General features: G+C 66.5%; 200 protein-coding genes and 6 tRNA genes (1 of these 206 only partly in view). 51 read left to right on the forward strand and 155 right to left on the reverse strand.

What is annotated here, in order from left to right; all coding sequences use genetic code 11:
• Positions 1 to 6: 6 nt before the first annotated feature.
• Positions 7 to 1437 (reverse strand): pyruvate kinase, encoded by a 1431-nt coding sequence (gene pyk, locus FHS28_RS09500; protein ID WP_088454535.1) that lies wholly within the window; start codon positions 1435 to 1437, stop codon positions 7 to 9.
• Between the two features lie 200 nt (positions 1438 to 1637).
• Positions 1638 to 3956: an NADP-dependent malic enzyme gene (locus tag FHS28_RS09505; RefSeq protein ID WP_088454534.1), complete on the reverse strand. Its 2319-nt coding sequence runs from the start codon at positions 3954 to 3956 to the stop codon at positions 1638 to 1640.
• A gap of 428 nt (positions 3957 to 4384) precedes the next feature.
• On the opposite strand from FHS28_RS09505, the gene pstS reads away from it, so the two are divergent.
• Positions 4385 to 5458 carry a phosphate ABC transporter substrate-binding protein PstS gene (pstS, locus tag FHS28_RS09510; RefSeq protein WP_184294474.1) on the forward strand — a complete coding sequence of 358 codons (1074 nt, stop codon included), beginning with the start codon at positions 4385 to 4387 and terminating at the stop codon, positions 5456 to 5458.
• Between the two features lie 84 nt (positions 5459 to 5542).
• Here pstS and FHS28_RS09515 read toward each other — a convergent pair whose 3' ends face one another.
• The 8 genes from FHS28_RS09515 to def form a co-directional block, all read right to left on the reverse strand.
• Positions 5543 to 6736 (reverse strand): phosphoglycerate kinase, encoded by a 1194-nt coding sequence (locus tag FHS28_RS09515; protein WP_088454532.1) that lies wholly within the window; start codon positions 6734 to 6736, stop codon positions 5543 to 5545.
• Positions 6737 to 6831: 95 nt separating this feature from the next.
• Positions 6832 to 7161 carry a branched-chain amino acid transport AzlD family protein gene (locus tag FHS28_RS09520; protein WP_088454531.1) on the reverse strand — a complete coding sequence of 110 codons (330 nt, stop codon included), beginning with the start codon at positions 7159 to 7161 and terminating at the stop codon, positions 6832 to 6834.
• Positions 7158 to 7895 (reverse strand): AzlC family ABC transporter permease, encoded by a 738-nt coding sequence (locus FHS28_RS09525; RefSeq protein WP_088454530.1) that lies wholly within the window; start codon positions 7893 to 7895, stop codon positions 7158 to 7160. The genes FHS28_RS09520 and FHS28_RS09525 overlap by 4 nt, the downstream gene beginning before the upstream one ends.
• A 238-nt stretch (positions 7896 to 8133) precedes the next feature.
• Complete coding sequence (locus FHS28_RS09530; RefSeq protein WP_184294477.1) at positions 8134 to 8898, reverse strand: head GIN domain-containing protein; 765 nt, start codon at positions 8896 to 8898, stop codon at positions 8134 to 8136.
• 124 nt (positions 8899 to 9022) lie between these two features.
• Positions 9023 to 9541: a hypothetical protein gene (locus tag FHS28_RS23860; protein ID WP_221193862.1), complete on the reverse strand. Its 519-nt coding sequence runs from the start codon at positions 9539 to 9541 to the stop codon at positions 9023 to 9025.
• Between the two features lie 37 nt (positions 9542 to 9578).
• Positions 9579 to 10412, reverse strand: a complete 834-nt coding sequence (gene htpX, locus FHS28_RS09540; protein ID WP_088454528.1) for a zinc metalloprotease HtpX — start codon at positions 10410 to 10412, stop codon at positions 9579 to 9581.
• A 178-nt stretch (positions 10413 to 10590) separates the two neighbouring features.
• Entirely contained in the window at positions 10591 to 11550 is a 960-nt protein-coding gene (gene fmt / locus FHS28_RS09545) for a methionyl-tRNA formyltransferase (protein WP_088454584.1), read from the reverse strand.
• Between the two features lie 92 nt (positions 11551 to 11642).
• Positions 11643 to 12158, reverse strand: coding sequence for a peptide deformylase (gene def, locus FHS28_RS09550; protein WP_088454527.1), 516 nt, complete (start codon positions 12156 to 12158; stop codon positions 11643 to 11645).
• Between the two features lie 214 nt (positions 12159 to 12372).
• On the opposite strand from def, the gene FHS28_RS09555 reads away from it, so the two are divergent.
• The 3 genes from FHS28_RS09555 (at position 12373) to FHS28_RS09570 (ending at position 15407) form a co-directional block, all read left to right on the forward strand.
• Positions 12373 to 13527 carry a LysM peptidoglycan-binding domain-containing protein gene (locus FHS28_RS09555; protein WP_088454526.1) on the forward strand — a complete coding sequence of 385 codons (1155 nt, stop codon included), beginning with the start codon at positions 12373 to 12375 and terminating at the stop codon, positions 13525 to 13527.
• Positions 13528 to 13603: 76 nt separating this feature from the next.
• Positions 13604 to 14881, forward strand: coding sequence for a DNA-processing protein DprA (gene dprA / locus FHS28_RS09560; RefSeq protein ID WP_088454525.1), 1278 nt, complete (start codon positions 13604 to 13606; stop codon positions 14879 to 14881).
• Positions 14882 to 14954: 73 nt separating this feature from the next.
• The gene (locus tag FHS28_RS09570) at positions 14955 to 15407 is read left to right on the forward strand and encodes a Smg family protein (protein WP_088454524.1); all 453 of its coding nucleotides are present in this window, start codon (positions 14955 to 14957) and stop codon (positions 15405 to 15407) included.
• A 148-nt stretch (positions 15408 to 15555) separates the two neighbouring features.
• Here FHS28_RS09570 and FHS28_RS09575 read toward each other — a convergent pair whose 3' ends face one another.
• From FHS28_RS09575 to yajC, 4 genes are all read right to left on the reverse strand, one after another.
• A complete protein-coding gene (locus FHS28_RS09575; protein ID WP_088454523.1) occupies positions 15556 to 18030 on the reverse strand; it encodes a DUF1631 family protein in 2475 nt (824 codons plus the stop codon).
• A gap of 34 nt (positions 18031 to 18064) precedes the next feature.
• A complete protein-coding gene (secF, locus tag FHS28_RS09580) occupies positions 18065 to 19108 on the reverse strand; it encodes a protein translocase subunit SecF (RefSeq protein ID WP_088454522.1) in 1044 nt (347 codons plus the stop codon).
• Positions 19109 to 19152: 44 nt separating this feature from the next.
• Positions 19153 to 21087, reverse strand: coding sequence for a protein translocase subunit SecD (gene secD / locus FHS28_RS09585; protein ID WP_088454521.1), 1935 nt, complete (start codon positions 21085 to 21087; stop codon positions 19153 to 19155).
• A 127-nt stretch (positions 21088 to 21214) separates the two neighbouring features.
• Positions 21215 to 21538 (reverse strand): preprotein translocase subunit YajC, encoded by a 324-nt coding sequence (gene yajC / locus FHS28_RS09590; RefSeq protein WP_088454520.1) that lies wholly within the window; start codon positions 21536 to 21538, stop codon positions 21215 to 21217.
• A gap of 254 nt (positions 21539 to 21792) precedes the next feature.
• Between yajC and FHS28_RS09595 the strand changes: the two genes are divergently transcribed.
• From FHS28_RS09595 to FHS28_RS09605, 3 genes are read left to right on the forward strand one after another with little or no spacing between them, the layout of a single operon-like run.
• Complete coding sequence (locus FHS28_RS09595) at positions 21793 to 22458, forward strand: GntR family transcriptional regulator (protein WP_088454519.1); 666 nt, start codon at positions 21793 to 21795, stop codon at positions 22456 to 22458.
• Positions 22455 to 23018: a proline racemase family protein gene (locus FHS28_RS09600; RefSeq protein WP_088454518.1), complete on the forward strand. Its 564-nt coding sequence runs from the start codon at positions 22455 to 22457 to the stop codon at positions 23016 to 23018. The genes FHS28_RS09595 and FHS28_RS09600 overlap by 4 nt, the downstream gene beginning before the upstream one ends.
• Before the next feature lie 55 nt (positions 23019 to 23073).
• A complete protein-coding gene (locus FHS28_RS09605; protein WP_088454583.1) occupies positions 23074 to 24705 on the forward strand; it encodes a glycine betaine ABC transporter substrate-binding protein in 1632 nt (543 codons plus the stop codon).
• Here the strand turns inward: FHS28_RS09605 and FHS28_RS09610 are convergent.
• The 4 genes from FHS28_RS09610 to FHS28_RS09625 all read right to left on the reverse strand — a co-directional run bounded on the left by FHS28_RS09610 (position 24662) and on the right by FHS28_RS09625 (position 29783).
• Entirely contained in the window at positions 24662 to 25792 is a 1131-nt protein-coding gene (locus FHS28_RS09610; protein ID WP_184294479.1) for an HDOD domain-containing protein, read from the reverse strand. The genes FHS28_RS09605 and FHS28_RS09610 overlap by 44 nt on opposite strands.
• A 132-nt stretch (positions 25793 to 25924) precedes the next feature.
• On the reverse strand, positions 25925 to 26737 hold the full coding sequence (locus FHS28_RS09615; protein WP_088454516.1) for an ABC transporter ATP-binding protein: 813 nt from the start codon (positions 26735 to 26737) through the stop codon (positions 25925 to 25927).
• 1 nt (position 26738) lies between these two features.
• Positions 26739 to 28547: a branched-chain amino acid ABC transporter ATP-binding protein/permease gene (locus FHS28_RS09620; RefSeq protein ID WP_088454582.1), complete on the reverse strand. Its 1809-nt coding sequence runs from the start codon at positions 28545 to 28547 to the stop codon at positions 26739 to 26741.
• Positions 28548 to 28745: 198 nt separating this feature from the next.
• Positions 28746 to 29783, reverse strand: coding sequence for a branched-chain amino acid ABC transporter permease (locus FHS28_RS09625; RefSeq protein ID WP_088454515.1), 1038 nt, complete (start codon positions 29781 to 29783; stop codon positions 28746 to 28748).
• A gap of 184 nt (positions 29784 to 29967) precedes the next feature.
• Here FHS28_RS09625 and FHS28_RS09630 point away from each other — a divergent pair, with 184 nt between their 5' ends.
• Positions 29968 to 30729 (forward strand): enoyl-CoA hydratase/isomerase family protein, encoded by a 762-nt coding sequence (locus FHS28_RS09630; RefSeq protein ID WP_088454514.1) that lies wholly within the window; start codon positions 29968 to 29970, stop codon positions 30727 to 30729.
• Positions 30730 to 30796: 67 nt separating this feature from the next.
• Here the strand turns inward: FHS28_RS09630 and FHS28_RS09635 are convergent, their stop codons facing one another.
• Positions 30797 to 31321, reverse strand: coding sequence for a GAF domain-containing protein (locus FHS28_RS09635; protein WP_088454513.1), 525 nt, complete (start codon positions 31319 to 31321; stop codon positions 30797 to 30799).
• A gap of 495 nt (positions 31322 to 31816) precedes the next feature.
• On the opposite strand from FHS28_RS09635, the gene FHS28_RS09640 reads away from it, so the two are divergent.
• Positions 31817 to 32053, forward strand: coding sequence for a hypothetical protein (locus FHS28_RS09640; RefSeq protein ID WP_058933626.1), 237 nt, complete (start codon positions 31817 to 31819; stop codon positions 32051 to 32053).
• 83 nt (positions 32054 to 32136) lie between these two features.
• Here the strand turns inward: FHS28_RS09640 and FHS28_RS09645 are convergent, their stop codons facing one another.
• Positions 32137 to 32697, reverse strand: coding sequence for a thymidine kinase (locus tag FHS28_RS09645; protein ID WP_088454512.1), 561 nt, complete (start codon positions 32695 to 32697; stop codon positions 32137 to 32139).
• 563 nt (positions 32698 to 33260) lie between these two features.
• Between FHS28_RS09645 and FHS28_RS09650 the strand changes: the two genes are divergently transcribed.
• The 3 genes from FHS28_RS09650 (at position 33261) to selD (ending at position 36215) form a co-directional block, all read left to right on the forward strand.
• The gene (locus FHS28_RS09650) at positions 33261 to 34352 is read left to right on the forward strand and encodes a ProQ/FinO family protein (RefSeq protein WP_184294481.1); all 1092 of its coding nucleotides are present in this window, start codon (positions 33261 to 33263) and stop codon (positions 34350 to 34352) included.
• Between the two features lie 41 nt (positions 34353 to 34393).
• The gene (locus FHS28_RS09655; protein WP_088454510.1) at positions 34394 to 35014 is read left to right on the forward strand and encodes a tRNA-uridine aminocarboxypropyltransferase; all 621 of its coding nucleotides are present in this window, start codon (positions 34394 to 34396) and stop codon (positions 35012 to 35014) included.
• A gap of 133 nt (positions 35015 to 35147) precedes the next feature.
• Positions 35148 to 36215 (forward strand): selenide, water dikinase SelD, encoded by a 1068-nt coding sequence (selD, locus tag FHS28_RS09660; RefSeq protein WP_088454509.1) that lies wholly within the window; start codon positions 35148 to 35150, stop codon positions 36213 to 36215.
• Between the two features lie 74 nt (positions 36216 to 36289).
• Here the strand turns inward: selD and FHS28_RS09665 are convergent.
• The 37 genes from FHS28_RS09665 to rpsL form a co-directional block, all read right to left on the reverse strand.
• Positions 36290 to 36366 (reverse strand) — tRNA-Met (locus FHS28_RS09665).
• Positions 36367 to 36475: 109 nt separating this feature from the next.
• Positions 36476 to 36552: transfer RNA gene (locus tag FHS28_RS09670), tRNA-Met, on the reverse strand.
• Positions 36553 to 36654: 102 nt separating this feature from the next.
• A complete protein-coding gene (gene dsbD / locus FHS28_RS09675) occupies positions 36655 to 38628 on the reverse strand; it encodes a protein-disulfide reductase DsbD (protein WP_246409872.1) in 1974 nt (657 codons plus the stop codon).
• 184 nt (positions 38629 to 38812) lie between these two features.
• Positions 38813 to 39202 carry a 50S ribosomal protein L17 gene (gene rplQ / locus FHS28_RS09680; RefSeq protein ID WP_058933620.1) on the reverse strand — a complete coding sequence of 130 codons (390 nt, stop codon included), beginning with the start codon at positions 39200 to 39202 and terminating at the stop codon, positions 38813 to 38815.
• A gap of 95 nt (positions 39203 to 39297) precedes the next feature.
• Positions 39298 to 40290, reverse strand: coding sequence for a DNA-directed RNA polymerase subunit alpha (locus tag FHS28_RS09685; RefSeq protein ID WP_058933619.1), 993 nt, complete (start codon positions 40288 to 40290; stop codon positions 39298 to 39300).
• A gap of 153 nt (positions 40291 to 40443) precedes the next feature.
• The gene (rpsD, locus tag FHS28_RS09690) at positions 40444 to 41067 is read right to left on the reverse strand and encodes a 30S ribosomal protein S4 (protein ID WP_088454508.1); all 624 of its coding nucleotides are present in this window, start codon (positions 41065 to 41067) and stop codon (positions 40444 to 40446) included.
• Between the two features lie 283 nt (positions 41068 to 41350).
• Positions 41351 to 41755 carry a 30S ribosomal protein S11 gene (rpsK, locus tag FHS28_RS09695; RefSeq protein WP_056194196.1) on the reverse strand — a complete coding sequence of 135 codons (405 nt, stop codon included), beginning with the start codon at positions 41753 to 41755 and terminating at the stop codon, positions 41351 to 41353.
• A gap of 25 nt (positions 41756 to 41780) precedes the next feature.
• Entirely contained in the window at positions 41781 to 42146 is a 366-nt protein-coding gene (rpsM, locus tag FHS28_RS09700; RefSeq protein ID WP_058933617.1) for a 30S ribosomal protein S13, read from the reverse strand.
• A gap of 33 nt (positions 42147 to 42179) precedes the next feature.
• The gene (rpmJ, locus tag FHS28_RS09705) at positions 42180 to 42293 is read right to left on the reverse strand and encodes a 50S ribosomal protein L36 (protein WP_058933616.1); all 114 of its coding nucleotides are present in this window, start codon (positions 42291 to 42293) and stop codon (positions 42180 to 42182) included.
• Positions 42294 to 42355: 62 nt separating this feature from the next.
• The gene (gene infA, locus FHS28_RS09710) at positions 42356 to 42574 is read right to left on the reverse strand and encodes a translation initiation factor IF-1 (RefSeq protein WP_009855680.1); all 219 of its coding nucleotides are present in this window, start codon (positions 42572 to 42574) and stop codon (positions 42356 to 42358) included.
• Between the two features lie 52 nt (positions 42575 to 42626).
• Positions 42627 to 43937, reverse strand: a complete 1311-nt coding sequence (gene secY, locus FHS28_RS09715) for a preprotein translocase subunit SecY (protein WP_088454507.1) — start codon at positions 43935 to 43937, stop codon at positions 42627 to 42629.
• 26 nt (positions 43938 to 43963) lie between these two features.
• Positions 43964 to 44395, reverse strand: a complete 432-nt coding sequence (gene rplO / locus FHS28_RS09720) for a 50S ribosomal protein L15 (RefSeq protein WP_088454506.1) — start codon at positions 44393 to 44395, stop codon at positions 43964 to 43966.
• 25 nt (positions 44396 to 44420) lie between these two features.
• Positions 44421 to 44603: a 50S ribosomal protein L30 gene (gene rpmD / locus FHS28_RS09725; RefSeq protein WP_058933613.1), complete on the reverse strand. Its 183-nt coding sequence runs from the start codon at positions 44601 to 44603 to the stop codon at positions 44421 to 44423.
• A 16-nt stretch (positions 44604 to 44619) separates the two neighbouring features.
• Complete coding sequence (gene rpsE / locus FHS28_RS09730) at positions 44620 to 45138, reverse strand: 30S ribosomal protein S5 (protein WP_088454505.1); 519 nt, start codon at positions 45136 to 45138, stop codon at positions 44620 to 44622.
• Positions 45139 to 45156: 18 nt separating this feature from the next.
• Entirely contained in the window at positions 45157 to 45516 is a 360-nt protein-coding gene (rplR, locus tag FHS28_RS09735) for a 50S ribosomal protein L18 (RefSeq protein ID WP_058933611.1), read from the reverse strand.
• A gap of 11 nt (positions 45517 to 45527) precedes the next feature.
• Positions 45528 to 46061 (reverse strand): 50S ribosomal protein L6, encoded by a 534-nt coding sequence (rplF, locus tag FHS28_RS09740; protein ID WP_088454504.1) that lies wholly within the window; start codon positions 46059 to 46061, stop codon positions 45528 to 45530.
• A 19-nt stretch (positions 46062 to 46080) separates the two neighbouring features.
• Positions 46081 to 46476, reverse strand: coding sequence for a 30S ribosomal protein S8 (gene rpsH, locus FHS28_RS09745; RefSeq protein ID WP_058933609.1), 396 nt, complete (start codon positions 46474 to 46476; stop codon positions 46081 to 46083).
• Positions 46477 to 46499: 23 nt separating this feature from the next.
• A complete protein-coding gene (gene rpsN / locus FHS28_RS09750; protein ID WP_058933608.1) occupies positions 46500 to 46805 on the reverse strand; it encodes a 30S ribosomal protein S14 in 306 nt (101 codons plus the stop codon).
• An 8-nt stretch (positions 46806 to 46813) separates the two neighbouring features.
• Positions 46814 to 47353 carry a 50S ribosomal protein L5 gene (gene rplE / locus FHS28_RS09755; RefSeq protein WP_058933607.1) on the reverse strand — a complete coding sequence of 180 codons (540 nt, stop codon included), beginning with the start codon at positions 47351 to 47353 and terminating at the stop codon, positions 46814 to 46816.
• 10 nt (positions 47354 to 47363) lie between these two features.
• On the reverse strand, positions 47364 to 47681 hold the full coding sequence (gene rplX, locus FHS28_RS09760) for a 50S ribosomal protein L24 (protein WP_088454503.1): 318 nt from the start codon (positions 47679 to 47681) through the stop codon (positions 47364 to 47366).
• Positions 47682 to 47707: 26 nt separating this feature from the next.
• Positions 47708 to 48076 carry a 50S ribosomal protein L14 gene (gene rplN / locus FHS28_RS09765; RefSeq protein WP_058933605.1) on the reverse strand — a complete coding sequence of 123 codons (369 nt, stop codon included), beginning with the start codon at positions 48074 to 48076 and terminating at the stop codon, positions 47708 to 47710.
• A 397-nt stretch (positions 48077 to 48473) separates the two neighbouring features.
• A complete protein-coding gene (locus tag FHS28_RS09770) occupies positions 48474 to 48983 on the reverse strand; it encodes a peroxiredoxin (RefSeq protein WP_088454502.1) in 510 nt (169 codons plus the stop codon).
• Positions 48984 to 49128: 145 nt separating this feature from the next.
• The gene (gene rpsQ / locus FHS28_RS09775) at positions 49129 to 49398 is read right to left on the reverse strand and encodes a 30S ribosomal protein S17 (protein ID WP_058933603.1); all 270 of its coding nucleotides are present in this window, start codon (positions 49396 to 49398) and stop codon (positions 49129 to 49131) included.
• Positions 49395 to 49592: a 50S ribosomal protein L29 gene (rpmC, locus tag FHS28_RS09780; RefSeq protein ID WP_088454501.1), complete on the reverse strand. Its 198-nt coding sequence runs from the start codon at positions 49590 to 49592 to the stop codon at positions 49395 to 49397. The genes rpsQ and rpmC overlap by 4 nt, the downstream gene beginning before the upstream one ends.
• Positions 49593 to 49605: 13 nt before the next feature.
• Positions 49606 to 50022 carry a 50S ribosomal protein L16 gene (gene rplP, locus FHS28_RS09785; protein WP_058933601.1) on the reverse strand — a complete coding sequence of 139 codons (417 nt, stop codon included), beginning with the start codon at positions 50020 to 50022 and terminating at the stop codon, positions 49606 to 49608.
• 2 nt (positions 50023 to 50024) lie between these two features.
• Positions 50025 to 50840, reverse strand: a complete 816-nt coding sequence (gene rpsC / locus FHS28_RS09790) for a 30S ribosomal protein S3 (RefSeq protein ID WP_088454500.1) — start codon at positions 50838 to 50840, stop codon at positions 50025 to 50027.
• Between the two features lie 15 nt (positions 50841 to 50855).
• The gene (gene rplV, locus FHS28_RS09795; RefSeq protein ID WP_058937144.1) at positions 50856 to 51185 is read right to left on the reverse strand and encodes a 50S ribosomal protein L22; all 330 of its coding nucleotides are present in this window, start codon (positions 51183 to 51185) and stop codon (positions 50856 to 50858) included.
• Positions 51186 to 51196: 11 nt separating this feature from the next.
• Complete coding sequence (gene rpsS / locus FHS28_RS09800; protein WP_088454499.1) at positions 51197 to 51475, reverse strand: 30S ribosomal protein S19; 279 nt, start codon at positions 51473 to 51475, stop codon at positions 51197 to 51199.
• A 13-nt stretch (positions 51476 to 51488) separates the two neighbouring features.
• Positions 51489 to 52313: a 50S ribosomal protein L2 gene (gene rplB / locus FHS28_RS09805; RefSeq protein ID WP_088454498.1), complete on the reverse strand. Its 825-nt coding sequence runs from the start codon at positions 52311 to 52313 to the stop codon at positions 51489 to 51491.
• Positions 52313 to 52627, reverse strand: coding sequence for a 50S ribosomal protein L23 (gene rplW / locus FHS28_RS09810; protein WP_058933597.1), 315 nt, complete (start codon positions 52625 to 52627; stop codon positions 52313 to 52315). The genes rplB and rplW overlap by 1 nt, the downstream gene beginning before the upstream one ends.
• Positions 52624 to 53244, reverse strand: coding sequence for a 50S ribosomal protein L4 (gene rplD / locus FHS28_RS09815; RefSeq protein ID WP_088454497.1), 621 nt, complete (start codon positions 53242 to 53244; stop codon positions 52624 to 52626). The genes rplW and rplD overlap by 4 nt, the downstream gene beginning before the upstream one ends.
• Complete coding sequence (rplC, locus tag FHS28_RS09820; RefSeq protein WP_088454496.1) at positions 53244 to 53915, reverse strand: 50S ribosomal protein L3; 672 nt, start codon at positions 53913 to 53915, stop codon at positions 53244 to 53246. The genes rplD and rplC overlap by 1 nt, the downstream gene beginning before the upstream one ends.
• 330 nt (positions 53916 to 54245) lie before the next feature.
• Complete coding sequence (gene rpsJ, locus FHS28_RS09825; RefSeq protein ID WP_088454495.1) at positions 54246 to 54560, reverse strand: 30S ribosomal protein S10; 315 nt, start codon at positions 54558 to 54560, stop codon at positions 54246 to 54248.
• Positions 54561 to 54668: 108 nt separating this feature from the next.
• Entirely contained in the window at positions 54669 to 55859 is a 1191-nt protein-coding gene (gene tuf / locus FHS28_RS09830; protein ID WP_184294483.1) for an elongation factor Tu, read from the reverse strand.
• Positions 55860 to 56092: 233 nt separating this feature from the next.
• Complete coding sequence (gene fusA, locus FHS28_RS09835) at positions 56093 to 58195, reverse strand: elongation factor G (RefSeq protein WP_088454765.1); 2103 nt, start codon at positions 58193 to 58195, stop codon at positions 56093 to 56095.
• Between the two features lie 69 nt (positions 58196 to 58264).
• Positions 58265 to 58735: a 30S ribosomal protein S7 gene (gene rpsG, locus FHS28_RS09840; RefSeq protein WP_088454766.1), complete on the reverse strand. Its 471-nt coding sequence runs from the start codon at positions 58733 to 58735 to the stop codon at positions 58265 to 58267.
• Positions 58736 to 58895: 160 nt separating this feature from the next.
• On the reverse strand, positions 58896 to 59273 hold the full coding sequence (rpsL, locus tag FHS28_RS09845; protein WP_058933591.1) for a 30S ribosomal protein S12: 378 nt from the start codon (positions 59271 to 59273) through the stop codon (positions 58896 to 58898).
• A gap of 263 nt (positions 59274 to 59536) precedes the next feature.
• Between rpsL and FHS28_RS09850 the strand changes: the two genes are divergently transcribed.
• Positions 59537 to 60025, forward strand: a complete 489-nt coding sequence (locus FHS28_RS09850) for a PIN domain-containing protein (RefSeq protein ID WP_184294485.1) — start codon at positions 59537 to 59539, stop codon at positions 60023 to 60025.
• 87 nt (positions 60026 to 60112) lie between these two features.
• Here the strand turns inward: FHS28_RS09850 and rpoC are convergent, their stop codons facing one another.
• From rpoC to FHS28_RS09915, 13 genes are all read right to left on the reverse strand, one after another.
• Positions 60113 to 64330 carry a DNA-directed RNA polymerase subunit beta' gene (rpoC, locus tag FHS28_RS09855; RefSeq protein ID WP_184294487.1) on the reverse strand — a complete coding sequence of 1406 codons (4218 nt, stop codon included), beginning with the start codon at positions 64328 to 64330 and terminating at the stop codon, positions 60113 to 60115.
• Between the two features lie 18 nt (positions 64331 to 64348).
• Positions 64349 to 68470: a DNA-directed RNA polymerase subunit beta gene (rpoB, locus tag FHS28_RS09860; protein ID WP_088454769.1), complete on the reverse strand. Its 4122-nt coding sequence runs from the start codon at positions 68468 to 68470 to the stop codon at positions 64349 to 64351.
• A 440-nt stretch (positions 68471 to 68910) separates the two neighbouring features.
• On the reverse strand, positions 68911 to 69291 hold the full coding sequence (gene rplL / locus FHS28_RS09865; protein ID WP_088454770.1) for a 50S ribosomal protein L7/L12: 381 nt from the start codon (positions 69289 to 69291) through the stop codon (positions 68911 to 68913).
• A 51-nt stretch (positions 69292 to 69342) separates the two neighbouring features.
• Positions 69343 to 69870 (reverse strand): 50S ribosomal protein L10, encoded by a 528-nt coding sequence (gene rplJ, locus FHS28_RS09870; RefSeq protein ID WP_088454771.1) that lies wholly within the window; start codon positions 69868 to 69870, stop codon positions 69343 to 69345.
• A 278-nt stretch (positions 69871 to 70148) separates the two neighbouring features.
• Positions 70149 to 70856 carry a 50S ribosomal protein L1 gene (rplA, locus tag FHS28_RS09875; protein WP_088454772.1) on the reverse strand — a complete coding sequence of 236 codons (708 nt, stop codon included), beginning with the start codon at positions 70854 to 70856 and terminating at the stop codon, positions 70149 to 70151.
• 1 nt (position 70857) lies between these two features.
• Positions 70858 to 71289 carry a 50S ribosomal protein L11 gene (rplK, locus tag FHS28_RS09880; protein WP_088454773.1) on the reverse strand — a complete coding sequence of 144 codons (432 nt, stop codon included), beginning with the start codon at positions 71287 to 71289 and terminating at the stop codon, positions 70858 to 70860.
• A gap of 213 nt (positions 71290 to 71502) precedes the next feature.
• Positions 71503 to 72087 carry a transcription termination/antitermination protein NusG gene (gene nusG / locus FHS28_RS09885; protein WP_058933583.1) on the reverse strand — a complete coding sequence of 195 codons (585 nt, stop codon included), beginning with the start codon at positions 72085 to 72087 and terminating at the stop codon, positions 71503 to 71505.
• A 19-nt stretch (positions 72088 to 72106) separates the two neighbouring features.
• Positions 72107 to 72490, reverse strand: a complete 384-nt coding sequence (gene secE / locus FHS28_RS09890; protein WP_088454774.1) for a preprotein translocase subunit SecE — start codon at positions 72488 to 72490, stop codon at positions 72107 to 72109.
• Between the two features lie 141 nt (positions 72491 to 72631).
• Positions 72632 to 72707 (reverse strand) — tRNA-Trp (locus FHS28_RS09895).
• Between the two features lie 17 nt (positions 72708 to 72724).
• Entirely contained in the window at positions 72725 to 73915 is a 1191-nt protein-coding gene (tuf, locus tag FHS28_RS09900; RefSeq protein ID WP_184294483.1) for an elongation factor Tu, read from the reverse strand.
• A gap of 50 nt (positions 73916 to 73965) precedes the next feature.
• A tRNA-Thr gene (locus FHS28_RS09905) sits at positions 73966 to 74040 on the reverse strand.
• A gap of 101 nt (positions 74041 to 74141) precedes the next feature.
• Positions 74142 to 74215: transfer RNA gene (locus FHS28_RS09910), tRNA-Gly, on the reverse strand.
• A 102-nt stretch (positions 74216 to 74317) separates the two neighbouring features.
• A tRNA-Tyr gene (locus FHS28_RS09915) sits at positions 74318 to 74403 on the reverse strand.
• Positions 74404 to 75047: 644 nt separating this feature from the next.
• On the opposite strand from FHS28_RS09915, the gene FHS28_RS09920 reads away from it, so the two are divergent.
• On the forward strand, positions 75048 to 77819 hold the full coding sequence (locus FHS28_RS09920) for a TonB-dependent receptor (RefSeq protein WP_184294489.1): 2772 nt from the start codon (positions 75048 to 75050) through the stop codon (positions 77817 to 77819).
• 201 nt (positions 77820 to 78020) lie between these two features.
• On the opposite strand, the gene FHS28_RS09925 is transcribed toward FHS28_RS09920, so the two are convergent.
• From FHS28_RS09925 to trpE, 14 genes are all read right to left on the reverse strand, one after another.
• Entirely contained in the window at positions 78021 to 79319 is a 1299-nt protein-coding gene (locus FHS28_RS09925; protein WP_088453178.1) for an acyltransferase family protein, read from the reverse strand.
• Positions 79320 to 79339: 20 nt separating this feature from the next.
• Entirely contained in the window at positions 79340 to 80371 is a 1032-nt protein-coding gene (locus FHS28_RS09930) for a glycoside hydrolase family 16 protein (protein ID WP_088453081.1), read from the reverse strand.
• Positions 80372 to 80709: 338 nt separating this feature from the next.
• Positions 80710 to 82038 carry an MFS transporter gene (locus FHS28_RS09935; RefSeq protein WP_088453079.1) on the reverse strand — a complete coding sequence of 443 codons (1329 nt, stop codon included), beginning with the start codon at positions 82036 to 82038 and terminating at the stop codon, positions 80710 to 80712.
• A gap of 102 nt (positions 82039 to 82140) precedes the next feature.
• A complete protein-coding gene (nagZ, locus tag FHS28_RS09940) occupies positions 82141 to 83640 on the reverse strand; it encodes a beta-N-acetylhexosaminidase (protein WP_088453077.1) in 1500 nt (499 codons plus the stop codon).
• 21 nt (positions 83641 to 83661) lie between these two features.
• Positions 83662 to 84672: an SIS domain-containing protein gene (locus FHS28_RS09945; RefSeq protein WP_088453075.1), complete on the reverse strand. Its 1011-nt coding sequence runs from the start codon at positions 84670 to 84672 to the stop codon at positions 83662 to 83664.
• Complete coding sequence (gene nagA, locus FHS28_RS09950; protein WP_088453073.1) at positions 84665 to 85804, reverse strand: N-acetylglucosamine-6-phosphate deacetylase; 1140 nt, start codon at positions 85802 to 85804, stop codon at positions 84665 to 84667. The genes FHS28_RS09945 and nagA overlap by 8 nt, the downstream gene beginning before the upstream one ends.
• The gene (locus FHS28_RS09955) at positions 85801 to 86544 is read right to left on the reverse strand and encodes a GntR family transcriptional regulator (RefSeq protein ID WP_088453071.1); all 744 of its coding nucleotides are present in this window, start codon (positions 86542 to 86544) and stop codon (positions 85801 to 85803) included. Before FHS28_RS09955 ends, nagA begins: the two co-directional genes overlap by 4 nt.
• A 13-nt stretch (positions 86545 to 86557) precedes the next feature.
• Positions 86558 to 87502, reverse strand: coding sequence for a glucosamine kinase nucleotide-binding domain-containing protein (locus tag FHS28_RS09960; RefSeq protein WP_088453069.1), 945 nt, complete (start codon positions 87500 to 87502; stop codon positions 86558 to 86560).
• A gap of 259 nt (positions 87503 to 87761) precedes the next feature.
• Positions 87762 to 88469, reverse strand: coding sequence for a uracil-DNA glycosylase (locus tag FHS28_RS09965; protein WP_088453067.1), 708 nt, complete (start codon positions 88467 to 88469; stop codon positions 87762 to 87764).
• A complete protein-coding gene (gene trpC / locus FHS28_RS09970) occupies positions 88469 to 89260 on the reverse strand; it encodes an indole-3-glycerol phosphate synthase TrpC (protein ID WP_088453065.1) in 792 nt (263 codons plus the stop codon). The genes FHS28_RS09965 and trpC overlap by 1 nt, the downstream gene beginning before the upstream one ends.
• Entirely contained in the window at positions 89253 to 90287 is a 1035-nt protein-coding gene (trpD, locus tag FHS28_RS09975) for an anthranilate phosphoribosyltransferase (protein WP_088453063.1), read from the reverse strand. Before trpD ends, trpC begins: the two co-directional genes overlap by 8 nt.
• A gap of 4 nt (positions 90288 to 90291) precedes the next feature.
• On the reverse strand, positions 90292 to 91350 hold the full coding sequence (ltaE, locus tag FHS28_RS09980) for a low-specificity L-threonine aldolase (RefSeq protein ID WP_088453061.1): 1059 nt from the start codon (positions 91348 to 91350) through the stop codon (positions 90292 to 90294).
• Positions 91347 to 91931 (reverse strand): anthranilate synthase component II, encoded by a 585-nt coding sequence (locus FHS28_RS09985; protein ID WP_088453059.1) that lies wholly within the window; start codon positions 91929 to 91931, stop codon positions 91347 to 91349. The genes ltaE and FHS28_RS09985 overlap by 4 nt, the downstream gene beginning before the upstream one ends.
• Before the next feature lie 20 nt (positions 91932 to 91951).
• On the reverse strand, positions 91952 to 93436 hold the full coding sequence (trpE, locus tag FHS28_RS09990; RefSeq protein ID WP_088453177.1) for an anthranilate synthase component I: 1485 nt from the start codon (positions 93434 to 93436) through the stop codon (positions 91952 to 91954).
• A 406-nt stretch (positions 93437 to 93842) separates the two neighbouring features.
• On the opposite strand from trpE, the gene FHS28_RS09995 reads away from it, so the two are divergent.
• Positions 93843 to 94544, forward strand: a complete 702-nt coding sequence (locus FHS28_RS09995) for a chalcone isomerase family protein (RefSeq protein ID WP_246409875.1) — start codon at positions 93843 to 93845, stop codon at positions 94542 to 94544.
• Positions 94545 to 94650: 106 nt separating this feature from the next.
• On the opposite strand, the gene gph is transcribed toward FHS28_RS09995, so the two are convergent.
• The 5 genes from gph to map all read right to left on the reverse strand — a co-directional run bounded on the left by gph (position 94651) and on the right by map (position 99115).
• Positions 94651 to 95313, reverse strand: a complete 663-nt coding sequence (gph, locus tag FHS28_RS10000) for a phosphoglycolate phosphatase (protein ID WP_088453055.1) — start codon at positions 95311 to 95313, stop codon at positions 94651 to 94653.
• 143 nt (positions 95314 to 95456) lie between these two features.
• A complete protein-coding gene (locus tag FHS28_RS10005) occupies positions 95457 to 96191 on the reverse strand; it encodes a LytR/AlgR family response regulator transcription factor (RefSeq protein WP_088453053.1) in 735 nt (244 codons plus the stop codon).
• On the reverse strand, positions 96188 to 97261 hold the full coding sequence (locus FHS28_RS10010; RefSeq protein WP_184294491.1) for a sensor histidine kinase: 1074 nt from the start codon (positions 97259 to 97261) through the stop codon (positions 96188 to 96190). Before FHS28_RS10010 ends, FHS28_RS10005 begins: the two co-directional genes overlap by 4 nt.
• Before the next feature lie 23 nt (positions 97262 to 97284).
• The gene (locus FHS28_RS10015) at positions 97285 to 98223 is read right to left on the reverse strand and encodes an alpha/beta fold hydrolase (protein WP_184294493.1); all 939 of its coding nucleotides are present in this window, start codon (positions 98221 to 98223) and stop codon (positions 97285 to 97287) included.
• Positions 98224 to 98368: 145 nt separating this feature from the next.
• Positions 98369 to 99115 (reverse strand): type I methionyl aminopeptidase, encoded by a 747-nt coding sequence (gene map, locus FHS28_RS10020; protein ID WP_088453047.1) that lies wholly within the window; start codon positions 99113 to 99115, stop codon positions 98369 to 98371.
• A 204-nt stretch (positions 99116 to 99319) separates the two neighbouring features.
• Here map and chrA point away from each other — a divergent pair, with 204 nt between their 5' ends.
• Positions 99320 to 100684 (forward strand): chromate efflux transporter, encoded by a 1365-nt coding sequence (gene chrA / locus FHS28_RS10025; protein WP_445677839.1) that lies wholly within the window; start codon positions 99320 to 99322, stop codon positions 100682 to 100684.
• Between the two features lie 141 nt (positions 100685 to 100825).
• Here chrA and FHS28_RS10030 read toward each other — a convergent pair whose 3' ends face one another.
• A complete protein-coding gene (locus tag FHS28_RS10030) occupies positions 100826 to 102148 on the reverse strand; it encodes an Nramp family divalent metal transporter (RefSeq protein ID WP_088453043.1) in 1323 nt (440 codons plus the stop codon).
• A gap of 316 nt (positions 102149 to 102464) precedes the next feature.
• Positions 102465 to 105119 (reverse strand): sigma-54-dependent Fis family transcriptional regulator, encoded by a 2655-nt coding sequence (locus tag FHS28_RS24135; RefSeq protein WP_246409878.1) that lies wholly within the window; start codon positions 105117 to 105119, stop codon positions 102465 to 102467.
• A 295-nt stretch (positions 105120 to 105414) separates the two neighbouring features.
• On the opposite strand from FHS28_RS24135, the gene exaC reads away from it, so the two are divergent.
• On the forward strand, positions 105415 to 106935 hold the full coding sequence (gene exaC / locus FHS28_RS10050; protein WP_088453042.1) for an acetaldehyde dehydrogenase ExaC: 1521 nt from the start codon (positions 105415 to 105417) through the stop codon (positions 106933 to 106935).
• A 6-nt stretch (positions 106936 to 106941) separates the two neighbouring features.
• Here the strand turns inward: exaC and FHS28_RS10055 are convergent, their stop codons facing one another.
• Complete coding sequence (locus FHS28_RS10055) at positions 106942 to 108492, reverse strand: methyl-accepting chemotaxis protein (RefSeq protein ID WP_088453040.1); 1551 nt, start codon at positions 108490 to 108492, stop codon at positions 106942 to 106944.
• 248 nt (positions 108493 to 108740) lie between these two features.
• On the opposite strand from FHS28_RS10055, the gene FHS28_RS10060 reads away from it, so the two are divergent.
• From FHS28_RS10060 to FHS28_RS10075, 4 genes are all read left to right on the forward strand, one after another.
• Positions 108741 to 109826, forward strand: a complete 1086-nt coding sequence (locus tag FHS28_RS10060; RefSeq protein WP_088453038.1) for a carbohydrate kinase — start codon at positions 108741 to 108743, stop codon at positions 109824 to 109826.
• A 49-nt stretch (positions 109827 to 109875) separates the two neighbouring features.
• Positions 109876 to 110847 (forward strand): pseudouridine-5'-phosphate glycosidase, encoded by a 972-nt coding sequence (locus FHS28_RS10065; RefSeq protein WP_088453036.1) that lies wholly within the window; start codon positions 109876 to 109878, stop codon positions 110845 to 110847.
• A 401-nt stretch (positions 110848 to 111248) separates the two neighbouring features.
• Positions 111249 to 112565: an efflux RND transporter periplasmic adaptor subunit gene (locus FHS28_RS10070; protein ID WP_088453034.1), complete on the forward strand. Its 1317-nt coding sequence runs from the start codon at positions 111249 to 111251 to the stop codon at positions 112563 to 112565.
• Positions 112566 to 112575: 10 nt separating this feature from the next.
• A complete protein-coding gene (locus FHS28_RS10075; protein WP_088453032.1) occupies positions 112576 to 115725 on the forward strand; it encodes an efflux RND transporter permease subunit in 3150 nt (1049 codons plus the stop codon).
• 136 nt (positions 115726 to 115861) lie between these two features.
• On the opposite strand, the gene FHS28_RS10080 is transcribed toward FHS28_RS10075, so the two are convergent.
• From FHS28_RS10080 to FHS28_RS24600, 3 genes are all read right to left on the reverse strand, one after another.
• Positions 115862 to 116344, reverse strand: coding sequence for an arsenate reductase/protein-tyrosine-phosphatase family protein (locus tag FHS28_RS10080; protein ID WP_221193869.1), 483 nt, complete (start codon positions 116342 to 116344; stop codon positions 115862 to 115864).
• A 51-nt stretch (positions 116345 to 116395) separates the two neighbouring features.
• On the reverse strand, positions 116396 to 117082 hold the full coding sequence (rpe, locus tag FHS28_RS10085; RefSeq protein ID WP_088453030.1) for a ribulose-phosphate 3-epimerase: 687 nt from the start codon (positions 117080 to 117082) through the stop codon (positions 116396 to 116398).
• 109 nt (positions 117083 to 117191) lie between these two features.
• Positions 117192 to 117950 (reverse strand): substrate-binding periplasmic protein, encoded by a 759-nt coding sequence (locus FHS28_RS24600; RefSeq protein WP_184294495.1) that lies wholly within the window; start codon positions 117948 to 117950, stop codon positions 117192 to 117194.
• Between the two features lie 192 nt (positions 117951 to 118142).
• On the opposite strand from FHS28_RS24600, the gene apaG reads away from it, so the two are divergent.
• The 3 genes from apaG (at position 118143) to mltA (ending at position 121946) form a co-directional block, all read left to right on the forward strand.
• Positions 118143 to 118517 (forward strand): Co2+/Mg2+ efflux facilitator ApaG/CorD, encoded by a 375-nt coding sequence (gene apaG, locus FHS28_RS10095; protein ID WP_088453026.1) that lies wholly within the window; start codon positions 118143 to 118145, stop codon positions 118515 to 118517.
• Positions 118517 to 120517 carry a transporter-like protein TlpB gene (gene tlpB, locus FHS28_RS10100; RefSeq protein ID WP_088453024.1) on the forward strand — a complete coding sequence of 667 codons (2001 nt, stop codon included), beginning with the start codon at positions 118517 to 118519 and terminating at the stop codon, positions 120515 to 120517. The genes apaG and tlpB overlap by 1 nt, the downstream gene beginning before the upstream one ends.
• Positions 120518 to 120896: 379 nt before the next feature.
• On the forward strand, positions 120897 to 121946 hold the full coding sequence (mltA, locus tag FHS28_RS10105; protein ID WP_246409881.1) for a murein transglycosylase A: 1050 nt from the start codon (positions 120897 to 120899) through the stop codon (positions 121944 to 121946).
• Positions 121947 to 121967: 21 nt separating this feature from the next.
• Here the strand turns inward: mltA and FHS28_RS10110 are convergent, their stop codons facing one another.
• A complete protein-coding gene (locus FHS28_RS10110; protein WP_088453020.1) occupies positions 121968 to 122249 on the reverse strand; it encodes a DUF427 domain-containing protein in 282 nt (93 codons plus the stop codon).
• 11 nt (positions 122250 to 122260) lie between these two features.
• On the opposite strand from FHS28_RS10110, the gene FHS28_RS10115 reads away from it, so the two are divergent.
• Positions 122261 to 122530, forward strand: coding sequence for a hypothetical protein (locus FHS28_RS10115; RefSeq protein ID WP_088453018.1), 270 nt, complete (start codon positions 122261 to 122263; stop codon positions 122528 to 122530).
• A gap of 8 nt (positions 122531 to 122538) precedes the next feature.
• Here FHS28_RS10115 and FHS28_RS10120 read toward each other — a convergent pair whose 3' ends face one another.
• Both FHS28_RS10120 and FHS28_RS10125 read right to left on the reverse strand, forming a co-directional pair.
• Complete coding sequence (locus FHS28_RS10120; protein ID WP_184294497.1) at positions 122539 to 124131, reverse strand: GDYXXLXY domain-containing protein; 1593 nt, start codon at positions 124129 to 124131, stop codon at positions 122539 to 122541.
• 86 nt (positions 124132 to 124217) lie between these two features.
• Complete coding sequence (locus tag FHS28_RS10125; protein WP_184294499.1) at positions 124218 to 125282, reverse strand: DUF2157 domain-containing protein; 1065 nt, start codon at positions 125280 to 125282, stop codon at positions 124218 to 124220.
• Positions 125283 to 125394: 112 nt separating this feature from the next.
• Between FHS28_RS10125 and FHS28_RS10130 the strand changes: the two genes are divergently transcribed.
• Together FHS28_RS10130 and FHS28_RS10135 are read left to right on the forward strand one after the other, a co-directional pair.
• Positions 125395 to 126063, forward strand: coding sequence for a dienelactone hydrolase family protein (locus FHS28_RS10130; protein ID WP_088453012.1), 669 nt, complete (start codon positions 125395 to 125397; stop codon positions 126061 to 126063).
• Between the two features lie 117 nt (positions 126064 to 126180).
• Positions 126181 to 127638: a M28 family peptidase gene (locus FHS28_RS10135; protein ID WP_088453010.1), complete on the forward strand. Its 1458-nt coding sequence runs from the start codon at positions 126181 to 126183 to the stop codon at positions 127636 to 127638.
• Positions 127639 to 127717: 79 nt separating this feature from the next.
• Here FHS28_RS10135 and FHS28_RS10140 read toward each other — a convergent pair whose 3' ends face one another.
• From FHS28_RS10140 to FHS28_RS10170, 7 genes are all read right to left on the reverse strand, one after another.
• Positions 127718 to 128164, reverse strand: coding sequence for a methylglyoxal synthase (locus tag FHS28_RS10140; RefSeq protein WP_088453008.1), 447 nt, complete (start codon positions 128162 to 128164; stop codon positions 127718 to 127720).
• 34 nt (positions 128165 to 128198) lie between these two features.
• Positions 128199 to 129455, reverse strand: a complete 1257-nt coding sequence (locus FHS28_RS10145; protein WP_184294501.1) for a glycoside hydrolase family 18 protein — start codon at positions 129453 to 129455, stop codon at positions 128199 to 128201.
• Positions 129456 to 129701: 246 nt separating this feature from the next.
• Positions 129702 to 130415, reverse strand: a complete 714-nt coding sequence (locus FHS28_RS10150) for a hypothetical protein (RefSeq protein WP_184294503.1) — start codon at positions 130413 to 130415, stop codon at positions 129702 to 129704.
• Positions 130416 to 130553: 138 nt separating this feature from the next.
• The gene (locus FHS28_RS10155; RefSeq protein ID WP_088453002.1) at positions 130554 to 131072 is read right to left on the reverse strand and encodes a zinc metalloprotease; all 519 of its coding nucleotides are present in this window, start codon (positions 131070 to 131072) and stop codon (positions 130554 to 130556) included.
• Positions 131073 to 131467: 395 nt separating this feature from the next.
• Positions 131468 to 132358: an EamA family transporter gene (locus FHS28_RS10160; protein ID WP_088453000.1), complete on the reverse strand. Its 891-nt coding sequence runs from the start codon at positions 132356 to 132358 to the stop codon at positions 131468 to 131470.
• A gap of 337 nt (positions 132359 to 132695) precedes the next feature.
• Positions 132696 to 138992 carry a YDG domain-containing protein gene (locus FHS28_RS10165; protein ID WP_088453171.1) on the reverse strand — a complete coding sequence of 2099 codons (6297 nt, stop codon included), beginning with the start codon at positions 138990 to 138992 and terminating at the stop codon, positions 132696 to 132698.
• Positions 138993 to 139018: 26 nt separating this feature from the next.
• Complete coding sequence (locus tag FHS28_RS10170) at positions 139019 to 140713, reverse strand: ShlB/FhaC/HecB family hemolysin secretion/activation protein (RefSeq protein ID WP_221193871.1); 1695 nt, start codon at positions 140711 to 140713, stop codon at positions 139019 to 139021.
• Between the two features lie 241 nt (positions 140714 to 140954).
• On the opposite strand from FHS28_RS10170, the gene FHS28_RS10175 reads away from it, so the two are divergent.
• Both FHS28_RS10175 and FHS28_RS10180 read left to right on the forward strand, forming a co-directional pair.
• Complete coding sequence (locus tag FHS28_RS10175) at positions 140955 to 141764, forward strand: response regulator transcription factor (RefSeq protein ID WP_088452998.1); 810 nt, start codon at positions 140955 to 140957, stop codon at positions 141762 to 141764.
• A 59-nt stretch (positions 141765 to 141823) separates the two neighbouring features.
• Positions 141824 to 144196: a sensor histidine kinase gene (locus FHS28_RS10180; RefSeq protein ID WP_184294505.1), complete on the forward strand. Its 2373-nt coding sequence runs from the start codon at positions 141824 to 141826 to the stop codon at positions 144194 to 144196.
• Here FHS28_RS10180 and FHS28_RS10185 read toward each other — a convergent pair.
• The gene (locus FHS28_RS10185) at positions 144161 to 144907 is read right to left on the reverse strand and encodes a class I SAM-dependent methyltransferase (RefSeq protein ID WP_088452993.1); all 747 of its coding nucleotides are present in this window, start codon (positions 144905 to 144907) and stop codon (positions 144161 to 144163) included. The two genes, FHS28_RS10180 and FHS28_RS10185, sit on opposite strands and share 36 nt — an antisense overlap.
• A gap of 222 nt (positions 144908 to 145129) precedes the next feature.
• Between FHS28_RS10185 and FHS28_RS10190 the strand changes: the two genes are divergently transcribed.
• The gene (locus FHS28_RS10190; protein WP_184294507.1) at positions 145130 to 145336 is read left to right on the forward strand and encodes a hypothetical protein; all 207 of its coding nucleotides are present in this window, start codon (positions 145130 to 145132) and stop codon (positions 145334 to 145336) included.
• 79 nt (positions 145337 to 145415) lie between these two features.
• Here FHS28_RS10190 and FHS28_RS10195 read toward each other — a convergent pair whose 3' ends face one another.
• The 3 genes from FHS28_RS10195 to FHS28_RS10205 all read right to left on the reverse strand — a co-directional run bounded on the left by FHS28_RS10195 (position 145416) and on the right by FHS28_RS10205 (position 147327).
• Entirely contained in the window at positions 145416 to 145754 is a 339-nt protein-coding gene (locus tag FHS28_RS10195; protein ID WP_184294509.1) for a hypothetical protein, read from the reverse strand.
• A 174-nt stretch (positions 145755 to 145928) separates the two neighbouring features.
• Positions 145929 to 146636 (reverse strand): diguanylate cyclase, encoded by a 708-nt coding sequence (locus FHS28_RS10200; protein ID WP_221193874.1) that lies wholly within the window; start codon positions 146634 to 146636, stop codon positions 145929 to 145931.
• A gap of 190 nt (positions 146637 to 146826) precedes the next feature.
• Complete coding sequence (locus FHS28_RS10205) at positions 146827 to 147327, reverse strand: Lrp/AsnC family transcriptional regulator (protein WP_088453167.1); 501 nt, start codon at positions 147325 to 147327, stop codon at positions 146827 to 146829.
• Between the two features lie 469 nt (positions 147328 to 147796).
• On the opposite strand from FHS28_RS10205, the gene FHS28_RS10210 reads away from it, so the two are divergent.
• Complete coding sequence (locus FHS28_RS10210) at positions 147797 to 151354, forward strand: indolepyruvate ferredoxin oxidoreductase family protein (RefSeq protein ID WP_088452991.1); 3558 nt, start codon at positions 147797 to 147799, stop codon at positions 151352 to 151354.
• Positions 151355 to 151673: 319 nt separating this feature from the next.
• Positions 151674 to 152600, forward strand: a complete 927-nt coding sequence (locus FHS28_RS10215; RefSeq protein WP_246409884.1) for a DUF2167 domain-containing protein — start codon at positions 151674 to 151676, stop codon at positions 152598 to 152600.
• 71 nt (positions 152601 to 152671) lie between these two features.
• On the opposite strand, the gene FHS28_RS10220 is transcribed toward FHS28_RS10215, so the two are convergent.
• The 6 genes from FHS28_RS10220 to FHS28_RS10245 all read right to left on the reverse strand — a co-directional run bounded on the left by FHS28_RS10220 (position 152672) and on the right by FHS28_RS10245 (position 166289).
• The gene (locus FHS28_RS10220; protein WP_088452989.1) at positions 152672 to 154291 is read right to left on the reverse strand and encodes a CYTH domain-containing protein; all 1620 of its coding nucleotides are present in this window, start codon (positions 154289 to 154291) and stop codon (positions 152672 to 152674) included.
• 121 nt (positions 154292 to 154412) lie between these two features.
• The gene (locus FHS28_RS10225) at positions 154413 to 156290 is read right to left on the reverse strand and encodes an alkaline phosphatase D family protein (protein ID WP_184294510.1); all 1878 of its coding nucleotides are present in this window, start codon (positions 156288 to 156290) and stop codon (positions 154413 to 154415) included.
• Positions 156287 to 160213: an alpha/beta fold hydrolase gene (locus FHS28_RS10230; RefSeq protein ID WP_184294512.1), complete on the reverse strand. Its 3927-nt coding sequence runs from the start codon at positions 160211 to 160213 to the stop codon at positions 156287 to 156289. The genes FHS28_RS10225 and FHS28_RS10230 overlap by 4 nt, the downstream gene beginning before the upstream one ends.
• A 94-nt stretch (positions 160214 to 160307) precedes the next feature.
• Positions 160308 to 162107 carry an ATP-binding response regulator gene (locus FHS28_RS10235; RefSeq protein WP_088452984.1) on the reverse strand — a complete coding sequence of 600 codons (1800 nt, stop codon included), beginning with the start codon at positions 162105 to 162107 and terminating at the stop codon, positions 160308 to 160310.
• A 176-nt stretch (positions 162108 to 162283) separates the two neighbouring features.
• Positions 162284 to 164761, reverse strand: a complete 2478-nt coding sequence (locus tag FHS28_RS10240) for a two-component system response regulator (protein WP_184294514.1) — start codon at positions 164759 to 164761, stop codon at positions 162284 to 162286.
• The gene (locus tag FHS28_RS10245; RefSeq protein ID WP_184294516.1) at positions 164754 to 166289 is read right to left on the reverse strand and encodes a sensor histidine kinase; all 1536 of its coding nucleotides are present in this window, start codon (positions 166287 to 166289) and stop codon (positions 164754 to 164756) included. Before FHS28_RS10245 ends, FHS28_RS10240 begins: the two co-directional genes overlap by 8 nt.
• Positions 166290 to 167270: 981 nt before the next feature.
• Here FHS28_RS10245 and FHS28_RS10250 point away from each other — a divergent pair.
• From FHS28_RS10250 to FHS28_RS10275, 6 genes are all read left to right on the forward strand, one after another.
• Entirely contained in the window at positions 167271 to 167831 is a 561-nt protein-coding gene (locus FHS28_RS10250; protein WP_088452978.1) for a cytochrome b, read from the forward strand.
• Between the two features lie 186 nt (positions 167832 to 168017).
• Positions 168018 to 168596 (forward strand): YceI family protein, encoded by a 579-nt coding sequence (locus FHS28_RS10255; RefSeq protein WP_088453163.1) that lies wholly within the window; start codon positions 168018 to 168020, stop codon positions 168594 to 168596.
• 60 nt (positions 168597 to 168656) lie between these two features.
• Positions 168657 to 169226, forward strand: a complete 570-nt coding sequence (locus tag FHS28_RS10260) for a YceI family protein (RefSeq protein ID WP_088452976.1) — start codon at positions 168657 to 168659, stop codon at positions 169224 to 169226.
• 174 nt (positions 169227 to 169400) lie between these two features.
• On the forward strand, positions 169401 to 170936 hold the full coding sequence (locus tag FHS28_RS10265; protein ID WP_088452974.1) for a sensor histidine kinase: 1536 nt from the start codon (positions 169401 to 169403) through the stop codon (positions 170934 to 170936).
• Complete coding sequence (locus tag FHS28_RS10270) at positions 170933 to 171373, forward strand: hypothetical protein (RefSeq protein WP_088452972.1); 441 nt, start codon at positions 170933 to 170935, stop codon at positions 171371 to 171373. The genes FHS28_RS10265 and FHS28_RS10270 overlap by 4 nt, the downstream gene beginning before the upstream one ends.
• A gap of 68 nt (positions 171374 to 171441) precedes the next feature.
• Positions 171442 to 172263, forward strand: coding sequence for a LytR/AlgR family response regulator transcription factor (locus FHS28_RS10275; protein ID WP_088452970.1), 822 nt, complete (start codon positions 171442 to 171444; stop codon positions 172261 to 172263).
• 39 nt (positions 172264 to 172302) lie between these two features.
• On the opposite strand, the gene FHS28_RS10280 is transcribed toward FHS28_RS10275, so the two are convergent.
• From FHS28_RS10280 to FHS28_RS10290, 3 genes are all read right to left on the reverse strand, one after another.
• Positions 172303 to 174963: an O-antigen ligase family protein gene (locus FHS28_RS10280; RefSeq protein WP_088452968.1), complete on the reverse strand. Its 2661-nt coding sequence runs from the start codon at positions 174961 to 174963 to the stop codon at positions 172303 to 172305.
• Positions 174960 to 175685: a lysoplasmalogenase gene (locus tag FHS28_RS10285; RefSeq protein WP_184294518.1), complete on the reverse strand. Its 726-nt coding sequence runs from the start codon at positions 175683 to 175685 to the stop codon at positions 174960 to 174962. The genes FHS28_RS10280 and FHS28_RS10285 overlap by 4 nt, the downstream gene beginning before the upstream one ends.
• A 187-nt stretch (positions 175686 to 175872) precedes the next feature.
• Complete coding sequence (locus FHS28_RS10290; RefSeq protein WP_088452964.1) at positions 175873 to 177936, reverse strand: ATP-dependent helicase; 2064 nt, start codon at positions 177934 to 177936, stop codon at positions 175873 to 175875.
• A 71-nt stretch (positions 177937 to 178007) separates the two neighbouring features.
• Between FHS28_RS10290 and FHS28_RS10295 the strand changes: the two genes are divergently transcribed.
• Entirely contained in the window at positions 178008 to 178376 is a 369-nt protein-coding gene (locus FHS28_RS10295) for a DUF1304 domain-containing protein (RefSeq protein WP_375140731.1), read from the forward strand.
• A gap of 20 nt (positions 178377 to 178396) precedes the next feature.
• On the opposite strand, the gene FHS28_RS10300 is transcribed toward FHS28_RS10295, so the two are convergent.
• From FHS28_RS10300 to FHS28_RS10310, 3 genes are all read right to left on the reverse strand, one after another.
• Complete coding sequence (locus FHS28_RS10300) at positions 178397 to 179188, reverse strand: substrate-binding periplasmic protein (protein ID WP_184294523.1); 792 nt, start codon at positions 179186 to 179188, stop codon at positions 178397 to 178399.
• A gap of 29 nt (positions 179189 to 179217) precedes the next feature.
• A complete protein-coding gene (locus FHS28_RS10305; protein WP_184294525.1) occupies positions 179218 to 179667 on the reverse strand; it encodes a hypothetical protein in 450 nt (149 codons plus the stop codon).
• Positions 179668 to 179850: 183 nt separating this feature from the next.
• The gene (locus FHS28_RS10310) at positions 179851 to 181047 is read right to left on the reverse strand and encodes a serine/threonine-protein kinase (protein ID WP_088452956.1); all 1197 of its coding nucleotides are present in this window, start codon (positions 181045 to 181047) and stop codon (positions 179851 to 179853) included.
• 230 nt (positions 181048 to 181277) lie between these two features.
• On the opposite strand from FHS28_RS10310, the gene FHS28_RS10315 reads away from it, so the two are divergent.
• Complete coding sequence (locus FHS28_RS10315; RefSeq protein ID WP_184294527.1) at positions 181278 to 183761, forward strand: alpha/beta hydrolase family protein; 2484 nt, start codon at positions 181278 to 181280, stop codon at positions 183759 to 183761.
• Positions 183762 to 183797: 36 nt separating this feature from the next.
• Here FHS28_RS10315 and ypfJ read toward each other — a convergent pair whose 3' ends face one another.
• Positions 183798 to 184688 carry a KPN_02809 family neutral zinc metallopeptidase gene (gene ypfJ / locus FHS28_RS10320; RefSeq protein ID WP_088452952.1) on the reverse strand — a complete coding sequence of 297 codons (891 nt, stop codon included), beginning with the start codon at positions 184686 to 184688 and terminating at the stop codon, positions 183798 to 183800.
• A 258-nt stretch (positions 184689 to 184946) separates the two neighbouring features.
• Between ypfJ and FHS28_RS10325 the strand changes: the two genes are divergently transcribed.
• Both FHS28_RS10325 and FHS28_RS10330 read left to right on the forward strand, forming a co-directional pair.
• The gene (locus FHS28_RS10325; RefSeq protein WP_088452950.1) at positions 184947 to 185585 is read left to right on the forward strand and encodes a helix-turn-helix domain-containing protein; all 639 of its coding nucleotides are present in this window, start codon (positions 184947 to 184949) and stop codon (positions 185583 to 185585) included.
• Between the two features lies 1 nt (position 185586).
• A complete protein-coding gene (locus FHS28_RS10330; protein ID WP_088452948.1) occupies positions 185587 to 186489 on the forward strand; it encodes an Hpt domain-containing response regulator in 903 nt (300 codons plus the stop codon).
• Between the two features lie 33 nt (positions 186490 to 186522).
• On the opposite strand, the gene FHS28_RS10335 is transcribed toward FHS28_RS10330, so the two are convergent.
• From FHS28_RS10335 to hemE, 3 genes are all read right to left on the reverse strand, one after another.
• On the reverse strand, positions 186523 to 187125 hold the full coding sequence (locus FHS28_RS10335) for a hypothetical protein (RefSeq protein WP_088452946.1): 603 nt from the start codon (positions 187123 to 187125) through the stop codon (positions 186523 to 186525).
• Positions 187126 to 187337: 212 nt separating this feature from the next.
• Complete coding sequence (locus tag FHS28_RS10340; RefSeq protein ID WP_246409890.1) at positions 187338 to 189464, reverse strand: primosomal protein N'; 2127 nt, start codon at positions 189462 to 189464, stop codon at positions 187338 to 187340.
• Positions 189465 to 189765: 301 nt separating this feature from the next.
• Entirely contained in the window at positions 189766 to 190857 is a 1092-nt protein-coding gene (gene hemE, locus FHS28_RS10345) for a uroporphyrinogen decarboxylase (protein ID WP_088452942.1), read from the reverse strand.
• Between the two features lie 126 nt (positions 190858 to 190983).
• Here hemE and FHS28_RS10350 point away from each other — a divergent pair, with 126 nt between their 5' ends.
• From FHS28_RS10350 to FHS28_RS10360, 3 genes are all read left to right on the forward strand, one after another.
• The gene (locus FHS28_RS10350; protein ID WP_088452940.1) at positions 190984 to 191769 is read left to right on the forward strand and encodes a LemA family protein; all 786 of its coding nucleotides are present in this window, start codon (positions 190984 to 190986) and stop codon (positions 191767 to 191769) included.
• A gap of 97 nt (positions 191770 to 191866) precedes the next feature.
• Positions 191867 to 192907 carry a TPM domain-containing protein gene (locus FHS28_RS10355; protein WP_246409893.1) on the forward strand — a complete coding sequence of 347 codons (1041 nt, stop codon included), beginning with the start codon at positions 191867 to 191869 and terminating at the stop codon, positions 192905 to 192907.
• Entirely contained in the window at positions 192907 to 193440 is a 534-nt protein-coding gene (locus FHS28_RS10360) for a TPM domain-containing protein (protein ID WP_088452938.1), read from the forward strand. Before FHS28_RS10355 ends, FHS28_RS10360 begins: the two co-directional genes overlap by 1 nt.
• Positions 193441 to 193461: 21 nt before the next feature.
• On the opposite strand, the gene ppk2 is transcribed toward FHS28_RS10360, so the two are convergent.
• The 21 genes from ppk2 to FHS28_RS10465 form a co-directional block, all read right to left on the reverse strand.
• Positions 193462 to 194385, reverse strand: a complete 924-nt coding sequence (gene ppk2 / locus FHS28_RS10365; protein ID WP_088452936.1) for a polyphosphate kinase 2 — start codon at positions 194383 to 194385, stop codon at positions 193462 to 193464.
• A gap of 60 nt (positions 194386 to 194445) precedes the next feature.
• Positions 194446 to 195291, reverse strand: coding sequence for a D-hexose-6-phosphate mutarotase (locus FHS28_RS10370; RefSeq protein ID WP_088452934.1), 846 nt, complete (start codon positions 195289 to 195291; stop codon positions 194446 to 194448).
• A gap of 70 nt (positions 195292 to 195361) precedes the next feature.
• The gene (locus tag FHS28_RS10375; protein ID WP_088452932.1) at positions 195362 to 196057 is read right to left on the reverse strand and encodes a DUF799 domain-containing protein; all 696 of its coding nucleotides are present in this window, start codon (positions 196055 to 196057) and stop codon (positions 195362 to 195364) included.
• A 20-nt stretch (positions 196058 to 196077) separates the two neighbouring features.
• A complete protein-coding gene (locus FHS28_RS10380) occupies positions 196078 to 196572 on the reverse strand; it encodes a DUF4810 domain-containing protein (RefSeq protein WP_246409895.1) in 495 nt (164 codons plus the stop codon).
• Positions 196573 to 196582: 10 nt separating this feature from the next.
• Entirely contained in the window at positions 196583 to 197266 is a 684-nt protein-coding gene (locus FHS28_RS10385) for a CsgG/HfaB family protein (protein ID WP_184294529.1), read from the reverse strand.
• Positions 197267 to 197531: 265 nt separating this feature from the next.
• Positions 197532 to 197960: a F0F1 ATP synthase subunit epsilon gene (locus FHS28_RS10390; RefSeq protein ID WP_088452930.1), complete on the reverse strand. Its 429-nt coding sequence runs from the start codon at positions 197958 to 197960 to the stop codon at positions 197532 to 197534.
• Between the two features lie 184 nt (positions 197961 to 198144).
• Entirely contained in the window at positions 198145 to 199557 is a 1413-nt protein-coding gene (gene atpD, locus FHS28_RS10395; RefSeq protein ID WP_088452928.1) for a F0F1 ATP synthase subunit beta, read from the reverse strand.
• Between the two features lie 51 nt (positions 199558 to 199608).
• Positions 199609 to 200484, reverse strand: coding sequence for a F0F1 ATP synthase subunit gamma (atpG, locus tag FHS28_RS10400; RefSeq protein WP_088452926.1), 876 nt, complete (start codon positions 200482 to 200484; stop codon positions 199609 to 199611).
• A 106-nt stretch (positions 200485 to 200590) separates the two neighbouring features.
• Complete coding sequence (atpA, locus tag FHS28_RS10405; protein WP_088452924.1) at positions 200591 to 202144, reverse strand: F0F1 ATP synthase subunit alpha; 1554 nt, start codon at positions 202142 to 202144, stop codon at positions 200591 to 200593.
• Between the two features lie 94 nt (positions 202145 to 202238).
• The gene (locus tag FHS28_RS10410) at positions 202239 to 202772 is read right to left on the reverse strand and encodes a F0F1 ATP synthase subunit delta (RefSeq protein ID WP_088452921.1); all 534 of its coding nucleotides are present in this window, start codon (positions 202770 to 202772) and stop codon (positions 202239 to 202241) included.
• A 2-nt stretch (positions 202773 to 202774) separates the two neighbouring features.
• On the reverse strand, positions 202775 to 203245 hold the full coding sequence (locus tag FHS28_RS10415; protein WP_088452919.1) for a F0F1 ATP synthase subunit B: 471 nt from the start codon (positions 203243 to 203245) through the stop codon (positions 202775 to 202777).
• Positions 203246 to 203282: 37 nt separating this feature from the next.
• Positions 203283 to 203531 carry a F0F1 ATP synthase subunit C gene (gene atpE / locus FHS28_RS10420; RefSeq protein WP_058933479.1) on the reverse strand — a complete coding sequence of 83 codons (249 nt, stop codon included), beginning with the start codon at positions 203529 to 203531 and terminating at the stop codon, positions 203283 to 203285.
• 73 nt (positions 203532 to 203604) lie between these two features.
• On the reverse strand, positions 203605 to 204483 hold the full coding sequence (atpB, locus tag FHS28_RS10425) for a F0F1 ATP synthase subunit A (RefSeq protein ID WP_088452917.1): 879 nt from the start codon (positions 204481 to 204483) through the stop codon (positions 203605 to 203607).
• A 16-nt stretch (positions 204484 to 204499) separates the two neighbouring features.
• Complete coding sequence (locus tag FHS28_RS10430; RefSeq protein ID WP_221193876.1) at positions 204500 to 204883, reverse strand: ATP synthase subunit I; 384 nt, start codon at positions 204881 to 204883, stop codon at positions 204500 to 204502.
• Between the two features lie 292 nt (positions 204884 to 205175).
• A complete protein-coding gene (locus tag FHS28_RS10435; protein WP_088452913.1) occupies positions 205176 to 206147 on the reverse strand; it encodes an SMP-30/gluconolactonase/LRE family protein in 972 nt (323 codons plus the stop codon).
• A 71-nt stretch (positions 206148 to 206218) separates the two neighbouring features.
• Positions 206219 to 206665, reverse strand: a complete 447-nt coding sequence (locus tag FHS28_RS10440; protein WP_246409964.1) for a GNAT family N-acetyltransferase — start codon at positions 206663 to 206665, stop codon at positions 206219 to 206221.
• A 217-nt stretch (positions 206666 to 206882) separates the two neighbouring features.
• Positions 206883 to 207542, reverse strand: coding sequence for a glutathione S-transferase N-terminal domain-containing protein (locus tag FHS28_RS10445; RefSeq protein WP_088452909.1), 660 nt, complete (start codon positions 207540 to 207542; stop codon positions 206883 to 206885).
• 9 nt (positions 207543 to 207551) lie between these two features.
• Positions 207552 to 208151, reverse strand: coding sequence for a VOC family protein (locus tag FHS28_RS10450; RefSeq protein ID WP_088452907.1), 600 nt, complete (start codon positions 208149 to 208151; stop codon positions 207552 to 207554).
• A 4-nt stretch (positions 208152 to 208155) separates the two neighbouring features.
• Positions 208156 to 208998: a PhzF family protein gene (locus FHS28_RS10455; protein ID WP_088452905.1), complete on the reverse strand. Its 843-nt coding sequence runs from the start codon at positions 208996 to 208998 to the stop codon at positions 208156 to 208158.
• 73 nt (positions 208999 to 209071) lie between these two features.
• Positions 209072 to 209563 carry a GNAT family N-acetyltransferase gene (locus tag FHS28_RS10460; protein ID WP_310736769.1) on the reverse strand — a complete coding sequence of 164 codons (492 nt, stop codon included), beginning with the start codon at positions 209561 to 209563 and terminating at the stop codon, positions 209072 to 209074.
• The gene (locus FHS28_RS10465) at positions 209560 to 210771 is read right to left on the reverse strand and encodes an aminotransferase-like domain-containing protein (protein WP_088452903.1); all 1212 of its coding nucleotides are present in this window, start codon (positions 210769 to 210771) and stop codon (positions 209560 to 209562) included. The genes FHS28_RS10460 and FHS28_RS10465 overlap by 4 nt, the downstream gene beginning before the upstream one ends.
• A gap of 113 nt (positions 210772 to 210884) precedes the next feature.
• Here FHS28_RS10465 and FHS28_RS10470 point away from each other — a divergent pair, with 113 nt between their 5' ends.
• A complete protein-coding gene (locus FHS28_RS10470) occupies positions 210885 to 212339 on the forward strand; it encodes an aminotransferase-like domain-containing protein (RefSeq protein WP_221193878.1) in 1455 nt (484 codons plus the stop codon).
• Between the two features lie 127 nt (positions 212340 to 212466).
• The gene (locus tag FHS28_RS10475; protein ID WP_088452901.1) at positions 212467 to 213252 is read left to right on the forward strand and encodes a fumarylacetoacetate hydrolase family protein; all 786 of its coding nucleotides are present in this window, start codon (positions 212467 to 212469) and stop codon (positions 213250 to 213252) included.
• A 32-nt stretch (positions 213253 to 213284) separates the two neighbouring features.
• On the opposite strand, the gene FHS28_RS10480 is transcribed toward FHS28_RS10475, so the two are convergent.
• The 3 genes from FHS28_RS10480 to FHS28_RS10490 form a co-directional block, all read right to left on the reverse strand.
• Positions 213285 to 215162, reverse strand: a complete 1878-nt coding sequence (locus FHS28_RS10480) for an ATP-binding cassette domain-containing protein (protein WP_088452899.1) — start codon at positions 215160 to 215162, stop codon at positions 213285 to 213287.
• 50 nt (positions 215163 to 215212) lie between these two features.
• Positions 215213 to 216250, reverse strand: a complete 1038-nt coding sequence (locus tag FHS28_RS10485) for a Bug family tripartite tricarboxylate transporter substrate binding protein (protein ID WP_088452897.1) — start codon at positions 216248 to 216250, stop codon at positions 215213 to 215215.
• Between the two features lie 98 nt (positions 216251 to 216348).
• The gene (locus FHS28_RS10490; protein ID WP_246409898.1) at positions 216349 to 217026 is read right to left on the reverse strand and encodes a MarR family winged helix-turn-helix transcriptional regulator; all 678 of its coding nucleotides are present in this window, start codon (positions 217024 to 217026) and stop codon (positions 216349 to 216351) included.
• Positions 217027 to 217101: 75 nt separating this feature from the next.
• Between FHS28_RS10490 and FHS28_RS10495 the strand changes: the two genes are divergently transcribed.
• Positions 217102 to 218595: a flavin-dependent oxidoreductase gene (locus tag FHS28_RS10495; RefSeq protein ID WP_088452895.1), complete on the forward strand. Its 1494-nt coding sequence runs from the start codon at positions 217102 to 217104 to the stop codon at positions 218593 to 218595.
• Here the strand turns inward: FHS28_RS10495 and fghA are convergent.
• The 4 genes from fghA to FHS28_RS10515 form a co-directional block, all read right to left on the reverse strand.
• Complete coding sequence (fghA, locus tag FHS28_RS10500) at positions 218540 to 219400, reverse strand: S-formylglutathione hydrolase (RefSeq protein ID WP_088452893.1); 861 nt, start codon at positions 219398 to 219400, stop codon at positions 218540 to 218542. The genes FHS28_RS10495 and fghA overlap by 56 nt on opposite strands.
• A gap of 86 nt (positions 219401 to 219486) precedes the next feature.
• A complete protein-coding gene (gene gshB, locus FHS28_RS10505; RefSeq protein ID WP_088452891.1) occupies positions 219487 to 220521 on the reverse strand; it encodes a glutathione synthase in 1035 nt (344 codons plus the stop codon).
• 19 nt (positions 220522 to 220540) lie between these two features.
• Positions 220541 to 221707, reverse strand: coding sequence for a benzoate/H(+) symporter BenE family transporter (locus tag FHS28_RS10510; protein ID WP_088452889.1), 1167 nt, complete (start codon positions 221705 to 221707; stop codon positions 220541 to 220543).
• A gap of 102 nt (positions 221708 to 221809) precedes the next feature.
• Positions 221810 to 223693 (reverse strand): potassium transporter Kup, encoded by a 1884-nt coding sequence (locus FHS28_RS10515; RefSeq protein WP_088452887.1) that lies wholly within the window; start codon positions 223691 to 223693, stop codon positions 221810 to 221812.
• Between the two features lie 230 nt (positions 223694 to 223923).
• Between FHS28_RS10515 and FHS28_RS10520 the strand changes: the two genes are divergently transcribed.
• From FHS28_RS10520 to FHS28_RS10530, 3 genes are all read left to right on the forward strand, one after another.
• Positions 223924 to 224895, forward strand: a complete 972-nt coding sequence (locus FHS28_RS10520; protein ID WP_088452885.1) for a LysR family transcriptional regulator — start codon at positions 223924 to 223926, stop codon at positions 224893 to 224895.
• A gap of 421 nt (positions 224896 to 225316) precedes the next feature.
• Positions 225317 to 226039, forward strand: coding sequence for a hypothetical protein (locus FHS28_RS10525; RefSeq protein ID WP_184294531.1), 723 nt, complete (start codon positions 225317 to 225319; stop codon positions 226037 to 226039).
• A gap of 155 nt (positions 226040 to 226194) precedes the next feature.
• On the forward strand, positions 226195 to 227229 hold the full coding sequence (locus tag FHS28_RS10530) for a hypothetical protein (protein ID WP_184294534.1): 1035 nt from the start codon (positions 226195 to 226197) through the stop codon (positions 227227 to 227229).
• Between the two features lie 112 nt (positions 227230 to 227341).
• On the opposite strand, the gene gshA is transcribed toward FHS28_RS10530, so the two are convergent.
• Together gshA and amt are read right to left on the reverse strand one after the other, a co-directional pair.
• Positions 227342 to 228637: a glutamate--cysteine ligase gene (gene gshA / locus FHS28_RS10535; RefSeq protein ID WP_088452879.1), complete on the reverse strand. Its 1296-nt coding sequence runs from the start codon at positions 228635 to 228637 to the stop codon at positions 227342 to 227344.
• Positions 228638 to 228875: 238 nt separating this feature from the next.
• On the reverse strand, positions 228876 to 229076 hold the final stretch of the coding sequence (gene amt / locus FHS28_RS10540) for an ammonium transporter (RefSeq protein ID WP_088452877.1). It continues 1344 nt past the right edge of the window; the window shows 201 of its 1545 coding nt (coding positions 1345-1545); its start codon lies off the right edge, out of view; its stop codon occupies positions 228876 to 228878.

A 229076-nucleotide genomic window follows, 5' to 3' on the forward strand; every position in this document is an offset into this window, starting at 1 on the left:
GAACGCTTACCCGACGCGGCAGACCTTCAGCATGTTGGTGCCGCCCGGATACCCCATCGGCTCGCCACAAGTGATGGCGTAGGTGTCTCCCGGCTTCAGGACACCACGCGCCACCAGCAGGTCCTCCGCCGCCTTCAAGGCCTGGTCGCGGTCATCAAAGTTGGGCATGAGCACCGGCGTAACATTGCGGTACAGCGCCATCTTGCGATGGGTCAGCACCTGCGAGGTCAGCGCATAGATCGGCACATGAATGCGGTGACGGCTCATCCACAGCGCCGTGGAACCCGACTCTGTCAGCGCCACGATGGCCTTGCAGCCGAGGTGGTGCGCCGTGAACAGCGCGCCCATGGCGATCGACTGGTCAATACGGCCAAATTGGCGATTGGCGAAATCAGTGTCGAGGCTGACGAACTCGGCGTTCTCGGCTTCCAGCGCAATGCTGGCCATCTGTTCAATGGTCTCGACCGGGAAACGGCCCGCGGCCGTCTCCGCGCTCAGCATGACGGCGTCCGTACCGTCCAGCACCGCATTGGCCACGTCGGACACTTCCGCACGCGTCGGCACCGGGTTGACGATCATCGACTCCATCATCTGCGTGGCCGTGATGCAGAGCTTGTCCAGCTCACGTGCCATGCGGATCATGCGCTTCTGCAGCGCCGGCACCGCGGCGTGGCCCACTTCCACAGCCAGGTCGCCGCGGGCCACCATGATGCCGTCGCTGGCCTTCAGAATGGCTTCGAGGTGAGGAATCGCCTCGTAGCGCTCGATCTTGGCAATCATGCCGGGCTTGTGGCGCCACGGCTCGCCCGCCACGTTGGCCAGCTGACGGGCCATTTCCATGTCGGTCGCATTCTTGGGGAAACTGACCGCCAGGTATTCACACTGGAAGGACATCGCCGTCTTGATGTCTTCCATGTCCTTGGCCGTCAGCGCAGGCGCGGTCAGGCCGCCGCCCTGCTTGTTGATGCCCTTGTTGTTGGACAGCTCACCGCCCTGCTTGACGATGGTGTGCACCTGCGAGCCGCGCACCGACTCGACCGTCAACACCAGCAGGCCATCATTGAGCAGCAGGGTGTCGCCAGGCTTCACGTCGCGTGGCAGTTCCTTGTAGTCCAGGCCCACACACTGCTCATTGCCCAGCTCGGTACGGTCGGCATCCAGCACAAAGGGCGTGCCGTTGATCAGCTCGATCTTGCCGTTTTCAAACTTGCCGACGCGAATCTTCGGGCCCTGCAGGTCGGCCATGATGGCCACTTCCTTGCCCGCCCGCGCCGCCACTTCACGCACCAGGCGCGCACGGTCAATGTGGTCCTGCGCCTTGCCGTGCGAGAAGTTCAGACGCACCACGTCCACCCCCGATTGAATCATCCGCTCCAACACCTCCGGCGAGGACGATGCAGGACCCAGGGTGGCGACGATCTTGGTGGCGCGGAACATGGCGTTGTCTCGGTCTGAAATTTAGTTACAGCCGCCGATTATGAATCGCATCGGCGTCGGCGAGGGGTTCCTGAAGGTTACCAGCGGGTTTCCAACACGGGGGACCCATTTCCAGGTCAGGGCGCCCGTGTTCAGTGCGGGGCACCCTGTCCAGCCCGGAGAACCGGCAAGTGCGGTGCCCCGGGCGGACGCCCGGCTCGTCAGGCGCGGCTGGCCTGCACGTCCGCGACCGCCAGCGCCGTCATATTGACGATGCGGCGCACGGTGGCCGAGGGGGTCAGGATGTGAACCGGGCGAGCTGCGCCCAGCAGGATCGGCCCGACGGTCACGCCCTGCCCGCCCACGATCTTCAGCACATTGAAGAGGATGTTGGCCGCGTCCAGCGTCGGCAGCACCAGCAGGTTGGCGTCACCCTTCAAGGTGCTGTCCGGCAGGAAGGTGTGGCGCACGTCTTCGGAGAGCGCCGCATCGCCATGCATTTCGCCGTCGCATTCGACATCCGGATGCTGTTCGACAAACAGGTCCCGCGCTTCGCGCATCTTCACCGCCGAGGGACGCTTGCTGGAGCCGAACATCGAGTGGGAGAGGAACGCCAGCTTGGGCGGCAGTCCGAAGCGCTTGAGCTCGTCCACCGCCTGCGCCGCGATCTCCGCCAGTTGCTCGGCATCCGGGTTGTCATTGACGAAGGTGTCGGCAATGAACAGGGTGCGCTGTTCCAGCATGAGCGCATTCATGGTGGCGAAATTGCGCACGCCCGGCTTGAGGCCGATGATGCTGTTGACATGCTCCAGGTGCGAGTCAAACCGACCGACCAGGCCGCAGATCATCGCGTCGGCATCGCCCAGGTGGATGGCCAGCGCGCCAATGGTGGTGTTGGAGCGCCGTACCGCCGACTTGGACATCTCCGGCGTGAAGCCCTCGCGGCCCATGATCTGGTGATACGCCTCCCAGTACTGGCGGAAACGGGCGTCGTTTTCGGGGTCGATGACCGCCACATCCTCGCCCAGCTTCAGCCGCAGACCCGCCCGCTGCAGGCGCATCTGGATGACTTCGGGGCGACCGATCAGGGTGGGCTGCGCCAGACCTTCGTCCAGCGCCACCTGCACCGCACGCAGCACCCGCTCGTCTTCGCCTTCGGCATAAATGACGCGGGCCGGCGCGGCCTTGGCCGCTGCAAACACCGGACGCATGAACATGCCAGTCTGATAGACGAAACGCGAGAGCTGTTCGCGGTAGGCGTCCATGTCCTGGATGGGACGGGTGGCCACACCGGACTCCGCCGCAGCCTTGGCCACCGCCGGCGCAATGCGCAGGATCAGGCGGGAATCAAACGGCTTGGGAATGATGTAGTCCGCGCCGAACACCAGCTCCTGGCCCGGATAGGCGGCCGCCACTTCCGGCGGCGTCTCGGCCTTGGCCAGCGCCGCGATTTCGCGGACGCAGGCCAGCTTCATGGCTTCAGTGATCTTGGTGGCGCCGCAATCGAGGGCACCACGGAAGATGTAGGGGAAGCACAGGACGTTGTTGACCTGGTTCGGGTAGTCCGAACGGCCCGTGGCCATGATGCAGTCCGGCCGCGCCTGCTTGGCCAGCTCGGGACGGATCTCCGGCTCCGGATTGGCCAGCGCCAGGATGATCGGCTGACGCGCCATGGTCGAGACCATGTCCGCCGTCAGCACACCCGCGGCCGAGCAGCCCAGGAAGACGTCCGCATCCTTGACCACATCGGCCAGCGTGCGGGCCGGCGTGGTCTGGCAGTAACGGCGCTTGGATTCGTCCAGCTTGCCGGCATCGGCCCGCTCGGTCTGGATCACGCCCTTGGAATCGACCACAAAGACGTTCTCGCGCTTGACGCCCAGGCCCACCATCACGTCCAGGCAGGCAATCGCCGCAGCCCCCGCGCCCGACACCGCCACCTTGACCGCGCCAATATCCTTGCCCACCAGCTCCAGGCCGTTGAGCAGCGCCGCGCTGGAGATGATGGCCGTGCCGTGTTGGTCATCGTGGAAGACGGGGATGTTCATCCGCGCACTCAGCTGCTTCTCGATGTAGAAGCACTCCGGCGCCTTGATGTCTTCCAGGTTGATGCCGCCCAGCGTCGGCTCCATGGCGGCAATGATCTCGACCAGCTTGTCCGGATCGCGCTCGGCCAGCTCGATGTCGAAGACGTCGATGCCGGCAAACTTCTTGAAGAGGCAGCCCTTGCCTTCCATCACCGGCTTGGCCGCCAGGGGACCGATGTCGCCCAGGCCCAGCACCGCCGTGCCGTTGGTGACCACGCCGACCAGGTTGCCGCGCGAGGTGTACTCCGCCGCCAGGGTCGGATCTTTTTCAATGTCCAGGCACGGATAGGCCACGCCCGGCGAGTAGGCCAGGGACAGGTCCCGCTGGTTCGACAAGGCCTTGGTCGGCGTGACCGCGATCTTGCCGCGGGTGGGATGACGGTGATAGTCCAGCGCTGCCTCACGCAGCGCCGCTTCGGCAAGACTCAGGCCGTGGCCGTCGTGGTGTTCACTCATGCGGGTTCTCCAGATGCTTCCATTAGACAGGAGCCTCTACTCCGTCCAAAGGGGCTCGAAGCTTAAAGGCTCCCGGCCCCGCCTGCCGATGCTTTCAGTTTTGACTTCCATGCAAAGATGGCCTTCGATTGCGCGCTCTCCATTCGCCCAGCTGCATCATTCGCACAACATCTCGAGTGACTTCCCCAGAGATCGCAGCTGTGACGACATGTTTCTGAGGCATGCCATCCCTAGAATCGCGCCCGCCCCAAGGCCGTCCCCCGTCCCGTACAGCCTTGTTTTCCAGCCTTCGTGATTGCCAGAGCATGCCTTTCAAGACACATTTCCTGTGGTGGCCCATGAGCCTTTCGGGCCGCACCCTTTTCTCGGCAACCGCCCCGGGCACGGTCCCGGTCGGTGCTTCGGCCACTGCTTTGGTCACCGCTTCCGTGAGGTTCGCTCCCAGCGCCAACGACCGTGGCCACTGGCTGCGCCCGCTGCTGATGGGCGCCCTGCTCACCCTGGCCGGTCATGCGTTTGCCCAGGTGCAAGGCGCCGGCGCGTCCTTCCCGTCGCTGGTCTACGGACGCTGGGCCGCTGCTTATGAAAAGACCAGCGGTGGCCAACCGGTCCTCTACAAGGCCACCGGCTCGGGCGACGGCATCAAACGCATCAGTGCCCGCGAGGTGCAGTTTGGCGGCAGCGATTCGCCGCTGTCGGCGGACGAGCTAACCAAGCGCCATCTGGTGCAGATCCCCATGCTGGTGGGCGGCATCGTGCCGGTGGTGCAGCTGCCGAGCGTGCCGGAAGGCCGCCTGCAATTGAGCGGCGAGGTGCTGGCCGACCTGATGGCCGGCCGCATCCGTCAATGGAACGATCCGCGCATCGTGGCGCTGAATCCGGGACTGCCGTTGCCCGCCCTGGCCGTGCGCCGCGTGGTGCGTGCGGACAAGTCCGGCACCAGCGAGGGCTTCACCCGTTATCTGAGCGAGGTGTCGCCCAACTTTGCTTCGGAGGTTGGCGCCAATGCCTTGCCCAAGTGGCCGGGAGAGGTGGAACGCGCCGAAGGCAATGACGGCATGGTCAAGGCGTTGAAGGCGGCGCCGGGGTCGCTGGCGTATGTGAGCTACGACCGGGTGCAGGCGGAACGCCTCAATGCCGTCAAGCTGCGCAACGCGGCCGGCCAATGGGTGAGCGCGAATGAAGCCGGCTTCCGTGCGGCCATTGCCGAGAGCGATCTGTCCCGTCGCGGGGACGATCTGGCGTCGCTGATGAACCGGCCCGGCGCCACCAGCTGGCCCATCACCATGACCAGCTTCATCCTGATCGATGCGACGCCGCCCAAGGGCGATGAGGCCTCACCGGTGATGCGCTTCCTCTACTGGTGCTTCATGCACGGGGACGACCTGACCCGCGGCACCGGCTTTGCACCGCTGCCGCTGACGCTCCAGTCCAAGCTGGCGGCACGCTTCGGTACGGTGAAGGCGCAGGACGGCAAGACGCCGATCTATCAGGCGATGTGAAACGGCCAGCGGCCCCTCCCGGGGCCGCTGTGCCATTCCATGAGCGGTGGCGCGCGCCGCGAAACGGCGCGGGGCGTGACGAACTCAGCCCGCAGCGCGGCGGCTGAGGATCTCGAAGGCCGGCAGGGTCTTGCCTTCCAGCACTTCCAGGAAGGCACCGCCGCCGGTGGAGATATAGCCCACATCCTTCTCGATGCCGTACTTGGCAATGGCCGCCAGGGTGTCACCCCCCCCGGCAATCGAGAAGGCGTCCGACGCCGCAATGGCGCGGGCAATCGTCTCGGTGCCATGGGCAAACGCATCGAACTCGAACACGCCCACCGGGCCGTTCCACACGATGGTGCCGGCAGCCTTGAGCTGCTCCGCCAGCTGAGCAGCGGTCTTGGGGCCGATGTCCAGGATCAGGTCGTCCGCCGCGACCTCGGTCGCCGCCTTGACGGTGGCCGGCGCATCGGCGGCAAAGGCCTTGGCCGTCACCACATCCACCGGGATCGGCACGGCCGCGCCGCGCGCCTTCATCGCTTCAATCACCGCCCTGGCTTCGTCCAGCAGGTCCGGCTCCGCCAGCGACTTGCCGATCGACAGGCCAGCGGCCAGCATGAAGGTGTTGGCAATGCCGCCCCCCACAATCAGGCCGTCCACATTGGCCGACAGCGACTTCAGGATGGTCAGCTTGGTCGACACCTTGGAACCGGCCACGATCGCCACCAGCGGACGCTTGGGATTGGCCAGGGCCTTGGTGATGGCGTCGATTTCCGCGGCCAGCAGCGGGCCGGCGCAGGCGATCTTGGCGAACTGGGCAATGCCGTAGGTGGACGCTTCCGCGCGGTGAGCCGTGCCGAAGGCATCGTGCACGAAGATGTCGCACAGGGCGGCCATCTTGCGGGCCAGCGCTTCGCTGTTTTTCTTCTCACCCTTGTTGACGCGGCAGTTTTCCAGCAACACGACCTGGCCCGGCGCCACGTCCACGCCGTCCACCCAGTCGGCCTTCAGCGGCACCTCACGACCGAGCAGTTCGCTCAATCGGCGGGCCACCGGTGCCAGCGAGTCTTCCGGCTTGAATTCACCTTCGGTCGGCCGACCGAGATGGGACGTGACCATCACGGCAGCGCCCGCCTTCAGTGCCATCTCGATGGCCGGGATACTGGCCCGCACGCGGGTGTCCTCGGTAATCTCGCCCGCATCGTTGAGCGGCACGTTGAGGTCAGCACGGATGAACACACGCTGCTGATCGACCTTGCCGGCACTGATCAGGTCGGCGAAACGCAAGACATTCATGGTGGATAGGCTGAAGTTGTGGGAAATCGAATTGGGGCGAAGCTTACCAAGACGTGGCACCCCACTCGTTCAGGCCCGCGTCCGAAACCAGGGACTCACCAGCCCAGGCCGATGCGCAGGGCCAGCATCACCACGGTGCCGCTGACGATGGTGCCGAGAATGCCGCGCTTCCAGAAGAAATAGGCCGTGGCCACGGCGGTGGCGTAGAGCCGCGCGTCCTTCCAGGTGGAGACCAGCTCGCCCTGCGTCATGACGATCTCCGGCACGATCACCGCCGCCAGCGCGGCCAGCGGCGCGTAACGCAGGCCGTCGCGCAGCCAGTCGGGCATCGGCACTTCGCGCTCGGGTATGAGGAAGAAGCCGCGCGTGAGCACGGTGATCAGCGCCATGCCGGCGATGCCCAGCAAGGTTTCCCAGAGGCTCATGCAGCCCTCCCGCGCTGGCCGTCCGTGTTCGGCGCCCAGCGTTCCATCATGAGACCCGCCGCCACCGCGGCGGCAATCGCCACCAGGATGTTGAGCCGCAGCGGCAGGCCGTACGCCGCCACCGCCGCGCAAGCGGCCACCGCCGCCGACACCCAGGTGTTGCGGTTGCCCAGCAGCGAATAACTCAGCCCCAGCAGCGCCAGAACGCCTGCAAAGCCCAGGCCCCAGTTCGTCGGAATGCGGTCCGCGAGGAAGATGCCCGCAATCGCCGGCACCTGCCAGGCAAACCAGTTGATGGCGACCCCGCCCCAGAAGTACGGCACCTGCCGTTCTGGGTCGGGCTTCATGTCGGGGAAGCGCTTGAGGAAAGCGACGTAGTTGAGGTCGGCCGCGAAGTAAGCCATCCACAGACGCTGGCCGCGAGGCAGCGGTGCCAGATAGTGGCGCCACTGGGTGCTGAAGATGACGAAGCGCAGATTCACGCAGAAGGAGGTGGCCCAGAGCACCCACAGCGGTGCGCCGCTGGCCAGCAGCGGCAGCGAGGCCAGCTGCGAGCTGCCCGCAAACACCACCAGGCTCATAAAGAGCGCCATGCCGACGCTCAGGCCGCTCTTGACCATCGCCACGCCGGTCACCAGCCCCCAGGCGGAAATGCCCAGGGTAATGCCCAGCATGTCGCGGGCCCCTTGCCGGAATTCAGGATGTCGCCAGTGCGCGGGAATGTGGTCGGCCATGCCCGGATTGTCCGCCCTGGCCTGCAGGAGGTGTCGCCCGTCGCCCACGATGGATTGGGGACAGTTCCGACATTCGCCCGTCGTCGGAGTGGCGCCCCCCCGCGCGGGCGGCCTTCATCAGTGCGATTGCCGTTCGAGCCGGCATCAAGACATCACGCCAGAAGCACAGCGGCCCCGCATCCGAAGTGCGGGCCGCTTCCCGCGCAGCGTGTCGTGAGGGTCCGGCCTGCGCTGTGCGTCAGTTCTTCAGACGACGGACCGTGCCGGAGCCTGCGTTGGACATGCTGATCTCCGGATTGCCGACATAACCGACGTCGCCCGAACCCGCGATGCTCACATCCAGGCGGCGACGCGCCTGGACCGTCACGTCACCGCTGCCGGCGATGCTGACCTTGGCATCTTCCACCGAGAGTTCGCGGGCTTTCACATCACCGCTGCCGGTGACGTTGACCGCCAGTGAGGCGGCCTTGCCGTTGGCGGCGATGTCCCCGCTGCCGGACACCCGCAGACCGATACGGTCCGCTTCCACGCCCATCAGCCGGATGTCGCCACTGCCGGCGATGCTGGCATCCATGGACCCGCTGGTCTTCACGCCCTCCACCCGGATCTCGCCGGAGCCGCTGATGGACACGCCGCGGAGATCCCGCACGTCGATGGTGATGATGGGCGTGGTGCCACTGTTCAGCTGGAAGCCCCGCTTGGCGGAGATTTCCAGCGTACGGCCCGCGCGACCGCTCACCACGCGGGTTTCCAGATACGGCAGCAGGTTGCTGTCGGTACGCACCTCCACCTTGTCGGCGCTGCCCTGGCGGACCATGACCCTGAAGCTGCTGGACAAGGCCACCGCTTCAAAGCCTTCGACCTCGCGGCGCTCGGTGGTCACGTCTCCATTGCCTTCCACCCGCTGGGAGCCGCCAAAGCTCCAGGACCAGGCGTGGGCCGAGCCGGCGGCGGCCAGTCCCAGCAGCGTGAGGGCGAAGCAGCGGCGTGTGGTCTTGTTCATGAGTGCGATCTCCTGGATTCGGAATGATCGCATCTTCGGCCCAGGCCCCGGGTCGGGACCAGCCCCGGGTGACGAACTGCGCCAGCGCGGGGACGAAGTGCAGACGAGCGGGAAAGGCGGTGGGTCAGTTGCCGCTTTTGCCCTTGCCGGACTTCTCGGGCTTCTCGGCCTTGTCCGACTTCTCGCCCTTGTCGCCCTTGTCACCCTTGCCCTTGGCAGGCGGCTCGTCTTCTTCGGACGGGGAGGCGCTGTCGGCCGGCTTGCTGGCGGCGCCATGTGCCACCAGCGGCTTGGTGCCTTCCAGCTTGTTCTCTCGCATGTATTCGTCCATCTCGCGCCAGCCGTCATACACCGCGGCCTTCTGGGCCTTGGGGTTCAGGGCATAGCAGTCTTCGATGGCCCGCATGGCATTGCGACAGGCACCGCCGATGGCCTTGCCTTCGGCTTCCTTGGCCGCCGCCACCTTGGCCGGGTCTTCGATGCCGAGCTGGTCGCAGCCCGTCGTCAGCAGCGCGACCGCGAGTGCGGCGGGCCACAGCGCCAGGCGACGGCAGAGAGTCGCCGAAGACGCCAATGACGCCAAAACAGGGGCCGCGGAGGCTGAACCGAAGGGAAAGGACAGGGGCGCACTGAGCTTCATCATGTCGATATCGGCCGGGCGTGACGCCCCTTGAGTCCGGTTACCTGCGCACCATCGCCATCAGGCGCGCAATGCGTTCCTCGGTCGAGGGGTGCGTGCTGAACAGGCCGCGCAGTCCCCCGCCCGAGAGCGGGTTCATGATCATCATCTGGGCCGTTTCCGGATGGCGTTCGGCCGTTTCCAGAGGAATGCCCTGAGCATAGCGGTGGATCTTGTCCAGCGCTGCGGCCAGCGCCTGCGGATCCCCGGAGATTTCCGCGCCGCCACGGTCGGCTTCGAATTCGCGAGCGCGGCTGATGGCCATCTGGATCAGGCTGGCGGCGATCGGCGCCAGGATGGCCACCAAGGGATTGGCCGGCCGGCCTTCACTGTCGCGGCCGCTGAAGAACACCGCGAAGTTAGCCAGGGCCGAGATCGCACCGGCCATGGTCGCGCTGATGGTCGAGATCAGGATGTCGCGATTTTTCACGTGCGCCAGCTCGTGGGCCATGACGCCGCGCAATTCCCGCTCGCTCAGCACCCGCAGGATGCCGGTGGTCGCCGCCACGGCAGCGTTCTCGGGATTGCGGCCCGTGGCGAAAGCATTGGGCGCGTCTTCCTGGATCAGGTAGACCTTGGGCATCGGCAGCTGCGCGCGCTGGGCCAGCTCCTGCACCATGCGGTAGAACTGCGGCGCGCTGCGCTCGTCCACCTCCTGGGCGTTGTACATCTTCAGCACCAGCTTGTCGGAGAACCAGTAGCTGAAGAAGTTCATGGCCAGCGCAAACAGCAGCGCAATCACCATGCCCTGCTGACCTCCGATGACGGAACCAATCACCACAAACAGCGCGGTGATGGCGGCCATCAGGATGGCGGTCTTCATCAGGTTGAACATGGCTCTCTCCTCAATCCTCACAACACACGGACACGGACACCGGTGACAGTACACCGTCCTGGTGAACCATGTGACGGCGACGCGGCGGGCTTCAAGTCGGAAGGACCTGACGATCGGTTCGCTTTATACGAATGAAAGCGACGGTCCACTTCGAGAAAGCAAAGGGCGGCCGGATATGTCAGCCAAGCCGCTCGCCTGCCTTCAGCGGTCGCGACTGCAAAAATGCGGCGGCGGGCAGACGTTTGCCGCCCGCGCGCTGCAGCTCCAGCAGGCGCACCGCGCCTTGTCCGCAGGCCACCACGGGGCCGTCTGCCGAGACCGACAGGATCTCCCCAGGCGCGGCATTCGCGCCCGTCGGTCTCTCCATGTCTTCGGCCCGCCATACCTTCAGCGGTTCGCCGTCGAGTTGCGCCACACCGCCGGGGAACGGATCAAACGCTCGCAGCCGGCGCGCGATCTGCGCAGCGCTCTCATCCCAGCGAATCTGGCTCTCGGCCTTGTCGATCTTGTGGGCGTAGGTGACGCCTGCGTCCGGTTGCGGCCGCGGCTGCAGACGCCCGGTGGCCGCCTGGATGAGCGCAGTGAGGATCAACCGGCCGCCCATCACCGCCAGGCGGTCGTGCAATCGCTCGGTGGTGTCGTCCGCATGAATCGGCTCACGCGCTTCCACCAGCATGTCGCCAGTGTCCAGGCCTTCGTCCATCTGCATGATGGTGATGCCGGTCTCCGCATCACCGGCCTCGATGGCACGGTGAATCGGCGCGGCGCCACGCCAGCGTGGCAGCAACGAGGCATGGATGTTGAGACAGCCCAGACGCGGCGTGGTCAGCACCCAGCGGGGCAGGATCAGCCCGTAGGCCGCCACCACCAGCACATCGAGCCGGGCGGCTTCCAGAGCCACCTGGCCGGCTTGCGCTTCGTCCGGGAACTTGCCGTCCAGCCGCAGGCTGCGGGGCTGCGCCACCGGCAACTGATGCTGCACGGCCAGCTGCTTCACCGGCGACGCCTGCAGCTTCATGCCGCGTCCGGCGGGCCGGTCCGGCTGGCTCATCACCAGCGGCACGGTGACGCCGGCCGTCAACAGCGCCTGCAAGGCCACCGCTGCAAATTCCGGCGTGCCGGCGAAGCCAACCCGCAAACCGCGCAGGGCACTCAGGTCGCCCGCGTCCGGAGGATCGTTCGCCCAGACATCATTCACGGCACCTTCGGGCTGGCCTGGCGTCGCGGACATCAACGGACCTTCGCGTCTTCGCGTGCTTTTTTCACGAGCTTGGTCTTGATGCGCTCCCGCTTGAGGGGGCTCAGGTATTCCACGAACACCTTGCCGGCCAGATGATCCATCTCATGCTGGACGCAGACGGACAGCAGGCCTTCCGCATCGAACTGGAAAGTGTGGCCGTCGCGGTCCAGGGCCTGGACGGTGACCTTGCGATGGCGCATGACCTTGTCGTAGATGGTCGGGACGGAGAGGCAGCCCTCTTCGCCTTCGATCAGGTCATCGCTCTTGAACACCAGTTCCGGATTCACCAGCACCAGCGGCTGATCGCGTTCTTCCGAGACATCCATCACGAGAACGCGCTCATGCACATCCACCTGAGTGGCGGCCAGTCCCACCCCTTCGGCGGCGTACATGGTTTCGAGCATGTCGTCCGCCAAGTGACGGATACGGTCGTCCACGACGGCCACGGGCTGAGCCACGGTATGCAGTCGAGGATCGGGGTAACGAAGAATGTTGAGTTTGGACATGATGTGGACGTGTGCGCTTGTGGACACAACACAACGCCGGTTTGTAAGGGCTTGCAAGCGGGGGCGGCTCCCTTCATTGCGGGTACCCCTGAATCTGGGCAGAATCGCCGCCAGCGACCAGCGGATTTTCGCCGATTTGGGATCAACTGCCGCTCGCTCGCTGAAAGCGCCACTGGCCACGAGGGGCCTTCACTACGGCGCAGGAGAACAAGGAATGACGCAACGGCGGCCGCTGGGCTTGACGACCATTTATGCAGCGCTGCTCGCCGGCGCTCTCACCTGCGCGCCTGCAATGGCCGCGGGTGACTACCCCATCACGCCCAAGCAGCGCGACACGGCTCAAAAGGTGGCACAGGCCGGCGTTCCGCTGTCGGAACTGGCCCCGAATGCGCCGGACAGCTACACGGTGAAGCGCGGCGACACGCTCTGGGGGATCTCAAGCATCTTCCTGAAGTCTCCGTGGCGCTGGCCCGAGCTCTGGGGCATGAACACCGACCAGATCAAGAACCCCCACCTGATCTATCCGGGTCAGGTGCTGTTCCTGGTCAAGGCGGACGGCCGCGCCCGTCTGCAGCTGGGTCGCGACGTGGGCGGCACCAACGGCGACGTGAAGCTGTCGCCGCGCGTGCGCTCCACCGGCCTGGATGATGGCTCCATCACCTCCATCCCGCAGCACCTGATCGAGCCGTTCCTGAACGAAGCGATCATCCTGAACACCGACGAACTGGCTACCGCGCCGCGCGTCGTGGCGGCTCAGGAAAACCGGGTGATGATGGCCAAGGGTGAACTGGCCTATGCCCGCGGTGAGTTCACCAACGGCGACACCGAATACCGCATCTTCCGTCAGGCCAAGCCGCTGGTGGATCCGGTCACCAAGGAAGTGCTGGGCTACGAAGCCGCCTACGTCGGCACGGCAGATGTCGTGCGTCCGGGCAGCAATGCCGGCGGCGCGAATGAAGTGCCCACCACACTGAAGATCGGCCTGGTTCGCCAGGAAGTCAACGTGGGCGACCGTCTGGCTCCCATCCCGGCGCGCGGCTACACCAGCTATGTGCCGCATGCCCCCGCCAATCCGGTGGACGGCTTCGTGGTGTCCGTCTACGGGGACGCGATCAATGCCGGCCAGAACCAGATCGTGGCCATCAACCGCGGCAGCGCGGACGGCATGGAAAAGGGTCACGTGCTGGCGCTGTGGCGCTCCGGCCGTACGGTGCGCGACACCACCACGGCCACCAAGGACCTCATCCGCCTGCCGGATGAGCGTCACGGCACTGCGTTTGTGTTCCAGGTCTTTGACCGGGTCTCGTACGCTCTGGTGCTGACGGTGCAGGAGCCGGTGACGGCGGGCGACCGCATCACTCAGCCCTGATCCCAGGCGCGATCCCAGACGTGATCGTTGCGTGAATCAGCAGCCCTAGCGGTGTGACCCTCCGGCGCCAACAGCCATGCAGCACGAGGACCTTCGGACCTGGCTGCATCTGCTGGACAGCGTCGGACGCGCCGCTGCACGGCGGCTGCTGACGCGCCACGGTGACCCCGCCGCGGTGCTCAAGGCGGGCCCGTCCGGCTGGACGGGTCTGATCACCGCAGCCGAAGCCCAGCGCCTGCGGGAAGGCCCGCCCAAGCTGGAACAGGTCTGGCAACGCACCCTCGCGTGGCTGGACGCCGCCCCCTCCCACAGCATCCTGCTGCTGGGCGACCCCGACTACCCCCCTGCCCTGCTCCACACCGCGGACCCGCCGCTGATGCTTTATCTCGACGGACGTCGGGAACTGCTCGGCCGGCGTGCGGTGGCGGTGGTGGGCAGCCGTCATCCGACCCCGCAAGGGGAGGACAACGCCCGTCAGTTCGCCGCCGGACTGGGTCACGCAGGCTTCTGTGTGGTCTCCGGACTCGCCACCGGCATCGACGGCGCGGCGCATGAGGCGGCGCTCAACACCGCCGGCAGCACCATCGCCGTGCTGGGCACCGGCATCGATCAGGTCTACCCGCTGTCGCATGAAGCGCTGGCCCGGCACATCAGCCGGCGCGGGCTGCTGGTGAGCGAGTATTTCGTCGGCACACCGCCGCTCTCGCCCAACTTCCCCCAGCGCAATCGCATCATTGCGTCGCTGGCGGAAGGCTGCCTGGTGGTGGAGGCGGCCATGAAATCCGGATCCTTGATCACCGCGCGCATGGCCAGCGAGGCCGGGCGGGAGGTGTTTGCGATTCCAGGCTCCATCCATGCGGCGCAGTCCCGTGGATGCCATCATCTGCTCAAGCAGGGGGCCTGTCTGGTCCAGACGCTGGACGACCTGCTGTGTGAGCTGCCGCCGATGACCCCTGCGGCTGGCACCGCACCGGGCGGCGCCGGCCATGGCAAGCCTGACGCTTCCCGGCGCTTCATGGCCTCCAACCCGGCCGGACCATCCCGCGCGTCCAGCGACGAAGCTGCCGACGCGGCCTGCGAGGGCACGCCGGTAGACGAATGGGAAACGCCGCTGGACCGACCGGCGGCCCACACGCTGGGCACGCGGCTGGAGGATGCAGACGACACGCCCGATCCCTCGCTGGAGCACCCCGTCCTGCGCGCCCTCGGCCATGACCCCCTGACGCTGGACCAGCTCGGCCAGCGCACCGGCTGGCCGGTGGAATCACTCTCCGCCGCCCTGCTCGATCTGGAACTCGACGGCCAGGTGGCGCGTCTGCCCGGCGCCCGGTATCAGCGGCGGGTCCGGGCCTGATCCGGGAATATCCGCGCGCGGGCCCTTTCATTTCGCTCCGGAGGGGTTTGGGGCCCTGGGGTATAGTGCCCTCATGTTTGACGTGCTCGTCTATCTGTACGAAACCTATTGGCGGCCGGACGCCTGCCCGGATCACGCCCAGCTGACCCGGAAACTGTCAGCCGTCGGGTTCGAAGACGACGAGATCCGTGATGCCCTGTCCTGGCTGGACGGGTTGGCTGCCTCGGCGCAGTCGCATCACGCTGAACCGGGTGAGCGCAGCCTGCGCATCTACTCCCGCGACGAACAGGAACACCTGGGTGACGCCTCGATGGGCTTCATCAGTTTTCTTGCCTCCGCCGGCGTTCTGCCCACCGCCATGCGCGAGATGGTCATCGACCGCGCCATGGCCATCCCCGGCGGTCCGCTGGACCTGGAGGACCTGAAGATCATCGTGCTGATGGTGTTCTGGAGCCTGGGCGAAGAGCCGGACGCACTGATCCTGGACGAGCTGTTCGTGGCGCCGGAAGAGCGCCTGATCCACTGATCCCAGGCTTTTGGCGCACCGCGTGCGCATCCAGTGGCGCTTGATGCAGCGATGGCGCCACAGTCCAACTGAAACAGACGCATCAGACGAAACAAAAAGCCTCAGGCATGACTTGCGCTGAGGCTTTTTTTCATGGGCGCTGCGAGCGTCAGGCCAGCAGCCGCGTGGGATCCACTTCGAGCTTGGCCAGGGCGTTGCGGGTGGCCTTGACGGTGAGGGATTCGTCCTGGGCCGGCACCATCAGGCCCGCCTGCAGGAAGGCCCCGAGACGGTTGAGCTGGAACAGCACCCCGCGGCCCTGCGGCGACACGAACAGAATCAGATGGTGGCGCATGCCGCGCCAGACCAGCTGCACCGGCTCGACGCGGTTGCGGTAGTCCAGCATGTACCAGCTGCCCACCTGCAGCTCCCGGGCCCAGGCCTGCATGGCCGGTGTCGGCGGCGTGCCGCCTTCGGCCACCACTTCCAGGCCGTCGACCTCGTGGCTGGACAGGTCCCGCACCAGGGATTCGTTGATCTCGACGCCGGCTTCGGTGCTGGGCAGCATCGCTTCCAGCGTCTCGAGCTGGCTCATCAGCTCATCCAGCCGCTCGCGCGGAATCGCCGCCGTCTTGGCGGTGAAGGCTGCCGCCAGGGCATTGTTGAGGGAGCGGATCTGCTCGTCCTGACGCTCGGCGGTCATGCCGGCGTGGCCCATGCCGTCGCGCAGGGTCTTGAGCAGCGGCGGCAGACGGCGAATGACTTCGGCACGGTCCTCGCGGGAGACCTTCGCGCTGGCGGACCAGATCAGGTCCGCTGCGGCGCGTTTCATCAGCTTGGTCTGGTCCGCCTGCGGGCCGTAGCGCACGCCGGTCACCGCAAGCACGTCCGCCCAGATCTGGAAGAGGAAGTCGCGCACGCCGTCCTGCACCGGCACCTCGGACAGCATCTTGCGCAGTTCGATGGTGTACTGGATGGCCAGCGTCTCGCGCTGCTCCACCTGCTGGGCCAGCGAAACGCCCTTGCGGGAGACTTCGTTTTCCTGCTGGAAATAGTGGTCGAGGAACTTCTCGAATTCGGTCAGCACCGTCTGGAAGACACGGCGGCCGGTGTCCGGATAGGCTTCCACCACCTGGACCACCCGTTTGATCTCGCGCTCCAGGGCGTCGCCAATGTCGGCGGCGGAGGCACTGAAACCCATCACGCAGGCGCCCATGCGGTCGATCAGACGCCGGGCGGGATGGTCTTCGGCGGCAAAGAAGTCGGGTTCACTGATGGCCACGCGCAGCACCGGCATCTGCAGCCGGGCGAACCAGACCCGCAGGGCCGGCGGAATGCGCTCTTCCTGCAGGATGGCCTGGAACAGCAACGCCACCAGTTCGATGGTGGCGCGTTCCGCGGGCGTGTCGGCGGCCTGTTTCAGCGCCGACTTGAGCACCTGATTGCGCTGGCGGATTTCGTCCAGCGCCTGGGGTGCGGTCATCTGGATGTCCACGCCGGGCGCTTCCGCCTGCTCCGCACGGCGCTGCACCGTTTCCTGGGCCATGTTGATGGCGGCTCCCAGACGCTGGGAGTGGCGGGACATCGGCGCGCCCATCTGGCTGGGGCTGCCCCCGTGGACCGTGGGTCGGCCGCCGAGGTGACCGCCCATCTGGGACGGCCGCGCAGGCATGGTAGGTGCGGCTGCGGCTGCGGCGGCACTGCCGTAGGCCGCGGACGGCGGGGACGCTGCGGGCGCGCGGGCCAGCTCCGGCACATGCCGGGCGAGCACCCGCTGCAGCTGGGCCATGACCTGCTGGGCCGACTGGGTGACGGGCGCCACGGCCGGTGGGCCGCTGGCGGCCATCTGCGTCGCACTGGGCGGCGCGATCCCGGCGGCCACGGTTGCCGCATGGCTGGGGGACGAGGCCCCCGGACCATGCGCGGCTGACGCGCCAGGAACACCGGGAGCACCGGGCGCACCAGACGCTGCCGAGGGCGGCAGCGCAGACGCATTGCGCCGGATCAGCGGACGCAGGTCCACCTCCGGCATCACGCCCTGCTGAAGCAGGAGGTGGTTGGCATCGTGATAGGCCTCACTCAGCAGCTGGGAGAGTTCCTGATGCAGCGGGCGCTGCAGCATCTGCCAGACCGAACTGGTAAGGCCGGCTTCGAACCAGGCGTCCAGCACCAGACGGGCCAGCACCTGGCCGCGCAGCAGATCCTGGTGCGGGAGGTCTTCCAGGCCTTCGAGCCGCTGCATGCGGTTGCGCAGGTCGCTGAATTCCCAGCTGGCCTTGTCCATCATCGCCAGGGCCAGACGGGAGGCAATGATTTCCCGCTCGATGGTGTCGTCATCCACCAACGACAGATTCTGCGGACGGCTGGACAGCGAAGCCGACCGCGAATCGCCCGGGCCGTGGTGATACACATGACGCAGCGATTTGCCCAGGCGGGCGTGCCAGGGCGTGGCACAACGCTGCCACGCTTCAAAAGCGTCGCGGCGGGCCATCTGCAGCGCGTGCTCGGCAGGCTGGGACAGCAGGTCCTGCACCGCCGAGGTGAGCGTGGCCACGACGGACGGCAGGCCCCGCAGCAGCACTTCCGTGTGAACGCGCCGCGCCTGGGAAGCCAGTGCCTGTGAACGAGCGTCTGCGGCGGTCATCGAGAAAGAGAGTGGAGAACTGCGGCTGACTCTACTACACCACCGCGCCTGCGTTGGGGTCGTCCGGATCCTCCCGCTTGGCGGACGCCTTCACCAGGTCTTCGCGCTTGACACCCAGCCACATGGCAATGGCGGCGGCCACGAACACGGAGGAGTAGATGCCAAACAGGATGCCGATGGTCAGCGCGACGGCGAAGTAGTGCAGGGTCGGGCCGCCAAACAGCAGCATCGACAGCACCATCATCTGGGTGGAGCCGTGGGTGATGATGGTCCGGCTGATGGTGGAGGTGATGGCGTGGTCGATCACTTCATGGGTATTGAAGGTCCGGTACTTGCGGAACGCTTCCCGGACCCGGTCGAAAATCACCACCGACTCGTTGACCGAATAACCGAGCACCGCCAGCACCGCCGCCAGCACCGCCAGGGAGAACTCCCACTGGAAGTAGGCGAAGAAGCCCAGAATGATCACCACGTCGTGCAGGTTGGCGATGATGCCGGCCACGGCGAACTTCCACTCGAAGCGGAAGGCCAGGTACAGCATGATGCCGATGACGGTGGCCGCCAGCGCGTAAGCGGCGTTGGTCGCCAGCTCGGCGCCCACCGACGGGCCGATCAGCTCGCTCTTGGACAGCGACACGGGCTCTGACTGGCCCGCTCCCTGACCGGCCACGCAGGTGGGTTTGCTGATGGCTTCGCCTTGCGGCGTGACCGACTGATGCTGCTCCACCGTGCCGTTCTCGGCCTTGCACAGGCCATCGAAGACTTTGGTGACGATGACGTCCTGCTTGACGTCCGCCCGCACCGGCAGCCGGATCATCACATCGCGGGCGGTGCCGAAGTTGGTGACCTGCACCTCCCCGAAGCCCATCTGCTCGACCACCTGACGGGTCTTGTTGATGTCCGCCGCCTGGGCGTAGGCCACCTCGATCGAGGTGCCCCCGGTGAATTCGATGGAGAAGTGCAGCCCGCGGGTCAGCAGGAAGAACACCGCAGCGGCAAAGGTCAGGAAGGACACGACGTTGAAGATCAACGCGTGCTTCATGAACGGGATGTCCCGTTTGATTCGGAAAAATTCCATGGCGTGTGCGCTCGCTTGTGAGTGCGGGAGGAGGGGCAAAGGCCTCAGCGGGCCTTTGCCACCTCATTGGCTTCGCTGCTGACGGGCTCCGCGGCGGCCGCGGTGCCCGGCTCAGCCGTGGGTTTCCAGATGGTGCCGATGGACACCCCCTTCAGGCGCTTGCGACGCCCATACCAGAGGTTGACCAGGCCGCGGGAGAACATCACCGACGAAATCATCGAGGTGACGATGCCCAGGCAGTGCACCACGGCAAAGCCCTTGATGGGGCCGGAGCCGAAGGCCAGCAGGGCCAGGCCGGCAATCAGGGTGGTGACGTTGGAGTCGAAGATGGTGGCCCAGGCCCGCTCGTAACCGATGTGGATCGCCTGCTGCGGCGCCATGCCGGCCCGCAGCTCTTCCCGCACCCGCTCGTTGATCAGCACGTTGGAGTCGATGGCCATGCCCAGCACCAGCGCAATGGCCGCGATACCGGGCAGGCTCAGCGTGGCCTGCATCAGCGACAGCACCGCCAGCAGCAGCAGCAGATTGAAGCCCAGTGCCAGTGCGGAGAAGACACCGAACATCATGTAGTACAGGCACATGAAGGCGGCGACGGCCACAAAGCCCCAGGTCACCGAATGGATGCCCTTTTCGATGTTGTCCTTGCCCAGGCTCGGTCCGATGGTGCGTTCTTCGATGATGTCCATCGGCGCGGCCAGGGAGCCGGCGCGCAGCAGCAGCGCGGTGTCACTGGCCTGCTGAGGCGTCATCGAACCGGTAATGTTGAAACGGCTGCCCAGCTCGCTGTTGATCTTCGGCGACGTCACCACCTCGCCCTTGCCCTTCTCGAACAGGATGATGGCCATGCGCTTGTTGATGTTCTCGCGCGAGACGTCCTTCATGATGCGGGCGCCCTTGGCGTCCACCGTCAGGTTGACCGAAGGCTGGTGCGATTCGTCAAAGCCCGGCTGCGCATCGACCAGGTTGTCCCCGGTGATGACCACGGCGCGCTTGACGATGATGGGCACCAGCTGGCCGTTGCGCTCGCGTTCCATGTAGCGTTCGGAACCGAAGGGCACCGGGCCACTGCCGCCGAGGGCGGCCTGGGCTTCGGCGCTTTCGTCCACCATGCGCAGCTCCAGCGTGGCGGTGCGGCCGATGATGTCCTTGGCCTTGGCGGTGTCCTGCACGCCCGGCAGCTGGACGATGACGCGGTCACGACCCTGCTGCTGGATCACCGGCTCGGCCACGCCGAGTTCATTCACCCGGTTGTGCAGGGTGGTGATGTTCTGCTTGATGGCGGCGTCCTGGACGGCGATAACGGCGGCCGGCGTCAGGGCGCCGGTCAGGCGCAGTTCGCTGCCGTCGCCCGAGGAGGTCCAGGCGAATTCGTTGGTCATGTTCCGCAGGGCATCCAGCGCCTGGGTGCGGGTGGCGTCGTCGCGGAAGTTGATGACCACATTGTTGCCATCCCGGCTGATGCCGGCATGGCGGATGTTCTTGTCACGCAGCAGGGTGCGGGCATCGCCGGCCAGCGAGTCGGCGCGCTTGGTCAGCGCCGCCTTCATGTCCACCTGCATCATGAAGTGGACACCGCCGCGCAGGTCCAGGCCCAGATACATCGGGTAGGCATGCAGCGCGGTCAGCCACTCGGGCGAGCGCGACACCAGATTGAGGGCGACGATGTAGGGCGGCTCGCCGGTTTCGGCCCCGTTGAGCTCGCGCGAGATGACGTCCTTGGCCTTGAGCTGGCTGTCGGTGTCCCCGAAACGGGCGCGGACCGAGGTGCCCTCCAGGTGCACGAAGTCCGGCTTCAGGCCGGCCTTGGCCAGCGCCTCTTCCACACGCTGGCGGACGCTGTCGTCGACCTTGATCGTGACCTTGGCACTCGACACCTGCACCGCCGGCGCTTCGCCGAACAGGTTGGGCAAGGTGTAGATGAGGCCCACCAGCAGGGCCACCAGCAGCACCGCATATTTCCAGAGCGGGTAACGGTTCATGAGGACATCCTCTGACAACCAGGCGGGGCGTCCGACGCCGCCACCTCAAGCGGAACCCGGCCGGTGCTCATGGCACGGGCCGGGTCCTGAAATGAAAAGCCGGTCTTGCGAGGGACCGGCAGGTCCGTCACTTGGTGACGGTGCCCTTCGGCAGCACCTGCAGCACGGCCGAGCGCTGCACCTGGACTTCCACGCCAGACGCGATCTCGACCGTCAGGTAGGTGTCGCCGACCTTGCTGATCTTGCCCAGGATGCCGCTGTTGGTGATGACTTCGTCACCCTTGGCCAGCGCTTCCACGAGCGCACGATGTTCCTTCTGACGCTTCATCTGCGGACGGATCATCACAAAGTACATGACCACGAACATCAGCACCAGCGGCAGCATGCCGAGGAAGCCGCCAGTCGGGTCGGAGCCAGTCGCAGTCTGGGCGTAAGCGTTGGAAATAAACACGTCGATATCCCTCAGAAATGGGTCGCCACGGCGGCGGATCGGCAAAGGCGCCCACCCGCCGCTGGACGAAGGAACCGGTGATTGTATGCGTCCGGTCCATGCCGCCCGCGACCCGGCTTTCGCGGATTCATCGGGCGGCCCCATCGGAAACCCCGAAACCTCAAAAGCGGGGCCGTCCGGCGTCGTCAACCCGGGGGAAGCGAGGAGCGGCAGCGGTCCGGGGCCCCGGGGAGCTGCTGCGATGATGCCGACCCATGACTTCAGACACCCTCGAACAACTAGAACAGGACAAGCGGCGCCAGGCGGACCAGGCGTTTGATGCCATCGAGACCATGATCGCCACCCTGGAACTGCGTCCCGGCACGCCGGTGGTGGAGTCCGAGCTGATCGCCCGCATTGGTCTGGGGCGCACGCCCACGCGAGAAGCGCTGATGCGGCTGGTGGCCCACGGGCTGATCGTGCAGTTGCCCCGGCGCGGCATGAGGGTCAGCGACATCCAGGTGACCGAGCAATTCGACCTGCTGGATGCGCGGCGTCCGCTGGAGCGGCTGATTGCCTGCTGCTCCGCCCGCCGCGCGACCCCGGCGCAGCGCCAGGCACTGCTGGATTGCGCGGCGCAAATGGCCGACGCGGCGCAGCGCAAGGATCTGGCCGCCTACATGCAGGTGGATCAGGTGCTGGACCGGATCAACCACGCGGCCTGCCGCAACCGCTTCGCCGCCGGGGCGGTGATGCCGATGATCATCCAGTGCCGACGCTTCTGGTACGCTTACCGGCACCATGGCGACGTCTCTGTCGGGGCCCGCTGCCATCAGCGCCTGGCCGAGGCCATTGCCGGCGGGGACGGCCCGGCTGCGGCCGAGGCCTCCGATGCCTTGATCGACGCCCTTCGTGAGTTTGCCCAACAGGTGACCGCATGACGCTTTCCGCCCTTCCGCTGGGCCTGCCCGCGGGCGTGCTGCCCGGAGGACTGGACACCACCACCCGCGTGGTGGACGCCCACACCGGCGGCGCGCCAACCCGTGTGGTGGTGAGCGGCGGACCGGCCCTGTATGGCGTGACGATGGTGCAGCGTCAGGAAGAATTGCAGACCCACCACGACGCCTGGCGCCGTGCCCTGGTGACCGCCCCGCGCGGCCATGAGGGTCTGGTGGGCGCGCTGCTCACCGAACCCGAACGTCCCGGCAGTCAGGCGGGGGTGCTGTTTTTCGACCATGGCGGTTATCTCGGCCTGAGCGCAGCCGCGATGATCGGCGTGGTGGTCTCGCTGGCGCATCTGGGCAAGGTGAGACCCGGACCGCTGTGGCTGGACACAGCTGCCGGCACGGTGCACGCAGATTTTTCGCTCGACGGCACGGTGCGCCTGGAACAGGACGGACAGGTGCTGTCCCTCCATGAAGGTCATGCCTACGTGATGATGGAAAGTACCGTGGTGATTCAGCAGGACGACCCGCTGGGATGGGGAGCACCCACTGCTTAGGTTGATCCTGACGCTGGCGCTGGCGGGAGTCGTCAGTCTGCTGGCGGATGTGCCGATGGCGCTTGCCGAATCCAGGCCCGCATCGCCGGCGTCGGTCGCATCGCCGGCCTCGGTCGCATCAGCAGCTTCGACGACATTGGCGACGTCGCCCGTTCCTGGCGCAGGCGAGCCGCTGCGCATCGGATCGAAGCGCTTCACCGAGAGCTACATCCTGGCAGAGGTGCTCGCCCAGACGGTGCGCGCGCAGGATCCCGCCGCGCGGGTGGAGGTGCGTCAGGGGCTGGGCAATACCGCCATCGTGCTGGCCGCGCTCAAGGCCGGCAGCATCGATGTCTATGCGGAGTACACCGGAACGATCGAGCGGGAGATCCTCGGTCAGCGGGGAGCGGTGAGCAATGCTGGTCTCACGCTGGCGCAATTGCGCGAAGCGCTTCGGCCGCTGGGGCTGGGCGCGGATGTGCCGCTGGGCTTCAACAATGGTTATGCGCTGGCCATGCGCGGGGATGCGGCACGCCGGCTGTCCCTGACCCGGCTCTCGCAGCTCAAGGACCATCCAGCGCTGCGGCTCGGCCTGAGCAATGAGTTCATCGGGCGCGCCGACGGCTGGCCGGGTCTGGCCCGTCGTTATGCACTGCCGCAGCGGCCACAAGGACTGGACCACGGCCTGGCCTATCAGGCGCTGGCCCATGGACAGATCGACCTGACCGACATCTACACCACCGATGCGCAGATCGCCGCGCAGGGACTGGTGGTGCTCGAAGACGACGCCGGCTACTTTCCGCGCTATGACGCCGTGCTGCTCTATCGCCTGAACCTGCCAACGCAGCATCCGAAGGCCTGGCAGGCGCTGCAGTCCCTGCGCGGCCGCATCCACGAGCCGGCCATGATCGCGATGAATGCCCAGGCGGAATTGCAGTCGCAGCCGTTCGACCGGATCGCGGCGGCGTTTCTGGCCGGCAAGTTTGCGGGCACGGGGACCGCGGCTGCGGATGCCGGGAATTCAAACGCCGCCAGCCTCCCGGCCAGCGAGGCGGCCTCCGGCCCCCGCAGTGACGCAGCGACGCTGTGGTCACGGCTGGCGGGTGCGGACCTGCCGCGGCTGGCCTGGCAGCATCTGACGCTGGTGCTGGTCTCCGTCGGTCTTGCGACGGTGATCGGACTGCCGCTGGCGCTGCTGCTGCATCCCTGGCCGCGCTGGCGCGGCGCGTTGCTGGCGGCCTGTGCCCTGCTGCAGACGGTGCCCTCGCTGGCCCTGCTGGCCGTGCTGATCTGGGCCATGGGCCGCATCGGTTCCGGGCCGGCGCTGGTGGCGTTGTCGCTCTATGCCCTGCTGCCCATCCTGCGCAACGGCACCGTGGGACTGGACGAAGTGCCCGCCGGCCTGCTGGACGCGGGCACGGCGCTGGGGCTGCGACGCCTGCAGGTGCTGCGCTTCATCCAGCTGCCGCTGGCGCTGCCGGTGATGCTGGCCGGCGTGCGCACGGCCACCAGTCTGTCGGTCGGGACCGCCACGATGGCGGCCTTCATCGGCGCCGGAGGCTTCGGTGAGCGCATCGTCACCGGGCTGGCCCTGAACGATCCGGCCCTGCTGCTCGCCGGCGCCTTGCCGGCCGCCGGCCTGGCACTGGCATTTGAAGCGCTGTTCAGCCTGCTGTCGGCGTGGCTGGCGCGTCGCCCGACGCATTGAAGCGCTCTTCCAGCGCGGCATAGGCCTGCTGGTGCGCGGGCGACCAGTCGCCGAGCTGGGCGGCGGTCAGGCCCGGCTGCATCAGATGGCGCAGCGCAACGGCATGCGCCACCCGCACCCATTCGGACAGCACCGCCGACTCGGCACCCTGGCCCGTACGCTGGGTCAGGGCTTCCGCGACGCGGCTGGGGAAGCCCCAGTGGGTGACGATGCGGGCCGACCATTCGCAGGACATCGGCAGCAGCTGACGATGCAGGCCTTCGCGGTCCAGCGCGGGGCGCTGGCCCACCGGCAGACCGTCGAGCACCCGCAGCAGCGCCATCATGCCGACCTGAGCACCGAGGCCGGCCAGGTAAGCCGGGAAACGCTCATCCCCGGGCGGCGACAGGCGCATTGCCGCTAATGCACAGCGCTCGCCGAGCTCCCACAGCAGGGTGCCGGCCTGGCGGCTGAAGCGGCCCTGGCGCTCCTGGTTGAAGATCGGTCGCAGGGTGACGCGAAGCACCACCTGGTTCAGGCCTTCGTGACCGATGACCATGACGGCACTGGCCAGATCCGTGATCTCCCGCTCGGGGCGGTACATCGCTGAGTTGGCCATGCGCATCAGCTCACCCACGAGGCTGGGATCGCGGGACAGCAGGTCCACCAGCTCGCGGGAGGAGAGGTTCTCGCGCCGCATCAGGCGCAGCAATTGCGGCAACACGGCGGGCAGGCGCGGCAGCAGGTCGGCCCAGTCCGGGCCGGAGCGCGCCTGCAGGCGCTGCAGCAGCGGGGCTTCCTGCGGATGCGGCGGCACATCGCGCAGGCGCTGGAAGCCGAAAAGACGGGCGCTGAACTGCAACCACTCCGGCGTGGCCTGCAGGGCCGCGCCTTGGCTGCCGATGGCGTCCAGCCCTGGCGACGGGTCGCCGGCCATGGACGGCGCCTGAGACGGTCCCGACGGGCTGTGCGGTCCGGGCACGCTGGAAGAGCCGGTCTCGCTGGGCGGACCGCTCAGCCGTGACGGCGCGCCGGTCTCCGACCCCGGCGCAGCGGGACGGTCACCAGGCGAGGAGAGGAGTTTGCGCAGGGAGTTGAAGAGGGCCATGATGTTGCGCTCGATTATCTGGCGCCCCTCCCTGACCTTGGGGCTGCTCCGCCCCTTCCCCCTCATGCAGGGTGGCAGGCTCCTGTGGAATCCGCACGCAACGGACCCGCTTTGCAAAGCCGCCTTGTGGGCCTAGGTCGCATCGCCGGCGTCCACGGGCGCGGCGGCGGCAATGGCTGCTGCGGCTTTGGCAGTACCAACGCCGGTGACATCAGCGCCCCCACGGCGACTGCTGCCCAGGTAGGTCTCCACGACACGCGCATCCCGCGCTAGCTCCGCAGCCAAACCTTCCAGCGCGATCTCGCCGGTCTCCAGCACATACGCATAGTCGGCCACTTCCAGCGCCGCACGGGCGTTCTGCTCCACCAGCAGGATCGACACGCCGGTCTCCCGCAAGCGCGCGACGATGCGGAAGATGTCCTTGACGATGAGCGGGGCCAGACCCAGGCTCGGCTCATCCAGCATCAGCACCGAGGGCCGCCCCATCAGCGCCCGGCCCACGGCCAGCATCTGCCGCTCGCCGCCGGACAAGGTGCCGGCCAGCTGCTGCCGCCGCTCCCGCAGGCGCGGGAACAGCTCATAGACCGTCTCAATCTGTTCGCGCCAGTCCCGCTGGCCCAGCCGCATCGGCCGAAAACCGCCGAGCACCAGGTTGTCCTCGACCGTCATGGTGGTGAAGAGTTCGCGTTTTTCCGGCACCAGTGCCAGGCCCTTCATCACCCGCTGCTCCAGGTCCAGGCCCTGCAGGTCTTCGCCCTTGAAGGCGATGCGGCCCCGCGACGGCAACACCCCCATCAGCGCATTGAGGGTGGTGCTCTTGCCGGCGCCGTTGGGCCCGATCACCGTCACCACCTCTCCCTGCCGCAGGCGCAGGTTCAGGCTTGTCAGCACTTCGGCGCGGCCGTAAGCGGCGCTCAGGCCCTGCACGTGAAGAAGCTCGCTCATGTCAGTGCTCCGTGCCGAGGTAAGCGGCGCGCACCGCGGGGCTGTCCTGCACCTCCTGCGGCGTGCCCTCCATCAGGCGGGTGCCAAATTCCATCACCACGATGCGGTCGGTGAGCCCCATCACAAAGTCCATGTCGTGCTCCACCAGCAGGATGCTCAGCCCTTCCCGCCGAAGTTGTCGCAGCACGTCGGCCAGGGCCTGCTTTTCCTTGAGGCGCAGGCCGGCGGCGGGCTCGTCCAGCAGCAGCAACGTGGGGTCGCTGCACAGGGCGCGGGCGATCTCCATCAGCCGCTGTGGCCCCATCGCCAGGTTGCCCGCCAGTTCATGCAGATGGTGCTGCATGCCCACACGGCCAAGCTGGCGCTGGGCCTCGGCCAGCAGCTGCCGCTCCTCGGCCCGGTCCAGCCGCAGCATCGCCTTGAGCGTGCCACTGCGGCCGCGCAGGTAGGCGCCCAGCGCAACGTTCTCCAGCACCGTCATGTCCGGAATCATCTTCACATGCTGGAAGGTGCGGGACAGGCCCAGACGCGCAATGCGACGCGACGGCCATCCGGTGATGGGCGTACCGGCCAGTTCGATGCGGCCGGACGTTGCCGGCAACACGCCGGAGATGAGATTGAAGGTGGTGGACTTGCCGGCCCCATTGGGACCGATGAGGCCCATGATGTCTCCCGCGTGGAGCGTGAAGCTGACATCGTTGACGGCGACCAGTCCACCGAATTGCTTGCGCAAGCGGTCCACCTTCAGCAGCGGCCCGCCCTTCGCCGGACGCGGGCGGCGAGGCAGCAAGGACGGCGCCGGAACCTCGGCAAGCGGGGCGGCGCCAGCGCCAACGCCAACGCCAACGCCAACGCCAACGCCAGTGTCAGCGCCAGTCTTGGCCGCTCCCCAACGCGCTGTCAGCAACCGTGCCGCTGGCCACAAGCCCTTGGGCGCGTACTTGAGCATCAGCACCAGCACGACCCCCAGCACAATGATCTCGAAATTGCCGTTGCTGCCCAGCAAACGCGGCAGCAGCTCTTTGAGCTGGTCCTCGATGATCTTGAACACCCCGGCGCCAACGAAGGCCCCCCACACGCTGGACACCCCGCCGACCACCGCCATGAACAGGTATTCGATGCCCATGCGCAGGCCGAAGGGGCTTGGGTTGACCGTGCGCTGCACATGCGCAAACAGCCAGCCCGACACCGACGCCAGCAGCGCCGCCAGCAGGAAGACGACGACCTTGTAGCGGAAGGTGGACACGCCCATCGCTTCCGCCATCACCGTCGCACCGCCGAGGGCGCGGATGGCCCGACCCGGGCGGGAGTCCAGCAGGTGCCGCACAGCCACCGCCCCCAGCAATGCGCACAACCAGATGAGGTAGTAGATGCTGCGGCCGTCCGCCAGACTGATGCCGAAGAAGCTGAGCGCCGGCACGCCGAGGATGCCGTCGTACTTGCCCAGCACCTCCAGATTGGCAATGGTGTAGTTGAGGCTGAGCGCCCACGCGATGGTCGCCAGCGGCAGATAGTGCCCGGACATGCGCAGCGTGATCCAGCCCAGCACCAGCGCCACCACCAGCGTCACCGTCAGCCCCGCGAGCAGGCCGAGCCAGGGAGACATCCCGTACCGGCTGCTCAGCAGCGCGGTGGCATACGCTCCCAACCCCACAAACGCCGCCTGTCCGAACGAGGTGAGCCCGGCCACGCCGGTGAGCAGCACCAGGCCCAGCACCACCAGCGAGAACATGCCGATGTAGTTGGCCTGCGTGATCCAGAACTCGGGCACCGGCAGCAGCGGCAGCGCCATCAGCAGCAGCAAGGCCATGCCCGCAGCGATGCGGCCCAGGCGGCGGCGCCCGGGCGGCGCGGCAGCGGCGGCCGCAGCAGGAACGGAGGCGGAGGCGTTGGCAGCGTCGGGAGACATCGTGGACATGGGCGGCATCTGTGGCTCCGTCTGCGACGGAGGGGGAGTGCGGGGGGCGAAGCGACCTGCGGGATCAAGCGTCAGTCAAGCGGACGGCATTCAGTGCTCTTCCTGATGCGGATCCCGCCAGCTCCGCCACAGCAACACCGGCAGGATGGTGGTGAAGACGATCACCTCCTTGAATGCGCTCGCCCAGAAGGAACTGAAGGATTCGATCAGGCCCACGGCCAGGGCGCCAAGTGCGGCGCCCGGGTAGCTGGCGAGTCCGGCGAAGACCGCGGCCACGAAACCCTTGAGTCCGATGAGGAAACCGCTGTCGTAGAAGATGGTGGTGGTGGGGCTGATCAGCAGCCCCGAGAGGGCGCCGATGAACGCTGCCAGCGTGAAGGACAGGCGCCCGGCCGAAGCACTGGAAATGCCCATCAGCCGCGCTCCCAGACGGTTGACGGCTGTCGCGCGCAGGGCCTTGCCTTGCAGACTCTTCTCGAAGAACAGCCACAGCGCAATGATCAGCGCAGCAGAGGCGCCCATGATGATGATCGCCTGACCGGACAGCATCAGTGGTCCGGCGGAGAGCGAAGCGTCCCAGAAACTCGGAGTGCGCGAGCCCTCGGCGCCGAAGAACACCAGCCCCAGGCCGGTCAGCGCGAAGTGCACCCCGACCGACACGATCAGCAGCACCAGCACCGACGCATCCGCCAGGGACTGATACGCGAGCCGATACAGCAGTCCGCCCATCGGCGTCACGACGGCCAGCGTGAGCAGCACTTGCGCAATCAGGGGCAACTGCATCGGTGCCAGCCACCAGGCGACCCCCCCGATGCCCACCGCCGGCAGGGCGCGCGGCAGATGCAGGCGCAGCGCACGCGCCAGCGGCACATGGTTGCGCAGCGCCGCCACAAGATCCAGCACCAGGGCCAGCACCGCCAGCAGCAGCAGGAAGTGGATCGTCATGGGCGTTTTGCCCGTCTGCAGGCCCGCCAGGGTCAGCGCGCCGAAAGCGACGAACTCGCCCTGCGGAATGAAGATGATGCGGGTGACCGCAAAGACCAGGACCAGCGCCAGCGCCAGCAGCGCATAGATGGCGCCGTTGGTCAGCCCGTCCAACATGAGGATGCCCGCAATCGTCCCGTCCACTGTGTCTCCTGTGGGGGTTGGTTCTGTTCTGGGTTCTGTTTTCTTTGCGCCGACTCTAGCGAGATATCAACGCCCCCCCGTCAGTGGATGCCGCATTGACAAGCCGGGACAGGGTCAGCCGACCGGTCGGTCGAAGCGTCCCCGGTGCCTCGGCCCTCCGGGCTGGACGGCTAGACTGCGCGCCATGGCGCACGACAAGACCCCTCTGCTGGAGATCCAGGGCCCCCTGGCACGCATCACGCTGCGGCGACCTGAGGTGGCGAACCGGCTGGAACTGGCGGACCTGGATGCCCTGCACGCCCATGTGAAGTCGGTCAACGAGACGCCCGACGTGCGGGTGCTGCTGCTGCAGGCCGAGGGCCGGCACTTCTGCAGCGGATTTCATATCGACGCCATGCCCGGCGTCGATGCGGGCGCCCTGTTCGAAGCGCTGACCGACGCCTGGGAACAGGCCCGCCCCGTCACGGTGGCGGCGCTGCAGGGCGGCGTGTATGGCGGCGCCACCGATCTGGCGCTGGCCTGTGATTTCCGGCTGGGCGTTGCGGCCTGCGAGATGTTTGTGCCGGCGACGCGGCTGGGGCTGCATTTCTACCGCGGCGGCATGGAGCGTTATGTGCAGCGGCTGGGGCTCGCGGCCGCCAAGCGGCTGCTGCTGGCGGCCGAAACCTTCGACGCGCCGGCGATGCTGGCCATGGGCTATCTCGACCAGATGCATCCGGATGCCGCCGCACTGCGCAGCGCTGCCGAGGCCTTGTGCCAACAGCTGGCCGCCATGGCGCCACTGGCACAGGCCGGCATGAAGCGGCATCTCAATGCGATGGCGCACGGACAACTGGACCGGGCCGCCTTGCAGGCAGACATTGATCGCTGCAATGCCTCGGAGGACCTGGCTGAAGGCATCGCGGCGTGGCGCGACAAGCGGGCCCCCTCGTTTCAGGGACGCTGAGGTCGGGTCAGCCCGAGCGTAGCAGTGGGGGCCTGGGTCCTGCCGGATCGGGCTGGATGGGACGGGATCAAACCGTCTCGAGGGCCATATGCAGACCGTGCAGCCGCAGGCAGGTCTTGGCGGTGGCGCGGCGCAGGTCCAGCTCTTCGCGACGGGTCCACACCCGCGGCGAGCCCCGCTGCCCCAGCGCCAGTACGCCGACGGTGCGGCCATTGATCTGGCCGGCCATGTCCAGCATCGATCGCCAGGTGGGCGGCGTCAGGCCGAAGAGCCGGGGGTCGGTGCAGGCGTCTTCGCAGCGGAAGACGCCATCGGTCAACAGGGTGTCGAAGTAGCCGGGATACGCCTGCTGGTCGCAGACTGCCGGCTGACGACTGGGACCGTCCTCGGCTTCGAAACTACCGAGGCAACGCAGCTGGTAGTGACCAGGAATGCCATCCAGCAACCACAGGCTCGCATGCGAGCAACTGAAATAGCGGGCCAACGCTTCACTGGTCTGACAGGCAAAGGGGCGCAGACCGGCGCTGCCTTCCCAATCCAGGACATGCGCTGCGCCGCGCATGGCGGCGTACAGCGACTCGATGCTGTTCATTGAATGCGCTCGCTTCCCTGATATGGCGCTAGGGGATCGTTGCGAGCCTATGGGCGTCTTGACACGGACGCATCCCGAACGACTTCTTGGAGAGCGGCATTCTAGGTAGTTTCCCTAAATCCCGGGAGAACGTTACACCAACGTTCGCTAGCGCACCTTTGAGGCGGACGCTGTCGCCGGAGAGCGCCCGAATGCACCGCACTGGTGTGCACAGCGACCTCAATTGGAGGGCATTAGCGAAGGCCCGATACGGAGAGGGTCCCGGATATAGGAAAATACGGCTTTTGCCGATCGCCTTCAGGGAGGCTTGGACGAGTCTACCCCCCACTGTTTCCGCAAAGAACATGCCAGGTGTCACCCACCCTCACGGGCGTGACAGGTGGTCGATGCGGAGGCAGCGCGTGGGTAGGACGGTATCAAAGATGACGCAGTGTCCCGCAAGGATACGTGCGATCTCGACGGCAGGCATTTCACCCTTTCAACATCAGGATCAGCGTGGCCAAGGAAACGACCAAGACGACCATCGAAGCTGATGGTTTGCGCTATCGCTCTAAAGCTCCCGGGTCGCCGTTCGCGGCAACCTCCTCGTTCGGCGCGGCAACCATGTCGTGCTTCCTCTGCGGCAAGCATCGTCCCCGGGCGCTGCTGAAGTCGCGCAAGTTGCTGGGCAAGTCTCAGCCGGTCTGCGCGCCTTCCTGCAAGGAACTGGAAGAGCAGCTCTCGAAGAAGTGAGTCGGTGCCGCCCTCCGGCGGCGCCCAGGGCTCCCCTGCCTCCGCGTCACGCGCGGTGGCAGGGAGCGCCCCCCAAGGTCTGCTCAGGCCGCGCGGAAGCAGCGGCCACAGACCGAGCGGTAACGGGAGTTGCCGCCAATCTCCACCTGCGCCCCTTCGGTCTGTTTGCGACCGGACGCGTCCACGCGCATGTTCATGGTGGCTTTGCGACCACAGTCGCAGATCGTCTTCATCTCATCCATCTCGTCCGCCAGGCCCAGCAGCGACGCCGAGCCCGGGAACAGTTCGCCCTGGAAGTCGGTCCGCAGGCCATAACAGATGACCGGGATGTGGCGCAGATGCGCAATTTCATGCAGGGCCCAGACCTGCGCCTTGGTCAGAAACTGGGCCTCATCGATCAGCACGCAGGCGATGTGCGCCGTGGCGGCGAGCAGGTCGCGGAAATCGGTGTCGGGGGTGAACACCTCGGTGAGGCGCTGCGGGCCTAACCGGGAGGTGACTTTGCCCTGGCCGTATCGATCGTCAACTGCCGAAGTAAAGATACGGACCGTGTGACCCCGCTCCTCATAGTTGTGCGCCACCTGCAGTAATGCGGTGGACTTGCCCGCATTCATTGCGGCGTACCGAAAAAACAATTTGGCCATCAAGGGCGATTGTCGGCCCATTTCCGACCGTTCGTCGGCTGGCCGGTGCGAGGGCCCCACACCCCCGGGCAAGCGATGTGGCAGATCGTCACATCGCCCCCCTACTATCGACTGGCGAGGGAATCCAGGAGCTGGCACGCATGGCGCGTCGGCACCGTCTGAAAGCGTCAAGCAAAGCGAGACCATGAGCAAAGACACCTGCACCGCCGTTCGGGAAGACGGCCTGCGCTATGCCTCCAAGCTGGGGGGATCGCCATTCCAGGGGAGCGGACAGACACGTTCCTGCTTCAAATGCGGCCGGCATCGGCCTTCCAGCAGCCTCCAATCCAAACGCATCCTCGGACGCACCGAACTGATCTGCAAACCGGCTTGCGAACCTAAAGTCTGAATCCACCGCTGAAGCACCCGAAAACCCCCTGCACATTGGCACCGCAAGCGGGGCGATCGGCTTCCCCGGGTCGCTGATTCCTGCAGCGCTGCAAATTTGTGATTTGCCACGCCCGCGCGGCTATGGGCACAATCCCTCTTTTACCCGGATGGCCGGCCTGCGCGCCGCACGATTCATGTCTTCCAGCACCCAGCCGACCTCGGCGCACCCCGGCGATGCCGCTTCCTCGACTCCGGAGACGGCACCCGAGAGTCTGACGACTTCGGCTCCCGCGCAGGCGCCTGACGCCGTTGTTGCCGCTCCCGATGCCGCCCCCGTGACCGCAGGGGCCACAGGCGGCGACACCGGCGCGCAAGCGTCCACCGGTGAGGCTACCGCCTGGGCCGACACCGTGGCGTCTGATTCTGATGCCCATGCAGACGCTGGCGCCGATGCAGACGGCGCGGAAGCCGCCGGCGAAGACGCTGCCGCTGATGGAGACACATCGGCGCAGGCCGGTGATCAGGCCTCTGCCGGGAAAGCCGGTCCAAAGAATGGTCAGAACGGGAACCCGAGCGGCAACCAGAACGGCGGCCGCGTCGATGTGCCCGCCGTTGCCGCAGCCCTGAAGGAACTCTTCCCCGCCCTGTTCAGCGGCCCGGCCCGGCCGGTCAAGCTGCGCATCCAGGCTGACATCCAGGAACGTGCGCCCGGCAAGTTCAGCAAGCAGCAGCTGTCGGCCTTCCTGCGTCGTTATACCGGCGGCACCGGTTACCTCATCGGCCTGACCAAGGCCAAGCAGCGCTTTGACCTGGATGGACAGCCCGCCGGCGAGATCTCCGACGAACACCGCCAGGCCGCTCAGGAAGAACTGACCCGCCGCCGCGGCATCACGGAAACCCGCCGTGCCGATGAAGAACGTGGCCGCCAGGAACGTGCGCAACTGCTGCGTGATTTCTCCCGCACCACGCTGACACCCGCCAACTTCTGCGCCCTGAAGGGACTTTCGCAGGAACAGCTGGACGCCCAGCTGGCGCTGGCGCGCGAGGAAGCCAGCCAACAGCCGCAGCGGGATGACCGCCCGCCGCGCGGCGGCGACCGCCGTCCGCAGGGTCCCGGTCGCCAGGATGGCGGCCGAGGCGGTGAACGCCGCGCTGAAGGCGGGCAGCGTCCCCCGCGCGGCGATGGTGCCGGGCGGCCCCGCGGTGACGGTCCAGGCCGCCCACGCGGTGACGGTCAGCCGCGTCCGGACGGCGGCAAGCGCCCCCCACGGCGCAACAACGGCTGAGTCAGCGAACGGGCAGCGGCCGCGAGCCCCTGCCCGGATCGATGAGGACCCTCGTGGCGTCGCGAGCCCATTGCAGCCGCTGTGGCCGAGCCTTGGCAGGCTGCTGGTGCGGCTGCGTCCGCCGCGTGGAGAATCCGCTGCCGGTGCTGATCCTGCAGCATCCGGATGAAGCCTCGCAGGCCAAGAACACCGGCTTGCTGCTGTCCCGCTGTCTCACGCACGTGCAGCTTCAGGTCGGCGACATCGCGCCAGCACCGGCCACCACCGCCGGCATGGTGCTGCTCTATCCCGACCTCATGACGGATGCCACACAGGCTGCGCCAGCACCTTGGCCCAATCCAGGCGCGCAAACGCTGGTGGTGCTGGATGCCACCTGGCGCAAGAGCCGCCGGATGATGCATCTGAATCCCTGGTTGGCCGCGTTGCCTCGTTTGAGTCTGACCGCCACACCGCCGTCGCGCTATGCCATCCGCCGCGCGCATGACGTGGATCAGCGCAGTACGCTGGAAGCCTGTGCGCTGGCGCTGGCCCAGCTGGATGACGCCCATCCCGATCGCTACGAACCGCTGTGGGCCGCCATGGATGCGTTTGTGCTGCTGCAGCAGCAACTCGCGCGCGAGGGCCGTGCCCGACGCGAGGCGGGAACCTCGGCGAGCGGGTAAGCTTTTGGACGATGGGCGCAGACGTGTCCACCAGAGCGTTTTCAGGCCCTTTTCAGACGCTTTCAGGCCCGTCTTCAAGCGGGTCCTGTGCCCCGGGACCCTGCAAGGGGGCACGACCCAGATGGAGATTCCAATGACTCAGACTTCTTCCACGACCGAACCGCGTCTGACCTCGCTCTCCCACGGTGGCGGCTGCGGCTGCAAGATCGCGCCCGGCGTGCTGTCGGACATTCTGAAAGGCACCCACGGCCTGCCGATGCCGCCCGAATTGATGGTGGGCATCGAGACGTCGGACGATGCCGCCGTGTATCGGCTCAACGATGAGCAGGCGCTGGTCGCCACCACCGATTTCTTCATGCCAATCGTGGATGATCCACATGACTTCGGCCGCATCGCCGCGACCAACGCCATCAGCGACGTCTACGCGATGGGGGGCCGCCCGATCATGGCGCTGGCACTGGTGGGCATGCCGATCTCGGTGCTGAGCACCGCAACGATCGGCCGCATCCTGGACGGCGGGGCTTCGGTCTGCCGACAGGCCGGCATTCCGGTGGCTGGCGGGCACACGATCGACTCGGTGGAACCCATCTATGGATTGGTGGCGCTGGGCCTGGTGCATCCGGATCGCGTGCGGCGCAATGCGGACGCCCGGCCGGGGGACGTGCTGGTGCTGGGCAAGGCGCTGGGCGTCGGTGTCATGTCCGCTGCGCTGAAGAAGGGGCATCTGGACGCCCCGTCATACGCCCGCATGATCGCCACCACCACGAAGCTCAACACCGCGGGACCGGACCTGGCTGCCATTGAGGGCGTGCATGCCCTCACCGACGTGACCGGCTTCGGGCTGGCCGGCCATGCGCTGGAACTGGCGCGTGGCTCGCATTGCCAGGTGCGCCTGGATTGGGCGTCGGTGCCGCTGCTGGAGGGCGTACCCGGGCTCGCGCGCGAAGGCTTCGTGACGGGCGCTTCGGGGCGCAACTGGGCGGCGTATGGGCCGGAGGTGACGTTGTCCTCGGCGCTACCTGCGGAGGCACAGGCCCTGCTGAGCGATCCCCAGACCAGTGGCGGGCTGCTGGTGTCCTGTGCACCGGAGGCGCTGGACGCAGTGCTGAAGACCTTTGCGCAGCACGGCTTTGAAGCTGCGGCCGTCGTGGGCGAGGTGATGGCGTCGACGTCCGACGTCCGCCCGCTGGTGGTGGCCTGAGGCCCGGGGCCTAGCTCGCTGAGCCCCAAGAAACGAAAAAGCCGCTACGACTTAAGTCGCAGCGGCTTTTGATTTGGTTGCGGGGGCAGGATTTGAACCTACGACCTTTGGGTTATGAGCCCAACGAGCTACCAGACTGCTCCACCCCGCGACTGTTCTGTCGCATCAACTGTCTCTGCAAGACAGCTGATTTGTTCGCTTGAATCGTTGATGCATTCAATGCACCAGCGCCTCGTCATGTTTCAAGCGACTCTGAATTCTGGTTGCGGGGGCAGGATTTGAACCTACGACCTTTGGGTTATGAGCCCAACGAGCTACCAGACTGCTCCACCCCGCGACTGAGAAAGAGAGTGTAGCACGAATCCCTCCTTCGGGGCGACTCACTGCAAAGACCTCGCTCAAATGTGCGAGCTGCAAGGGTTCGCCGTGCAAGAGGCGCTCACTGGATGCCCGCGTCCTTCAGCGACTGCAGGAAACGCTCGGCCTTCTGGAAGCCAATGACACGCACCTGCGTGATTTCCTGGCCCGATGCATTGAAGAAGAGGGTGCCCGGCGGGCCGAACAGGTGGAAGCGCTTGAGCAGTTCCCGGTCCTGTTCGGAATTGGCGGTGACATCCGCCTTGAGCAGCACCATGCCGGCCAGCTTGGCCTGCACCTGCGGATCGGTGAAGGTGTAGCGCTCCATTTCCTTGCAGGAGACGCACCAGTCCGCATAGAAGTCCAGCATCACCGGCTTGCCCGCCGTGCGCAGAGCCTCATCCAGCTCTGCCACGCTGCTGACCTTGCGGAAGCTCACTTCCCCTGCGGCGGCGGTGCCCTCACGACCGGGCAGAGGCTGGGCCGCCGCCGGAGCGGCGCCCAGCGCCAGGCCCGCCAGCGGCTTGAGCGGGTCCGTGCCACCGGCCGCCACGCCCACGAACTGCGCGAGGCCGAACACCGCTGCGGCCACTGCAATGCTCTTGCGCAACCACGTCCGGGGTGCGTGAGGTTCGGTGCCATGGAACAGGCCCAGCAGACCCGCCAGCCCGATCAGCCAGACGCCCCACAGGCCCTGCACCAGCGCATGCGGCAGGATGGACTGAACGATCCACAGGGCCACGGCCAGCAGCAGCAGGCCGAAGAAATACTTCACCGAATCCATCCAGGCGCCGGCGCGCGGCAGCAAGGCACCGGCGGAGAGACCCACCAGCAGCAGTGGCACGCTCATGCCACAGGCCAGTGCATACAGCGCGCCGCCGCCGAGTGCGACGTTGCCGGTCTGACCGATATAGACCAGCAGTGTGGCCAGCGGCGCAGCGACACAGGGGCTGACGATCAATGCGGACAGCGCGCCCATCACAAAGACGCTGGCATAACGACCACCGGGCAGACGCTGCGTCACGCCCGACACACCGCTGGTGAAGCGGGTCGGCAGCTGCAGCTCATACACACCGAACATCGACAGCGCCAACACCACCAGCAGCAGACCGAAGACCGCCAGCACCCAAGGCTTTTGCAGGTAGGCCGCCAGGCCGCCGCCGATCAGTGCCGCGGCCACGCCCAGTGCGGTATAGACCAGCGCCATACCTTGCGAATAAGACAGTGCCAGCAGGAAGCCGCGCCGGCGTGACACCTGCGCGCCCTGCCCCACGATGATCGAGGACAGGATGGGCACCATCGGCAGCACACAGGGCGTGAAGGACATCAGCACGCCCAACAGGAAGGCTGCCGCCAGCGCCGCCTTGAGCTGGCCGGACTCGAGCAGCCGCTGCAGGCCGGAACCGTCGGCCAGGTCCAGGGCATCGCTGGTGCGGGCCGCGGCGTCGGCGCCTTGCTGGGGGGCGTTGCCGGCCGTATCAGATCCCGTTGCAGCGCCCGACTCGGCACTGCGATCGCCGCTTGCCGCGGGCGTGGCGGCGACGGCGTTGGCCAAGCCGAAGCCGCTCATCGCATTCTTGGAGGCAGAGATCTTCACGCTGCCGTCACCACCGAAGCCCTTCAGCCCGAGCATCACGTCGCTGGTCAGCGGCGGATAACACAGACCCTTGTCGGCGCAGCCCTGGCCGGTGAGCACCAGGTGCACCGGTGCACCCGCGGCTGCTGTGACCGGCACGTCCAAGGTGAGACGCTCCCGATAGGTTTCGACTTCCTTGTTGAAGGTCTCGTCGAATTTGCGTTTGGGCGTCGGCCACTGGATGGTTCCGACACTGCCGCCCTCGATCTCCAGCTTGAACTGGTCCCGGTACATGTAATAGCCGGGCGCAATGTCGAAGCGCAGGCGCATCTGGCGGTCACCCGTCAGCTCGACACTCAGCTTGAACGCCTGTTCCGGATCCAGAAAGTCGTCGGCCAGCGCGGCCGTCGATACCTGCAGAAGGCCCACGGCGAGCAGCAACAGGCACAGCGCGCGGCGAAGCAACGGAAAGAGATTCATGAGGACGGTTGCATGGTCCGCAGAAGACGGACGAGCCAGAGGGAGAGGAATCCGCAAGCTTAGCGCGGTCGCGCCCAGGTGCTGGTCGTGACGGTGATCGCTGTGCGCTGGCAGAAAAAGAAAAAGGCCAGCAGAGCTGGCCTTTTCAAGGTGCAGAGTCGTGTTCGACTTCGCGAGCGACTGCTTATTCAGCAGCAGCTTCGCCTTCGGTCGCTTCCGGACGATCCACCAGCTCGACATAGGCCATCGGAGCGTTGTCGCCCACGCGGAAGCCCATCTTCAGGATGCGGGTGTAGCCGCCCGGACGGGTGGCGAAACGGGGGCCCAGCTCGTTGAACAGCTTGCTGACGATGTCCCGGTCACGCAGGCGGTTGAACGCCAGACGACGGTTGGCCAGGGTAGGTTCCTTGGCCAGGGTGATCAGGGGCTCAACAACGCGACGCAGTTCCTTGGCCTTGGGCAAGGTGGTCTTGATTGCTTCGTGCTGCAGCAGGGACACAGCCATGTTGCGGAGCATCGCGGCGCGGTGCTCGCTCGTGCGGTTCAGCTTACGGAGGCCATTACGGTGGCGCATGGTGCTTTCCTTTCCTTCAGTTATTGCCGACAGCCGTATCAGGTACTGCCGGGGGCACCGGGCAGGGGCTGTTCGCCCTTGCCCTCAGTCAAAAATCAACGCTTGTCGAGACCTTGGGGCGGCCAGTTCTCGAGACGCGAGCCCAGGGTCAGGCCACGCGAAGCGAGGACTTCCTTGATCTCGTTGAGCGACTTGCGACCCAGGTTCGGGGTCTTCAGCAGCTCGGTCTCGGTGCGCTGGATCAGGTCACCGATGTAGTAGATGTTTTCGGCCTTCAGGCAGTTGGCCGAACGCACGGTCAGTTCGAGCTCGTCGACCGGACGCAGCAGGATCGGATCGAAGCTGCTGGAACGGGCGGCCGGGGCCTGATCGAACGCGTCCACCAGATCGGTGCCTTGCAGCTGGGCGAAGACCGCCAGCTGTTCCACCAGGATCTTGGCGGAAGCGCGGATGGCTTCCTCGGGAGAGATCGCACCGTTGGTCTCGATCTCCATGACCAGCTTGTCGAGGTCAGTACGCTGTTCCACACGGGCGTTTTCCACGGCGTAGCTGACGCGCTTGACCGGGGAGAACGAAGCGTCGAGGACGATGCGGCCGATGGCCTTCGTCGGCTCGTCGCCATAACGGCGCATGTTGCCGGGCACATAACCACGGCCCTTTTCAACCTTGATCTGCATGTCCAGCTTGCCGCCTTGCGACAGGTGGGCGATGACATGCTCAGGGTTGATGATCTCAACGTCGTGCGGGGTCTGGATGTCGGCGGCGGTGACCGGGCCTTCGCCTTCCTTGCGCAGAACCAGGGTCACTTCTTCCCGGTTGTGCAGACGGAACACGACGCCCTTGAGGTTCAGCATGATGTGAACCACGTCTTCCTGCACGCCGTCAATGGCGGAGTACTCGTGCAGTACACCCGCGATCGTCACTTCCGTCGGCGCATAACCCACCATCGAAGACAGCAGCACACGGCGCAGGGCGTTGCCCAGCGTGTGGCCATAGCCGCGTTCAAACGGCTCCAGGATCACCTTGGCGCGATGACCGCCCAGGGGCTCCACAGTGATGGATTTGGGTTTGAGCAGATTCGTTTGCATGAGGTCTTTCTTTCAATACCCTCGGTTCGTTACACCGATAAGGCTGAGGGACCAACCGGACCCACCCCTCAACGGGCGGGCAAAGTCCGGACGAGGAAATGCCAAGCGGCCCCTACAAAACAATGTCTGGGCCGCTTGGCAGGCACGAAAGAATTAACGCGAGTACAACTCAACGATCAGCGATTCGTTGATCTCGGCGCCGAATTCGTCGCGATCCGGCGTCTTCTTGAACACGCCTTCCATCTTCGACACGTCCACGGCCACCCAGGCCGGCAGGCCGATCGATTCGGCCAGCTTCAGGCTGTCCACGATACGCAGCTGCTTCCTGGCCTTTTCGCGCACGGCGACCACGTCACCGGCCTTCACCAGGTAGGAAGCGATGTTCACGACTTCACCGTTCACGGTGATGCCCTTGTGCGACACGAGCTGACGTGCTTCAGCGCGGGTGGAGCCGAAGCCCATGCGGTACACGACGTTGTCCAGGCGCGATTCCAGCAGGACCAGCAGGTTCACGCCGGTCGAGCCCTTGCGGCGTTCGGCTTCAGCGAAGTAGCGGCGGAACTGACGCTCCAGCACGCCATACATGCGCTTGACCTTCTGCTTTTCGCGCAGTTGCAGACCGAAGTCCGAGGTGCGCTGGCCGGAGGTGCGGCCGTGCTGGCCGGGCTTGCTGTCGAACTTGGCCTTGTCGCTGATGGCGCGGCGGGCGCTCTTCAGGAACAGGTCGGTGCCTTCACGGCGGGAAAGTTTGGCCTTCGGGCCGAGGTAACGTGCCACTTTGCGTGTCCTTCATCAATCTGACGCGATCCGGCCTGGGCAAGCTTGAAAGCTCTGCCCCGGCGCAGACTGCGCGAGTCTGGCCAAATGTTGTTCTGGGCTCAGACGGTGGGCTTCAAACTGAACCGGCGGATTTGGGTCATCAGTGGCTCACCACTGGGTCACCAAGTGCATCGATTCAGCAAAACGGCCGACTGGTGTCAAACACCAGCCGGCAGCATCGGAAAGAGTCCGAAATTATGGCACCAAACCGCAGGGTTCGGTGCACCTCAGAGCAACAGCCTTAGATGCGGCGGCGCTTCTGAGGACGGCAGCCGTTGTGCGGCACCGGGGTCACGTCCGAGATCGAGTTGATCCGGATGCCCAGGGCAGCCAGCGCGCGAACCGACGACTCACGACCCGGGCCAGGGCCCTTGATCTTCACGTCCAGGTTCTTGATGCCTTGTTCTTGAGCAGCGCGGCCCGCCACTTCAGCGGCCACCTGGGCTGCGAAGGGGGTGGACTTGCGGGAGCCCTTGAAGCCCTGGCCGCCCGACGAGGCCCAGGACAGCGCACCACCCTGACGATCGGTGATCGTGATGATGGTGTTGTTGAAAGAAGCGTGAACGTGGGCGATGCCGTCGGCAACGTTCTTCCGAACCTTCTTGCGAACGCGCTGGGCAGCCGAGTTATTGGGTGCTTTTGCCATGGTGAGCTTTCTTCAGTTGCCGCGATTACTTCTTGCCAGTAGCCGCCGACTTGCGCGGACCCTTGCGGGTACGGGCATTCGTGCGGGTACGCTGACCGCGAACCGGCAGGCCACGGCGATGGCGGAAGCCACGATAGCAACCCAGGTCCATCAGACGCTTGATGTTGATGGACATCTCGCGACGCAGGTCGCCTTCAATGGTCATGCGGCCGACTTCCTCACGGATCTTTTCCAGATCGGAGTCAGTCAGGTCCTTGACCTTCTTGTCAAACGGGATGCCGCAAGTGGTGCAGATCTTCTGCGCGGTCGTACGGCCAATGCCGTAGATCGAGGTCAGACCGATCTCCGTGTGCTTGTGCGGCGGAATGTTGATACCAGCAATACGTGCCATTTGCGTCCTCTAATTCGCTTGCGGTGTTGCCAATCAGCCTTGACGCTGCTTGTGGCGCGGATCGGTACAGATCACACGCACCACGCCATTGCGACGGATGATCTTGCAATTGCGGCACATCTTCTTGACGGATGCCGAAACTTTCATGGTCTGCTCCTTGACCTAACTTTTCGCTCAATCAGCGTTGATCCGGGGGGTTGCTATAAAGCTCACTTCGCCCGGAACACGATGCGAGCACGACTCAAATCGTACGGTGTCAATTCCACAGTCACCTTGTCGCCAGGAAGGATGCGGATGTAGTGCATCCGCATCTTTCCGGAAATGTGACCGAGAACGACATGACCGTTCTCCAGCTTGACGCGAAAGGTTGCGTTGGGGAGGTTTTCGAGAATCTCACCCTGCATTTGAATGACGTCGTCTTTCGCCATACCTTCGAAACTTGCTGGATAGGGTCCTTGTTTATCTCTGCGGCCCAGCGGCTCAGTTGGCTTTGAAACTTGCCTTCTTGAGCAGCGACTCGTACTGCTGGCTCATCACGTAGGACTGGACCTGGGCCCAGAAGTCCATCGTGACGACCACGATGATCAGCAGCGAGGTGCCACCAAAATAGAACGGTACGTTGTACTTCAGGTTCAGAAACTCAGGCAGCAGGCACACGCCGGTGATGTACACCGCACCTGCCAGCGTCAGCCGGGACAGGATCTTGTCAATGTGCCGGGCCGTCTGGTCACCAGGACGGATACCGGGGATGAACGCGCCGCTCTTCTTCAGGTTGTCTGCAGTCTCACGGCTGTTGAACACCAGCGCCGTGTAGAAGAAGCAGAAGAAGACGATCGCAGCGGAGTACAGCAGCACGTAGATGGGACGGCCAGGGCGGAGTTCATCCGCGATGTCCTTCAACCAGCGCATGCTGTCACCCGTCGCGAACCAGCTGACCAGGGTGGTGGGCAGCAGGATGATCGACGACGCGAAGATCGGGGGAATCACGCCAGCCATGTTCAGCTTCAGCGGCAGGTGAGAGCTGGTCCCACCGTACACCTTGTTCCCGACCTGGCGCTTCGCGTAATTGACCAGAATCTTGCGCTGGCCACGCTCCACGAAGACCACCAGGAAGGTCACGGCGCCGATGATCGCGATCACGATGAGGCACGAGAAGATGCTCATCGAACCGGTACGCACCAGCTCCAGCAGACCGCCCACAGCCCCCGGCAGACCCGCGGCGATACCGCCGAAGATCAGGATGGAGATGCCGTTGCCCAGACCGCGCTCGGTGATCTGCTCACCCAGCCACATCAGGAACATCGTGCCGGCCACCAGGCTGGTCACGGTGGTGAGACGGAAGCCGAAGCCCGGGCTCAACACCAGACCCTGGGAGCTCTCCAGAGCGAACGCGATGCTCAGGCTCTGGAAGATCGCCAGGCCGAGCGTCCCGTATCGGGTGTACTGCGTGATCTTGCGGCGACCCGCCTCGCCTTCCTTCTTCAGCGCTTCCAGGCTCGGCACCACGTACGTCATCAACTGCATGACGATCGAGGCCGAGATGTAGGGCATGATGCCCAGCGCGAAGACGGTAAAGCGCGACAGCGCACCGCCCGAGAACATGTTGAACAGGCTCAGGATCCCGCCCTGCTGACCCTTGAAGAGCTGCTGCAGCTGGGTTGGATCGATGCCCGGCACGGGGATATGCGCCCCGATGCGGTACACGACCAACGCCAGCAGCAAGAACACAAGCCGGCGACGCAGGTCACCGAACTTGCCGCTCTTGGCCAACTGTGATGCGTTGCTTGCCACTGTTGCCTAGTCCTGTCTGACGCTGATTAAGCGACGGTACCGCCGGCTGCCTCAATGGCGGCCTTGGCCCCTGCAGTCGCGCCGATGCCCTTGAGGGACACCTTGCGGCTGATTTCACCCGACTTGATGACCTTGACCGTCTTGGCCAGTTCCGACACCAGGCCCACGGCCTTGAGCGTCAGCAGGTCGATCTCTTCGGACGTCAGCGCATGCAGTTCCGACAGGGTCACTTCAGCGTTGAAGGGACGAGCCAGCGACTTGAAGCCACGCTTGGGCAGGCGACGCTGCAAAGGCATTTGACCGCCTTCGAAGCCGACCTTGTGGAAGCCACCAGCACGCGACTTCTGACCCTTGTGACCACGACCGGCGGTCTTGCCCAGACCGGAGCCGATGCCACGGCCCACGCGACGCTTGGCGTGCTTGGCACCAGCGGCAGGCTTGATGGTATTGAGTTGCATCTTCTTTCCTCGATTCGCGCGGCGCTTACAGCACCTGCACGAGGTAGGCGATCTTGTTGATCATGCCGCGCACCGCGGGCGTGTCTTCCAGCGTGCGAGTGCTGTTGAGCTTGCGAAGGCCCAGGCCAGTCACGGTGGCACGGTGGGAGGCACGGCAACCGATAGGGCTGCGCACCAGCTTGACCGTCAGAGTTTTCTTGTCAGACATCTCGATCTCCCGGCGATCAGTTGAAGATTTCTTCAACTGACTTGCCGCGCTTGGCCGCCACTTCGGCGGGCGTGGAGCAGCGCTTGAGCGCGTCCAGCGTGGCACGAACCATGTTGTACGGGTTGGTCGAACCGTGGCTCTTGGTCACGATGTCGGTCACGCCCATCACTTCGAACACGGCACGCATCGGGCCACCGGCGATCACGCCGGTACCAGCGGGCGCCGGAGCCATGATCACGTACGCTGCGCCGTGCTCACCCACCACGTTGTGCTGGATGGTGCCGTTACGCAGTTGCACCTTGATCATGTTGCGACGAGCAGATTCCATCGCCTTTTGCACGGCCACGGGCACTTCCTTGGCCTTGCCCTTGCCCATACCGATGCGACCGTCGCCGTCACCGACCACCGTCAGTGCTGCGAAGGACAGCGTGCGGCCGCCCTTCACCACCTTGGTGACGCGGTTGACCGCAATCATCTTTTCCTTCAGGCCGTCGTCGTTGCCTTCGGTCTGAGCGCGGGGTTGAAACTTTGCCATTTCCTAATCCTTTGTGCGTCAGAACTGCAGGCCAGCCTCGCGAGCGGCTTCTGCCAGGGCCTTGACACGGCCGTGGTAGGCGAAACCAGCGCGATCGAAAGCCACCTTCTCGACGCCGGCAGCCTTCGCCTTCTCGGCGATACGCTTGCCGATCAGCGTTGCAGCGGCCACGTTGCCACCCTTGCCGGCGAGTTGGGCGCGAACGTCCTTCTCGGCAGTGGAGGCGCTGGCCAGCACGCGCTGACCGTCTTCGGAGATGACCGAAGCGTAGATGTGCAGGTTCGAGCGGAAGACCGTCAGACGGGCCACGCGCTGGAGCGCAATGCGGGCACGCGTTTGACGCGAACGACGCAGGCGTTGTTCCTTCTTGTTCAGCATGGCGCGGCTCCTTACTTCTTCTTGGTCTCTTTGAGAGAGACCTTTTCGTCGGCGTAACGGATGCCCTTGCCCTTGTAAGGCTCCGGCGGACGGATGGCGCGCACTTCAGCTGCCAGCTGGCCGACCACTTGGCGATCCGCGCCCTTGATCAAGATTTCGGTCTGGGTCGGGCATTCCACCTTGATGCCGGCGGGCATGTCCTTCACGACCGGGTGCGAGAAGCCGATCTGCAGGTTCAGCTTCTGACCTTGGGCCTGGGCACGGAAGCCCACGCCAACCAGGTTCAGCTTCTTTTCGAAGCCCTTGCTGACACCGTTGACCATGTTGGCCAGCAGCGCACGCATCGTGCCGCTCATCGCATCGGCTTCAGCCGATTCGCTGGTCGGAACGAAGGTCAGCTTGCCGCCTTCAGACTTCACCGTGACCAGAGGGTTAACGGCCACAAACAGGGTGCCTTGGGTACCCTTGACGCTGATCTTGTCAGCGGCGATCGTCACATCCACGCCTTGCGGGACGACGACCGGCATTTTTCCAACGCGGGACATTGTCTGTCTCTCCTTGCGCTTAGGCGACGTAGCAAAGCACTTCGCCGCCGACACCGGCTTGACGTGCCTTGCGGTCAGTCATGACACCCTTGGGCGTCGTGACAATCGCCACACCCAGGCCATTCATGACCTGAGGAATGTCGTGGCGGCCCTTGTAGATGCGCAGGCCAGGACGGCTCACGCGCTCGATGCGCTCGATCACCGGGCGACCGGCGTAGTACTTCAGCGCAATTTCGAGCTCGGGGCGGGCGGCATCGCCACGCACCGCGAAATCGTCGATATAGCCTTCATCCTTCAGGACCTTGGCGATCGCGACCTTCAGCTTCGAGGAAGGCATCACGACGCTGGCCTTCTCAACGCTCTGGGCGTTGCGAATGCGGGTCAGCATATCGGCGATAGGATCACTCATGCTCATACGAAATCTCCTAAACCTGCCGATTACCAGCTGGCCTTGACGACACCGGGGATGTCGCCCTTGAAGGCCAGCTCACGAATCTTGTTACGTGCCAGGCCGAACTTGCGGAAGGTGCCACGGGGGCGACCAGTCAGTTCGCAGCGGTTGCGCTGGCGGGTGGGGTTGGCGTTGCGAGGCAGCTTCTGCAGCTCCAGGCGTGCGAGGTAGCGCTCTTCATCCGACTTCTTGCTGTCGTTGATGATGGCCTTCAGTTCCTCGTACTTCTTGGCGTACTTGGCGACCAGTTGGGCGCGCTTCAGCTCACGTTGCTTGATCGAGAGTTTTGCCACAAGTCACCTCAGTTCTTGAACGGGAACTTGAACGCAGCCAGCAGAGCCTTGGCTTCGTCGTCCGTCTTGGCGGTCGTCGTGATGCTGATGTTCAGACCACGCAGAGCATCCACCTTGTCGTATTCGATTTCGGGGAAGATGATCTGTTCTTTGACGCCGATGTTGTAGTTGCCACGTCCATCGAACGAGCGACCGGAGATACCACGGAAGTCACGCACACGCGGCAGGGCCACGGTCACGAAACGATCCAGGAATTCGTACATCTGTGCGCCGCGCAGGGTGACCATGCAACCGATGGGCACGCCGTCACGGATCTTGAAGCCGGCGATGGCCTTCTTCGACTTGGTGACCACGGGCTTCTGGCCGGCGATCTTGGTCAGGTCGCCCACGGCGTGGTCCATGACCTTCTTGTCGGCAACAGCCTCGCTCACGCCCATGTTCAGGGTGATCTTGGTGATGCGCGGCACTTCCATCACGGACTTGTACCCGAACTTCTCGGTCAGGCTGGGCACGACCTTTTCGCGATAAAACGCTTGCAAACGAGCCATGTCTAACCTCTTAAGCCTTGATCTCTTCGCCGGTCGACTTGAACACGCGCACCCGCTTGCCGTCGTCGCCGAGCTTGATGCCCACGCGATCGGCCTTGCCGGAGGCGGCGTTGAAGATCGCCACGTTGGATTGGTGGATGGGCATCGCCTTGTCGACGATGCCACCAGTCGTGCCCTTCATCGGGTTGGGCTTGACATGCTTCTTGACGATGTTGATGCCGTCGACCACCACGTGGTCAGCATCGACGCGCAGCGTCACGGTGCCGCGCTTACCTTTGTCGCGGCCGGTCAGAACGATGACCTCGTCGCCTTTGCGGATCTTGTTCATTGGCAATACCTTTGTCTGTGCGAGGCTTAGAGCACCTCAGGCGCCAGCGACACGATCTTCATGAAGCGCTCGGTACGCAGTTCACGCGTGACCGGGCCGAAGATGCGGGTGCCGATGGGCTCCAGCTTGGCGTTCAGCAGCACGGCGGCATTGCCGTCGAACTTGACCAGGGAACCGTCTTGACGGCGCACGCCCTTGGCGGTACGAACCACAACCGCGTTGTAGACCTCGCCTTTTTTGACGCGGCCGCGCGGAGCAGCTTCCTTGATGCTGACCTTGATGATGTCGCCAATATGGGCATACCGGCGCTTGGAACCACCCAGCACCTTGATGCACATGACGGACTTGGCGCCAGTGTTGTCCGCGACGTCGAGTCGCGATTGCATTTGGATCATGTCTGTCCCCAACTTTTCCCGTTCAGGCAACTGCGACCATCGCAGCCATCCAGAGCGGTCAGTCTTGGGCCCGTAAGCCATTCACCTGTCGCTTGATGCCGCGACCCGCGCTTGGCCTGCATGGGCAAGAAACCGAGAACCGAAGTAAGCACTGTGTTTGTCAGCGTTGGAGAAGCCCCCGTAGAGGGCTCGAACTGACAACCACCGCGCTGTGGATTTGATTTGTCTGGCAGGTCTTTTGCTGCGGGTCCTCGAAAGGACCGTCGCTTCAAAACTCAGCCAGCCAAATCGCACTTCGGCGAAGCAGCGGATTATGCCTGGGGCATCGTCCGCCTGTCAACCGCGGGCTTTGCGGCAATCTGCAAGGGCCTGCAGTTCTGGAAGCACGCAGCGTGACTTACTGCGCCTTGGCCTGAGCCAGCAGGGTGGCGGCGTCGCTCACCTCGAACTTGCCCGGCGCTTCGATGTTGAGCGTCTTGACCACGCCATCCTTGACCAGCATGGAGTAGCGCTGCGAGCGCAGGCCCATGCCGCGGGCCACCAGGTCCAGCGTCAGGCCGGTCGCCTGGGTGAATGCGGCGCTGCCGTCGGCCATCATCCGGACCTTGCCCGCGGTCTTCTGGTCACGGCCCCAGGCGCCCATCACGAAGGCGTCGTTGACCGACACGCACCAGATCTCGTCCACACCGGCGGCCTTGAAGTCATCGGCGGCCGCGACGTAACCCGGCACGTGCTGGGCGGAGCAGGTGGGCGTGAAAGCGCCTGGCAGGGCAAAGATGGCAATGGTCTTGCCAGCGGTCAGCTTCTGGATGTCGAAGCTGTTGGGGCCGAGGGAGCAGCCCTCCCCTTCGACTTCGATGAACTCCTGCAGGCTGCCTGCGGGCAGATGGTCGCCAACTTTCAACATGTGTGTCTCCTTGGATCAAACGAACAGACAAAACGAACCGACAAAGAAAAAGGCTGGAAACCAGTTACCCGGTATTCCAGCCTCTTTGCTCATCGGGGCTGCACCGCCACTCCCCGATGATTCACGGCCTTGATGGCGGCGAAGATCAGACCAGCTGAGCCTTCTCGACCAGACGGGTCACCACCCAGCTCTTGGTCTTGGACAGCGGACGGCCTTCGGCGATCTCGACCACGTCACCCATCTTGTACTCGCCCTTTTCGTCATGGGCGTGGTACTTGCGGGAACGAGCGACGATCTTGCCATACAGCTCGTGCTTGGCACGGCGCTCCACCAGCACGGTGACGGTCTTGGCGCGCTTGTCGCTCACGACACGACCCACCAGGGTGCGAGTGTTCTTTTCTTGAGCTTGCGTCATTTCGCGGCTCCCTTCTTCTCGGCCAGGATGGTCTTGGCGCGGGCAATGTCACGACGCGTCTTGCCCAGCACCGTGGTGTCGGACAGTTGTTGCGTCGCCTTTTGCATGCGCAGACCGAAGTGAGCCTTCAGCAGATCGGTGACTTCCTTTTCCAGGGCAGCCACGTCCTTGGCGCGCAGTTCAGATGCTTTCATGGGTTTTCTCCAATCAGGCGCCGAGCTGGCGGGTCACGAAGGTGCAACGCAGCGGCAGCTTTGCAGAGGCCAGCGTGAATGCTTCGCGAGCCAGAGCTTCAGGCACGCCGTTGATCTCGTAGAGCACCTTGCCGGGCTGAATTTCAGCCACGTAGTACTCCGGGTTGCCCTTACCGTTACCCATACGGACTTCGGCAGGCTTCTGCGAGATCGGCTTGTCCGGGAAGATGCGGATAAAGATGCGGCCACCGCGCTTGATATGGCGCGAGATGGCACGACGGGCCGCTTCGATCTGACGAGCCGTGATACGGCCGCGTTCGGTAGCCTTCAGGCCGAAGTCACCGAAAGCGACAGTAGCGCCGCGGGTCGCCACACCAGTGTTACGACCCTTTTGCTCCTTGCGGTATTTGCGACGAGCAGGTTGCAGCATGTTTATTCTCCTTTGGCGTCACCAGCGGCGGGCTTGCGCACCACACGCTTGGCTGCCGGCTTGGCATCGCCACCTTCGGCGGGCTTGTCGCCACGGCCACGGCCACCCGGGGCACCCGGACGAGCGTTGCGACGCGGACGACGGTCGTCTTCAGCACCAGCGGGGGTGTTGATCACGGGAGCCTCGCCATTGGCCAGGCGGTCACCGCGGTACACCCACACCTTCACGCCGATGACGCCGTAGGTGGTCTTGGCTTCGGAGAAGCCGTAGTCGATGTCTGCCTTCAGGGTGTGCAGGGGCACACGGCCTTCACGGTACCACTCGGTACGAGCGATTTCGATACCGTTCAGACGGCCGGCGGACATGATCTTGATGCCCTGGGCGCCCAGACGCATCGCGTTCTGCATCGCACGCTTCATGGCGCGACGGAACATGATGCGCTTTTCCAGCTGCTGGGTGATCGAGTCGGCGATCAGCTGAGCATCGATTTCGGGCTTGCGCACTTCTTCGATGTTCACAGCGACGGGCACGCCCAGACGCTTGGTCAGCTCAGCCTTCAGGTTCTCGATGTCTTCGCCCTTCTTGCCGATCACCACGCCCGGACGTGCCGAGTAAATGGTGATGCGAGCGTTCTTGGCCGGACGCTCGATCAGGATGCGCGACACGGCGGCGTTCTTCAGCTTGGCCTTCAGGAACTCGCGGACTTGCAGATCTTCAGCCAGCATCGTGGCGAAGTTCTGGTTGTTCGCGTACCAGCGCGACGCCCAGTTACGGGTGACGGGCAGGCGGAAGCCAGTCGGATGAATTTTCTGTCCCATAGTCTTCCTTCAGGCTCAGTTGCCGACGGTCACGTAGATGTGGCAGGTCGGCTTGCTGATGCGGTTGCCGCGGCCCTTGGCGCGAGCCGAGAAGCGCTTCAGCGTCGTGCCTTGCTCCACATAGATCGAAGTGACCTTCAGCTCGTCAATGTCGGCACCGTCGTTGTGCTCAGCATTGGCGATCGCCGATTCCAGCGCCTTCTTGATGATCAGCGCGGCCTTCTTCTGGGTGAATTCCAGGATGTTCAGCGCTTGATCCACCTTTTTGCCGCGGATCAGGTCCGCCACCAGGCGGCCCTTATCAAACGACAGGCGGACGCCACGAACGATTGCTTTGGTTTCCATCGTCGCCATCCTTACTTCTTCCCGGCCTTCTTGTCGGCCGGGTGGCCCTTGAAGGTGCGGGTCAGTGCGAATTCGCCCAGCTTGTGGCCGACCATCTGGTCAGACACATAGACCGGCACGTGCTGCTTGCCGTTGTGCACGGCGATCGTCAGACCGATGAACTCGGGCAGGATCGTCGAGCGCCGCGACCAGGTCTTGATGGGCTTCTTGTCCTTGATGGCAACAGCCTTTTCGACCTTGGCCATCAGGTGATGGTCCACGAAGGGACCCTTTTTGAGGGAACGAGCCATGGTGGTCTACCCCTTACTTCTTGCGACGCGAAACGATGAACGTCTGCGTGCGCTTGTTGTTACGAGTGCGGTAGCCCTTCGTCAGGGTGTTCCACGGCGACACAGGCGCCTGGCCTTCACCCGTACGACCCTCACCACCACCGTGCGGGTGGTCGACCGGGTTCATGGCGGTACCACGCACGGTCGGGCGGATGCCCTTCCAGCGGATGGCGCCGGCCTTGCCGTACTGACGCAGGCTGTGCTCTTCGTTGCTCACTTCACCGATGGTGGCGCGGCAGTCGATGTGGACACGGCGGACTTCACCCGAACGCAGACGGATCTGGGCGTACGTACCGTCACGCGCCATCAGCACCACGGAGGCACCGGCGGAGCGGGCGATCTGAGCACCCTTGCCCGGCAGCATTTCCACGCAGTGGATCGTCGAACCCACGGGGATGTTGCGGATGGGCAGCGTGTTGCCAACCTTGATCGGCGCTTCCGAGCCGCTCAGGATGTTGGTGCCGACTTCCAGATTGCGCGGGGCAATGATGTAGCGACGCTCGCCGTCGGCATAGCACACCAGAGCGATGTGAGCCGTGCGGTTCGGGTCGTACTCGATGCGCTCGACCTTCGCGGGGATGCCGTCCTTGTTGCGACGGAAGTCCACCACACGGTAGTGGTGCTTGTGACCACCGCCCTTGTGGCGCATCGTGATGTGGCCGTTGTTGTTACGGCCAGAGTTCTGCTTTTGGGGCTCGAGCAGCGAAGCTTCGGGAGCGCCCTTGTGCAGGTGCTTGTGCACCACCTTCACCACGCCACGACGGCCAGGCGAAGTCGGCTTGACTTTAACGACGGCCATTACGCAGCCTCCCCGGAGAAGTTGAGCTCTTGGCCCGCCTTCAGCGACACATACGCCTTCTTGACGTGGTCGCGACGACCCAGACGGCCACCAAAGCGCTTGGTCTTGCCCTTCTGGTTCACAACGTTCACGGCTTCGACTTCGACCTTGAACATCAGTTCAACAGCAGCCTTGATTTCAGGCTTGGTCGCGTCGCGCAGCACCTTGAACAGGACTTGGTTGTGCTTTTCGCCGGCAGCCGTGGCCTTTTCGGACACGATCGGGGCGAGCAGCACCTTGGCCAGACGGCCTTCAGCGAACTTGGGCGCGCTCATGCCAGCATCTCCTTCAGTTGCTCGATCGCAGCCTTGGTCACCAGCACCTTCTTGTAGTAGACCAGCGACAGCGGATCGACATAGCGCGGCTCAACCACCAGCACGTTGGCCAGGTTGCGCGAGGCCAGCAGCAGGTTGTCGTCCACGGAGTCGGAGATCACCATGACGTGATCCAGACCCATGCCCTTGAGCTTGGCAGCCAGCAGCTTGGTCTTGGGGGCGTCGATCGAGATCGAGTCCACCACGGCCAGGCGGCCTTCGCGCGCCAGCTGCGACAGGATGGCGGCCATACCGGCGCGGTACATCTTCTTGTTCAGCTTGTGCGAGAAGTTCTCGTCCGGCTTGTTCGGGAAGATGCGACCGCCCCCACGCCACAGCGGGGAGGAAGTCATACCGGCACGGGCGTTACCCGTACCCTTTTGACGGAACGGCTTCTTCGTCGAGTGACGAACTTCAGCACGGGTCAGCTGGGCGCGGGTGCCTTGACGGGCGTTGGCTTGATAAGCAACGACGACCTGGTGGACCAGGGCTTCGTTGTAGTCACGTGCGAACAGGGTGTCCGGAGCGTCCACTTTGGAAGTGGCCTGGCCCTGCTCATTCAGGAGCTCGAGCTGCATCAGTTAGCTCCTTTCTTGACCTTGACCTTGACGGCGGGACGGATCACAACGAATCCTTCCTTCGCGCCAGGAACGGCACCGCGCACGAACACCAGCTGGCGCGCTTCGTCGATACGGACCACGTCTAGGTTCTGGACGGTCACGGTGACGTCGCCAAGGTGGCCGGACATCTTCTTGCCGGGGAACACACGGCCCGGATCCTGGGCCATCGAGATCGAGCCGGGCACGTTATGCGAGCGGCTGTTACCGTGCGAGGCACGTTGCGATCCGAAGTTGTGACGCTTGATGGTGCCGGTGAAGCCCTTACCGATCGACGTGCCTTGCACGTCAACCTTCTGGCCTTCAGCGAACAGGGTCACCGGGACGGTACCGCCAGCCTTGTATTCGGCGGCGATGTCCGCGGCAACGCGGAATTCCTTCAGGATTTCGCCAGCTTCGACGCCAGCCTTGGCGAGGTGACCCGCTTCAGGCTTCGTGACGCGGGACGCCTTGCGGGCGCCGTAGGTCACCTGGATGGCGCTGTAGCCGTCGATTTCATCGGTCTTGACCTGGGTCACGCGGTTGTTGGACACGTCCAGCACGGTCACGGGGACGGTATCACCGTCGACCGTGTACACACGCATCATGCCCACCTTGCGGCCCAGCAATCCGAGACGATTGCTAAGACTCATGGTTTTCTCCTGACCTCAAGCGCTTGCTGCGGAGACACCGCCGTCCGCGCCAGAAATCATTTCACGCACCCCGACATCGGTTGGCCGGGGCTGACAAGCACCGCTCGCAAGCATCGACCTGGGTAAAGGCCATGGACACTGCTGCAAAGCGATGCGACGACACCGCATGGGATCACTCCAATGCGGAAAAGCTGGCGAGTATAGCCGCTAGGCCCGATTTGCCGCAAGTTGCAGCAGTGGGCTTATGGCACAAGGGGCCAAAAAAAAGGCGACCCGAAGGTCGCCTTGAGCGCAGTGCAGGGGGCTGGGCCACCCTGCGCCGCATCCGCATCACTGCAGCTTGATTTCGACGTCCACGCCAGCCGGCAGGTCCAGCTTCATCAGCGCGTCAACCGTCTTGTCGGTCGGGTCGATGATGTCCATCAGACGCTGGTGGGTACGGATCTCAAACTGGTCGCGCGAGGTCTTGTTGACGTGCGGCGAACGCAGGATGTCGAAACGTTCCTTGCGGGTGGGCAGCGGCACGGGGCCGCGGACGATGGCGCCGGTACGCTTGGCGGTTTCGACGATTTCCAGGGCCGACTGGTCGATCAGCTTGTAGTCGAAAGCCTTGAGGCGGATACGGATCTTTTGCTTGGTAGACATGTCTATTCCTTCAAAGAGCGACGCAAGGCCGTGACCGGCTTTGCGGAAGAGCTGTGAACGGCATCGGCAGGCTGCGAGGCAGCCGACCGATGCTGGTCAGCAAAAGATTTACTCGATGATGGTGGCCACGACGCCCGAGCCGACGGTACGACCGCCTTCACGGATGGCGAAGCGCAGACCTTCTTCCATGGCGATCGGAGCGATCAGCTTCACGGTGATGCTGACGTTGTCGCCAGGCATGACCATTTCCTTGTCCTTCGGCAGCTCCACGGCACCGGTCACGTCCGTCGTGCGGAAGTAGAACTGGGGACGGTAGTTGTTGAAGAACGGGGTGTGACGGCCGCCTTCTTCCTTGCTCAGAACGTAGATCTCAGCAGTGAAGTGGGTGTGCGGCTTGATCGAGCCGGGCTTGGCCAGCACTTGGCCGCGCTCGACGTCTTCACGCTTGGTGCCGCGCAGCAAGATACCGACGTTGTCGCCAGCCTGGCCTTGGTCCAGCAGCTTGCGGAACATTTCCACGCCGGTGACGGTGGTCTTTTGCAGATCACGGATACCGACGATTTCGATTTCCTCGCCGACCTTGATGATGCCGCGCTCGACACGACCGGTCACCACGGTGCCACGGCCGGAGATCGAGAACACGTCTTCCACCGGCAGCAGGAAAGCGCCGTCCACAGCGCGCTCAGGCGTGGGGATGTAGCTGTCCAGTGCATCGGCCAGGCGCATGATCGCCTGCTCGCCCAGGTCGCCCTTGTCGCCTTCCAGCGCCAGCTTGGCCGAACCCTTGATGATCGGGGTGTCGTCGCCCGGGAAGTCGTACTTGCTCAGCAGCTCGCGGACTTCCATTTCCACCAGCTCCAGCAGCTCGGCGTCGTCCACCATGTCGCACTTGTTCAGGAACACGATGATGTACTTCACGCCCACCTGACGCGCCAGCAGGATGTGCTCGCGGGTCTGGGGCATCGGGCCGTCAGCGGCCGAGCACACCAGGATCGCGCCGTCCATCTGAGCGGCGCCGGTGATCATGTTCTTCACATAGTCAGCGTGGCCCGGGCAGTCAACGTGCGCGTAGTGGCGGTTGGCCGTCTCGTATTCCACGTGAGCGGTGTTGATCGTGATGCCGCGGGCCTTTTCTTCGGGAGCCGCGTCGATCTGGTCGTAGGCCTTGGCTTCGCCGCCAAACTTCGAGGCCAGCACGGTTGCGATAGCAGCCGTCAGCGTGGTCTTGCCATGGTCAACGTGACCAATCGTGCCCACGTTCACGTGAGGCTTGGTACGTTCGAACTTACCTTTTGCCATTTCAATTCTCCAAAAAGAGCATCTATCCAGTCTATTGGTTTAGCGTTTCCGTAGTGGTCAAAACCCCTGGCGGCTGGCAACCAGGCAACCCCTACGAAGACGATTCTGAAAAAACCCCCCGACCCATCTAGGGCCCCTAGGGCCCGCCCCTCCAGCGGAGCCGGTGGACTGGCTTTGCCAGTCCACTCGGCTCGCCCCCTTGAGGGGGCCGCCGAAGGCGGTAGGGGGTGGGCTTACTTGGCTCGTGCGGTGATGATGGCGTCAGCCACGTTCTTCGGAGCTTCAGCGTAGTGCTTGAACTCCATCGTGTACGTGGCGCGGCCTTGCGTTGCAGAGCGCAGCGAGGTCGAGTAGCCGAACATTTCCGACAGCGGCACTTCGGCCTTGATGACCTTGCCACCGCCGACCATGTCGTCCATGCCCTGGACCATGCCGCGACGCGAGGACAGGTCGCCCATCACGGTACCGGCGTAGTCTTCCGGGGTCTCGACTTCCACGGCCATCATCGGCTCCAGGATCACCGGGCTGGCGCGACGGCAAGCTTCCTTGAAGCCCATCGAAGCGGCCATCTTGAACGCGTTTTCGTTCGAGTCCACATCGTGGTACGAACCGAAGGTCAGCGTGACCTTCACGTCCACGACCGGATAGCCCGCCAGCACGCCGTTCGGCAGGGTGTCCACGACGCCCTTCTCGACCGCCGGGATGTATTCGCGAGGCACCACACCACCCTTGACCGCGTCCACGAACTCGAAGCCCTTGCCGGGTTCCTGCGGTTCGACGGTCAGCACGACGTGGCCGTACTGGCCCTTACCGCCGGACTGACGCACGAACTTGCCTTCGACGTCCACAGCCGACTTGCGGATGGTTTCGCGGTAGGCCACTTGCGGCTTGCCCACGTTGGCTTCAACGCTGAACTCGCGCTTCATGCGGTCCACGATGATTTCCAGGTGCAGCTCGCCCATGCCGGAGATGATGGTCTGGCCGGATTCTTCGTCGGTACGCACGCGGAACGACGGATCTTCTGCAGCCAGACGGCCCAGCGCCAGACCCATCTTTTCCTGGTCAGCCTTGGTCTTGGGTTCCACGGCCTGCGAGATCACGGGCTCAGGGAAGACCATCTTTTCCAGGGTGATGACGGCGTCCGGATCGCACAGCGTCTCACCGGTGGTCACTTCCTTCAGGCCCACGCAAGCAGCGATGTCGCCCGCCAGAATTTCCTTGATTTCTTCACGCTGGTTGGCGTGCATCTGCAGGATCCGGCCGATACGCTCCTTCTTGCCCTTGATCGGGTTGTAGACGGTCGAGCCGGATTGCAGCACGCCCGAGTACACGCGAACGAAGGTCAGCTGGCCGACGAACGGGTCGGTCATCAGCTTGAAAGCCAGTGCGGCGAACTTTTCGCTGTCGTCAGCCTTGCGGGTGACTTCCTTTTCGTCTTCGTCCGTGCCGGAGACCGGGGGGATGTCCACGGGCGAGGGCAGGAAGTCGATGACGGCGTCCAGCATGCGCTGCACACCCTTGTTCTTGAAGGCGGTACCGCAGAGCATCGGCTGGATCTCAGTGGCGATCGTGCGGGTACGCAGCGCCAGCTTGATTTCCTCTTCGGTCAGTTCGCCGGACTCGAGGTACTTGTTCATCAGATCTTCGCTGGCTTCAGCAGCCGCTTCGATCATCTTCTCGCGCCATTCGTTCGCGGTCGCCACGAGGTCGGCCGGGATCTCCTGGTACTCGAACTTCATGCCTTGCGAGGCCTCGTCCCAGATGATGGCCTTCATCTTGAGCAGGTCCACCACGCCCTTGAAGTTTTCTTCGGCGCCGATGGGGATCACGATGGGCACCGGATTGGCCTTCAGGCGGGTCTTCATCTGGTCCACGACCTTGAAGAAGTTCGCGCCGGTACGGTCCATCTTGTTGACGAACGCGAGGCGGGGCACCTTGTACTTGTTGGCCTGGCGCCAGACGGTTTCCGACTGGGGCTGCACGCCACCCACCGCGCAGTACACCATGCAGGCGCCGTCCAGGACGCGCATGGAACGCTCCACCTCAATGGTGAAGTCCACGTGCCCGGGGGTGTCGATGATGTTGAAGCGGTGCTCGGGGTAGGACATGTCCATGCCCTTCCAGAAGCAGGTCGTCGCGGCCGACGTGATCGTGATGCCGCGTTCCTGTTCCTGTTCCATCCAGTCCATCGTTGCGGCGCCGTCGTGCACCTCACCGATCTTGTGGTTCACACCGGTGTAGAACAGGATACGTTCGGTCGTCGTGGTCTTGCCGGCATCGATGTGCGCGGAGATACCGATGTTGCGGTAGCGCTCGATGGGGGTCTTGCGGGACATGGTGTCACTCCAAATGCATGGAGCCGCCAACGGGTTGGTAAAAACCCGAGGCGGCCAGGAAGGTCTTGATTAGAAACGGAAGTGCGAGAACGCCTTGTTGGCGTCAGCCATGCGGTGCACTTCGTCGCGCTTCTTCATAGCGCCACCGCGGCCTTCAGCAGCTTCCAGCAGTTCGTTGGCCAGACGTTGGGCCATCGACTTTTCACCGCGCTTGCGTGCCGATTCCTTGAGCCAGCGCATGGCCAGAGCCAGACGGCGGACGGGGCGAACTTCCACGGGAACTTGGTAGTTCGCACCGCCGACACGACGGGACTTCACTTCGACCATGGGCTTCACGTTGTTCAGCGCGATCATGAACACTTCCAGCGGATCTTTGCCGGACTTGTTCTCGACCTGTTCCAGGGCGCCATAGATGATGCGCTCTGCGACGGCCTTCTTGCCCGATTCCATGATGACGTTCATGAACTTGGACAGATCAACGCTGCCGAACTTGGGATCGGGCAGGATTTCGCGCTTGGGTACTTCGCGACGACGTGGCATGGGAGTCTTCCTTCAATGCTTCAGTTGGCGGGCTTTCGCCTGCCGCGGATCTCCACCACCGATTGGGGGGATCCACTTACTCGGTCGGTGCACATGCACCTGAACCGCAACAATTTGGTGACCGTTGTCCTGGGACCTCGGCAGCCAAAACCTCGGCTGATTAGGCCTTCTTCGGACGCTTCGCGCCGTACTTGGAACGCGATTGCTTGCGATCCTTCACGCCCTGCAGGTCCAGAGAACCGCGGACGATGTGGTAACGCACACCGGGCAAGTCCTTGACACGGCCGCCGCGCACGAGCACGACGCTGTGTTCCTGCAGGTTGTGGCCTTCACCGCCGATGTACGAGATGACCTCGAAACCGTTGGTCAGGCGCACCTTGGCCACCTTACGCAGAGCCGAGTTCGGCTTCTTCGGGGTGGTGGTGTACACGCGGGTGCAGACGCCACGGCGCTGCGGGCACGACTGCATAGCCGGCGACTTGGATTTCGTCACCTCGGTCTCACGACCGTGGCGCACGAGCTGATTGATGGTTGGCATAAGTAACTTGTTCCCGTTTGAAGTCACATCTCCAGCGGTGGTACAGCGGGGAAGCGAGTCCTAAGACTGGCGACACAAGCGACAAAAGCGCAGCGCCGACTTCATTCGGGCACCACGCTCCATACGCTTCCCTGGGCAAAACCGTTCGTTGGGGACTTGTCCACCGACGTCTGGTCCAGCCAGGCGCATCTATACACGCTGAAGAGCCCGCGATTGTAGGCCAGTTCGCCGAAATCACACAAGGCGCTATGCTCGCAGGCCCCATGAACCATGCTGTTTTCCCCCCTTCCCTGCCCGTCGTCGCTGCGGGCCAGCGCGTCGTCCTGGACACCCAGATCGTCATGGACTGGCTGGTCTTCGACGAACCACGGGTGATGCCCGTCATCGCGCTCGTTGAGAGCCGGCACTTACTTTGGACGGCCACTGCTGCGATGAAGGCAGAGATGCTGCATGTGCTGGGGCGTGGGGTGGCGGCCCGCTATGAGCCAGACCTGGACAGGATCCACGCGGCCTTCGAGCGACACTGCGAGCTGGTCCCTGAGCCTGTGCTGGGCATGGCGCGACCCCGCTGCACTGATGGGGACGACCAGAAGTTCATTGATCTGGCCCTGCATCTGGCGTCACAAGGCTCCGCGCTTCTGATGTCCCGGGACCGCGCCGTTTTGAAGGTGGCCAAGCGCGCGGCGCGCCTTGGGCTGGAGATCGTGGCACCGGACGTCTGGATTCAGCGCCAGACCTTGTCGACCCAATAAAAAAAGGCTGCCGCCCTCTCGGGTCAGCAGCCTTTTTGGCTGTTCACGCCAGCGGTTGTCACCGCCGGCGCGAGTCGCTCAACGCGTTCAGGCGTTCGACGAGTCGTCCGCGTCCAGGGCGGACAGTTGCACGGCCGCCATTTCCTCGGCTTCCTGCATGGCGATGGAGCGGCGCTCGGCGTCGTCCATCTCTTCCTTGACGCGACGCGCCTGGTGGAAGGCCATGCCGGTACCGGCCGGGATCAGACGACCCACGATCACGTTTTCCTTCAGACCGCGCAGCTCGTCGCGCTTGCCCATGATGGCCGCTTCGGTCAGCACGCGGGTGGTTTCCTGGAAGGAAGCCGCCGAGATGAACGAATCGGTGGACAGCGAAGCCTTGGTGATGCCCAGCAGCACATCCGAGTGGGTGGCAATGATCTTGCCTTCGCCACGCAGACGGTCGTTGGTATCCAGCAGCTCCGAGCGCTCGACCTGCTCGCCGGTGATGTAGGCCGAATCGCCCGGGTTGACGATCTGCACGCGGCGCAGCATCTGGCGAACGATCACCTCGATGTGCTTGTCGTTGATCTTCACGCCCTGCAGACGGTACACGTCCTGCACTTCGTCCACGATGTAGCGAGCCAGCTCTTCGATACCCAGCAGGCGCAGGATGTCCTGCGGATCCGCCGGGCCGTCGACGATCAGTTCGCCGCGGTTCACCACCTGACCTTCGTGCACCAGGATGTTCTTTTCCTTGGGCACCAGCACTTCGTGCTTGCGGCCTTCCGGATCGGTGATTTCCAGGCGAACCTTGCCCTTCGTCTCCTTACCGAACGACACGGTACCGGTCTGTTCGGCCAGCACGCCAGCGTCCTTCGGCGAACGGGCTTCGAACAGCTCGGCCACGCGCGGCAGACCCCCGGTAATGTCTCGGGTCTTCTGACCTTCGACCGGGATACGAGCCAGCACTTCACCAGGCGCCAGGTCCTGACCATCGCGCACCTGGATCAGCGAACCGACCTGGAAGCCGATCGTCACCGAGTGGTCGGTGCCGGGGATCTTCACTTCCTGGCCTTGCGCATCCAGCAGCTTGACCTGCGGACGCACCACCTTCGCAGCACCACGACGCTTCGGATCGATCACCACCAGGGTGGACAGACCCGTCACTTCGTCGACCTGCTTGGCCACGGTCACGCCTTCCTCGACATTCTCGAACTTCGCCTGACCGGCGAATTCGGTAATGATCGGGCGGGTCAGCGGATCCCAGTTGGCCAGGATGGTGCCAGCCTTGATGGTCTGGTCTGCCTTGATGTTGAGCAGCGCACCGTACGGCACCTTGTGACGCTCACGCTCGCGACCATGCGGGTCGGAGATGACGATTTCACCGGAACGGGAAATCACCACCAGCTCGCCCTTGCCATTGGTCACGTAGCGCATCGTCGCATTGAAGCCGATGATGCCGTCCGACTTGGCTTCCACACTCGAGGCCACGGCAGCACGCGAAGCGGCACCACCGATGTGGAAGGTACGCATCGTCAGCTGCGTGCCCGGCTCACCGATCGACTGTGCGGCAATCACGCCCACGGCCTCACCGGTGTTCACCAGACCGCCACGACCCAGGTCACGGCCATAGCACTTCGCGCACAGGCCGAAACGCGTACCGCAGGTCAGCGGCGTGCGGACCTTCACCTCGTCCACGCCGGCTTGTTCCAGCACGTCCAGGGTGTCTTCGTCCAGCATGTTGCCGGCGGTCAGCAGCAGCGACTGCGTTTCCGGATGCATCACGTCCACGGCAGCCACGCGACCCAGAATGCGGTCACGCAGGGACTCGATCACCTCACCGCCTTCCACCAGGGCGCGCATGTTGATGCCGTTGTCGGTGCCGCAATCGGATTCGGTCACGACCAGATCCTGCGTCACGTCCACCAGACGACGGGTCAGGTAGCCGGAGTTCGCCGTCTTCAGCGCCGTATCCGCCAGGCCCTTACGAGCACCGTGGGTGGAGATGAAGTACTGCAGAACGTTCAGACCTTCGCGGAAGTTCGCGGTGATCGGCGTTTCAATGATGGAGCCGTCAGGCTTGGCCATCAGGCCCCGCATACCGGCCAGCTGGCGGATCTGTGCCGCGCTACCGCGGGCACCGGAGTCGGCCATCATGTAGATGGAGTTGAAGGACTCCTGCTCCACTTCCTTGCCGTGGCGGTCCAGGATCTTCTCCTTGGACAGCTGCGACATCATCACCTTGCCGACTTCGTCACCGGTCTTGCCCCAGATGTCCACCACCTTGTTGTAGCGTTCACCGGCGGTCACCAGGCCCGAGACGTACTGCTGCTCGATCTCCTTGACTTCCTTCTCGGCGCGATCAATCAGTTCGACCTTCTGCTTGGGCACCAGCATGTCGTCGATGGCGATCGAGATGCCGGCGCGCGTGGCCAGGCGGAAACCGGACTGCAGCAGCTTGTCTGCCAGCACCACGGTTTCCTTCAGGCCGCACTTGCGGAAGGACGTGTTGATCAGGCGCGAGATTTCCTTCTTCTTCAGCGCCTTGTTGATGTTGCTGAAGGGCAGGCCCTTGGGCAGGATTTCCGACAGGATCGCGCGACCGACGGTGGTGTCCACCAGCTTGGTCTCGGGAATCCACTCACCGGTGTCCTTGTCCTTGGCGTACTCGGTCAGGCGCACGCTGATCTTGGCGGTCACTTCCACGGCGCCGGTGTCCAGCGCGCGGATGACTTCGGCGATGTCCGAGAACATCATGCCTTCGCCACGGCCGTTCGTACGCTCACGAGTGGCGTAGTACAGGCCCAGCACCACGTCTTGCGACGGGACGATCGACGGTTCGCCGGAGGCCGGGAACAGCACGTTGTTGGACGCCAGCATCAGCACGCGGGCTTCCATCTGTGCTTCGATGGACAGCGGCACGTGAACGGCCATCTGGTCACCGTCGAAGTCGGCGTTGAACGCCGCGCAGACGAGCGGATGCAGCTGGATGGCCTTGCCTTCGATCAGCACCGGTTCGAAGGCCTGGATGCCCAGTCGGTGCAGCGTCGGGGCGCGGTTCAGCAGGACCGGGTGTTCCTTGATGACTTCTTCAAGGATGTCCCAGACCACCGGCGTGCCGGATTCGACTTCCTTCTTCGCCGCCTTGATGGTGGTGGCGATGCCCATCGCCTCCAGACGCGAGAAGATGAAGGGCTTGAACAGCTCCAGCGCCATCAGCTTGGGCAGACCGCACTGATGCAGCTTGAGCGTCGGGCCCACGGTAATGACCGAACGACCGGAATAGTCGACGCGCTTGCCCAGCAAGTTCTGACGGAAACGACCGCTCTTGCCCTTGATCATGTCGGCCAGCGACTTGAGGGCACGCTTGTTCGCGCCGGTCATCGCCTTGCCGCGACGGCCGTTGTCCAGCAGCGAGTCCACGGCTTCCTGCAGCATGCGCTTTTCGTTGCGCACGATGATTTCAGGGGCCTTGAGCTCCAGCAGACGGGCCAGACGGTTGTTGCGGTTGATGACGCGACGATAGAGGTCGTTCAGGTCGGAGGTCGCGAAACGACCGCCGTCCAGCGGCACCAGCGGACGCAGGTCCGGCGGCAGCACCGGCAGCACTTCCAGCACCATCCAGTTCGGCTTGATGCCCGAGCGCTTGAAGGCTTCCATCACCTTCAGGCGCTTGGAGTTCTTCTTGACCTTCAGCTCGGAGCCGGTCATGTCGTTGCGCAGGCGATCGATCTCGATGTCGAGATCCATCTCCTCCAGCAGCTTCTTGATGCCTTCGGCGCCCATCAGTGCGATGAACTCGTCACCGTACTCGATGCGCTTCGCGTCGTAGTCGTCCTCGGACATGATGCTGAACTTCTTCAGCGGGGTCATGCCGGGGTCCACCACCACGTACGCTTCGAAGTACAGCACGCGCTCGATGTCGCGCAGCGTCATGTCGAGCACCAGGCCCAGACGGGACGGCAGGGACTTCAGGAACCAGATGTGGGCGCAGGGCGCGGCCAGGTCGATGTGACCCATGCGCTCGCGACGCACCTTGGTCTGGGTGACTTCAACGCCGCACTTCTCGCAGATCACGCCGCGGTGCTTCAGGCGCTTGTACTTGCCGCACAGGCACTCGTAGTCCTTGATCGGGCCGAAGATCTTGGCGCAGAACAGGCCATCACGTTCCGGCTTGAACGTCCGGTAGTTGATGGTCTCGGGCTTCTTCACTTCACCGAAGGACCACGAACGGATCTTCTCGGGCGAAGCCAGCCCGATCTTGATCGCGTCGAAGTGCTCGTCCGGCGTGAATTGCTTGAACAGGTCCAGCAAACCTTTCATGTGTCTCTCCTGTTCCCTTTAGTTGCGCTCGAGTTCGATGTCGATACCGAGCGAACGGATTTCCTTCACCAGCACGTTGAACGACTCGGGCATGCCCGCTTCGATCGAGTGCTCGCCCTTGACGATGGACTCGTACACCTTCGTGCGGCCATTCACGTCGTCGGACTTCACGGTCAGCATTTCCTGCAGGATGTAGGAAGCACCGTAGGCTTCCAGGGCCCACACTTCCATTTCGCCGAAACGCTGGCCGCCGAACTGCGCCTTACCACCCAGCGGCTGCTGCGTGACGAGCGAGTACGGGCCGGTCGAGCGGGCGTGCATCTTGTCGTCCACCAAGTGGTGGAGCTTCAGGACGTGCATGTAGCCGATGGTCGTCGGGCGCTCGAACTGTTCGCCGGTGCGGCCGTCATACAGGTAGGCCTGCGTACGGGTGGCGGTCAGGCCCTTGCGCTGGGCGATGTCTTCCGGATAGGCCAGCTGCAGCATCGCGCGGATTTCGCTTTCCTTGGCACCGTCGAACACCGGCGTGGCGAAGGTCACGCCCTTGGCCAGGTTCTGCGCCATGTCGATGACTTCAGCGTCGGTCAGCTCGTCCAGCTTCTCCGGCTTGCCGCCGTTCTGGTTGAACAGCTCATCCATGAAGCTGCGCAGCTCGGCCACGCGGGCTTCACGTTGCAGCATGTCGCCGATGCGCTGGCCGATGCCCTTGCCCGCCCAGCCCAGGTGCACTTCCAGCACCTGACCGACGTTCATCCGGGACGGAACGCCCAGCGGGTTCAGCACGATGTCGGCAGGCGTGCCGTCGGCCATGTAGGGCATGTCTTCGATCGGGGTGATCTTGGACACGACACCCTTGTTGCCGTGACGGCCGGCCATCTTGTCGCCAGGCTGCAGGCGACGCTTGACGGCCAGGTACACCTTCACCATCTTCAGCACGCCGGCGTCGAGCTCGTCGCCCTGCGTCAGCTTCTTGCGCTTCTCTTCGAAGGCCAGGTCGAAGCTGTGACGGGTCTGCTCCAGCGAGTTCTTGATGGATTCCAGCTGGTTGGCGACGTCGTCCTCGGCCGGACGGATGTCAAACCAGTGGAACTTCTCGACTTCCGCCAGGTAGTCCTTGGTGATGACGGTGCCCTTGGTGATCTTCTTCGGACCCCCATTGGCGACCTTGCCGGTCAGCAGCTTCTCGATACGGTCGAACGCGTCGGCCTCCACGATACGCAACTGGTCGTTCAGGTCCAGACGGAAGCGCTTCAGTTCATCGTCGATGATCTGCTGGGCGCGTTTGTCGCGCTGGATGCCTTCACGGGTGAAGACCTGCACGTCGATCACGGTACCGCTGGTGCCCTGGTCCACACGCAGCGAGGTGTCCTTCACGTCGGACGCCTTCTCGCCGAAGATGGCGCGCAGCAGCTTCTCTTCCGGCGTCAGCGTGGTCTCGCCCTTGGGCGTGACCTTGCCGACCAGCACGTCGCCCGGATTCACTTCCGCACCGATGTACACGATGCCGGACTCGTCCAGACGCGCCAGTTGCTGTTCGCTCAGGTTCGGGATGTCGCGGGTGATTTCTTCGCTGCCCAGCTTCGTGTCACGCGCCTTGACCACCAGTTCCTCGATGTGGATCGAGGTGTAGCGGTCTTCGGCCACCACGCGTTCGGAGATCAGGATCGAGTCTTCGAAGTTGTAGCCGTTCCACGGCATGAACGCGACCAGCATGTTCTGGCCCAGAGCCAGTTCACCCAGGTCGGTCGAGGCGCCGTCGGCAATGATGTCTTCCGCTTCGACGCGGTCACCACGCTTGACGATGGGACGCTGATGGATGTTGGTGTTCTGGTTGCTACGCTGATACTTGATCAGGTTGTAGATATCCACACCGACTTCGCCAGCGACGGTCTCGTTGTCGTTCACGCGGATCACGATACGGTTCGTGTCCACATAGTCGACCACGCCACCGCGACGGGCGGCCACCACCGTGCCCGAGTCCTTCGCAGCCACGCGCTCCACGCCGGTACCGACGAACGCCTTTTCGGGGCGCAGAGTCGGCACAGCCTGACGCTGCATGTTGGCGCCCATCAGTGCGCGGTTCGCATCGTCGTGCTCGAGGAATGGCACCAGCGAGGCGGCCACCGACACGATCTGCGTCGGCGCCACGTCCATGTACTGGATGCGTTCCGGCGAGGTCAGCACCGATTCGCCGTTTTCACGGGCCGACACCAGTTCATCGATCAGCTGGCCGCTTTCGTTCAGCGAGGCGTTGGCCTGCGCAATGACGTACTTGCCTTCTTCGATGGCCGACAGATAGTCGATCTGGTTGGTGACCTTGGAGTCCACCACGCGGCGATACGGGGTTTCCAGGAAACCGTATTCGTTCAGCTGCGCGTACAGGGCCAGCGAGTTGATCAGACCGATGTTCGGGCCTTCCGGCGTTTCGATCGGGCAGACGCGGCCGTAGTGGGTGGGGTGCACGTCCCGGACTTCGAAGCCGGCGCGCTCGCGGGTCAGACCGCCCGGGCCCAGGGCCGAGACACGACGCTTGTGCGTGATCTCGGACAGCGGGTTGGTCTGGTCCATGAACTGCGACAGCTGCGACGCACCGAAGAACTCCTTCAGCGCCGCGGAAATCGGCTTGGAGTTGATCAGGTCGTGCGGCATCAGGGCTTCGGTTTCAGCCTGACCCAGACGTTCCTTCACAGCCTTTTCGATACGAGCCAGGCCCGAGCGATACTGGTTTTCAGCCAGTTCGCCGACGCAGCGCACGCGGCGATTGCCCAGGTGGTCGATGTCGTCCACTTCGCCACGGCCGTTGCGCAGTTCCACCAGGATCTTGACGACGTCCAGGATGTCCTCGTTGGACAGCGTCATCGCGCCTTCCGGCGTGTCGCGGCCCACACGGGCGTTGAACTTCATGCGGCCGACACGCGACAGGTCGTAGGTGTCTTCCGAATAGAACAGGCGGTTGAACAGGGCCTCGACGGCATCTTCCGTCGGCGGCTCGCCAGGGCGCATCATGCGGTAGATGGCGACGCGGGCAGCCAGCTGGTCGGCGGTTTCGTCCGACGCCAGGGTCTGGCTGATGTAGGCGCCTTCATCCAGCTCGTTCGTGAACAGGCACTGGATGTCCTTGATGCCGGCGGCGCGCAGCTTCTTCAGCAGCGAGTCGGTCAGCTCGTCGTTGGCCTTGGCGATGATTTCACCGGTGTCCGGATCCACCATGTTCTTGGCCAGCAAACGGCCCAGCAGGAAGTCTTCCGGCACGGTCACGTGCTGCGTGCCGGACTGCTCCAGCTGACGCACGTGGCGGGCGGTGATCCGCTTGTCCTTCTCGACCAGGACATTGCCGCTCTTGTCGGTGATGTCGAAGCGAGCCACTTCACCCTTGAGGCGTTCGGCCACGAACTCCATCTGGGCGCCCGAGTCCATCAGGCGGAAGTTGTCGAAGACGAAGAAGTGCGCCAGGATCTGCTCGGGATTCAGGCCGATGGCCTTGAGCAGGATCGTGACCGGCATCTTGCGACGACGGTCCACGCGGAAATAGAGGATGTCCTTCGGGTCGAACTCGAAGTCCAGCCAGGAGCCGCGGTAGGGAATGATGCGCGCCGAGAACAGCAGCTTGCCGGACGAGTGCGTCTTGCCCTTGTCGTGTTCGAAGAACACGCCGGGGGAACGGTGCAGCTGCGAGACGATGACCCGCTCGGTACCGTTGATGATGAAGGAGCCGTAGTCGGTCATCAGGGGCACTTCGCCCATGTAGACCTCTTGCTCCTTGATTTCCTTGACCGTCTTGGGCGTCGGGCTTTCCCGATCGTAGATGATCATCTGCAGCTTGGCCCGAACGGCGGCTGCAAAGGTCAGACCGCGCTGTTGACATTCGCGAACGTCAAACGGCGGCTTGGCAATGTTGAATTCGAGGAATTTCATTTCCACGAACCCATTGTGCGAAACGATGGGGAACGTGGACAGGAAGGCAGCTTGCAGGCCTTCGGGTTTACGCTTGAGCGGAGCGACGTCTTTTTGCAGGAAGGCGACGTAGCTGTCCTTCTGCATCGTCAGCAAGTAGGGAACGTTGAGCACGCTCACGCGCTTGCCGAAGCTCTTGCGAATGCGCTTGCGCTCGGTGTAGCTGTAGGGGGTTGCTTGCGCCATAAACACTCCGTGTCGAGTGCGCCCCTGGCCGTGGTGCGCACCGCGTCGGCGACTGGCTGTTCGGGCATTGCACCCGAAGCTTGGTGGTTGGCCACTACCAACCGCTGGCGGACAACCCCGGGTAGCCGAGCATGACCGAAGGCGTTGCACCCCCGCATCATCCCCGGCCGGACCGCGGCCCGACCAAACCGTTCTCTGCAGTCGGATCAGAGAACACTTGAAAGAACCGCACATGATACATGCAGCGATGCTTTCAGGTGCTCTGTCAAGTCTTAAACCCTGACATCAACCCTGCTTTGGAAGCTTTTGACACCCAGATCACCGCCGTGGCGGAGGGTCTTGGCGGCAGGCCCCTTAAACGCGGAAAGGGGAGGCCCGTTGGGACCACCCCTCTCTCGGAGAAGAACCGGCAAGCCAGGCCCGCCGGTTCTCCAAGGTCATTACTTGAGTTCGACCTTGGCGCCGGCTTCTTCCAGCTTCTTCTTGGCAGCTTCGGCGTCGGCCTTGGCAATGCCTTCCTTGACCGGCTTCGGAGCGCCGTCGACCAGGTCCTTGGCTTCCTTCAGACCCAGACCGGTGATTTCGCGCACGGCCTTGATGACGGACACCTTGTTGGCGCCGGCGTCGGTCAGGACGACGTTGAATTCGGTCTTCTCTTCAGCAGCAGCAGCGCCAGCGCCGGCAGCGCCGCCAGCGGCGGGAGCAGCCATCGAAGCGGCGGTCACGCCGAACTTCTCTTCAATTGCCTTGACCAGATCGTTCAGTTCCAGAACGGTCATGCTGTCCAGAGCGGACAGGAAAGCGTCTTTGTCGAATGCCATGATTTTTTCCTAAATACAGAAGGTGTTTTGGGGTGTCGCTTGCAAGCCAGTTCAGGCTGCAGCAGTGTCGGCCGGGGCTTCGGCTTCGGCGCCGCCACCCTTTTGCTGAGCCAGGGCAGCCAGCACAGCGGCGGTGCGTTGCACCGGCGACTTGAGCAGGCCAGCGATCTGGGACAGCAGGACTTCCTTGCTGGGCACGGAAGCCAGGGCCTTCAGGCCGTTGACGTCCAGAACCTTGCCGCCGTAGGCGCCACCCTTGAGGACGAGCTTGTCGTTGGTCTTGGCAAAGTCAGCGATGACTTTGGCAGCCGCGACAGCATCTTCCGAAAAGCCGTAGATCAGCGGACCGACCATGGCATCCGAAGCAGCCTCGAACGAAGTGCCAGCCACAGCGCGGCGAGCCAGGGTGTTCTTCAGAACATGAAGATACACGCCTTGGGCACGCGCGGTGACGCGCAGCTTGTTCAGGGCTTCAACGGTGAGGCCACGGTACTCGGCCAGCGCCAGCGTCTGCGACTTGGCAGCTTGCGCCGCCACGTCCGACACAACGGCTGCTTTCTCGTTGCGATTGAGACTCAAGGTCTACTCCTCACATTACGCCTTTGATCCGACGCTTGCGCGTCTCGTCTCGGGCACCGGATTCAGCGACCTTCTGTCGGGATCAGGAAATCAGATCCGTTCAGCGGGACCGCCATCTGCGCTGGCGGGGAGCCGAAGCTCCCGATTAAGCGAAGGACGCCAAAAAAGCCGTCATTCACGCCAGCGGTCTTGGATGACCCGGACCGGTGTTGCCACCGGTCCGACCCACCAATTCATCAGCGCGACGCCAGACTCGCGTCACGCCTCATCTGAGTTGCTTAGGCGGAAGCCGCTGCGTTGATGGTCGCGACGTCCACACGGGCGCCAACGCCCATGGTGGAGGACACAGCCACCTTGCGCAGGTACACACCCTTGCTGGTTGCCGGCTTGCTCTTGTTCAGAGCCTCGACCAGCGCGCGCAGGTTGCCTTCCAGCTTGTCGGTGTCGAACGAACGACGGCCGATGGTGGCGTGCACGATGCCGGCCTTGTCGATACGGAACTGGACCTGACCGGCCTTGGCGTTCTTGACGGCGGTGGCGACGTCCGGGGTCACGGTGCCGACCTTCGGGTTCGGCATCAGGCCACGGGGGCCCAGGATCTGACCCAGGGTACCCACGACACGCATCGTGTCGGGGGAGGCGATCACCACGTCGAAGGGCATGTCGCCCGCCTTGACGCGCTCAGCCAGGTCTTCCATGCCGACGACGTCGGCACCGGCGGCCTTGGCTTCTTCAGCCTTGGCGCCCTGGGCGAACACAGCCACGCGCTTGTTCTTGCCGATGCCGTTGGGCATCACCACGGCGCCGCGAACCACTTGGTCCGACTTCTTCGCATCCACGCCCAGCTGGACGGAGACGTCGATCGATTCGTCGAACTTGGCGTTGGCGCATTCCTTCACCAGGTTCAGCGCGTCGGCCAGGGGATACAGCTTGGTCGTTTCAACCTTGCCCTGTAGAGCTTGTTGACGCTTGGTCAGCTTGGCCATGTCACACACCCTCCACGATGATGCCCATCGAACGGGCGGAGCCGGCGATGGTGCGGACTGCGGCGTCCATGTCGGCAGCCGTCAGGTCCTTTTGCTTGGTCTTGGCGATTTCTTCCAGCTGGGCGCGGGTCAGCTTGCCGACCTTGTCCAGATGGGGACGCTGCGAACCCTTCTCGACCTTGGCGGCCTTCTTGATCAGCACGGTCGCCGGGGGCGACTTGATCACGAAGGTGAAGCTCTTGTCCGCGAAGGCGGTGATCACGACCGGCAGCTTGAGGCCCGGCTCATAGCTCTGCGTCTGGGCGTTGAACGCCTTGCAGAATTCCATGATGTTCAGACCACGCTGACCCAGCGCGGGACCGACCGGAGGCGACGGGTTCGCCTTGCCGGCAGGGATTTGCAGCTTGATGAAGCCGACAATCTTCTTTGCCATGATTTCTCCTACAGCGACACAGCGGCACGCCGCATCGCCTGAGTGCTAACGCAAGGGGCTGAGGCGTTGCCCTTACCCTTGCTCCTCGTGTCCGCCTCTCGTTGCAGACTGGTCACGGACAGTTGCGCGGCCGGGGCCGCGGAGCACTGTCAGACTCCATGAACAGCGCAGGCGCCGCGAGCCAGGCCCGGGGCGCCATGCAGCGGTCTGGGGTCAGACCTTCTCGACTTGCGCGAAGTCCAGTTCGACCGGCGTTGCGCGGCCGAAGATGGTGACCGACACGCGCAGCTTCGACTTGTCGTAGTTGACTTCTTCGATGCTGCCGTTGAAGTCGGTGAACGGACCTTCCTTGACGCGGACGATTTCGCCCACGACCCACTCGACCTTCGGACGCGGCTTGTCCACGCCCTCTTGCATCTGGTTGACGATCTTCATCACCTCGGACTCCGAGATCGGAGCCGGGCGGTTCTTCGCGCCACCCACGAAGCCGGTGACCTTGGAGGTGTGCTTCACCAGGTGCCAGGTGTCGTCTTCCATCACCATTTCCACCAGCACGTAGCCGGGGAAGAAGCGACGTTCGGTCACGGCCTTCTTGCCGTTCTTCAGCTCAACGACTTCTTCGGTCGGCACCAGGATGCGACCGAACTTGTCCTGCATGCCGGCGCGATCAATGCGCTCGCGCAGATTGCGCTCGACGGCCTTTTCCATGCCCGAATAGGCATGCACCACATACCAGCGCTTGGGCAGGCCTGCGGGGGCGGTCGACTCGGTCGCAACGACGTTTTGATCTTCGCTCATCTCGGTCCTATCTCTTCGCTCAGCGTTTCCAGCCCAGGATCAGGTCGTACAGCACCCATTCCAGCGTCTTGTCCGTGAGCCACAGGAAGAGCGCCATCACCACGACGAACGCAAAGACGTAAAGGGTCATCTGACGGGCTTCCTTGCCCGTCGGCCAGACCACCTTGCGGACTTCCTTGACGGAGTCCTGGCCGTAGGCGATCAGGGAGCGGCCAGACTCGGACGTCAGGAAAGCGCCCCCGGCGGCGGCCAGCAGCACGATCAGCGCGCCCCACTGCACCCAAGGACCCTGCTTGCCCAGCGCGTAAAACGCAACCAGCGCGGCCACGAGCAGGACGACAGCGCCCGCCAGCTTCGCCTTGTCGGCGCCGGACGTCACTGTTTCGACTTGAGGATTGGACATTGAACTCACTTCTGAACCGCTACGACCACGATGGTTCGTAGAACCCACCAGCAGCAAAGCCCGCCGAGATGAACTCCCGCGGGCTTGGCTTGACCACTTGTTCCAGCGCGCGATTATCGCTTAATGCTTATCGCCTGTCGCTGGCAGGGGCAGAGGGTCTCGAACCCCCAACCTTCGGTTTTGGAGACCGACGCTCTGCCAATTGAGCTATGCCCCTGTGGCCTTCTTACTAAATTACTCGATGATCGTCGCCACGACGCCCGAGCCGACGGTACGACCGCCTTCACGGATGGCGAAGCGCAGACCTTCTTCCATGGCGATCGGAGCGATCAGCTTCACGGTGATGCTGACGTTGTCGCCAGGCATGACCATTTCCTTGTCCTTCGGCAGCTCCACGGCACCGGTCACGTCCGTCGTGCGGAAGTAGAACTGGGGACGGTAGTTGTTGAAGAACGGGGTGTGACGGCCGCCTTCTTCCTTGCTCAGAACGTAGATCTCAGCAGTGAAGTGGGTGTGCGGCTTGATCGAGCCGGGCTTGGCCAGCACTTGGCCGCGCTCGACGTCTTCACGCTTGGTGCCGCGCAGCAAGATACCGACGTTGTCGCCAGCCTGGCCTTGGTCCAGCAGCTTGCGGAACATTTCCACGCCGGTGACGGTGGTCTTTTGCAGATCACGGATACCGACGATTTCGATTTCCTCGCCGACCTTGATGATGCCGCGCTCGACACGACCGGTCACCACGGTGCCACGGCCGGAGATCGAGAACACGTCTTCCACCGGCAGCAGGAAAGCGCCGTCCACAGCGCGCTCAGGCGTGGGGATGTAGCTGTCCAGTGCATCGGCCAGGCGCATGATCGCCTGCTCGCCCAGGTCGCCCTTGTCGCCTTCCAGCGCCAGCTTGGCCGAACCCTTGATGATCGGGGTGTCGTCGCCCGGGAAGTCGTACTTGCTCAGCAGCTCGCGGACTTCCATTTCCACCAGCTCCAGCAGCTCGGCGTCGTCCACCATGTCGCACTTGTTCAGGAACACGATGATGTACTTCACGCCCACCTGACGCGCCAGCAGGATGTGCTCGCGGGTCTGGGGCATCGGGCCGTCAGCGGCCGAGCACACCAGGATCGCGCCGTCCATCTGAGCGGCGCCGGTGATCATGTTCTTCACATAGTCAGCGTGGCCCGGGCAGTCAACGTGCGCGTAGTGGCGGTTGGCCGTCTCGTATTCCACGTGAGCGGTGTTGATCGTGATGCCGCGGGCCTTTTCTTCGGGAGCCGCGTCGATCTGGTCGTAGGCCTTGGCTTCGCCGCCAAACTTCGAGGCCAGCACGGTTGCGATAGCAGCCGTCAGCGTGGTCTTGCCATGGTCAACGTGACCAATCGTGCCCACGTTCACGTGAGGCTTGGTACGTTCAAACTTGCCTTTTGCCATCTTGCGCTCCTGGCGATCAGATCGAGGGAATCAGATTGAGAGGAAAGAGGTGGTGCCCATGACGCGGATCGAACGCGTGACCTCTCCCTTACCAAGGGAGTGCTCTACCACTGAGCCACATGGGCATCGACACAGGACTGGCGACTCTGCTGCAGCGCCATCAAACGCGCTGCGAATCAACAAACCTGTGCCGACACTGTCAACACAACACCTGTACTTCCAACTGTGGAGCGGGAAACGGGAATCGAACCCGTGTCATTAGCTTGGAAGGCTAAGGTTCTACCATTGAACTACTCCCGCCCGGGAGTTTTTCAAGTCTCTCACTTTCGCTTCAATCACGAAGCAGATGCATCAAACTTTTGTTCTTTGCATCCACTTCGGGATCTCTGCATTAGTTTGCCTTGGTGGAGGAGGCTGGATTCGAACCAGCGTAGGCGTAAGCCAACAGATTTACAGTCTGCCCCCTTTAGCCACTCGGGCACCCCTCCGAGGCAAGCCCACGACTATAGCACCACTATTTTTTGGCGCAAACATTTTTTGGGTGAAAGTCATGAGGAGTGCGATGCGCGCCCACACCGCCAACGGACCCGCTTTTCATAGAGAGCGTCACGCTGCGGTCATGGGCAGCCGCTAGGCCACGTAGCGTGGGAACGCCGCGGGTTCCAGCGCCCGCGCCCCGCCGCTTCGAAGGCATGGTAGTCCGTTCGGGCCGCCCCTTGACCCACCCCTGCCCGGCTGCCGATTCCGGTTCAGTCCCACGACTCAGCAGGCACCCTGCTCGCGACGTCTTCAGACCGGCTAATACCAATTAGCGACCAAAACGGAGGGCCCGGTGGCGCCTTCGCGAGACCGGACGACCTCGCTTTGTCTCCCCTGGATAAACCCTGAAACAGGCGTTGCACGCCGGTCGCGCCCCCGCCACAGCAGGGAAAACACGGCCCTGAAACTGGTAGCAAAGTGGCACTACCGCTCGTTATAGTGGCATGGCATTGGTTGTATCGAAGGTGTATTCGGGGGCGCCAGCTGCATGCCACTCCGCCGATGGGTGTCGTGACTCGGGTGCCAGTGTTCATCCCGGCCTCATGGATTCAAAAAGATGGATTCCAGATCAAGGCCACTCGAGGAGCAGTTCATGAAGGTCATTCAGACCCCCATCGCTGCAGCAGTCACGCTCACTCTGCTGAGCGTGGCCTGTGCAGTCCAGGCCCAAACCACAGAACAGAAGGCCGACAAGAAAGCGGACACCCAGCAGCTGGAACAGGTCGTTGTGACCGGCATCCGGGCCTCGCGTGAGTCGTCGCTCAACACCAAGCGCAACGCCGACTCCCTGGTGGAAGTCGTCACCGCCGAAGACGTGGGCAAGATGCCGGACAAGAACGTCGCCGACGCCATCCAGCGCGTCCCCGGCGTGAACATCGCCTCCAGCGCCGGCGGTGAAGGCGGCTTCTCCGAAAACGACCGCGTCAGCATCCGCGGCACCAGTCCCAGCCTGACCCAGACCCTGATCAACGGCCACGCCGTGTCCACCGGTGACTGGTTCGTCCTGAACCTGTTCGGCACCACCGTCGGTCGCAGCGCCAGCTACTCCCTGCTGCCCTCGGAGCTGGTCGGCAAGGTCACCATCAACAAGACCGCACGCGCCGACCTGGTGGAAGGTGGCGTGGCCGGTGCGGTGGATGTGCAGACCCGCCGCCCGCTGGAATTCAAGAAGAACCTGACGCTGGAAGCCTCCGTCGGCGCGATGCACAGCACGCTGGCCGACAAGACCGATCCGCAGCTGAGCGCCCTGGCCGCCTGGAAGAACAGTTCCAACACCTTCGGCATGCTGCTGCAGGTCTTCGATCAGAAGCAGCATCTGCGCCGAGATGGCAATGAAGTGCTGGGCTACTTCACCATCGACAAGACCAAGTTCGCCACCGGCACCACCGTCAACCTCAATGGCACGGTGCAATCGATCGACGTGCTGGACGGTGTCAAGGCGCCCAGCCTGATCGGTGCCAGCCTGTTCGAGCAGGAGCGTCACCGCCAGGGCGGCGCCTTCGAAGCGCAGATCAAGCCCACCAACGACCTGACGCTGGGTCTGAGCGCCTTCACCTCCAAGGTCAAGGCGTCCAACATGAACACCAACTTCATGGCGTCTCCGAAGTGGTTGTTCGATGCCGGCATCGCCCCGCTGACCGCCACCACCAGTGCCGACGGCAAGACGCTGGTCGGCGCCACCTTCCCCGAGACCGGCAAGGCCAATTCGATCATCGTGGACAGCGGCATCCGTCCGGGCGCCGAGCAAAAGTCCAACTACATCAACCTGGATGGCAAGTGGACCGCCACCGACCGCCTGACCCTGACCGGCCAGATCGGCCGCACCAAGGGCACTGGCGCTTCGCAGGAATTCGCTTCGGAAGTGGGCAACGTCGGCAGCGCCGGCAACACCCCGATGGCCCTGAGCTACATGATGAACGGCACCAGCCGCGGTCCGTCGGTCGGCTTCACCAGCGCCAGCGGTGCCAACTTCCGCGACTACAAGACCATGTACTGGAACTGGAACTACGGTGCCAAGGTCAAGGTTCCGGACGAAGAAAGCTACGGCACGCTGGACGCCGAATGGCAGGTCGATGCCGGCCCGCTGGAGTCCATCAAGACGGGCGTGCGCTTCACCGATCACAGCCGCACCAACGGCAACTGGATCTCCAGCGGCCCCAACTGGGCCAATGCGAACATCGACAAGACGATTCCCGCCTGGGGCGGCGCCACCTATCCGAGCAACTTCGGCTCGGCCTTCGGCGCACCGATCACGGGCATGTGGCGCCTGAGCAATGCCGACATCGCCAAGTGGGCGACCATCTCGACGCAAGCCAATCCGGACCCGAACGCCGTCTTCAACTACGACCCGGCGCAGCGTCACGAATGGACCAACGACTTCGACGTCAACGAGAAGACCGATGCCGGCTACGTCATGGGCTTCTTCTCCGGTGACCGCTGGAAGGCCAATGCCGGCGTGCGGGTAGTGCGTACCAAGGGCCACTACTCCACGCTGCGGGCGCCCAATTCGCAGGATCCGGCGTCGGTCATCGACAGCACCTCGCTGTTCGGTCCCTTCGTGCGTGAGTACACTGACCGCAACTACACCGACGTCCTGCCCAGCGCCAACCTGTCGTATCGCCTGAACTCCGACCTGGTGCTGCGCGGCGCCCTGGCCAAGACGATGGCGCGTGCCGACTACACCGCGCTGAGCTCCACCACCTCGTTGAACGACCAGCTCAACACCGGCAGCAGCGGCAACCCCAACCTGAATCCGGTGCGCTCGGTCAACTATGACCTGTCGCTGGAGTGGTACTTCGCGCCGCGCTCGCTGATCTCGGCCGGTGTGTTCTACCAGGACTTCAGCTCCTTCGTGGACTACCGCGTGACGCAGGGCCAGTTCTTCAGCGACCTGCACAAGCAGATCGAGACCTACAACATCACCCAGCCGGTGAATGTGGGCGCGAAGAACAAGGGCTTTGAACTGGGCTATCAGCAGCCGCTGTTCGGCAACTTCGGCATCAACGCCAACTACACCTACGCCAGCGGCAAGCTGGACGGTGGCGGCGAGATGTCGGGCAACTCGAAGAACACCTACAACCTGGAAGGCTACTTCGAGAACGACGTGCTGAGCGCCCGGGTGGCCTACAGCTACCGCTCCAAGTTCTACGGCAGCTACGACCGCGGTGTGAAGATGCACATGGATGACGTGGGCACCCTGGTGGCGTCGATCAACTACAAGATCAACGACTACCTGTCGCTGAGCCTGGACGGCCTGAACCTGAACAACCCGACGCTAAAGTACTTCGGGGACAACAAGGACCAACCGCGCGCGTTCTACAGCAACGGTCGCCAGTACTACGTGACGCTGCGCGCCCGCTACTGATCGCCTGAGCAGAAGACAAAGCCCCGCCATGCAGATGGCGGGGCTTTTTTGTTGCTTTGCCAAGCGCGGAGAGGCGCCCGACGACGCCGAACCTGCAGGCTGACGCGGCACCTGAACCGGCCACTGGCGTGGTCGCTGAACCGGCGGCTGAACCGCCGGCTCTACCAGCGACTCGACCGGCAACGAGCTTGCCGGAACGGCTCACAGCTTGAGGTAGATCTTCCAGCGGTCCATCGCCACCATTACCCCCCACCACACCGCCACGGTGGCCAGTGCAAAACTCAGGGACTGCGCCTCTGGACCGAACCGGCCGAAGAGCGTGCCAAACACGCCCTCATAGAGACGCGGCATCAGCCCCGACGCTGCAAGCAGAATGCTGCCCAGCCAGGCACCCGCATAAGCCGCAATGGCATTGACACCAAAGCGTCTTCCGATGGCAGGCCACCCCCGCACATCCACCAGCCGATGGCACAGCGCCAGAGCCAAGGCGGCCAGACCGCCGGTCCACAGCACAAACGACGGCGTCCAGAGCGCTTTGTTGATCGGCATGGCGCCAGCAGCGTCCAGGCCCCATCCGATCGCGGCGAGCACGACGCCTGCCCCAAGGATCCGCCGGTCCTGCCCCATCCGCAGCGCGCTGCCGAGCAAATAACCCAGGAGCGTGGTGGCCAATGCGCCGAGGGTGGACACCAGGCCCTCCGGATCCCTCCCCAACCCGGTCTGTGGATCCCATCGATAGCCATGCGGACCGAACAGCCAGGCATCGACGCGGCTGGACAGGTCGAGCAGGGGCTCCAGCGTACCGCCCGCCATCAGCAGGGCCGCATGGCCGACCAGCAGCGCCGCGAGGATCGCCCACAGGCGTCCCCGTCCGACAGCCGTCACGATCACGCCTGCCAGTGCAATACACAGACCGATGCGCTGCAGGACGCCGGGCCAGCGTAGCGACGGTCGGTCCAGCAGCCACCAGGCGAGCGCGTTGAGTGCCAGTCCCAGCAGCAGCACCCGAAGGCCGCGCATCAGCACGCCGCGGCGCATCGCAGCCCGATCCCCCTCCCCGCGATCCAGCTTCCCGCCAAGGCTCAGCGCGAGCGACACGCCCACGATGAACAGGAAAAAGGGAAAGATCAGGTCGGTGACCGTCCACCCATGCCAGGCCGCATGCTTGAGCGGCGGGTAGATGTGAGACCAGCTCCCGGGGTTGTTGACCAGCAGCATGGCGGCCACCGTGCAGCCGCGCAGGGCATCCACGGAGGGCAGGCGCCCGCCGGCAGAGGCAGAGGCAGGGGCAAAGCCGGTGCCTCTGCCGGTGCGGGCGCCGGTGCCAGTGCCAGTGCCAGTGCCAGTGCCAGTGCCAGTGCCAATGCCAGTGCCAGTGCCAGTGCCAGTGCCGGCAACGGTAAATGTATCGGTGACGGTGCTGGCGCCGGAACGGGACGTGGCGAATCCAGCGGGGCCAGGCCGCAGCCCGGTGTGATGTCCATCCTGGTCTGCCTGCATCACCCCACCCCTTCACGTGCTTAGAAATCGCAGCGATTCTCCAACGGGACCAGCGGCGGACTCACCTGGTCCACATGATCCACGCCGCGCTGACGCCACTGCGCCACCTGCGCTTCAATCTGCTCGGGGCTCAGCACGGCATTGCGCGCATGCACCACCCAGTCCACCGCCTGCTCATACACCCGCGGTGCGCCGCCTTGTGGCAGCGGTCCTCCGGGTGAAAACCAGAGATTGAAGTTGATCGACATCTGCACCACCGGATAGTTCCGACCGCCGTGCTCCGCCACCTGCCGACCATCGACAAACCAGCGCGTGCGGCCCTCCGCCACCTGCATCACCAGCGTGTGCCAGTCGTGCCCGGGCGCGCCCAGCTGCGCGAACTCCTCATGCTGCTGGTTGTAGGCCAGCCAAGGCTCCAGACGCACGGTCTGCCAGGTGATGCCGTAGAGCCGGGTCTTGTCGCTGCCCCAGCCGCCATTGGGCAGGTATTCCCAATCCAGCTCGCTGAACTCCGGGTCGAAGTCAAAGCGCAGCGGGCTGACCGCATAGAAGGTCTGGATAACCGGATCGCCGTCCGCGCCGGTGACGGGCTGGTCGCTGAAGCGCACCCGCGCGGCATAGGTACCTTCGAGATATTTGCGCTGGTGGCAGACCTGGACCTGGGTGGTGCCCGGCCCGGTGCCGTCGGTGGCGGCGCGCAGCAGCAGCAGGCGCTGCGGCGCGGCGGCAAGGCTTGCACCCTGCGTGGCCGGGGTCGCGCGCACGGCGCCGGCCGCGTTGGTCTCCTTGCCGCCTTTGGCCGCCCCTGCAGCACCAGGTTTGAAGGCAGGCGGCGACACGTCGTCTACCAGCGTCACGCCCTCGGGCGCCCACCGAGCGCCCGGAATGCCAGGATGGCCGGCCGCGCTGCGGATCTGCCACCCCGCCTCCTGCATCGCCTGGACGGTCGGATAGGTGAAGTCGTCGAAGAACCAAGCAGTCGGCGCCTTGGTCGCAGGAGCGTCGCCCGCCCCCGCCGCATCGACGGCACCGTGGATGCCCACCAGCGACATCGCCACCCATCCAGCGGCGCAGATCCGCCCCAGAGGACGCCTCGACCCGCTGCTCGTCGAGAGGCTCACTTCGCCTCCCCACGCCCCGGCTGATGGCGCGCGCGATGGGCAGCTCTCTTGGCCGCTTGATTGGCTGTTCGTTTGGCCGCTCATTTGACTGCTCGATTGGCTCTGCAATTGGCTCTGCAATTGGCTCTGCGATTGGCTGCGCACTTGTCTGCGCCATGGGCCGCTCGGCTGACCGCTCAATGGGCTGCTCAGTGGGCTGCTCAATGGGCTGCTCAGTAGGCTGCTCAATCGCCTGCTCAGCCCGCTCATGTCTTTGTCCACCCGCTGACTCACGTCGCCGGCTTCGACACCGGCACCCCTGCCTCCGGCGTCTTCTCGCCTGCACCGACCGGATCCAGCGCCGACATCCGCACGAAGGGCAGCAACGCCAACACCGGCAGGCCGCAGAACAGCGTCCAGAGGAAGAAGTGCTCGTACCCCAGATGCACCTGAATATCGCCGCTGACGCTGCGCGACAGGATGAATCCCAGCTGCATCACCCCGGACCCCAGCGCGTAGTGCGCCGTCTGGAATCGCCCTGGCGCCACCGCCTGCATGATGTAGAGGATCATGCCGACGAAGCCGAAGCCGTAGCCAAACATCTCCACCAGCACCGCGGCGCCGATGTGCCACATATCCTGCGGCAAGGTCGCTGCCAGGTAATAGAAGGTCGCGTTCGGCACCGACATCGCCAGGATCAGCACGGGCATGGCCCGCCGCAGCGACAGCCAGGCGGTGAAGTAACCACCCAGAATGCTGCCCGTCAGGAACGCCACCGTCCCCACCCATCCATACACATCCGCCACCTGGCTGGTGGTCAGGCCCAGGCCGCCCTTGCTGCGCGCCTCGATCAGGAACAGCGGCCCGATGGTCTGCACCTGCCCCTCCGCGAAGCGGAACAGCACGATGAACAGCACCGCCAGCAGGATGCCGGGCTTGCTGAAGAAGTCGCGCACGATCTCTTCCGTCGTCTTCCGGATCGCCGAGGCCTGCAGCGCCACATGGCCGGTGCTCAGCTGCCCCGGCAGCATCACCGCGTTGTAGCTGGCCAGCCCGGCCAGCAGAACCCCCAGCCCGAGGAACACCACCGTCCAGGCATTAAAGACCCCCATCGGCGTTTCCAGCAGGCCCGCCACCTTCAGCACCACGCCCACCATGAAAAAGCGGGCGCCGTTGAAGAAGGCGCCCTGCCAGCCGGCGTAGCGCGCCTGGCGCTGTGCATCCAGCGCGCCCATGTAGAGGCCGTCGCAGGCGATGTCATGGGTGGCAGAGCCATAGGCGATCAGGAACAGCACACAGATCGTCCCGGCGAACCACCAGGGCGTCTGCAGCATCAACGCCATCAGCAGCAACGCCACCGCGCCGACCGACTGCATCACCACCACGATCAGTTTCTTGCTGTGCACCAGCTCCAGGAAGGGGCTCCACAACGGCTTGATGGCCCAGGCCGTGCCCAGCAGGCTGGTCCAGCGGGCGATCTGCTCATTGCCCACGCCCATGTTCTTGAGCATGAAGCTGGCCAGGGCCATCACCACGAAGAACTGCATGCCCTGCACGAAGTACAGCGTCGGCACCCAGCGCATCGGCGAGCGGCCGTCGTTGGCGGGCAGGTGACTCATGGAGGACGTTGCACCCATGGCAGACACTCCGTTCAAGGCAGACGGGCCGGATGGGTCGGAAGGAGAAGACGGCTGGCGCATGAAGGCCTCCTGTCGATTCGGTCAGTCCAGCGTCACGGGCGATTGACCCGTCGCCGTCAGCGTGCCGCCCATCCAGGCGCCGAGCGCGGCCAGCGCACCGTCGGCATAACCCCAGCTGATGACGGTCGGGGCCTGCACGTCCAGCGCCTGGAACGGATTCCACAGCACCAGATGCAGATCAGGCGTCCAGTGCCGCGCCTGCTCACCATACCGGCCTCGGTGGGTCGAGGCCAGCACGGTGAAGCGGCCATCCTGCGGCAGCGACGACCAGTCCAGCGCGGTGATGTCCTGCAGCGAGACGAATTCCACCAGTCCGCTCTGTGGATGGTCGCGGAACAGCGCCCGCACCTGCTGTCCGGTCGGACCGGCTTCGGAGACGCCGTCGGTGGGCACTTCGTCCTGCACCAGCACCCGCAGCGGCACATCCCGCGCCGGAGCCTTGGCGCCGCGCAGGGCGCACAGGCCACGCGCCCAGGCCTGGCGCATCAGTTCGTCATCGGCCGCCCGCGGTGCGCCGGTGTAGTCGTCCATGCGCACCGGATAGCGGTCCGCCATGCGGTCCAGGCGCGACTGCGCCTGCAGCGCCCGCGCGGGGTCGATGTCACCGCGGTCCAATCCGTCCCGCAATGCCTGAATGGCCTGCGCCTGCTCGGCCAGCGAGCCCTGGGCCAGGATCATGTCGGCCCCGGCCTGAATGGCCAGCACAGCCGCACGCGCATAGCCATAGCGGTCGGCGATGGCCTTCATCATCAGTGCATCGGTGATGACCACGCCGTCATACCCCAGCTCTTCCCGGAGGATGCCGCCCAGAATCGTGCGGGACAGCGTGGCCGGATAGTCCGGATCGATGGCGGGATAGACGATGTGCGCGGTCATCACCGAGGGCGCGGCATCACGCAGCGCGCGGAAGGGGCGCAGTTCCAGCGCATCCAGCTCCGCGCGGGACTTCTCGACGGTCGGCAGGTCCAGGTGGGAATCCACGTGCGTGTCGCCGTGGCCGGGAAAGTGCTTGATGCAGCAGGCCACCCCTTCGGACAGCGAGCCCTGCATCCAGGCCCCAGCCAGACGCGTCACCGTCTCGGCGGTCTCTCCGAAGCTGCGCTCGGCGATCACCGGATTGGCGGGGTTGTTGTTGATGTCCACCACCGGCGCGAAATTCCAGTTGATGCCGATGCCGCGCAGGCCACGGGCCACCGCCGCACCGACCTGGGTGGCCAGCGCTTCGTCGCCCGCGGCGCCAAGCGCCATCGCCGACGGCGGCTGCGGCAGGAAGGTGGCGCGCACCACCGATCCGCCCTCCTGGTCCAGACCGATCAGCGCCTGCGGCCCCATCACCTCCCGCAGATCGCGGGTGAGCTGACGGACTTGCGCCTCGGTGCCGAGGTTCTTGCGGAACAGGCAGACGGCGCGAATGCGCTGCTGACGCAGGAAGTCGGCGGTGGCGGCATCCAGCGAGGTGCCGGTGATGTCCACCATCACCAGGCGGCCGGCGTCGAAGTCCGGGGGCAGGTTAGTACTCATGGCTCATGTGCCCGGTGGCACTCAATGCGTTTTGGTGACCTTGGCCAGATGCCGCGGCTGGTCGGGATTGAGACCGCGCGCCTGGGCCAGCGCTTCGACCATCGGATAGAAGCTCTGCACGGCGGCGATCGGGTCCAGGTCTTCGCTGCCGGTGCAGCTCAGGGGCAGTTCCGCCCCGGGCGTGCCGGCTGGCGCGGCCAGCAGCACACGGGCCCCGCGGCCGCGCATCTCTTCCGCCAGCGCCAGCAGCCCTGCCTGCGCCGGACCGCGCGGCGCAAACACCAGCAGCGGATAGCCCTCCTCCACCAGCGCCATCGGGCCATGCTTGACCTCGGCGCCGGAGAAGGCCTCGGCCTGGATGCCGCAGGTCTCCTTGAACTTGAGCGCCGCTTCCAGCGCGATCGGCAGGGACGTGCCACGTCCGATCACGAACAGCTTGTCCGCATGCTTCAGCACGTCCACCGCCACATCCCAGCGCTGCTGCGCCGCCTGCTCCAGCGCCTGCGGCAGGTCCTGCAGCGCGGCGGCCAGGTGCGGATCGTCCTGCCAGGCCGCCACCAGCCGGGCGCCGGCCAGCAGCTGCGTGATGTAGCTCTTGGTCGCGGCCACACTCTGCTCGGCGCCGGCATGCAGCGGGAAGACGTGCTCTGCAGCCGCCGCCAGCGGCGAGCCGTCCGCATTCACAAAGGCCACGGTGCGGGCCCCGTTGGCGCGGAAATACTCGGTCGGCGACACCAGATCCGGACTCTGCCCCGACTGCGAAAACGCCAGCGACACCAGCCCGCGGCTTTCCAGCCGGCTCTGATAGAGCGTGATCACCGACATCGGCAGCGAGGTCACCAGCCGGCCCAGCCGCGCCATGACCAGGTAGGCCAGATAGTGGGCCGCATGGTCCGAGCTGCCACGGGCCACGGTGAGCAAGGCGCTGGGCGGCTGCTCGCGCAGCACACGGCCCAGGGCCAGGTAGGACTGCTGATCGGCGGCCAGCTGGCGCGCCACGGCCTGCGGCGCGCTCAGCGCCTCTTCAAGCATTCGCGAGGTCAATTGATTCCCCTTCGACGACCACGCGTTGCAACTGCAAGCCACGGTCCAACACCACCATATCGGCCCAGGCGCCCGGCGTCAGCCGGCCCCGGTTCTCCAGACCCAGAAAATCCGCGGCATGGGTGGAGACCCGCCGCGACGCATCCTCGATGCCCAGCCCCAGCCGCTGCACCAGATTGCGCAGCGCCTGATCCATCGTCAGCGTGGACCCGGCCAGCGTGCCGTCGGGCAGGCGCACGCCGCCCAGGCACTTGGTCACCCGGTGCCGGCCCAGCCGGTACTCCCCGTCGGGCATGCCGGCGGCGGCGGTCGAGTCGGTCACGCAGAACAGGCCCGGAATGCAGCGCAGTGCGGCGCGGATGGCGCCGGGATGCACATGCAGCAGGTCCGGAATGACCTCCGCGTAGTGGGCATGGGCCAGCGCGGCGCCCACCATGCCGGGCTCGCGGTGATGCAGGCCGGACATCGCATTGAACAGGTGGGTGAAACCGCCGGCACCGCGGGCCAGCGCCGCGACGCCGTCCTCATAGGTGCCCAGCGTGTGGCCGATCTGCACCTGGAAGCCGGCCTCGCGCAGCTGCGTCACCAGTTCCAGATGGCCCGGCACTTCCGGTGCGAGCGTCACCAGGCGGATGGGGGCGATGGCATGCAGCGCCCGCACTTCGTCCATCGCCGCCGCGCGGGCGAAGTCCGGCTGTGCGCCGAGTTTGCCGGGGTTGATGTAAGGGCCTTCCAGATGCACACCCAGCACCCGGGCCATGCCGGTGCCGCGGTCGGCGCAGAGGCCGCTCAGGGCCTTCATCGCAGCACGGATCTCGTCCATCGGCGCCGTCATCGTCGTCGCCAGCAGCGAGGTGGTGCCATGCCGCGCATGCAGCCGCGCCATCTCGGCCACGGCAGCGCCGCCTTCCATCGTGTCGTGGCCGCCGCCGCCGTGCACATGCAGATCGACGAAACCGGGCAGGACCAGGGGCAGGTCCTGGGCGCCGTGGCGCACTTCCTCTTCGAAGACCGGGGTGCCGTCGATGCGGCGAATCCGGCCTTCCTGATGCTCCAGCACACCGCGGATGAATCCGGCAGGCGTCAGAATGAATCCGTCGATATGCTGAGCGTCCGTCATCCGTCGCGCCTCATCTCCGCGACGAAGTCGTAGTAATCGCTGCGGCAATACGAATGGGTCAGCTCCACCGCCTGACCCTGGTCCAGATAACCCACACGCGTGATGAACAGCACCGCCTGACCCACTGGCACTTCCAGCAGGCCAGCCAGGCGTGAATCCGCATTGATGGCACGAATGTGTTGCAGCGCCCGCACCGGCGCGCGGCCCAGGCGGGCCAGATGCTCATACAGCGAGCTGTCGACCTTCTGCGGCTCCGGCAGCACCGCCTCGGGCAGCACGCTCAGCTCATAGGCCATGACCACCTGGTCGGCCAGGCGCAGACGCTCCAGCCGGGCCACCTTCTGGCCGGTCGTCAGACCCAGAGAGAGCTGCTCATCCGGCGCGGCCATGGCAAAGCCGCGGGTCAGCCAGCGGCTGCTCGGCTTGAAGCCGCGCTGATGCAGTTCTTCGGAAAAGCTGGTCAGCCGCGACAGCGGCTGTTCCAGCTTGGGGGCGATGTAGTTGCCCGAGCCGCGCTTGCGCACGATCAGGCCCTGCTCCACCAGCCGGTCGATCGCCTTGCGTGCGGTGACGCGGGACAGGTCCAGCGACTCCGACAGCACCCGCTCGGACGGCAGGGCTTCGTCGGCCTGGTACTGGCCTTCACGGATGGCCTGGGCCAGCTTGTGAGCCAGCTGCATGTACAGCGGCGAAGCGGCGGCGGGATCGGGCTTGAATTGGAAGGGCAGCTTGGTGCTCATCGGGCGTTCTCGATCAACGTGAGTCAGAGAGTGCGCCGCGGACCAGCCGCAGCGCCCCGTCAGCCGAGTCACCCTGAGGTGACACGCAACGGGCCCGAATGTTGCCTGAGAAACGGCTGCCCAGCCGCTGTGCGATGCTGCCCGCGAGCGAGAGCGGCAGGGTCTGGGTGGGGTCCAGCGCCAGGGCGACGGATTCCAGTTCCGCCACGGCGGCATTGATGAGCGCCTGCGCGGCCGGATCGCTGTCGGCGTGATCGAACACCAGCGGCGCCAGTTGCGCATACGCATGCTGGCCGGCCTGGGCGACCCAGTGGGAAACGGCATCGCGGTCCAGCGCATCGGCGGCGCCCGCGGCGTGCCAGATGGCCAGGGCCAGCGGGCCGGCCGGCAAGCGGCCGTCCATCGCCTTTTGCGCCAGGCGCATGGCCTGCAGGCCCAGCCAGGCGCCACTGCCTTCGTCGCCGCCAATCCAGCCCCAGCCGCTCGCGCGGGCCAGCGTCCCGTCGGCACGCAGCGCCTCGCCCACCGTGCCGGTGCCGGCCGCAATGACACCCCCCGGATGCCCGCCGTGGGCGCCCAGCACGGTCGTGGTGCCGTCATTCACGACCACGAGCCATGCATACCCCGGCTGCTGCGCCTGGAAGGCTTCGACCTGCGCCGCCACGCCCGCGCCGCTCAGGCCGAGTCCCATGGCGGTCTCCGCCAGCGGCAGCGGGTCCAGGCCCGCCTGCTTCGCCGCCTCACCCACCGCTTCCTGAATATGGCGCCAGGCCTGGGCGATGCCCTGCCCCAGCGCGGAAGGCCCGGACTGGCCCTGTCCCAACAGACGTCCGTGCAGATCGGTCAGTCGCACCCGTGTGCCGGTGCCGCCGCCATCCACGCCGACCAGGAATCGGACGGCGGCATGGCGAGGTGACAGAGGCGCCGACCAAACGTCGACCAGGGCGGAAAGCGTCATGATTAATACCAGTTTAGTACCAAAAATCGAAGATCGTCAATTGGTAGCGCACTGGACTTAACCCTGATGCCGCAGGCCAGCCCGACCGGCGGGTTCAAAGGCTTCGCATCGCGATGGACACGAGGGGAAACAATGCGGACATCCAAGGACGTCGGAGGGCCGGGGCTGCGTGACCACCACCGTACCAGTGGCGCGCTACCCCGCCATGAGGATCAGCCCGTAGCGGGGCGGATGGCGCGCGTCAGATGCGCGGCGTCGCTCAGGCGTCGAGCGACCAGTCCAGGTCGGCGCCCTGCGTGCGGAGCCAGTCCCTGGCGGCAGAGAAGTGCCCGCAGCCGATGAAGGGCGTGGGGCCGCGCGTGGCCGATAGCGGCGAGGGATGGTTGGCCTGCAGCACCTGATGGCGCGAGCCGCCCGCCGACGCGATCAGCGGCGCCTTGGCCTGTGCATGGGCGCCCCACAGCAGATAGACCTTGGGGCTCGTGTCACGCGCGGTCGCTTCGATCAGCGCATCCGTCAGCGACTCCCAGCCCTTGCGGGCATGGCTGCCGGCCTGTCCGTCCTCGACGGTGAGGCTGGTGTTGAGCAGCAGCACACCACGACGCGCCCAGTCGCCCAGATGGCCGGTCATGGCCGGTGCCTGACCCAGGTCACGCATCAGTTCCTTGAAGATGTTGCGCAGCGACGGCGGCAGCTTCTGCCCGGCCGGCACCGAAAACGCCAGCCCTTCCGCCTGCCCCGGCCCGTGATAGGGATCCTGGCCGACGATGACCACCCGCACGGCACTGAGCGGCGTGAGCCGCAGCGCCCGCAGGGGATCAGCCGGATACACCACCGCACCCGCCGCGAGCCGCTCCTGCAGCAGCGCCTGCACCCGCTGTCCGTCCGCACTGGCTCGCCACGCGTCAATGCAAGGCTGCCACCCTCCCCCGACCTGCCAGTCGAGGTCCGCGTGCCGGAGCGCCATCAGTGGAACAACGCCGCCAGCGCGGCGCCGGGATCGTCGGCGCGCATGAAGGCCTCACCCACGAGGAAGGCATTCACATTCGCCTCGCGCATGCGCTGCACATCGGCCGGGCCAAGGATGCCGGACTCGGTCACCAGCAGGCGGTCGGACGGCACCTGGGAGAGCAGCCTCAGCGTCGTATCCAGCGTCACCTCGAAGGTCTTGAGATTGCGGTTGTTGATGCCCACCAGCGGCGTCTTCAGACGCAGGGCGCGGGCCAGCTCGTCACCGTCATGCACCTCCACCAGCACATCCAGGCCCAGGCCCACTGCGCAGTCTTCCAGCTCGGCCATCTGGCCGTCGCTCAGGCTCGCGGCGATCAGCAGGATGCAGTCCGCGCCCATCGCCCGGGCCTCGTAGACCTGGTAGGGATCGATCATGAAATCCTTGCGCAGCACCGGCAGCTGGCAGGCAGCGCGTGCCTCCTGCAGATAGAACACGCCGCCCTGGAAGAAGGACCGGTCGGTGAGCACGCTCAGGCAGGCCGCCCCATGCTGCTCATAGCTGCGGGCGATGGCGGCGGGCTGGAAGTCCTCTCGCAGCACGCCCTTGCTGGGACTGGCCTTTTTGATCTCGGCAATCACCGCGCTGCGGCCGGCCTGCACCTCACGACGCAGGGCGTCCCCGAATCCACGGGGGGCTTCCTCTCGCGATTCGGCCTCTGCCCGCAACACGGCCAGCGGCTTGACGGCTTGAGCTGCGGCGACTTCTTCGCGCTTGACCGCATTGATCCGATCCAGAATGTCAGACACGGGCGGCCTCCTGCGTGGCGGTCACGAACTGGTCGAGCTTGGCGCGCGCGGCGCCGCTGCTGATCGCTTCACGGGCCTTGGCAATGCCGTCGGCGATGCTGCCCACCACATTGCCGGCATACAGCGTGGCGCCGGCATTGAGCAGAACGATGTCGCGGGCAGGGCCTGGCTCATCGCCCAGCACCCCCAGCAGGATGCGGCGGCTTTCCTCCGGACCGCTCACCCGCAGGTTGCGGCTGGAGACCATCTGCAGGCCGAAGTCCTCCGGATGCACCTCGTATTCACGGATCTCGCCGTTGCGCAGTTCTCCCACCAGGGTGGAGGCGCCCAGCGAAATCTCGTCCATGCCGTCCTTGCCATACACCACCACCGCATGCTCGGCGCCCAGGCGCTGCATCACCCGCACCTGGATGCCGACGAGGTCCGGATGGAACACGCCCATCAGGATGTTGGTGGCGCCGGCCGGATTGGTCAGCGGCCCCAGGATGTTGAAGATGGTGCGCACGCCCAGTTCCTTGCGGACCGGGGCGATGTTCTTCATCGCCGGATGGTGGTTGGGCGCGAACATGAAACCGATGCCGGTCTTGTGCACGCAGTCCGCCACCGCCTGCGGGCTCAGGGACAGCGCCACACCCAGGGCTTCCAGCACGTCGGCACTGCCGGTCTTGCTGGAGACGCTGCGGTTGCCGTGCTTGGCGATCTGCGCGCCGGCCGCAGCGGCCACGAACATCGAGCAGGTCGAGATGTTGAAGGTGTGGGCGCCGTCACCGCCGGTGCCCACCACATCCACCAGATGCGGTCCGGGCTGCAGCGGCACCTTGACCGAAAACTCGCGCATCACCTGCGCGGCGGCGGTGATCTCGCCGATGGTTTCCTTCTTGACCCGCAGGCCGACCAGGATGGCGGCGGCGGTGACCGGCGACATCTCGCCGCCCATGATGCGGCGCATCAGGGCCAGCATTTCGTCGTGAAAGATCTCGCGGTGTTCGATGACGCGGGTCAGGGCTTCGTTGTCGGTGATGGGCATGGCCTCAGGCTCCCGTGCGCAGGCAGTGCTCGCGGATGGCGGCAATGGCGCGGTCCACGCCTTCGGCATCCACATCCAGATGGGTGACAAAGCGCAGGCGGTACAGGCCGGTGGCCAGCACGCCGCGCTGTTTCAGGTGGTCCAGCAGACCGGCGCCCAGGGTCGGCGCCACGTCCACGAAGACGATATTGGTCTGCGGCGCTTCCACCGTCACGCCCGGCAGGCCGGCCAGGCCCTCGGCCAGGCGGCGGGCCAGGGCGTGGTCGTCGGCCAGGCGGCGGACGTGATGCGTCAGCGCATGATGCGCGGCCGCAGCCAGCACGCCGGACTGGCGCAGTCCGCCCCCTACCATCTTGCGCCAGCGATGCGCCTGCGCAATGAAGGCCCGCGAGCCGCACAGTACCGAGCCGACCGGTGCGCCGAGGCCCTTGGAGAAGCAGACCGAAACACTGTCGAAATGGCTGCAGATGCGGCGGGCAGCCGCATAGGGGTCGTTGGCGTCGATCGCCACGGCCGCATTGAACAGGCGCGCGCCGTCCAGATGACGGGCCAGGCCGCGACGCTTCGCGAGCGCACTGGCATCGGCCAGATAGTCCATCGGCAGCACCTTGCCGCCAATGGTGTTCTCCAGCGTCAGCAGCCGGGTGCGGGCAAAGTGCGCGTCATCGGGCTTGATGTTGGCCTCGATGTCGGCGAGCGGCAGGGAGCCATCCGGCGCATGATTCAGCGGCTGCGGCTGGATGGACCCCAGCACCGCGGCGCCGCCGCCCTCCCAGCGATAGGTGTGCGCCATCTGGCCGACGATGTATTCGTCGCCGCGCTGGCAGTGGCTCATCAACCCGCAGAGATTGCTCTGGGTGCCGCTGGCCATGAACAGCGCCGCCTCGAAACCGAGCGCTTCCGCCAGGGCGTCCTGCAGGGCGTTGACGGTCGGGTCATCACCAAAGACATCGTCGCCCAGCTCGGCGGCCATCATGGCCTCGCGCATGGCGGCGGTCGGACGGGTGACGGTGTCGCTGCGCAGGTCCACCACAGCGCCGGCGCGGGTCGGTTCAGAGGTCATGGGGCGAGTTCCAGGAAATTGCGCAGCATGGCATGCCCATGTTGCGACAGGATGGATTCCGGATGGAACTGCACCCCCTCCAGCGGCGTGCCCGTCCCGGCCAGGCCGCGATGGCGCACGCCCATGATCTCGCCGTCTTCGCTGCGGGCGGAGACTTCCAGATCATCCGGCAGCGTGCCCTGCTCGATGGCCAGCGAGTGATAACGGATGACGCTGAAGGATTCCGGCAGTCCGGTGAACACGCCGCGGCGGTCGGTGCTGATGGTGCTGGCCTTGCCATGCATCTGCACCTGCGCGCGGATGATGCGCCCGCCCAGCGCCGCGCCGATGCTCTGGTGGCCCAGGCACACACCCAGGATGGGCAGGCGGCCCTTGAAGCGTTCGATGGCGGGCACGCAGACGCCGGCTTCCTTGGGCGTGCACGGGCCGGGGGACAGCACCAGATGGCTGGGCCGCAGGGCGTCGATCTCGTCGAGGGTGATCTGGTCGTTGCGGACCACCTTCACATCGGCGCCGAGTTCGGCGAAATACTGCACCAGGTTGAAGGTGAAGCTGTCGTAGTTGTCGATCATCAGCAGCATGGCTTCGCTCCTTCGTCCGCTCAGAAACCTTCTTCGACCAGCTCGGCCGCGCGCAGCAGCGCACGGGCCTTGGCCTCGGTCTCTTTCCATTCCAGCTCGGGCACCGAATCGGCCACGATGCCGGCCGCCGCCTGCACATACAGCATCTGGTCCATGATGACCCCGGTGCGGATGGCAATGGCCAGGTCCATGTCGCCGCCAAAGCTGAGGTAGCCGCAGGCGCCGCCGTAGATGCCGCGCTTGACGGGCTCCAGCTGGTCGATGATTTCCATCGCACGGATCTTGGGCGCGCCGGAGAGCGTGCCGGCCGGGAAGCTGGCGCGGAAGACGTCCATATTGCCGACGCCCTCCTGCAGGAGGCCCTCGACATTGCTGACGATGTGCATCACGTGGGAATAACGCTCCACCGCAAAGGCATCCGTCACCTTCACCGTGCCGGTGCGGGCGATGCGGCCGATGTCGTTGCGGGCCAGGTCGATCAGCATCAGATGCTCGGCGCGCTCCTTCGGGTCGGCCTTGAGCTCGACTTCCAGCGCCTGGTCCAGCTCCGGCGTGCCGCCGCGCGGACGGGTGCCGGCGAGCGGACGGATGGTGACCTTGCGGCCGTCCGGCGTCTGCTCCTGGCGCACCAGGATCTCCGGCGACGCACCGACGATCTGGAAGTCCCCCATGTCATAGAAATACATGTAGGGGCTGGGATTGAGCGAGCGCAGCGCCCGATACAGGCTGAGCGGGGACTCGGTGTAGCGCTTCTTGAGCCGCTGACCGAAGACGATCTGCATGCAGTCGCCCGCGGCGATGAATTCCTTGGCCCGGTCCACCGACTTCAGGAAGTCGGCCTTGGCGAATTCCCGTTCCACCGGATGGGCCTGACCCCGCACCACCCGCGGCGCGGAGACCGAGTAGCTGAGCTTGTCCCGCAGTTCGGCCAGCCGCTTCTTGCCGCGGAAGTAGGACTCCGGCTGGCCCGGGTCCGCATAGACGATCAAATAAAGCTTGCCCGACAGGTTGTCGATGACCGCGAGTTCTTCGCACTGCAGCAGCATCACGTCCGGCGTGGGCAGGCCGCCGTCCGGGGTGGAGTCTGCGAGGCGAGGCTCGATGTAGCGCACCGCGTCATAACCGAAGTAGCCGGCCAGCCCGCCGCAGAACCGGGGCAGGCCCGGACGCAGGGCCACCTTGAAGCGCTGCTGGTAGGCCTCGATGAAGGCCAGCGGATCGCCCTCATGGGTTTCGATGATCTCCCCGTCACGCAGGATGCGGGTGGTGCGGCCTTCGCTGCGCAGCACCGTGCGCGCCGGCAGGCCGATGAAGGAGTAGCGGCCGAAGCGCTCGCCGCCCACCACCGATTCCAGCAGGAAGCTGTGGCGGCCCTGGCCGTTGCCGGCGCAGAGCTTGAGGTAGAGCGAAAGCGGGGTTTCCAGATCGGCGAAGGCTTCGCTGATCAGGGGGATGCGGTTGTAGCCGTCAGCGGCCAGGCTCTGGAATTCGAGTTCAGTGATCACGTCGTCAAACCTCATGTCAGACGCGTGGCGGGCCGCCATCGGCGGCATCCGGCACACGCGTGCGTCGTCTCAGGTCGCCTGTTGGACCTGCCCCGTGGATGAGGGTGCAGAAGTGATGACGGTAGCCCAGGGTCCGGGATCGGTAGATCCGCTGAAGGTGGACGCGGGGCGGCAAGCAGCAGGCGGCTTCAGGTGAAGTCGTGCGGGCGTCGCCAGGGCCAGGCTCCCCGGTCGTTCGACCCCTTGATGTGCTTGCGCGTGATGAACATAGTGGGAACCAGTGTAGCAGGGGAAGACTCCCGATGTCTTCGGGCTTGCGCTTCCCGCATACTCTCTTGCAGAGCCGGTCCGCCTGGGTGAAGTGATGTGCGGAGCCGGCCGATCCTCGAGGAGGAAGGAGAGAGACATGAGACTTACCCTGATGGCCGCCTCAGTTCTGGCGGTATTGTCCCTGTTGTCGGTGTCGGCCCACGGCCAGACCGCGGCAGGATCCAGCGCTTCGGGCTCGGTGACGCCCGCAGCCTCCAGCACCGCCACCGCGCCGACGACGGCTTCGGCGCCCCCGACTGCGCAGGTCGCAGCTCCCCGCCCGATTGAAGTGGCCGGCGTCAAGTACGACGGCCAGGCGGAAGTGGCGGGACAGAAGCTGGTCCTCAATGGCGCGGGCATCCGCTACAAGGCCATTTTCAAGGTCTATACGGCAGGCCTGTACCTGACGGCACCAGCGAAGACGCCGGATGGTGTGCTGGCGAATGCCGGCCCGAAGCGCCTCTACATCCAGATGCTGCGGGACATCGACGGCGAAGAGCTGGGCAAGCTGTTCACCAAGGGCATGGAGCAGAACGCCACGCCGGCGGAGTTTGCGAGCGCCATCAATGGCGTGCTGCGCATGTCCGAGATCTTCGTGCAGAAGAAGAAGCTCAACACCGGCGAATCGTTCGGGGTGGACTACATCCCCGGCACGGGGACGGTGGTGTTCGTGAACGGCAAGCCGATGCCCGGCGAGGCGATCAAGGAACCGGCCTTCTTCAACCTGTTGCTGAAGATCTGGCTGGGCAAGTCACCGGCGGACAACTCGCTGAAAACGGCGCTGCTCGGCGGGAAGTGAGCCGCTCGGCCTCGCAGTGTGCCTCGCTGCGTGACAAGGGGGCCGGTCTGCGGCTGCGCACGGAATGACTCCCGGCGCGAGCCGCAGGCCGCGCCTGCGCGGCGGGTCAATCCGGGAACAGCTGGTCGAGACGGTCCAGATACAGCGCGGCGGGCACGTCTCGGATCGGCTGGCCGTGGTTGTACCCGTAGCTCACCAGGGCGACGGGGCAGCCCGCGGCGTGGGCCGCCTTCGCATCATTGCTGGAGTCGCCGATCATCCAGGTCGTGGCCGGTGAGGTGCCGAGCGCTTCGCAAGTCTTGAGCAACGGGAGCGGATCCGGCTTCTTGCGCTCGAAGTCGTCGCCGCCGAACACCTGGTCGAAAAAGCCCGACAAGCCCTTGCGCTGGAGCAGATCCCGCGCAAAGGCGGCTGGCTTGTTGGTCAGGCAGGCCATTGGCAGGCCGAGGGCCCGCAACCGGCGCAGGCCTTCCTCCACACCGGGAAAGACGTCGGCATGCGCGCCGTTGAGCACCTCATAGTGCTGCTGGTAGAGCGCCCAGGCCTTGTCGTACTGATCCTGCTGGCCGCCCACTTCCCGCAGCACGCTGCGGATCAGATGCTCGCTGCCCTGCCCGATGGTGTGCTCCACGAAGTCGCGGGAGACACGCGGCAGGGACAGGTCGTCCAGCACCTGGGACAGCACCGCGACGAAGTCGCCGAGCGTGTCGACCATCGTGCCGTCGAGGTCGATCATGAAGCCGGTAGGGACGGGTTGCAGCAGTTTCATAACGTTCCATGGTGGCGCCAGGATCCGTCGGAACTTCTCGCTGAAAGGCGACGTTCATGGGCACGGGTCGAAGGACGGATGCGTTCCCTCGAGATCGTAATCGGCTTCGATCCCCTGCCGACACAGCAGCAAAAGGCGTGCGCTCACAGCTCCAGCTGATCCCGAAGCAGCTTGCCCTGGCGCCGCGACACCTCCACCTGATGCCCGTCGCGCAATGTCACCCGGTAGCCCTCGTTGTGCCACGGCTCGATGGTCTGAATCCACCGCAGATTGATCAGGTGACTGCGGCTCGCCCGGAAAAACAGCTGCGGGTCCAGCCGTTCTTCCAGGGCACTGAGGGTGCGCGGCAGCAACGGACGCTGGCCTTCAAACCAGGCTTGCACATAGTTCCCGCAGGCCTCGAAGCCCGAGACATCACCCAGCCGCACGAACCAGCAGCGCTCGCCATCGCGCAGAAACACCATGTCGTCGGCGCCCTTGCTGCTCGGGGGCGACCCGGACGCAGCAGCCGCCGGCAGGCGCTGCGTCGCGAGCCGCTCACGCGCCCGGTCGAGCGCCGCTTCCAGACGGCCGGGGTCGATCGGCTTGAGCAGGTAGTCCAGCGCGTTGCGCTCGAATGCGGCCAGCGCATGCTGGTCATAGGCCGTGGTGAAGACGACCAGCGGGAGGTGCCGCAGCTGATCCAGCAGGTCAAAACCTGTCGCTCCCGGCAGCTGCACGTCGAGCAGCAGCAGGTCGGGCCGCAAGGTTTCGATGCCTTCCTGCGCAGCGTCGAGCTCGGCGGCCTCGCCCACGATGTCGGCGTCCGGGACCTCGGCCAGCAAGGTGCGCAGCTCCTGCCGCGCCAGGCGCGAATCTTCCACGATGTAGATCTTCATGCCATCAGCTCCACCGTCACCCGCACCTGCCCGCCAGTGGTGTCAATCCGGCACTCGGCGCCGTCGCCCCCGGCACGCTGCAATCGCTCCCGCAGATGCGGCAGCCCGAGCCCTGTGGACGATGGCGATGTGTCGGTGAGCGTGCCACGCGGGAGCCGCCCATCAGGTTCCCACACGCCTGGATTGCTGACCACCATCGTCAGCTGCGCCCCCTGCCGCTTCAACACGATGCCCAGCACGCCGCCGCCGGCCGTGCGCGCAATGCCGTGCTTGATGGCGTTCTCCACCAGCAGTTGCAGCAGCATCGGCGGGAGGGTCGCGCCCTCGGTGGCGGGGTCGATGTCCCAGTGGACCTGGAGCCGGTCCTCATGATGCAACTGCTCCAGCGCCACATAGTCACGCACCACCTTCAATTCGTCCGTCAGCGGCACGCGTTCCTTGGCGCTGTGCTGGAGTGTGTGTCGCAGAGTGTTGGAGAGCCGGCTCAGCATGTCCCGGGCACGGGCCGGGTCTTCATTGATGAGCGCCCTCAGGTTGTTGAGCGCGTTGAAAAGAAAGTGCGGATTGATCTGCGCGCGCAACACCTGCAACTCCAGGGCCCGTGCGGCGGCCTGCGCCTTCCACTTGGCAATCTCCCCCTGCCGCCACCGTTGCAACCACTGCGCGCCGGCCCACCCGAGCAGCCACAGCCACAGCACGATGGCCGTGTTGGCCGTATAGCTGAAGAACACGCCTGGCCCATGCGCCATGCCACGCGGAAATTCCAGCAGGCGCAGCGTCAACCCAGCCAGATTGAACAGCACCAGCAGTGCCTGCACCCCCAACGCCACCATCGGCGGCACCAGCAGCAGCCTCACCAGCAGCGCTCTGGGCGGCAGATCCAGCCAAGCGGCGCGCAGCGCCCAGGCCCGCAGCCCTTCGGTCGCCCCCCACAGGGCGACGCCGAGCACCACCATCACCGTGACCAACGAGCCCGTCAGCCCTTGAAAACTCGACACCATCGTCAGTGAGATCACGACATACACCGTCCAGAGCAGACACTGGATCAACGCGCGGTGGCCGGATCGCATGCGGGGCATCTCCACGATGAAGGTCAAGGCAGGGGCTTGGGCGGCTGGGCAGGCGCCAGGAAGCTTCGCACCTGCGCCTGGAGCCAGGGCGCATCGTCCCACATCAGGAAGTGGTAGCCCCGTTCGCTCATCATCAGCGTCATCCGGGGCAGGCCGGCATATTGCTGGGCCACCAGGCTGCGGGTGCCCTCCATCGTGCTGCCCATCGGCTCATAGGCGGCCCAGGCCGCCAGCACCAGCACCGGCGCCGTGATGGTGGGCAGCAGCGGGCGCAGGTCCGCGCCCCACAGCTCAGACATGGCTTGGATGCTGGTGAGTCGATCGCTGGTCTGGATCCAGTCCAGGATCTGCCGCGTGCGTTCAGCATCCCGGCTCATGCCGCGCGCGCCCTGCGCCGCACCGTCCTTCCAGAGTTCGGGCGGGATGGAGAGCATCTGCTGCCGCATCCCCTGGGCCATCTGCCGCGCCTGCTCGGGCGTGACGCTGGGGCCACGCAGGCCGCCGATGAACGGCAGCGCGTCGACGATGACCAGGCGGTCAATGTCCCCCGGCCGTTGTGCCGCCATCATCAGGGCCAGCGCGCCGCCCAGGCTGTGCCCCATCACCACCGGCCGCTGCAGGTGCTGCGCGTCCAGGTAGGCCCAGAGCCGGTCCCGCATCGCCGGCAGGAACTGCTCGGTCTGGACGGCGGGCTGGCCCGCGAACCCTGGCAACTGCACGATGTGGCACTGCACCTGCGGTTGCAGGGCCGCACAGGTCTCGCTCCAGGTGGCCGCGGCGCTGTTCAGGCCCGGGATCATCAAGACCGGGCGGCCCTCCCCCTGAACCTCGATCCGCAGACCCTGGAACTCGGTGACGGCGGCTTCACAGGACCGGGCCGAGCTCAGGCTGACCACGATGGCCACCGCGACCGCGAACAGACCGGTATTGAAACGGGATTTGACGTTTTGGCAGAACTTCAAGGCGTCCTCCATCGGATGAAGTGATTCGATGGAGGCATCTTCTTGGTCTGCCGCGCTGCGCGGGGGCCCTGGATGATGACCGGCGCGCCGGCGGGACGAGTGGCGCCTCTGGCCGGTCAGCGGCGCAGCGTCGTGGGGTCCTGACTCAGTGCTGCGTCACCACGATCGGATCACCCCGTGTGATGATCATCGTGTGTTCATACTGCGCGGAGAGGTTGCCGGGCACGCCCACCAGCGTCCAGCCGTCATCGGTCTCTTCGACAATGCGGCTCTTGGTGGAGAGGAAGGGCTCGATGGTGATGACCATGCCTTCCTGCAGCAGGCGCTTGTCCTTGGGGTCGTAGTAGCCGGGGATGTGCTCCGGCGCCTCGTGCAGCGCCCGGCCCACGCCGTGGCTGCCCAGGTTCTCGATGATCTTGAAGCCGTAAGTCTTGGCCACCCGCTCGATGGCGGCGCCGATGCCGCTGATCGGCTGCCCGGCACGCGCCTGCTTCATCGCCTGCTCCAGCGCGGTGCGGGTGGCATGGCACAGACGGGTCTTCTGCGGGTTGGTCGGCGGGATGACGCGAGTGCCGCCGGTGTCGGCGAAATAGCCGCCCAGTTCGGCCGACACGTCCACATTCAGGACGTCGCCTGCACGGATCACGCGGCCACCGGGGATACCGTGGGCCGCTTCTTCGTTGATGCTGATGCAGGTGTAGCCGGGAAAGTCGTAGGTCAGCTTCGGGGCCGACTGCGCACCGTGCGATGCCAGCAGGCGACCGCCCAGCTGGTCCAGCTCCTGCGTGGTCATGCCGGGCTCGGCCGTCTCCAGCAGCTCGTGCAGCACCAGCGAGACGATGCGCCCAATGCGCTTGAGGCCAGCAACGTCGTCTTCGGATTCAATGGTCATGAGGTCTCCAATCAGGTTGTCCGGGCAGTGGAGACCACAGCGGAACGCAGGTACAGGAAAGGCGTGCAGGTTACCAAATCGAGGGGGCGCCCGCCTTTGCAGGGTCACTGACGCTGGCCACAATGCGGCGCCATGCGTGCGCCAGTCACTCCACCGTCGGGTTTTTCTTCCGCTGCTCCTTCCGAGCCGCCATTGGAGCTGCCTTTGGCGCCGTCCTTGGCGCCATCGGTCGATGAACCTCCGGAGCGCTCGTCGGAGGCGCCGGCGAGTTCCCCTGCAACGCCGCCATCCGAGGGGCCCGGCAGTCGCCCGACTGGCTCGGCGCTGGAAGTGCTGCGTGCCTTCCTGGTGCTGGGGCTGACGTCCTTCGGCGGCCCGGTGGCGCATCTCGGGTACTTCCGGGCTGAGTTCGTCGAGCGACGCCGCTGGCTGAGCGAGGCGGACTATGCCGACCTCGTCGCCTTGTGCCAGTGCCTGCCGGGGCCGACCAGCAGCCAGGTGGGCATGGGGCTCGGCTTGCAGCGAGCGGGCGGCGCGGGCGCACTGGCCGCGTGGGTCGGCTTCACGATGCCGTCGGCGGTCCTGCTGACCTTGGTGGCGCTCGGGGTGCAGCAAGGATCATCGCCGCTGGTGCTGGGGGCCTTGCATGGGCTCAAGCTGCTCGCGGTGGCGGTGGTCGCCCAGGCGGTCTGGGCGATGGGGCGCAGCCTGTGTCCTGATCTGCCGCGGAAGCTGCTGGCCCTCATCGCAGCACTGCTGGTGCTGGCGCTCCCATCGGCCGTCGGTCAGCCGGGCGCGCTGGTGCTGGGGGCGTTGGCCGGGATGTGGGCGCTGCCTCGCTTCGGCCGAGCCGGAACGAGCGATCATCCAGCGCAAGCGCGACAGGACGGCCACACGCACGCCGCCGCCTCACCGCAGCGATCTCCATCAGAGTCGTTGTTGGTCAGCCGCCGGACTGGATGGGCGGCACTGATCGCCTTCATCGTCCTTCTGGCCGGTCTTTCCCTGCTCGCTCACGGCACCGACTCCCGCCTGTGGGCGGCACTGTGGATCTGCTACCGCGCCAGCGCGCTGGTCTTCGGTGGCGGCCACGTGGTCCTTCCCATGCTGGATGCCGGCTTCGTGCAGACCGGCTGGATGAGCGCCGAGCAGTTCCTCGCTGGCTACGGCGCCGCCCAGGCGGTTCCGGGCCCGCTGTTCACCTTCGCGGCTTATCTGGGCGCCGCAGTGCCGCTCTCCGGCGTCTCCAGCGCCTGGATCGGCGCAGGGCTCCTGCTGCTGGCCATCTTTGCACCCGCCTGGCTGACGCTGATGGCCGCCCTGCCCTTCTGGCACGCGCTGCGCCAGCGTGCGGGGTTCCGCAATGCGCTGACCGGCATCAATGCCGCGGTGGTGGGATTGCTGACGGCTGCGCTCATCACGCCGGTGGCCAGCAGTGCGCTTCACAGCGCAGCGGACGTTCTGCTGGTTGCCGGCGCGCTGGTGCTGCTGATCCGACTGCGCTGGCCGCCCCTGGTGCTGGTGCTGCTGATGGCCGGGATGGGCGGCGGATGGGCATTGATCGGTTGATCGGTGCGGTCCCGCTGCTGACGGCGTTCGCACCGCTGGAGGCGCTCACGCGGGGCGGGCGGGAGCTATCACGGGCCTCACAGGACGCGGCGGACCCACAGTAAAGCTGCCCTGCGTCCCCCGGCTCACCGGGCCGTCGCCTCAGACGAGGTCCAGCAACGACGCCAACAAGGCCACATTCGCCAGCCCCACGGCCCCGAAGATCGCCCAGGCGGCACCTCGCAGCCACGGTCCGTTGGCAAAGACACCCATCAGCGAGCGGTCACTGGTCATGCGGATCAGCGGCCACATCGCAAACGGCAGTTGCAGGCTCAGCACCACCTGACTCGCCACCAGCAGCCGTCCGACGCCGCCCTCCCCCAGCCACCACACGCCAACAAACGCCGGCACCAGCGCAATGGCCCGCGTCACCAGCCGCCGCTGCCAGCACGGAATCTTCAGCTGCAGGAATCCCTCCATCAGCACCTGCCCTGCAATCGTCCCGGTGAAGGTCGAACTCTGTCCCGCAGCCAGCAGCGCAATGCCGAACAGCATCGACGCCAGCGCACTGCCCACCAGCGGATCCAGCAGGTGGTAGGCATCCTGGATCTCCGTCACCTCGGTATGGCCCCGCGCATGGAAGGCGGTGGCCGCCAGCGTCAGGATCGCCGCATTGATCAGCAGCGCCAGCGAGAGGGACACCAAAGTGTCGAAGGTGCACAGCCGCAGCCCGTCCTGCAGCGCCGCCGGAGATCGCCCGATGCGCCGCGTCTGCACGATGGACGAATGCAGGTAGAGGTTGTGCGGCATCACTGTCGCGCCGAGGATGCCGATGGCCAGCAGCAACGCATGCCGGTCGTGCACGGCCACGCCGTTGGGAACGAAACCCTGCATCACCGCCGCCCAATCAGGCCCGACCAGTACCAGTTGCACCGCAAAACAGACCCCGATGGTCATCACCAGTCCCAGGATGATGGCCTCCACCTGCCGGAATCCCCGCCCCTTCAGGCCCAGGACGATCAGCGTGTCCAGTGCCGCCAGGCCGACTCCGCCCATGAGCGACATGCCGAACAGCAGGTGCAGCGCCAGCGCGGTGCCCAGCACCTCGGCCACATCGCAGGCGATGATCGCCAGCTCCGCCATGAGCCACAAAGTGAGGTTGACCGGTCGCCGGTAACGAGCGCGGCAGGCCTGGGCCAGATCCATCTGGGTGACGATGCCCAGCCGCAAGGACAGGGTCTGCAGCACCATGGCGGCGAGGCTGGACGCCAGCACCACCCACAACAGCGCATGGCCGAAGCGAGACCCGGCCTCGATGTCGGTGGCCCAGTTGCCGGGGTCCATGTAGCCCACCGACACCAGCAGGCCCGGGCCGGCCACCTTCAGCAGGCGTCGCCACAGGGGGCCCTGGGTGGGCAATGGAATCGATCCGTGGACTTCGGAAGGACAAAACGGCGCCGTGGCCGTGGTCGGAAGACGAAACATGGGGACGGATTGTGCGGCGTCCTGAAAGACGAAGGGCGGACTCCCGCTAGAAGTCCGCCCCATCCCTTTGCCCATCACCTCAAAGTCGTCCGGCTTTCGCCTCTGCGGTTCAGCCACCATTTCCGTTCCGCATGAGTTGAAGATTACGCGGGTGCGCTGCAATCGCCCAGTCAAGGACGCCGCCTTGGACCCTCGGAGGATCCAGCAAAGGCGTGTCAGTCAATGACTGACACCAAAGACGGACAAGGCGTTGGACGCGCGCCGAGACGCGCGGCAAAGTGGAGACAGTGACGATCGTCGCGACGTCGCCCCGTGCTCAGCGCAGCAGGCGATACAGCGTATTGCGCCCGATGCCCAGACGCCGGGCAGCTTCGGAGACGTTGCCTTGACATTCTGTCAACACCTGGCGCGCGTGGGCCTTGGCATGCCCGCGGAGGGCGGCGGAGGGCGCAGCGGGACCGGAAAGGCCGGCAAGGCCGGAGGGGCCAGTGGTGCCAGTGGTGCCAGTGGTGCCAGTGGTGCCAGGAGCATCCGTCCAATGTGTGGCGTCTGTGGCGGTCACTTCACCCGCCGTCCATTCCGCTTGAAGATCCTCCGGCAGATGCTCGATCTGGATCTCGCGCTCCCAGGGCTCCAGCATGGCGACGGCCACGCGCAGGGCCTGCTCCAGTTGACGGACGTTGCCTGGCCAGGCGTAGCGCTGCATCAGCGTCATCAATGATGGCGCCACCGACACTTCAACGCCCGCGCCACCGTTGCCCGCGATGGATTGCAGATGCGTGTTCTGATACGGCGCGGGCGAGTGCTGCGCCTGTGCTTGTGCTTGTGCTTGTGCCTGTGCCTGCGACTGCGGCGCCACGATCCGCCGCAGCAGCCGCTGCACCAGCGCGGCCAGATCAGTGCGAGCGCGCAGCGGCGGAACGGTCAGGGCCAGTCCATTGATCCGGTAATAGAGGTCCTCCCGAAAGCGCCCCTCCTCCACCATGGCGCGCAGGGGTCGATGACTGGCGCAGATCAGCTGCACGTCCACGGATACTGCCGCGCCGCCGCCCAGGGGCTGCACCTGCCGGTCCTGCAGAACGCGCAGCAGCCGCGCCTGGAGCGGCAGTGGCATGTCACCGATCTCATCGAGGAACAGCGTGCCCCCGTGGGCCTGGCGCAACCGACCGGCAGCCCCTTCCCGCGAGGCACCGGTAAAGGCGCCGCCGCGGTAGCCGAACAGCTCGGCCTCGATCAGCCCTTCCGGCAGCGCAGCGCAGTTCACCGCCACATAGGGCCCCTTGCAGCGCAGGCCGCTGTCGTGCACCGCCCGCGCCAGGACATCCTTGCCCACGCCCGACTCGCCTTGCAGCAGCAGGGTTATGGGCTTGTTCAAGACCTTGTGAAGACGGCGAAGCAGTTGATGGACCGTCGGGTCGCCAAGATCAAGCGCGGCCAGCGGAGCGGGCCACTCCGCGTCCGGGCTGCGCTCCGGCATCTGCAGCGGGGTCCACGTCCTCGCGGACGGAACACCGGTACGCGGTGACTGCGCCAATCGGCTTGGCAAGAGACCTCCCGCTGATGGGGCAACCGCCGCAGCATCCGCAGCATCCGCAGCATCCGCAGCAGGCGTGGCCGGCATGGCAGGCGCATCACGCCCACCATCAGGCGCATTCCAGTCAACCGCGACGGGCGCAGCGGAGCCGGGGACCGAAAGTCCCCTCGCATCTGCGCCGGGGACCGAAAGCCCTCTCGCATCTGCGCCGATGCGCTCACCGCCGTCCAGCGCGGGGATGACGCTGACGGGCTCGCTGGCACCCGGCCTCCGATCGCTTTCGCCGCAGCCGCTGGGGGGCGATGCAAGCCCACTCCGGGCGTGATGCATACCGTGAGACTCAGGATGGCGCCCGGTCGAAAGGTTCGCGCCAGAGGCGAGGTCGCCCATGGCGCCAGAAGCGGCGCCGGCCGTGCGATCCGGATGTGCGTGCCCGATCGACGCCCCTTCGTCGTTCCGCTCAGACAGGGCCAGCCTCTCCGCGCCCACCCACCGCCGACGCCAGGCCGCCGGCACGCTCGCCCGCACCCACAGCGCTGTCGCGTCACCCTCGCGCCGCACGCACTGCGGCGCAGCATCGTCCATGCATGCCCAGGTCAGTAATTGCGGCCACGGGATCGGCAGCACCGCCTCCAGCCGCAGTGACCGCGACGCCTCCGCGCCGAGCCACCCCAGCGCGGTCTCATTGCCGCCAATGATCCAGCCCTCCTCGCTGACCGCCAGCAGGCCCTCGCCCGCCGTGTCCAGCCCTTCGCGCTGGGGATGCAGCTGCAGCCGCAGCGCCTGTGCATGCCGCGTCTGGAACAGCCGGTGCTCCACCGACCGCGCCGCCATCCGGACCAGCGCCAGCGTGTGCCGATGGAAGTTGCGCTGATCGCCGGAGATGTCCAGCACGCCCAGCACCCGTCCTTGCGGATCCCGGATCGGCGCCGCCGTGCAGCTCAGAAAGCCGTTCCGCTCCAGATAGTGCTCCCCGCCCATCACCGCCACCGGCCGGCGCTCCACCAGCGCCGTGCCGATGGCATTGGTTCCCCGCCAGCGCTCGTCCCAGATGGCACCCGGCCGCAGGGCCACCCGCTGCGCGCGGTCCACAAACCGGCCATCCCCCAGGGCCTGCAGCAGCAGCCCTTGACCGTCCGACAGGATGACCATGCCGTCGCTGTCCCGCGTCTGGGCAAACAGGTCCTGCATCACCGGCCGCGCATGCGCCACCAGCTCATGCTGCTGCTCCAGCGCCCGCATCAGCTGCGCCGACGATGCATGTGGCGCGCCGGGCGTGCGGCCGACCGGGCTCAGCCCGGCCGCATGGCTGCGCAGCCAGCTGCGACTCAGGCCCGCGTCCGGCAGGTTCAGCCGCAACTCACCCGTTTCCAGCAGCTCCCGCCGCGCGGCACGCAGCCGCCCCGGCGCCACTGCGGCGATCGAAGTCTTGGACATCGCTTGTCTCCTGGCGGACGTTCTGCCTGTCGTCCTGCCTGATGTGCTGTTCCATCTTGGAACACCTGTTCCGCCTGTGCTGTCGCGGCGCAGGTACGCCCGCCCATCCTCACCGCGTTGACGCCAGATGGGAAGGGGCCAAGCCCGGATTTACGCAGATCCGACCTGCGCTTGACCCCGGTTTCGCCTGATTCCTGCTGAAACCTCATCCGGAGGCGCCTGCGGTGCGGCCTGGCATGGCGCCTGCAATGCAGACCCCGCTCATCCACCACAAACCCACAAACGGAGACAGTCCATGATCTACGCCCAGCCTCATCAAGCAGGCGCCTTGCTGCAGTTCAAGCCCCGTTATGACAACTTCATCGGTGGCCGCTGGGTCGCCCCGGTGGAGGGCCAGTATTTCGATGTGATCACGCCCATCAGCGGCAAGGTCTACACCCAGGCTGCCCGCTCCTCCGCGGCGGACATCGAACTGGCGCTGGACGCTGCCCATGCCGCCAGCGCGAAATGGGGCGCCACACCGGCGGCCGAGCGGGCCAATGTCCTGCTGCGCATTGCCGACCGCATCGAACAGAACCTGGAGCGGCTCGCCTACGCCGAGACGGTGGACAACGGCAAGCCCATGCGCGAAACGCTCAATGCCGACGTGCCGCTGGCGGTGGACCACTTCCGCTATTTCGCCGGCTGCCTGCGGGCGCAGGAAGGAGCGCTCAGCGAGATCGACGCGCACACCGTCGCCTATCACTTCCATGAGCCGCTGGGCGTGGTGGGCCAGATCATCCCGTGGAACTTCCCGCTGCTGATGGCCGCCTGGAAGCTGGCTCCCGCCCTGGGCGCCGGCAACTGCGTGGTGCTCAAGCCGGCCGAATCCACCCCGGTGAGCATCCTGCTGATGGCCGAGCTGATCGCCGACCTGCTCCCACCGGGGGTGCTCAACATCGTCAATGGCTACGGCAAGGAAGCCGGCATGCCGCTGGCGCAGAGCAAGCGCATTGCCAAGGTCGCCTTCACCGGCTCCACCGCCACCGGCCGGGTGATTGCGCAGGCCGCGGCCACCAACCTGATCCCCGCCACGCTGGAGCTGGGCGGCAAGAGCCCCAACATCTTCTTCCCGGACATCGCCGCCCAGGACGACGACCTGCTGGACAAGGCCATCGAAGGTCTCGTGCTGTTTGCCTTCAACCAGGGGGAGGTGTGCACCTGCCCGTCCCGCGCGCTGATTCATGAGTCGATCTACGACCAGTTCATCGCCCGCGCCATCGACCGGGTCAAGGCCATCCGCCAGGGCAATCCGCTGGACACCGAAACGATGATGGGCGCGCAGGCCTCGTCGATGCAACTCGACAAGATCCTGTCGTATCTCGAGATCGGCAAGCAGGAAGGCGCGCAGTGCCTGATTGGAGGGGGACGTGCGGACTTCAGCGGCGATCTGGCCGGCGGCTATTACATCCAGCCGACGCTCTTCAAGGGCAACAACCAGATGCGCATCTTCCGTGAGGAAATCTTTGGACCGGTGCTGGCCATCACCACCTTCAAGACCGAGGAAGAAGCCCTGGCAATTGCCAACGACACCCCCTACGGCCTGGGCGCGGGCGTGTGGTCGCGGGACATCAACACCGCCTTCCGCATGGGCCGCGCCATCCAGGCCGGGCGGGTGTGGACCAATTGCTATCACGCCTATCCGGCACATGCGACCTTCGGCGGCTACAAGGAATCCGGCATCGGTCGCGAGACCCACAAGATGATGCTGGACCACTACCAGCAGACCAAGAACCTGCTGGTGAGCTATTCGCCGAAGAAGCTCGGGTTCTTCTGACCGGCCTCAGCTCAACCGGAACACCGACACCGCCTGCACCAGCTGCGTCGCCTGCCGCTCCAGGCTGTCGCTGGCGCCGGCGGACTGCTGCACCAGGGCGGCGTTCTGCTGGGTGGTCTTGTCCAGGTCGCTTACCGCGGCGCTGACCTGCGCAATGCCGGACGCCTGCTCCCGGGTGGCGTGGCCGATGGACGAGATCAGCCCGCTCACGCGTTGAATCTGCTGCACGATGTCGTTCATCGCGCGGCTGGCTTCATGCACCTGGCGGCCGCCGGCCTCCACCCGCTCGACGCTGTCGCTGATCAGCGTCTTGATCTCCCGCGCGGCCTCGGCGCTTCGCTGCGCCAGGCTGCGCACCTCGCCGGCCACCACCGCGAATCCACGGCCCTGCTCACCGGCACGGGCGGCTTCCACCGCCGCATTCAGCGCCAGAATGTTGGTCTGGAAGGCAATGCCGTCGATCACGCCGATGATGTCGCCGATGCGCTTGCTGGAGGCGGTGATGCCTTCCATCGTCGTGTTGACCTCGCGCACCACGTCGCCGCCCTGCGACGCTGCCGCGGTGGCCTGCACCGCCAGGTCCTCGGCCTGCTTGGCGGCATCGGCATTGCTCTTCACCGTGGCGCTCATCTGCTCCATCGACGCGGCGGTCTCCTGCAGGCTGGCAGCGGCCTGCTCGGTGCGGGCGCTGATCTCGTTGTTGCCGGTCACCAGATGCCCACTGGACGACTTCACCGTCACCACCTGATCGGCGATGTCGTCGATCACCCAGCGGAACATCAGCCCCAGCTGATTCACTGACCGCAGCGCCATGCCGATTTCGTCGACGCGGTTGAAGTCAACGCCTTCACGGGCGTCCCCACCCGCCACGCGGCGCGCATGCTCGGACAGGGTTTGCAAAGGCCCGACGATCTGCTGCTCCACGAAGACCATCGCGGCCAGTCCGAGCACCACCAGTGCGGCGGTCCATCCCAGGGAGGCGGTCAGGCTGGCGGCACTCGCCAGCTGCGCGGCCACCGCCAGCACCAGCAGGGCCAGCATCGGCAGGCGCAGGCGCCAGCGCACCGGCATCGTCTTGCGCCAGTTGGCCCAGCCGGACAGACCGCGTCGCAACACCACGCCCTTGTGGAAGCGCACGCCGTCCGCCTTGCCTTCGCGCATGTCCTTGTAGAGGGCTTCGGCGCCCGCCACTTCCTCTGCCGAGGGTTTGGTGCGCACTGACATGAAAGCAATCGGCCGGTTATTGCGCAGGATGGGCGTGGCATTGGCCCGCACCCAGTAATGGTCGCCATTCTTGCGGCGGTTCTTCACCAGCCCGGCCCAGCTTTCGCCCGCCTTGAGCGTCTCCCACATGTCCCGGAAGGCTTCCGGCGGCATGTCGGGGTGGCGGATCATGTTGTGGGGCTGCCCGGCCAGTTCCTCCGAGGTATAGCCGCTGGCCTCGGTAAAGGCATCGTTGGCATACCGGATGTAGCTCTGGGTGTCCGTGGTGGACATGAGCGTCGAGTCGTCCGGGATCTCGTAAGCCTGTTGGGTCACCGGCAGGTTTTGGCGCATCAGAGTCCTCCTGTTTTGTGTGGATGCGGTGGGGCGCCCCGATCCGCAGCAATGCAGGGCCGCTGGGCGCCTACACAAGGTTTCGCCGCTGCGTCCTGGCCTTGGTCAAGGTTATGCCAATGCCGTGCGCCGGGGAACTCCCCTCTTCCTCTGGTTTGAGAACGGACAAATTCCGCGTGGTAGCAAGTCACAGCTTCGCTGTATGAAACTTTTGTCTAATGCCAAAGACAAATGTCTAGAATGGCGTCATGAACAGTTCCAAGGACCAGCTGCTTGCCCTGGTCGAAGCCAATCCCTTCATCACCCAGCAGGCGCTGGGGGACGCCCTGGGCCTCTCACGCTCCGCCGTGGCGGGCCATCTGGCCCAGCTGGTCAGGGAGGGGCGCATCCTCGGGCGGGCCTATGTGCTGCCCAGCCGGCAGCCGCTGGTCTGCATCGGCGGTACCAACCTCGACCGCAAGCTCCGTTCGCTGGAAGCACCGCGTATGGGCAGCTCCAATCCGGCCCGCCAGTTCGAATCCCCGGGCGGCGTGGCCCGCAACATCGCCGAGAACCTGGCTCGGCTCGGTTTGCCGGTCCATCTGCTGACCGCCGTCGGGCGGGACGCGGCCGGCCAGGCGCTGCTCGCTGACCTCCAGGCCCTGGGCGTGGACTGCACCGGCAGCGTGCAGGCAGCGGATGCGCCCACCGGCAGCTACACCGCCGTGCTGGACGAACAAGGGGACCTGATGCTGGCCATGGCCGACATGGCGCTGACCGATCGCCTGGACAGCGATTTCATTCGCCGCTGCGCCCCTCAACGCGCGGCCGCCCGCTGGCTGGTGGCCGACCTGAATCTACCCGCGCCCGCGCTGGCAGTGCTGCAACAGGAAGCGGTGACCCGCCAGCAGCATCTCGTGGTCGTGGCGGTCTCGGTGCCGAAGATGCAGCGGCTGGGAACATCGCTGGCGGGCATCGATCTGCTGGTGCTGAACCGCACCGAACTCTCCGCCCTCATGGGCGACGCACTGGCCACCGACACCGCACTGAACGACGCCTGGCAGGCCCTGCGGGCCCGCGGGCTGCAACGGCTGGTGATGAGCGATGGCGCCCAGGGCGTGCGCTTCAGCGACGGCGACACCCTCAGCGCCATGGCTGCGCCCAAGGTGCCGAGAGGCCGCATGCGCGAGGTCACCGGCGCGGGCGATGCCCTGTCCGCAGGCATCGTCGCCGCCCTCCACCGACAGCCGCAGGACCTGCGGGCCGCCTGCAAGCTGGGCCTGTCACTCGCCGCCCTCACGCTGCAGACGGACGCCACGGTCAGCCGTGAACTGAGTCCGGCGCTGCTGGCCTGACGGCCTGCACTGCGTGCTGCGAACCTTCCTGACCGATAGAAAGCGACCCATGACTGACTTCTCCGCCACCGTGACTGCCACGGCCCCTTCGGCCTCCCGCCTGGACGCCCAGTCGCTGATCGCCTTCTCGCCCGAAGTGGCGGCCGCGCGTGACGCGGGCCGGCCGATCGTCGCGCTCGAATCCACCATCATTTCGCACGGCATGCCCTACCCGCAGAACGTGCAGACCGCCCGCGAAGTGGAAGCCATCGTGCGGGAACACGGCGCCGTGCCAGCCACCATCGCCGTGCTCGACGGACGCATCCGCATCGGTCTGGACGATGAACAGCTGGAACTGCTGGGCCGCTCGCCGGACGCGATGAAGCTCAGCCGCCGGGACCTGCCCTTCGCGCTGAGCGCCCATCGCATCGGCGCGACCACCGTGGCCGCCACCATGATCTGCGCCCATCTGGCGGGCATTGAGGTGTTTGTCACCGGCGGCATCGGCGGTGTGCACCGAGGCGCCGAGACGTCCTTCGACATCTCCGCCGACCTGCAGGAACTGGCGCGCACACCGGTGGCGGTGGTCTGCGCCGGCGCCAAGAGCATCCTGGACCTGCCGCTGACGCTCGAATACCTGGAGACGCACGGCGTGCCGGTGATCTCGGTCGGGCAGGACCACTTCGCGGCGTTCTACACCCGGGACAGCGGCTTGAAGGCCGACTTCCGCATGGATGATGCAGCGCAGCAAGCCGCCTTCCTGCGCACCAAGTGGGCGCTGGGACTTGCAGGTGGCGCGGTCATCAGCAATCCGGTGCCGGTGTCCGATGAAATGCCAGCGGTGCGCATTCAAGGCTTCATCGAACAGGCGCTGGCCGAAGCGCAGGCGGGGGGCATCAGCGGCAAAGCGGTCACGCCCTACCTGCTGGCCCGCATCAAGGACCTGAGCGGCGGCGCCAGCCTGGTCACCAACATTGCACTGGTCAAACACAATGCCAAGGTGGGCACCGCATTGGCAGTGGCATTGAATCAGCAGCGCTGACGCGGGCGGCGTCAAGGCATCACAGGCGGTGATTCAGCGGTGATCCAGCGGTCATCCAGCGGTGATTCGTCTGCGATTCGTCAGCAGTCATCGCCGGCGCGATTGATCGGCGCGATTCATTGCACCGCGCGATTCATTCGCGCGTCGTGACGCCTCAGTGACACAGCGACGCGGCTGAATCGCACAGCGGAAAGTCCTGCAAACGCTTTCGGGGAAGCCGCAACAACATGACGTCCGGCACCCCCGGCACTGCGAAAACTTCCCGCTGGCGGACTTCGCCTCGCTCCAATCGCACAGGTTCGCCGGGACAATCCCACGATTAACGGATGCGAAACATTGGTCAGCAAATGCTGCCCTAAGCTTTCGCGCCCTGCCAGCCTGTCGTTGGAGAAAGTCAAAGCATGCGCCGCAAGCCTGTTGTCCTGTCGCTGATCATCCTGCTGCTGCTCGCCGGTGGCGGCTGGTGGTGGAAATCCCGCAGTTCACAGGCAGCGCATGCGGACGGCAGCCCCGCCACCGCAGGGGCACCCGGCGCGCGCGCTTCAGGCGCCGGCGGCATGCAGACGGTCGGTGTGGTGCCGGCCCGTCAGCAGGACGTGCCGGTGGTGGTGGAAGCCAGCGGCACGGTCGCCGCGCTCAATCAGGTCGACATCCGGGCGCAGACCACCAGCACCGTGCGCGAAGTGCTGGTGAAGGATGGGCAGTCGGTCACCCAGGGCCAGGTGCTTTTCCGCTTCGATGAACGGGCCGACCGGGCCAATCTCGACAAGGCCCGCGCCCAGCTGGCGCGGGACAAGGCCGCCCTCGCCGACCTGCAGCGCCAGTACGAGCGGGCCAAGGAACTCGTGGCCCAGCAGTTCGTCGCGCAGAGTGCGCTGGACACCGCACTGGCGAATCTGGAGGGCGGTCGCAGCCTGGTGACGGCCGATGAGGCCGCCGTGCAATCCGCCCAGGTGGCGCTGAGCTACAACGAGCTCCGTGCGCCCTTCAGCGGCCGCGCCGGTGCGGTGAATGTCTGGCCGGGCAGTCTGGTGCAGGCCAGCGCCAGCGGCACCCCGCTGGTGAACATCGTGCAGATCGATCCGGTCGGCATCACCTTCAACCTGCCGGAAACCGAACTCGCGCCGGTGCTGGAAGCCATGCGCCCCGGCCCCAATGGGGCCCGCCCCGCCGCACCGGAAGTGCAGGTGATGCAGCCCGGCCTCGACACCGGCAGCCGTGGCAGCCAGGCCGAACCGGTGGCCCGCGGCAAGCTGATCTTCGTGGACAACCTGGTGGATGCGTCCACCGGCACCATCAAGCTCAAGGCGGAATTCGAGAACAAGCAGCAAAAGCTCTGGCCCGGCCAGTACCTGCGGGTGCGCATGCTGCTGCGCAGCATCAAGAATGCGGTGGTGATTCCGCAGGCGGCGATCATCCTGCGCGGCACGGAGCGCCAGGTCTACATCGTGACGCCGGAGAAGACCGCGCAGCTCAAGACGGTGCGCCTGCGTTACGTCTTCGGTGAGATGGCGGTGGTGGAGGGCGTGGAAGCCGGCGCCACCGTGGTGCTGGACGGCAAGCAGAACCTGCGCCCCGGGGCACCGGTGAAGACCCAGCCGGCGGCCGTGGATCCCGCCGCAGCGGTGCGTCAGCAGGCGGAAGCCTCGGCAGCCGCCGCCACCCGGATGGCAGCAGCCTCCGGCAGCAGCGGCAAGTCCGACGGCACCGGCGAGTGAAAGGTCCGGCATGAACCTCACCGAATTGTTCATCCGGCGGCCCGTCATGACGGTGCTGCTGAACATCGCGCTGGTCATTGGCGGTCTGGCCGCCTGGAGCCGGATCCCCGTCGCGGCGCTGCCCAGCTTCAACACGCCCATCATCAACGTGCAGGCCAGCCTGCCCGGCGCCAGCCCGGACACGATGGCGTCCTCGGTCGCGCTGCCGCTGGAGAAGCAGTTCTCCACCATCGCCGGCATCACCACCATCTCGTCCACCAATACGCTGGGCAACAGCTCACTGACGCTGGAATTCGATCCCTCGCGCGACATCGACGCCGCGGCCGTGGACGTGCAGGCTGCGCTGTTCCGGGCGCTGCGCGCGCTGCCGACCGAGATGACCACGCCGCCGTCCTACCGCAAGGTGAATCCGGCGGATGCGCCGGTGCTGCTGGTGGCGTTGACCTCGCCGTCGATCAACCTCTCCGAGCTGAACGACTATGCGGAAAACCTGATCACCCCGAGCCTGTCGACCATCGACGGCGTGGCCCAGGTCTCGATCTACGGCCAGAAGCGTTATGCGGTGCGCATCAAGGCCCGCAATGAACTGCTCCAGCAGCGCAACATCACGCTGGACGAGTTGCAGGCCGCCATCCGCGGCGCCAATGCCAACACCCCCGTCGGCACGCTGGACGGCTCGCGCCAGACGCTGACCATCCAGGCCAACAAGCAGCTGCGCGATGCGCAGGCCTTCGGCGGCATCGTGGTGGCCACCCGCAACGGCGCGCCGGTGTTCCTGCGGGACGTGGCGGACGTGCAGGACAGCTTCGAGACGGTCAAGTCCTTCTCCAACTTCAACGGCGAGCGCTCCATCGTGCTGGCCGTGCAGCGCCAGCCGGACGCCAACACCGTCAAGGTGGTGGATGCGGTCAAGGACATGCTGCCCCGCTTTGCCGCGCAGCTGCCGGCATCGGTGAAGATGAGCACGCTGAACGACCGCTCCATCTCCATCCGCGAATCGCTGCACGACGTCTACTTCACCCTGGCGCTGACCGTCGTGCTGGTGGTGATGGTGATCTTCCTGTTCCTGCGCCGCATGGTGGCGACGCTGATCCCGACGCTGTCGCTGCCGATTTCGCTGATCGGCGCGCTGACGCTGCTCTACGCGCTCGGCTACAGCCTCGACAACATCTCGCTGCTCGGCATCACGCTCGCGGTGGGTCTGGTGGTGGACGATGCCATCGTGATGCTGGAGAACATCGTTCGCCACGTGGAGGACGGCATGGCGCCGTTCGATGCGGCCATCCGCGGTGCGCGGGAGATGTCCTTCACCATTCTCTCCATCTCGATCTCGCTGGTGGCGGTGCTGATCCCCATCTTCTTCATGCCGGGCGTCATCGGCCTGCTGTTCCATGAATTCGCGGTGGTGGTGTCGCTGTCCATCCTGGTGTCGGCGGTGGTGTCGCTGACCCTGGTGCCGATGCTCTGCAGCCGGTTCCTGAAGCATCATCACGAAGCCAAGGAAAACGCGCTGGGTCGCGCGTTTGAAGCGGGCTTCACCGGCCTCGTCAACTTCTACACCCGCACGCTGGACTGGGCCCTGGCCCATCGGATGCTCGTGGGTGGTGTGGCGGTGCTGAGCTTCATCGCCAGCGCCTGGCTCTACATTGCCATTCCCAAGGGCTTCTTCCCCGAGGAAGACATCGGACAGATCCAGGCCAGCACCGAAGCGTCGGAAGACATTTCCTTCGCCGCCATGACGGTGCTGCAGGAGCGGGTGGCCGAGATCGTCAAGAACAATCCGGCGGTGGCCAGCGTGTCGGCGGCGGTCGGTGGCGGGGGCGGCGGCGGTCAGGTCAACACCGGCCGGCTGTTCATCAACCTCAAGTCGCGCGGCGACCGGCCCGCCATGCCGCAGGTGCTGGAATCGCTGCGCAAGGACCTGCGCACCGTCCCCGGCATCGCCGTTTATCTGCGCCCGGTGCAGAACCTGCAGCTGGGCGGCCGGCAGTCCAAGAGCCGTTATCAGTTCACCCTGCAGTCAGTCAGCGCGGGTGAGCTCAACAGCTGGGCCGAGAAGCTCCAGGACAAGCTCAAGGCCGACCCGATCTTCCGCGACGTGACCAGCGATTCCCAGTTGCGCGGCCTGCAGGCGAATCTGGTGATCGACCGCGAACGGGCGACGCTGCTCGGCGTGCAGATGCAGGACCTGCGCAACGCGCTCTACAGTGCCTTCGGCGAGCGGCAGGTCTCCAGCATCTATGCGGAGAGCAACACCTACCAGGTGATCATGGAAGCCACCGACGGCGACCGGCTGAGCGAAGACGCCTTCAGCAAGATCTACCTGCGCGGCAAGAACGCAACGATGGTGCCGCTGACGGCCTTTGCCAGCGTCAAGCGGGAGCTGGGTCCGACGGCGGTGAACCACCAGGGGCAGCTGCAGGCGGTGACGCTCAGCTTCAACCTGGCGCCGGACGTGCCCCTGGGCCAGGCCACCGGCCGGGTGGACGGTTATGCGCGGGAGATCGGCCTGCCGCCGACCATCATCACCAGCTATGGCGGCGATGCGGCCGTCTTCAAGGACTCGCAGGGCGGCCAGCTGATGCTGATCCTGCTGGCGGTGGCGGTCATCTATGTGCTGCTGGGCGTGCTGTATGAGAGCTACATCCACCCGATCACCATCCTGGCCGGCCTGCCGTCGGCGGCGGTGGGCGCGCTGATCACGCTGGAGCTGGCCGGCATGGAGCTGACGGTGATCGCCACCATCGGCATCCTGATGCTGGTGGGCATCGTCAAGAAGAACGCCATCATGATGATCGACTTCGCCCTCGATGCGCAGCGCAATGGCGGCATGTCACCGGCGGAGGCCATCCGCGAGGCCTGCATCCTGCGCTTCCGTCCGATCATGATGACGACGCTGGCGGCACTGATGGGTGCGCTGCCGATCGCGCTGGGCCTGGGCGCCGGCGCGGAATTGCGGCAGCCGCTGGGTCTGGCGGTGGTCGGCGGGCTGATCCTGTCGCAGGCGGTGACGCTCTACATCACGCCGGTGATCTACCTGGCCCTGGACCGCTTCAGCGGCACCGGACCGGACACGCGGGAAGTCGCGCACACGCGGCTGACCGAGCATCCGGCACAACCGGCTCATCCGGCCCATCCGGCGCCGGGTCAGGCGGATTGAAGATGGGGGGCGCTGCCCCTCATTTTGTTTTGCGCCCCGGGTTCCTAAGCGGGCGGCAGGACGGCCCGGCGCGGGATCGCGCATGGTGCCCCGTCGCCGCTCAGTCTCTGTGCACCCAGCCGCGGTGAAATCCTGTTCACGCAGCTGCGGTGAAATGGCGCTTCAAGTCCACCGCTGCTGGCCAGGCGGCCACGCGCGCCTCGATCAGGTCCAGCACCCGCTCGAACCCCTCGACGGTGCCGAAGTAGGGATCGGGCACCTCATCCCGGCCCAGGCCGGTCATGCCCTGCAGAAACAGCGCCAGCCGCGCCGTTGAGCGGGCGGGACGCTGAGCCTCCAGCCCGCGCAGGACCTCCCGGTCCATCGCGAGCAGCAGGTCGAAGTCATCGAAGTCTTCCGGCCGCACGCGGCGCGAGCGCCAGCGGCGGTCCAGGCCGTAGGCGCGCGCCTGAAGGGCCTGCAGCGCCCGCTTGTCCGCCTCCTGGCGACGCGACGACGCCCACACGCCCGCCGAAGCCACCTCACTCAGCCCGAGGCCCGCGGCATGGCCCCGCAACACCGCCTCGGCCATGGGGGAGCGGCACAGATTGGCCGCGCAGACGATCAGCAGGCGAGTCAAGGTCGGCGGCCTCAATGATGCGGTTCAGCGATCCGGTTCAAAGACGGGATGTCAGCGCGCCAGCTCGGCGCGCATCGCGTCGATGACGGCCTTGTAGTCCGGCTTGCCGAAGATGGCCGAGCCCGCCACGAAGGTGTCCGCGCCCGAATCGGCGATCTCGCGGATGTTGTCCACCTTCACACCGCCGTCGATTTCCAGGCGAATGTCCCGGCCGCTGGCCAGGATCATCGACTTGGCCTGCTGCAGCTTCTTCAGGGCCGACGGAATGAAGCTCTGACCGCCGAAACCGGGGTTCACGCTCATGATCAGCACCAGATCAACCTTGTCGATCACCCATTCCAGCACGTCCAGCGGCGTGCCCGGATTGAACACCAGACCCGCCTGGGCGCCTTCGCTCTTGATCAGCTGCAGCGTGCGGTCCACATGCTGGCTGGCTTCCGGATGGAAGCTCACCAGATTGGCGCCGGCACGGCAGAAGGCCTGGGCCAGGGCGTCCACCGGCTGCACCATCAGATGCACGTCGATCGGGGCGGGCGTGCCGTCCGGCTTGACCGCATGCTTCTTCAGCGCCTCGCAGACCATCGGGCCGAAGGTCAGGTTGGGCACGTAATGGTTGTCCATCACGTCGAAGTGGATCCAGTCCGCGCCGGCAGCCAGCACCTGGCGGACTTCCGCACCCAGGTTGGCGAAATCGGCGGAGAGGATGCTGGGGGCGATGCGATGGGTGGGAGGCGTCATGACGGTGAGGGCCGCGGGCGGCGGCGTGGCACGGGAAAGTCCACGATTGTAGGAAGACGGGGACCGATGAGGGTGTCCGGAAGGCTGCGAGGGGCGATCCGGCGTCCCACTAGCGGTAACGATCCACGATCCGGGCCAGTTCGCCGCTGGTCTGGAGCTGGCGCAGGCGCTCGGTGAGCCGCTCCACCACCGGCTCTGGCAGACGGCGCGAGACGGCCACCAGCTGGGGCTGCTCCTCGAAGGCAAAGGGGCCAAATTCGACCGTGGCTTCGTCGATACCGGCCAGGCGCACGGCATGGCGCAAGGCAAGATCCTGACCGTAGACGGCGTCGGCCCGGCCACGCAGCAGCATGTGTACCGCATCCACTTCGGAGCGGGCGGCCTCGACATGGTTCACGTCCGCCTGCTGCAGCGACACCGCCAGCTGACTGCCCTGCACCAGCAGGATGGGTTTGCGGCGGGCGAAGGCGCGCAACGCGGTCCAGGACCTGGGCGTGGGCGTGCCGGCGCGCACCAGCAACACATGCCGCACCCGGTACAGCGGGATCGGCAGAAACCGCATCATTTCCCGGCGCCGCTCAGAGGGCAGCATGCAGAAAAAGATGTCCAGGTCATCCGTGGCCAGCATCAGCTCCAGCCGGCGCAGCGGCACCAGCCGATCCAGGCCCGTCAGATGCAGTTGGGGGTCTGCCTGCACCAGCGCGCCGGCCACTTCGGCACACAGGCCGGGATGCTGAGGATCGCCGGGGGAGAACTTGAGCGGGGAGCCACTTTGGGCGGCGGTGCGAAGGGTCAGCTCGGCAGCGCCGGCTGCGGGCGGGGCGGCTTCCGCCGCGCTCTCCATGCTGGCGGCCCGCGGCTTGCTCACTGCGGCGGCAGTGCCGGCCCCTGCACAGGTCCAGGGTGACACAGCGCCCAGGACGCCCGCCACACCATACAACCAGCCACGCCGCGACACTCGGACGTGGGACGTCACTTCAGCTGGACCCTGAGGTGTCTCCATAAGATCTGTAGTCTTGTGGGGGCCAGCATAAACCAAGGCCCACCTAGAATCGATCCAATGGCACATCCCGATTTTCACTGCAGCGTGGTTGTTGAACCGCTGGCGGACCAGACCTTCCCTGACCGCGGCCAGTACGCGTTCAGCTACACCATCACCATCGAAAACCGCGGCGATGTCGCGGCGCAGCTGATCGGCCGTCACTGGACCATCACCGATGCGAACGGCCACACCCAGGAGGTGCACGGCCTGGCGGTGGTGGGTCACCAGCCGCTGCTGCAACCCGGCGAGCGCTTCCAGTACAGCTCCTGGGCGCAGATCGCCACCAAGCAGGGCAGCATGAGCGGTCGCTACCTGTGTGTCACCGACACGGCCGATGTGTTTTACACCGACGTGCCTGAGTTCCTGCTGGCCGAGGCCGGCTCCCTGCACTGATGCGAAAGCTGCGAGGCTGGGACCTCACGGCGCTGCTCAATGCGGCCCATCCCCAGGCGCCGCTGGCCGAGCGCAATCTCTGGCTGGTCCGGCTGGTGGACTGGCTGAGGCGCGCGCCGCTGAAGGATGTGCGCGCGAGTGCGGCGAAAGAGACCGCCGACAGCACCCCCCTGCCGGTGCGGCGCCTGCGCCATCTGCTCACCCTGCTGGAGCGCCATCCCGAACATGCCCAGGCCTTCGCCGGCGTGTTGGCCAGCGTCTGGGCCGAGACGGACGCGATCAGCCTCTTTGCCGAAGTTGGTTTTGCGCCGCGCATGGCGCTGTGGGGCGAGTTCCTCGGCCGCCTGCGCCGCCGGCTGCTGCCGATGACGGCCGACACCCGCGACCTGGCCGAGCTGTTTGAACTGCTGTTCCACGACGAGGCCGACGCCGACTGGATCAACGCCATCGACGACGAGCTGCTGGAACGCCTGAGCCTGCTTTTCGCCGGTGCGCCCGAAGGCGACTGGCGCGACGAGATGCGCAGCGCCATCACCGTGCTGGTGAGCGCCGTTCGATCCGCCGGACTCTCCGGCGCGTTGCGGGTGCGCATGGATCCCAAACGTCTGGTCAGCCGCCCTTTCCGCAATCTGGCCACGGCCTGGGAACGGGTGGAGCATTCTCTGGAAGACGGCGACCCCGCCCATCTGCCGGCCCAGCTGCAATATCTGCGGGCGCTGATGGATGAGTGCCGCGCGGCGGTCGCCTCGGTGCCCGACCACCTGGAAGAACACGGCGTCTCCGTCGATCTGATGTTCGGCGTGGAGCAGATGCAGGCGCGGCTGCGCCGCATCGAGGAACTGCTGGACTGCCTGCTGGCGGCCCATCCGCGTCGCGAGCTGCTGCGCCTGGTGGCCAATCTGGTCCGGGTGGTGCATGAGCGCCGCAGCATCCGCGCTCTGTTCGGCCGCCACTATTCCCTGCTGGCCCGCAAGGTGGCCGAGCGCAGCGCTGAGACCGGTGAGCACTACATCACCCGCAACCGCGAAGAATATGGCGACATGCTGCGCCGTGCCGCCGGCGGTGGCGTGGTCATCGCGGGGACGACCTTCGCCAAGTTCGCCATCATGGCCGTGGGCCTGTCGGCGTTCTGGGGCGGCTTCTGGGCCGGGGTCAACTACGCCTTGAGCTTCGTCATCATCCACCTGCTGCATTGGACGGTGGCCACCAAGCAGCCGGCAATGACTGCGCCGGCGCTGGCGGAAAAGCTGCGCCACATCGATAGCGAACCCGGCCTGCAGAGCTTTGTGGACGAGGTGGCCCACCTGTTCCGCTCCCAGACCGCCGGCATCATCGGCAACCTCGCCCTGGCGGCCCCGATGGTGCTGGGGGTGCAGCTGCTGGCGGTGGCCGTCTTTGGCCGTCCGCTGGTGGGCGCCAAGGACGCCGACCATGTGCTGCACAGCCTGACCGTGCTGGGCCCGACGCTGGTGTTTGCCGCCTGCACCGGCGTGCTGCTGTTCCTCTCCAGCCTGATCGCGGGATGGGTGGAGAACTGGTTCGTCTTCTTCCGGCTGGACAGCGCCATCGCCTGGAATCCACGCATCGTGGCGCTGGTGGGCGGCAACCGGGCGCAGCGCTGGGCGCTGTGGTGGCGCGAGAACATCTCGGGCCTGACCGCCAACATCAGCCTGGGCCTGATGCTCGGCGTGGTGCCGGCGCTGCTGGGGTTCTTCGGCCTGCCGCTGGAGGCGCGTCACGTCACCCTGTCCACCGGGCAGCTCGCGGCGGCGGCCGGGGCGCTGGGGGTGGACGTGGTCAAGCACTGGCCGTTCTGGCTGTGCGTCATCGGCATCCTGGGCACGGGCCTCTTGAACGTCGGGGTCAGCTTCACCCTGGCCTTCCGGGTGGCGCTGCGATCACGCGGCATCAAGCTGGCAGATCGCAAACGGGTGCGCGCAGCCATCTGGGCCCGCATCCGGTCCCGGCCGCTCAGCTTCTTCCTGCCCCCGAGGGGCTAGTCAACGCTCGTGGTCGTCAGGGCGTTCGCCGCCTTTACGGCCCGCGAACATGGTCCACCAGACAATGAATACGAGCAGCGCCAACGCGCCCACAGCCTCCAGCAGAATCACGCTCATGATGTATCGCGGTCTCCATCGCCCGGGCTCAGATGTCCATCGAAACGTCCTGGCCGGCCCGGGTCGCATCGGCCGCCGGGTGGCGGTCTCGGCGATTCTAGGCGTGCTGGCCGCTTGCGGTGCCCCACCGGTGGTGAGGGAACCTACAGGAACCTCGGCGCCGTCGTCGGCGTCCTCGGCGACGCCGGCCCGTCCGCTGCCGGGGGAGCCCTTGTCACGAGAGTCGAAGAACCCTGCGGTACGCCCTTCCGGGGCAAGCCGGATGCCCCCGGATCCGGCGCGCCTGCTGAACGGCGAGACCGATGCAGTTGCCCGCCGTACGCTGGAGCGGGAGCGCTCACGCTGGGTGGAAGCGGCCTGGGACGAACTGCCGGGCTGGGGACAGGACCGGGCGCTGGACTGGTGGCCCGCGCTGCTGCGCGGCTGTGAGCGGCCGATGCCCGGTTGGCAGGCGTTCTGCACCGAGGCGCTGCGGCTGCGGCCAACCGATGACGGGGTGATCACCACCTGGCTGATGAAGCGTCTGCAACCCTACCGGGTGGAGGCGCCGGACGGCGAACCGACGGGTCTGGCCACGGGCTACTTCGAGCCGCAGCTGGAGGCGCGTCGCCAGACCGGGGGCGATTTCCGGGTGCCGCTGCTGGCGCCGCCGCAGGATCTGGTGCCCCGCAAACCGTATGACACCCGGCAGCAGATCGAAAGCACCAACCGCCTGAACCGGCTGAGCCTGGCCTGGGTGCAGGATCCGCTGGATGCACTGGTGATGCAGATCCAGGGCAGTGGCCGTCTGCGCCTGACGGAAGCCGATGGCAGCAGCCGCTGGGTCCGGCTCTCCTTTGCGGCGCACAACGAGCAGCCCTACCGGTCAGTGGGCCAGTGGCTGGTGGCGCAGGGAGAACTGCGCCCAGGTGAAGCGTCGTGGCCGCTCATCAAGGACTGGGCGCGCCGCAATCCGCAGCGGCTCAAGGATGCGCTGTGGGCCAATCCCCGCTATGTGTTCTTCCGCGAAGAGCCGCTGCTGGACCCGACCGTGGGGCCCAAGGGCGGACAGGGCGTCCCGCTGACGCCCGGCCGTTCGGTGGCGGTGGACAAGGGCAGCGTTCCGTATGGCACGCCGGTCTGGCTGGACACGACCGAGCCTTTATCCACGACGCCCCTGCGTCGGCTGGTGATGGCGCAAGACACCGGCGCGGCGATCACCGGGCCGGTGCGTGTCGATCTTTTCTGGGGATGGGGCGAACAGGCCGAAGCGCAGGCCGGCCGCATGAAGCAGCCGCTGCGGATGTGGGTGCTGTGGCCCCGGGAGAGCTGAGGCGCACCGGGCGCCCCGCCCTCACTCCACGATCTGCACGCCCTTCCAGAAAGCCACTCGGTCCTTGATCTCCTGCGCCGCCTCGCTGGGCTCTGGGTAGTACCAGACAGCGTCCGGATTCATGTCGCCCTTGACCAGCAGGCTAAAGTAGTGGGCCTGACCCTTCCAGGGGCAGGAGGTGCGGTGATTGCTGAAGGTGGTGAATTCACGCTTCAGGGACGCGGCGGGGAAGTAGTGATTGCCTTCCACGACCACGGTGTCATTGCTCTCGGCGATCACTTCGCCGTTCCAGATTGCCTTCATCAAAGCTCCTCGTGCTCAAACGTTATTACGCCCATCGGGGCAAGGACATCTTCATCACCGCCGGCTCGGCCCGCGACCTGGCGCCGGGGTGCTTCGGCGTGTGCGCCATTGGCGGCGGGGCGGAGGGTTGGTCGGTCGTGCATGTGGGCCCGGAAGGCGACGTGGCCGACCTGGGGGGCGAGTACTACTTTGCCACCGCGGAAGAAGCCCTCGCCTTCGCCCGTGAAATCATTGATCTACTGATCGACGGCGGCGAGCCGGAAGGCTTGCACGACGCCTGAGCCGGCGCTCACAGCGGCCGCAGGTCCTCCCCCACCAGGTTGACCAGCAGGGCGCGACCGTCCGGGGTGAGTCGGAACTCCCCATAACGCGCCGCCGCCCATCGCGACTGGGTACCCTCCTTGAAGTACCAGGCATCGCTGACCAGGGTCCAGCCGCCGCTGGCCGGGGTGAGTTCCACCGCCAGCATGCCGGTGGGCGCAGGAGCGCCTGAGGCGAGCCCCTGGGCGGACGTCACGATGCCGCGTTCATCCAGCCGCACGGCCACGCGGCGACGTTCGCCCCAGAGCGGCACATCGCCCGACCGCCCCCGTTCGGTCCCGGGCAGCGCGTAGGCCAGCCGCATGTAGTCGCCCTGCATCAGCGACCGGGGATCCACCGGCGCGAGCTTCACATACACCGGGCGACCGTCGCGGATCAGGCTTTCCTTTTGCAGGATCAGCAGGTTCACGGTGATGAAGACCAGCACCGCGAACAGCGCAAGCAGGATCGGCGCCCAGCGCGCGCCGGGGTGGTGCCGCGGCGATGCGACGGGAGCGCCTTGTGACCCTGCGGCCCTGCGAGCCTCCGCGCCAGGCAGCTCGGACGCCGTCGCCGCCATGGCGCCTTTGTCAGCCCGGCCCATCCACGCGGCCCAGGCCGCCAGCGCCAATCCGGCAGCAGCCATGACCAGCGCCTTCTTCTGGAGCGGCATCGCCCAGCTGTAATAGAAGCTGCCCAGCACCCAGACCGCCGCGATAGCCGCCACGATCGCCAGACGCCAGCGGCGGGTGACCAGCATCAGGGACAGCACGGCCAGGCAAGCGCCCCACATGGGCAGATGCAAGGCGATGCCGGCCAAGACCACCGCCGGAGGCAGCAAGCGCCACGGCCGTGCCGGCCGCCACGCACGGACCACCGCCCAAGCGCCCACCAGCACCAGCGCGCTGGACAACAGACCGGCCGCCCAGTCGGCGCCGGGTCGAGCCGCCAGACCGCCGGGGTGGTCGGCCACCCAGTCCGGCATGCCGAGCGCCCCACCGACCAGAAAGCTAAGCCCCGCCCCCAGCATCAGCGCACCGAGCACCATCACCCAGGCGCCGCCGAGCGCGGGCTCCATCATCGCGGCCCAGCGGGCGCCGGAGGCCTGGCGACCCAGGCGGACCTGCAGCCCCATCAGCAGGACCGCGACCAGCGCCGCGCCATGCGTTTCGATCCAGAGGGGACGCAGTGGCAGATCGAAGTGGTGCCTGGGACTGATCACCAGCATCAGCAGCACCGCCGCACCGGCGCCCAGTAGCTGCCGCAACCAGGCGGCAGGGAGCAGCGTCACCAGCCCCACCGTGAGCACCAGCATCACGGCCTGCACCTCGCGAAAGGTGAGCCCGCGGTCCAAGGCATGGGCGAGACTGAACAGGCCCGTCAGGAGCAGCGGCAGCCCCATCTGCTCCACAAAGATGCCGAAGGATTCGCGGCGCAGTGCCACCACGCCGCCGACCAGGAACACGAGCCCCAGCACCGCATCCATCGGCCCCTCGTTCCAGGAGGCGCCGAACAGCGACAGGATCGCCGCCATCAGCGGGGCCACCACCAGCCACGCCGCCAGACCGGTCAGCGCGACCACTGGCCAGGGTCGGGGACCTGCCGCAGGTGCAAAGGGAGGCAAAAGCCCCTCTGCCCGCGCTTGTGACAACCAAGCGGGCGTTCGGTTCATGCGGCCCCCTCGGTGAAGTCCCCGGAACGGGCACTGCGGGACCGCTGAAGGATCAGCCGCACGCTGCCCGCCAGCAACACAGCGGCCAGCCCGGCCACCAGCAGCAGCTCGTCAAACGCGCGCAGGCTGCGGCTGTGAATCCAGCCGCCCAGCAGCAGTACATTGAGCACCAGAGCCACCACGCTCATGGCAAACACCTCGCGGCGCCACCAGGCCAGGGCCATGGCGATGCCCAGCAGCCCGAGGACCATGGCGTACTGCGGTGCGATGGCGGTGCGGAACAGGCTGCCGATGCCAATGCCCAGCGCCAGAACGCAGGCACACAGCACCGACATTCGCCAGGCCCACCAGTGCCCGCTCAGCCGGCCGTGAACGCCCAAGACACCGATGAGCAGCGCGCTCAGGGCCAGCGCGATCGCATGCACCGGCAGGGTCTGCGGCACCACCGACCACTCATGGCCGGCGTAGGTGTAAGCCCACAGGCTGATGGCCAGGCTGGTCACCACCTGCCAGGGCATCCAGAGCAGGTCGGACGGCACCGCCAGCAGCAGCGGCACCGCCAGGGCGGCCCAGAGGGCGAAGAGGTTCCAGGCGTCAGCGCCGGTCTGATACGTCTGGCCGAAGTAGGCGAGCAGCCCGCCCAATGTGAGGAAGGACAGCAGCGCCAGTGCCGAGACCACGGGGGATGCGGCCGACGAGGTCACGTTGGCAGGCGACACCCATCGGCCGCCAGGGGCGCTGCCGGGAACGGAGGGGTTTGCATGGATCGAGGCGGCTGAGAAGGTGGGCACGATGACGGCGCCCACCACCGCCAGCCCCAGCAGGCCCTGCAGCATGGCGAAGCGCTCGAAGCGGGTGAAAGCGTCCCAGTTGGCGGCGACCCAAAGCATGACGCCAAAGCCCACCAGACCGGCCGCCAGCGCCGCGGCGCCACACTTCATCCACCACATCCAGCGGTCCGGCGCCAGGCCTTGCCCGCTGAGCTGCCACAAGCGTCGTGCGCTGCTCGCATCCAGACCACCCTGCGACGTGTATTGGTACAACTGCTCGTGCAGACTCACTGTTTTCTCCTCCACGATACGTGGCACTTCGGCCCCTTCGGACGGCCACCTTGTGGAGACGGATGATACGGACGCGGGTCTGAATCACCGATAACAGCTCGATGGAGATCTCATGGGACAGATGATTGATTTCAGTCGGCCGGATGGCGGAACCACGCCCGCCTGGCTGGCCTCTGCCGGCCCCGGAGCGCCAGGCCTGGTGCTCATCCAGGAATGGTGGGGCCTCAAGCCTCACATCAAGAACATTGCGGACCGGTTGGCTGAGGTCGGCATCACCACGCTCGCGCCGGACCTCTACCGCGGCCGCATCGCCGCGGACGGCGACGAAGCCAGCCATCTGATGAACAACCTGGACTTCGGGGACGCCACCCACCAGGACCTGCAGGGCGCCGCCAACCATCTACGCCAGCTCGGCGCGGCCAAGGTGGGGGTGATGGGCTACTGCATGGGCGGCGCGCTCACCATCGCCACCGCGGTGCATGTGCCCACGGTGTCTGCCGCCGTCTGCTACTACGGCATTCCGCCCGCAGAATTCGCTGATCCGGCCAGGATCCACACGCCTTTCCTCGGCCACTTCGCCACCCGTGACGACTGGTGCACGCCGGAGAAGGTGCAAGACCTGAAGCAGCGCATGAACGCCGCCGGCCTGCATCCGGAGATCCACATGTATGAGGCGGACCATGCCTTCTCCAATGTGACCCGTCCCGAGGTTTATGACGAGAAGGCTGCCCAACTGGCCTGGGATCGTTCCCTCGCCTTCCTGAAACAGCACCTGGCCTGACGGCCCATCGCTGCAGGCCCCCCCGCGCCAGCGCGGAAGCGGTCGGGGCGGCCGCTTCCCCGCGCCTCCTTCAGACGCTTCCTTCCGCCCCATTCTTCGCTCCAACGCCTTTTGTCCATGCGCACACATGTCCTGGCTTCGGCCGCAGCACTGACCCTGACCCTGCTCTCCAGCGGGGCCCACGCCCAGAATGCCACCGGCTTCAAACCCAACGGGCCGGATCCGCTGGATGCGCGCGTGGCGCCGATGATGGCGGAGATCTCTCCCGCCCGCATCGAGCAGACCATCCGCACGCTGGCCGCCTTCGGCACCCGCCATACCGCCTCCGACACCAAGAGCGATACCCGCGGCATCGGTGCCGCGCGGCGCTGGATCGAGCGGCAGCTGCGGGACTGCAGTGCCCGCACGGGCGGTCGCCTGCAGGTGACGATGGAGGCCTTCATCGAACCCGCCGGCCGCCGCCTCAGCCAGCCGACGGAGCTGGTCAATGTCGTGGCCACCCTGCCCGGCGCATCGGCCGGCACGCCGCGGGAACGGGTGCTGGTGGTCAGCGGCCACTACGATTCCCGCAACAGCGATGTGATGGATGCCAAGGGCGAGGCGCCCGGCGCCAATGACGATGCGTCCGGCACGGCCGCCGTGATGGAAATGGCTTGCGCCATGGCCCGTCAGAAGTTTGGCGCGACGCTTGTGTTCATGGCGGTACCGGGTGAGGAGCAAGGGCTGCTGGGGGCGCAGGAATGGGCCCGGCGTGCGCGGGCGCGCAATCTGAATGTCGAAGGCATGATCACCAACGACATCATCGGCAGCTCCCATGGCGACAGCGGTCAGCACGACGCGCGCCGCCTGCGACTGTTTGCCGACGGCTTCGACCCGGTGATGCGGCAATTGCTGAACACCACCAGCAACCGCACCCCGGGCGACGACGAAACCAATACCAATGCCGCGATCCGCGCGCAGTTGCAGCCGGTGGCGGTGGCCGGCGGCGGTGACGACCTGCCGACACAGCAGTTCGCCCGCCATCTGAAGGCGCAAGGCGAGCGTTATCTGCCGGGATTCAGTGTGGACCTGATCGAGCGCCGCGACCGGTATCTGCGCGGCGGCGACCACCTGCCCTTCCTGGAGCGCGGTTATGCGGCGGTGCGCTTCAGCGAGCCGTTCGAGGACTTCCGCCATCAGCACCAGGACCTGCGCACCGACAACGGCGTGGTCTACGGCGACCTGCCCGAGTTCGTTGACTTCGCCTATGTGGCGGATGTGGCGCGAGTGAATCTGGCCGGACTGGCCACGCTGGCCTGGGCGCCTTCCCCGGTGAAGGAGGCGCGCATCGACGCCCGGGAGCTGACCAACGACACCACCCTGCAATGGGCGGCGAGCCAGGATTCGGAGCTGGCCGGGTATCGCGTGGTGTGGCGCCGCAGCGGCATCCAGCAATGGGAAGGGGCCAAGGACGTGGGCATGGCCACTCGCGTGACGCTGCCGCTGTCCAAGGACAACCTGATCTTCGGGGTGCAGGCACTCTCGAAGTCTGGCCACGCCAGCCTGCCGAGTTATCCCCTGCCGCTGTCGCGCTGACGGCGGGGCGCGTCAGGCGTCAGGGGTCAGGCGTCAGGCGTGAGGTGTCAGCCAGCGCCAAGCCCCAGACCGTCGACCCTCAGACCATCAAGCCGCGCAGCAACAGCCGCGCGCTCGACACGTTGGTCGCGCAAGGCACGTCATGCACGTCGCAGGCGCGCACCAGCGCATTGATGTCGGGTTCGTGCGGCTGAGGCGTCATCGGGTCGCGCAGGAACACCACCGCGTCGACACCGCCCACCGCGAGGCGGGCACCAATCTGCAGGTCGCCGCCATGCGGGCCAGACAGCATGCGCTCCACCTCCAGGCCGACCTCGGCCTGCAGACGCGAGCCGGTGGTGCCGGTGGCGACCAGTTCGCACTGCTTCAGCAGGCCGGCGAATTCGGTCGCGAGCATCACCATCTCGTCCTTTTTGCCATCGTGGGCGATCAGGGCGATGCGCAGGCGTCGGCGGGCGGCGGCGGGGGTGCCAGGCAGGGTGTCGGACACAGGCGTGGCGGCGGAGGAAGACAAAGAGGCAGTCATGGCGTGATGGTAGAGCGCAGCCGCCCCTCTGGAGTTACCGGCTGGATTCTTTCTGTATCGACGGCCGCACGCCAGCAGGCGACGTGCACGGGCGGCTCCCCATGCCGAGATTCATCGCGTTGAGCAGATCGCCGTTGTCCTGGCTCAGTTCCCAGGCAAAGACGCCGGCGAGGCCGTGCGTGCGGGCGTAATGCGCCTTGGCCCAGACGGCACGTGGATCGTCGTAGCCCAACCATTCGTCCCGACGGGCATTGAACAACGACCACGCCTGGGTCACCGGATCCCACACGGCCTGATAACCCGCGCGGCCGCGCCCTCGCCTGTCCAGCAGCTGGCCGGCAATCTCACGGTAAGGCATGGCGCCCTCATCGCCGGGGAAGATGCCGGTCTTGGACGCCCCTGTGCGGGGTGCCGACACGCCGGTAAAGCCGCGGCCATACATGGCCACACCGGCCACCATCTTCGTCGTCGGCACGCCCGCGTCGTGGAGGTTTCGCACTGAGCGCATCAGGCTGTCGTCGGCGTCAGGGGAGGAGCTGGCCAGCGTGGTGTGATGACCCGCGGCGGGGGACCAGCCGCCGTAGAAGTCGTAGGTCATCATGAAGACCAGGTCCAGGGCATCGGCCGCCTGCCGGAAGTTGATGCGCTGCACGATCGGCGACATGGTGTTCACCGCCATGGTGACGAGGTAACGCCGCCCCGTCTCGCGGCCCAGCGCCTCCAGGGACTGACGCAGGTCGGTCAGCAGGTCGGCATAGGCCTGCCCATCGGCAGGGCTGCCAAGCTTCACGCCATTGACGGCGCTGTTGTCGCCGGGATGCTCCCAGTCGATGTCGATGCCGTCGAAGGCGGGATGTTCGCGAAGGAAGCGCTGGGCGGAGGCAACGAAGGCCGCGCGGCCCGCCGGATTCTGCGCGAGATGGAAAAACGGGTCGGACCCACCCCAGCCCCCGACCGAGGCCAGCACCTGCAGATGGGGCGCACGCTGCTTGTAGCGGGCAAAGACCTGGTCGAATCGCGCTTCCAGCGGGCTGACGGCCAGATCAAAGTCGCGCTTGCCCTCACAGGCGGCAGCGTCCTTCGGCAGTTGGCCGGGGCCGCACAGACGCAGGAAGGCGTACAGCACATGGGTGAGGTTGCCAGGGGGCACCTGCTCGATCAGGGCCTCTGGCTGCCAGTTGGGGATGTAGACGCCCACGACGCCCTGGGCTGGATCCGCAAATGGGCGATGATGGCCGGTGAAGAGGGCCCTGACCGGGGGCGGCGCCGGTGCCACCGAAGCTGCCGTCATTGCATCGGGTGCCGCCTGCGCGAATGTAGCGACCCCAAGCATCGCAGAGAGAGCGGCGGTTGCACTCAGCGTCGAGCGTGCCGGCCGGGACGGTCGAGTGGATGGAAGGGCACGGGCAGGCGAGGCAAACAGGCGCTGAGCAGACATGCGGCGGGCTCCGGATGAAACGAGTCCGGAGCGTATCGCAGATAAGCTACCAGTTAAATACCAATATGGGACAGATGCCAAAGTGGTCTGCGCGTAGGCTCAAGGGGCTAGATCGACCCGAACCTGCAACTCCCGCAGCCGTTGCACTTCGGCGTCCCGCGTGCTGTATTGATTCGGGGCGCTGCCGGCGTAGTAACTGCCGGACCGGGCAATCGTCACCCACTGACCCAGCGGCACCTGCACCGTGCTGAGCACGCTCGCGTCCTCGGTGGGAGCGCCGTACCCCGAGGGATCCATCGGCGGCGCGCCGCCAGGGCGATTGCTCTGCTCTTGCGTCCGGATCTCCACCGTCACCGGTTGCCGCCCGCCGGCCCAGGAGGGTTTCACTGTGACTCCCCGGCTGCGTTCCGCCACCCCCTGTCGCGGGGCGACATAGACGCGGTCTTCCCGCCCCTGCTGGCGCTGCAGGCCGACATCCACCCACTGGATCGGCGTGACCTCATTGAGGGTGACCGACGCCTGCTGACCGTTGAGCACCATCAGCCGGGGCAGCGACTGCTGCTGCTGGCTGCGTCGCTCGGTGCTGAGGGTGACCCCGCCCCGCGCGGACACGGAGCCGCCGGTGCTCACCACCACGCTGCCGTCGCGCACGCCGGCGGCGGCGGCTCCGCTGAGCTCCTGATCCACCCAGCGAAGCTCCACCCACAGGTTCTGACGCGGCAATTGTGCGGATGCGGCGCCGCAGGCCAGCGCCAGCGTCGCGACCATCGCGGCCCCCATCAGGCGCCCCAGGCATCGGCGGTATGTGTTCATGGGGCCAGCATACGACGTCGGCCGTGGGCCGTCATCGGGGTGCATGCAGGGTCAGACCCGCTCAGCGACTGCTCAGCGACTGCTCAGTGATTGCCTGGTGATCGCTTGGTGATCGCGCACGAGCCGATAGGGGGCCGCTCAAGGGCCATTCAAGGCCCGGCAGCGGGCCAGGTCGCAGGCGGTGGGCAACATCGAGCGGTACTCCACCACGCTGCCCCAGGCCGAGGGGTCGCGCAGGGTGCAGCGCTGACCTTTGCCATCGTCGTAGTAGGACATGACATCCACGCAGCGACGCGAATGGGCCATCAGCCCGTAGAAGTGGCCCATCTCATGGGAGAGCACCATCTGCAAGGTCTGCTCCGCTGGATAACGTGGGTTGCGCTCCCGCAGCAGACGGAACAGGCCAGGGCCCAGCGAGAGCGTCCGGGCCGGCACATTCGCGAGGCCAAATTGACCGCGGCTGCCGGTGTCAGTCCAGACGATCTGGATGTCCCCCTCGGCGGGTGAGGTCCGAGGCGGCAACGCCTGCACCGAGGCAGGCACGCCGCAAGGCGACCAGGCTTGGACCGCGCGCTGCGCCAGCGCCAGCACCTGCGGCGCATCGAACCAGGCTGGCGCGGCGTCATGCCGGTAGACGAAGCGCAGCGGGCGCGACACGGCGCTGCGGTCGCGCCCGTCGCCCCAGGTGGTGGACTCCCCCGCGCGGCAGGAGGCGATCTCCTGGTCGCGAAGCGTGATGCCCGCGGGCGCCGACGCGGGTGCGGGCGTCCGCAGTGCAGGCGATGAGGGCGATGTGGGAGACGTGGGTGACGTCGGCGATGCGGGTGATGCGGGCTTGGCCGGCCCGGAGTGCCCGGGCTCGCGCTGCGCAAGTGCAGGGCCGCTGAGGCATACGCAGAGTGAAGCCAACGCCCCGGCAGTTGCGCTGAACCCCGCGCACACCCTCCGCCACTTCTGCCCGCGCCGGCGACGCTGAGCGTCATGCCCCGACAACTCGCTCGTGCCGCTCTGCTGACCGGAGTTGCGTTCGCCCCCTTGACGGTCTGCGCCGCTCATGCAGACCGCAAGCGCCACGCCTGCCGCGCCCGCGGCCACAGCAGATTGATCGCCAGCCCGCTCATCACCAGTCCGGCCGCCATCAGCTTCCACGCGGGCAGGCTTTCATTGAGCAGCAGTGCCGAGCAACTCATGCCGAAGATCGGGACGAGCAGCGCCATCGGCACCACGGTGGCCGCCGGATGCCGCGACAACAGAAAGCTCCAGGCCCCATATCCAAACAGCGTATTGGCCGCCGCCTGCCAGATCACGGCGCCCCAGGCGCCCAGGCTGGCGTGGCTTACCGCGTCCGACATGCGCTGCGGGCCTTCGATCAGGAACGACAGCGCAAACAGCGCCGGCGCCGCAAAGGCGCTGCTCCACACCACATAGGCCAGCATGTTGACGCCCACCGCCTTTTTGCCCACCACATTGCCGCTGGCCCACGAGAGCGCCGCCAGCAGCACCATGGCCAGGCCGAGCACGGTGGTGGTGCCATCGGTATGGGACGCGATGATGCCGATGCCGCCAGCGGCCAATACCAGCGCCAGCCACTGGAAGGGCTGAACGCGCTCCCCGCTGGTGTGCATGGCCAGGAACAGGGTGAAGAAGACTTGCGTCTGGATGACCAGGGAGGCCAGCCCCGGGGAAATCTGCGAGCCCATGGCCAGATACAGCAGGCTGAACTGGGCCACGCCGACCAGGCCGCCGTAGGCCGCCAGGTTGTACAGGCTCACCTTGGGGCGCGGCAGCAGGAAGATGGCCGGCACGGTGGCCAGGGTGAAGCGCAGAGCCGCGAACAGCAGAGGCGGGAAGGCGTTCAAGCCCCAGCGGATGACCACGAAATTGCTGCCCCAGATGGCGACAACGGCAAGAGCAAGCAGGAAGTGGCGAAACGAAAGCGTCATGGCGCGCCGGGGCTGGGAGAGTGACGACCACTATGCCAGCAAGCCGACCCGGTGGCCCGGTACAGATGGCGGGGATGTGCGCCAGTACAGCTGCTGTTGCTGTTGTCGCTGGTGCGGTGGTGCGGTGGTGCGGTGGTGCGGTGAAGGGACTGCGCTGCACGTGCCAAGTACGGCTGCACGCGTCGTTCATGCCCTCGTCTGTGGGCAAGCCCTGCAAGCAAAAAAGGGGAGGAATGCCGAAGCACTCCTCCCCTCTGGCGTCAGCCACCCTACAAGCGGCGTGGGCTGACGGGGTGCACAGGCTAAAGCCGCCTGCGCGATGTCGCCTGACTTGCGCTTACTTGGCCGGCGTGAAGCGCAGCACGACGGCGCGCACCTGGGTCACCTTGCCACCAGCCGCGGCCTTGAGCGCGCTCAGCGCATAAGCGCTCAGCGTGTCGCGGCTCATGGCGGCCAGCGTGTCGGGCACCAGGGCCACCAGCGTGCCGTCTTCCATCAGCGTCAGCTGCATGACAGCGCGTTCGCCGCCATCCAGCGGCAGTACGGCCTGGGTGCGCACGCTCACCGAGCCCTTCAGCGACGGCTGACCGCCCTGCTGACCGTCCTGACGTTGCAGTGACAGGCTGCTGCCCTGGTCCACCACACGGTACTGGCCCTGGAAGCTGAGGCTGCTGTCGCCTTCGGCCACGAAGATCGGCAGCACGGTTTCGGTGGCCGTCGAGGCGCCGCCCGTGGAGGCCTTGCCGGTGCTGGTGCCAGTGCTTGTGCTGGTGCCGGCGCTGCCGGAGGAACCAGTGCTGCTTTCAGCAAGGCCGTTGCCTGCATTGCCTGCATTGCCGCCATTGCCTGCATTCCCAGCATTGCCGCCAGTGCCCGAGCCGTTGGCCGCGCCGTTGCCTGTGCCGCTGCCAGCATCGCTCAGGCCCGACGTGGCACCGTTGCCGTTGCCGTTGCCGTTGCCGTTCGCGACACCGCCATCTGCGCTGTTGCCGTTGGAACCGTTGCCCGTGCCGCCGTTACCGCCAGTGCCAGTGCCAGTGCCAGTGCCAGTGCCAGTGCCAGTGCCAGTGCCAGTGCCAAACAGCTCCGTCGTGCCGGTAGTCCCCGGCAGCAGGGTCGAGCCGGTGCCGCCATTGCCACCACCGCCACCATTGCCGTTCGATCCGTTGCCGTCGCCCTTGGTGCCGTTGCTGGCGTCCACCTTCGCCACCAGACCATCGAGCGCGCCCGTCGCGGGGTTGGGATCGATCGAACCCAGCGCTGTCACTTGCGTCTTGCTCAGCTGATAGTTGCCCGCATCGGCCCCATTGAGCCCCAGGCCCACCGACACCGTTTTGGACACACCCACTGCGGCGTTGTCGTAGCTGCCGGCCAGCACGGTGCCGACCTTGTCGCCCGCCACCACGCCGGTCAGCTCACCGCCGCCCACCAGGGCCACGGTAGTGCCGTCATACAGCTTGGTCGTCACGGCCACCGGGCCGGCGGAAATCACCTTGGTAGTGACCGTGCCGGTGCCCGTGACCGTCCCCGACGGCAGCTGATAGTTGCCCACATCCGCGCCGCTCAGCAGCAGGTTCAGGTTGACCGTCTTGCCGGCGCCTGCGTTCTTGTTGACGAAGGCCGCGCTGCCGCTGGCTGCGAGCTCATCCCCGGCGATCACGTTGGACAGCGTCACGCCATTGAGCGTGGCGCCGGTGGTGCCGTCATACACCTTGGTGGCGACATCAGCCGTCACCCCCACGGTGCGCGGCGTGATGCTCGCCGTGGCCGACGTGTCGAAAGCGTAGTTCCCAGCGTCGCTGCCGTTCAGGACCACGCCGTTGACCGTCACCGCCTTGCCCGTGCCGACATTCTTGTCGGAGAAGCTGGCGCTGCCCACGGCACCCACGCCGACGCGATCCCCGGCCAGCACGCCATTCAGGCTGATGGTGCCGACCGTGGCGCGCGTCGTGCCGTCGTAGACCTTGTCCTGGACGCTGCCCGCTGCGGCGCTCACCGCCTTGGGCATGATGCTGGCCGCAGCCGAGCCGTCGAACACGTAGTTCGCCGCATCCGCACCACTCAGGCTCATGCCGCTGATGGTCACTGCCTTGCTGGTGCCGGCGTTCTTGTCGGCGAAGCTGGCGCTGCCGGTGCCGCCGACGCTGACCGCATCGCCCGCCACCACACCACTCAGGCTCACTGCCCCCAGGGTGGCGGCAGTCGTGCCGTCATACACCTTGTCCGACACGCTGCCAGCCGCCGCACCGATCGCCTTGGGCGTGATGCTGGCCGTCGCGGTGCCGTCAAAGCTGTAGTTGGCCGCGTCCGCGCCCGTCAGGCCCAGACCGGTGATGGTCACAGCCTTGCCGGTGCCGACGTTCTTGTCCGCAAAACTGGCGCTGCCCGAGCCGCTCACTGCCACCACGTCACCTGCCAGCACCCCGTTCAGACCCACGGTGCCGAGGGTGGCGGTGGTGGTGCCGTCGTACACCTTGTCCAGCACGCTGGCCGTCGAAGCGCCGATGCTCTTTGGCGTGATGGCGCCGATGTGGCCGCTGGCGGTGGTGCTGGCCAGCGTGTAGCCGTAGACCACGACACCGCCGTTGCTGGCGCCTGTCAGGGAGACCCCGTTCACGCTCACCGACTTGCCGCTGCCCACATTCTTGTCGCCATACACCGCCGCGCCGCTGACCGCATAGGTCACCGTATCGCCGTCGATGGCGCCGCTGCTGGTGAAGTTGCCGGCACCCACGGCGGCCGAGGTGGTGCCGTCATACACCTTGGTGGTGGTGCCGATCAGGCTCACCGTCACCGTCGGCGCCACGGTGTAGAGCAGGCCGTTGCCGGTGCCCAGCACGGTCGATGCGGTGGTGGCCTGGTACTGCTTGAAGTCCGGGCTGACGCCGCCACGCACATCGGCGGTCGGGCTGGTCGAGTACACCAGCCAGCGGCCGGCGTCCGATTGCAGTGCCGAAGCGCCTGCGTTGTTGATGAAGTTGCGACCCGCGGCCAGCAGGACGCCAGTCGTCGCAGCGCCGCTGTTGACCGCATGGACGCCACGCGCCAGCGTCAGATCGGAGGTGGCACCGGTCAGGCGCAGATCCACCGTCTTGTCCACTGTGATGCCGTTGACCCCGTCAACACTGCCCACGGTCAGGCTCTTGCCGTTGACCATCGACAGCGATCCGGACTGGGCCGCCACCGTGCTCACCTGCTGCGTGCCGGTCAGGGCCACATCGCCGTTGCCGGTCTCCAGGGCCAGCTTGCTGGCCGTGACCACCGCGCTGCCGCTGACGTTGCCGCCGGCCGTCTGCAGGATGACGGTGTTGGTCGCCGTCAGCGGTGCATTGAGCGTCAGCCCGTCGGTCAGCACGTTCAGACGCAGGCTGCCGATGTTGGCCGTGATGGCGTAGGGCAGTGTCATGGCGTCGCCGACCAGGGTCAGCTCATGACCGACCGTCGCAGTCAGCGCCGCCTCGGCCGTCAGCGTGGTGCCAGCGCTGCCGAGGACGATGTCCTGGCTGCCGTTGAACTTGGCCAGCGAGGCCTGCGTCAGCATGCTGCCGGTGCCGCCCACGGTGAACGGCTGCGCCTGATTGAGCGTGTCGAAATGAACCGTGGCCAGGCTCTGGCCGCTGACCGTGGCGCTGCTGGCATCAAAACTCAGGGCCTTGAGGTTCAGCGTCGCATCTCCGCCGCCCAGCGCGATGCCGGCATTCAGGCCCATGGCGTTCTGCGCCACCAGGTTGACGGTGGTCGGGGTGGTGGTCGAGACGGTCAGACCGTTCACACCGTCCACCGTGCCCAGGCCCCAGCTGCTGCTGCCGGTCTGCACCCGCGTGTCGCCACCCACGTTCAGCGCAAGCTTGGTGAAGTCGAAGGTGCTGCTGGTCAGCGTGGCGCCGCCCGCGGCCGACACCGCCAGGTTGACCGCGGACACACCGCCCTGGATGCCTTCCACCTTGCCACCGGCAATGATGTGCACCGAGCTGGCGTTGGTGGTGATGTCGCCATCAAACACGACGTCGCCGCCATTGGCACGACCGATCACCAGGGTCGCCGCATTGACCGACGAGGTGGAGCTGCTGGCCAGGGTGGTGCCCAGATGCAGATCAGTGCCCGGGCCTTCTTGGCGCAGGGTGACGCTGCCGGCGCCGCCGTTGGCGGTGACGGTCCTGGCGACCGTGATGTTGTCACCGCTGAGGATGACGTTGCCGGCCGTGTTGGTCAGCGTCCCGGCGCTGATGTCGATGGTTTTGTTCACCAGCTCCAGCGCCCCATTGGCACCGAAGCTGAAGTTGTTGGCCAGGGTGATGGTGCCGGTGCCGTCTTCACGGCCGATGGTCAGGTTCTTGATGCCCTGCAGGCGCGACAGCTGGCTGACCGATGCGAAGCCGGTCGTATCGCCCAGCACCATGCTGGTGGTCACGTCGGCCGGCTCCAGACGGATGGAGGCGGTGGTCAGGTTGTTCAGCGTGGCGCCGGTGAAGTCGATGGCGCTGCCGCGCAGCGTCAGCACGCCGGTGCCGGTATTCAGGTTCACCACGCTGGACAGCGAGATGATCCCGTCGGTCAGGATGCTCGCACCGGCATTCATGGTGAACGGCGTGTTCACCGCCACATCGCCGCTGGCGCTCAGGACGCCGCTGAGAATCCGGGTGCCGTTGGTGTAGCTGCCATCGGCCTTGAAGAACAGGCGACCGGTTCCCAGCGTCATGCTGGAGGCCAGGTTGATGTCGCCGGTGCCAGCCGAGATGTAGAGGTTGCCGCCGTTGGTCGTGACCGGTGCGGACAGTGTCAGGCCGCCGCCGCTGGCGTTGTCCGAATCCGCCCAGATCCGCACGTACCCGCCATGGGTGGTGACCGATCCACCGACGGTCACGCCATCAGCGCCATACAGGGTGACCGAGCCGGCGGCCGGCGTGCCGCTGCCCACCGTAGTGACCGAGTGCGTCGGCAGCGTGCCCGGGTTGGTGCCGGCGCCCCAGGCGATGAGGTTGCCGATGTTGGTCAGGTGGCCGGTGCCGGTGGAGCCAGCCTGCAGGTAAATGCTGCCGGTGCCAAACACCTCGACCGTGTTGCTGGCGTTGACGAAGCTGATATCGCCGGTGCCGGACGTCCCGGCCTCCAGCCGCAGGCTCACATTGTTGGCCATCGACAGGCGACCGTCTCCGCCGTTCAAGGCGAGATCGCCGATGGTGATGTTCCCGGTGGCCTGCAGGGTGACGTTGGCGAGCTGGGCTTCCAGATCGTTCACATACACCGTGCTGCCGCTCAGATCGCCATTGCCGTTGCCGGCGCTGATGGCGACGACGGCAGGGTCCAGCAGCAGTTCACCGGTCTTGCCCTTGTCGGCGCGCGCGTCGGTGATGCCGCTGTAGGTCAGCGACTGCTTGCCGGAGACTTCCGCCTGACCGCCATCGCCGCCGTTGGCACCGCCGCGCACTTCGATGCGGCCGGCGAAGCGAGTGCTGTCGTCGGACCAGAAGACGACCTGGCCGCCGTTGCCGCTGTCCGTCGCGTTGGCGCTGGCCTTGACGGTTGCGTCCGCGGTCACGGTGGTGGCGTTGTGCACGCTGCTATCGGCGCCCTGGAAGCCGCCACCCACCTGGATGGTGCCGCCGCCGGTGGCGCCACTGGCATTGAGCGTGGCGCCGCCGTTCAACGTGATCTGCTCACCGGTCACGGTAATACGGCCGCCCTGCGCCGATGCGGCGCTGGCGTCCAGCAGGCCGGCGACATGGACGTCCCCGTTGGTGCCGCCGTCGAGCACGATGCGGCCGCCCTGGGCCGACAGGCCGGTCGCTTCGATCACGCCTTCGTTGTTCACCACCGTGGCCATGGCGGTGCTGGCGCTGCGGGCGCTCAGGGTGACGTTGTCACCGCGGATGCTGCCGGTGTTGTCCACCAGCGCGTTCAGGGTGGCCCGGTCCACGGTGAAGCCCAGCAGGCCGTCGCCGCTGAAGTCGAGCGTGACCTGGTCGCCAGCGGCCAGCGCGATGCTGCGGCCCTGCAGGTGGCCGCTGTTGCGCACCACCGGGGCGATCAGCGCCACCACGCCGGTGCCCTGCAGCTGGCCGGCGTTGGTCACCGCACCGGCCGAGCCATTGCTGCTGAAGGTGTAGTGACCGGAGAGGAAATCGTTGTCCGAGAGGGTCAGCGAGCTGGCCACCAGCCCGCCCACGTTGACCTGCGCGGTCTTGCCGAACACCACACCGGCGCTGTTGAGAATCCAGACATTGCCATTGGCGGTCAACGACCCCTGCACCTGGGTCGGCATGCCGCTGTTGATGCGGTTCAGGGCAATGGCGTTGCTGCTGGGCTGGGTGAAGTTGACCGCGGCATTGCTGCCGATGTCGAAGTTGTTCCAGTTGATGACCAGCTTCTGGGTCTGCTGGTTGACGGTCAGCGAGCTGCCGTTCTGAGTCAGCGTGGCGCTGCCCGCGGCGATGCTGCCGCCGGTGGGCAAGGCCCCCGCATCAAGCGCGGACGCGGCCTGGCCGGCCAGGCCGAGCACCAGGGCGGCAGCGGCGCAGCGCACGGTGCCAGACGCGCGCTTGCCGCGCGAGCGAGTGGTTTCTGCCACGGCCACATAGGCGCCGGTCGCTTCGTTCCAGACCAGGCGATAGGCGTGATTCAGGGAGTTCTTCATGTCTTTGTTCTCTTTGTGCGAGGGACTCAATAAGCGACGTTCAGCTGCACCCAGGCGCGCTGACGTTCGGCACGGCCGTCGGCTTCCAGGCCGTTGGCGCTGCGGCCCTCATTGCGGCCCAGGGTGTGCGCCCAGGCGCTGCGAACGCTCCACCGCTCCCCCGAGACGTTGAAGCCCAGGCCGGCACCTGCCAGCCGGTAGTGATTGCTGGACGGATCCGCCAGCGCGCCCATCCAGGGGTTCTGGTGCTGCGTGATGCCGCCCACGTCCAGGAAGCCCAGCCCTTGCGCACGCAGGCCGTAGAAACGGAAGTCCCGGCGCACTTCCAGGCTGGCCAGCCAGCCGCTGTCGCCGGAGGCTTCCCCCACCGCATAGGCCCGCACACCTGCGGGGCCGCCGAGGATGAATTTCTCCGACGAATCCAGGTTGTCCGTGGACAGTTGGCCGTTGGCCGACACGAACACGCTCCAGCCACTCAGGCCCGGCAGGCTCTGGTTGCGGCCCAGATGCCAGTTCAGCTTGGTGAAGCCGCCCTGGGTCGAGGCGCCGAGGGCGTCCGCGCGGGCATCGTCCGGGTTGCGGTCCAGCGACACCTGGCCGGTGGCCACGCCCAGGCCCCAGTCGGTCTGGCCGCCGCCGAAGCGCTCATCCCACGCATTGGCACTGAAGCCGACATTCACCCGGTCCACCCGGCGGCGATGCAGGGACACACCCAGCGCATCGTCATCCAGACGGCGGTCTTCCGCGTCCAGATTCAGCCAGACGTTGCTTTCACGGGCGCGCAGCAGCGGGAAGCTCAGGCCGGCGCCGAGGCTGCGGGCGGTGCCGCGCAGCTCCAGTGGCGCCAGCTCCAGGCCCACGCTGTAGCGCAGGTAGGACGCGTTGACGCTGGCGCGCAGGCCCTTGGGCGACAGGCCCCAGGCGTACGAGGCGGCGGCCTGACTGGTATCGCGGGTCTTGCTCAGCGACACGAAGGCCTGGTCTTCACGCTCCAGCGGGCGGTTCAGCACGCCGCGCACGGTGGCGCGGGCCTGACCGGTATAGCGGTTGGCGAAGTTGTCCAGCGAGGCGGAGACGCCCCAGGCGCGTTGCTCTTCCACCTGCGCGTCGATGCGGCTGGTGCCGGGCTGGTCGCCACGGGCCAGCGCCGAACGAACGGTGATGCCCGGCACGTCACGCATCAGCAGCAGCGCGCGCTCCAGGTCATCCGCCCGGGCCGGGCCTTCCGGCAGGTTGGCATCGGCGATGGCGCGCAGGCGGGCCTGCAGCGCGGCATTGCCACCGGTCAGACCCAGCCGGCCGGGGCCGTCCTGCAGCCGGCCGGGCACCACGGTGATCTGCAGCTCGCCGCCGCTCAGGTCCTGGCGCGGCAGATAGGCGCGGGCCAGCAGATAACCCTTGGCCTGCAGACGCGCGGTGACGCGGGCCGCCAGGGCTTGCATCTGTGCATGGTTCAGTCGCTGGCCGACACCGTCGGCCACCCAGGCCTGCAGCTCGTTGTCGGTCGCCAGACCGTCGGCGCCGTTGAAGCGCACCTGCTGCACCCACGCGGTCAGGCCGTGCTGATCTGCGACCGCCGACAGCGGCGTGTCGGCCTTGGGTTCGGTGGATGGACGGCTGGCCGGTTGTTCGACTCGCTGCCGTTCATTGAGCAGCTGGCCGGCGTCTGGTGCGGCGGCCATCGTTAACAGCGGCGACATGCTCAGCAGAGCAGCCGCCATGCGCAGGTTCTTGATCTCGTGCACCGGGGTTCCCTTGGTCTTGTGTGCTTGGGGCGCGTTTATCCGCGTCCCGGCCCCCGGCGGGTTTTGCGAAAACGCCGACGGCCTTTGCCAAAAGGAATGACGCCGTACATTGAGTGCAACGTTGTGAAATTTTTACGTGGTACTTGTGCGCGGGGCGCGACGTCTTGCGCCTGCCGCGACCGAAATCTTCAGACGCGCGCCGGACAATCTGTTCCCTATGACGGAGACCGATTCCGCCGTCCCGCCCGGGGCCACGGCGCCACTGATACTGCTGATCGATGACGTGCCCGAAGACCTGCGTTGGCTGAACGAGCTGTTACGCAAGGAATATCGGATGGCCCTGGCCCACAGCGGACACCAGGGCCTTCAGCGCGCGCAGGCCTTGCGCCCGCAATTGATCCTGCTGGACGTCGGCCTGCCCGACATGGACGGCTTTGCGCTGTGCCGGCTGCTCAAGAGCGACCCCATCACGGCAGCGACGCCGGTGCTGTTCCTCAGCGCCCACAACCAGCCGGACGATCGGGTGAACGGACTGGGTCTGGGGGCGGTGGACTTCATCAGCAAGCCTTTCTGGCCGGAAGAGGTGCTGGCGCGGGTGCGGGTGCATCTGGCGCTGGCGGCGCAGCGGCAGGCAAAGGCCGACAGCGAGGACACCCCGCCGGACGTGACCGACGGGCAGACCCGCAATCCGGAGGGGCTGCTGGTGCAGGAGGCGGTGCGCTACATCCGTGCCCATCTGGCGGAACTCCCGCCAGTGCCGGAACTGGCCCGGCGCATCGGCCTGCATGAGAAGCGGCTGCTGGCCCTGTTCCGGGACCATCTGGGACAGACGGTGTCGGGTTTTGTCAGCGAAGAGCGCATGCAGCACGGCGCCCGGCTGCTGGCGGAGACCGGCATGGCGGTGCAGCAGGTGGCGCTGTCGGTGGGATTCAACAATCCCGGCAACTTTGCGACGGCCTTCCGCACCCGATTCGGTCAGAGCCCCATGGCCTACCGCAGTGCCGCCCGCGAAGGCAGCGTGCAGTGACAAAGCAGCCGCGGGGGCAGGCCGGGCGGGGGTGGTGCCGGAGGGCACGGCTCCCCACCGTGCCGCTCGCCGGGCTGCTGGCTGCGTTCCTGGCTTCGCTGCGGACCTGGTTGCTGCTCGGCCCCCTGCTGCTGCTGGCAGTCACCTCAGCCCGCGCCCAAGGGGTGCTGGAGCTGGAGGTCCATCAGCCGGTAGTCGATCTGACGCCCTATCTCTGGCTGCATGTGGACCCAGGCGCCAAAGCCAGCCTCGCCGAGGTGCTGGCATCCAGCGACTTCATCGCCGCCCAGCGCCATGACCTGCAGCCCGGCTACACCGCCGCCGCCTACTGGCTGCGCATCCGCCTGCACAACGGCACGACGGACGCCATCCGTCGCGAGCTGCGGGTGCCCCCGGCGCGGCTGGAACAGATCACCCTCTTCTCCCGCGCCGAGCCCCTGGGCTGGCATCGCTCGGATGCCGGCCTGTCAGTACCCTTCTCCCAGCGGGAACTGCCGCACCGGGTGAGCACCTTCTCGGTGGAGGTGGAACCGGGCCAGCAGGTGGAACTGCTGCTGCGAGTCGCCAGCCGCAGCTCGATCAATCTGCGTCCGCAGCTCTGGGAACCGGCCGCCCTGGCGCTGCGCCAGCAGCGGGAACTGCTGGCGGACGGCCTGATGCTGGGCATGATGAGCCTGCTGCTGCTGCTCGCCCTGGCGCTGGGTGGCCTGCTCAAGGACCGCGCCTACATCTACACCGCGCTTTATGTGCTGAGCTACATGCTGTATGAATCCGGCATGCGCGGCACCAGCTTCATGCTGCTCTGGCCGAATGCCACCGACTGGGCGCTGCGTTCCCTCTCCACCTTCGCGATCTTCACCACGCTGCTGCAGGTGCTGGCGCTGGTGCGCATGCTGGGTCTGGCGCGCAGCCAGCCGCGGCTGCAGCGTGCGCTGCGGGTGGTGGCCCTGGCCAACTTCCTGGGCGTGGGCCTGTGCGTCTTCGCCGACTATGCGCTGGGCACTTTCATCACCGCGCAGTTCAACACCGCTCTCCTGCTGGCGATGATCGTGGCGGCGTGGCGGGCCTGGCAGGAGCGTCATCCGCTGGCCAAGCCGTGGCTGGGCATGCTGGTAGCCGGCATGATCGGCATGACGCCGCGATATGCGGAACTGCTGGGGCTGACGCCTTACAGCGCGCTGAGTGACTATGCGCCGCCCATCGCCAGCCTGCTCGGTACGCTGCTGGTGCTGGGCGGGCTGCTGCGACGGATGCAGCGTCAGAAGGCGCGGCAGGAGCTGCGGCTGGAGATGGCGGTGCGGGAGCGGACACTGGCGCTGGATGAAGCCCGCGAGCGCGCCGAGCGCAGCGACAAGGCCAAGGGCCGCCTGCTGGGGTATCTGGGTCATGATCTGCGCGCACCGCTGGCCTCGATGGTGCAGGTGGCGCGGCAACTGCGGCCGGATGGCGACTTCGAGCCGAACCGGCATGCCATCGAACACAGCAGCCTGCTGGCGCTGGAGATGATCGACGAGATGCAGCATTTCTCGCGGGCGCCGGAGTCGGAAGCGCGGCTGGAGATCCTGCCGGCGCCGCTGTATCTGCATGGGCTGCTGCAGGAGATCGTGCATCAGAGCCAGGCGCTGGCGCGGGCGGGCGGCAACGCCCTGACGCTGATGATCTCGCATGAGCTGCCTTCGGTGGTGCAGCTGGATGCGCGTCGCTTGCGGCAGGTGCTGGTGAACCTGCTGGCCAATGCGGCCAAATTCACCCGTGGCGGACGCATCGTGCTGCAGGCGGGGGTGACCGAGGACGGGCATCTGGCCGTGGCGGTGAAGGACAACGGACCCGGCATTGCTGAAGAAGACCTGACGCGGGTGTTTGCGCCGTTTGTCCGCGCGCCGACGGAGGCGTTCCGGCCGGGCATCGGCCTGGGGCTCAGCATCGTGCAGCAGCTGGTGGAGGCGATGGACGGGCAGATCGCGGTGCACAGCCGGCCCGGCCAGGGCGCGCGGTTCGAGGTCCGCCTGCCGTGGGTGCCGGCGCAGGAAGATGAAGTGTTCTGGCCGCCGTCACGGCCGTGGCTGGCTCAGCCGGTTGGTGACGGCCACGTGGCGCTGCTGCTCGACCACTGCGCCGTGGTGCGGGAAGCGCTGCGGGAGCGTCTGGTGCTGGCAGGCTTCGAATGCCTGGAGGCGTCCAGTCCGCAGGAGGCGGATGCGCTGATGCGTGAGCATCCGGTGCGGCTGCTGGTGGTGGAGCCGGAGCTGACGGACGACATGCCGGCCTGGCTTGCCGCCTGGCGGCGTCGGCCGCGCACCGCCCTGCTCTACTGCAGTCAGTGGCACGCGTCGGCCGCAGGCAGCCCGCCGCGGCTGCTCAAGCCGGCGCCGGAGAGCGATTGGTGGATGACGGTGTCAGCCCTGATGCGTCGGGAAGAAGCGCTGCAGTGATAGCGGTCGGGTGCTGAGCCACAAGGCGTCCGCATCCAGCGCCTCGGGGGGCGTGAAGCCTTCCGCCCTCAGCAGCTCGGCGATCGCAGCCACGTCCAGGGTGATGACGCTGAAGACGTGGGTCCATGTGTCCGGGCCGATGCGGTATTGCAGCGTCATGCGCACCTGGGTGCCCTCCGGCTCCGGGCTTCTGGTTGCGGCGAGGACTTCGATCGGCGCGTCCGGACGACCCAGCACATCGCCCACCTGGGAGGACAGCATCCAGCCGGGGGCCTGTCGCTTGAGGAGGAAGCGCCCGTCGGACGCCACATGCCGGGCGGCTGCCGCCACGAAGGCGCGGCGCACGGCGGCATCGGCGTGATTGATCATGCCGCTGGGAAGCAGCACGACGTCGAAGCGCTGATCCAGGTGGAGGGTTTCGATGTCGGCCTGCACGCAGTGAACGGATGGGTGCAGATGGGCGAGCATGTCGGCGGAGTTGTCGACGCCGGTGACCTCGCAGCCCCATTCGAGGAGACGATGGGTGAGGCGACCCGTGCCGCATCCTAATTCGAGCACTGAAGTGCCGGCAGGCAGCAGCGGGCGGAGCAGTTCAATCTCACCCGCGTAGACGGAGCGGCGGTAGAGCTCTACCGAGCATCCATCCGCCGCTTGCGGTCCGGGGCCGGAGCCGCTGAAGTGCACGGGGAGTGAGGGATAGGACAGTGCCATGTGAGCGGGGCCAGGTGCGGTGGAGGATGACCGGGAGCGCCTTCGCTCGCAGCATAACGTCGCGGTGTTGCGGGATCGCAAGAACGGCCGCAGATTTGCAAAGTATGGAAAGAGTCGACGCGGAAAGACGATCTGAGTTGCTGTAGATTTCTGAGGTCTACAGAATTCACGCAGCGGGGCTTGGGCTCTTTCAAGCCGCCGTTGCTCATGCCAGGAGCTTCGATGTCTGAGACTGCATTTCTGCCCACGAAAGCCCGGGCTGCACTGTGCGCGTTTCTTGAATCGGACCACACCAAAGCAGTGATGGCGGATCCTGAATTCAGACGAGGGCTGGCCGAAGTGGCTCGTGAGGTTTCCGAACTCGCCGCCACACGCAAGCGAGCGCGGGAGATCAGCAGCGAGGTGATTCACCAGCCGGTGGCCATCTGACTCAGCGGTTCAAGCGGCCATCGATGCCGTTTCGGAACTCTTCTTGCTGGCAGTGGTCGTTCGTCCTGTTGAACTTTTTTCAAGGACCTGAGCAGCAGCACGCAGCAAGGTCATCAGATCCCGATCCAGTCCCCGACACGCATGGTCGTCCAGCGACAGCAGGCAGGCAGTGATCACCGAAAAAAAAGGTGTCTGCATCCGGAGCGTTGAACGGCAACAAGCAGAGCAGTCCGCCGCCCTGACGAAGTGCAGTCGCGTCAAAATAGACTTCCAGCACCGGACAACCCTCGGCCTCCGAGTTGACGGTCCAAAAACTGGTGACCCAGACATGCTTGGGGAACGGTTTCAGCAGAACTTCGGCGACCGCGTCCCGGTCGATCCAGCGACACGCTCGTAGCCCCGCCTTGAGGTCGGTCACGGTCCGTAGCGAAATGGACCAGGACAATTCCGGAACCTTCGTCCCAGGCGCATACCACTGCTGTGCGCGCGTCTCGAAGTAGCGACCGATCTTCCATCTTTCTCTCCGGCATCGAGGCGCTGCAATGAAGCTCGCAAGTCTGTCACTTCGATGCCGGGAGCAGGTCCAAGACGATCAAGGTCGGATGACACCCTTCAGCCGGTCTCGGCCGCCGACCGTGGGCGTGGCGTGCAAGGTGTCGGTGCCCATTGCCTGCGCCCGCCGGGCCGCTTCGGGCATCAGCCGGTTCCCTGCGCTGCGCCAGCCGCGCCACAGTTCTTCCAGATACGGCAGGATCTCGAAGAACAAGATCACCAGCAGAACGGTCGCGAGGTAGCCGGTGGGCAGTGGCGTGTCCTTCCACGCCAGCGAGAAGTCCGCCGCCTCCGGCCCCGCGCCCACCAGCGCCGCGGCCTGCGGCCAGTGCAGAGCCACCACCGCAATGATGGCCATCAGCGGAATCATCTCCAGGAAGCTGTGCACATGCTGCTCCAGCACCGTCACCACCCGCGCCGTGGTGGCGTAGCTGACGTCCCACAGCGCGGTCAGTTCATGGATGAAGAAGCAGACCACCATCACCGCGATGACCCCCGCGTTGATGCGCAGGAACAGGCAGGCCAGCACCGGCAGGCCCACCTCCACGAACATCAGCAGGTGAATCAGTGATTCCTTCGCACCGGTCGTGCGTTCGATGTTCGCCGCCCGGTGGCAGAACCAGTCCGCCACACCGGCGACGAGCCACAGCGGCAGGATGAAATACAGCAGGATCAGCTCGGTGGGATCCGAGCCGGCGGATGGCATGGCCTGAGCGGCCATCGGCAGCGCAGCGCTGGTGATCGACATGGGAGGCTCCCGGAGTGGGCATGCAATGGCCGACCCGTAGCAATCAGGGTGCCTAACCGCCGCCTAACCGCCGCCTGCACGACGCCTGCCGCCGCCTACCGTAGCCTTCCCGACCCGTCCCGCATCTCCGCAGCGTCTCCGAAGCATCTGCACGGCATCTGCACGGCATCGCCACCGCATCTCCGCTGCTTCAGCGCCGCAGATGCCCCAACGGCAGCGCCCCCCCGGCCTTCACCTCGCCCAGCGAGAAACTGGTGTGGATGTCCTTCACATTCGGCAGGTTCAGCAGCGTGTCGATGGAGAAGCGGCTGAACGCATCCAGGTCGGTCGCCATCACCTGCAGCTCAAAGGTGCCGGCGCCGCTGATGTAGTGGCAGGCAATCACCTCCGGCAGCGCCCGGATCGCCTGTTCCAGTTCGCGGGTGGCGGCGCCGTTGTTGCGGTCGGCATCCACCCGCACAAAGGCCAGAACGCCCAGGCCCAGCTTGCGCCGGTCGATCTCGGCGCGGTAGCCGGTGATGAAGCCCTGCTCCTCCAGCCGCCGGACCCGCCGCCAGGTGGGCGCGGCAGACAGCCCGATGCGCGCGGCCAGCTCCGCATTCGACAACCGGGCTTCCTTCTGCAGCGCAGCGAGGATGGCGACGTCATAGCGGTCCAGGCCGGTGGCGGTGGTGCCACCGATGTCGTCCATGTCCGCGCTGATGCCTTTGCCCACGCCAGGGCTGGAACTGGTGCCAGAACTGGTGCCGGAGCTGGCGCCAACGCCGGTCACGGTGCCTGTGCCGGTGCCAGAGGCGATGCGGCTACCCGGGCTGTCCGCCCCCATCGCGGAAGCTGTTTCCCGCCCTTGCTCCACTGTCCCGGAGGTGACGGGCGACTTGAGGGTTTTCCCTTGACGTGGATTTCGCGATGCCAATCGATCTCTCCGGCGTTTTGTTGAGCAAGATTCTTGCTCATCTTGGCGCGAAACAGGCACAACTCGCAAGCACTCGCCGCGGTGTATTTCCTACACTGGACCCCTGGTCCCCCCCGTGCCGAACAGGGGATGCGCCAGCATGACAACATTGCGCTGACCACTCAGCGGTATCTGGCAGCACGGCCTCCACGGCCCGTCACAAGCGGGACCTGACGGTGCCGGCCACCAACAGGAGACACCCCTCATGAATGCCCCCTTGCCCGAACACATCCTGCGAGCACTGGAAACAGTCAGCCTGGACGACAAATACGCGTTGGACGAGGGCCGTGCCTTCATGAGCGGCATCCAGGCCCTGGTGCGCCTGCCCATGCTGCAGCGCACCCGGGACGCCATGGCCGGCCTCAACACCGCCGGCTTCATCTCCGGCTATCGCGGCTCCCCGCTGGGCGGCTACGACCAGGCGCTGATGGCCGCACGCAAGCATCTGGCCAAGCAGAACATCGTCTTCCAGCCGGGCGTGAACGAAGAACTCGGCGCCACCGCCGTCTGGGGCACCCAGCAGCTGGACCTCTTCCCCGAGAAGAAGAAGTTCGATGGCGTCTTTGGCATGTGGTACGGCAAGGGCCCCGGCGTGGACCGCTGCATCGACGTGTTCAAGCACGCCAACATGGCCGGCACCTCCAGGCACGGTGGCGTGATTGCCATCGCCGGTGACGACCACATCGCCAAGAGCTCCACCGCCGCCCACCAGAGCGACCACGTCTTCAAGGCAGTTGGCTTTCCGGTCTTCTTCCCGTCCAGCGTGCAGGACATCCTGGACATGGGCCTGCATGCCTTCGCCATGAGCCGCTTCTCCGGCCTGTGGTCCGGCCTGAAGACGATCCAGGAAATCGTGGAATCGTCCAGCAGCGTCAGCGTCGACCCGGACCGGGTGCAGATCCTGCTGCCCGAAGATTTCCCGATGCCTGCGGGCGGCCTGCACATCCGCTGGCCCGATCCGCCGCTGGATCAGGAAGCCCGCATGATGGACCACAAGTGGTACGCGGCGCTGGCCTATGTGCGGGCCAACCGGCTCAACCACAATGTGATCGCAACGCCCGACGACCGCTTCGGCATCATCGCCAGCGGCAAGGCCTGGAACGACACCCGCCAGGCGCTGCATGACCTCGGTCTGGACGACAACACCTGCCGCCGCCTGGGCATCCGCCTGCACAAGGTCAATGTGGTGTGGCCGCTGGAAGCCACCATCACCCGCGACTTTGCGCAGGGCCTGCAAGAGATTCTGGTGGTCGAGGAAAAGCGCCAGATGATCGAATATCAGCTCAAGGAAGAGCTGTACAACTGGCGTCCGGACGTGCGCCCCAACGTGCTGGGCAAGTTCGACGAAAGCGACAACGACCAGAGCGGCGGCGAATGGAGCCGGCCCAACCCCAGCAGCCACTGGCTGCTGCGTCCGCAGGCAGATCTGACGCCGGCCATCATCGCCCGCGCCATCTCCAAGCGGCTGCTCAAGCTGGGCGTGGACGCCGACACCGCCGAGCGCCTGCGGGCCCGCGTGGCCCTGATCGACGCCAAGGAGCAGTCGCTCAAGAGCGAAGAAAAGACCGCCGGCGGTGCCGACCGCACGCCGTGGTTCTGCTCCGGCTGCCCGCACAACACCAGCACCCGCGTTCCGGACGGCTCGCGCGCCGTCGGCGGCATCGGCTGCCACTACATGGTCACCTGGATGCCGGGGCGCAACACCGCCACCTTCACCCAGATGGGCGGCGAAGGCGTGCCTTGGGTGGGTCAGGCGCCGTTCACCGACGAAAAGCACATCTTCAGCAACCTGGGTGACGGCACCTACTTCCACAGCGGCATCCTGGCCATCCGCCAGAGCATCGCTGCCGGGGTGAACATCACCTACAAGGTGCTCTACAACGACGCGGTCGCCATGACCGGTGGTCAGCAGGTGGGGGAGCGTCCGGAAGGCCACAGCGTCTTCCAGATCATGAACAGCCTGATCTCCGAAGGCGTGGCCAAGCTGATCATCGTCACCGACGAGCCGCAGAAGTACGAAGGCAAGCCGGTCGCCCCCGGAGTCACGGTGCACCACCGCGACGAGCTGGATGCGCTGCAGCGCCAGTTCCGCGAGATCCCCGGCACCACCGTCATCATCTACGACCAGACCTGCGCCACCGAGAAGCGCCGTCGCCGCAAGCGCGGCAAGATGGTCGATCCGGCCAAGCGCACCGTCATCAACGAAGCGGTCTGCGAAGGCTGCGGCGATTGCTCGGTGCAGTCCAACTGCCTGTCGGTCGAGCCGCTGGAAACCGAATTCGGGCGCAAGCGCCAGATCAACCAGAACACCTGCAACAAGGACTTCTCCTGCGTGAAGGGCTTCTGCCCGAGCTTCGTCACCATCGAGGGCGGCGAGCTGAAGAAGCCGAAGAAGGACAAGCGCCTGAATCCGTTCGACGCCAGCCTGCCGCCGGTGCCGCAACCGCTGATTCCCAATGCCGAGAAGGCCTGGGGCATCGTGGTGGCCGGCGTGGGCGGCACGGGTGTGATCACCATCGGCCAGCTGCTGGGCATGGCGGCCCACCTTGAAGGCAAGGGCGTCATCACGCAGGACGCCGCCGGCCTGGCCCAGAAGGGCGGCGCCACCTGGAGCCACATCCAGATCGCCAACAGCCCGTCGGCCATCTACTGCACCAAGGTCGGCACCGCCGAGGCGGACCTGGTCATCGCCTGCGATTCGATCGTGGCCGCCAACAAGAGCACGCTGGCGGTGATGCGCGAAGGCCGCAGCTTCGTGGCGCTCAACACGCATGGCTCGCCAACCGCCACGCTGGTCAACAACCCGGACTGGAGCTTCCCGGGCGGCGCCTGTGAAGCGGCCATCGCCAAAGCGGTGGGCAACGACCACCTGGGCATGTTCGACGCCGAAGAAGTGGCCGTGAAGCTGCTGGGTGACTCGCTCTACACCAACCCGCTGATGCTGGGCTATGCCTGGCAAAAGGGCCGGGTGCCGCTGAGCCATGCTGCGCTGATGCGTGCCATTGAACTCAACGGCGTGCAGATCGACAACAACAAGGCGGCGTTCGAATGGGGCCGCCGCTGCGCCCACGATCTGGCGGCCGTGCGCTCGCTCTATGCAACGCAGCAGGTCATCCAGGTCATCAAGCGTCAGGGCGTGGATGAGCTGCTGGCCCGTCGGGTCGAGTTCCTGACCGACTATCAGAACGCCGCCTACGCCGCCGACTACCGCGCCTTCGTGGAACGCGTGCGCGCCGTGGAAGCGCCGCTGGGCGGCACCCGCCTGACGGAAGCCGTGGCCCGCTATCTGTTCAAGCTGATGGCCTACAAGGACGAATACGAGGTCGCGCGTCTGCACACCGACCCCAAGTTCCTCCAGAAGATCCAGGCCCAGTTTGAAGGCGACTACAAGGTGGTGCATCACCTGGCCCCGCCGCTGTTCGCCAAGAAGGATGCGCAGGGCCAGCCGGTCAAGTCGCCGTTCGGCAGCTGGGTGCGCCCGGCGATGGGCGTGCTGGCCAAGCTCAAGGGCCTGCGCGGCACCGCCTTCGACCCCTTCGGCCACACGCAGGAGCGTCGCACCGAGCGTCAGCTGATCCAGGACTACCGCGCCAGCATCGAGGCCATCCTGTCCAAGGGCCTGACCGCAGAACGCCTGCCGCTGGCACTGGACATTGCCCGGCTGCCGGAAGACATCCGCGGTTATGGCCACGTCAAGGACCGCCATCTGGCGGCGGTGCGGACGCGCTGGACGCAGCTGAGCGCCCAATGGGCCGCGCAGTAAGCCGCGCAGTAAGCCGCGCAGTAAGCTGCACAGTCAGCCGCACAGTGAGCGGCCCTGTGAGCATGTGAGCCGCGAACCCGGGCTGTGAGCGGCCCGGCTTGACACCCACCCGCTGAGCCGGCGGGCTGCATGCCCGCCGTGCCATCGGCGTCGCGCCCGCGCCGCACTCTGTGACATAGCACCTCCGCGCCTCCCCCCACAAGGGGGACGGTGCGGTTCTCCCTCCCCGCGGTTCAGGTTTTGCTGGCTAGACTCCCGGCCTCAGGTCCGCCAAGGGGCCGCCACAAGACCATTCAAACATCCCATCCGGGAGGGAAACATGAGCTCCAGCATCTGGGCCGGCATCGTCCGCGCCTGTGGCCGCCGCATGGTGTCGGCCGTTTTTGTGGGCGCCAGCCTGATCAGCCCGCTGGTGCAGGCTCAGTCCGCACAGGCCCAGGCTGAAGCCAAGGCTGCCTGGGACGAGGCCGGCAAGGCAGCCGTGAGCGGCCCGCATGACATCACGCTGGCCGGGCAGGCCACCCTGCATCTGGCGGACGGCAAGGTCTTCATTCCCAAGGCCCAGGCCGCTCGCCTGCTGCGCGCCATGGGCAACCCCGGCGACTATGCCGACCTGGAAGGTCTGGTGATGCCCAAGGGAGAAGAAGACTGGATGGCCATCGTCCGCTTCGAGAAGTCGGGCTACATCAAGGACGACGACGCCAAGCACTGGGACGCGGAGGACCTGCTCAAGAGCTACCGGGAAGGCACCGAAGCCGCCAACAAGGAACGGGTGAAGATGGGCGTGGGTGCGCTGGAGATCGTCGGCTGGGCCGAGCAGCCGCGCTACACCGCGAGCCATCATCAGCTGGTCTGGGCCATGAGCACCCGCGACAAGGGCGCGGCTGCGAATGAACCGCAGGGCGTCAACTACAACACGTATGCGCTGGGCCGTGAAGGGTATGTGAGCCTGAACCTGGTCACCGGCCTGAACAGCCTGGCCAAGGACAAGCTGCAGGCGCAGGGCATGCTGTCCGCGCTGGAGTTCAACAGCGGCAAGCGTTATGAAGACTTCAATGCCAGCACCGACCATGTGGCCGAGTACGGCCTGGCGGCGCTGGTGCTGGGTGCCGGCGCCAAGAAGCTGGGGCTGCTGGCCATCGTCGGCGCATTCTTCGCCAAGTTTGCGAAGCTGATCCTGATCGGCGCGCTGGGGCTGGGTGGCGCGTTCATGAAGCTGTTCCGCCGCGACAAGTCTGGCGCCTGAGCGAACGCTTCACTCGGCAGGGAGGACCTTTCATGGGGCGCCTCTCTGCTGGAGATCATGAGCGCAGCGCTTCAGCGCTTCAGCCGCTTCACCCGCCGCCGCATGCGACCCAGCGCGGCATCGCGCACCGGCAGCAGCCATGCCAGCTCGAAACCGGCCCGAGCCGCGTCATCGGCGCGGCCGGTCGCGACGGCACGGACCAGCGCAGCGCGGGCCTGAACCAACCCCATCTCCAGATCGTTCAACTCGCCCAGGGGCTTTTGCACCGCCTGCACCCGGGCCATCTGTTTGGCGGTCTCGCGGGACGGACCCTTGTCGATCGCCTTCAAGCCGCCCGTCATCTCCAGCGCCATCTTCCATCGACGCAGACGCCGACGCAGGTGATGTCGCCCCTGTACATCCAGCTTGTCGAAGCGACGCGCCAGATGCAGCGCCTTGTCGCCCAGGCGGGCCACTTCCAGCACCACCGCCTCGATCGGCCCGTGCATCGGCCCACCGCGCACCAGCCAGGCCACGATGGAGAGCATCCAGCCCTGCCACACCCGATCGGCCAGCAGCTCCGACGGCGGCGGTCCTTCCAGCGGACGCGGGCACAGCGTGGCAAGCTCGGCCTCTGCGGGAACGGCAACGGTGGCTTGCTGCCACGCCTGCTCCAGGTCATGACGCCACGGCGCCAGGGCTTGCGCGTCGGCATCCCGTGCAGCGGCGAGCAGGCGGCCCAGCTGCCGGGCGCCTTCAGCGAGGCTGCGTAGAGCCCAGAGATCCGCCTCCGGATCGGTCTGCGCATCGGTCTGCAGATCGGTCTGCGGTTCGGTTTGAGGACCAGTCCGCGCCACCGCCGCCAGCAACTCCACCCCCACGCGCAGACGCCGCAGCGCCACACGCAGCTGATGCAGATGTTCCGGCTGATGAATGCCGGTCAGGATCTGCGACGCATTGCCGATCACCGGTTCCACCACCGACTGGAGCAGCGTCGCCAGGGCCTGCGCCTGGGTCTGCCCGGCGCGCCATACCGCAGGCGCACTGGCCTGCATCGGCGCGGCCGCTTCTCCACGCGCCAGCAGGTCCCCCCGCAAGGCCTTGGTGCGCAGTTCCAGCGTCAGTCCGAACTGCCCGATGGCCCAGTCACGCGCCACTTCCAGCACCGCGCGCGGGTCGCCCTGCTTCAGTTCGATCTCCAGTTCCGCCACGGGCGTGCGTCGCTCATCCGGAAACTCGCCCGCCAGCAGTGCGCCCCGGTCCAGCGCCAGCTCCACCTCGCCGTAGGGCGTTGCGAATGCACGGCTGAGCCGCTCAATGTCGGTCCGGAACAGCGCCTGCAGCGCCGGTTGCCCCAACCGCTCCAGCAGCGCCATCAGCCCTTGCCCGGCGGGATGGTCGGCATGTCGCGACAGGTCGAGCGCGGGGACAGGGCCGGGCACGGCGTCGCCCACCGGCACGTTGTGCTCCAGACGGGTCATGCCGTCCGGGGCCGCGCCTTTGAGGGTCTGCACCCAGGTGTCGCCTTCCAGCCGCAGGCGCAGGGCGTAGCCCGACCTGGCCAGATGGCGCTCCGGCGTGTCGAAATAGCTGGCCCGCAGACGCTCACGATGGGCGCCGGTGCCTGCAGCATCGGCCTCCCCGTGGACCCAGCGGTGGACCGCCTCCCATTGCGCGGGAGGGACCTGGAAGCGCAGCTCGATTTCTTTCATGGCGAGGGCAGTGTCGCACGGGCGCCGTTCCGGCCCCGACCCACGCTTGGGCGAGGGTTGCCCCGCCGGGTGACGCGCCACCCCGAACCCGAGATCCAGCCGCAACCGGCCGTTCGTGCACTCACGCGAACACGGGTGCAGGGTCTATCGCGACCGCCGCGCCCAGACCCAGGCTCAGCCGTGCCACCGGCGCTGGCCGATCCGCGCCCGCGCCCTGCTGCCACAGCGGCTGCTGCGCCCGGTCAAACCACAGATGCAGCTCGCCTCCCACCACGGACAGCACCGCCACACCGTCTCCGGGATGGTCGTGCCAGGCACTCACCTCACAGCGCAAGCGCTGGCCTTCGGGCCCGTCGAACTCGAACACCTCGGGCGCCGCCAGCTCTTCCACGGCCGTCACCGCAAAGGGCCAGGGCGCGTACAGCGCCGAACTGTGGATCGAATGCACCAGTACCGCCTCCTGCGGTTCGCCGGCGACGGCCTGGATGCGGGCGCTGATCCAGCCGGAGCGATGCTCATCCCCGGAGAGGAACACCAGCCCCTGCGCACGCTGCCGCCAGATCTCCCCCAGCAGTTCATGCTGGCTGTTCGGATAGCCGTCCCACGCGTCCGATCGCAGGCAGCTGGCCGGATGCTCCGCCGTCGTGCGCCGCCGGGGCAGTGGGAGGGATCCGCACAACATGAAGCGCGGCCGTCCCTGGCTGCGGCCCAGCCAGTCCGCGAAGGCATCGCGCTGCGCTTCACTCCACATTCGCGCCCGGGACCAGTTGGCCGCGCGCCGCGCTTCCCGTTCACAGCGGGCATCGGCCACAAAAAAGGCGCCGCCCTGCCAGTCAAAGTCGTGCCACAGGCACCGGGGTCCCCCGGTCCGCGGCCCGGCTTCCCAGCGATGATCCCAGGCCGCCTGCCGGGCTGCTTCGAACCAGGGGCCGACATGGCCGCCCGCCTCCGGCTCCCAGTTGTCCACGATCTCGTGGTCATCGACGCTGTGCACGATGCGGCGCACCGACGGCGGCAGATGCCGCACGGGACCGGCCTTGAATTCCCCGTAAGCACGGCCGTAGCGCTCGATGCCGCTGCGCGAGTCGGCCAGACCGCCACTGGCATCGGCATAGATCTGGTCTCCGGCCAGCAATACGAGCGACAGATCCCGCCCGTCCGGATGGTGGCGGGCCCAGTGATGCAGGCGGGCCATGGCGGCGAACGCTGGAGCCGCCTGCGTCGGATCGTCATTGCAGCCGGGGCTGACATCGAGCAGGCCGGGCGGATATTGGCAGGCCGCCACGGCGATCGTCAGCGGCGGCGTGGCGGCCACCTGGGGGCTCGGCACAAAGCCGTGCCGCCATTGAGAGGGCGGCAGGTCCAGCAATTGCAGCAGCGCGCCTTCCATCTGCTCGCGCAGTTCTTCTCCGGCGAGAGGATGCAGGCAGCCCTGGTGGACGCCTTCGAGTGCCATCGCGCGAGGCTCGAGATAGACCGCCAGCAACAGCAGGCCGGGCCAGGGGCGGTGGAGGTCGCTGCCGGATGCCGCCTGCGGCTCCTGCAGCTCCTTCGCTTCGGGCGGCGCGTCGGCCTCGTGCGCGAGATCGGCGTTTTTGCCGGGCGTCGCCAGCGGTTCAACGCCATGGCGCATGCCTGGCGTAGCCTCTCTCGCGTCCGCGTGAATGCCTGCATTCAGCGGCGCCGGAAACTCCTCCAGCGGCACGCTGAAGCGCCACGGGTCTCCGGGCCGCCCGCGCGATGGCGGCACCCAGGGCTCGATCAGCAAGGCACCCGGCAAGCGCTCATACACATCGCCGCCATGCCAGGCCATCGGCACCCGCAGCCACCAGCGCGGCCATCCCAGCTCCGGCTTGACCGCCGTCAGCAGCGGCACCCGGCCCGCCTGCGGCGGTCCCTGTTCCACGCGATGCCAGGGCGCTTCGACACTGAGCAGCAGTTGGGCCATGGGCGTCTCCCTGGGGGCGATGCGTGCATTCATGCAGGTCTCGAGGCTCATGCGGCCTCCTCGGACATCACCGCGGGCACCCCCCCGCCGCGTGCCGCCGGCGCTGCCGGCCGGTCAGGTTCCGCCAGGAACTCCAGGACGGCGGGGAACACACGGGTCTGGATGTCCCGGCCGATCAGGCAGTCCTGATGGCCGTGGCCGGCGATGATGCGATAGCGGTAACGGTCGGGCATGGCCTGGTCGTAATAGTCCTTCAGCAGCTCGGCGCTTTCGGCACTGCACAGGCCGTTGTCCTCGCCATGCAGCGACAGCACCGGGAAGGCGGTCAGCAGCGCCAGACTCTTGGCCAGGCTGTCCAGGTAGAAGCTGGCGCCCTGCCAGTCGGTGATCTCATGGCAGCGTGCGAAGTGCACCGCCTGGGCGACCGTGTCCATGTTGAGCGGGCCGAAGTGGTCGTCGATGAAGTCCAGCACCGGCTGATCGACATTGGTGATGGCGAAGTCGCGCCCATACAGCAGGTCCATCCGGTGGCGCGTGGCCGTCCATGGCGTGCGGCGGATGCTGGGTGGCGGCGGATTCTCGAGATCGAACTCGCGGTCCGGATACGGCAGGCTGGACAGCAGGCGGTCCATCACCTGGTCCATCAGTCCCGGAGGACCTTCGGGACGGAAGGAGAAGTCCTGCAGCGGCAGGTAGGGCCGCAGATACTGCATCAGCACGCCCCGCAGGCTGTTGGTGGGAGACATCACCATCAACGGCGTCACCTGCGAAATCACCAGCTTGCGGATGCGCGAGGCCAGCTGCCGGCGCAGCGGATAGAAGTGTTCCCACGGCTGCTCACGCTCTTCCAGCAGCGCCATGTGCAGCATCACCGAGCCCATGCAGTGGGCAAACATGCACAGCTGCGGCTGCCCGGTCTCCCGCAGTACCCGGTCCACCGCCAGCGGAATGTCGTTGAAGGCCGCCTCCTCGAAGGTCCAGGGCAGACGTGCGGTGGGCAGGCCGGCGCTGGTGCGCATGTCCGCGATCCACACGTCGTAGCCGGCGTCCCACAGGATCTTCGCCGGCCCGGGTTGCACCGAATGATGGGCAAATGTGCTGCCGCTTGCGCTGTAGCCGTGCAGCATCAGCACCGGCACACCACCCGGACGGGCATAACGGGTCAGGCGCACAAGCACCGGCCGCTCATCGTCCGGGCCCTGCCTGTGGCGCAGGTCCTCGCGCTGGCGGCCGGCGTCGCCCCAGCGGCCGGCCGTCATCTCCAGAATGGATGGCGTGGGCAGGCCGGGTACCGAGCCCGGCAGCCGGTCGATGGTGCGTGCTGGCGCCACGTCCGGTTTGCGGAAGGTCCACGCATGCAGGCCGATGGTCATGCGGGCCAGATAGGCGACCAGCGCGCCGACGTCCCGGATGGCGCTGGGCGAGTCCTGCGCCTGCCGGATGCGCAGCAGCGGCATCCGCTCGCGGGCGAGGTAATGCAGGTCCAGGTTCAGCACGATGTCGGACTGGCCCGGCGGCGGCAACAGGCCCGCCCCCGGCGCCATCACCAGACGGCTCAGCTGCGTCCAGGGATTGCCGCGGCGGGTGTAGCTGATGCGCTTGCGGCCCTGCAGCCGGGCGCCGGCCAGGGCGCGCGCCCAGCCGGGCAGCGAGGGGTCGCCCTCCGCCACCTGTAGGTCGTAGCGCATCAGCCGCACTTCGCCGGCATGGCCTGACAGGTGCCAGGCATTGACGATGCGGTCCCACACCCCGGCCTTCGGTTCTCCGGGGCGCTTGGGGGCGCTGCGGCTGGACAGCCAGTCCAGGCTGCCCTGCACCGCATCGCGGTAGCCCCGGTTCATGACCCAGGCGGCGAGTCCACGCAGATGCCGCCGGAGCGGGCTCGACGCCTCGCGCTGGAAGGGTGTCAGCGTGCCGGCGGTCAACGGCAGGCACAGCACCGCATTGCGCTCACCCCGCTCCTGATGCCACCACAGGCGGCCGTCCCCCTGTGACGGGCCCACCACCTCATACTGGCCGGAGGACGTCTCCCGGGCCTCGTACAGCCGCAGGAAGCTGCCAGGCGCCACGGTCAGCTGCCGCTCCGGGCCCGGCCGCAGCAGCTCGGTCAGCACCTTGGGCTGGTAGAGGAAGCCCAGTTCCAGATATTTGACCGCGCTGCCGGGCGCGCCAGGCACCCGCACGAAACCGCCCAGGCGCTCGCGCACCTCGATGGTGGTCGGGATCTCGGGGGCGGGGGTGCTCAGGTCGCGGAAACGGGGCCGCACCGGCGCCTGACGGGCTGCCGCGGTGGGCGCCTCCAGGCCCCACAGGCGGGCCAGCTGGTCGAGCGCCCGCATCGCCAGCGCCGTAATGGTCAGGGCGGGATTGATGGCGAGCGAGCTGGGCACGATGGCGCCGTCCAGCACCACCAGGTCGTCAAACACCCCTTCCCCATCGGCATGGAAGACCTGTCCGATGTCGTTGACCACCCCGTCGCTGCCCCGGTCGCCCATGGCACAGCCGCCCAGCGGATGCACACTGATCATCGGCCCCTTGGCGTCATTGAGCAGGAAGGCCATTTCCGGCGGCAGCAACTGCCACAGCGGATTGCGCAGCAGGCGCGCCTGCTCACGGGCCAGCCGACGCTCGACGAACTCGTGGCGACGGGCAATATCGGGCTCTGATTTCAGCCCGGGCCAGACGACGCCCAGCACGCCGGGCTCATGGCTGTCCCTGGGCAGCTCGAGACGACCGGTGCCACTGTCCCGGCCGATGAGGGCCAGCGGCAGATAACGCTCGGTCACGCCGGGCCGCACGGCGAACGGATCATCGAAGTCGGCGCGCTCCTCGTGGTCACCGGGGTGGGCGCGGCCCAGGGCATCCAGGGTGGCGGCGAATGCGAAGCTCTCTTCAAATACGGTCCGCAGCGGGCCGGGCACCGCCAGATCTTCGACGACAAAGTCAGCGTCGCCCTGCATCACCGCGGTGATGGTGGGACCGACCTGGCGCTGCGCAGGCGCCTGCTGCTCATCCGCCACCGCATGCAACGCCGACGGCCAGGCCTGGCCCACGGCAATCACATCGCCATTGCCCGAAAACCGCTGCCCCAGCAGCCGCGACACCTTCAGCCCGCGACGCTGTGAGCGCATCAAAATCTCGGTGGAGCCCAGGCTCCCGGCGGCCAGGATGACGCGGCGCGCATGCACGACAAACGGCTGGCCCTGACGCCGCCGCAGCAGCTCGTCGGTGTGCTGCACCATCACCTGCCAGCCCCCACCGGGCTGGTGCTCCAGATGCTCGACGCTCGCGCCGCAGACCATCTCCGCCCCGTGGCGCCAGGCCTGCAGCAGCAGGCCGGTGTCCAGCGACTGCTTGGCTTCGTGATTGCATCCGGTGGCGCAGTCACCGCAGGCCACGCAGGGCTGGTGCTGCCATTGCGCCGCACCGATGGGCTGCGTGTCCATGGCCACCTGCACCCGCGCGGGTCGGGTGGCGTCGCCGCCGAGGGTCTTGAGGGCGTCCAGCCGGCGGGCCGCATGGCCGTGCAGGCGCACGATGGTGTTGTCGCCGCGGGCATCACGCACACCGAGCAGGCGCTCGGCCCGGTCAAACCACGGGCTCAGGTCTTCCTGAAGGAAGGCGCGCGGCCAGCCCGGTTCCCGGAAGCGTTCCGGCGCCGGGCGCTCCATCACCCCCGCATTGATCAGCGATCCGCCGCCCAGGCCGTTGGCCAGGGCCACGCAGACGTCCGGGCCCAGCCGGAGATCAAACAGCCCTTCGCGGCGACCGGTGGGCTCCGTTGCACCCGCCATGGCCATCCGCACATGGCCCGCCAGATCGGCGAAGCGGCTGGGGAAGGCGCCGGGCAGGTATTCCCGCCCCCGCTCCAGCACCACCACCGACAGGAGCCGACCCTGCGCATCGCGACGCCCGGCAAGGGCATGAGCGGCGGCAGCACCCCCGTAACCGCTGCCCACGATGAGCACGTCCACCTGCGGGAGCGCGCCTCCATCCCCCGATGTGACCCAGTCCTCCAACGGTCGCGACAACCAGCGCGTCCCGAAGGGGCGCGCGCGGACAGGATCATCAGACGGGGCTGGCGGCACCTCCCCGAACACTGTGGACATCGGAAACCTCCCTGCGCTGCCCGGCCAAAGCCGCTTGCATGGCGCTGATCAATTGTTCTTCGCTCACCGGCTTGTGCAGCAGCGTCAGGCCCGCTTCATGGGCTTCGCGCAACCGCTCCGGGGCGGTATCTCCGCTGACGATCAAGGCCGGCAGGCCCGGAAATGCACTGCGCAGGGAGCGTACGGCGGAGATGCCGTCTTCGCCACCCCTCAAACGGAAGTCGGTCAACAACAGATCAGGGGTTTGCCCCATGCTTTTGAGCAAGCCTTCACGGGTAGAGCCCGCAACCAGCACCTGACAACCGTGGGCCGACAGCAGCGCCTGCATCGCCACCCGCACCGGCTCTTCGTCGTCGATCACCAGCACGCGGATCGGTGGCAGGGCGACGCCGGTACGTTGCGCCTGGCCCGGCTGGACCTCGGAAAGATCGGCCGCCGTCATGTTGAGCGTGAAGCTCGAGCCCTGGCCGGGTACCGAGCGCAGGGCCAGGTGAAGGTCCAGCAGGTCGACCAGACGGGTGACGATCGACAACCCCAGTCCCAGACCCTTGGCGCGATCGCGCTCCGGATTGCCCACCTGGTAGAACTCTTCAAAGATGCGGGCCTGTTCATGGTCGGGAATGCCCATGCCGGTGTCGCGCACCGCCAGGCGCCACAGGCCCTCGTCCTGACCGCGGCTCACCTCCACCGACACCTCGCCCTTGAGCGTGTACTTGATGGCGTTGTCGATCAGGTTGCGCACCACCCGTTCCAGCAGCACCGGATCGCTTTCGACGCAGGCGTCCGGCGGGCAGTCCAGGCGCAGCACCAGATGCTTGCGCTGGGCCGCCGGCTGGAACTCGCGCTGCAGGCGGGAGAGCCAGGGTTGCAGGGCAAACACCTGGTTGTTGACCGGCACCACCTGGGCGTCGAGCTTGGAGATGTCGAGCAGCGCGTCCATCTGGGACGACAGCGACTGCAGCGCCAGGTTCATCTGGCTGACGATGAGGTTGCCCTCTTCGTCCATCGGCCTTTTGGCCAGGGCCGCGCCGAACAGCGACAGAGTGTGCATCGGCTGGCGCAGGTCATGGCTGGCGGAAGCGAGGAAGCGGGTCTTGGCCGCCATCGCCGATTCCGCCTGCGACAGCGCCTGTCGCAGCTGCTGGTTGCTCTTGATCTGCTGCTGCCGGATGAGCACCGATTCGGCAAACACCCGGTAGGTGTCCTTGGCCAGGCTCACCAGGATCAGCGCAAAGAAGATGATCAGCGCCGACAGCAGCACGTCCAGCCAGGCATCTTCGCCAGCCACACCGCCCAGCCCCCAGGCCAGTGCATTGGCAATGGTCACCGGCCACAGGAAGGCCTGGAACACCACACGGTGTCCGGCGGTGGTGGCCACCGCGCCGGCGCACAGGCCCAGCAGCACGATGGTCTGCACCGTGCGCTGGAAGTCGGTGAGCCAGGGCGCCACGCCGAGCGACGCCGCAAACACCGAGCCATTGAGCAGGCTGAGCCCGACGGCCCAGCGCATGCGGTGGGTCAGCGGCTCCTCATGCATTTCCGGCAGGCGGCCCAGCATCCACCAGCGCAGGGCCAGCACTGCATACACGGCCATCAGCCACGCCAGCGCCAGGCCGGTGGGCACCACCGACATGCTCATCAGCGCCAGCGCAAGCGCCGCCAGACCGACCGGATACGGCACCCGCCGGCCCTGCTTGGCGATCAGCCGCAGCAGCTCCAGATCCAGACTGGACTGTTCGGTGCTGCGGTCAGCCGGCATGGCGGAGGGAGGCGGCAGCGCTGCGCTGCCACTCGGGAGGTTTCATACCCACTTCGATTTGCGATTGCAAATTTTGGTAATGCTTGTCTAGGCCGGGCAATATATCGTGAGCTTGTGTCAGACCCAAGGACTTCCCTCCCGAATCCCTGCGATCCAGCCACCCCTCGCGCAGCGGTTCACGACATCAGCAGGCGGGCCAACGCCTCGGGCGGCATCGGCTTGTGGAACAGATAGCCCTGCGCCTGCATGTCGGCCAGCGACAACAGCCATTGCTGCTGATCGAGGGTTTCCACCCCCTCGGCGGTGATGTCCAGGTTCAGCCCGCTGGCCAGCGCCACGATGCTGCGCACCACCGCCTGCGACGAACCCAGCTGGGCCTGGCTCTGGATGAAGCTGCGGTCGATCTTGAGCCGGTCCATCGGCAGGGCGGTCAGTTGCGCCAGCGATGAAAAGCCGGTGCCGAAATCGTCGAGCGCCAGCCGCACGCCCAGATCGCGCAGGCGCCGCAGGGCCAGCTCGGTCGAGACCTCCTGGGCGATCAGGGATTCCGTCAGCTCCAGCTCCAGCAGATGCGCCGGAAAGCCGTGGCGGGCCAGGGTCTGCGCCACCCGGGTCGGCATGTCGTCCTGGTCGAACTGGCGCACCGAGACATTGACGGCCACCCGCAGCTCCGGCAGCCCCTGCGCGCGCCAGGCGGCGGCCTGCGCCACGGCCTGGTCCAGCACCCAGGCGCCGATGGCGATGATCAGGCCGGTGTCCTCCGCCACCGGAATGAAACGGGCCGGCGGCACCTCGCCCATCTGGGGATGCGCCCAGCGCAGGAGCACCTCGGCACCAACGATGCGCCCGCTGCGCAGGTCCACCACCGGCTGCCAGGCGAGCCGGAACTCCCGCTGGTCCAGTGCCAGCCGCAGGCCTTGCTCCAGCTTGAGCCGGTGGCTGGCCACATCCGCCATGGCGGACTTGAACAGCACCGCACGGCAGCGGCCGCGGGCCTTGGCCTGGTACATGGCCGCATCGGCAGCGCGCAGCAGGGTGTGCGGGCTGTCCACCTGGCCCGGATACAGCGCCACGCCGATGCTGGCGGTGATCAGCACCGTTTGATGCGCAGTCTGCTGCGCCAGCGCGTCGGACGACGGATGCTCCGGCCCGCCGCTGCCGGAGCTGACGGGGCCCGGGCCGGAGCCGCCGCCGATATCCAGCAGCACCGGACGCGCCACCGCCGCCAGCAGCTTCTGCGCCACCTGCAGGGCCGCATCCTCCTGCTCCATCTGCCGCAGCAGCACCACGAATTCGTCGCCCCCCAGCCGCACCGCCACATCGTCCTTCCGCAAAAGGCCCCGGATGCGCGTGGCCACCTGCCTGAGCAGGTCGTCGCCGGCATCGTGGCCCAGCGTGTCGTTGATGGTCTTGAAGCCGTCCAGGTCCATGAAGAACAGCGCCAGCGGACCGTCCGCCGCCTGCAACGCCTGCTGCAGCAGCACCCGGTTGCCCAGGCCCGTCAGCGCGTCATGCAGCGCCTGGTGGTGCAGCGCATGCTGCGCCTGCCGGATTTCGCTGATGTCGGCAAAACTCAGGACGTGGTGGCTCGCCACGCCTTCGTCGTCCACCACGGCGGCGAAGTGCTGCAGCGCAGGAAAACAGCTGCCGTCGCGGCGCCGGCAGGTCACTTCCCCGTGCCACTGGCGGGCGCCGGGCTCGCGCACCGCGTCGCCCTGACGACGGGCGAAGAGGAACTCGTCCGGCTGATGGCCGATGACGTCCTGCATCGCCCACCCGGTGAGCTGCGCAAAAGCGCTGTTGCAGCTGAGTACCCGCTGGTCGCCGTCCAGGAACAGGATGGCTTCATCGGTGGCGTCAAAGGCGACCGATGCCTGGCGCAGCCGGTTTTCCCGCTCCACCCGCTCGCTCACGTCCCGCACCATGCCGATGACCAGCCCCTCCGGCTCGAAGTGCCGCGCATGGATTTCCAGCCAGCGCCCGGGTTCGTCCTCGGGCTGCCAGGCGCAGGTCAGGTCCACCGGCGTGCCCAGCTGCAGCAAGGTCTGCAGCGCCGTCTGGCCGCGCGGCTCCAGGCCGCGGGTGAGCTGGCCGAGCGTTTCCGCCTGGGTCAGGCCGCGCAGCTCAGGCACGGAGTCCTGACCCACCCAGCGCAACTGGTGGCCGGTGGGACCCGCGTGCAGTTCCAGCACCGCCAGGCGTGCCGACTCCAAGGCGAGGCGCAGCCGCCGTTCCGCGTCTTCGGTCTGGCGCTCCGCCGCCCGCCGCACCATCGCCATGCGGACCGTGGCATTGAGCTCGCGCAGCTCGAAGGGTTTGAGCAGGTAACCGTAGGGCGCCGCTTCGGCGGCGCGCTGCAGCGTTTCGGGCTCGCCGTAGGCGCTCAGGAAGATCACCGGCACCTGCAGCAGCTCCCGCAGTTGCCGCGCGGCGGAAATGCCGTCACTGCCGCGGTCCAGATGGATGTCCATCAGCACCAGGTCCGGCTCGGCATGCCGCGCCAGCTTGAGGGCATCCGGCTCATTGGCGGCAATGCCCACCACCTCGTAGCCCAATTGCTCCAGACCGGCACGCAGGTCCAGCGCCACGATCCGCTCGTCCTCCACGATCTGGATGCGCACCGTGCGCCTGGAAGCTTCGGCCAGTTCAGGCATTTGTATCCCCTTCGACGTCCAGCGGCCAGGACAGCCGGGCACAGGTTCCGCCATGGCTGTCCAGGGTCAGGTGGGCCCCGCATTGATCGGCCAGCAGCGGCAGCAGCTGAAACCCCAGGCTGCGGGCGGCCGACAGGTCCAGGCCCGGCGGCAGGCCCACCCCATCGTCCGCCACTTCCAGCCAGGGGCCCGGCGGCTGCGGTGGCGCTTCACTGCCGTCCACCACGCCGTCGGTACGGCCGCCCAGCCGCACGCTGACGGAGCCGGTCCGACCCTCGGGGAAGGCGTGTTTGATGGCATTGGTCACCAGCTCGGTCACCACCAGGCCGCAAGGGATGGCATGGGAGAGGTCCATGCGCCAGGGGTGGCCGGACGGCACTTCCACCGCCAGCTGGATCTGCTCGCTGGCGCCCATGAAGGTGTGGCGCAGCAGGTGGACCAGTTGGCGCAGGTAGGGGCCCATGTCCAGCGCACTGAAGTCGGCGCGTTCATACAGCAGCTGATGCATCAGCGCCATCGAATGCACCCGGCTCTGGCTGTCCCGCAGGGCATCCCGCACCAGGCCGTCGGCATGGCGCGCCTGCAGGTTGAGCAGGCTGCTGATCACCTGCAGGTTGTTCTTGACCCGATGGTGCACCTCGTTGAGCAAGGCGGTCTTTTCTTTCAGGGCCCGCTCGATCTGCTCCTGCGCCGCCCGGCGTTCGCTGACGTCGTTGATCGTGATCAGCACCTGCTGGCCTTGAGAATCCGGCATCGGGTTGAGGCCGATCTCCACCGCGAATTCACTGCCGTCCCGGCGCAGGGCAAACAGCTCCTGGCGTTTGGCCATGTAGCGCAGGGTCGGATGGCGCATGAAGTCGCGCAGATGCTGGTGGTGCACCCCTCGGTCGCCCTGCGGCACCAGCGCGTGCACCGACAGGCCGGTCAGCTCATCCTGGGTGTAGCCGAACATGCGAGCCATGCTTTCGTTGGCCAGCACCAGCCGGCCGTCTGCATCCACCAGGCCCATGCCGATGGAGGCGCCTTCAAAGGCCCGCCGAAAACGGTCCTCACTGCGGGCCAGCGCCCGTTCGCTGTCGCGGCGGGCGCTGATGTCCATGCCGGAGGCGATGAGATGGGTGATGGTGCCGCGGTCGTCCACCAGCGGGGCGAGCATGAAATCCACATCCATGCGGGTGTCGCCGGCCATGCGCGCCACCACGTCTCGCCGCACCGTGTCGCCGGTCGCCACGCGGCGCACCGCATCCTCCATCCAATGCACCAGCAGCGGGTCGTGTGTCCACCAGGGCGTCTGCCAGAACGGCCGGCCGATGACGTCGTCCTTGGTCAGACCGCCCGCTTCCAGCGGCGCGCGGTTGGTTTCGATCACCCGGCCGTCCGGCAGCAACACACCGACGAAAACAAACAGGTTGTCCAGCACCCGCCGAAGGGGCGAGCCGCCGTCGATGCCGCTGGAGCGAGCGCCCGGTCCGCCCCCCTGCGCGAGCGCCCGTTCCAGCGAGGCGATCGAGTCGGAGACATCGTCCATGCGCGAGATCGAAGGGGCCGGCCATGCGGCCGGACGGGCTTCGCCAGACATCGGACCTCCCTGCGCGCCGCCGGGGCGTGCTTGTCAATGCGGATGACGGCGGACTGCCGTCAGCAGCCATCCACAGCAGTCAGCCGCAATCGCGGCGCAATGCGCTTCATTGCATCGTCATTGCAGTGGCGATTGAATGGGCCAGTCAGCTCCTCAGTCACTCCGCCACTGACATTGCATTGCAACGGGCCACGGCCGTGTGCCCCTTATATCAAGCGGGAAGGGGCATGTCATCGGCTGCATGAACGATGCGCACTGGGGCGACAGTGAATCAGCAGGATCTCCCGACGCAGCTGATAGAAGCGATAAGTCTGCAGTGCGGTGGCGCTAAAGCAGCTAAAGCAGATAAAACTATGCCGACCCCCTCGGCCCCAACGGGCTCCGGCAGGTCGGCATAGCACTCCTCCCCTTGATCACGACGCTGAGGTCCAGGCAGCGCGCGATCGGGATTGAGTATGCGCAGCCGTCGGAGTCGCAACCATCCCCCTCAAGGGGGAACCCGGAAGTCCTGCGTTGGGGTCAGGCGGTGACAGGCCGGCGGGCGGACACTGGGACGTCCAACCGCGACGTTTCTGGATCGCGCCGGAAAGAGCCGGCATGCGTCCAGGACGGTCCTGAAACCGTCCCCGATCGCCTGTCGGGTCCCCGGCTTCGGCTCGCTCTGCACACAAATCGGGACAGCGCTATGCTTCGCGCCATTCTGGCGTCACCCCCGGGCGGCGCATGGCTCCGTGGCAGACATCTGAAGTCGGGGACACCATGTCATTCAAATCCACTGAACAATGGCCTCAGTTCCGGTGAACCGACGACCCCGCCGGCGGCAGGACACTGCCAGCCATGCAGACAAGCGGTCGGGCCGATGTCAATGACACACATCAACATCCGATCACGGTCCACCCTCTTCCTGCAAGTCACCACGCTCCAACCGCCATGACCACCGCCCGCTCTTCCTTCAAGCCCGCCAAGATCCGCTACGACGGATTCGCCATGCTGCTGCACTGGGTGCTGGCCGCCGGCATCATCGGCGCCTTTGGCGTCGGCCTGTACATGACCGACCTGCCCTTCTCGCCGATGCGGCTGAAGCTCTACAACTGGCACAAGTGGGCGGGCGTCACCATCCTGGCCCTGTCGGCCCTGCGCCTGCTGTGGCGCCTGACGCACCGTCCGCCAGCCGACCTGCCGATGCCCGCCTGGCAGGCCCGCGCCGCCCATCTGGTGCACGGCCTGCTGTATCTGGCCTTTTTTGCGGTGCCGATCAGCGGCTGGGCCTACAGCTCGGCCGCCGGCTTCCCGGTGGTGTGGTTTGGCGTGCTGCCGCTGCCCAATCTGGTGAGCCCCGACAAGGCACTGGCCCACACCCTGAAGGAAGTGCATGAGCTGCTGGCCTATGGCCTGGCGGCCCTGGTGCTGGCCCACCTGGGCGCGGTGGTCAAACACATGGTGCTGGACCGGGACGGCCTGCTGCAGCGCATGCTGCCAGGCCGCGGCTGATGGCCCCCTGAGGCCGGCGGTCCTGCCGCCGCCTCTCCCACCAATTTTTTCTGATTCCTTTTTTCGTCGAGGTCTTCCATGAATGCACGTCTGACCCAAGGCCTGTCCTCCCGTCTGGCCACCTCCCTGTCGGTGACCGCCCTGGCCTTGGCCAGCGCTGCCCTGATGCTGTCCGCTTCGCCGGTGATGGCCCAGTCCAAGCCAGCGGCCAAGCCGGCCGCCAGCGCCGCGGCCACCACGCCGGCAACCGCCGCGCCCGCCGCCGCTGCCAAGCTGGTGCCTGCCGGCAGCGACCTGGTCTTCACCTTCAAGCAGATGGGCGTGGCGGTGGATGGCCACTTCAAGCGCTTTGATGCGCAGCTCGCCTTCGACCCGAAGAAGCCGGAAACCGGCAAGGTGTCGCTGACCATCGACCTGACGAGCGCCACCCTGGGCGATCCGGCCTTCGACGCCGAACTGCTCAAGCCGGAATGGTTCAACGCCAAGAAGGTGCCGCAGGCGACTTTCCAGTCCACCGCCATCAAGGCGCTGGGCGGCGGCAAGTTCGAGGCCACCGGCAAGCTCAACATCAAGGGCCAGGTCCGTGATGTGGTGGTGCCGGTCGCGCTGACCCAGGCCGGCGGCACCACCACCGCCACTGGCGTGGTGGCCATCAAGCGGCTGGACTACAACATCGGCGACGGCGAATGGAAGGACACTTCCATGGTCGCCAACGATGTGCAGGTGAAGTTCAAGCTGGCCTTCACCGGCGTGGCACCGCTGTAAGCCTTCGCTGATCCCTTTTCATTTCCTCTTTCCCACCAACCCGTTGATCAAAGACGCACCATGAAAAAAGCACTCATCCTTGCTTCCCTGCTGGCCCTGGGCGCTGCGGCCCAGGCTGAAACGGCCACCTACAAGATCGACCCGACGCACACCAACGCGACCTTCGAAATCATGCATTTCGGCACGTCGACCAACCGTGCCCGCTTCGACAAGAAGGAAGGCACCGTCGAATTCGACCGCGCTGGCAAGTCCGGCAAGGTGGACATCAGCTTCGACATGACCGGCATCAACAGCGGCACCCCCGCTTTTGACAAGCACCTGTCGGGCAAGGATTTCTTCGACGTGGCCACCTACCCCACGGTGAAGTTCGTCGGTGACAAGTTCACGTTCAACGGCGACAAGGTCACGACCGTGGCCGGCGAGCTGACCATGAAGGGCAAGACCGCACCGGTCACCCTGAAGGCCACCAACTTCAATTGCTACCAGAACCCCATGCTCAAGCGTGAAGTCTGCGGTGGCGACTTCGAAACCGTGATCGACCGCACGCAATGGGGCATCGACTACGGTCTGGCCTATGGCTTCTCCAAGGAAGTCAAGATCGTGATCCAGGTCGAAGCCGTCAAGCAATAAGCGTCGCTTCCCCCTGCCCAAACGCCCCGGCCTGTCCGGGGCGTTTGTTTTTTTGCGGGCCCGCTTTGTCGCGGTCTCGCGCAGTTCATGCCGCCGCCATCACCGTGTGTCGCCCCCCGGGGTCGACGCCCCTGGGACTTGCGTACAGTGCGAGGCATCAGACAGGTCCGCCCCATGAACGCCCCAACGTCCGCCTCCCCCACAGCCGCCCAGCGCTGGCAGCAGTTCAGCCGCAACGCCGAGCAGGGCTTCCACGCCTACGCCAGCTGGCTAGTGTCCATCACCTGGAAGCGGTTCCTCGTGATGTCGGTGCTCCTGATCATCGGCGCCAACATCCTGCAGGGCATTCCGCCGTTTTCCTTCAGCTGGCGCGTCGCGGAAGACGTGGAAGAGACGCCGAAGCGGACGTCCAAGCCGGCCAAACCGGCCAAGCCCGCCAAGCCGGTGGAACTGGGAAGCCAGCGCTCGTCCATCCCACCCGCCGAGCCGGAGGCGCCGTCTGCTCCCGCCGCCCCGTCGCCCGGCGGCGTCGCCAGTGAGCCGGGGACCGGTCACAGCGACGCCAAGAGCGAGCCCAAGGGCGAAGAAGGCCTGCGTTACGAAGTCCAGATCGACAGCCGGGGCGTACGGATCGTGCCGCGCGGCGGTGCGACGGCGGCTTCCGGCAGCGCCGCGGCCGGCAGCGAGGGCGCCTCGTCCGATCTGCCGGTGGTGGACATCCGCATTCCCAACGAGAAGCAGCGCGAAGCCGTCCGCGAGGCGGTGGAAGATGCCCGCCGCGCCTTGCAGGAAGCGGCTGAAGATGCCCGTCAGGCGCAGGCGGACGCCGACGAAGCCCGCCGGGAACTGGAAGCCGCTCGCGAAAACGCGGTCGAAGGCAGCAGTTCGGACGCCATCGACGCGCCCCGGGTCCGGTATCGCCGGGTGCACCTGGGCGACTTCCTGGACAAGCTGGCGGTGATCTTCGTGCTGGCCTCCGCCCTGCTCAAGGCCACCTACAAGGGCCGCATCCAGGCGGAAGCCAAGGCCGCCCAGGCCACTGAAACCGCTGAGGCCGAGTCGCTGCGCCGCCAGGTGGTGGAAGCCCGAATGGCCGCGATGCAGGCCCAGGTGGAGCCGCACTTCCTGTTCAACACCCTGGCCTCCATCGACCATCTGATCGAAACCGACCCGCCGCGCGCCTCCCAGATGCAGCGCAACCTCATCGCCCTGCTGCGCGCCTCCATGCCCACCATGCGGGAGGCCAATGCCAACGGCGGCGTGCGGGAACTGGGCCGGGAGATGGCGGTGATCCGGCCCTACCTCGACATCCTCCAGATGCGCATGGAAGAGCGGCTTCAGCCGGACATCCAGGTGCCGGATGGCCTGCTGTCGGCGGAATTCCCGCCCATGATGATCCAGGGACTGGTCGAGAACGCCATCAAGCACGGCCTGGAACCCAAGGCCGAGGGCGGCAGCCTGAAGATCAAGGCGGAGGTGGTTCACGGCAAGCTGTCCGTCACGGTCGCCGACACGGGCCTGGGCTTCGGCCGGGCCGCCACCTCCGGCACGGGCGTCGGCCTGGCCAACATCCGCGAGCGGCTGTCGCTGCTCTATGGCAAGACGGCCAGCCTGACGGTGGCCGAGAACCAGCCCAGCGGCACCATCGTCACCATCACGGTCCCCTACAAGACCGCCCACGTTCACCAGGAACAAGGAGTGCATGCATGAAAACCTTCTTCAAGATCCTGCTGGTCCTCGGACTGGTCATGGTGCTGGCTTCGGTCGCGACCGGCGTGGTGCTGCTGGGTGCGATCAGCGATGCCGACGGCATGCACATCGTCATCAACGGCCAGGAGTGGAACGGCGGCACGCTGGAGATGGGGGATGCCTTCGGACTTTTCCTGGCGGTGATGATCTGCGGCCTGGTGGCCTGCGTGGTGGTGCCGCTGGTGCTGCTGCTGGGCGTGGGCCTGCCGCTGCTGCTGGTGGGTGGGCTGTTCGTGCTGTGCATGGCGGCCGTGCTGGGTGCCGGGGCCGTGCTTGGGTCGCCGCTGCTGCTGATCGCGCTGGTGGTCTGGCTGCTGGTGCGGGACCGTACACCGCGCGCCAGCCGGCGCGCAGCGCGCGAAGCCCGCCGGATGCAGCAGGCCCATCCCCAACCCTGAGCGGCAGGCGTCCGCAGTTCAGTAGTGCCCCGCTGTGCACCGCGTCCCTCCTTGCCTACCATCCCAGCATGAGTACCCCCAATGCCCCCCGCGCCGTCCTGGCGGACGACGAACGCCTGATGCGCGAACAGCTGCGCAGCCGCATCGCCGAGGTCTGGCCTGAACTGCAGATCGTCGGCGAAGCCAAGAACGGTCTGGAAGCCGTGGAGCTGACCCGCCAGCTCAAGCCCGACCTGGTGTTCCTGGACATCCGCATGCCCGGCCTCACCGGCGTCGAAGCCGCCCGGGAGATCGCCCAGCTGCCCGATGATGACGACTGGGCCGTGCCCGAGATCGTGTTCATCACCGCCTACGACCAGTACGCCGTCGAAGCCTTCGAGCAGGGCGTGTGCGACTACGTGCTCAAGCCCGCCGAGCGGGAGCGCCTGGCGGTGACGGTGGAGCGCATCCGCAAGCGGCTGGCCCAGCGCAGCGGCGAGGCGGAGCCGGAAGGTCCGTCACAGGGCACCTTGCAGCAGCTGCTGCACAACCTCTCCGCGCGAGTGAATCCGCAGGGCGCGCCACGTTACCTGCAATGGATCCAGGCCTCCGTCGGCCAGACCATCCAGATGATTCCGGTGGAAGACGTGCTGTTCTTCATCAGCGATGAGAAGTACACCCGGGTGCAGACGCCCACCGTCGAAGCCCTGATCCGCAAACCGATCAAGGAACTGGTGGATGAGCTGGATCCGGCGCTCTTCTGGCAGATTCACCGCTCGACGCTGGTGAATGTGAAGGCCATCAATGGCATCACCCGGGACTTCCGCGGCCGTCAGCTGGTGGGCGTGCGCGGACTCGACGAGAAGCTGGAAGTCAGCCGCAGCTACACCCACCTGTTCAAGGGCATGTAAACCGGGCCAGGACGCGCGGCGTCCGGTCCAGCGTCAGGTTCAGCGCCCGGTGGAAGGCCCGAAACGCGACGGCAGATACGAACGACGCGGCGGTGAGGGCCGGCGGTCGTCGTGCTCATGGTCGTCGCCGGCAAATCGGGTCTCCAGCGCTTCTTCCTCATCCGGCTGTTCGCCCTTCTTCAGCCGACGCGACGGTGTGCGCAGGCCCAGGGCCAGCGCCAGCATCGCGTAGAACAGGAAGCCGACGCGAGGCGCGTCGATGAGGCTGTCGAACAGCCCGACGATCATGAAGGCCGCCAGGGCGCCGGCCGTGGCTGGCGCCAGCGGATGCCGGCGCGCCGCCCCCAGCGTGCAGCGCCACAGCGCGCTGGCCACCAGGCCCAGCCACAGCCCCAGTCCCAGAACCCCCTGCGCGAACAGCACATGCAGCGGCAGGCTCTTTTCGTGGAAGGGCATGTGCACCCGGTCGCTGGAGAAGAACCAGCGGGCCATGCCCTGGCTGAAGTCGCCATTGCGCAGCAGGCTGCCGTGCTGGCTGTCGGCCATGTCCACCGAACGCAGCTCCACGAGCGACCCGCGCCAGTTCAGCGCGATGGCCGCCGTCAGCTGACGCGGCAGCCACCGGCTGCCGCCGAAGTCCTCCGGCGCCTTGCCCAGCGGCAGGCGCACCACCTGCCAGGCGCCGCCCTGCGGCTCCACCTCGACCTGACGGTCCAGGCAGCGCAGCGGGTAAAGCAGATGCTTCTCGCAGATCTCGACGCGCAGCTGGGTTTTCTGGCGCGTGCGCAGCACCACCGCTGCCGCAACGTCACCGCCCACCGCGCTGACGCGCTGGCTGAGGCGGTACAGCTCACCGCTGCCCAGCGTGTGCAGGCCGCTGGTGAGCGTCACGGTGGGGGTGTTGACGGCCGGGAAACCAGCGCTGTCCAGCGCGCCCGGCACTGCATCGGTCGAAGGCGAATTCCAGCGATGGTCCCCCACCCGTTCTTCAAAAGGTCCCTGATTTGCAAAGCTGGCCGGGAAGCGCCCGGTGCCCTGCCCCAGCAGCCACGCATCCATGCCCTTGAGCAGACTCAGGCTCAGGCTCCAGTGATGCAGACGTCCCTCCAGGTCCTGCTGACCGGTGGAGAGACGATGGCCGATGTAGCCGCCGCCGCCCAGCGAGGCCACCACGCCGCAGACCAGCAGGCAGGCGGTCCACAACATGCCGCGCACCCGCCAGCTGGCTTCACGCACCGCATCGGCCGGGCGCACCGGCCATTGCAGCGCCAGCCAGGCCAGGCCGGCGAGCAGCAGCACCGCGCCGGTGGCGATGAGGTCCTTGCCTTCGCTCCACTGCGCGGCCACCAGCCAGGTCGCCGCCAGCGAGGACAGCCATCCGGTGGCGAGCAGGAAGGACTGACCGGGGCGCGACACCCCCTGGCGCCACAGTGCACACAGGCTCAGGGTGAACAGCCCCACCGCCAGCGCCACTGCGTAGGACAGCTTGGGCACCGCACCAATCAGCATGGCGCCGACCCCCGCCACGCCCAGCGCAATCAGCAGCGCGAGCGACAGGAAGGTGCGATGCTGGTTCACCGGCCAGGCGCCGCGCCGAGGTGGCATGGCCACCCACAGCCCGAGACTGGCGGCCAGACCGACCAGGGCGCGATACCCGCCAGCGCCAAACAGTACCCACGCCGCCACGCCGACCGCGGTCAGCACAGCGATCGAGGCTCGCAGCGGCAGCGCGGCATCTCCGGGCAACTGTCCCGGCGCGGGCACGCCGTCCTCGGACTGACCGTGCCGGCGTTGCACCGCCCACAGCAGCGCGCACAGGGCCAGGCCGACCGGCACCGCGAGATACACCCCGCGCGAGAAGGTGGTGAGGCAGGCATAAAAGCCCAGCAGCATCACGCCGAGGGCCGCCACAAAACGCCAGGGACGACGCTCGCAGAGCATCCACAGCAGCGCCATCGGCATGCTCAGCGCCAGGCAGCCGTCCAGTGCCGCACCGCCCACATGCATCTCCCAGAACCAGGAGGTGGTGCGGTAGTCGGTGGAAAAGTCCAGCAGACCGGTGTAGATGAACCGTTCCCAGACGGCGCCCATCGAGGCAAAGATCAGCACCAGCACCCAGGCGCCCCGGCTGAGCCGCAGCACCGCGGCCGGCCGCAGGTCAGCCGCCCGCAGCCACAGCGGCAGCAGCAGCAGCACAAGGAACAGGCTCTTGCCCAGCCGCAGGCTGTTCATCGACTCCAGGTAACCCTGGTAGTAACCGAGCTGCAAACCGCCTGCGTGTTCCACGCCGCGCCAGATGGAAATCAGCATCGACAGGGTGAAGACCGCCAGCAGCACGCCCACCGCCGAGCGCCAGCGCAGCGCGCGATACCGCCAGGGCACCGGACGCCGAGTCGGCTCGGTGATGGCCAGAGCCATGTAACCGCCGGCCGCCACCGCCAGCACCAAAAGATCCAGTTCTTCGAAGCTGATCCAGCCGGTCCAGGGCGCGAAGCCGATCAGCGGCACGACCGCCGGCAGCAGCATCGGCAGCACCTGCCAGCCCAGGAAGCTCAGGGCTGCCACCACCGCCCACAGCGTCAGCATCAGCGGCGGCTCGACCGGATAGTGGTGCACCAGCATCACCCCGAAGGTGCCGCAGGCCAGGGACGCGAACAGCGCCAGGACGGCCGAAGGCCGCAGGGGAATCATGAAGTTCATGCAGCGCTCAATTCGCCTTGCCCGCCCAGACTCTGGGCCATGCACCATTGGGCCGGCCAATAACTGGCCAGCACCCACAGGCTCGCCTGCGACACCGGACCGGCGAACCGATCAATGGCCAGCATGGCATCGGAAAACACAAACAGCGTCCCGCCCCAGGCGGCCCAGCGGGCGCGCAGCTCCCCCGGATCCCGTACGCTGTGACGCCACCAGGCCCAGGCCTGAGACGCCATCAAGGTCAGCGCCACGACATAGACAAGGACTGGCACCTGGAGCGCCGCCGGCACAAAGGCCCACAGCCGGCCCAGCACCATGGCCGCCACGATGCCGAACAGCAGGAAGGGCCAGCGCACCGCCGCAAAACGCACCCGCGAACAAAAGCCCAGGATGTAACAAACGTGCGCGATGAGGAATCCCACAAGCCCGGGGAGGAACCCGGAAATCGGGAACAGCAGTGCAATATCACCGGCCAGCGAGAACATCAGGCCGGCCAGCAACCACCGTGTCAGGCGCGAGGGGCTGCCCCGGTCCGTGGGGCTGACCCCGCCGGCACCCCGGCGCCACGCATGCCAGATGATCAGCAAGGTGGTCAGCGGCTTGAAGACGAAGCCCCAGACCGCCGGCACCTGCGGCGGCTGTGACAGCGCCATGATGGCCAGGGCGGCGCTGATCAGGGTCAACAGGGGCAGGCTCAAAGAGGTCCGTTGGACGGCGGCGGTCATGTCCGGCATTTTGCCGTTTGCGACTGACAATCACCTCGGCGACAGGGGTCCTCCTGCAAGAACTTACATCCCTGCGTCGCAAGTGCGCCAAACGCCCGGGGTCTTCCGGTGCGCCCGGGGTCAGGTCTTCGCTCCGTCCGGGGTCAGGCTTTGGGTCGGGTCCTTGCGTCTGGCCCTGGGTCAGGTCCTAGGACTTGGCGTTGACCGCCGCAGCAGCTGCGGCCGATGCCGCCGCCTTGGCCGCCAGCTGCTCCCGCATGCGCTTGAGCTTTTCGCGGGGATCTTCCTTGATGCCGCTCTCATGAAGCTTCATCTCGGCAATGAAGCGGCTGGGCACGCCGATCACCGTCTCGCGGTTCTTCTTGCGCCGCCGCAGGGTGGACACCGCCAGCGTCCGCCGCGCACGGGTAATGCCCACATACATGAGCCGCCTCTCTTCTTCCACACGGGCCGGGGTCATGTCCTCGTCTTCCGACTTGAAGGGCAGCAACCCTTCATTCACGCCGGCCAGGATCACATGCGGCCATTCCAGGCCCTTGGATGCGTGCAGCGTGGTGAGCACGACCTGGTCCTGCTCTTCCTTGCGCTCGGCCAGCGAGAGGATGACGCTGATGGTCTGCGCCACTTCAAGCAGCGTCTGGCGGGGACTCTCGGTGGTGATGCCGCCGTCGGTCGAGATCTCGCCGCCGCAGCGCTTGGCCACCCAGTCGACAAAGTCCAGCACGTTGCCCCAGCGGGCGGCCGCCACCTTTTCGTTCTCTTCGTTGTCCAGCAGGTGCTGCTCGTAGCCGATGTCCTTCAGCCACTCCAGCATCAGCGCCTTGCCTTCTTCCGCACCCACCGTGTGGCGGGCGCGATATTCGAGATCGACGATGTAGCGCCCGAATTCATGCAGGCCATGCAGCGCCTTGCTCGACAGCGTGGCCTTGAGCGACTCGGCAAACAGCGACTCGAACATCGACAGCTTCCACTTGGCGGAGAACTCGCTGAGGTGGCCCAGGGTCTGGTGGCCGATGCCGCGCTTGGGTGTGGTGACAGCCCGCAGGAATGCGGGATCGTCGTCCTGATTGACCAGCAGGCGCAACCAGGCGCAGAGGTCCTTGATCTCCGACTTGTCGAAGAAGCTCTGGCCGCCGGAGACCTTGTAGGGAATCTCGGCCCGGCGCAGCGCCTGCTCGAACACCCGGGCCTGGTGATTGGCGCGGTAGAGAATGGCGAAGTCGGCGAATTTGGCGGTGGGATGCTGCGCCCGCAGCGACTGGATGCGCGCCACCGCGCGTTCGGCCTCGTGTTCTTCGCCGTCCGCCTCGATCAGCGTGATTGGGTCGCCTTCACCGAACTCGCTCCACAGGGTCTTGGGGAACAGCTTGGGATTGCTGCCGATGACATTGTTGGCCGCCCGCAGGATGGCGCTGGTGGAGCGGTAGTTCTGCTCCAGCGGGATCACCTTGAGCTGCGGAAAGTCCACCGGCAGCTTCTTCAGGTTCTCGATGGTGGCGCCGCGCCAGCCGTAGATGCTTTGGTCGTCGTCGCCCACGGCGGTGAACATCGCCCGATCGCCCACCAGGCACTTCAGCAGTTCGTACTGGACCGCGTTGGTGTCCTGGTATTCGTCCACCAGCACGTATTTCAGCGTTTCCTGCCATTTGCCGCGGGCTTCGTCATTCGTCTGCAGCAGCTTGAGCGGCAGACCGATGAGATCGTCGAAGTCCACCGCCTGGTAGGCGGTCAGCCGCTCCTGGTAACGCTGCATCACCACCGCGGCGGCGCGCTCCATGTCGTCCTTGGCATAGGCCAGGGCCTGCTGGGCGCTGAGATTCTGGTTCTTCCAGAGGGAGATGGTCCATTGCCAGCTCTTGGCCGTGGCGGCGTCGGTGGTACCGCCGGCATCCCGCAGCACCGAAAGCACGTCGTCCGAATCCAGGATGGAGAACTGCTCCTTGAGGCCCAGATGCCGTCCGTCCTCCCGCAGGATGCGCACGCCCAGCGAGTGGAAGGTGGAGATCACCAGTTCCTGCCCCGCCTTGTTGCCCACCATGTGCCGCGCCCGCTCCCGCATTTCCTGCGAGGCCTTGTTGGTGAAGGTGATGGCGGCAATGTTGCGGGGCCGGTATCCCTCCGACAGCAACTTGGCGATCTTCTGGGTGATCACCCGCGTCTTGCCTGACCCCGCGCCAGCGATGACCAGGCAGGGGCCGGCCAGATGGTGCACGGCCGCCAGCTGGGCAGGGTTGAGCAGGAATTCGGACATGGTGAAAGCCTGGAGAAACGGACGACGGCGGGCCAGGGATGATACCGGGGGGTACAGTGCGGAGCATGAACGTGACCTTTCTTCTTGCCAACGTCGTCACCGGTCTGGTGGCCCTGATCCATCTCTACATCCTCGTGCTGGAGATGTTTCTCTGGAACACGCCGAAGGGGCGCAAGGCCTTCGGCCTGACCCCCGAATTCGCGCAGGCGACCCAGGTGCTGGCGGCCAACCAGGGGCTCTACAACGGCTTCCTCGCGGCCGGCCTGATCTGGGGCCTGCTGCTGGGCAGCGCGGGATTGCCGGTCAAGCTCTTCTTCCTCGGATGTGTGGCGGTGGCCGGCGTCTACGGTGCGGCGACGGCCAGCCGCAAGATCCTCTACATCCAGGCCCTGCCGGCGGTCCTCGGTCTGGCGCTGTTCGGTGTGAGCGGCGCCCTCTGAGCGCTGACGCTGTCGAGGGATCAGCCCGGCAGCGATACGCCCCAGCGGGCGGCCAGCCGCGCCAGCTCTCCGCTGGCGCGCAGCCGCTGCATGCCGGTGTCCACCAATGCCGCCCATTCGGCGCCTTCAGCGTCCAGGGTGAAGGCGAAGTGGCCACGAAGCCGCGCAAAGGGCGGCTGGCACATCACCACGCCTGCGCCCAGGCCCAGCTCCTGGACCACGGGCTCGGAATTGCGCTGATTGGCCGCAATCAGATCGAGCCGGCCCAAATGGAGCATCCGCAGCGCCGTGGGCAGGTCGCGCACCTGCGTCACCGTCAGATGCCGCCGGGCCTGCTCGAAGCGCTCGCCGTAGACCCACCCGTGCACGGTCCCGATCTGCAAGGTGCGCAGCGCATTGAAGTCGTCCCGCCAGAGATCGTGCTGGCCCGCCCGGGCGTAAAACACCATCGCGTCTTCGTAGAACGCCTGGCTCGAGAAGCGCATGCGCGCTTCCCGCTCCCGGGTGCGATAAGGCCCGACCAGGATCTGCGCACTGCCCTGTTCGATCATGGCCTGCGCCCGCAGCCAGGGGAAGAGCTCGTAGGTGGGCGCGATGCCGGCAGGCAGCAGCAGGGCATCGAGCAGATCGACAGCGAAGCCTTGCGGGCGCGTGGCCGATCCCGCACCGGGCACCGGTTCGAACAGCCGGGCGAAAACGGTGCCGGCCACCAGCGCCGGACGCTGGGCCCGCTGACTGCTCGCCAGATCGCCGACGGCGGCCAGGACCGGGCCTGCGGTGAGCTGGAGAAGGTGGCGGCGGCGCATCGGCATGTGGGTCGATGATAGGCGTGCCGTACGCATCAAAGCAATGCAGGGCTCGGGGTGGGCACCAGCAAGGCGTCCTTCAGCGGATCGCCCCGCCATGGGCTGCCGGTGGCGCCATGCACGGCGAAGGCCTGTGCCAGCACCGTCTGCACTTCGACCAGGTCCGGGCCGCTGAGGTCGGCGCCGACCAGGAACACCCGCCGGTCGCCGATCCCGTGGGAGCGCAGGCCGTAAAGCCGGGGCCGCACCCGCACGCAGTAACGGTCGGCCAGGTCCTGGCCCAGAAGCGCCGGGAGCCGGACGAGGTAGTGGCCACGCCGCCGGTCCTGGGCCCACCAGCGGGGCAAGGCCCGGCCCTCCCGCGCAGCCGCCGCGCAGTGGGCCAGGGCCTGCCGCACCCACGGTGCGCATCGCTCATCCTGCTGCGCATCACGGTCGCATCGGGACCAGTCGCGGCCCGACATCGGTTTGATTCTGAACACCATGTTTTCTCCGTCGCCGGGGCCGGAACGGCCTCGATCCATCAGGAAAATCGTAGGTTCGAGGAAGGACCTCGCGCAATTCACCACTAGAGGCTGATCGACAGCCTGTCGGCACTAACAGGGATAGGGCAGTGCGCGGGTGGCGCGGCGGGTGTCAGATGACGATCACGGGCAGGCGCCCACGCATCAATGCGAGCGGAGGAGCAGCCACACCAGCACGGCTGCAACGAGCAGCACGGCGACCGCGCCGGCGATGCGTTCCTTCACCGAGGCCGCAGGCGGCTTCAGCGGCAAATGGTCGGGCGCGTGGGCGCCCGGCTGTCCAGGCCCGTGCGAGGCCGCAGGGCTGACGGGGCCTGCACCGGAGGCAGGGGTCGCGGACATCCCTGGGGGCACTGACGATGCTCCCGGAGGACCGGTCCATGGCATCGGCGCCGACGCCCCCCCGGGCATCCGTGACGCTGCGCCGCCCGATGGCGCTGCGGTGGCTTCCAGCCATTCGCTGACCGCCTGCGCCAGCACCCCACGGTCGGCAAAGGTCTGGCCATCGGTCATGGCCCGGTCCAGCAACCGGTCCAGGCTTTCCCGATGCGCCGCAGACAGTGACAGCCACGACTGCAACGACGCCACCGGCGTGGCCGCCGTTTCGATCACCACCGGATCGACGCGCCCGTCCGCGCGAGCCTCTCCCGCGCCTTCGCGGCGCGGCAGCCGACCATTGATCAGCAGGCCCAGCAGCCGCCCCAGCGCATACGCCTCGCTGGCCGCATCTGGCCGCATGCCGGCCCGCTGCCGGGGATCGGCCAGCGGCTCGGCGGCGCGCACCAGCACATGCGGCGCCTGCGAACCGCGCGGGGCCAGGCCCTGCCCCAGCCAGCACAGCTGCTGCGACGGGCTCAGCCACAACATGCCGGGATCCAGTTCATGCAGCACCAGCGCGCGGGCCTGGGCGGCATCCAGCATGGCCACCAGCTCCAGCAGCAGTTCCATGCGGCGGCGCAGCGGTAAGGCCATGGCGACCCGCATCAGCGGCGCGCCTTCCATTCCCGGCACCACCAGATAGGGACTGCCGGAAGGGCTGAGTCCGCAGTCCAGCGCCGCCCCGACGCCGGGCACGCCCGCGCGCAGCAGGACGTCCGACTCTTCCGCAAAACGCATCAGCACCGCCTGGGCGTCGGCCTCGTTGCGATAGACGATCGCCATGCCAGACTCGCCGGCCGCCAGACCATGTTCCACCCGGAACCAGTGGCCGGAGCCGACCTCGAACAGGGGCGCCGTCACCCGCCAGACGCCCAGGCGCTCGCCCACCGCCGGCAGGGGCTGGGCGGCGCGCGGGGCGACCTCCGGGTGGGAGGCCCGGGAAGAGGGGGTGACGTCGGTCATGGGCGCCGATCCTAGCGCAGCGATACTTGCGGTCATGCCCCCGTTTCGGGGCCTGCCGCCGCCCGTCAACGGCCGGCGCCGATTGCCACCGTTGCCGATGGGTCATGACCTTGCCTTGCCTGCCCGCTTCCGCTGCTGACGCTGCCGCTGACATTGCCACTGACGGCCACATGCCCGCCCCCCCTTTCGCCGCTGATCACGTCGCGCGCAGGGGTCGCCGGACCGGCCGTTTGCTGCTGCCCCTCCTGCTCACTGCCCTCGGCGCGGCCCTGCTGCCGGCGCAGACGCAGGCGGCACCGTCGTCCTACAAGCAGCCCTCGCCCGCCATCCGTGAGCTGCTCGATGCGCCGCTGCCCACGCGCCTGCTGCCCTCGCCCGACCGTCAAAGCGTCGCGCTGATCGAGCAGCGCCGCTACACCCCGCTGGACGAGCTGGCCCGCCCGGCGATGCGGCTGGCCGGCGCCCGCTTCGACCCGCGCAGCGCTACGCCGCAGAACCTGACGGGCATCCTGCATCTCAAACTGCGGCCGCTGCTGGAGCCGGAGGCGGCGGAGCGGGTGGTGGAACTGCCCTCGGGCGGCCTCTGGCACAGCTTCGCCTGGGCGCCGGACGGCCAGCGTTTTGTCATCGCCCGGCGCACCGATACCGGCGACGAGCTCTGGGCCGGTGCCACCAGCAACGGCCAGCTCTGGCGCATCTACAACGTGCGCCTGAACAACGCCATCGATCCGGATGACCTGGCCTGGCTCAGCGCCAGGGAGGTGGTGGTGCTGACGGTGCCGGACCAGCGCGGCAGCCCGCCCTCGCGTCAGCAGACAGGTCCGGTCATCCAGGAGAACCATGGCAAGGCCTCGCCGGAGCGCACCTATGCGGACCTGCTGCGCAATCCGGCCGACGAGGACGCCTTCGAGTACTACGCCCGCTCGCAACTGACGCTGGTGGATATCTCCTCCGGCCAGAGCCGCGACTTGGACAAACCGGCCCTCTTCACCAGCATCTCCGCCGTGGGCAACGGCCAGGCGCTGCTGACCGAGCGCATCACCCGCCCCTTCAGCTACAACCTGACCCTTGACGACTTCCCCACAACGGTGGAAGTGCGTCAGCGCGACGGCAAGGTTATCCGGGAGCTGGCGCGCATGCCGCTGAAGCAGGGCGTGGCCATCGACGGCGCGCTGCCCGGACCACGGGTGTTCTACGCCTCCCCGACCAAGGATGCAGCGGTGTACTGGGTGGAAGCACTGGACGGCGGCAACCCAGCATCACGCGCGGCCTTCCGCGACCGGGTGATGCGGCTGGATCCGCCCTACACCGGCGAGCCTTTTGAAGTGCAGCGCATGCCTTACCGCTTCACCCGCCTGCGCTTTCTGGACGACGGCCAGCATGCGCTGCTGACGGAAGAAGACCGCAGCCGCGGCTGGACACGGACCTATCTGCTGCCGCTGCGCGGAACGCAGAGCCGGCCCCTGTTCGAGCATTCGGTGCGTGAGCGCTACCGCCATCCCGGTGTGCCGCTGATGCGCACGCTGCCCAACGGTCAGCAGGCGGTCCAGACGCTCGGCGGCGACCTGCTGCTGGTGGGACAAGGCGCCAGCCCGCGCGGGGATCGTCCGTTCCTGGACAAGATCTCCATGCGCGACTTGAGCGTGCAACGCTTGTTCCAGTCAGCCGACGGCGTGTATGAGTTGCCTTTGGCCGTGCTGGACGACAAGCGGCTGCTCACGCAGCGGGAGGCCGAACATGAGCCGCCCAACCTGATGCTGCGAGAAAACGCGGGCAGTGGCGGTGGCGCGGGACGCGTCGTGGCGCTGACCCGCCTGAAGGACCCGACCCCGCAGCTGCGTGCAGTCCGGCGGGAACTGGTCACCTTCAAGCGCAGCGACGGCGTGGAGCTCTCCTTCTGGATGTATCTGCCGCCCGACCTGAAGGAGGGAGACCGGCGCCCGGCCCTGGTCTGGGCCTATCCGCTCGAGTTCAATGACGCCGCCCTGGCCAGCCAGCTCAGCGGCTCACCCGGCCGCTACATGAGCTTCAGCTCGATCAGCCCCCTAAACCTGCTGATGGATGGCTATGTGGTGCTGATGGATGCCACGATGCCGGTGGTCGGCGATGCCCGTACGATGAATGACAACTTCATCGAGCAGATGACGATGAATGCCCGGGCCATCCTCGACAAGGCGGAAGAACTGGGGGCGGTCGATCCGCGCCGGGTGGCCATCGGCGGCCACAGCTACGGCGCCTTCATGACGGCCAATCTGCTGGCCCACACCCGGCTGTTCCGCTGCGGCATTGCCCGCAGCGGCGCCTACAACCGGACGCTCACGCCGTTTGGATTCCAGAGCGAGCGGCGCTCGCTGTGGGAAGCCAAGGATGTCTATCTGAAGCTGTCACCGCTGCTGTTTGCCCAGCAGATCAAGGAGCCGCTGCTGCTGATTCATGGCGAGGCGGACAACAACTCCGGCACCTTCCCGATGCAGAGTGAGCGGCTTTATCAGGCGATGGCCGGGCTGGGCGGCACGGTGCGGTATGTGCTGCTGCCGTATGAAGCCCATGGCTACGCGGCGCGCGAGTCGGCCGGTCAGGTGCAGTGGGAAATGAGCCAGTGGCTCAAGGGCTGCGTGGGAGATCCGCGGTCGCTCAGCGCAGGCACGTCTGGCGCCGCCGCAGCACCCGCGGAGGACCGGGCCTCCACAGCCCGGGCGGCCGGCAGCCGCTGATCTCGCGGCCCGTTCGTCGCTGTGGACGAGCCCCGGTCAGAGCGACCGGGTCTGGAAAGTGTCGCAGTCGCGGATGCTGCCCTGCGCCAGCCCGCGCTTGAACCAGCGCTGACGCTGCTCGCTGGTGCCGTGGGTGAAGGACTCCGGCACCACATCGCCGCCGGAGCGGCGCTGCAGCGTGTCGTCGCCGATCTTGGACGCCGCATTCAGCGCTTCGTCGATGTCGCCCGCTTCCAGCCAGCCCTTGGATTGCTGCGAGTGATAGGCCCACACCCCGGCCAGGCAGTCCGCCTGCAGTTCCACCCGCACACTGGTGGCATTGGCTTCGCGCTCCGACTGGCGGCGGCGCAGGGCATCGACCTTGTCGGTCACGCCCAGGAGGTGCTGCACATGGTGGCCGACTTCATGGGCAATGACATAGGCCTGGGCGAAGTCGCCGGGCGCACCCAGGCGGTCCCGCAGGGTACGGTAGAAGCTCAGATCGATGTAGACGCGGCTGTCGCCGGGACAGTAGAACGGGCCCATCGCCGACGCGCCACGGCCGCAGGCGGTCTGGACGCGGTTGGTGAAGAGCGCCAGACGCGGCGGCTGGTAGGTCTGGCCCGAGGCCTGGAAGACACGCGTCCACACCTCTTCGGTGTCGGCCAGCACGATGGAGACGAACTTGCCGCCGTCATCCTTGGGATGGGTGCCAGGAGCGGCGGGCGCCGTCTGCTGATGCGGCGCTGCGGGGGCACGCCCGCCGTCCGCCATGCCCAGCAGCGTCATCGGATTGATGCCGAAGATCCATCCCGCCACCAGCGCCAGCACCACGCCACCCAGGCTCAGGCCGCCGCCGCCAATCGAAAAGCCGCCGCCACCACCGCCGCCGTCGCTGCCGCGCAGGTCATCCACGTTGTCGCTTTCGCGCTGGCCTTCCCATTTCATGATCGTCTCCTGGTCCGGGCGATGCCGCCGTCCGATGAATCGTCCGAACCCCTGGGCACCCGCCGTGCCCGAATTGTCAGGGCGGACACCGGTACCGCGCGCCGGCGCCGATCGCGATCAGCGGCGATTCCTCGTCAGGGTCCATTCTCGCCCTTGAAGGTCGCATATCGAACTGTTCCCGTCGAAATATCATTTTTAGCGCTTATAAATCGGGACTGTACCTCTCTACCTAGGGAGAAGATTCGGCAAAATCGACCTATGACTGCTATTGCACGCCCCCCAGAAGAATTGCAGGAAGACTTCAGTACTCGGGAAGTCGCCCAGCGCCTGGGCATGGCTGTGCGTTCAGTCCAGCTGATGGTCGACCGCGGGGAACTGCAGGCCTGGCGCACGCCGGGCGGTCATCGCCGCATCCTGCGCAGCTCGCTGGATGCCTGGCTGACCGGCCGGGGGCTGGCCCCCACCAAGGGTGGAGACGCTCCCGCCCCGGTGGAAACCAGCCGCAAGCTGCGGGCCTTGCTGATCGAGGACTCGGTCCACTACCAGAACCTGGTGGCGCTGCTCATCGCGCAGCAGTTCCCGGAACTCGAGCTGCACACCGCCAATGACGGTATTGGCGGTCTGGTCATGTATGGCCAGCTGCAGCCGGACGTGCTGCTGGTGGACATCCTCCTGCCGGGCATCGATGGCGCGGCGTTGGTCACCAGCCTGCGTTCACAGCCCCTGTTTGCCCATTGCGAGCTGATCTTCATCACGGCTCTGGACGCGGACCAGCGTCAACCCTATGCCTTCGCCCTGGCCGACCTGCCGGTGATCCACAAGCCGCGACTGGTGACGGATCTGCCGCCGATGCTGACGGCGGCCATCCAGCGGGTGAGCACCACGACCTCCGCCTGACATGTCCGCGGGCCTGCGGGTCCTCCTGGTGGAGGACGATCCTTCACTTCAGCGCTTCGTCGCGCTGGCGCTGGAAGATCAGGATGTCCGGCTGGTGGGCTGCACCTCGGTCGATGAGGCCCTGCGCACCCTGGCGACCCATGCCTTTGACCTGATCATCACCGACCTGATGCTGCCCAACCGCACCGGGCAGGACCTGCTGGCCACCCTCCAGGATCAGCCGGCCCTGCGCGGACCGGCCATGCTCGCGGTGTTCAGCGCCGGACTCAACGGGGCGGTGCGGCAGCAGCTGGCCGCGCTGGGGGCGCAGCGGTTTCTGGTGAAGCCGTGTTCCCTGGCCGAGTTGCGGGCCTGTGTGAATGAGGCACGGGAGGCGGTGGCCGCGAGCTTGAGCCCGGAAGCTCTCGATGCCGCTGTGGTGCAGGCGCCTGCGGCCGCAACGACCGTCGGGGTCGGGACTCAGGCACAGGCGAAGACACCGGACCCGTCGCGGGCGGAAGCGTCAGCCCAGGTGCAGACGCAGGACCTGTCTGACACGCCCACTGCGGACGCTGTGGAGACGTTCTTCGGCGGCAACACCGCCCTGCATCAAGCCTTCCTGGAACGCTGCAAGGCGCAGTTTCCCAAGGACCTCGCCCAAGGCCGGGACGCGGCCCAGCGCGGAGATGCGCAGACACTGCGCCATCTGGCCCATAGCCTGAAGAGCGTCCTGACGACGCTGGGTTACCCGACGGCCGCCGCGACCGCACGCGCGCTGGAAGATCTGGCGCACCGGGTCAGTGAAGGGACGGCCCCCCAAGTCGGTGCCGCGAGGGTGGCCACCGATGCAGACGCCCCCGGCAACGAGCAGGCGCTGCGCGACGGCTGGTCGCGGCTGGATGCTGCGGTGAGCCGCGTCCTCTGAGCGAAGCGAGGGCGGAGCAGGTCCGCCGTTCGCTCAGAATTCCGCGTCGCCCATGAACGTGCCGACGAGCGCCAGCAGCAGGAACAGTCCGCCCAGCACGATGCCCACCCAATTCAATGCCGTGAACCGGTCATTGCGAGGGCTGCCCTTGGCGACCTCCTGGTTCACCGTGTTCATGGCGGACTGCACCGGCAGCAGAAACATCGGCGCGGCCAGGCTGAACCACCAGATCCATTCGGAATTCGCCTTCCACAGCAGCGACAGCGCCGCCCAGCCAATCGCCGCCATGCCGGCATTGAGCGCGATGCCGTAAGGCGTGGCGGACTCGCGAACCTTCTTGCAAAGCGAGTAGACGAAGAAGATGGCGAACAGGCCACGCACCGCCGGCCAGATGTTCGAGCGTTCCCGCGACTTCACCATCGCCCACTGCATGTAGAACCAGTAGACGATGTAGAACTGCAGGGTGACGGTGCTCATCACCATCAGCTTGAGCGGCGAGACCGAGAACCACATCGGCTGTCCGGCCGCGCCAGGCGGCAGCACACCGTCCACCTCCGCTTCCGGCGGCGCGTAACGGGCGCCGATGTCGAAGTCGGGCTGGCTCGGCACCGTGGGTGCAAAGGGCGTTTGAGACATGGATTCCTCCCTGCGAAATGAAAACGGCAGCACCGGCCTGGCGTCGATGGCTCATGAAGGCGCCGGATACTCAGGGCGGCATCATGCCGTTTCGGGTGGTCGGGATCCATCCGGCAAAGCCCATAGCGGCTGTTTGTGTGATGCCTTTCATGCTTCGTTTCAGCCACCACGCAGGGCGTTGCGCCGCGGGGGCCGGCCGAGTGCGTGTGGCGTCAGATCACCAGCGGATCAATGTCCACCGCCCAGCGCAGCAGCCCTTTGTGCCGGCGCTTGAGCGTGTGCAGGGACGGTAGCCATTCCCGCAGGAAGCGCTGCAACTGGCCGCGATGGCCCGCTTCGATCAGCATCTGGTAGCGCTCGACATTGGCCACGCGCGCCACCGCCATCGGCACCGGCGGATACAGCAGCAGGCCCATGGCCAGCGGCAGCTCCATCGCCTGCGCCTGCGCGGCTTCGAGGAACTCCTTCGCCGCTTCCACCGTCCGCCCCTCGGCCCGGACCAGCGCCAGATGGGCAAAGGGCGGCAGCCCGGCGGAGACCCGCTCGCTCAGCTGGCTGCTGGCGAAAGCCTCGTAGTCATGCCGCTGCAGCGACTGGTAGAGCGCATGCTCCGGATACCAGGTCTGCACCCACAGCTCGCTGCGCGCCGCCTGCGCTGCATCACGGCCGGCGCGCCCGCCCACCTGCATCAGCAGCGAGAACAGCCGCTCCGGGGCACGGAAATCGTTGCTGAACAGCGCGCCATCCGGATTGACCGCAGCCACCAGGGTGATGCGACGAAAATCATGGCCCTTGGCCACCATCTGCGTGCCGACCAGCACATCGACATCCCCGTCATGCACCGCGCTGAGCTGCGCCTCCAGGCTGCCCTTGAGCCGGGTGGTGTCGGCATCGATGCGGGCGATGCGGGCGCCGGGCAGAGCCTCGGCGAGCTGTTCCTCCAGCCGCTCGGTGCCGCGGCCCAGCGGCGCGATGTCGGGATTGCCGCAGGACGGACAGGCTCGCGGCACCCGCTGTGACACGCCGCAGTGGTGGCAGCGCAGGGTGCGGTCCTCGCGATGGAACACCTGATGGGCGCTGCAATGCGGGCAGTCGCTTTTCCAGTTGCACTGGTCGCAGTGCAGCACCGGCGCATAACCGCGTCGATTCAGGAAGACCAGACTCTGTTCACCGCGTTCCAGGCGCTTGCGCAGCGCATCCAGCAGCGGCACCGACAGTGCGGTGGTGACGCCCTTCTTGCGCTCCAGGCGGTTCATGTCGAAGAGGCGCACCTTTGGCAGCTCACCCCCGCCGATCCGCTCCGTCAGATCGATGCGGCGGTAGCGGCCCGCCAGCGCATGCTGCCAGGTCTCCAGCGACGGCGTGGCCGAGCCCAGCAGCACCGGCACCTTCTCGAGATGCCCGCGGTAGACCGCCAGATCCCGCGCGGAATACCGCGCGCCGTCCTGTTGCTTGTAGGACGGGTCATGCTCTTCATCCACCACCACGAGACCCAGCCGCGGCAGCGAGGCAAACACCGCCAGCCGCGTGCCCAGCACCAGCTGCGCGCGACCCAGATGCGCACTGAGCCAGTGCCGCAGCCGCTGCGCAGGCGTGAGGCCGCTGTGCAGCGAGACGATGGTGTGACCGGCGAAGCGCGCCGCGAAGCGGGCTTCCAGCTGCGGCGTGAGATTGATCTCGGGCACCAGCACCAGCACCTGCCGCCCCTGCGCCAGCGCCTCCTCCGCCGCTCGCAGATAGATCTCGGTCTTGCCGCTGCCGGTCAGGCCCCAGAGCAGCGCTGGCGGCGGCGTCGGTTCGGCGGCCAGGGCCTGCACCGCGGCGAAAGCGGCGGCCTGTTGCCCGGTCAGCGCGGGACGCTCAGGGGCGACCGTCACCGGGTCCTGCTGCGCAGCCGCTTCTGCCTTGTCCAGCTTTTTCAGCCGGGCACGCAGTTGGGTGTCGTCGAGATCGCGCAGTTGCGGCGGCAGCACCGCCAGGGCGAGTTCACCGACGCTGCGCTGATAGTAGGCGGCGGCGAAATCCAGCAGACGACGCCAGGCGGCCGACAGTGGCGGCAGCGCATCCAGCGCCGCGCCGACCGGGCGCAGCTGATCTTCCGGCAGCGCATCGTCGGGCGATTCGGGCGTGGGCGGATCGTCCCAGACGATGCCCAGGGTGTCGCGCCGCCCCAGTCCCACCTGCACCAGCGTGCCCGGTGACAGGTCTTGCGGCCCCAGGTAATCCAGCGGACCGGTCAGGCCGCTGTGCTGCGGTGCATCCACCGCCACGCTGACCCGCCGCCAGCCTGCGGTGGCCGGGTCGCGGTCCTGCTGACCTTCCTGAGGAACATGCGCCAAGTCCATGATTTCCAAGCTTGCCCACACCCGGGCTGTCAGCCTGTGGATAACTTTGTGGGAAACGACCGCATTTCTTTCGACAACTTCGCGGGCGCCGGCGGAAGGGGGAAAACGCCAAGCGTCGGGGCAAACCCCAAGACTTGTTTGAAATCAATCACTTGCGTGCCCATCCGGGAAAATCCCGACGGCGGCATGACCGGTGTGCTGCCTTTGAGTGACATGCACGGATTTGGGGATAACTGCTGTCCAAGGTCCGGTCAATGGCGCGCGGTCAAGGGGGCGGATCCGACGGTCGCCGGGCTCACACCGGCTGGCGCAGCAGGCGGGAGTGTCGGTGCACTTCATCCACCAGCTCGGCCACATGATCCGGCGGCGTGAACTGACTGATGCCATGGCCGAGGTTGAAGATGTGCCCGCCCCACTGGCCGTCGGCGCGCTGCGGGCGGCCGAAGCTGTCCAGCACGGCGCGGGCCTCCTGCCGCACGACCGCGGGCGGAGCGAACAACACGTTCGGGTCGAGGTTGCCCTGGAAGGCCACCTTGTCGTTCAGGCGCTGGCGGGCCTTGCCGAGGTCAACGGTCCAGTCCAGGCCAATGACATCAGCGCCCGCATCGGCAATCTCGTCCAGCCACAGGCCACCGCCCTTGGTAAACAGCAGTCGCGGCACGCGCCGACCCTCATGTTCGGTCTTGAGCTGTGCCAGCACCCGGCGCGAGTAATCCAGGCTGAAGCGCTGGAAGGCACCGTCGGCCAGCACACCGCCCCACGAGTCGAACACCATCACCGCCTGCGCGCCGGCGTCGATCTGCGCATTGAGGTAGGCGGCCACTGCATCGGCATTGATGGACAGGATGCGGTGCATCAGGTCCGGTCGCGCGTACATCAGGCTCTTGACATGACGGTAGTCGTCAGAGCCGCCGCCCTCCACCATGTAGCAGGCGAGCGTCCATGGGCTGCCGGAGAAACCGATCAACGGGACACGGCCATTCAGCGCCTGACGGATGGTGCTCACCGCGTCGAACACATAGCGCAGCTTGTCCATGTCCGGCACGGCGAGTCCGGCCACGGCCGCTTCGTCCCGCACCTGCTTGGCGAACTTGGGACCCTCGCCCGCAGCGAAGCTCAGACCCAGGCCCATCGCATCGGGCACGGTGAGGATGTCGCTGAAGAGGATGGCGGCATCCAGCGGGTACCGGTCCAGCGGCTGCAGCGTCACTTCGGTGGCGTAGTCCTTGTTGGTCGCCAGGCCCATGAAGCTGCCCGCACGTTCGCGGGTATCGCGATACTCCTTCAGGTAGCGCCCCGCCTGGCGCATCAACCAGACCGGTGTGTAGTCGGTGGGCTGGCGCAGGCATGCGCGCAGGAAGGTGTCGTTCTGAAGTGGGGCGCTCATGCAGGGATTATCCACGGGGCCCATGGGATACTGATTTGCGTCTGATCACAAGCCGGACGTCGAAAGGCCTGCTCTTGAAATCCGGCCTTTCCCCTCGATATGCGCCGACACCAGGAGGATTGATCCATGAGCCCGTCGTTGTCCCCGTTGCCCTCATCCGAGGACGTGTCCGCAGCCGCTTCCCACCGTGCGCGGCCGCGCCATGGCGCCGTGACGGGTCTCGCCCGCGGGCTGACCGCCGCGCTGGTGATCAGCGCCCCGCTGCTGCTCAGCGGCTGCGGCTACAACGAATTCCAGAATCTGGACGAGCAGGTGAATGCCAGCTGGTCGGAAGTGTTGAGCCAGTATCAGCGCCGCAGTGACCTCATCCCCAACATCGTCAACACGGTCAAGGGTGAGGCCAACTTCGAGCAGGAGACGCTGACCCGGGTGGTTGAAGCCCGCGCCAAGGCGACCAGCATCCAGGTCACGCCTGAACTCGCGAAAGACCCGGAAGCCCTCAAGCGCTTCCAGGCCGCGCAGGGGGAACTCTCCAGCGCGCTGAGCCGCCTGCTGGCGGTCAGCGAGGCCTATCCGACGCTGCAGTCCAACCAGGGCTTTCGTGACCTGCGGGTGCAGCTGGAAGGCACCGAGAACCGCATCACCGTGGCCCGCAACCGCTACATCAAGTCGGTGCAGGAGTACAACGGGCTGGCCCGTCGCTTCCCCACCAACCTGACGGCCAAGATGTTCGGTTATGACGTCAAGCCCAACTTCACCGTGCAGAACGAGGCCGCCATTTCGGCCCCGCCGACGGTGAACTTCGACAAGCCCGCCACGAACGGACCGGCGCCTGCACCGGCTCCCGCCCCGGGCGCTTCCGCTTCGCCGCTGACGCTGCCCGCCCCGGGCGCCGCACCGGCCTCCCGCTGAGGCCGGCCGCATGCGGTCCGGTGGTGCGGTGGGAAGCCTGCAAGGATCGACGCGGCCGCCTTTGGCGTCTGCGCTGCTGGCGGTCGTGCCCGGGCGCATGCCCTGGATGAACGGGGCGGTCCGGCGCTGGGCGCTGTTGCGGTCGCTGTCGGGGCTGCCGCTGGCCGTGGCGCTCGCGATGATGCTCGCCATCGTCGGCGCGCTGATCGGCCCCCCGTCGGCCCGGGCCCAGGCCCAGCCTCAGGACGTGTTGGCCATCCCCGCGCTCAGTGGCCGGGTGATTGACCAGACGGCCACGCTGAGCGAGGCACAGCGGCAGGCGCTGGAGCGCAAACTCGCCGCCTTTGAGCAGGAAGCCGGACCGCAGATGGTGGTCCTGCTGGTGCCGACAACCGCCCCGGAAGACATCGCCGCCTACGCGCAGCGGGTCGGAGACCAATGGAAGATTGGCCGCCGCAACGTGGGGGACGGGCTGTTGATCATCGTGGCCAAGCAGGACCGGCGCATCAACATCCAGACCGCCAAAGCGCTGGAAGGCGCGGTGCCGGACCTGGCCGCGCGCCAGATCATCGAAAAAGACATCACCCCGGCCTTCCGTGCCGGGGATTACGCCGGCGGCCTGAACCGTGCGGTGGACTCGCTGCAGGCCCGCATCCGAGGCGAGCATCTGCCGGCCCCGCAGGCGCGTGAACGGCGCTCGGCGCCCAGCTCGGGCGGCTTTGATTTCGGCGGCGCGGCGGCTTTGTTCTTCATCGGCGTGCCGGTGGCCGGCGCGCTGCTCACCGCCATGTTCGGACGCAAGCTCGGCAGCCTGGCCACGGGCGGCGGTGCCGGCGCGCTGGGCTGGCTCTACAGCGGCAGCGTGCTGATGGGCGTGGGCGCCGGCATCGCCTCGCTGGTGCTCGTGGGCCTGCTGGGCATCGGCGCGGCGCGGCGGCGTTACAGCGGCGGTGCCAGTCCGTATCGCAGCAGCGCGCACGGCGCCGGCCGCAGTCCCGGGGTCTTCATCCCGCCCATCATCTGGGGCGGCGGTGGTGGCGGCGGTGGCGGCAGCAGCTGGGGCGGCGGAGATGGTGGCGGCTTTTCCTCCGGCGGCGGCGGCGACTTTGGCGGCGGCGGCGCCTCGGGAGACTGGTGATGACGCAGGCAAGCTCCGCGACCCCTCGCAGCTCCCGATTCACCCGTCTGCTGCGCCACCGGCTGTGGGATGAAGCCGATGCGCATCGGGCCCTGCCGACCGACGCCCTCGAGCGGCTCGCCGCACGGGTGACGGAGAGCGAGCGCCGTCATGGCGGCGAGATTCGCCTGTGTGTGGAGGCCAGCCTGCCACTGAGTTATCTCTGGCGACAGGCCACCGCACGGGAACGGGCGGTGACGCAGTTCGGCAAGTTGCGGGTCTGGGACACCGAGCACAACAACGGCGTGCTGATCTATCTGCTGCTGGCGGAGCATGCGATCGAGATCGTGGCGGACCGCGGGCTCAATCAATGCGTGAGCGCCGAGCAGTGGCGGGCCGTCATTCAGAGCCTGCGGGCCGCGCTGCAGGCCGGGCGATTCGAAGATGGGCTGATGGAGGCCGTGCAGGCGGTGGAGCAATTGCTGGCGCTGCACTTCCCGCCCACAACGGACGGGCCGCGCAATGAGCTGCCCAATGCGGTGGTGGTGCTGTAGCGGCGTGACCGCGCAGCGGGCTCAGGCCAAGCGCGGAAATGGCGGCAGCGTCTTGAGCTTCGTCTTGAAGCGCTCCCGCAGCGGCGGGTGGCTCAGCGGCGGAAACTCGAATTGCGGCTCCGGGCATTGCACGTCCGGCAGATGGTCCAGCAGGTGACGGATCAGGGTCAGGCGGCCTCGCCGCTGATCGTTGAAGTCCACCAGCGTCCACGGCACCTGCGGCGTGTGGGTGGCCTTGAGCATGCGGTCGCGGGCGCGGCCGTAATCCTCATAGTGCTCGCGCGATTGAAGATCGATGGGTGACAGCTTCCATCGCTTGAGCGGGTCTTCCGCCCGTTCCGCAAAGCGCGCTTCCTGATGAGTCTGGTCGACCGTCAACCAGTATTTGAAGAGCAGCAGGCCATCGTCCACCAGCAACTGTTCAAAGCGGGGCACCTGTTCCAGAAAAGCGTCGGTCTGCTCGGGCGTGGCGAACCCCATCACCGATTCCACGCCGGCGCGGTTGTACCAGCTGCGATCGAACAGCACGAGTTCCCCGGCTGCGGGCAGATGCGCCACATGGCGCTGGAAGTACCACTGGCCCTGCTCCCGCTCGCTGGGTTTGGACAAAGCCACCGTGTGGCATTGGCGCGGATTCAGGGTTTCGGAGATGGCGTTGATGACACCGCCCTTGCCGGCCGTGTCACGCCCCTCAAAAATCACCAGCACCCGGTGGCCGGTGAGCTGCAGCCACCGGGCCATGTTGTTCAGCTCGACCTGCAGCGCTTCGAGATGCTCGAGGTAGTCGGACTTGGACAGCTTGTGGTCGGCGAGGTCGAGCCGGGTGTCGGAAGAGGCGTCCTTGCCCGACTTGCCGTCTTTGCCAGACTTGCCGTCCTTGCGCCCCGGGACGGCCTTGTCCAGCCCGCCAGTGCCGTCGTCCTTGCCGTGCTTCTTCTTGCCCATGCGCTGTGACTCCAAACGGTGAGAGCCACAGGCTAACGGATTCGGCTGTCGGCCGGGCGCTTATTCCAGTTCCAGGATTTGCATCGCGGCCCAGCTTTCGCCCGGGGCCAGGGTGACCGGCTGCAGCACCTGCGCGGCCTCCACACAGAGCATCTGGCGGTAGCCGTCGGCCGGCATATCGCTGAACTGGGCGCCCTTTTCTTCCCCAGGGTTCCACACCACCACATCGGAGAAGCCTTGCTGGGTGATGCGCACGCGGCGGTCGGTGTCGCGCAGGGTCAGGGTGTCCCTCAGATCCTGGTAGATGCGGTCCAGCTCGCTGCCATCCAGGCGCAGCAGGTCTTCATGCTGGGTGCCGGCGCGCTTCTCGACGGAGTCCCAGTAGGCCAGGCCCGACAGGCCCTGCAGCGAGGCACTCATTGAGCTGGTCAGCCGCAGGTAGGTATGCAGCGCGGCGGCGAAGGAGAACGGCGCGTCGCCGCGGTTCTCGCAGGCCAGTTCCATCTCCAGGGTGCGGCCGCTGATGCGGATGCTGATCTCCGCCTCGAACTGATGGGGCCAGACCATGCGGGTGGCGCCGTCGTCGGCCAGGCGCAGCACAGCCAGGGCATCGTCCTTGCCGGCCTCGGCACTGATCAGTTGCCAGGGCTTGTTGCGGGCAAAGCCGTGTTTCTGCAGCGGACCGCGGGCGTTGAATTGCGGAAAGATCACCGGCACACCGCCACGAATGGCCTGGCCGGTGGCGAAGGCGCTGGTGGGTGACAGGTAGAGCTGCTCGTCCCCGCCGGCGGGCACCCAGGACACCAGATGGGCGCCGTGCAGCAGCAGCGTGGCACGCGCGCCATCGGGCGAGACGAGTTCGAGGGCTTCAAGACCGTGGGAGCGGGTGACGGGAATGGGGCTCATGGCGACTTCTGGCTGCTTCAAAAACAAAAAACCCACCGGGGGACCGGTGGGTTCGGGGCCGGTAGAGGCCTTATTTTCGTTCAGAGACAGGCTTGCGCGGACCGGGCAGCACACCATTGGTGGCTTGATCGCTCAGCAGTCGCGCACTGGCGATGCCGGCCATCTGGTAGCTCTTGTCGCTGAGGTTGTTGGCGATCTGGTCCACCAGCGCCTTGACCAGCAGTCCGACGATGCCCGCATTGTTGTTGTTCTGCTGCTCGGCGGTGGAGGCCGACGCCCGGCCATTCCACAGCTGGGTGCCGGTGCGCAGGTCCACCAGCACGGCTTCCATCTCGACCACGGCTTCCGAGCTGATCACCTTGTAGGTGGAGCCGTAGCGCTTGACCTTGACGTACAGGCCGGCGTCGGCACCGAAGATGTCCCGCAGCCTGGCGCGGTCGATCGCCTGGGCGTCCACCGCATTGTCGACGCCGTTGGTGCGCAGGGTCTCATCCACCAGCGACACCGGCAGCACGTAGTAGCCGGATTCAGCCAGCGGCTGGGTCAGGGTCGAGAGCACGGCATACGAAGCGCCGACTTCCGGCGAATCATTCACCGGCGGCAAGATAAGCACCGACGCGGGCTTTGCCGCCTTGAAGGCGGTGTAGTCGTAGGGGGTGGCCTGGTGGGCGCAGGCGGTCAGTGCGGCCAGCACGGCGGCGGCACCACCGAGGCGGAGCACACGCACCACGGCCGGCGGCAGGAGGCGGGAAAACAGGGGGATCATCGAAAGCTCCTGAGCCGGGGTCATTGCGACTTGGCCGCCGGGGTGGCGGCGGTGGCGGTGGTGCGGGCGGCGGCGGCCGGGGCGGCCGGGGCGGCTGCCGCAACGGCGGCGGACGCAGCACCCGCCGGCGCGGACACCGGCGCGCGGCGCTTGAGCAGCAGGTCCACAAACGCGGCGGACTCCGGGAACAGCGCACGTTCGGCTTCCAGATGGGCCGTGGCGGCGTTGTCGTTGCCGACCTTCGCGTAGAGCAGCGCCAGGTGGCCATGCAGGCCCGGGGGCGAGGCTTCGTTGGCCGCCTTGTTCTTCACCAGCTGCGCTTCCAGCTTGTCGATCTGTTCGCCGGCATTGGCGCCCGAGGTCTTGAAGTAGTCGTACAGGTTGGACTGGTAGCCGTTCCACTGGTAGAGCGGCTTGGGCGGCTGGGCGCAGGCGGTGAAAAGCCCGCACAGCACGGCGGTGACGAGCAGGGCTCCGCGGCGGCCAGCGGTCTGGCCGTTCATCTTGAACATCATGGGGATCCTTTTAGCGCGCCAGCGGCTTCCAGGCGCCGCTGTCAGCGCCCTGAACCAGGTTGTTCACCGCTTCACGGATGGCCAGATCCAGCACCTTGCCGTTCAGGGTGGCGTCATAGCTGGCGGTCCCGCCGAAACCCACGACTTCGCGGGTGGACAGGGTGTATTCGCCGGCGCCCTGCACCGAGTACACCACCTCGGAGGTTTGGCTGTTGACCACATTCAGTGTGACCTTGGCATAAGCGACTTGCGTCTTGCCGCGGCCCAGCACGCCGAACAGCTGCTGGTCGCCGACTTCCTTGCGACCGAATTCGGTCACGGCGCCGGTCACCAGATAGTCAGCGCCCTTGATGTTGAGGGCACCGGCCTTGAACTTGGCTTCCTGCTGCGCTTCTTCGAGGTTGTCGCGGTCCAGCACATTGAAGCGGTTGGTCTGCTGCAGGTGGGCCAGCAGGATGGTCTTGGACTGGCTGCCCAGACGGTCGATCGAGTCGGCGAACATGCCGCGCATGTAGCTGGAGCGGTTGTCGAACTTGCCCACCGCGATCGGTGCACGGGCGCCTTGATAGGCGGCGGGTGCCGGGGTGGTGGGGCGCGGCACGTCGATGGTGCGTGACTGCTCGGTGGCGCAGGCGGACAGGGCGGCGACGGTCAGGGCCAGGGTGGCGCGACGCGTCCAGGTGGTTTTCAGCATGGAACTCCCTCAATACAGCATGGACCTCCCAAGCGGGAGGATGACGCCGGACGTGATGGCAGCGTCATATGACCGACTGTACCTGCGAGGGAGGACGGGGGTCGAATGTCCGGTGGTGTCCTTGACCGGCTACGTGTGAACCACTGCATGAAAAACGGCAGGGTCCCCCCATAAGGTGGAGCCTGCCGTTGGTGGTACACCACCGTGATCGTCACCACGGGGTGGAGGGTGCGGATGCCGGTGCGAGGCCGTGCCGCCGGGGAGGTCAGCGCTTGGCGCGGAACTTCCGGAGCGCGGCGATCTGCGCGGCCATGGCTGCGAATTCGCTTTGTGCCTTGGCGAAGTCGATATCGCTCTTGGCGTTTTTCATGGCGTCTTCGGCGGCCTTTTTGGCGGCTTCGGCGCGGGCTTCGTCGAGGTCTTTGCCGCGGATGGCGGTGTCGGCGAGGACGGTGACCTGATCGGGTTGCACTTCGAGCAGGCCGCCGGCGACGAAGACGAATTCTTCTTCGTTGTTATCGGCGCGCTGGATGCGCACGGCGCCCGGCTTGATGCGGGTGATGAGGGGCGTGTGCTTGGGCAGGATGCCCAGCTCGCCGCCTTCGCCCGGGAGAGCCACGAACTTGGCTTCGCCCGAGAAGATTTGCTCTTCGGCCGAGACCACATTCACGTGGATCGTTGCTTGGCTTGCCATAAGGTTTCCAATCTATCGATTCGCCGCACGCACTTGAAATGTCGGCTCCGCCGAATTCCAGAGCGCGCGCAACGAGGGAAAAAGATTCAGAAAGCAAGCAGACGGTGTGGGGGCTAGGCGCTGCGCGGAGCCGGACTGGAGTCCGGCGAGCACAGCAACGACGCCCCCGCGCCGTATGCGCCGCTTACTGGATCTTTTTCGCTTTTTCGAAGGCTTCGTCGATGGTCCCGACCATGTAGAAGGCCTGTTCGGGCAGGTGATCGCACTCGCCGTTGACGATCATCTTGAAGCCGCGAATGGTTTCCTTCAGAGGCACGTATTTGCCGGGGGCGCCGGTAAACACTTCGGCCACGTGGAACGGCTGCGACAGGAAACGCTGGATCTTCCGGGCGCGAGCCACGGCCAGCTTGTCTTCCGGCGACAGTTCGTCCATACCCAGAATGGCGATGATGTCGCGCAGTTCCTTGTAGCGCTGCAGCACCGACTGCACCGCACGGGTGGTGGAGTAGTGCTCTTCGCCGATCACGTTCGGGTCGATCTGACGCGAGGTCGAGTCCAGCGGGTCCACGGCGGGGTAGATACCCAGCGAAGCGATGTCACGCGACAGCACGACGGTGGCGTCCAAGTGGGCGAACGTCGTGGCGGGGGACGGGTCGGTCAAGTCATCCGCAGGGACGTACACGGCCTGGATGGAAGTGATCGAACCGACCTTGGTCGAGGTGATGCGTTCCTGCAGACGGCCCATTTCCTCGGCCAGCGTCGGCTGATAGCCCACGGCGGAAGGCATGCGGCCCAGCAGGGCGGACACTTCAGTACCGGCCAGGGTGTAGCGGTAGATGTTGTCCACGAAGAACAGCACGTCACGGCCTTCGTCACGGAAGGCTTCGGCCATGGTCAGGCCGGTCAGTGCCACGCGCAGACGGTTGCCCGGAGGTTCGTTCATCTGGCCGTACACCATGGCGACCTTCGACTTGCTCAGGTCCTCCTGGTTCACCACGCCAGCGTCCGACATTTCATGATAGAAGTCGTTGCCCTCGCGGGTACGCTCGCCGACACCCGCAAACACCGACAGACCCGAGTGAGCCTTGGCGATGTTGTTGATCAGCTCCATCATGTTCACGGTCTTGCCCACGCCGGCGCCACCGAACAGACCCACCTTGCCGCCCTTGGCGAACGGGCAGATCAGGTCGATCACCTTGATGCCGGTTTCCAGCAGTTCCTGCGACGGGCTCAGCTCGTCATAGGCCGGGGCCTTGCGGTGGATGGCAGCCGTCTGAGCGGTGGACACGTCGCCGCGTTCATCGATCGGGTTGCCCAGCACGTCCATGATGCGGCCCAGGGTGGCCTGGCCGACCGGGACCTTGATCATGTCGCCGGTGTTGTAGACCTCGGTGCCACGGCGCAGGCCGTCGGACGAGCCCAGCGCAATGGTACGGACCACGCCGTCGCCCAGCTGCTGCTGCACTTCCAGCGTCAGGGCCGAGCCTTCCATCTTGAGGGCGTCGAACACCTTCGGCATCTGGTTACGCGGGAACTCCACGTCCACCACGGCGCCGATGCACTGAACGATCTTGCCCACCGATTGAGTGTTAGCCATTTTTTCGTTCCTTCAATTCAAATCTATGCGTTGCCTGCGATCGCTCGCCGGTCAACCGCTGATGGCGGCGGCGCCGCTGACGATTTCCGACAGTTCCTTCGTGATGGCGGCCTGACGGGTCTTGTTGTAGACCAGCTTCAGTTCACCAATCAGCGTCCCGGCGTTGTCGGTCGCGGCCTTCATGGCCACCATGCGGGCCGATTGCTCGGACGCCATGTTCTCGGCCACGGCCTGATAGACCAGGGCTTCGGTGTAGCGCACCAGCAGCTCGTTGATGACCGTCGGGGCATCCGGCTCGTACAGGTAGTCCCAGGCGTGACCGGCGGCGTCCGTCTCCAGCGACTCCTGAGTCAGGGGCAGCAATTGCAGCACCACCGGCTCCTGCTTCATCGTGTTGACGAAGCGGGTGTAGCAGAGATAGACGTGCGACAGCTTGCCTTCCGCATAAGCGTCCAGCAGTGTCTTCACCGGGCCGACGAGGCGCTCCAGCTGCGGGGCGTCGCCCAGCTGCGTGGCATGCGCGACGACCTTGGCGCCGATGCGGTTCATGAAGCCCAGGCCCTTGTTGCCGATCGCCACCACTTCTGACTTCTGACCCGCCGCCTCAAGCTCCTTGAGCTTGTTGGTGGTGGCGCGAAGCAGGTTGGTGTTGAGACCGCCGCACAGGCCCTTGTCGGTGGTGACCACCACGAAACCAGCCGTCTTGGCCTCGGGATTCGCCACCATGAACGGGTGACGGTACTCCGGGTTGGCCTTGGACAGGTTGGCGGCAATGTTGCCGACCTTCTCGGCGTAGGGACGGGCCGCACGCATCCGGTCTTGCGCCTTGCGCATCTTGGAGGCGGCGACCATTTCCATGGCCTTGGTGATCTTCTTGGTGTTCTCGACCGACTTGATCTTGCCGCGAATTTCCTTGCCTGCTGCCATGATTTCTCCTTTCAGTTCCCCGACAAGGCCGCATCGCTGCGGCTGGAGCGCCCGCCATGGCCGGCCAGGGCCGGCTCAGGACGGATGCGTCGGGGTTGGGTCATGTTCAGGCGAAAGACTTCTTGAAGGAAGTGATCGCTGCGTTCAGTTCGGCTTCGGCGTCCTTGTCCATGGCCTTCACGTCTTCCAGCTTTTGCAGCAGGGCAGCGTGAGAAGTCTTCAGGAACTGGTGCAGGCCGTGTTCGAACGACAGGACCTTCTTGACGTCGATGTCGTCCATGAAGCCCTTGTTGGCGGCGTACAGCGACGCACCCATCAGGCTGATGGGCAGCGGCGAGTACTGGGCCTGCTTCAGCAGTTCCGTCACGCGGGCACCACGGTCCAGCTGCTTGCGGGTCGCGGCGTCCAGGTCGGAAGCGAACTGCGCGAAAGCAGCCAGTTCACGGTACTGGGCCAGGTCGGTACGGATACCGCCGGACAGCGACTTGATCAGCTTGGTCTGGGCAGCGCCACCGACGCGCGACACCGAGATACCGGCGTTGATCGCGGGACGGATGCCGGCGTTGAACAGGTTGGTTTCCAGGAAGATCTGACCGTCGGTGATCGAGATCACGTTGGTCGGAACGAACGCGGACACGTCACCGGCCTGGGTTTCGATGATCGGCAGCGCCGTCAGCGAGCCCGTCTTGCCCTTGACTTCACCCTTGGTGAAGGCTTCCACGTAGTCGGCGTTCACGCGGGCAGCGCGTTCCAGCAGGCGGCTGTGGAGATAGAACACGTCGCCGGGGAAGGCTTCGCGGCCCGGAGGACGGCGCAGCAGCAGCGACACTTGACGGTAGGCCACGGCCTGCTTGGACAGATCGTCATAAACGATCAGGGCGTCCTGGCCACGGTCACGGAAGTATTCACCCATCGTGCAGCCCGAGTAGGCCGACACGTATTGCATCGCCGCCGATTCGGACGACGAAGCGGCCACGACGATGGTGTAGTCCATCGCACCGGCCTGTTCCAGAGCGCGCACCACGTTCTTGATCGACGAAGCCTTCTGGCCGATCGCAACGTAGACGCAGGTCATGTTCTGACCCTTCTGGTTGATGATCGCGTCGATGGCCACGGCAGTCTTGCCGGTCTGACGGTCACCGATGATCAGTTCGCGCTGACCACGGCCGACCGGCACCATCGAGTCGATCGACTTCAGACCGGTCTGCACCGGCTGGTCCACGGACTGACGGGCGATCACGCCCGGCGCGACCTTTTCGATCACGTCGGTCATCTTGGCGTTGATCGGGCCCTTGCCGTCGATCGGCTGGCCCAGGGCGTTCACCACACGGCCAATCAGCTCGGGGCCGACCGGCACTTCCAGGATGCGGCCCGTGCACTTGACGGTGTCGCCTTCCGAGATGTGCTCGTAGGCGCCCAGAATCACGGCACCGACGGAGTCGCGCTCGAGGTTCAGCGCCAGGCCGAAGGTCTGGCTGCCGTCAGCGGCAGCGGGGAACTCCAGCATTTCGCCTTGCATCACGTCAGACAGGCCGTGCACACGCACGATGCCGTCCGACACGGACACCACGGTGCCCTGATTGCGGACGTCGGTCGAAGCGCCCAGGCCTTCGATGCGGCTCTTGATGAGTTCGGAAATTTCAGCAGGATTCAGTTGCATTGCTTGCTCCCATCGGCATCCTGCCGAAGCAGGACACCAGGGTGAATCGGGGGGATCTTGGCAGTCGGGCTGTCCGCAAAAGGCCTTGGGGGCCTCAGGCGGTCAGCGCCACTTTCATGCGTTCCAGACGGGCCTTCACCGAGGTGTCCAGCACCTCGTCGCCGACCACCACACGGATACCGCCGATCAGGCCAGGCTCCAGCTCAACGTGGGCTTGCAGCTTGCGACCGAAGCGCTTCTCCAGCGTGGCCACCACCTCGGTCAGCTGGGCTGACTCGATGGGGTAGGCGCTGTAGATCTGCGCATCGGCCACGCCCGCAGCCGCGTTGGCCAGTTCGTGGAACTGCTGGACCATCGCCGGCAGCGCCGCCAGACGACCGTTGGCGACCACCTCGCGCACGAAGTTCTGCACGCCCGGGAGCAGTTGCAGCTTCGCGGCCGAGGCCATCACCTGGTAGACCTGGTCGGGACTGACCTTGGGGTCCTCGGCGAACTGGCGCAGGGCGCTGTCCTGGGCGACCAGGGCCAGCGCGGAGAGTTGCTCCTGCCAGGCCTTGGTGTCCTGTTGGGAGGCCACCTGGTACAGCGCCTCGGCGTAGGGACGGGCAATGGTTGCGAGTTCAGCCATGATTACAGCTCCGTCTTCAGACGGTTCAGCAATTCGGCGTGCACGCTGGCATTGACCTCGCGCTGCAGGATCTGTTCGGCACCCTTGACGGCCAGTGCAGCCACCTGCTCGCGCAGGGCTTCACGGGCACGCACCGACTGCTGTTCGGCTTCCGCCTTGGCAGCAGCGATGATCTTGGCAGCTTCGTCTTCCGCGCGCTTCTTCGCCTCTTCCACGATGCTGGCGCCGCGCTTTTCAGCGTCGGACAGCAGCTTGGTGGTTTCGTTGCGAGTCTGGGCCAGTTGCTCGTCGACCTTTTTGTTGGCCGAGGCCAGTTCGGCCTTGGCCTGGTCAGCGGCAGCGAGGCCGGCGCGGATCTTGTCCGCACGCTCGTCCAAGGCCTTCACGATCGGCGGCCAGATGAACCGCATCGTGATGAACACGAGGATGATGAACGGGATCCACTGAATGAACAGGCTAGCGTTGATATTCACGGCACGATCCTTTCAGTCGTGAAAGGTTCGGGAGGAATTAGCGCAGAACGAACGGGTTGGCGAAGGCGAACAGCAGAGCGATAGCAACGCCGATCAGGAACGCGGCGTCGATCAGACCGGCCAGAATGAACATCTTGGTTTGCAGTTCGTTCATCAGCTCGGGTTGACGGGCCGACGATTCCAGGAACTTGCCGCCCATCAGCGCGATGCCGATGGAAGCGCCGATCGCGCCCAGACCAACGATGATGCCGCAAGCCAGAGCGACCAGACCGAGGATGTTTTCCATGTTTTGCTCCTGAGAGAGTTAGTTTGAAAGAAAAGGGAAAGGGAACTTGAAATGAGCTGCCGGGTCCGCCGGATCAGTGCGCGTCGTGCGCCTGGCCCAGGTAGATCAGCGTCAGCATCATGAAAATGAAGGCCTGCAGCGTGATCACAAGGATGTGGAACAGCGTCCAGACCGTGCCGGCCAGAACGTGGCCGATGGCCAGTCCGATGCCGGTGCCGGTCAGGGCCCAGCCGCCGCCCATCAGGGCGATCAGCATGAACACGAGTTCGCCGGCAAACATGTTGCCGAACAGCCGCATGCCATGAGACACCGTCTTGGCGATGAACTCGATGATCTGCATGAGGAAGTTGAAGGGATACAGAGCCCAGTGATCGCCGAACGGGGCGGAGATCAGCTCATGGCCCCAGCCGCCCAGACCCTTGATCTTGATGCTGTAGAAGAAGCACAGCAGCAGGATGAAGGTGGACATGCCCAGGGTGGTGGACAGGTCGGCGGTGGGCACCACACGCATGTAGGCGTGGTGCGGGTCGTGGCCGGTGGAGGCGACATAGCCGGTCCAGGCGGACGGCAGGAAGTCCACCGGCAGCATGTCCATGGCGTTCATGAAGAAGATCCACACGAAGACGCTCAGGGCCAGCGGGCCGATGAAGGCGCGGCTCTTCTCGTTGTGGATCAGGGCCTTGGCCTGGTTGTCGACCATCTCGACCAGGATTTCCACAGCGGCCTGGAAGCGGCCGGGCACGCCGGAATGGGCGCGACGGGCGGCCAGCCACAGCACGAATAGCGTGATCAGGCCCAGCACCGAGGTGTAGAGCAGCGAGTCGAAATTGAAGACGCTGAAATCGACCGGGCCCACCTGCTTGGCGTTTTCGAACGAGAAGTTCTTTTGCCAGTGCTGCAAGTGGTGGGTGATGTATTCACCTGAAGTCGGCGCGTGTCCTTCTGCTGCCATGGTTGTTTTTCCGTCGCTATTTTCTGATTCGACCCTGCCGAAGCAGGGCCAGCCAATTTGCCTTCAGGCACACCACCAGGGCTGACAGCAGGGCTGGCCAGCTCAAGGCGGGGTACCGCAGGACGACCGCCACCAACATGGCGACCGCCAACAACATCTTGATCAGCTCCCACACCATGAACGTCAGCACCGCGGTGCCGGGATTCATGGCGGATCGCCGGGTGGTCCCCCACGCCATCAAGGCGCCGGGCACCACGACCGATGCAGCGCCGAAAAGCGCCGACCAGGCCTTGCTGCCTTGCTGGGTCAACAGCCCCCACAGCAGCACCATCACGCCCCCCGCCACCACCTGCCAGCCCACCAGGGCCCAGGGCGACACGACCGTCAGCTTGGGCCGCAAGGCCGCCGCTTCTTCTGCCGTGAGGGGCTTGAAAGCTTGTTCGCCGTCCGCATCTGAGTCAGGTTGATCTTGGGGGTTCACAACTGACCAGGTCCGTGCGGCAAATCCGCGAGATTATATGTGGTTTGTCCTTACTGCCCCTTAACAGAGCAAGGCATGCGTCATCACGCACCAACTTGACAGGGCGTGCGATCCACGACTAGGCATGCCGAAAGACATAGCCCGAAGGCCTCCTCCCGGAGGCCACGAGACCTAGGACAGGAACAAAGACAAGGGGCGCATCAGACCACGGTCAGCCTTCCGTGTCGAGCCGTGCGTATTGCACCGGCAGTCCGGCCACCGGCACCCTGAACTTCAGGACACAACCTGCCAGCGGCTGGGCCGCGAGCTCTTCAGGGCTGCGCTTTTCCCGGGCAGTGGTCACAAAAATCGTGCGCAGGTCCGGGCCGCCGAAGGCCGGCATCGTGGCGCAGCGCACCGGCAGATCGATGGTCTGCAGGCATTCGCCCTCCGGAGAGAAGCGGTGCAGCTGCTGCCCTTCCATCATGGCGATCCAGTAGCAGCCCTCCACGTCCATCGCTGCACCGTCCGGACGCCCCCCATAGGAGGACAGCGGCTGGCCCTCGGCGCGCACCGGGAACTTCAGGAATGGGCGGCGCTCGCCCAAAGTGCCGGCTTTTTGATCGAAGTCGAATTGATAAACCTCATGGGCCTTGGTGTCGGCCCAATACATCGTGGTGCCGTCCGGACTCCAGGCCAGGCCATTGGACGAGGTGATGCCGTCCTGCATCACTTCAAAGCGCCCGTTGCGGAAGCAGTAGAGGGCGGATTCGGGCTGGCGGGCATCGTCGATGGTGCCGACCCAGAGCCGTCCCAGCGCATCTGCCTTGCCGTCGTTGAAGCGGCGCTTGCTCGCGTCGTAGGGCGGCGGCGCCAGTTGCACATATTCGCCGCGGTCCGGGTCCATGCGCCACAGACCATTGCGCTGGGCCACCAGCAAGCCGCCAGACGCCAGCGGCGCGATGCAGCCGGGTTCGCTGTTCAGATCCCAGCGCTCAGGGGTGACATCGCCCTCGGACCAGCGGAACAGCGCATGGCCGGGGATGTCGAGGTAATACAACCGCTGCTCGCGCGGGTGCCAGAAGGGAGACTCGCCCAGCAGGGCCGGCGTCAGCGAGGCGGGCTCGATCTGCACCGGCGTGGCGCCGGAAGCGGAAGCGGAACCCGTCGCGGGCGCTGAGGAAGAGGCATTGGGCGTCGACATGCCCCGATGCTACGGTGGAAACCACACGAAACCGCACGGCATGACACGACAGGGCACGAAGGGTGAACCCCTCAGTTCAGCTCCACCTTCAGGTAGTGCGCGCCGGCAATCGGGTTGTAGTAATACGGCGGAATCTCGGTGAAGCCCAGGCTTTCATACAGGTCGCGCGCAGCCTCCATGTCGTCGAGGGTGTCGAGCAGCATGGTGGAGTAGCCCGCCGAGGTGGCTCGGTCGATCAGCGCATGGGCCAGCGTGCGTCCGAGCCCGAAACGCCGGAAGGCCGGCCGCACGAACAGCCGCTTCATTTCGCAGGCATTGGGATAGTCGCTGTCCGGCATCGGCCGGAAGCCGCCGCAGCCGGCCACCTGGCCGTCCACCAGCGCCAGCAGCAGCGTGCCCTGCGGCTCGGCATACTCGCCGGGCAAGGTGCGCAGCTCTTCATCGAAGTTCTGGAAGTCCAGCTCGATGTCCAGGCTCTGGCCGTATTCATGGATGATCTGCCGGGCCTGTTCCCACATCGCGGGAGAGTCCGGGCAGACGAGCGCGATCTCGGGGATCGCGGCGATCTCGGGTAGCTCAGGGGTTTCCACGGCCGCAGTGTAGCCAGAGCCCTCGCCGGCGGTCATGGTTGACCTCTCTAGTCGGCGACCTGATCAAGGCGCCGTTCTGTCACCCGAGCCGGGGACACGGTCCACGGACGCCGGCCCTTCACGGCCCCATCCGTCGCCAGTGGCCTCAGGGCCCCGCGTCCCGGCCGTGCAGGACGAATCCCGGTCGCTCGCACAAGCGCTCGTAGTAGGCCTGCACCGCAGCCAGCGCCGCATGCTCGATCGGCGCGGCGCACCAGCGATGGGTCGCCAGGCCCAGCACGACGTCGGCGAGGGTGAAGTCCTGACCCAGCACCCACGGACCGCCGCTCGCCAGCAACTGCGCGTCCAGCAGGGCCATGTGTCGATTCCACTGGCTCACACCGGAAGCGATCAGCGCCGGGTCCTGATGCGCGGGGCTCTGACGCACCAGCCCCATGAAGGCATAGCGCCAACTGTTGTTGAGGTCTCCGGCCTGCCAGTCCATCCACATGTCCACCTGCGCACGCCGCCGGGGCGCCGTGGGCAGCAGGTCCTCCCGCCGCTCACGCAGGGCCAGATAGCGGCAGATGGCATTGCTCTCCCACAAGGAAAAGCTCACTTCGCCCCAAGGTGTCGCAACACCCGGGCCGCCTTCCAGCAGCACCGGCATCATCTGATTGGGGTTGAGCTGACGGAAGGCCTCACTGCGGACATCCACCTCCACCCGCTCGATCGGAAGCCCCAGCTCCACGGCGGTCCACAACACCTTGCGGACGTTGATCGAGCTGGCGCGCCCCAGGACGCGCAGCGGTGCAGGGCCCGTCATCGCCACGGCTCAGTCCAGCGTGCCTTCGATGGCCTGCAGCGTCACCTCGCCCTTGGGCGTGGACAGCGTGGCGCTCAAACCGTCTCGCGCTTCCAGCGTCAGCAGTTGCACACCACTCTCCGGAAGCTTGTCAGTCGGATGACCGGTGCCGCTCCATTCGATCGGTGTGGGCAGGCCTTCCTTGCGCAGGCGACGGCCGTCATCCCGCAGCGCCAGGCGCCAGCGCATGTCGCCGCGGGCTCCTTCCACCGGCTGGCCGGCATCCACGCCCTCGCCCTGCCAATAGGCCAGCGCCGCATCCAGATTCGGCACCCGTGCCACCCAATGCAGCAGGCCCGGCCCTTCCTTCAGCTTCGCCTGCACGGCGGGCTGGTCCAGATCGAACCAGCGGGCGCGCTCCGGTGCGGCCGCCGACGGATCGACGGCCAGGATTTCCAGATAACAACGCGGATAGTTCGGCGCACTGATGTTCAGCAGCAGATTGTGCGTGCCCATCCAGGCGTGCTGTCCGCCGGGCTGGGGGGACACACCCAGCACCTGTTCGCACCACTTGCGCCCCTCCTCCAGGGTGCTTGCGGCAATGACGAGATGATCGACTTCCATGCTCATGGTTTCACAACCTCACCTGACCGTGGACCAATGGCGTCACATCGCCGCCAATCCAGCAATGTGCACCCTCCCTCGCCACATGGATTCGACCGGCACGCCCGAGGGCGGCGCCCTGGGCGGCCACATAGCGTTCTGGCGCCAGACCGGCGCCTTGCAGCCATAGTGCCAGACCTGCGTTCAAGCTGCCGGTGACCGGGTCTTCCGGCACCCCCAGCGTGGGCACGAAGGCCCTGACTTCAAATTCCTGCGGCGAACCTGGAGGATAAGCGCCAACGACACCCAACTTGAGGCCGCGCATCACATTGAAATCGGGTTGCAGCTGCAGTACAGCGTCCGCCGAGGCCAGCCGCGCCGCCATCCAGCCCGGGCCGTTGTCCACCCACACGAGGTCCAGCAGATCCTCCGATGGCAGGCGCAGCGAAGCGAGCACTTGCGCGCGAAGATTCGCATCTTCGACCGGGCCTTCGCGTCGCAGTGGCGGTGCGGCGAAGGCGAGGCGACTGCCGTCGCGTCGTACCCGCACCAGGCCAATGCCGCATTCCTGCACCACCTCGCCCGGTTTCTTCGGGTCGCCGCCACTGGCCAGCCAGGCGTGGGCCGATCCCAGGGTCGGATGGCCGGCGAACGGCAGTTCACCGCCCGGGGTGAAGATGCGGACGCGGTAGTCGGCCGATACATCGGTCGGTGGCAGCAGGAAGGTGGTTTCGGACAGGTTGGTCCAGCGGGCGAAGGCGGCCATCTGCGCCTCGCTCAGCCCGCCACCGTCCACCACCACCGCCAGCGGATTGCCTTGGAGCGGCTCACTGGTGAACACGTCCACCTGGACGAATCGACGTAATTCGGTCATGAGAGTCCTTTGTTTTGAGGCCGCGAGGCCGGCTGCCGCGCAGGGTCGCCAGGGGGCGGCGCACCAGCGCCGCTCAGCGTTGCTCGCGATACAGATTCGGACGCACGATCTCCATCCCGCGTTCCGGCGCCGCCAGCGCTGTGAAGCCGTGGCGCGCATACAGCGGATGCGCATCCCGCGTCACCAGCGAGAACCGGCGCAGGCCTTGCAGCCCGCTGTGCGACATCACCCGCGCGATCAACCAATCGCCCAGGCCCTGCCCGCGCCATTCCGGCCGCACGAACACGTCGCAAAGATAAGCGAAGGTCGCCCGATCCGAAATGATCCGTGCATAGGCCACCACGCTGCCGTCCGGATGTCGGCCGATCAGGTTGAGCGACCCCTGCATCGCGCGCCGCATCAGGTCCAGCGGGATGCCCTCGGCCCAGTAGGTCCGGCTGATCTGGTCGTGGATGGCGGCCAGATCGTCTTCGTCCCACGCTTCATCCAGGGTGGGAGTGAAGGGCAGCGTCAGCGCCCTGGACTTCGCTGCCGCCCCAGGCGCAGGGGTCGCCGGGCCGTTCACGGCGTCGGTGCTTCCGCCATCGCCAGGGCCTCGTGCAGGACCCGGCCCAGCTTCTCCACCCCTTCGCGGATCAGCGACGGCGTCAGCGTCACAAAGGACAGCCGCATCGTGCGCGGATCCGGTTGATGGGCGTAGAACGCGGCGCCCGGCACATAGGCCACACCCGCGTCCACGGCGCGCGGCAGCAGCGCCATCGCGTCCAGGCCCTCGGGCAGGCGGATCCAGAAGAACATGCCACCTTCCGGGTTCTGCCATTCGCAGCCCTGCGGCAGGTGTTGGCGCAGCGCCTCGGCCATGGCGTCGCGGTTGGCCTTGTACAGGGCGCGGATGCGCGGCACATGGTGGTCCAGGAAACCGTCCTTCACCACTTCATGCACCACCCGCTGGTTGAAGCCGGGGGTGTGCAGGTCCGCCGCCTGCTTGGCCTGCAGCAGCTTCGGATAGATCTCGCTCGGGGCGATGATGTAGCCCAGGCGGAAGCCGGGTGTCAGCACCTTGGAGAAGGAGCCCAGATAAATGCTGCCCTCAGGCCACAGTGCGCTCAGGGATGGGGGCGGCGGCTGGTCGAACCACAGGTCGCCATAGGGGTTGTCTTCCACCACCGGCACGCCGGCACGGCGCGAGGCCTCCATCACCGCTTCCCGGCGGGCCTGGCTCATCACGCGGCCGGTCGGGTTCTGGTAGTTGGGCAGCAAATAGCTGAAGCGGGTGCCCGGCGCGTCATGCGGCAGCGCCTCGATGGCGGAGGGCAACGGACCCTGGTCATCGCTGGCCAGGCTGGCAAACAGCGGCTCATAGGGTGTGAACGCCTGCAGCGCGCCCAGGTAGGTGGGCGTTTCCACCGCCACCGGCGCGCCGGCATCACACAGCAGCTTGCCCACCAGGTCCAGGCCCTGCTGCGAACCGCTGGTGATCAGCACCTGGTCCGGCGTCGCCTTCATGCCCAGCTCGGCCACACGGTGGGACACCCATTCGCGCAGCGGCGCGTAGCCCTCACTGGCGGCGTACTGCAGCGCTTCCTTGGACTGATGGCTCAGCACCCGGTCGCAGGCCGCCTGGATGGCTTCCACCGGGAAGGTGTCCGCCGACGGCAGCCCACCCGCCATGGACAGGACGCCCGGCTTTTCAGTGACCTTGAGGATCTCTCGAATGATGGACGGGTTCATGCGGGCGGCACGGCGGGCCTGCGTCCAGGGGCTGCGGTTCATGGAATTCTCCGACGTCAAAGCTGGCGCAACAGCGCCTCGAACGCCAAGTCTAGTGGCCCTGACCAGCACAGAACCAATACACTGATCCACATCAGTGCTTCCTCTGTATTGGCATGGACACCAGCACAGCCTCATTTGCCGCGCCCGGCACGCCCGCCGTGCTGTCCCGCAACGCCAGCGAACCGTTGGCGCAACAGCTGGCGCAGCGCTTTGCGGCCCGTATCCATCAGCGTCTGCTGCTGCCGGGGGCCCGGCTGCCCTCGGTGCGGGACTGTGCGCGCCATCATGGGGTGAGTCCCTATACCGTCGTGGCGGCCTACGACCAGCTGCTGGCCCAGGGCCTGCTCGAAGCCCGCAAGAAGCGTGGGTTTTTCGTTCGCGAAACCCGGCCGCAGCCCGCGCGGCTGCCAAGCACCGGCGTGGCACCGCCCGCAGCACCGCTGCCGCAGCCGGTGGATGCCAGTGCGCTGATCCGCGGCATGTTCCAGGCGGACGCGCGCCGCTCGCCCGGGCTGGGCACCTTGCCGGCGGAATGGCTGGACCTGCCCCTGCTACAGGGCACCCTGCGGCGGCTGGCCAGCCAGGCGGACGATGCGCTGCTGTCGGGATATGGCGATCCGCTCGGCGACCTGCGCCTGCGGGAGGCGCTGTCGTTGCGACTGCTGGACCTGTCGGTGCAGGCCGCGCCGGCGCAAATCATGAGCACCGTCGGCGCGACCCACGGGCTGGATCTGATCACCCGCGCCTTCCTCAAGCCGGGGGATGCGGTGCTGGTGGACGATCCCGGCTGGGCCATCGAATATGCACGGCTGTCGCAGGCGGGCATGCGGCTGCTGCCGGTGCCGCGGGGCGAGCTGGGCCCGGACCTGGATGTCATGCGGCGGCTGGTGGCGGAGCATCGGCCCCGGATGTACGTGACGGTCTCGGTGCTGCACAACCCGACGGGCGCGACACTGAGCCTGGCCCATGCGCACCAGATCCTGCGGATCGCACATGAGGCGGACCTGCTGATCGTCGAGGACGACACCTACGCCTTCTTCGCGCCCAACCATGCGCCCCGTCTGGCGGCGCTGGATCAGCTGCAGCGCACCCTCTACGTGTCCGGCTTCTCCAAGATGCTGTCGCCGTCCTGGCGGGTGGGCTTTGTGGCGGCCAGCCCCGACCGCATCACCCAGCTGACGGAGCTCAAGCTGTTGGCGTCCCTCACCACCAGTCCGCTGATGGACCGGGCGGTGGCGCTATGCCTGGAGCAAGGCCTGCTGCGGCGTCATGCCGAGCGGGTCTCCGCCCGGCTGGAGACGGCTCGGCAACGCTGTGCGCGACTGGTCGAAGAATCGGGACTGAGGTTCAGCGCGCCGCCGGCGGGCCTGTTCGGCTGGGTGGACGTGGGCGTGGATACCGAGCGGCTGGCGCAGCCGATGATGGACCAGGGCTGGCTGATCGCACCGGGCATCCTGTTCAGCCCGACGCGTCAGCCCGGCACACGGATGCGCATCAACTTTGCCACGTCGCAGGATGCGAAGTTTTGGCGGGCGCTCGGGGAGACGGTGGAGCGGCTTCGGCGCTGACGGCGCAACGCGGAACCCGGGATCACCTGCGCTGCGGCATCCCGAGGCGCCGCGCGCCTCAACGGCCGCCGCTCCCGCCAGTCCGTGTGGTGACCAGGACCATTCCGACTGGGCCTAAGATCAGCGCATGAACGCAGATTCCCCTTCTCGCAGCGAAGCCCTGGGCCGGGCACTGGCCGATGCCTGGACGCAAGGCCAGGTCCTCAACGAGCGCGATTGGTCGCTTCCCGACGAGGCCGCCGCCTACGCTGCCCAGGACGTGCTGGCGCGCTCGCTGCAATGGACGGCGCCGGGGCGTCCCCAATACTGGAAGTGCGGCGGCGGCTCACGCAGCGCACCGCTGGGGCAATCGCCGCTGGCGCCGCTCGGAGTGCGCGAGGTGCGGGGCCTGCGCAATGGCGGTGACTTCGGCGACCTGCGCCTCTTTGGCGCCGAAGCGGAAATCGCCCTGCGCCTGGGCCGCGACGTGACGCCAGCCATGGCGGCCGGTCTGGCCCCCGGCGACACCGGTGACCTGATCGACGCGATGTGTGTCGCGGTGGAATGGATCAGCTCACGCTGGGCGGGCGGCATGAAGGCCGACCCGCTGCTGCGTCTGGCGGATGCGCAGTCTCACGGCGCGCTGGCGCTGGGCGCCTGGCAGCGCTGGGATCCCTCGCACGACTGGCGGCAGCAGCCCTGTGAACTGCAGATCGGGGATGCCGCGCCGCTGGCCGGCCTCGGTGGCCACGGTCTGGACGATCCGGGCTGGACGGTGGCGCACTGGCTGAAGGTCGCCACCCGAAACGGTCAGACCCTGTCCGCAGGCAGCGTCGTGACGACCGGTGCCTGGCGCGTGGCCCTGGACCTGCCGGCCGGCACCACGGTGACCGCGCGGTATGAGGGATTGGGCAGCCTGACGGTCCGGAACTGAGCCGAGACGGCGGACCGCCGGCCCGCCTTCCATCACTTCGCTTCGAGCACTTCCCAGCGCTCCATCAGCCCCAGCAGCTCGTCATCGATCTCTGCCACCCGCTGGGTGACTTCGTTGATGCGGGCCGCCCCCTGTGCATACAGATCGGTGCCGTTGAGCAGCGCATGCAGATGCGCCTGCTCCGTCTCCAGCGCCGCGATCTTGCCGGGCAGCTCTTCCAGCTCGCGCTGTTCCTTGTAGCTGAGCTTGCGCTTGGTGGCCACCACCGGCGCGGGAGTCGGTGCTGCGGCGGGCGCAGGGGCCGCCACCGCGGCCGGCGCCTGACGCGCCCGGATCTCCGCCGCACGGCGGGACTGGGTCAGCCAGTCTTCCACGCCACCTTCGTACTCACGCCAGAAGCCGTCGCCTTCATTGACGATGGTGGAGGTCACCACGTTGTCGAGGAAGCGCCGGTCGTGGCTGACCAGGAAGACGGTGCCGTCATAGTCGGCCAGCAGCTCTTCCAGCAGCTCCAGGGTTTCGATGTCCAGGTCGTTGGTCGGTTCGTCCAGCACCAGCACATTGGCCGGGCGGGCGAAGAGGCGCGCCAGCAGCAGGCGGTTGCGCTCGCCGCCGGAGAGGCTGGACACCGGGGAATCCGCCCGCGCCGGCGAGAACAGGAAATCGCTGAGATAGCTCTTCACATGCTTGCGCTGCGTGCCGATCTCGATCCATTCGCTGCCCGGGCTGATGGTGTCGGCCAGCGTCGCCTGCAGGTTCAACGCATCGCGCATCTGGTCGAAGTAGGCGACCGTCAGGCGGCTGCCCAGGCGCACCGTGCCGCTGTCCGGCGGCAGTTCGCCCAGGATCATCTTCAGCAGCGTCGTCTTGCCGGCACCGTTGGCACCGACCAGCCCGATCTTGTCGCCGCGCAGGATGGTGGCGGAGAACTCGCGGACGATGTCCCGGTCGCCATAACGCTTGCTGACCTTCTCCAGCTCCGCCACGATCTTGCCGCTGGACTCGCCGGTGGCCACATCCAGCCGCACCTTGCCCTGCACGTCCCGCCGCGCATGCCGGTCCTGGCGCATCTGCTGCAGCCGCTGCACACGGGCCACGCTGCGGGTGCGCCGCGCTTCCACGCCCTTGCGGATCCAGACTTCCTCCTGCGCCAGCAGCTTGTCGAAGCGGGCATTGGCCAGCGCCTCGTTTTCCAGCTCATAGGCCTTGGCGGCCTGGAACGCGGCAAAGTTGCCGGGATACCCGCGCAGTTGCCCACGGTCCAGTTCCACGATGCGGTTGGCCACGTTGTCCAGGAAGGCACGGTCGTGGGTGATCAGCAGCAGCGAGCCCTTGAAGCTGGTGAGCAGCTCTTCCAGCCAGCGGATCGCATCCAGGTCCAGGTGGTTGGTGGGTTCGTCCAGCAGCAGCACGTCCGGCTGGGCCACCAGCGCGCGCGCCAGCGCCACACGCTTCTTCAGACCGCCGGAGAGTTCACCCACCCGCCGATTGGCATCCAGGCCCAGACGGTGCAGCGTTTCGTCCACCCGCTGTTCCCAGTTCCAGGCGCCGATCTGCTCGATGCGCTCCTGCACCCAGCCGAGGTCGTCATTCTCGTCATGGGCCTCATAACGGGCCCGCAGGCTCTTGGCTTCCGCCACGCCTTCGCTCACCACATCGAAGATGCTGGCATCGGGGCGCAGCTCGGGTTCCTGCGGCACATAGACACTGGTCAGGCCCTGCTGCAGCTGCAGCAGGCCGTCGTCCAGCTTCTCGAGGCCGGCCAGGACCTTGAGCATCGAGGACTTGCCGGTGCCGTTGCGGCCGATCAGGCCGACGCGTTCGCCGGTTTCCAGCGAAAAGTTCGCCCCGTCCAGCAGAGGGACGTGGCCAAAGGCCAGATGGGCATTGGTGAGGGAGAGGACAGCCATGGGGCGATTGTCCCCGATCGCGCCGGCCGGCCCGGTGCCGGGCCGGAAATTCAGTCGTCCGATGAGAACCCGGACGCCTGCACGATCGGCCCCCAGCTCGCCCGCTCCGCAGCCAGGCGACGGGCATAGTCCGCCGGCGCCATCACCAGCGGCTCGAAGCCGAGTTTGGCCAGCCCCTCCACCACCTGCTTTTCCCGCAGCGCCACCCGGGCGAGGTCAAACACCTTGTCCACCACCACGGCGGGTGTGCGGGCCGGCAGGAACAGGCCGTAGGTCTCCACCCCCTGGATGCCGGGGAAGCCTTGCTCGGCGAAGGTCGGCACCTCCGGCACGAAGCGCGAGCGCTGCTGATCGGTGACGCCGAGGATGCGGATACGGCCGCTGGCCAGATGCGGCAGGAAATCGCCCAGGATGAAGCAGCCGGAAGCGATCTGGCCGCCCATCAGGTCCTGCAGGCCGGGAGCCGCCCCGCGGTAGGGCACATGGGTGAGCTTGATGCCGGCCGCGCGCTGGAACTGGTCCCCCAGGAAATGCGGCATGGCCCCGGCTGCTGGCGAGGCATAAGCGGCCTGCTCCGGGCGGGACTTGGCCCAGGCGACGAAGTCCGCCAGCGTCCGCACCGAGGTGGGCACCATCGGGCCGACGCCAAAACCGCAGGTGGCATTGGCCACCGGGGAGACAGGGATCACGTCGGAGTCCGCCTTGTAAGCGAGCTTGCGGTAGACATGCGGATAGATGGTGAACATCGAGGATGGACTCATCAGGAGCGTGCCGCCATCGGCCGGCGCATCCTTCAGCGCCGTGATGGCCAGGCGCCCGCCAGCCCCGACGCGCTGATCCACCAGCACCGTCTCCGCCAGCCGGCCACGCCAGGCCTCCGCGACGCGGCGGGCACAGACGTCCACCGAGCCGCCCGCAGGAAATCCCACCAGGATGCGTGGCATGGCGGCCTGGGCCCGTGCCAGGCGCGGCGCGCCCAGACCCGCCAGGGTGGCGCCGAGTGCGGTCAGCCAGAGACCGGCCTCGCGCCGGGTGGGGTGGGCACGGGACGGTAGCGTCCGGCGGGACCGGTGAGAGGGTTGTTTCATCGCCTTGTCTCCTGTCGTGCGCCTGTGACCGGCGCTGTGTTGGAATTCATAGAGCTACAACGTGGCCGCAGTCGGCCGCCATCGCACCCCGCCGCATTTCATCGGCAGTGGCCCGACGCTATCTCGGCCAGCGTCTCCAGCGCCGCGCGCAGGGCCGGCGCCTGGTCCCCCAGCGCGTCGATCAGCGCCTGATCATGCGCCTGCACCTGCTGCTCCAGGGTGGTGAGCCTGCGCCGCCCTTGCGCCGTGAGATACAGCCCCCAACGCCGACCATCGGCCTCATCGTCTCGGCGCTCCACCCAGCCGCGATCGGTGAGCCAGTCGGTCAGACGCAAGGCGCCACTGCGGTGCAGGCCCATCGCTTCGGCCAGCACGCCCTGGCGCATGCCGGGATTGCGTCCCACCAGCACCAGCGCTGCGAACCGCTGGGGGCTGATCTGCGCCTTGGCGGTGGCGCGGTGGAAGTCCAGGTAGAGCGCGTTCTGAGCGCGGCGCAAGGCATAACCGAGGAGGTTGTCCAGCAGCCCATAGTCGAGGCCAGGCACGCGCACCAAAGGGGCTTCAGGCGCCGAGCCCGCATCGCTCGAGGGACGTTTGGCAGTGCTCGCCGCCGATCCGGCGGAGGCACGCGCGGCTCCCTCGTGATCCTCGTCCAGCGCTTGCGCAGCCCGCTTCATGGGGAGGTCGGTTCCGGGCTGCACATCGCCGGCTTTGCGTCGGCTGGCGTTGAATGGGCTGTCGTCGAGGGCGTCGGCGTCGGCATTGGCGGCATCCATCACCTCAGCTTAGATACTGTTGCGCACTGCAACTATCTCGCTTACCCTGACCCGCAAAGAACCACGGAGACGCGCATGGACATCCTGATAGCCGGCGGCGGCATCGGTGGCCTGACGGCAGCGCTGGCGCTGCATCAAGACGGCCACCGCGTGCAGGTCTGTGAGGCCGCGAGCCAGCTCAAGCCGCTGGGTGTGGGCATCAATCTCCTGCCCCATGCGGTGGCCGTGCTGGACCGCCTGGGGCTGATGCCGCAGCTGGAGGCGATGGCGGTGCCCACCTCGGCGCTGGTCTTTGCCAATCGCCATGGCCAGCCGCTGTACCGCGACACCCGCGGAGTCGCTGGCGGCTACAGCCATCCGCAATTCAGCATCCACCGCGGCGAATTCCAGATGCTGCTGTGGCGCACCGCGCAGGAGCGGCTGGGCGCTGAAGCGCTCTGCGGCGGTGAACGGGTGGTGGGCGTCCGACAGCAGACGGCTGGCGAAGGGCCTGCTGAGAACCGTGGCCCCGCCATCGCCGAGATCGAACACAGCGACGGCCGACGCAGTGAACGCCGCGCCGCCCTGGTGATCGGCGCGGACGGCATCCATTCCGCGCTGCGCCGCCAGTTCCATCCCGACGAGGGACCGCCCCGCTGGAACGGCATGATGATGTGGCGCGGCACCACCCTCGCCCGGCCCTTCCTGGACGGACGCACGATGGTGCAGGCCGGCCACCGTCGGGCCAAGTTCGTGGTGTATCCGATCGCTCCGCCCCGTCCCGACGGCCTGCAGTTGATCAACTGGATCTGCGACCGCCGCCTGCGCGAGGACGGCCTGGGCGGCGGGCTGAGCGCGCCCGGCCGTGAAGACTGGAGCAAGCCGGGCCAGATCAGCGACCTGCTGCCCACCTTCGGCGCGTGGCACTTTGACTGGCTCGATGTGCCCGGGGTGATCGAGGGCGCGCAGCAGCTGCTGGAATGGCCGATGGTGGACCGCGACCCGCTGCCGCGCTGGCGCCAGGGCCGCGTCACGCTGCTGGGAGATGCGGCGCATCCGATGTATCCGATTGGCTCGAACGGTGCGACGCAGGCCATCATGGATGCCCAGGCGCTGGCCCGGGCGCTTCGCGATCACGGACTGGCGGGTACGGGGGCGGCGTTCGCTGATGCCGCAGACGTCCCTGCACGTGGACCGGCCGATGCGCACGCAGTGACGCAGGCTGATGCGCAGGCCGACGCAGCGTCAGAGGCCGAGCGGCTTGAGGTCGCGTTGGCCGCCTACGAGGACGAACGGCGGCCCCTCTGCGCCCGCATCGTCGAGATGAATCGCCAGGAGGGGCTGGACTACATTCTCGACATGGTCGAAGAGCGGGCGCCCGATGGATTCGAGCGACTGGAGGATGTCATCGACCCGGCAGAGATCGACGCTTTTGTGCGCGGCTACAAGGCGGCGGCCGGGCACCGGCTGCAGCAGGGCCAGGGCTCGGACGCCACAGAGGGCGCCCCTCAGAACGCCCGTCAGAGTACTCCCCTCACCGCCCCTGCAAGCCCATCTGCCGGGCGTGATGCGTCAGATGGTCATCAATGACCGTGGCGATGAAGTAGTAGCCGTGGTCGTAGCCATCATGGCGGCGCAGGAACAGGTCCTGGCCCACGGTGGCGCAGGCTGATTCCAGCGCCTCGGGGTAGAGCTGCTCCACCAGGAACTTGTCCGCCAGACCCTGGTCCACCAGCACGCCGCCGGGGAACGGGGCCCTGGACTGGCTCGCCATCAGTGCACTGGCGTCATGGGCCGGCCAGGCGTCCCGGTCCTCGCCCAGATAACCGGTGAACGCCTTCACACCCCACGGGCAGCGGCTCGGGGCGGCGATCGGCGCGATGGCCGACAGCGACACAAACGCTTCCGGATGCCGCAGCGCCAGCGTCAAGGCGCCATGGCCGCCCATGGAATGGCCACTGATGCCGGTGCGTGCCGCATCCAGGCCCAGTTCCGCCTGCACCTGCGGGATCAGCTCCTTCATCAGGTAGCTCTCCATGCGGAAGTGCCGGGCCCACGGCGCCTGCGTCGCATCCAGGTAGAAGCCCGCGCCCACGCCGAAGTCCCACGATTCCGTGGCGCCCGGCAGCGCACTCACGGCCTCGCCGCGCGGGCTGGTGTCCGGCATCAGCAGCGCCAGGCCCAGCTCCGCCGCGCGGCGCTGGGCACCGGCCTTCATCGTGAAGGTCTCTTCGGTGCAGGTCAGTCCCGCCAGGAAGACCAGCAGACCCTTGGCACCCCCTGGGGGCACGAACAGGGCAAAGCGCATCGGCAGGCCGATCTGCTGCGACGCATGACGATAGAAACGCTGCACGCCGCCGAAGCTGCCGTGCTCGCTCATCAGTTCAAAGTTCATATCAAGGTCTCCAGCACCAGGCGTCAGCCGCCGGGCTTCAGGCTTCAGGCTTCAGGCTTCAGGCTTCAGGCTTCAGGCTTCAGGCTTCAGGCCTGAGTGCGAGCGGCATGGAAGGCACTCGCGGCCTTCGCGGCATCAGCGGCGCGTGCAGCGACGCCCTGCTCCAGCGCATCGACGAAGGTCGCGGCCACATCAAAGCCCGTCTGCTCCATGATCTCCTGGAAGCAGGTCGGGCTGGTCACGTTGATCTCGGTCATCTTGTCGCCGATCACGTCCAGACCCACCAGCAGCAGTCCGCGCGCGGCGAGCACCGGCGCCAGCGCCTCGGCGATGCGGCGGTCCGCATCGCTCAGCGGCTGGGCCACGCCCTTGCCACCCGCGGCCAGATTGCCACGCACCTCGCTGCCCTGCGGAATGCGGGCCAGGCAATACGGCACCGGCTGGCCGCCGATCAGCAGGATGCGTTTGTCCCCTTGCGCGATCTCCGGCACGAAGCGCTGCACCATCACCGTCTCGGCGCCCTGCTTGTTCAGCGTCTCGATGATGCTGCCCAGGTTCAGGCCATCGGCCTTCACGCGGAAGATGCCCATGCCGCCCATGCCGTCCAGCGGCTTGAGGATGATGTCCTGATGCTCCGCATGGAAGGCACGGATGGCTGCGTCCGAACGGGTCACCAGCGTTGGCGAGATGAATTGGGAGAATTCGAGGATGGCCAGCTTCTCCGGATGGTCCCGCAGCGCCGACGGCTTGTTGAAGACCTTGGCGCCCTCCCGCTCGGCCTGCTCCAGCAGATGGGTGGCGTAGAAGAATTCAGAGTCGAACGGCGGGTCCTTGCGCATCAGCACCGCATCGACATCGGCCAGAGCCAGCGGCCCGCGTTCCTCGATGTGGTGCCAGACCGCGAGCTTGGTGCCGGCGCTGCTGGCCACCGCTTCGGGCGTCAGCACCAGGCGGCGGGCTTCCCGCGCGGTCACGCGGCTGCCGCTCACCCACATCAGTTCCGGCACCTCGCAGGCCCAGACTTCATGGCCGCGGCGGGCGGCCTCGCGCATCATGGCGAAGGTGGAGTCCTTGTAGGTGTTGAAGGCCGAGAGCGGATCGGCGACGAACAAAATCTTCATGGGGGGCTTCCGGAAAAATTCAGCGTTGCCTGAAGTGTTGCACCATCAGAGAAACCGCGCCGGCCACGACCCCCCAGAATGCGGAGCCGATGCCCAGCAGACTGAGCCCGGAGAGAGTGACCAGGAAGGTGAGCAGGGCCGCATCGCGGTGTTTTTCTTCCTTCAGGGCGGCAGAGAGCCCCCCGGCGATGGTGCCCAGCAGGGCCAGACCGGCCACCGCCGTCACCAATTCCTTCGGGAAGGCATGCAGCAGGCCCACCACGGCGCCGCCGGCCAGGCCGATCATCAGATAGAACACGCCCGCCATCACCGACGCCATGTAGCGCCGCTTCGGATCTTCGTGCGCTTCGCGCCCCATGCAGATGGCGGCGGTGATGGCCGCGAGGTTGAAGGCATATCCACCGAAGGGTGCCAGAAGGACGGTGGCCAGACCGGTGGTCGTGATGCTGGCGGACACCGGGGTGTCGTAGCCTGCGGCCCGCTGCGCCGCCACGCCGGGCAGGTTCTGGGACGCCATGGTCACAAGGAACAGCGGCAGCGCCACGCCGATGAGCGTCGTCACGCTGAAGGTCGGCGTCGTCCAGACCGGTAGGGCCCACTGCCAGTGCACGTCCCGCCACTGCAACTGCCCCTGCACGCCCGCCACGAGAATGCCCATCAGCAGCACCGCCGGGGTGGCATACCGGGGCCACCAGCGCCGCCCGGCGAGATAGGTCAGCGCCATGGCGACCACCAGCAGCGGCTGTGTCTTCGTCGCCAGCACCGCATCCAGCCCGAACCGGGCCAGCACACCGGCCAGCAGCGCAGCAGCAATCGCGATCGGGATGCGGTCCATGAGGCGCTCGAAAACACGGGTGACCCCGAAAAGCACGATCAAGCCGCCACAGACGATGAAGGCGCCGATGGCTTCGGCCATCGGCACGCCGGAGGTGGCGGCCAGCAGGGCGGCACCGGGGGTGGACCAGGCGGTCAGCACCGGCTGGCGGGTCCAGAGCGACAGACCCAGGCTGGTCAGGCCCATGCCGATGCCCAGGGCCCAGATCCAGGAGGTGGTCTGGGCCTCGGTCGCTCCCAACTGCTGGGTGGCCTGAAAGATGATGGCCACCGAGCTGGTGAAGCCCACCAGCACGGCGACAAAGCCGGCGACGGTGGCGGACAGGGACAGGTCTTTCAGGGCACGTTGCATGGTGGCCGGAGCATACCTAGGCGGCGGTCACCTCTGAAGACCTGGGCGCTGCGGATGTCACCCGCGGGCGGATGGCGCCGCGGACCCGGCGGCCCACCGCTTTTAGATCTCGACCTTGGACCCCAGCTCCACGATGCGGTTGGTGGGCAGGTGCAGGAAGTCCGCCGCCGCGGCCGCATTGCGGTGCATGCTGGCGAACAGCTTCTCCCGCCACAGGGCCATGCCCGAGCCGATGGTCGGAATGACGATGTCCCGCGAGAGGAAGTAGCTGGTCTCCATCTCGTCCAGATGCACGCCGCGCTGCTCCAGCAGCCGCAGCGCTTCCGGCACGTCCGGTTCGTTCTTGAAGCCGAAGTGCAGCGTCACCTGCCAGCAGTGGTTGTCCAGGCTCTCCACTTCCACCCGCTTCTCGAAGCCGATCCACGGCACCTCGTGATGGCGCACGCTCACAAACAGGTTCTGCTCATGCAGCACCTTGTTGTGCTTGAGGTTGTGCAGCAGCGCATTGGGCGTGGTGCCCTGCTCGGCCGACAGGAATACCGCCGTGCCCACCACCCGCGTCGGCGGATTGATGAACACCGCCTCGAGGAAGCTGCGCAGGTCGATGGCGTCTTCGCGCAGCTTGTCCGACAGCAGGCGGCGGCCCTGCTTCCAGGTCAGCATCAGGGTGAACATGCCCACGCCGATCATCAGCGGGAACCAGCCGCCGTGCGCCACCTTCAGCAGATTGGACGCAAGGAAGGTGGCGTCAATGACAAAGAACGCGCCGGTGGCGGCAATGCACAGCGCCAGCGGATATCCCCAGCCATAGCGGATGACGAAGAAGGTCATGATGGTGGTGATGGTCATGTCGATCGTCACCGCCACGCCATAGGCGCCGGCCAGCTTGCTGGACGAGCCGAAGAAGGCCACCGCCACCACCACAAAGGCGAACAGACCCCAGTTCACAAACGGCACATAGATCTGGCCGATGTCCCGCACGGAGGTGTGCAGGATGCGCATGCGCGGCAGCAGCCCCAGCTGCACCGCCTGCTTGGTCACCGAGAAGGCCGCGGTGATCAGCGCCTGCGAAGCCACGATGGCCGCCAGCGTCGCCAGGCCGAACAGCGGGATCTCGGCCCAGGACGGCGCAATCAGGTAGAACGGGTTCTTGATGGCCTCGGGCCGCTCCAGCAGCAGGGCGCCCTGGCCGAAGTAGTTCAGCACCAGCGCCGGCATCACAAAGCCATACCAGGCGATGCGGATGGGCTTCTTGCCGAAGTGCCCCAGGTCTGCATAGAGCGCCTCGCCGCCGGTCACCACCAGCACCACCGCGCCCAGGGCGACGAAGGCGATCCAGCCGTAGTCGACGCAAAACCGCACGGCATACAGCGGATTGATCGCCGTCAGCACATGCGGATTGCCCCAGATCTGCGGCACTCCCAGCGCCGCCAGCGTGGTGAACCACACCAGCATGACCGGGCCGAAGGCCTTGCCCACGCCGCTGGTGCCAAAACGCTGCACCGAGAACAGTCCGGCCAGCACGATCAGCGTGACCGGGACGATGACGTTGTCGTATTGGGGGAAGTAGACGTCAATGCCCTCCACCGCCCCCAGCACCGTCATCGCCGGCGTGATCACCGCATCCCCAAAGAAGATGGCGGTGCCGAACAGGCCGACCAGCATCAGGCTGCGTCGCAACTGCGGCTTGTGGCGCACGGCCGTGGTGGCCAGGGCCAGCATGGCGATCAGGCCGCCTTCGCCGTTGTTGTCCGCCCGCAGGATCAGCAGCACGTATTTGAGGGAGACGATGACAGTCATCGTCCAGAAGAGCAGGGACAGCACGCCCAGGATGTTGTCGTGTGTCAGCGGCACATGGCCGCCATGAAACACTTCCTTCAGGGCATAGAGGGGGCTGGTGCCGATGTCCCCGTACACAACACCCAATGCGCCGATGGTCAGGCCCGCGAGGGCGGACGGCGAGCGGGCCGCTTGGTGTGAACTCACAGAGTCGCTCGCGACCGTTCTGAGGGGTCGCGAAAAGTCGAAAGTGCGTATTGTGTGCTTCTATTTGTGCAGCGCAACACCCCCACCTCTGTGACCGACTTTGGCTTGCGTCCGGGCGACGGCCGTGCGAAGGAATTGCGTCAGAGTTGACGGGGGCGGTTGGCGGATCACATCCTGTAAACCCCTGCGTGCGCTTTGCAGGTACGCTTGCGCCTCTTTCCAGACCGCCCATGACCGACCTCTCTTCCACGCCCGAGGCCGCCGAGCAGTTCATCGTGCGCCGCATGAGCCTGCGGCATGCGCGGGTGCTGATCGCCCTGCACGACACCGGCAACGCCAGCCATGCCGCGGAAGTGCTGCATGTGACCCAGCCGGCGGTCAGCAAGACGCTGGCCGAGCTGGAGCAGGGCCTGGGCCAGATGCTGTTCCTGCGCAAGGGCCGGCATATGTACATCACGCCGGTCGGCCGCCGGTTGCTGACGCTGGCCCGCAAGATTGAAGCGGACCTGCACCGGGCGGCCGGAGAAGTGGCCTCCATGGTGCGGGGCGCCACGGGCGAGCTGCGCATCGGCGCCACCAATGCCGCTTTGGCCCGGCTGTTGCCACGGGCGGTGGCGGCGCTGAAGCGGGAGTCGCCGCAAATGACGGTGAGCGTGCGCACACATGCGCTGCGTTCCTTGTTCGAAGATCTGCTGGCCGGCCAGCTGGACCTGGTCATTGCCCGGGTGATGCCGCAGGACGAACCGCTGGGGCTGCAGCGCATGGCCCTGCTGCAACAGCCGGAGCGGCTGGCGATCAGCGCCATCCATCCGCTGGCGTCGGCCGAGACGCTGAGCTGGGAAACGCTCAGCCGCCAGCGCTGGATCTGGCACATGCCTGGCACCCGCACCCGGATGCTGGTGGACCGGCTCTGGCAGGCCAAGGGTCTGCCCCTGCCCAGCGATCTGATCGAAAACGGCGACCTGCTGCTGTCGCTCAACATGATGTGTGAGATGCCGCTGCTGGCGGTCATGCCGCACGATGTGGCGGTGGACGCCGAACGCAAGGGCATCGTCCGGCTGCTGCCGCATGACGTGGACCTGGGCCTGGGTGCGCTGTCGGTCTGGCATCTGCCGGATGCGCACGGTGAAGGGCTGGACCGCTTCAAGCTGCTGCTGCTCCAGGCGGCCACGGACGTGGAAGGCGCGGCCCTCAAGGCCTGACGGAACCGCCCGGCGCGCCGCGGTCAACTGAGGGGCAGCGGGGTTGTCCCGTGCCTCCTGTCCCCCGCCGATGCGCACGCTGCCGCTGCAATCCCTGGTTCCCATTGTTGGAGCCGATCCGACAACCGATCACGCCGCATTCGCGGATCCCACCGCGGCCCCGCCGGAGTGGCTGATCAGGCATGAGGACGCTGCGGCAGAGGTCCTGGGCCTGATCCGTCAGGGAACGGTTCCTGCGCATGGGCCGGTCCTCGCCCCACTGGGGCGGCAACTTCACCAGGACGGACATGTACTGGTCAGGCAGCGCCTGGCTTTGCTGCCCTCACCGACCGGGAGATCGGGCGCGTCGCCGATGCCGATCAGCGCGGGCGCTGCGTCAGCCCGTCAGGGAGCTTCGACCTCCATCCCGGAGCTGGTCATCATGCGTCCCCCATCGGATGACTACGTTCCGATGGTGGAGTTCATGCTGATTCTCCGAGGACTGAACGCCCGCCACGTGGTGGCCCTGGGCAACGTTGCGCGGCCATGGGCCAAGGATGGGGAGGCCACGCCATCCACTTACGTGTTGGTGGACGGGGACTCGGCGGTCCGCTACAGGTCGTCAGACGTCACGCAAAGGGGTGCGGGCTGGCGACGTCAGATCGAGTTCGAATGGGAACCCCCGGCCAACGACCCGCCGTCCAACGCCCCCCCGGCCACGAAGGTCTGCGATCGGCACAAGATTGAGCAATTGCAGGTGGAGTGCGGAACGCCTGGCACCCTGGGGCCCGCCCAGCTGCGCTGCGCCGCGGACTGGATCCTGTGGAACAGCCAGCCAGGAGAGCGGGTGGTGCTGCTGGGCCGCGATGACGTGGGCGTGAAGAGCTCGCCCGATGCCGATCCCCTGCTGGCCATGAGCGGCCAGTTGGCCCTGACGCTGGCCCTGCGCCAGGGGCTGATGGCCACTGCGGGGCCGACGCCGGACACGGCGGACGCGTTCTACCGCCATCAGCAGCGGCAGTGGCTCCTGGACGCCGCCAGTGATCTGCACCAGCGCGATCCCGCCTTGCTGGGTGGCCCGGTGCATCTGGCGGCGGCGCTGGCTGCGTCGGAGCCCTTGGACGCACCGGACTGCCCGGCGCCCATGCATTCGCCAGCGGCCTGATCCCGCCGGCGCCGCATCGCCCTGAAGAACCACCGGCTGGCCTGTCCCACTGACCACGGTTGCAGCGCCCGCTGCCCACTGCGCAATGGCCTTCGCAAGATCCGATTGAGGCCGCTGAAGGAGAAGCCCCACACATGGTCCCCAGTTCATCCTCCATGTCCCTGAACACCACGTCGCACGCGCTGGCAGAGCCGGAGCAGGTGGGACGCCCCCCGCCTCCGGCCGGTCCTCAGCCACCACCGTCCGGCATTCCCTGGCTCAGTGCGCACCGGCAAGTCGCCGAGGCGGTGCTGGAAGACGCAAAACAGCATCGGCGTCCAGCCCATCCGCCGGTCTTCGAATTCGGGACTCTTTACGGAGTGGACGACTGCCCTGCGCTTCTGCGAAGCCAGGTGACCGTGCGGACCGCGTTGGGTCCGCAGCACGCTGAGCGTCCTGCGGGCCGAGCGCTGCAGCTGCTCGCCAGTCCAGCCCCAGACGTGCATAGCGGGTGGGACCTGCTGCGAGCCCTGCGCAGCCTTCAGGTCGAAGCTCTGGTCACCCTGGGCGACCTGCCGGTCACGTGGTTGCCCACGTCCTCCCCGCTCAACTGCGCCTACGCCGTCAACAGGCCGAAAGAGCCGACGCTGCTTCTGGAAACCACTGCCACGCAGTGCTGGGGCAGTGGTTGGTCCAGCAAACTTTCCCTGCGCGCCACCGCACCGATGGCGGACGGCTCGTTGCCCGCCCTGACCTTACAGCGACTGCACCTACCCACACAAGCAGTGGACCTGCTGCCGCCGGATTCCCTGCAGAGCGTGCTGGACTGGATGACTGAGCACACGCCTCCCGGAGCGCCGGTCGCATTGATGGCTGTCAACGATATCCCTACGCCGCATCCCGCATCAGATCCATTCCCGCTTCGGATGATGGGCAACCAGGTGGCCCTGGCAATGGCGCTGCGCGAAGGCGGGGAGACGTTTGGCCGTGACCATGCCCTCGCGCAAGCTCAAAGGCAGCAATTGCTGGCGGATGCCGCCAGCGAACTGCATCGACACTGTCCCGTGCCGCTGGTGGGAACGAGCCACCTGAGCGCAGTGCTGGAGGCGGATCACCGGAGCCGATCCTCGAGACAGGGTCCTAGACCTCCCCCCGCGAGACCGGTCCCCCCGGTTCGATCGGCACTCACCCACAACGCCGATGGAGGGTGATTCATCAGCCAAGAAACCTCGGCCCGGCGGCTTCGTCCCTATTGACGAGTTGCCTCCGTGGCAACTCGCCCGACCGCCAAAGTACAGCGACGAATGAAGACGCGCCCTGCCCTCAGGCGTAGTCCTCCGCTTCCGGATCCGTCGCTTCCAGCTCATAGCTGGCGGCCAGCATGGCCAGACGGGCGATGACGCCATACATGTAGAAGCGGTTCGGCGCGCTGGCGCCGGGCTTCTCCCCCGGAGCGGGCAGGTGCGACGAATGCGCAAACGCCAGCGGCACATAACTCGAGCCCGGGGCGTTGAGGTTCTCGTCTTCGCCACGGTCCGCATGCACGCGGTAGAAGCCGCCCACCACATACCGGTCCATCATGTAGACCACCGGTTCGGCGACGGCGTCATGCATGCGTTCGTGGGTCACCACGCCTTCCTGCACCAGCACCTGCGACACCACCTGACCGTCCTTGATGACGCTCATCTTGTTGCGGGCGCGGCGTCCCAGGTCTTCCAGGTCCTTGGCATCGCGCACCGTCATGATGCCCATGCCGTAGGTGCCGGAATCGGGTTTGACCACCACGAACGGCTTCTCCTGGATGCCGTATTCCTTGTACTTGCGGCGGGTCTTGGTGAGCACGTTGTCCACTTGCGCCTGCAGGGCGTCCAGGCCCTGGCCGGTGCTGAAGTCCAGGTCGCCCACGGCCACCGACTGCGGATAGATCAGCCACGGGTCCATGCCCAGCAGCTTGGCGAATTTCTTGGCCACTTCCTCGTAGGCCCGGAAGTGCTGGCTCTTGCGGCGCAGCGCCCAGCCGGCATGCAGCGGCGGCAGCAGGTACTGCTCATGCAGATGGGTCAGCACATCCGGAATGCCGGCCGAGAGGTCGTTGTTCAGCAGGATGGTGCAAGGGTCGAAGTCTTTCAGGCCCAGTCGCGAGCGCTGACGGATCAGCGGCTCCAGCGTCAGGCTGGTGCCGTCGGGCAGCGGCAGCGCGGTCGGCTCCTTGATGCTGTCGTCCAGGGTGCCCAGACGCACGTTCAGACCCGCCATGCTGAAGATGCGGATCAGCGTCTGGACATTGGTCAGGTAGAAGCTGTTGCGGGTGTGCTTCTCCGGAATCAGCAGCAGGTTCTTCGCTTCCGGGCAGATCTTCTCGATGGCCGCCATCGCCGCCTGCACCGCCAGCGGCAGCATCTCGGGCGTCAGGTTGTTGAAGCCGCCGGGGAAGAGGTTGGTGTCCACCGGGGCGAGCTTGAAGCCCGCATTGCGCAGGTCCACCGAACTGTAAAACGGCGGCGTGTGCTCCATCCATTCCAGCCGGAACCAGCGCTCAATGGCCGGCATGGACTCGAGCACGCGCTGTTCCAGCTCGTTGATGGGACCGGTCAGGGCGGTAATGAGGTGTGGAACCATGATGGACGGGGCGCTGGGCAGCCGGGGTAAGAGAGATTCTAGGGAAGCTTTCGGGCGGTCCGGCGCCAGTTCCGGGGGCTTCAAGCAATCCTTGGGTGCTGACACGTGGGGCCGGCCCTGCCAAAGGCAAGGGGCGATCCCAAAAAAAAGCCGCCCCGGAGGGCGGCTGGAAGTCGAGCACCGGGCATCCCGGGCTGCTCAACCGTTCATTGCAGGAACTATCTTGGAGGTGACCGGATTACTTGTGATAGGCGGTTTCGCCGTGCGAGGTGATGTCCAGACCTTCGCGCTCGTCCTCTTCCGACACGCGCAGGCCGATCACCAGATCCACCAGCTTGAAGGCGATGACCGAGACCACACCCGACCAGACGATGGTCAGGCCGACCGCCTTGGCCTGCATCCAGACCTGAGCGGCGATGGAGTAGGCGTCCGCCGTGAT

This window comes from Roseateles terrae (assembly GCF_014192155.1).
GTDB lineage: Bacteria > Pseudomonadota > Gammaproteobacteria > Burkholderiales > Burkholderiaceae_C > Roseateles > Roseateles terrae.

Excerpts from the sequence above, each read along its gene's own strand:
- pyk (WP_088454535.1), bottom strand. The coding sequence starts at position 1,437 with ATGTTCCGCGCCACCAAGATCGTCGCCACCCTGGGTCCTGCATCGTCC.
- FHS28_RS09505 (WP_088454534.1), bottom strand. The coding sequence starts at position 3,956 with ATGAGTGAACACCACGACGGCCACGGCCTGAGTCTTGCCGAAGCGGCG.
- FHS28_RS09515 (WP_088454532.1), bottom strand. The coding sequence starts at position 6,736 with ATGAATGTCTTGCGTTTCGCCGACCTGATCAGTGCCGGCAAGGTCGAT.
- FHS28_RS09520 (WP_088454531.1), bottom strand. The coding sequence starts at position 7,161 with ATGAGCCTCTGGGAAACCTTGCTGGGCATCGCCGGCATGGCGCTGATC.
- FHS28_RS09525 (WP_088454530.1), bottom strand. The coding sequence starts at position 7,895 with ATGGCCGACCACATTCCCGCGCACTGGCGACATCCTGAATTCCGGCAA.
- FHS28_RS09530 (WP_184294477.1), bottom strand. The coding sequence starts at position 8,898 with ATGAACAAGACCACACGCCGCTGCTTCGCCCTCACGCTGCTGGGACTG.
- FHS28_RS23860 (WP_221193862.1), bottom strand. The coding sequence starts at position 9,541 with ATGATGAAGCTCAGTGCGCCCCTGTCCTTTCCCTTCGGTTCAGCCTCC.
- htpX (WP_088454528.1), bottom strand. The coding sequence starts at position 10,412 with ATGTTCAACCTGATGAAGACCGCCATCCTGATGGCCGCCATCACCGCG.
- def (WP_088454527.1), bottom strand. The coding sequence starts at position 12,158 with ATGTCCAAACTCAACATTCTTCGTTACCCCGATCCTCGACTGCATACC.
- FHS28_RS09555 (WP_088454526.1), top strand. The coding sequence starts at position 12,373 with ATGACGCAACGGCGGCCGCTGGGCTTGACGACCATTTATGCAGCGCTG.
- dprA (WP_088454525.1), top strand. The coding sequence starts at position 13,604 with ATGCAGCACGAGGACCTTCGGACCTGGCTGCATCTGCTGGACAGCGTC.
- FHS28_RS09570 (WP_088454524.1), top strand. The coding sequence starts at position 14,955 with ATGTTTGACGTGCTCGTCTATCTGTACGAAACCTATTGGCGGCCGGAC.
- FHS28_RS09575 (WP_088454523.1), bottom strand. The coding sequence starts at position 18,030 with ATGACCGCCGCAGACGCTCGTTCACAGGCACTGGCTTCCCAGGCGCGG.
- secF (WP_088454522.1), bottom strand. The coding sequence starts at position 19,108 with ATGGAATTTTTCCGAATCAAACGGGACATCCCGTTCATGAAGCACGCG.
- secD (WP_088454521.1), bottom strand. The coding sequence starts at position 21,087 with ATGAACCGTTACCCGCTCTGGAAATATGCGGTGCTGCTGGTGGCCCTG.
- FHS28_RS09595 (WP_088454519.1), top strand. The coding sequence starts at position 21,793 with ATGACTTCAGACACCCTCGAACAACTAGAACAGGACAAGCGGCGCCAG.
- FHS28_RS09600 (WP_088454518.1), top strand. The coding sequence starts at position 22,455 with ATGACGCTTTCCGCCCTTCCGCTGGGCCTGCCCGCGGGCGTGCTGCCC.
- FHS28_RS09605 (WP_088454583.1), top strand. The coding sequence starts at position 23,074 with ATGGCGCTTGCCGAATCCAGGCCCGCATCGCCGGCGTCGGTCGCATCG.
- FHS28_RS09610 (WP_184294479.1), bottom strand. The coding sequence starts at position 25,792 with ATGGCCCTCTTCAACTCCCTGCGCAAACTCCTCTCCTCGCCTGGTGAC.
- FHS28_RS09615 (WP_088454516.1), bottom strand. The coding sequence starts at position 26,737 with ATGAGCGAGCTTCTTCACGTGCAGGGCCTGAGCGCCGCTTACGGCCGC.
- FHS28_RS09620 (WP_088454582.1), bottom strand. The coding sequence starts at position 28,547 with ATGGCCTTGCTGCTGCTGATGGCGCTGCCGCTGCTGCCGGTGCCCGAG.
- FHS28_RS09630 (WP_088454514.1), top strand. The coding sequence starts at position 29,968 with ATGGCGCACGACAAGACCCCTCTGCTGGAGATCCAGGGCCCCCTGGCA.
- FHS28_RS09635 (WP_088454513.1), bottom strand. The coding sequence starts at position 31,321 with ATGAACAGCATCGAGTCGCTGTACGCCGCCATGCGCGGCGCAGCGCAT.
- FHS28_RS09645 (WP_088454512.1), bottom strand. The coding sequence starts at position 32,697 with ATGGCCAAATTGTTTTTTCGGTACGCCGCAATGAATGCGGGCAAGTCC.
- FHS28_RS09650 (WP_184294481.1), top strand. The coding sequence starts at position 33,261 with ATGTCTTCCAGCACCCAGCCGACCTCGGCGCACCCCGGCGATGCCGCT.
- FHS28_RS09655 (WP_088454510.1), top strand. The coding sequence starts at position 34,394 with ATGAGGACCCTCGTGGCGTCGCGAGCCCATTGCAGCCGCTGTGGCCGA.
- selD (WP_088454509.1), top strand. The coding sequence starts at position 35,148 with ATGACTCAGACTTCTTCCACGACCGAACCGCGTCTGACCTCGCTCTCC.
- dsbD (WP_246409872.1), bottom strand. The coding sequence starts at position 38,628 with ATGAATCTCTTTCCGTTGCTTCGCCGCGCGCTGTGCCTGTTGCTGCTC.
- rplQ (WP_058933620.1), bottom strand. The coding sequence starts at position 39,202 with ATGCGCCACCGTAATGGCCTCCGTAAGCTGAACCGCACGAGCGAGCAC.
- FHS28_RS09685 (WP_058933619.1), bottom strand. The coding sequence starts at position 40,290 with ATGCAAACGAATCTGCTCAAACCCAAATCCATCACTGTGGAGCCCCTG.
- rpsK (WP_056194196.1), bottom strand. The coding sequence starts at position 41,755 with ATGGCAAAAGCACCCAATAACTCGGCTGCCCAGCGCGTTCGCAAGAAG.
- rpsM (WP_058933617.1), bottom strand. The coding sequence starts at position 42,146 with ATGGCACGTATTGCTGGTATCAACATTCCGCCGCACAAGCACACGGAG.
- rpmJ (WP_058933616.1), bottom strand. The coding sequence starts at position 42,293 with ATGAAAGTTTCGGCATCCGTCAAGAAGATGTGCCGCAATTGCAAGATC.
- infA (WP_009855680.1), bottom strand. The coding sequence starts at position 42,574 with ATGGCGAAAGACGACGTCATTCAAATGCAGGGTGAGATTCTCGAAAAC.
- rplO (WP_088454506.1), bottom strand. The coding sequence starts at position 44,395 with ATGCAACTCAATACCATCAAGCCTGCCGCTGGTGCCAAGCACGCCAAG.
- rpmD (WP_058933613.1), bottom strand. The coding sequence starts at position 44,603 with ATGTCTGACAAGAAAACTCTGACGGTCAAGCTGGTGCGCAGCCCTATC.
- rpsE (WP_088454505.1), bottom strand. The coding sequence starts at position 45,138 with ATGGCAAAGTTTCAACCCCGCGCTCAGACCGAAGGCAACGACGACGGC.
- rplR (WP_058933611.1), bottom strand. The coding sequence starts at position 45,516 with ATGCTGAACAAGAAGGAACAACGCCTGCGTCGTTCGCGTCAAACGCGT.
- rplF (WP_088454504.1), bottom strand. The coding sequence starts at position 46,061 with ATGTCCCGCGTTGGAAAAATGCCGGTCGTCGTCCCGCAAGGCGTGGAT.
- rpsH (WP_058933609.1), bottom strand. The coding sequence starts at position 46,476 with ATGAGCATGAGTGATCCTATCGCCGATATGCTGACCCGCATTCGCAAC.
- rplE (WP_058933607.1), bottom strand. The coding sequence starts at position 47,353 with ATGGCTCGTTTGCAAGCGTTTTATCGCGAAAAGGTCGTGCCCAGCCTG.
- rplX (WP_088454503.1), bottom strand. The coding sequence starts at position 47,681 with ATGAACAAGATCCGCAAAGGCGACGAGGTCATCGTTCTGACCGGCCGC.
- rplN (WP_058933605.1), bottom strand. The coding sequence starts at position 48,076 with ATGATCCAAATGCAATCGCGACTCGACGTCGCGGACAACACTGGCGCC.
- FHS28_RS09770 (WP_088454502.1), bottom strand. The coding sequence starts at position 48,983 with ATGTTGAAAGTTGGCGACCATCTGCCCGCAGGCAGCCTGCAGGAGTTC.
- rpsQ (WP_058933603.1), bottom strand. The coding sequence starts at position 49,398 with ATGACGCAAGCTCAAGAAAAGAACACTCGCACCCTGGTGGGTCGTGTC.
- rpmC (WP_088454501.1), bottom strand. The coding sequence starts at position 49,592 with ATGAAAGCATCTGAACTGCGCGCCAAGGACGTGGCTGCCCTGGAAAAG.
- rplP (WP_058933601.1), bottom strand. The coding sequence starts at position 50,022 with ATGCTGCAACCTGCTCGTCGCAAATACCGCAAGGAGCAAAAGGGTCGT.
- rpsC (WP_088454500.1), bottom strand. The coding sequence starts at position 50,840 with ATGGGACAGAAAATTCATCCGACTGGCTTCCGCCTGCCCGTCACCCGT.
- rplV (WP_058937144.1), bottom strand. The coding sequence starts at position 51,185 with ATGGAAACCAAAGCAATCGTTCGTGGCGTCCGCCTGTCGTTTGATAAG.
- rpsS (WP_088454499.1), bottom strand. The coding sequence starts at position 51,475 with ATGGCTCGTTCCCTCAAAAAGGGTCCCTTCGTGGACCATCACCTGATG.
- rplB (WP_088454498.1), bottom strand. The coding sequence starts at position 52,313 with ATGGCCGTCGTTAAAGTCAAGCCGACTTCGCCTGGCCGTCGTGGCGTG.
- rplW (WP_058933597.1), bottom strand. The coding sequence starts at position 52,627 with ATGAGCGCGCCCAAGTTCGCTGAAGGCCGTCTGGCCAAGGTGCTGCTC.
- rplD (WP_088454497.1), bottom strand. The coding sequence starts at position 53,244 with ATGCAGCTCGAGCTCCTGAATGAGCAGGGCCAGGCCACTTCCAAAGTG.
- rplC (WP_088454496.1), bottom strand. The coding sequence starts at position 53,915 with ATGAGTCTTAGCAATCGTCTCGGATTGCTGGGCCGCAAGGTGGGCATG.
- rpsJ (WP_088454495.1), bottom strand. The coding sequence starts at position 54,560 with ATGTCTACCAAGCAAAAGATCCGTATCCGCCTCAAGGCTTTCGACTAC.
- tuf (WP_184294483.1), bottom strand. The coding sequence starts at position 55,859 with ATGGCAAAAGGTAAGTTCGAACGTACCAAGCCTCACGTGAACGTGGGC.
- fusA (WP_088454765.1), bottom strand. The coding sequence starts at position 58,195 with ATGTCCCGCAAGACCCCCATCGAGCGCTACCGCAACATCGGTATCTCC.
- rpsG (WP_088454766.1), bottom strand. The coding sequence starts at position 58,735 with ATGCCACGTCGTCGCGAAGTACCCAAGCGCGAAATCCTGCCCGATCCC.
- rpsL (WP_058933591.1), bottom strand. The coding sequence starts at position 59,273 with ATGCCAACCATCAATCAGCTCGTGCGCCACGGTCGTGAGACCGAGGTG.
- FHS28_RS09850 (WP_184294485.1), top strand. The coding sequence starts at position 59,537 with ATGAACCATGCTGTTTTCCCCCCTTCCCTGCCCGTCGTCGCTGCGGGC.
- rpoC (WP_184294487.1), bottom strand. The coding sequence starts at position 64,330 with ATGAAAGGTTTGCTGGACCTGTTCAAGCAATTCACGCCGGACGAGCAC.
- rpoB (WP_088454769.1), bottom strand. The coding sequence starts at position 68,470 with ATGGCGCAAGCAACCCCCTACAGCTACACCGAGCGCAAGCGCATTCGC.
- rplL (WP_088454770.1), bottom strand. The coding sequence starts at position 69,291 with ATGGCATTCGACAAAGACGCTTTCCTGTCCGCTCTGGACAGCATGACC.
- rplA (WP_088454772.1), bottom strand. The coding sequence starts at position 70,856 with ATGGCCAAGCTGACCAAGCGTCAACAAGCTCTACAGGGCAAGGTTGAA.
- rplK (WP_088454773.1), bottom strand. The coding sequence starts at position 71,289 with ATGGCAAAGAAGATTGTCGGCTTCATCAAGCTGCAAATCCCTGCCGGC.
- nusG (WP_058933583.1), bottom strand. The coding sequence starts at position 72,087 with ATGAGCGAAGATCAAAACGTCGTTGCGACCGAGTCGACCGCCCCCGCA.
- secE (WP_088454774.1), bottom strand. The coding sequence starts at position 72,490 with ATGTCCAATCCTCAAGTCGAAACAGTGACGTCCGGCGCCGACAAGGCG.
- tuf (WP_184294483.1), bottom strand. The coding sequence starts at position 73,915 with ATGGCAAAAGGCAAGTTTGAACGTACCAAGCCTCACGTGAACGTGGGC.
- FHS28_RS09920 (WP_184294489.1), top strand. The coding sequence starts at position 75,048 with ATGAAGGTCATTCAGACCCCCATCGCTGCAGCAGTCACGCTCACTCTG.
- FHS28_RS09925 (WP_088453178.1), bottom strand. The coding sequence starts at position 79,319 with ATGCAGGCAGACCAGGATGGACATCACACCGGGCTGCGGCCTGGCCCC.
- FHS28_RS09930 (WP_088453081.1), bottom strand. The coding sequence starts at position 80,371 with ATGTCGCTGGTGGGCATCCACGGTGCCGTCGATGCGGCGGGGGCGGGC.
- FHS28_RS09935 (WP_088453079.1), bottom strand. The coding sequence starts at position 82,038 with ATGAGTCACCTGCCCGCCAACGACGGCCGCTCGCCGATGCGCTGGGTG.
- nagZ (WP_088453077.1), bottom strand. The coding sequence starts at position 83,640 with ATGAGTACTAACCTGCCCCCGGACTTCGACGCCGGCCGCCTGGTGATG.
- FHS28_RS09945 (WP_088453075.1), bottom strand. The coding sequence starts at position 84,672 with ATGCTTGAAGAGGCGCTGAGCGCGCCGCAGGCCGTGGCGCGCCAGCTG.
- nagA (WP_088453073.1), bottom strand. The coding sequence starts at position 85,804 with ATGACGGACGCTCAGCATATCGACGGATTCATTCTGACGCCTGCCGGA.
- FHS28_RS09955 (WP_088453071.1), bottom strand. The coding sequence starts at position 86,544 with ATGAGCACCAAGCTGCCCTTCCAATTCAAGCCCGATCCCGCCGCCGCT.
- FHS28_RS09960 (WP_088453069.1), bottom strand. The coding sequence starts at position 87,502 with ATGACGCTTTCCGCCCTGGTCGACGTTTGGTCGGCGCCTCTGTCACCT.
- FHS28_RS09965 (WP_088453067.1), bottom strand. The coding sequence starts at position 88,469 with ATGGCGCTCCGGCACGCGGACCTCGACTGGCAGGTCGGGGGAGGGTGG.
- trpD (WP_088453063.1), bottom strand. The coding sequence starts at position 90,287 with ATGCCCATCACCGACAACGAAGCCCTGACCCGCGTCATCGAACACCGC.
- ltaE (WP_088453061.1), bottom strand. The coding sequence starts at position 91,350 with ATGACCTCTGAACCGACCCGCGCCGGCGCTGTGGTGGACCTGCGCAGC.
- FHS28_RS09985 (WP_088453059.1), bottom strand. The coding sequence starts at position 91,931 with ATGCTGCTGATGATCGACAACTACGACAGCTTCACCTTCAACCTGGTG.
- FHS28_RS09995 (WP_246409875.1), top strand. The coding sequence starts at position 93,843 with ATGAGACTTACCCTGATGGCCGCCTCAGTTCTGGCGGTATTGTCCCTG.
- gph (WP_088453055.1), bottom strand. The coding sequence starts at position 95,313 with ATGAAACTGCTGCAACCCGTCCCTACCGGCTTCATGATCGACCTCGAC.
- FHS28_RS10005 (WP_088453053.1), bottom strand. The coding sequence starts at position 96,191 with ATGAAGATCTACATCGTGGAAGATTCGCGCCTGGCGCGGCAGGAGCTG.
- FHS28_RS10010 (WP_184294491.1), bottom strand. The coding sequence starts at position 97,261 with ATGCGATCCGGCCACCGCGCGTTGATCCAGTGTCTGCTCTGGACGGTG.
- map (WP_088453047.1), bottom strand. The coding sequence starts at position 99,115 with ATGACCATTGAATCCGAAGACGACGTTGCTGGCCTCAAGCGCATTGGG.
- FHS28_RS10030 (WP_088453043.1), bottom strand. The coding sequence starts at position 102,148 with ATGTTTCGTCTTCCGACCACGGCCACGGCGCCGTTTTGTCCTTCCGAA.
- FHS28_RS24135 (WP_246409878.1), bottom strand. The coding sequence starts at position 105,119 with ATGTCCAAGACTTCGATCGCCGCAGTGGCGCCGGGGCGGCTGCGTGCC.
- exaC (WP_088453042.1), top strand. The coding sequence starts at position 105,415 with ATGATCTACGCCCAGCCTCATCAAGCAGGCGCCTTGCTGCAGTTCAAG.
- FHS28_RS10055 (WP_088453040.1), bottom strand. The coding sequence starts at position 108,492 with ATGCGCCAAAACCTGCCGGTGACCCAACAGGCTTACGAGATCCCGGAC.
- FHS28_RS10060 (WP_088453038.1), top strand. The coding sequence starts at position 108,741 with ATGAACAGTTCCAAGGACCAGCTGCTTGCCCTGGTCGAAGCCAATCCC.
- FHS28_RS10065 (WP_088453036.1), top strand. The coding sequence starts at position 109,876 with ATGACTGACTTCTCCGCCACCGTGACTGCCACGGCCCCTTCGGCCTCC.
- FHS28_RS10070 (WP_088453034.1), top strand. The coding sequence starts at position 111,249 with ATGCGCCGCAAGCCTGTTGTCCTGTCGCTGATCATCCTGCTGCTGCTC.
- FHS28_RS10075 (WP_088453032.1), top strand. The coding sequence starts at position 112,576 with ATGAACCTCACCGAATTGTTCATCCGGCGGCCCGTCATGACGGTGCTG.
- rpe (WP_088453030.1), bottom strand. The coding sequence starts at position 117,082 with ATGACGCCTCCCACCCATCGCATCGCCCCCAGCATCCTCTCCGCCGAT.
- apaG (WP_088453026.1), top strand. The coding sequence starts at position 118,143 with ATGGCACATCCCGATTTTCACTGCAGCGTGGTTGTTGAACCGCTGGCG.
- tlpB (WP_088453024.1), top strand. The coding sequence starts at position 118,517 with ATGCGAAAGCTGCGAGGCTGGGACCTCACGGCGCTGCTCAATGCGGCC.
- mltA (WP_246409881.1), top strand. The coding sequence starts at position 120,897 with ATGCCCCCGGATCCGGCGCGCCTGCTGAACGGCGAGACCGATGCAGTT.
- FHS28_RS10110 (WP_088453020.1), bottom strand. The coding sequence starts at position 122,249 with ATGAAGGCAATCTGGAACGGCGAAGTGATCGCCGAGAGCAATGACACC.
- FHS28_RS10130 (WP_088453012.1), top strand. The coding sequence starts at position 125,395 with ATGGGACAGATGATTGATTTCAGTCGGCCGGATGGCGGAACCACGCCC.
- FHS28_RS10135 (WP_088453010.1), top strand. The coding sequence starts at position 126,181 with ATGCGCACACATGTCCTGGCTTCGGCCGCAGCACTGACCCTGACCCTG.
- FHS28_RS10140 (WP_088453008.1), bottom strand. The coding sequence starts at position 128,164 with ATGACTGCCTCTTTGTCTTCCTCCGCCGCCACGCCTGTGTCCGACACC.
- FHS28_RS10145 (WP_184294501.1), bottom strand. The coding sequence starts at position 129,455 with ATGACGGCAGCTTCGGTGGCACCGGCGCCGCCCCCGGTCAGGGCCCTC.
- FHS28_RS10150 (WP_184294503.1), bottom strand. The coding sequence starts at position 130,415 with ATGAACACATACCGCCGATGCCTGGGGCGCCTGATGGGGGCCGCGATG.
- FHS28_RS10160 (WP_088453000.1), bottom strand. The coding sequence starts at position 132,358 with ATGACGCTTTCGTTTCGCCACTTCCTGCTTGCTCTTGCCGTTGTCGCC.
- FHS28_RS10165 (WP_088453171.1), bottom strand. The coding sequence starts at position 138,992 with ATGAAGAACTCCCTGAATCACGCCTATCGCCTGGTCTGGAACGAAGCG.
- FHS28_RS10170 (WP_221193871.1), bottom strand. The coding sequence starts at position 140,713 with ATGGCGGCTGCTCTGCTGAGCATGTCGCCGCTGTTAACGATGGCCGCC.
- FHS28_RS10175 (WP_088452998.1), top strand. The coding sequence starts at position 140,955 with ATGACGGAGACCGATTCCGCCGTCCCGCCCGGGGCCACGGCGCCACTG.
- FHS28_RS10185 (WP_088452993.1), bottom strand. The coding sequence starts at position 144,907 with ATGGCACTGTCCTATCCCTCACTCCCCGTGCACTTCAGCGGCTCCGGC.
- FHS28_RS10190 (WP_184294507.1), top strand. The coding sequence starts at position 145,130 with ATGTCTGAGACTGCATTTCTGCCCACGAAAGCCCGGGCTGCACTGTGC.
- FHS28_RS10200 (WP_221193874.1), bottom strand. The coding sequence starts at position 146,636 with ATGTCGATCACCAGCGCTGCGCTGCCGATGGCCGCTCAGGCCATGCCA.
- FHS28_RS10205 (WP_088453167.1), bottom strand. The coding sequence starts at position 147,327 with ATGGACGACATCGGTGGCACCACCGCCACCGGCCTGGACCGCTATGAC.
- FHS28_RS10210 (WP_088452991.1), top strand. The coding sequence starts at position 147,797 with ATGAATGCCCCCTTGCCCGAACACATCCTGCGAGCACTGGAAACAGTC.
- FHS28_RS10215 (WP_246409884.1), top strand. The coding sequence starts at position 151,674 with ATGAGCTCCAGCATCTGGGCCGGCATCGTCCGCGCCTGTGGCCGCCGC.
- FHS28_RS10220 (WP_088452989.1), bottom strand. The coding sequence starts at position 154,291 with ATGAAAGAAATCGAGCTGCGCTTCCAGGTCCCTCCCGCGCAATGGGAG.
- FHS28_RS10225 (WP_184294510.1), bottom strand. The coding sequence starts at position 156,290 with ATGAGCCTCGAGACCTGCATGAATGCACGCATCGCCCCCAGGGAGACG.
- FHS28_RS10235 (WP_088452984.1), bottom strand. The coding sequence starts at position 162,107 with ATGCCGGCTGACCGCAGCACCGAACAGTCCAGTCTGGATCTGGAGCTG.
- FHS28_RS10240 (WP_184294514.1), bottom strand. The coding sequence starts at position 164,761 with ATGCCTGAACTGGCCGAAGCTTCCAGGCGCACGGTGCGCATCCAGATC.
- FHS28_RS10245 (WP_184294516.1), bottom strand. The coding sequence starts at position 166,289 with ATGGACGATGTCTCCGACTCGATCGCCTCGCTGGAACGGGCGCTCGCG.
- FHS28_RS10250 (WP_088452978.1), top strand. The coding sequence starts at position 167,271 with ATGACCACCGCCCGCTCTTCCTTCAAGCCCGCCAAGATCCGCTACGAC.
- FHS28_RS10255 (WP_088453163.1), top strand. The coding sequence starts at position 168,018 with ATGGCCCAGTCCAAGCCAGCGGCCAAGCCGGCCGCCAGCGCCGCGGCC.
- FHS28_RS10260 (WP_088452976.1), top strand. The coding sequence starts at position 168,657 with ATGAAAAAAGCACTCATCCTTGCTTCCCTGCTGGCCCTGGGCGCTGCG.
- FHS28_RS10265 (WP_088452974.1), top strand. The coding sequence starts at position 169,401 with ATGAACGCCCCAACGTCCGCCTCCCCCACAGCCGCCCAGCGCTGGCAG.
- FHS28_RS10270 (WP_088452972.1), top strand. The coding sequence starts at position 170,933 with ATGAAAACCTTCTTCAAGATCCTGCTGGTCCTCGGACTGGTCATGGTG.
- FHS28_RS10275 (WP_088452970.1), top strand. The coding sequence starts at position 171,442 with ATGAGTACCCCCAATGCCCCCCGCGCCGTCCTGGCGGACGACGAACGC.
- FHS28_RS10280 (WP_088452968.1), bottom strand. The coding sequence starts at position 174,963 with ATGAACTTCATGATTCCCCTGCGGCCTTCGGCCGTCCTGGCGCTGTTC.
- FHS28_RS10285 (WP_184294518.1), bottom strand. The coding sequence starts at position 175,685 with ATGACCGCCGCCGTCCAACGGACCTCTTTGAGCCTGCCCCTGTTGACC.
- FHS28_RS10290 (WP_088452964.1), bottom strand. The coding sequence starts at position 177,936 with ATGTCCGAATTCCTGCTCAACCCTGCCCAGCTGGCGGCCGTGCACCAT.
- FHS28_RS10300 (WP_184294523.1), bottom strand. The coding sequence starts at position 179,188 with ATGCCGATGCGCCGCCGCCACCTTCTCCAGCTCACCGCAGGCCCGGTC.
- FHS28_RS10305 (WP_184294525.1), bottom strand. The coding sequence starts at position 179,667 with ATGGTGTTCAGAATCAAACCGATGTCGGGCCGCGACTGGTCCCGATGC.
- FHS28_RS10310 (WP_088452956.1), bottom strand. The coding sequence starts at position 181,047 with ATGACCGACGTCACCCCCTCTTCCCGGGCCTCCCACCCGGAGGTCGCC.
- ypfJ (WP_088452952.1), bottom strand. The coding sequence starts at position 184,688 with ATGAAATGGGAAGGCCAGCGCGAAAGCGACAACGTGGATGACCTGCGC.
- FHS28_RS10325 (WP_088452950.1), top strand. The coding sequence starts at position 184,947 with ATGACTGCTATTGCACGCCCCCCAGAAGAATTGCAGGAAGACTTCAGT.
- FHS28_RS10330 (WP_088452948.1), top strand. The coding sequence starts at position 185,587 with ATGTCCGCGGGCCTGCGGGTCCTCCTGGTGGAGGACGATCCTTCACTT.
- FHS28_RS10335 (WP_088452946.1), bottom strand. The coding sequence starts at position 187,125 with ATGTCTCAAACGCCCTTTGCACCCACGGTGCCGAGCCAGCCCGACTTC.
- hemE (WP_088452942.1), bottom strand. The coding sequence starts at position 190,857 with ATGAGCGCCCCACTTCAGAACGACACCTTCCTGCGCGCATGCCTGCGC.
- FHS28_RS10350 (WP_088452940.1), top strand. The coding sequence starts at position 190,984 with ATGAGCCCGTCGTTGTCCCCGTTGCCCTCATCCGAGGACGTGTCCGCA.
- FHS28_RS10355 (WP_246409893.1), top strand. The coding sequence starts at position 191,867 with ATGCCCTGGATGAACGGGGCGGTCCGGCGCTGGGCGCTGTTGCGGTCG.
- FHS28_RS10360 (WP_088452938.1), top strand. The coding sequence starts at position 192,907 with ATGACGCAGGCAAGCTCCGCGACCCCTCGCAGCTCCCGATTCACCCGT.
- ppk2 (WP_088452936.1), bottom strand. The coding sequence starts at position 194,385 with ATGGGCAAGAAGAAGCACGGCAAGGACGACGGCACTGGCGGGCTGGAC.
- FHS28_RS10370 (WP_088452934.1), bottom strand. The coding sequence starts at position 195,291 with ATGAGCCCCATTCCCGTCACCCGCTCCCACGGTCTTGAAGCCCTCGAA.
- FHS28_RS10375 (WP_088452932.1), bottom strand. The coding sequence starts at position 196,057 with ATGATCCCCCTGTTTTCCCGCCTCCTGCCGCCGGCCGTGGTGCGTGTG.
- FHS28_RS10380 (WP_246409895.1), bottom strand. The coding sequence starts at position 196,572 with ATGATGTTCAAGATGAACGGCCAGACCGCTGGCCGCCGCGGAGCCCTG.
- FHS28_RS10385 (WP_184294529.1), bottom strand. The coding sequence starts at position 197,266 with ATGCTGAAAACCACCTGGACGCGTCGCGCCACCCTGGCCCTGACCGTC.
- FHS28_RS10390 (WP_088452930.1), bottom strand. The coding sequence starts at position 197,960 with ATGGCAAGCCAAGCAACGATCCACGTGAATGTGGTCTCGGCCGAAGAG.
- atpD (WP_088452928.1), bottom strand. The coding sequence starts at position 199,557 with ATGGCTAACACTCAATCGGTGGGCAAGATCGTTCAGTGCATCGGCGCC.
- atpG (WP_088452926.1), bottom strand. The coding sequence starts at position 200,484 with ATGGCAGCAGGCAAGGAAATTCGCGGCAAGATCAAGTCGGTCGAGAAC.
- atpA (WP_088452924.1), bottom strand. The coding sequence starts at position 202,144 with ATGCAACTGAATCCTGCTGAAATTTCCGAACTCATCAAGAGCCGCATC.
- FHS28_RS10410 (WP_088452921.1), bottom strand. The coding sequence starts at position 202,772 with ATGGCTGAACTCGCAACCATTGCCCGTCCCTACGCCGAGGCGCTGTAC.
- atpE (WP_058933479.1), bottom strand. The coding sequence starts at position 203,531 with ATGGAAAACATCCTCGGTCTGGTCGCTCTGGCTTGCGGCATCATCGTT.
- atpB (WP_088452917.1), bottom strand. The coding sequence starts at position 204,483 with ATGGCAGCAGAAGGACACGCGCCGACTTCAGGTGAATACATCACCCAC.
- FHS28_RS10435 (WP_088452913.1), bottom strand. The coding sequence starts at position 206,147 with ATGTCGACGCCCAATGCCTCTTCCTCAGCGCCCGCGACGGGTTCCGCT.
- FHS28_RS10440 (WP_246409964.1), bottom strand. The coding sequence starts at position 206,665 with ATGTGGGAACAGGCCCGGCAGATCATCCATGAATACGGCCAGAGCCTG.
- FHS28_RS10445 (WP_088452909.1), bottom strand. The coding sequence starts at position 207,542 with ATGACGGGCCCTGCACCGCTGCGCGTCCTGGGGCGCGCCAGCTCGATC.
- FHS28_RS10450 (WP_088452907.1), bottom strand. The coding sequence starts at position 208,151 with ATGAGCATGGAAGTCGATCATCTCGTCATTGCCGCAAGCACCCTGGAG.
- FHS28_RS10455 (WP_088452905.1), bottom strand. The coding sequence starts at position 208,998 with ATGACCGAATTACGTCGATTCGTCCAGGTGGACGTGTTCACCAGTGAG.
- FHS28_RS10465 (WP_088452903.1), bottom strand. The coding sequence starts at position 210,771 with ATGAACCGCAGCCCCTGGACGCAGGCCCGCCGTGCCGCCCGCATGAAC.
- FHS28_RS10470 (WP_221193878.1), top strand. The coding sequence starts at position 210,885 with ATGGACACCAGCACAGCCTCATTTGCCGCGCCCGGCACGCCCGCCGTG.
- FHS28_RS10475 (WP_088452901.1), top strand. The coding sequence starts at position 212,467 with ATGAACGCAGATTCCCCTTCTCGCAGCGAAGCCCTGGGCCGGGCACTG.
- FHS28_RS10480 (WP_088452899.1), bottom strand. The coding sequence starts at position 215,162 with ATGGCTGTCCTCTCCCTCACCAATGCCCATCTGGCCTTTGGCCACGTC.
- FHS28_RS10485 (WP_088452897.1), bottom strand. The coding sequence starts at position 216,250 with ATGAAACAACCCTCTCACCGGTCCCGCCGGACGCTACCGTCCCGTGCC.
- FHS28_RS10490 (WP_246409898.1), bottom strand. The coding sequence starts at position 217,026 with ATGGATGCCGCCAATGCCGACGCCGACGCCCTCGACGACAGCCCATTC.
- FHS28_RS10495 (WP_088452895.1), top strand. The coding sequence starts at position 217,102 with ATGGACATCCTGATAGCCGGCGGCGGCATCGGTGGCCTGACGGCAGCG.
- fghA (WP_088452893.1), bottom strand. The coding sequence starts at position 219,400 with ATGAACTTTGAACTGATGAGCGAGCACGGCAGCTTCGGCGGCGTGCAG.
- gshB (WP_088452891.1), bottom strand. The coding sequence starts at position 220,521 with ATGAAGATTTTGTTCGTCGCCGATCCGCTCTCGGCCTTCAACACCTAC.
- FHS28_RS10510 (WP_088452889.1), bottom strand. The coding sequence starts at position 221,707 with ATGCAACGTGCCCTGAAAGACCTGTCCCTGTCCGCCACCGTCGCCGGC.
- FHS28_RS10520 (WP_088452885.1), top strand. The coding sequence starts at position 223,924 with ATGACCGACCTCTCTTCCACGCCCGAGGCCGCCGAGCAGTTCATCGTG.
- FHS28_RS10525 (WP_184294531.1), top strand. The coding sequence starts at position 225,317 with ATGCGTCCCCCATCGGATGACTACGTTCCGATGGTGGAGTTCATGCTG.
- FHS28_RS10530 (WP_184294534.1), top strand. The coding sequence starts at position 226,195 with ATGTCCCTGAACACCACGTCGCACGCGCTGGCAGAGCCGGAGCAGGTG.
- gshA (WP_088452879.1), bottom strand. The coding sequence starts at position 228,637 with ATGGTTCCACACCTCATTACCGCCCTGACCGGTCCCATCAACGAGCTG.